Origin of the sequence: Enterobacter sp. BIDMC 27 (assembly GCF_000534415.1) — a bacterium.
In the GTDB taxonomy this organism is placed as follows: Bacteria; Pseudomonadota; Gammaproteobacteria; order Enterobacterales; family Enterobacteriaceae; genus Enterobacter; species Enterobacter hormaechei_C.
The window spans coordinates 804,433-1,033,977 of record NZ_KI973178.1 but is presented as its reverse complement, the minus strand read 5'-3'; the positions used below and the strand labels follow the sequence as shown (position 1 = coordinate 1,033,977).

Here is a 229,545-nt window from a genome sequence, read left to right as displayed (position 1 = left end):
TGCTTGGCGCACGGTTGTACAGATACCACCCGGTGCGGTTCGCGCGGCCCGGCGGCACGTAGATAAAGGTCAGATTCGGTTCAGACAGGTCAGGCGAAATCTGTGGGTTAACCAGCGTTACCTTGCCCGGCAACGCTTCAAACGCGGCGTACAGTTTGCGGGTCAGCACCCCGATATCCTGTGGGCTGGCAGAAACGCTAAGGTTGTTACGGCGGGCAAAGCGGATCAGGTTGCGGTAGCTCTGCATCATCGCATCAAGCAGTTCGTTGTGCGCCTCACGCACCTGATCGATCTTCCAGTTGGCGCGGTTGTCGAGCATGGCGAGACGCTCTTCGTCCCATCCCCACTCTTTGACTAACTGGCTGACGACTTCACGACGCCAGCCCACGCAGGCGCGTTCGCGGCTCAGTTTTTCACAGACTTTGAGATAGAAACATCGACGCACCAGGTCAAGACGCGTGGCGTCCTCAATGGCTGTCAGGTATTCGGTGACGCGTTCCAGCATCATGCAGTAGGCATCAAGACCGTAGGAGACGATCTCCCCGTCGTGCAGACGCTGTTTAATATCTTTCGCCAGCAGGCGCGGCGTGGGGTATTCCCAGGAGTAGGCTTCCAGCAGCAGGGTTTTCAGCACCGCTTTGTACGGTGAATCAATGCTCTTATAAAGCTGCCAGAGGCTTGCGCCAAAGTACTCTTCGGCGGACAGGGAGCTCAGGCCGCCCAGATCCAGCCACTCGTTTGGCGTCAGAACGCCCTGCGAGTAAAGCGACATGACGTAGTCGTCATAATTCTCTTCTTCATCGCACGGCACCATATTCCACAGAATACGTTTCCCGGCCAGGCGAACGGCAGTACGGTAAAACTCATCCAGCAACAGGATGTGCTGAGTCGAGCCGCAGTCTTCACCACCCAGACTGCCGCTTTCGTTATGGCGGAAACGGTTTTCATCAATCAGGAAGAAGCTCACTTCCACGCCGAGCGACGCCGCCCAGCTCTCCAGCAGGCTGCATTTACGCTGCAACAGCTGGCGCTCTTCATTGTCGAGCCAGGACTGATGGCAGACCCAGATATCCAGGTCAGAAGAGCAACTTTGCCCAACCGATGACGTGCTGCCCATGGAGTAAACCCCGGTAATCGGCAGCTCGCCTTTCGGCGAATCCTGCGGCGGCATACCACGGTAGAGTTCAAGTTCAGTCAGGTAATGCTGTTGGGTTTCATCAGGCGTGAAGAGGCAAATGCCCTGGGGAACGTTACCATCAAGGTAACCTGGCATCAGCGGATGGTGATAGTGCAACAATGTTGGCAGTAGACTGTATACCTGCTGGAAAGCAGGGCCCATGGCAGCAAGCGCGCGATCCACACGCAATTGATTGATGGCATCCAGTCTCTGTTTCAGAGTCTCAATATAGAGGTACAAGACGTATCGCCTGATGTTTCCGGGTGTCGCACGCCAGTCAGAACACAAAAAGCAGCGGACCCGCAGTATTTCAAAAAATAACCGTTACCCTTTTTTCGCCTTTTGCTTTTCTGGTGGTACAGACGAAAAAATGGTCTAAAACGTGATCAATTTAACACCTTGCCGGTTGACCGTAAAGAAAGATGCGCTACATACAAGTGTAGCACCGTTCTTGACGTGTAAATTCCTGAATACGGCGATGGCTGACGAGTACGCCGCCCTGTCCCTCTCACTCTTCATCAACCGTAAAACTGCCATCCGAGTGTCAACAATGTTAGGATGGTTAGCGATTGATAATGACGGTAACAAGCATGTTAGACAATGTTTTGAGAATTGCCACACGCCAAAGTCCTCTTGCACTCTGGCAGGCACATTATGTTAAGCAGCGCCTGGAAGCCTGCCACACCGGATTACGCGTTGAACTGGTGCCAATGGTCACGCGTGGCGATGTCATTCTGGATACGCCGCTGGCCAAAGTGGGTGGAAAGGGTCTGTTTGTCAAAGAGCTGGAGCTGGCATTGCTTGAGAACCGCGCCGATATCGCCGTGCATTCGATGAAGGATGTGCCCGTTGAGTTCCCGGAAGGGCTGGGGCTGGTGACCATCTGCGAGCGCGAGGATCCGCGCGATGCGTTTGTCTCTAATCGCTATGACTCGCTCGATGCGTTGCCAGCAGGCAGCGTGGTCGGCACGTCAAGTTTACGCCGCCAGTGTCAGCTGGCTGAACGTCGCCCGGATCTGGTGATCCGTTCGCTGCGCGGGAACGTCGGCACACGCCTTGGCAAGCTGGATAACGGCGACTACGATGCCATTATTCTTGCGGTTGCGGGCCTGAAACGCCTGGGGCTGGAAGAACGCATTCGCGTCGCGTTGCCGCCGGAGCTGTCGCTGCCCGCCGTCGGCCAGGGTGCCGTCGGCATTGAGTGTCGTCTGGTTGATGCGCGCACTCAGGCACTGCTCGCGCCGCTGAATCATGACGATACCGCCGTTCGCGTAAAAGCCGAGCGCGCGATGAATACTCGCCTCGAAGGAGGCTGTCAGGTGCCAATTGGCAGCTATGCTGAATTAACTGACGGTGAGCTGTGGTTGCGTGCGCTGGTTGGCGCGCCGGACGGCTCACAGATGGTTCGCGGTGAACGTCGCGGCAAGCCGCAAGATGCCGAGGCGCTTGGCGTATCGCTGGCGGAAGAGCTGCTGAATAACGGCGCGCGTGAAATTCTGGCTGAGGTCTATAACGGAGAGCCCCCTGCATGAGCATACTTGTCACCCGCCCTTCTCCCGCAGGAGAGCAGTTAGTGAGCCGTCTGCGCGCACTGGGGCAGGTGGCCTGGAGTTTTCCGCTGATTGAATTCTCCCCCGGTCGCGAGCTGCCTGAACTCGCTGACCAGATGCGTCTCTTGCAGGAAGGCGATCTGCTCTTTGCGCTGTCGCAGCATGCCGTGGAGTTTGCCCATGCGCAGCTGCAACAGCATGCCGTTAGCTGGCCTCACGCTCCCCGCTATTTCGCCATCGGGCGCACCACTGCGCTGGCCTTACATACCGCGAGCGGAATCGATGTTCGTTACCCGTTAGATCGGGAAATCAGCGAAGTCTTGCTACAATTACCTGAATTACAAACCATTGCCGGAAAGCGCGCGCTCATTTTGCGCGGCAACGGTGGCCGCGAACTGCTGGGCGAAACGCTGCGCGAACGCGGCGCAGACGTGACGTTTGTGGAGTGCTATCAGCGCTGTGCGAAACACTATGATGGCGCGGAAGAAGCAATGCGCTGGCACGCCCGCGGTATTAATACGCTGGTGGTCACCAGCGGTGAAATGTTACAACAGCTTTGGTCGCTGATTCCGCTTTGGTATCGCGAAAACTGGTTACTCCGCTGTCGGCTTCTGGTCGTCAGTGAGCGTCTGGCGAACCACGCCCGGGAACTGGGCTGGCAGGATATTCGGATCGCTGAAAACGCCGACAACGATGCGCTGCTGCGCGCATTACAATAACTCTCAAATGGGAAGCCATAATGACGGAACACGAAAAATCCTCCGCCGTGGTTGAAGAGACCAGGGAGACTGTGGACACCACGTCACAGCCAGAGACGACAGACACAACCGTTGAGAAGAAAAACGGCAGCAACAAAACCAGCCTCACGCTGAGCGTGATTGCCATCGCGATTGCGCTGGCCGCAGGCGTGGGACTCTACGGACTGGTGAAGAAACAAGGCACCAACCAGACGGCCACCAGCGACGCGCTGGTTAACCAAATCACTGCCCTACAGAAAGCGCAGGAGACGCAAAAAGCTGAGCTGGAAGGCGTGATCAAACAGCAGGCTGCCGCCCTCGCCGACGCGAACAGCAAACGTGAAGAGTTGACCAAACAGCTGAGCGAAGTGCAGGAAAAAGTCGCCACAATTTCGGGAACCGATGCCAAAACCTGGCTACTTTCACAGGCCGATTTTCTGGTGAAACTGGCCGGGCGCAAGCTCTGGAGCGATCAGGATGTCACCACCGCCGCCGCGCTGCTGAAAAGCGCCGACGCAAGCCTGGCGGACATGAACGATCCGAGCCTCATCAACGCTCGCCGCGCTATTACGGAAGATATCGCCAGCCTGTCCGCGGTTTCTCAGGTCGATTACGATGGTATCATCCTTAAGGTAAATCAGCTCTCCAACCAGATTGATAACCTTCAGCTGGCCGATAACAACGACGATGACTCCCCGATGGATTCTGACGGCACCGAGCTGTCCAGCTCCCTGAGCGAATGGCGTATCAACCTGCAAAAGAGCTGGCAGAACTTTATGGACAGCTTTATTACCATTCGCCGCCGTGATGAAACTGCCGTGCCGCTGCTGGCGCCGAACCAGGACGTCTATCTGCGTGAAAACATTCGTTCCCGCCTGCTGGTGGCTGCCCAGGCCGTACCGCGTCACCAGGAAGAGACCTACAAACAGGCGCTGGATAACGTTTCAACCTGGGTACGTGCTTACTACGATACCAATGACGCAACCACGACCGCGTTCCTTGAGGATATCGACAAGCTGAGCCAGCAAAACATCACCATGAACGTGCCGGACAAGCTGGAAAGCCAGCCGATTCTGGAGAAGCTCATGCAGACGCGCGTGCGTAACCTGCTGGCCCAGCCGGGCGTTCCGGCAGAGCGTCCGGCTGAAGCACCTGCCGCCGCGCCAGCGCCTGAAAGCGCGCCGCAAGGAGAGTAATGATGCTAAAAGTCTTCTTACTCTTCATCCTGCTGATCGCCGGGATTGTACTGGGGCCGATGCTCGCGGGTCACCAGGGTTATGTATTGATCCAGACCGATAACTACAATATCGAAACCAGCGTAACGGGGCTGGTGATTATCCTGATCCTGGGTGTGGTCGTTCTGCTGGCAGTGGAGTGGCTCCTGCGTCGTATTTTCCGTACCGGCGTACATACGCGCGGCTGGTTCGTTGGCCGTAAGCGCCGTCGCGCCCGCAAGCAGACCGAGCAAGCGTTGCTGAAGCTGGCCGAAGGCGACTATCAGCAGGTTGAAAAGCTGATGTCGAAAAATGCCGACCATGCAGAACAGCCGGTTGTTAACTATCTGCTGGCCGCTGAGGCGGCGCAACAGCGAGGCGATGAGGCCCGCGCCAATCAGCATCTTGAACGCGCGTCTGAGCTCTCTACTAAAGATCCGATTCCGGTTGAGATCACCCGCGTTCGTCTGCAACTGGCGCGCAATGAAAACCATGCCGCCCGTCACGGCGTTGACCGTCTGCTGGAAATTACCCCTCGTCACCCGGAAGTGCTGCGTCTGGCTGAGCAGGCATATATTCGGACCGGTGCCTGGGGCTCGCTGCTGGACATTATCCCTTCCATGGCGAAAGCCGACGTGGGCGATGATGAACATCGTGATGAACTTCAGCGTCTGGCCTGGATTGGCCTGATGGATCAGGCGCGCGCCGATCTCGGCAGCGACGGCCTGAAAACCTGGTGGAAAAACCAGAGCCGCAAAACGCGCCAGCAGGTTCCTCTTCAGGTGGCGATGGCAGAACATCTGATTGAGTGTGACGACCATGACACCGCGCAGGAGATCCTCCTCGACGGTCTCAAGCGACAGTATGATGACCGCCTGGTGATGGTCATCCCGCGTCTGAAAACCAACAATCCGGAACAAATTGAAAAAGCACTGCGCCAGCAGATCAAAACCGTGGGCGATCGTCCGCTGCTGTGGAGTACGCTGGGCCAGTCTCTGATGAAACACGGCGAGTGGCAGGAGGCGAGTCTCGCCTTCCGCGCCGCGCTGAAGCAACGTCCGGACGCATTTGATTACGCCTGGCTTGCTGATTCGCTGGACAAGCAGCATAAGCCGGAAGAGGCCGCAGCTATGCGCCGTGATGGGCTGTTATTGACGTTGCAAAATAACGGAACGCAGCAGTAATTAACAGGAGGCCAGATGGCCTCCTTTTTTACGCCCATAAAAAAACGCCTGCTATAAAAGCAGGCGTTAAAACAGGTCTGTAAGACAACATATTTGGTGCTTCACTCAACGTTGTGTCCATGGTGTCTGATGAGGCCGAAGCGACATCTGTCAGTGGACGATAAGCACCGTAAACGGCTCTGCGTCATTCCTGAGTTTATGAGGCCTTAAGGCGAACATAAGAGATGGAATGAGCATCTACACGCATATTATTGCATGTAATGTGCCAGGTTTACACGCAGAACTTTTACATCGCGCAACATTTTAAGATAAAAGGAAATTATGCTGTTAAGAACCGCCTGAAGCCATACAACATCGCGCTGAAGGCGGCGATATGTCGTCACCAGGAGACAGGTTAAGAGGTAAAATAATAAATTCTTTAATATTAACGGGTTATATGTCGCTGAATCGCGACAAGGATATAGAGTGTTGTCGGGGAAAGGCTACAGGATAAAAAACGCAGAAAACAAAAAACCCCGCCGAAGCGGGGTTCAAAATTGGTCGGCGAGAGAGGATTCGAACCTCCGACCCACTGGTCCCAAACCAGTTGCGCTACCAAGCTGCGCTACTCGCCGATGTACTGCTTTTTTGAATTTTTAGTTCAACTCATTAAAAGTCGTGGTGCGAGGGGGGGGACTTGAACCCCCACGTCCGTAAGAACACTAACACCTGAAGCTAGCGCGTCTACCAATTCCGCCACCTTCGCAATTCACAACTCTTTCAATAATGGGGTGGCTAATGGGATTCGAACCCACGACAACTGGAATCACAATCCAGGGCTCTACCAACTGAGCTATAGCCACCACTGTATTCTTTCACGCGGTTCTGACTACTTCTCAGACCACCGCAGCTCTAGCGCCGGGACTAAAATGGCGCGCCCGACAGGATTCGAACCTGAGACCTCTGCCTCCGGAGGGCAGCGCTCTATCCAGCTGAGCTACGGGCGCTTAGCGCCGTTGCGGGGCTGGATATTACGTACCTCCGTCCCCGCTGTCTAGTGCTTTTTTGAAAAAAATGCGCGTTTGGTTATGGTTTGCACATTTTGCCGCTTATTCCTCCACTTTATGGGCGGAGCCACGGCGGCCCAGGCCAAAAAGTTTATATGCAGCTGTGACGGCAGCCAGGAAGATCATCCCGACAAACAGCGACATGCGGGTATCTTCATTAAAGTACATTCCAATTAATACGCAAATCAGGAACGCCATCGTCAAATAGTTCGCATACGGGAACAGAATGGAGCGGAACGGATGGCTGGCGATCGCTTTTTTGTGCGCCTGTCGGAAACGCAGCTGGCTAATCAAAATGACAAACCACGGTACCATTCCCGGCAGCACGCTGGCGCTATAGACGTAAACAAACACGCGCTGCGGATTCGGGATGATGTAGTTCAGGCAAGAGCCAATCAGCAGAATCACAATCGACACCGCTACGCCCGCCACCGGTACACCCACGCGGGAGACTTTACCCATCACCGCCGGCAGCTGTTTGTTTTGCGAGAGCGCGTAAAGCATACGCCCGCAGCTGTACATCCCGCTGTTACAGCCGGAGAGCGCCGCCGTCAGCACCACAAAGTTGATAATGGCGGCCGCCGCCGTGATGCCAATCTTAGCGAAGGTTAAGACAAACGGGCTGCCGGTGGTGCCGATCTCGTTCCATGGGAAAATGGTCACGATAACGAAGATCGCGCCCACATAGAAAATCAGGATACGCCACAGCACCTTGCCTACCGCGCTACGCAGCGTGACCTGCGGGTTTTTCGCCTCACCTGCGGTAATGCCGATCAGCTCAACGCCCTGATAAGAGGCGACAACGATACAGAGCGCGGTCAGGAAGCCTTTCCAGCCGCCAGCAAAGAAGCCGCCGTGTCCGGTCAGGTTACCGAAACCAATCGCGTGCCCGCCGTTACCGAAACCAAAGAAGATGACACCCAGACCCACAACAATCATCACGATAATGGTGGTGACTTTGATCATCGCAAACCAGAACTCGATTTCACCGTAAAGGCGAACGGCGGCAAGGTTCGCCAGCGCCACCAGCCCTACGGCGATGAGCGCGGGTATCCACTGGGCCATCTCCGGGAACCAGAACTGCACGTAGACCCCGATGGCGGTGATCTCCGAAATCCCGACGGCCATCCACATAAACCAGTACGACCAGGCCGTGAGATAGCCAAAGAACGGGCTCATATAACGGTGGGCGTAAACGGCGAAAGAGCCCGTTACCGGCTCCAGAAACAACATTTCGCCCATTGAGCGCATGATGAAGAAGACGAACAGCCCGGCAATAATATACGCCAGCAGGACGGAAGGCCCCGCCCATTTCAGCGTGCTTGCCGAGCCCATAAACAGGCCAACGCCGATAGTGCCGCCCAGCGCGATCAATTCAATATGTCGAGCTTCCAGCCCACGCTGAAGCTCCGGTTTTTTCTCTGCCATAAATCCTCGGTTGTGTTTGCTGTTTCCCGACTTATTGCCGGGTATTGTTTTGAGGGGTACTGAAATACGGAGCGAATGGTTTCTTAAATTCTGGCAAATGGCAAACAATGCATTAAAAAAATGAATGCATTGTACAGAAATTCAGCAGCTTTGCAGGGGGCGTTGCAGCGCGAACAGCAGAACGCGCTGCATATTGATTACATTTTCCCGGTGTAGTGCCAGGCGAGGTAGCGCAGCAGACGAATCTGTCGTTTGATACGCGTCGGTTGAGAAAGCAGGCGGTAGAGCCACTCCAGCCCCAGGTTTTGCCAGACTTTGGGCGCACGCTTAACGTGGCCGGTAAAGACGTCGTAGGTGCCGCCGACACCTATATAGAGCGCATCCGGGCTGACCAGACGGCAATCGCGCATCAGAATTTCCTGGCGCGGCGACCCCATGGCGACAGTGACAATTTTCGCCCCGCTGTCGCGCACGCGCTCATATAACGCCTGGCGATCTTCCGGCCTGAAATAGCCATCCTGACTGCCCACGATGTTAACATTCCACTGGCTACGCAGCTTTTGTTCGGTCTGCGCCAACACCTCTGGCTTGCCGCCGATCAAAAATACCGGCGTGCCTTCAGCGCCTGCGCGTTCCATAAGCCGTTCCCAGAGGTCAGCTCCCGCCACGCGAGACACATTAGCGCCTGGAAACTTTTTACGAATTGAACGCACCACGCTAATACCGTCGGCGTATTTAAACTCCGCGGCTTCAATCAGGCTTTTCACTTCCGCATTATCTTCAACCGCCAGCATTTTTTCTGCGTTGATGGCCACCAGCGTACCCGATTTCATCTGCCCGTCCGCGAACAGGAAATCCAGCGCGTGTTGCATGTCACGCCAGCCAATAAGCTGTAGCCCACGCAGCGCGTAACGCGGGGCTGAAGTTGTATCCGTCATCATAATCCCTACTCAGACTTGCGACAGCGTTGTGCTGCCCTGTGGCTCACGTCTGTGCACAAGCCCTGCACTGTCAAACAACCAGTACAACAGTTTTGCCAGCAGCAGACAGAGACCGAAAACGACCATAAAGAACACCACGCGTGAGACGAATGAATCCAGCCCCTCGCGCGCCAGAACGATCATATTGAAAATGGCACCGAAACAGAAACTGTGCAAAACAGCGGCTTTGTAGCGGTTGGTCTCTTCGTTACCCAGCGTATATAGCCAGTCGAACCATTTTATGATCAGCCCGACCGCGATCGCGCCCGGCAGGATAAACCACGTTCCGCCCATCACTACCAGCGAGCCAATCAGGGTTGGGGAAATCGCCAGGCCCGAATGGTTGTTCAGCACTTCCCAGGTAAAGTAGTTCGCCGTATTCAGGACAATACCGGGACGGTCGGGCCACAGCCACGTCGGTATAAAGACATAGAAATCGCGAACAATCGGCGCCAGCCCCTGGAATTCGATTTTGTCGTAGTTTTGCAGCAGTAAAGCCAGGTTTTCCCACGGAGAGAAGGTATCGCGCGTCAGATACAGGAAGGTATAAAACGCTTCGTCGCCGGCCACGTTCAGTCCGTAGCGCTTCAGCGCCAGCCAGAACATCCCCACAATGCCAAAGACGCCTGCCGCCGCCAGCATCCACAGCGAGATCCAACCGCGAATAATGCCGATAAACAGGAAAATCGCGAAGGCGATAATGATGTTAGCGCGGGTGCCGCCGACGATCATGTAGGTCAGAATGCCAAATGCGACGGTGCTGACCAGGAAGAACAGCCAGGCTTTGCTGTCCTGACGCAGGAAAAAGACCACCAGCATCGCCGGAATGAAGAAATAAAAGAAACGTTTGAGCGCGACGCCGGAGACTTCGGCGGAGAAAATCTGGCTATAGGACTGCAACTTAAACAGTAAAAAGCCGTTATGCATGAAGAAAATCGCCACGCTGACGAGGGCGATAGTCATCAGCATAACCCACGTCAGATGGGTTTCTACCCGATTCATAGTAAACAGTGGACGACGGGGTGTGGTGTCTTTCGCCGCGCGCAGGCGCGTTTTATAGGTGACGTAATACACCGCGTAAAAGCAGGTCGCAGAGAGCAGCGCCTGCAACAAGATTTCCGGCGGAGCGACGCCCACATCAAAGCGGAACACGAGGATGCTGGTCAGCGGGAAGCCAAAGAAAAAGGTCAGCAAAAACAGCAGCGAGAAGAATACGTTGAAGTTAAAACGTACGCGCCGGAATTCAAACCAGGTGAGCGTGGCGATAAACAGCGTGCTCAGCAGCCAGACCACCAGCAAGCCGCTAAATTGCAACTGGCTCATGCGTTGTCTCCTGAAGCAATACGCAGCGCGCGGTGCCACGGCGTGAGATAGTTCGGGCTGAAAAAGTCGATGCTATTTTTATCCACCAGCGTGAGCTGACGCTGCGCTTCCCGTACCACCTCGACATTAAGCGTGTCAGAGGTAAACAGCACCGGAATATGCTGTTCGGCCATGTCCTGCCAGAACGGGTTTTCGCGGTTGAGCACGCACGGTACGCCCGCCTGAATCAGCAGACACAGCGTACCAATCCCCTGCTGACGGGCAAAGATGAAATAGCCCAGATCGCATTTTCGCAGCAGCGCGAGATAGTCATCAAATTCCAGCTTATCGCTGAGAATGTGCAGATTTTCCGCGCTAAACAGCGCAAGCCCCTGCTGGCGAACGTCATCGATGTAGGCGTCGTTATTGGCGGGATAGCCCATCGGCACCACCACGTTCACCGTATCGCCAAACTGCTGATGCACCGCCCGCAGCGCCGCGACATGCTCGTTACTGCGATCGCCGGAATTTCCCACCAGGATAGTCAGTTTGCCCTCACGAACCGCGTCATTCGCCATGGTATTCAGTGCCGGATCCATACGGGTCGGAAAATAGAGCAGTTCCCCGCGAACCTTCGGGTGCTGTTTAGCAAAATAGTTGAGGTCGCCACGGGTAGCAAAAACGCAGCCCACGCGCGCCTGCGCCAGACGACGCAGCGGATAGAAAAGACGGAACTTCCAGCCGTGGGAGACTTCGTAGAGATCTGCTCCCCAGATATGCCAGCTGAACTGGGAAGGTTTTATCCCGCCGCTTAACAGCGCCAGCCACAGCCCGGTATTGAATTGTCCGTGGAAGAAGAAACGGTGGCTTCGGTCCGCTTTGGCTTTCGCGACAACGGCTTTGGTCAGGGCCGCTTTGTCTGGCCAGAAGGTGATGTGCAATGCCGGACACGCCGCGCTCAGGCCGTTATCGCGTCCAACGACCATAAACTCGCGCGCATCGGGCGTGCCGGATGCCAGTTCATCGTTGAAGAACCGCAGAACGGTCTGGTTATGATGCGGGATATCCGATCCCAGTATGTGTATCAGTGCAGTCATGCGCGTTTACGCCAAAGTAAAAATACGCCGCAACAGGCAGCGAAATAAACGATATAAGTTGCCATATAGGCCTGAGCCGCCCCCAGCGCACCGTGGGTGGGGATCAGCCAGTGAGAAAATGCCGTCAGCAGCGCAAACTGGCCGATCTCTGCCAGGATATACAACCGCAGCGAAGCCTTCGCAATCACCAGATAGCCGAAAACGTATGCCCCCACTTTCAGCACATCGCCGACCAGTTGCCAGGCAAACAGATCGCGCATGGCGGTAAACTTCGCCGAAAACAGCAGCCAGATGGCGAAATCACGCAGTAACCAGACGGTAAAGCTGGCGATCGCAACCGCCGGCAATACAAAACGCAGGGAGCGAAAAATCTCGCGGGTAATATCCTGCCTGGAAGTCAGGCGCGATAAGGTTGGCAGTAAATAGACGCTAAAGGAAGCCGTAATAAATTGGAGGTAAGCATCTGAAATACTGCTCACGCCCTGCCAGATCCCCACTTCATCCCAGCTGTAATGCGCTGCCAGCAGGTTTCGCATCATCACGTAGGCAACGGGAAGCGTTACCGAAGTGATGAGCGCCATCAGGGTAAACTTTCCTAGCTGCCCCGCCAGCATCTTGTCCCACTGCGGTTTCAGGTAATTCAGCGGGACATTGCCTCTGCGCATCAGCATAAACGCTGCCGGAATGACAACGAGCGCAGACACCAGCGCCAGCCCCAGCAGCGCGCCTTCATAGCCGCCCAGCCGATAGCAAAAGTAGTAGGCGACAACGCCGATGATGCTGCCGAGGATCAGCGCCAGCGCATTCCCGGCGGCATCACGGAAGCCTTTCATCAGCGCCAGCAGCAGGTTTGCCCAGGCGATCCCCATCTGAACGAGCGCCACCAGGCGCACCAGCCCCTGATAATGCGTGTGTCCGAACAGTCCCTGGCTGATGGGTGCCGCCGCCAGCAAAAAGACGACGGCCAGCAACGTAGAAAAGCCCAGCACCATTGCAGAGGAGGTGCCCACCACCGTGCGGAGCTTTTCGGCATCGTCATGATACTGCGCGACGTATTTGGTGACGCCATTGAATATCCCGGCTCCCGCCAGCACGCCAAGCACCGTGACCAGCTGGCGGAAGTTCCCTGCCAGCCCAACGCCTGACGGACCAAATGAGACGGCCAGCAGCTTGACGACCAGTAACCCGGCGCCAATTTTTACAAGCGTGGACGCTGCCGTCCACACCGACGCTTTTGCCAGAGACATATCAGGCGAAATAACTCAGAAGCGAATTGATCACCGTACGCTGGTTCACCGGCGCGAGGTTGTAGAACAGGGGCAGGCGGAGCAGACGTTCGCTCTCTTTGGTGGTGTAGCGGTCTTCACCGGCAAACATCCCGAAGGCTTCGCCAGCCGGGCTGGAGTGCAGCGGAATATAGTGGAATACCGCCATAATTTCCGCCTCTTTCAGCCAGGCAATCAGCTTGCTGCGATCGTCGTTATCGCGCAGCTTGATGTAGAACATGTGAGCGTTGTGGATGCAGTCTGCCGGAATAGTCGGCAGTTCAATACGTCCGGCTTTTGCCAGCGGCTCCAGCGCGTCGTAGTAGGTTTGCCACAGGGAGAGGCGTTGCAGATTGATGCGCTCTGCCGCTTCCAGCTGCGCCCAGAGATACGCGGCCTGCAAATCCGCCATCAGGTAGCTTGAGCCGATATCGCGCCAGGTGTACTTATCCACCTGACCGCGGAAGAACTGGCTGCGGTTGGTCCCTTTTTCACGGATCACTTCCGCACGCTCCACCAGGGCACGATCGTTAATCAGCGTCGCGCCGCCTTCTCCGCCTGCGGTGTAGTTTTTGGTTTCGTGGAAGCTAAAGCAGCCGATATGACCAATGGTGCCCAGCGCGCGCCCTTTGTAGGTGGACATCACGCCCTGCGCGGCGTCTTCCACCACAAACAGGTTGTGCTTTTTAGCGATGGCCATGATGGTGTCCATCTCACAGGCCACGCCCGCGTAATGCACCGGCACAATCGCCCGCGTTTTATCGGTGACCGCCGCTTCAATCAGCGTTTCGTCGATGTTCATAGTATCCGGACGGATATCCACAAACACGATTTTCGCCCCGCGCAGGACAAACGCGTTCGCCGTGGAGACGAAGGTGTAGCTCGGCATGATCACTTCATCGCCGGGCTGGATATCCAGCAACAGCGCCGCCATCTCAAGCGATGCGGTACAGGACGGCGTCAGCAGTACCTTGGCACTGTGAAAACGTTGCTCCATCCACTGCTGGCAGCGGCGGGTAAAACCGCCGTCACCACAGAGCTTGCCGCTGCCCATAGCAGACTGCATGTAATCAAGTTCAGTGCCCACAACGGGAGGCGCGTTAAATGGAATCATCTTGTCACCTGTATAACCAGTAGGCGGTGGCGTCGATGCTGGCACCACTCGCAATATAACGTTTAAGCGCAGCGGTGTTGCCCATCTGGGTTGCGACCCGCAGCGTCGATACCTGTTGTTGCTCCGCCCAGTGCAGCGCCGCCTGCATGAGTTTCTCGCCCATGCCGCGCCCGGCTAACAAACCGATGCGCGCCTCGTGCTCGTTGAGCCTGCGAAGCGAAACAAAACCCTGAATCTGCCCCCCGGCAGTACGGAAGACCAGACAGACGTGGTCAAACGTGCCTTTAACCGCATTCTCTATCCACTGGGCATAAAAGCGACCGCTGTCATCGGGCGCATACCAGGGCGCCCGGAAACGGCTCTGAGCGAAGGCCAGCGCCGCCATCTTGCGCAGCGCGGGGATATCCTGCTCCGTTGCAATTTCCGCGCCCGGTGAGGCGTGGCGAGCCACGGTAACAGAGAGATCAACCTCACCCTCGACCAGCCGGAATCCGTGCTGCTGGAGGGCGTCCAGCAGATCGGCGCGGTCCGCCGGGATCTTAGCCTGTACGCGCTGCCAGGCGCTGAAGTCTGCTTCCTGCAACGCAGGGGCATTGTCGCGCAGACGCACTATCGCTGAGGGACGCGCAAAGAATGCGCTTTCCCACTCAAGGGACTCCAGCACGCCGTTGAGGATACTCAACGCCACACTCCTTTGGTATCAACAACATACTGCTGACGTACGGCATCACCGGAAACCGCTTTGAACGCATTGTGATCCACCAGCAGCACCAGCACATCCGCCGTCGCCAGCGCGTCATCCAGGGCGGTAAGGGTGCAGTGACCGGCAAGTTTTGCCGGCAGCGCATGAATATTCGGCTCAACCACCAGCGTTTCACCGCTGTGCCAGGCAGCGATCATTTCGGCAATTTCCATCGCCGGGCTTTCGCGCAGATCGTCAATATTCGGTTTGAATGCCAGACCAAAGCAGGCAATTTTCAGCTCACTGGCGCGTTTGCCGCTGTCGGTCAGGCAATCCGCGACCGTGGCTTTGACCTGGTTGATGACCCAGTGCGGTTTGTGGTCGTTTACTTCGCGTGCGGTGCGAATCAGGCGTGCCTGTTCCGGGTTCTGCGCCACGATAAACCACGGATCGACCGCGATGCAGTGCCCACCCACGCCCGGCCCCGGCTGAAGGATGTTCACGCGGGGGTGACGGTTGGCAAGGCGAATAAGTTCCCAGACGTTAATCCCCTGATCGGCGCAAATCAACGACAGTTCATTCGCAAACGCGATATTAACGTCGCGGAAGCTGTTTTCGGTCAGTTTGCACATCTCGGCGGTGCGGGAGTTGGTCACCACACATTCGCCTTCAAGGAAAATTTTATACAGCTCGCTGGCGCGCGCGGAGCAGACTGGCGTCATGCCGCCAATCACGCGGTCATTTTTAATCAGTTCCACCATCACCTGGCCGGGCAGTACGCGCTCAGGACAGTAGGCGATATTGATATCGGCCTCGTCGCCCGCCTGCTGCGGGAAGCTGAGATCGGGACGCGCCTCGGCCAGCCACTGCGCCATCTGCTCGGTAGCCCCAACAGGTGAAGTGGACTCAAGAATAACCAGCGCCCCTTTCTTCAGCACAGGCGCAATGGATTTTGCCGCCGCCTCGACGTAAACCATGTCAGGCTCATGATCGCCTTTAAAGGGCGTTGGAACCGCAATCAGGTACGCATCGGCTTCTACCGGCGTGGTGCTGGCGCGCAGGAAGCCACCGTCCACCGCCTTTTTCACCACACGATCGAGATCGGGCTCCACGATATGAATTTCGCCACGGTTGATGGTTTCCACCGCGTGCGCGTTGATATCTACGCCAACGACCTGCTTTTGACGAGAGGCAAAGGCCGCCGCAGTAGGCAGCCCGATATAGCCAAGACCAACAACAGAGATGGTAGAAAAACTCATAGTGTTACCCGATTGTGTTTAAGTGCGTGCAAAATACGACCACAAGCCTGCCCGTCACCGTACGGATTGTGGGCCCGGCTCATCGCCTGATACTCTTCATCGTCATGCAGTAAGCGCGTGACCTCTTCGACAATACTACGCGGATCCGTTCCCACCAGACGCACGGTACCGGCAGTAACCGCTTCCGGGCGTTCGGTGGTTTCACGCATCACCAGTACCGGCTTACCGAGGGAGGGCGCCTCTTCCTGAATGCCGCCAGAATCGGTCAGGATCAGCCAGGCGTGGTTCATCAGCCAGACAAATGGCAAATAGTCCTGCGGCTCGATCAGGAGCACGTTTTCCACGTGGCCCAGGATACGGTTGACCGGTTCGCTGACGTTCGGGTTGAGGTGCACCGGATAGACAATCTGCACATCCTCGTTCTGCGCGGCGATTTCAGCCAGCGCGTGGCAAATTTGCTCAAAGCCACGGCCAAAGCTTTCGCGGCGGTGGCCCGTCACCAGAATCGTTTTCTTGCCGTTGTTCAGGAACGGATAGCGCGCAGCAAGTTCTGCCTGAAGCTCGCTGTTAGCCAGCACGCGGTCACGCACCCAAATCAGCGCATCAATGACCGTATTGCCGGTGACAAAGATCTTGCTGTCGCTGATATTTTCGCGCAGCAGGTTTTGGCGTGAGTTCTCGGTTGGCGCAAAATGGTACATCGCCAGGTGACCGGTGAGCGTACGGTTGGCCTCTTCCGGCCACGGGGAATAGAGATTGCCGGTACGCAGACCCGCTTCAATATGACCAACGGGGATACGCTGATAGAACGCGGCCAGGCTGGTCGCCACGGTGGTGGTGGTGTCGCCGTGCACCAGCACCACATCCGGCTTGAACGACTCCAGAATAGGCTTTAATTCTTGCAGAATACGGCAGGTGATTTCCGTCAGTCCCTGTCCCGGTTTCATTATATTGAGATCGTAATCCGGGACGATAGAAAAGAGGGTTAAGACCTGATCGAGCATCTCACGGTGCTGGGCAGTCACGCACACTTTCGCTTCAATATCAGGATCTCTGGCCAGCGCATGAACCAGAGGCGCCATCTTGATGGCCTCCGGCCTGGTGCCAAATACGGTTAGTACTTTCACATCGATTCTCTTCGATTAGACGATGAAGGACGCAGCCTTCATCGTAGACGGCGTTCTTAGTTTGTGCGGCGACGCAATAACGCTACGCCAGCACCAGTCAGTGCGCCCACAATCCCCCACATGATCATCAGGAATGCGCGACGCGGACTATCGCGTTTTACAGGCTCTTCAGGCGTTCTTAAATAACGATAGGTCTGAAAACGCGGGTCCAGCGTTGGACCGACGTTGAGCGTATTGAGCATGGCGCGGTTTTGGTCGTAATCAAGGTCAAAGTCAGGGCCAACGGCCTGGATATTTTCCAGACGTGCCTGAAGCATTGGGCGACCAAGAAGGAACATTTCTGAATCCGGGAGTTCGTCAGCCGGAACATCCGTTTCGCTACGGGAAATATTGTGCTGTTCCGCAATCTTCAGCGCCTGCTCAATATTATGTACGCGACGGGCGAAGATAGCCTTAGCGACCTCTTCCTGACGTTTGACCTGCGCTTTCATCTGAATAGTACGCGCAGCCCAGGCGCCTTTCAGCTCGTCATTCAGATGACTGGCCGCGCGCTGGCTGGCAAAAGCAACGTACTGACGCAACAGGTTATTGGCGTCCGGCGCCGTTTCCGCAATCAGCTTCACGCTGTCGCTAACGTTACGGAGTACATCGCCAGGCATAAACTGAATGTTATTAATCAGGTCATCCAGCAGCGCGGCATCCGCTTTGCTGTTACCGACCATACGCTGCTTGTAGTAGTCCGTCTGGGACCAGAAATCGCGACGTGTATCCCACGACGCCAGCTGCATCACAAACTCTTTGTAGGATTCATCCATCACCGAGGCCTGATCCGGGGTCGCCAGATTGGCCTTGATATCAAGATTACGCAGGAATTGCTGCTGGGAGTAGTAGCCTCCAAGCATATTCACCGTTGGTCGGTCTGTGATCGCCGTGGCGCTCCACTCTTGTTTTGCAAAGAAGGTGTAGGCAAGCGCTAACAGCGCGAACCCCAGGGCAATCCCCACAATCCACAGTTTGCCCTGCCATAACACGCGAAACAAACCACGAATATCCAGCTCGTTCTCAGTGCCCACTGATTTCGCTCCCGCCAACGGTTGAGTCATCATAGTCCCGGTTTTACTTAGTTAATGTTGTGTTTTTGCCACTGTTCCGACGCATCCTGCGTTTTAAACGTTTAATAAAACGCGCGACTTTCCATGCACGCTTGATGCAGTAACCGTACATGAAAAATGCTAGCAAGAATAATACCAACATTACCCATTCAGGAATGAAATGTGCGTATTCCGCGGCTACGCCAATCGCAGCCAGAATAGCAGCCGCAAGCGTAATCAACACAAATGCCTGACGAGACGTGAAGCCGGCGCGCATAATCAGGTGATGAATATGCTGCCGATCGGCAGAAAACGGGCTCATCCCTTTACGCAGACGGCGGTACATTATAGCGACCATGTCCATCAGCGGGATGGCGATAATCCAGAGAGCCGTTACCGGGCTGATAGGGTGAGTTTTACCCTGCGTAGTTTCCAACAAGATCCAGATAATAGTGAAACCAATCAATGTGCTACCCGCGTCGCCCATAAAGACTTTATAGCGACGGCCCAGCGCCCCAAGATTTAACAGGATGTAGGGTAGAATGGCCGCAATCATGGCGAAACACCACATTGCCAGGCTGTATTGACTATCAAACCATAGGATAATGCCAATAGCAGCAAATGAGACACAAGATAATCCGCCCAATAAACCATCTATCCCATCGACCATATTAAAGGCATTGATTGAAACCCATACGGCAAAGAGTGTGAGGAAGTAACCAAATGGTCCGAGCACCATCTCCCAGGAACCAAAAATGTAACCAAGGCTGCTCAAGTGAAGTTTTGCTGCCACCATCATGGCAATACCAACAGCAGCCTGTACGAGAGCTCGAATTTTTACACTGATATCGTAACGATCATCCAGTGCCCCCACAATAACCAGAACCGCCGCGCAGCTGAGGTATAACCTTGCATGAGGGATATAGTAATCAGCGATAGCAAAAGTGAAACAGACACCTGCAAAAACGGAGATACCACCCACCAAGGGGATCATACCCTGATGCCGTTTACGAAAATTGGGTTTATCCACTAACCCCAGATACTTTGCCACCTTGCGCGCGAAAAAAAGAAAGCAAGTAGTAAACAAAAAAATACTGGTTAGTTCAGCAAACGTATCGAATAGGTTCACAATGGATGTTCTCAACATATGTTAGTCAAAGAAGTATAACCATGATGGCATCAAGCCAGAAGGCATAAAGCATACCTCTTGCGACCCATTTGTTTATTATTCAAGCTATTAATATTTTTACTGTGCGAATTATCTCATTCTCGCACCGACCGGTCAAAATTGGGAGTGTATGGTAATAGCGTATAGTCCATAAATAAAAAACGCCACGTAAAAACGTGGCGTTTACTGGGATTATTTGCGTTACGAGCGTTTCATCATGTCGAAGAAATCGTCGTTCGTTTTGGTCATCGCCAGTTTGTTAATGAGGAATTCCATTGCGTCGATTTCGCCCATTGGATGGATGATTTTACGCAGGATCCACATTTTCTGAAGCTCTTCCTGAGTGGTAAGCAGCTCTTCTTTACGGGTACCGGAACGGTTGTAGTCGATCGCCGGGAAGACGCGTTTTTCTGCGATTTTACGAGAAAGGTGCAGTTCCATGTTGCCTGTACCTTTAAACTCTTCGTAGATAACTTCGTCCATTTTGGAGCCGGTATCGATCAGCGCCGTCGCGATAATGGTCAGGCTACCGCCCTCTTCCACGTTACGCGCCGCACCGAAGAAACGCTTCGGACGATGCAGGGCGTTAGCATCCACACCACCGGTCAGTACTTTACCGGAAGCCGGCACCACGGTGTTGTAGGCACGCGCCAGACGGGTAATGGAGTCGAGCAGGATGATCACGTCTTTCTTGTGCTCAACCAGGCGTTTCGCCTTCTCGATGACCATTTCCGCAACCTGAACGTGGCGAGAAGCAGGCTCGTCGAAGGTAGACGCAACCACTTCCCCTTTCACCAGACGCTGCATCTCGGTTACTTCTTCCGGACGTTCGTCAATCAGCAGCACCATCAGCACACAGTCTGGATGGTTGTAAGCAATGCTCTGCGCGATGTTTTGCAGCAGCATGGTTTTACCGGCTTTTGGCGGCGCCACAATCAGACCACGCTGGCCACGACCAATTGGCGATGCCAGATCCAGCACACGAGCGGTTAAGTCTTCAGTAGACCCGTTACCACGCTCCATGCGCAGACGAGAGTTAGCGTGCAGCGGCGTTAAGTTCTCGAACAGGATCTTATTGCGGGAGTTTTCCGGTTTGTCGTAGTTAACTTCGTTAACCTTCAACAGCGCAAAGTAGCGTTCACCCTCTTTTGGAGGACGAATCTTACCTGAAATGGTGTCACCAGTGCGGAGGTTGAAACGGCGGATTTGGCTAGGGGATACGTAGATGTCGTCAGGGCCGGCGAGGTAGGAGCTGTCTGCGGAGCGGAGGAAACCAAATCCGTCTTGCAGTATCTCCAGCACACCGTCGCCAAAGATATCTTCGCCACTCTTAGCGTGCTGCTTCAGGATGGCGAAAATGATGTCCTGCTTGCGCATACGAGCCTGGTTTTCCAGTCCCATATTTTCGCCGAGAGTGATCAGCTCAGAAACCGGCGTATTCTTTAATTCGGTAAGATTCATAATGGTGTGGGTTCTTAAACTCGGGGTGATTCTCGAACTTAATGTTGTGAATGGTATGGCAGGGTCATCCATGCCTGTTTAGCGGCCATCACCTCATGTCTGTTCGCTGTCTGGTCACAGGGAAAGAACGCAGAACTGAAACGACAAGACGGATTGAGTGACAAGCCCGGAATCTAGCAACTTCACGCACTGTTTAAGTTAACAACGGGAAGTATCGGGTAAAACAAGATTCAAACAACAAGATATGTTTAAAACGTAGTCATAGCTAACTTAGCACGACTAAAGCCGGGCGTCCAGAGCTCGCCGTTAATTAGGCGTTCTGGACGCTCAGCTGAGAAACCTTACGCCAGGTTAGCGTCCAGGAACTCTTTCAGTTGACCTTTGGACAGTGCGCCCACTTTGGTCGCCGCCACGTCACCGTTCTTGAACAGCAGCAGGGTCGGGATGCCACGGATACCGTATTTTGGCGCGGTGCCCGGGTTCTGGTCGATGTTCAGCTTGGCAACGGTCAGTTTGCCCTGATATTCGTCAGCGATTTCATCCAGAATCGGAGCGATCATTTTGCAAGGACCACACCATTCAGCCCAGAAATCAACGAGGATCAGCCCGTCAGCTTTAAGTACGTCCGTGTCAAAACTGTCGTCAGTCAGGTGAATAATTTTATCGCTCATATATAACTCCACAGGAATAAGCCTGGTACGTTGGTTTTGTCTCCACCAACGACGTGTTGATGTCGCATTAACCAACTAAAGGTTGACTTTATTTCACCGGATACGCTTTCGTAAAGCAATAGTAAGCTGATATTCTACCACACTATGAGCAAAACACATTTAACAGAACAGAAGTTTTCCGACTTCGCCCTGCACCCAAAGGTTATCGAAGCCCTTGAAACTAAAGGGTTTCATAACTGCACGCCCATTCAGGCTCTCGCCCTGCCGCTGACGCTGGCCGGTCGCGACGTTGCAGGGCAGGCGCAAACCGGTACTGGCAAAACGATGGCGTTTTTAACGTCAACGTTTCATTATTTACTTTCTCACCCGGCGATTGCAGACCGCAAAGTTAACCAGCCGCGCGCGCTAATTATGGCCCCGACGCGAGAACTGGCGGTACAGATCCACGCAGACGCTGAGCCCCTGGCGCAAGCCACCGGCCTGAAACTTGGCCTGGCCTATGGCGGCGACGGCTACGATAAACAGCTGAAAGTGCTGGAAAGCGGCGTCGATATCCTGATTGGGACCACCGGCCGTCTTATCGACTACGCCAAACAGAACCATATCAACCTCGGCGCAATCCAGGTCGTGGTGCTGGATGAAGCAGACCGCATGTACGATCTGGGCTTCATTAAAGACATCCGCTGGCTGTTCCGCCGTATGCCTGCGGCAAACCAGCGTCTGAACATGCTGTTCTCCGCTACCCTGTCATACCGCGTACGTGAACTCGCATTCGAGCAGATGAACAATGCGGAATATGTGGAAGTAGAACCGGAGCAGAAAACCGGGCACCGCATTAAAGAAGAGCTCTTCTATCCTTCTAATGAAGAGAAAATGCGCCTGCTGCAAACCCTGATCGAAGAAGAGTGGCCGGATCGCGCGATTATCTTCGCGAACACTAAACACCGCTGTGAAGATATCTGGGGTCACCTGGCGGCAGATGGTCACCGTGTGGGCCTGCTGACCGGCGACGTGGCGCAGAAAAAACGCCTGCGCATTCTCGACGAATTTACTCGTGGCGACCTTGATATTCTGGTCGCGACCGACGTGGCGGCCCGTGGCCTGCACATTCCAGCCGTGACGCACGTCTTTAACTATGACCTGCCAGATGACTGTGAAGACTATGTACACCGTATCGGACGTACCGGTCGTGCCGGCGCAAGCGGTCACTCCATCAGCCTTGCGTGTGAAGAGTATGCGCTGAATCTTCCGGCCATTGAGACCTACATCGGTCACTCTATTCCACAGAGCAAATACAATCCGGACGCGCTGTTGAGCGAGCTGCCGCCACCTAAGCGCCTTACCCGTCCACGCTCCGGCAATGGTCCGCGTCGTTCCGGCGGTGCACCGCGTAATCGTCGTCGTTCAGGTTAAAAAATATGCTCAGCTCCACCTCGCTTTATGCGGCAATTGATCTCGGTTCGAATAGTTTTCATATGCTGGTTGTGCGCGAGGTGGCGGGAAGTATACAAACGCTGACGCGCATTAAGCGCAAGGTCCGCCTCGCGGCGGGCCTGAGCAGCGATAATCACCTCTCCCCGGAAGCCATGGAACGTGGCTGGCAGTGTCTGCGTCTGTTTGCAGAACGTTTGCAGGATATCCCGCTCAGTCAAATTCGCGTTGTTGCCACGGCGACCCTTCGTCTGGCGGTTAACGCTGGCGATTTCATTGCCAGAGCACAGGAAATTCTGGGCTGCCCGGTGCAGGTCATCAGCGGTGAAGAAGAAGCGCGTCTGATTTATCAGGGCGTGGCGCATACGACCGGCGGCGACGATCGTCGTCTGGTGGTCGATATCGGTGGCGCCAGTACTGAACTGGTCACGGGCACAGGCGCGCAGGCGACGTCACTGTTCAGCCTGTCGATGGGCTGTGTGACCTGGCTGGAACGCTACTTTACCGATCGAAACCTTGCCAAAGAGAATTTTGACGAGGCGGAAAACGCGGCGCGTGCGGTCCTGCGCCCGGTTATGGACGAACTGCGCTATCACGGCTGGAAAGTGTGTGTCGGCGCGTCCGGAACCGTTCAGGCGTTGCAGGAAATCATGATGGCACAGGGAATGGACGAGCGGATCACGCTTGCCAAACTCCAGCAGCTTAAACAGCGCGCCATCCAGTGTGGTCGTCTGGAAGAGCTTGAAATAGAAGGGCTGACGCTCGAACGCGCGCTGGTTTTCCCCAGTGGGCTCGCCATTCTGATCGCCATTTTTACTGAACTGAATATCCAGTGTATGACCCTGGCAGGCGGTGCGCTGCGCGAAGGTCTGGTCTACGGAATGCTGCACCAGTCGGTCGATCAGGACATCCGTAGCCGTACGCTGCGTAACGTTCAGCGCCGCTTTATTGTTGATATCGACCAGGCACACAGAGTGAGTCAACTGGCGTCACTGTTTGCCGATCAGGTGAAAAAAAGCTGGGATATTGAACCGTTAAGCCGCGATCTACTCCTAAGCGCCTGTGCGCTACATGAAATTGGTCTCAGCGTGGAGTACAAGCAGGCACCGCTGCACGCGGCCTGGCTGGTGCGTAATCTCGATTTACCGGGCTATACGCCCGCCCAGAAGAAGCTGCTGGCCACCCTGCTGCTAAATCAGACTAACGCCGTCGATCTCTCTTCCCTTCACCAGCAGAACGCTGTACCGCCGCGCGTGGCGGAGCATCTGTGTCGTCTGCTTCGCCTGGCGATCCTGTTTGCCAGCCGGCGTCGTGATGATTTGCTGCCAGCCATTACGCTGGCGGCAGACGATGAGAAACTGACGCTGACGCTACCGGAAAACTGGCTTGAGGATCATCCACTTGGGGCGGAACTGATTGAGCAGGAGTACCAGTGGCAGAGCTATGTGCACTGGGCGCTTGATGTGAAGTGACCCTTTGAAGCGTGCCGGGTGGCGGCTTCGCCTTACCCGGCCTGCAAATAGTTATCCCTTCTCTTTGGCTTTTGCCAGCATCGCGCGAATGTTTGCCACGTTTGCCTGCCCTTTGTGCATACGCTCTTCAGCGGTAATGACTTTACGCTCCTGCTCCCAGATAAGATCGTCCTGAGGCAACTCCAGCAGAAAACGGCTCGGCTCCGGGCGCACCAGCTCACCATACTGGCGGCGCTCTTTGCACAGCGTAAACGTCAGCTCTTTCTGCGCACGTGTGATCCCCACGTAGGCCAGACGGCGCTCTTCGTCGACGTTATCTTCATCAATGCTGCTCTGGTGCGGCAATAAGCCCTCTTCCATCCCCACCAGATAGACATAGGGGAACTCCAGCCCTTTCGAGGCATGTAACGTCATCAGCTGAACCTGATCGGCCTCTTCTTCGCTTTCGCCGCGCTCCATCATATCGCGCAGCGTGAAGCGGGTGACCACCTGCGTCAGGGTCATGGGCTCGTCAATCTCAGATCCTTCAAGCATTTCGGTCATCCAGCTGAAGAGCTGGTTAACGTTTTTCATCCGCATCTCGGCTGCTTTCGGGCTGGCAGAGGTTTCATACAACCAGGATTCGTAATCAATGCCGTGGATCAGATCGCGTACTGCCGCCACAGGCTCGCGCTCTGCCAGACGCTGCACCTCACCCAGCCAGTGGGTAAAGCGGGTTAAGGCGTCATAGCCGCGCCCGGTCAGGGTCTGGCTCAGCCCCATATCGAAGCTGGCGGTGAACAGGCTTTTGTTGCGGGTCATCGCCCATTCACCCAGTTTTTGCAGCGTCGCAGAGCCAATCTCGCGTTTCGGCGTATTCACGATGCGCAGGAAAGCGCTGTCGTCATCCGGGTTGGTCAGCACGCGCAGATAGGCCAGCAGATCCTTGATTTCGGGACGCGAAAAGAACGACGTACCGCCGGAGATTTTGTAGGGGATGCGGTTCTGCATCAGCATCTTTTCAAAGACGCGCGACTGGTGGTTTCCGCGATAGAGGATCGCGTAATCCTTGTATTCAGTTTTGTTGACGAAGTGATGGGCAATCAGCTCGCCCGTTACGCGCTCCGCTTCGTGCTCTTCGTTGTTGGCGCTGAGCACTTTCAGCTCGGTACCGTAACCCAGTTCGGAGAACAGGCGCTTCTCAAAGACGTGCGGGTTATTGGCAATCAGGATGTTCGCCGCTTTCAGGATGCGACCGGACGAACGGTAGTTCTGCTCCAGCTTAATCACCTGCAACGCCGGGAAATCTTTGCTCAGCAGCACCAGGTTTTGTGGTCGCGCGCCGCGCCAGGAGTAAATCGACTGGTCGTCGTCGCCTACCACAGTGAAACGCGCGCGTTGCCCTACCAGCAATTTCACCAGCTCGTACTGGCTGGTGTTGGTATCCTGGTATTCATCCACCAGCAGGTAACGGATTTTGTTCTGCCAGCGCTCGCGCACCTCTTCATTCCGCTGAAGCAGCAGCGTCGGCAACAGGATCAGATCGTCGAAATCCAGGACGTTACAGGCTTTCATATGCGCGTCGTACAGACCGTAGCAGTGGGCAAAGATGCGGTCGCGCTCGCCTTTGGCGCTTGCCGCTGCCTGGGCCGGCGTCATCAGATCGTTTTTCCAGTTCGAGATCGTCGAGATCAGCTGTTGCAACAGCACTTTGTCATCTTCGATCAGCCCTTCCGTCAGCTCTTTAAGCAGCGCCACCTGGTCGGTGTCATCAAAGAGAGAAAAGTTGGACTTCATGCCCAGCGCCGCGTATTCGCGCTTGATAATATCCAGACCCAGCGTGTGGAAGGTGGAGATCATCAGCCCGCGCGCCTCTTTACGGCCCAGCGTCTGGCCGACGCGCTCTTTCATCTCACGCGCCGCTTTGTTGGTAAAGGTGACCGCCGCGATATGGCGCGCCTGGTATCCACAACCCCGAATTAAGTGGGCGATTTTGTTGGTGATCACGCGTGTTTTACCGGATCCCGCTCCCGCCAGCACCAGGCAGGGTCCGGTGACGAATTCGACAGCTTGTTGTTGTCCGGGGTTTAAACGCATAAATGGTCACTCAATGAAAGTCGGGAGAGGAGGAAAAACGCGTGGTAGTATACCGATCGTAAACTAGTCGACTCAAGGCACGATCATGGCAAAAACAGCAGCAGCACTGCATATCCTTGTTAAAGAAGAGAAACTGGCACAGGATCTGCTCGAACAGATTAAAAACGGCGCCGACTTCGGCAAACTGGCGAAGAAACACTCGATTTGCCCGTCAGGCAAACGCGGTGGTGACTTAGGCGAGTTCCGCCAGGGCCAGATGGTCCCGGCGTTTGATAAAGTGGTCTTCTCCTGCCCGGTGCTGGAGCCAACTGGCCCACTGCACACACAATTCGGCTATCACATTATCAAAGTGTTATACCGCAACTAATCAAAAGCCCGGTGCACTGACTCACCGGGCTTTTTTATTTAGGTGTTCCGGCGTTCAGATACCGTCGCCGTATTCGAAGGTGTGATGAATACCGTTGAAGTGCTGATCCATATCCATCGACGGCTTATCGCTGTCTGGCTTACCGACGATGCGCGCCGGGACGCCAGCGGCGGTGGTGTGCGGCGGTACAGGCTGGAGCACAACCGACCCCGCGCCAATCTTCGCGCCGCGTCCGACTTCAATATTGCCGAGGATTTTAGCGCCTGCGCCAATCATCACCCCTTCACGAATTTTCGGATGGCGATCGCCGCTGGTTTTACCGGTACCGCCCAGCGTAACGGATTGCAGGATCGACACGTCATCTTCGATCACCGCCGTTTCCCCGACAACAATGCCGGTGGCGTGATCGAGCATGATCCCGCGGCCAATTTTCGCCGCCGGGTGAATATCGACCTGGAAGGTTACGGACACCTGGTTTTGCAGGAAGATGGCCAGCGCGCGGCGTCCCTCATTCCATAACCAGTGGCCGATGCGGTACGCCTGTAAGGCATGGAAGCCTTTGAGATACAGCAGCGGCGTGGAGTATTTATCCACCGCCGGGTCTCGCGTGCGCACAGCCTGGATGTCGCAGGCGGCAGAAGCAATCATCTCCGGATCTGCGGCGTAGGCCTCTTCCACCACCTCGCGAATCGCGATAGCAGGCATGATAGGGGAAGCCAGTTTATTGGCGAGCATATAGCTCAGGGCGCTGCCGAGATTTTCGTGCTTAAGTAGCGTCGCGTGATAGAAACTGGCCAGCATGGGCTCACAGTCGGCCAAAGCTCGGGCTTCGGCTTTAATATTATTCCAGACGATATCCAGTTCTTCACACGGCATTGCTTGCTCCAGACGATAGTTAATGACCAGCCAGTTCTGCGCTGGCTGGGTCATTCAGGTGACGATACTTCCCGGCTAATTGCTGCTGCGCTCGTCCTTGCGCGCACGACCTAATAAGGTCAATGCTGCCTCGCGCGCATTTTTTCCGCAATACAATACCTGATAAATTTCCTCGGTTATTGGCATTTCAACACCGAAACGGTGCGCCAGTTCGCGAACTTCCTTGGTATTGCGATAGCCTTCAACCACCTGACCAATCTTCTCCTGCGCGCTTTTTACATCGCTGCCCTGTCCGAGCATCATGCCAAAGCGGCGGTTACGCGACTGGTTATCGGTGCAGGTCAGCACCAGGTCGCCCAGCCCTGCCATTCCCATAAAGGTGGCCGGATCGGCACCTAGCGCTTCGCCCAGGCGGGACATTTCGGTCAGGCCACGGGTGATCAGCGCAGTACGCGCATTCGCGCCGAAACCGATGCCGTCAGACATCCCGGCCCCGATGGCAATGACGTTCTTCACCGCGCCGCCCAGCTGCACGCCGATAAAATCGGGGTTGCTGTACACGCGGAAGCTTTTGCCGCAGTGCAGCAGTTGCTGAAGATCGTCGGAAAATGCCTGGTCGGTGGACGCCAGCGAAATCGCCGTCGGCAAGCCCGCAGCCAGCTCTTTGGCAAACGTCGGCCCGGAGATCACCGCCAGCGGGATCGCTGTTCCCAGCGCTTCGCGGGCAACGTCCTGCAACAGACGTCCGGTTTCCGCTTCCAGCCCCTTCGTCGCCCACACAATACGCGCATCCGCACGCATCAGCGGCTTAATCTGACGCAGGACTTCGCCAAACACATGGCTTGGCACCACAATCAAAATATTGCGGCTGGCCGCCAGCGCGGTCGCGAGGTCGCTTTCCAGATACAGGGAGTCAGGGAACGGAACGTCCGGGAGAAACGCCACATTGCAGCGGTCGTGTTGCAACGTCGCGATATGTTTTGGATCGTGGCCCCACAGGACCACGTCGTGACCATTTCTTGCCAGGGTGATGGCAAGAGCGGTGCCGTAAGAGCCGGCACCGATCACAGTCATTGACGCATTAACAGTGCTCATCAGGCATCCTGATGTTGTTCGGTACCTTCGCCAGCCTGCTGCTGTAGATAGTTCATGAACAGCGCATCAAAGTTTACTGGCGCAAGGTTCAGTTGCGGGAATGTACCGCGAGAAACCAGGCTGGTGATGCATTCACGGGCATACGGGAACAGGATGTTCGGGCAGTATGCACCCAGGCAATGCGCCATCTGGTTGCCTTCGATGCCGCCGATGGAGAAGATACCGCCCTGCTGAACTTCGCACAGGAATGCGGTTTCTTCGCCCAGAGAGGCGGTCACGGTGACACGCAGTACGACTTCATACACATCATCCGCCAGCTGGGTGGATGCGGTATCCAGATCAAGTTTAACCTCTGGCTGCCAGTCTTTCTGGAAAACGTGCGGCGCATTTGGCGCTTCGAAAGAGACATCCTTGGTGTAGATGCGCTGGATCTGGAAAGTCATCTCGGTGTTGTTTTGTTCTGACATGGAAAAACCCTTTTTAATTGTCCTAAAGTCTCTAGCTCAGCAGCGGATCGAGTCCGCCACGAGCGTCGAGCGCATACAAGTCATCACAGCCGCCAATGTGCTGCGCATCAATAAAAATCTGTGGAACCGTTGTGCGACCACTGCGTTGGATCATCTCTTCGCGTTTAATCGCGTCACCATCGATCGGCAGTTCCTTGAACGTTACGCCTTTGCTGGACAGCAGCGCTTTCGCTCGGTGGCAGAACGGGCACGTTGCTTTGGTGTAGATCTCAATATTGGCCATCACTTAACTCCTTATTTACCGCGCACTAAAGGAAGATTCTCCCCGCTCCAGCCGGAGATGCCTTCTTTCAGCACCGTTACGTTTTCAAAGCCTGCTTTATGCAGTGCGCTGGCAGATTCCTGCGCCTGCATGCCAGTGCCGTCAACAACAATAATCGGCTGGGCTTTATGCTTCTCCAGCTCACCAATGTTGTTCGCTTTAATTTCCGCGGGCAGCAGGTTGATAGCACCTGCGATGTGGCCCTTGCGGAAATCGTCGCGCTGACGCAGATCGACAACCACGGCGTCCTCTTTGTTGATCAGACGTGTCGCTTCACCGCGGGTGATCACCTTAATTTTAGACGTCAGTCCCTTAAATGTGGTGAACAGTACAGCGACCAGCAGGCCAATCCACGCGATGCTCAGAACCGGGTGGCGGCTAACGAATTGCATAATTTCTTGCATGGGGGGTAACAACTCCCGACTAAGTGATTAAAAAAACCAGGACAGGAGTATACCTGTGCGCTGTGGCAAATACAGCCAGCGACATAAAGCTAATCTATTTTCTGCGGCATGCCACGTAAAAAAAGCCTCAAAATGGCCTGAGAACAGCATTGCCCCCGCGCTTTCTTTGATCTTCTGCGGCTATTTTATCGATTCAGCTGTAGTAAAATTACGCAAATTTTTTGTCTCTTGAGCATGAGGTTGTCGCAATGTCGGTTTCTAAAAAACCTATGGTACTGGTGATTCTGGATGGCTATGGCTACCGTGAAGATCAACAGGATAACGCCATTTTCAACGCCAAAACCCCGGTTATGGATGCGCTATGGGCAAAACGTCCCCACACCCTGATTGATGCGTCTGGCCTGGAAGTGGGTCTGCCGGATCGTCAGATGGGCAACTCTGAAGTGGGTCACGTTAACCTGGGTGCGGGCCGTATCGTTTATCAGGACCTGACGCGCCTGGACGTTGAAATCAAAGAACGTACATTCTTTGCCAACCCAACGCTCACCGGAGCGGTTGATAAAGCCGTCGCCGCAGGCAAAGCCGTTCACATTATGGGTCTGCTCTCTGCGGGCGGCGTTCACAGCCACGAAGATCACATCATGGCGATGGTAGAACTGGCCGCTGAGCGCGGTGCGGAAAAAATCTATCTGCACGCCTTCCTGGATGGTCGCGATACGCCGCCACGCAGCGCAAAAGGTTCTCTTGAAGCGTTTGAAGATAAATTTGCCGCACTGGGCAAAGGCCGCGTGGCGTCCATCATTGGCCGTTACTATGCCATGGACCGCGACAACCGCTGGGACCGCGTTGAGCAAGCCTATGATCTGCTGACCCTGGCAAAAGGCGAGTTCCAGTTCCCGACCGCCGTTGAAGGCCTGGAAGCGGCTTACGCGCGTGATGAAAACGACGAATTTGTGAAGGCAACCGTGATCCGCGCTGAAGGCCAGGCCGATGCCGCCATGGAAGATGGCGATGCGCTGATCTTCATGAACTTCCGTGCTGACCGCGCGCGCGAAATCACCCGCGCCTTCGTCAACAGCGATTTCGACGGTTTCGCCCGTAAGAAAGTGGCGAAGATCGATTTCATCCAGTTGACCGAGTATGCAGCGGATATCAAAGCCCCATGCGCGTATCCACCCGCTTCCCTGGAAAATACCTTCGGCGAGTGGATGGCTAAAAACGACAAAACGCAGCTGCGCATCTCCGAAACGGAGAAGTATGCGCACGTGACCTTCTTCTTTAACGGCGGCGTAGAAGAGCCGTTTAAAGGCGAAGACCGCATCCTGATTAACTCGCCGAAAGTCGCCACTTACGATCTCCAGCCAGAAATGAGCTCTGCGGAGCTGACCGAAAAACTGGTGGCCGCGATCGAAAGCGGTAAATACGACACCATCATCTGTAACTATCCGAATGGCGACATGGTGGGCCACACCGGCGTGATGGAAGCAGCCGTTAAAGCGGTTGAAGCGCTGGACCACTGCGTTGAGCAGGTTGCGAAAGCGGTTGAATCCGTGGGCGGCCAGCTGCTGATCACCGCTGACCACGGTAACGCAGAACAGATGCGTGACCCGGCAACCGGTCAGGCGCATACCGCCCATACCAACCTGCCTGTTCCACTGATTTATGTGGGTGATAAATCAGTGAAAGCTGTGGAAGGCGGCAAGCTTTCCGACATCGCGCCAACCATGTTGTCGCTGATGGGTATGGAAATCCCTGAAGAGATGACTGGCAAGCCGCTGTTCATCGTGGAATAATCGCTCCCCATGAGGGGAAAGGCGATTTTTTCAATCACATGGGTCGTGAAGCCGCTTCGGTTATCAGTCAGACCTCTGCTTTGCGCCAGCGCACTCAGCGCTGGCGTATTGCTGTGCGCCGCATCCGCCCACGCGGATGACCGCGATCAGCTTAAATCCATTCAGGCCGATATCGCCGCCAAAGAGCGTGCGGTACGTCAGCAGCAACAGCAGCGCGCCACCCTGCTCGCCCAGCTTAAAAAGCAGGAAGAGGCCATTTCCGCCGCCGCGCGTAAGCTGCGTGAAACACAAAACACCCTTGCCCAGCTCAATAAGCAAATCGATGAAATGAACGCGTCGATTGCGAAACTGGAGCGTCAGCGCGATGCCCAGGAGCGGAACCTTGCTGCACAGCTTGATGCTGCTTTCCGTCAGGGTGAGCACACAGGCCTTCAGCTGATCCTCAGCGGTGAAGAGAGCCAGCGTGGTCAGCGTTTACAGGCCTATTTCGGCTATCTAAACCAGGCGCGTCAGGAGACCATTGCGCAGCTGAAACAGACGCGCGAAGAAGTCACCACGCAAAAAGCCGAGCTGGAAGAGAAGCAGAGCCAGCAGCAAACGCTGCTCTACGATCAGCAGGCGCAGCAGGAGAAGCTTGAGCAGGCGCGCAATGAGCGTAAGAAGACGCTCGCCGGGCTGGAGTCCTCTATCCAGGCAGGACAAAGCCAGCTGAGCGAAATGCGCGCCAACGAATCCAGACTGCGTAACAGCATTGCCCGGGCAGAAGCCGCGGCCAAAGCGCGCGCCGAAAAAGAAGCGCGCGAAGCGCAGGCGGTGCGTAATAAGCAGCAGGAAGCCTCCCGGAAAGGCACCACCTACAAACCGACTGAAAATGAACGTTCCCTGATGTCGCGTACCGGCGGCCTCGGCTCCCCGCGTGGTCAGGCTTACTGGCCCGTTCGCGGTACGATCCTGCATCGCTATGGCGAACAGTTGCAGGGTGAGCTACGTTGGAAGGGGATCGTTATCGGTGCGTCTGAAGGTAGCGAAGTGAAAGCCATCGCCGATGGCCGCGTGATCCTGGCCGACTGGCTACAGGGTTATGGGCTCGTGGTGGTGGTTGAACACGGTAAAGGCGACATGAGTCTTTACGGCTACAACCAGAGCGCGCTGGTCAGCGTTGGCACCCAGGTGCGCGCGGGTCAACCCATTGCCCTTGTGGGCAGCAGTGGCGGTCAGGGCCGCCCGTCACTCTATTTCGAAATTCGTCGTCAGGGTCAGGCGGTCAATCCACAGCCGTGGTTGGGAAGATAGGTTTTGCTTCAATTTCGTCGAATTGTTGTTTCCGTAGTCAGCGCACTGGCGCTGGCTGCACCAGTTTATGCAGGCAAACTCGCGATTGTGATTGATGACTTCGGTTATCGACCACACTATGAAAATCAGGTGCTGGCGATGCCGCCAGCCATCTCTGTCGCCGTCCTGCCTAATGCGCCTCACGCGCATGAAATGGCGACCAAAGCGCACAATGGCGGCCATCAGGTCCTCATCCATCTGCCGATGGCCCCCCTCAGCAAGCAGCCGCTGGAAAAAGATACCCTGCGCCCGGACATGAGCAGCGACGAGATCGATCGCATCATCCGCGATGCGTACAATAAAGTGCCGTATGCCGTGGGTCTGAATAACCATATGGGCAGCGCGATGACCTCCAGCCTGTACGGTATGCTGAAAGTGATGCAGGCGCTGGAGCGTTACAATCTCTATTTCCTCGACAGCATGACCATCGGCAACAGCCAGGCGATGCGTGCCGCTCAGGGGACAGGTGTAAAAGTCATCAAGCGCAAAGTATTCCTGGACGACTCCCAGAACGAAGCGGATATCCGCGTGCAGTTTAACCGCGCGGTACAGCTGGCGCGCCGTAACGGTTCGGCGATTGCCATTGGGCATCCGCATCCGTCTACCGTTCGCGTTTTGCAGCAAATGTTGCCGGGCTTACCCGCCGATATTACGCTGGTGCGTCCGAGCGATCTGCTCAATGAACCTCAGGTGGATACTTCTCGTCCGGGTAGCGCGCAACCACCCGCAACGCAGCCGCGTAATCCATTCCGCGGCGTGAAGAACTGCACGCTGAAACAGCCGCCTGAACCGGTCTATGCAACCCGCTTCTTCTCGGTGATTGGCGAAAGCATCAGCAGCAGTACACTGGTTAAATACGTCCAGCAACAGTGGCAGGGTTGGGGAAAAAAAGCCTGATCGGCTAACGCCTATTCTGCCAGATAAGAGTCCGACTGCTCTTTTGCAACGGACTCTTTCTTTTCCCGATCCTGATACCAGGCCTTGAAATATTTCAAAAAACTGTACGCCGTGGCATAAACCCCTGTCACCACACCCACTTTTCCCTGACGCCAGGCACCACTAAACAGATACCATTTGAAAAATGCGCCGATAGCGCTGATCGCGCCGCGACCAAGAGAGGGACGTATCGTCTGATATTGAACCAGGCGAGTGGTATATCCGTTTAATTTATTAAAAAGTTCATGCAGCGAATGAAACGTCTCATGTCTGACATAACCTGGAATACGTTCAGAACGGAGAAAACCTTCAACCTGATCGTCTACTGGCCGGTTATTAAATCGCGACTGCGTACGGTTAAAAAGACGCACCGGATAATCCGGTGATGAGACGGGATAAATCGTTCGGACATTTTCTCCCAAAACAAACCAGTGACGACATATCCGCCACGCCATATCCAGTTCGGGTTCATCGCCCATTTTTAATTCTAAAATAGCATCAACGGTTTCTTGATCGAGTATTTCGTCACTGTCCATGCACAGCACCCAGTCGTTATGCGCATGGGATACGGCATGGTTCATCTGCTCGCCGTGCCAGCTATATTTTTTGAATATGGGCGACAATCCATAACTCTGGCAAATATATATCGTCGAGTCTGTACTTCCGGAATCCACTATAACGAATTCATCTGCTATTTTTAAAAGAGGAGGAATAACATCGTGCAACGTTCTTTCGGAGTTAAACGTTAATAAGCAGACCGTTATTTTAAACATATTTTCACTCTCTCAATAACGACATAAAATTTTTCACTCATACTATCGAATTGAGAAGAGGCGATTAAAGTCTTAAATCGCACTTTTAAAATAAGCGCGTTTAAAATGTTTTCTTGTAAAAAGACAAAGAAATACAAAAAATCTATTTTATTTCAGTAAATTCTTTATAATGCGGTCAGATGAAGGGTAGCATACGGATTCAGACATGCCGCAAAAACGTAAAATCCTCCTCCTGGACACGGGCAAAGAATGGGGGGGAGGTACCAACAGTATGCTTGAGCTTCTGAAGCGAATCAACCGCGACAAATTCGACATTACTTGTTGTTTTTACAGTGATTATAGTCGTGCTGAAGGTGAAACGATAGGCCAGGTGCTCAATAGCATTGGGATCCCGCTACTGGTTATCCCCCAACGTAAGCAACCGGCATGGGCAAAACTCCTGAAAGAAGCGGGACGTGGTCTGCTGTTTTTCTCGCGTTCGGCGCGCAAAGCATTTACGCGGCATATCGATACCCTGTGGCGCATTCGCCCCAACGTCAGCAAGATCGAGACTATTTTTAGAGAAGGTGGTTTCGATACGCTGTATATGAACAACCAGCCAGGCTCTAACGAAGAAGGGTATCTGGCGGGCGCAAACCTGCATGCGCGGATAATCCAGCACTGCCGGATTGAACCGGTGCTGACCCCGCCGCTGGTGAAGCTGGTGAATGCCCATGCCACAAAAATTATCGCCGTCTCGCACGGCGTTGAACGCGTGCTACTTCAGCATGGCGTCCGGCCCGAGCTGTGTACCACGGTCAACAACGCCATCGACATCCACCAGCCTTTGCCCGACCGACGCGCGATGCGTCAGCGTCTGAACATTGATGACGATACGTTTGTGTTCGGCAGCGTTGGCTCGTTAATCCCTCGCAAGGCCAACCACCACACGCTGGAGGCGCTGGCCCAGTTCAATCAGAGGCACCCGCAGGCAAAATGGAAGATGGTGCTGGTCGGTGAAGGGGCTGAGCGCGGCGCACTGGCGGCACAGGCTGATGCGTCAGGTATTGCTGAACACGTGATTTTTACCGGTTTCCAGAACACGCCTTTTGACTACCTTGCTACCTTTGACGCGTTTATTCTGGCCTCGAAGAGCGAAGGCCTGCCGCGCGTCGTGCTGGAAGCGATGCTGCTGAATATCCCCGTGATTGGGTCAAAAGTGACCGGCACGGCAGAATTGATCGTTCATGAGTCAACCGGCCTGCTGTTCCCCTGGAGCGACGTGTCGCAACTTGCTCAACATCTGGATAATATCTGGCAGGATCCTGCTCTGCGCGCCCGGCTCGCCGCTGCCGCACACCAGAATGTCTGCAACATGTATGCCATTGAAAGCTATGTTAACGGTGTCGAGGCCGTTCTTGGCGCGCAATAACCAAACGAGAAGAACATGTTTAAATTCCTGAATGCTCGCTACCGCCACATTACCGGGCGTCATAACATTCCTTACGCTTCCCTTCCGGTCACGCGCGATCTCGTTGCGGTGGATTCCATTGTGATCCCGTGTACGGGCGCGGATTTCGTCGAAGAGGCGTTATTGTCAGCGACCTTTGCAGAGCGTTATGCCACCGACGTCAGCGAGATTGTTATCGTCAGCGATCAGCCTGAATCCGCTTTCGGCGAGCTGCCGCCAAAAACCCGCGTTGTTACCCTCACGCTTCCAAAACGTGAAGAAGGTTACCGCTATAAGCAGATCTACCTCAGTCGTCTGGTGAAGCTTAACGCTCCGTTGCAGGCGCGCGGTGAAGGTGTGCTGATGATCGACTCCGATCTCAACCTGCTTAAAATGCCAGAGATCAACATGGCGGATATGCACATCTACTCCAGCTTCCGTCAGGGCAAAATGATTGCCAAGCTGGACGGTGCGCCAGCGGAGAAAGTGCCGGCGTATTACAAAGAAACGGTGCGCCCGTATCTGGTCGATCACGTTAACGGCGCGTTTCTTGCCGCCACCAAAAAGACCTGGCGCCGTATCTGCCCGCTGTGGCTGACGCTGTTCCAGGATACCTGGGAGCTGATGGACGATACGCAGCCGCCGACCGATCAGCTGCCGCTCGCTGCGCTGCTGGACATGTTGGATGTAAAAACGGTTAACCTGGGCGACTGGATGAACTGGCCGGTCTCCAAGAAGATCGGCGGTCAGGAAGCCGTTGTGCCGAAAGAGGTGATTGGCGCGCACGGTGGTTTCCCGCTTTCCGAATGGCAGAAGTATCTGGAATCGCCGGATAACAGGCTGCTGTTCAAAGGCCAGGATTACACCCGCAAGGTGCGTTACCTGACGGACGAAGAGAAAAAGAATCAGTAAAAAAAGGGGCCGCTGGCCCCTTTTTAATTACTTATCCCAGCTCAGGATCACTTTCCCTGACTGGCCGGACCGCATTGCGTCAAAGCCCTGCTGGAACTCATCGATGGAGAAACGGTGAGTGATAATCGGGGACAGATCCAGACCGGACTGGATCAGCGCGGCCATCTTGTACCAGGTTTCGAACATCTCACGGCCATAGATGCCCTTAATGAACAGCCCCTTGAAGATGACTTTGTTCCAGTCAATGGACATATCTGACGGTGGAATACCCAGCATCGCGATACGGCCACCGTGGTTCATGGTGTCGAGCATGGTGCGGAACGCCGGTGGCGCGCCGGACATCTCCAGACCCACGTCAAAGCCTTCGGTCATGCCCAGCTCTTCCATCACATCGGTCAGGCTCTCTTTCGAGACATCCACCGCGCGGGTGACGCCCATTTTGCGCGCCAGCGACAGGCGGTATTCGTTCACGTCGGTGATCACCACGTTGCGCGCACCCACATGCTTCGCCACGGCTGCCGCCATAATGCCGATGGGGCCCGCGCCGGAAACCAGCACGTCTTCACCCACCAGGTCGAAGGAGAGCGCCGTGTGTACCGCGTTGCCGAACGGGTCGAAAATGGAGGCCAGATCGTCAGAGATATTGTCCGGGATTTTGAAGGCGTTAAACGCCGGGATCACCAGATATTCCGCGAAACAGCCCGGACGGTTCACGCCCACGCCGACGGTGTTGCGGCACAGGTGGGTACGCCCACCGCGACAGTTACGGCAGTGACCGCAGGTAATGTGGCCTTCACCGGAGACGCGATCGCCAATGTTGAAGCCTTTTACTTCCTGGCCGATACCCACCACTTCGCCGACATATTCGTGACCGACAACCATCGGTACCGGAATGGTTTTCTGTGACCACTGGTCCCAGTTGTAGATGTGAACGTCAGTACCGCAGATGGCGGTTTTACGAATTTTGATCAGCAGATCGTTATGACCGACTTCCGGCTCCGGCACGTCGGTCATCCAAATCCCTTCTTCCGCTTTCAGTTTGGATAACGCTTTCATCATACGTCCTCAGGCAATGACGCCCAGCTGTTTGCCGATGCGGGTAAAGGCTTCCACCGCACGTTCAATTTGTTCAGGCGAGTGCGCCGCAGACATCTGGGTGCGGATACGCGCCTGACCTTTTGGTACCACCGGGAAGAAGAACCCGGTCACGTAAATCCCTTCTTTCTGAAGCTCACGAGCAAATTTCTGCGCGACAACCGCGTCGCCCAGCATCACCGGAATGATCGCGTGATCGGCACCGGCCAGGGTGAATCCTGCGGCACTCATTTTTTCACGGAACAGGCGGGCGTTAGCCCACAGGCGGTCGCGCAGCTCAGCCCCGGATTCCACCATCTCCAGCACTTTAATGGAGGCAGCCACAATCGCCGGCGCCAGGGAGTTGGAGAACAAATACGGGCGGGAGCGCTGGCGCAGCCACTCGACCACCTCTTTACGCGCGGCAGTGTAGCCGCCAGACGCGCCGCCGAGCGCTTTGCCCAGCGTACCGGTGATGATATCCACGCGGCCCATTACGTCGCAGTATTCGTGGGAGCCACGACCGTTTTCGCCGACAAAACCGACCGCGTGAGAGTCATCCACCATCACCAGCGCGTCGTATTTATCCGCCAGATCGCACACGCCCTTCAGGTTGGCGATCACACCGTCCATGGAGAACACGCCGTCGGTGGCGATCAGGACGTGGCGAGCCCCTGCTTCACGAGCCTCTTTCAGGCGCGCTTCCAGCTCCACCATGTCGTTGTTGGCGTAGCGGAAACGCTTCGCTTTGCACAGGCGTACGCCGTCGATGATGGAGGCGTGGTTCAGGGCGTCGGAGATAATCGCGTCTTCTGCGCCGAGCAGGGTCTCAAACAGACCGCCGTTGGCGTCGAAGCAGGAGGAGTACAGAATCGCGTCTTCCATTCCGAGGAAGTTCGCCAGCTTTTGCTCAAGCTGCTTGTGGCTGTCCTGCGTACCGCAGATAAAGCGAACGGAGGCCATACCGAAACCGTGGGTGTCCATGCCGTTTTTCGCCGCGGCAATTAGCTCAGGGTGATTCGCAAGACCTAAGTAGTTGTTCGCGCAAAAGTTGATCACATGGCTGCCGTCGGCAACGGTGATGTCCGCCTGCTGGGCAGACGTGATAATACGCTCTTCTTTGAACAACCCTTCCGCACGTGCGGTGTCGAGGTCGCTGTTTAACTGTTTGTAAAAATCACCACGCATTGCAATTCTCCAGACTCGGCAAATTTTGGCACATATTACCCAAACCAATAGTTCATGACGAGATGACGCAGTATCTCTTCTCGTTTTTGCAGCATAAATCACGCGTACCCCTGCTGCATATCGGTGAATGGCTGAAGCCTGAGCATTGTGATGATATGATAAAGAGATTAGCGTTCGGGATATTCCCCGACTCATACTTTAAAGGTTACAGTTATGATCATCGTTACTGGCGGCGCGGGCTTTATCGGCAGCAATATTGTTAAGGCCCTCAATGACAAAGGCATCACCGACATTCTGGTGGTGGACAACCTGAAAGACGGCACCAAGTTCGTGAACCTGGTGGATCTGAACATCGCTGACTACATGGATAAAGAAGACTTCCTTATCCAGATTATGGCGGGTGAAGAGTTCGGCGAGATCGAAGCCATCTTCCACGAAGGTGCGTGCTCCTCCACCACCGAGTGGGACGGCAAATACATGATGGATAACAACTATCAGTACTCCAAAGAGCTCCTGCACTACTGCCTGGAGCGTGAAATTCCGTTCCTGTACGCCTCTTCCGCGGCAACTTACGGTGGGCGCACTTCAGATTTCATCGAATCCCGCGAATATGAGCAGCCGCTGAACGTTTACGGTTACTCCAAGTTCCTGTTTGATGAGTACGTACGTCAGATCCTGCCAGAAGCGAACTCGCAGATTGTCGGCTTCCGCTACTTCAACGTCTACGGGCCGCGCGAAGGCCACAAAGGCAGCATGGCGAGCGTGGCGTTCCACCTGAACACCCAATTAAATAACGGCGAAAGCCCGAAACTGTTCGAAGGCAGCGACGGCTTCAAGCGTGACTTCGTCTACGTGGGCGATGTGGCGGCAGTAAACCTGTGGTTCCTGGAAAATGGCGTGTCCGGCATTTTCAACCTGGGCACTGGCCGCGCGGAATCCTTCCAGGCGGTGGCAGACGCGACGCTGGCGTACCATAAGAAAGGCAGCATCGAGTACATTCCGTTCCCGGATAAGCTGAAAGGCCGCTACCAGGCATTCACCCAGGCGGACCTGACTAACCTGCGCGCCGCAGGCTACGACAAGCCGTTCAAGACCGTTGCCGAAGGCGTAACGGAATATATGGCCTGGCTGAACCGCGACGCATAAGCATGAAAATTCTGGTGATCGGCCCGTCATGGGTGGGCGACATGATGATGTCGCAAAGTCTCTATCGCACGCTCAAGGCGCGTTATCCCCAGGCGATAATCGACGTGATGGCACCCGCATGGTGCCGTCCGCTGTTATCGCGTATGCCGGAAGTGAACGAGGCGATCCCGATGCCGCTCGGACACGGGGCGCTGGAAATCGGTGAACGCCGCAAACTCGGCCACAGTCTGCGCGAGAAACGCTATGACCGCGCGTACGTGCTGCCTAACTCCTTCAAATCCGCCCTTGTGCCCTTCTTTGCGGGCATCCCGCACCGTACCGGCTGGCGCGGTGAAATGCGCTACGGCCTGCTGAACGACGCCCGGGTGCTGGATAAAGAGGCCTGGCCGCTGATGGTGGAGCGCTACGTGGCGCTGGCCTACGACAAAGGCGTAATGCGCAGCGCGAAAGATCTGCCGCAGCCGCTGCTGTGGCCGCAGCTCCAGGTAAGCGATGGGGAGAAATCCCACACCTGCAACGCATTTGGCATTTCGTCCGAACGCCCGATGATTGGGTTTTGCCCTGGCGCAGAATTCGGTCCGGCAAAACGCTGGCCGCACTATCACTATGCAGAGCTGGCGAAACAGCTTATCGATGAAGGCTATCAGATTGTGCTGTTTGGCTCGGCGAAAGATCATGAGGCGGGCAATGAAATTCTCGCCACGCTGAGCACCGAGCAACAGGCATGGTGCCGCAACCTGGCCGGGGAAACGCAACTCGAGCAGGCGGTTATCCTCATTGCCGCCTGTAAGGCCGTGGTCAGTAACGACTCTGGCCTGATGCACGTCGCCGCCGCGCTGGACCGCCCGCTGGTCGCGCTGTATGGCCCAAGCAGCCCGGACTTCACGCCGCCGCTGTCGCACAAAGCGCGCGTAATTCGTTTGATCACCGGCTACCACAAGGTGCGCAAAGGCGATGCCGCAGAAGGCTATCATCAGAGCCTGATCGACATCACGCCGCAGCGTGTCCTTGAAGAACTCAACGCACTGCTGTTGAGCGAAGAAGGATAACGGATGCGGGTATTGATCGTTAAAACCTCCTCAATGGGTGATGTTCTGCATACGCTGCCGTCGCTGACGGACGCTATGCGGGCCATTCCCGGCATCCGTTTTGACTGGGTGGTGGAAGAAGGCTTCGCGCAGATCCCCACCTGGCATGAAGCGGTTGATCGCGTGATCCCGGTGGCCATTCGCCGCTGGCGCAAAGCGTGGTTCTCCGCACCGATTAAAGCCGAACGCAAAGCCTTCCGCGAAGCGGTGCAGGCCCGGCGTTACGACGCGATCGTCGACGCCCAGGGGCTGGTGAAAAGCGCCGCGCTGGTCACGCGTCTGGCGCACGGCGTAAAGCACGGCATGGACTGGCAAACCGCCCGCGAACCGCTGGCGAGCCTGTTCTATAATCGTCGCCACCATATTGCGAAGCAGCAGCACGCCGTGGAACGTACCCGCGAGCTGTTCGCTAAGAGTCTCGACTATGCAAAACCCGACCTCCAGGGCGACTACGCCATCGCACAGCATTTTCTGCGCGAAACGGACAGTGATATCGCGCCGTATCTGGTCTTCCTGCATGCCACAACGCGCGATGATAAGCACTGGCCGGAAACGCACTGGAGAAGGCTGATTGAACTAATGCAACCTTGCGGTATCCATATTAAACTCCCGTGGGGCGCTGAACATGAGCGGCAGCGTGCGGAACGTCTGGCAGCCGGTTTTTCCCATGTCGAGGTGTTACCCAAACTCACGCTGGCGCAGGTTGCCGCACAGCTGGCGGGCGCTAACGCCGTCGTTTCTGTGGATACAGGGTTAAGCCATTTAACCGCCGCACTGGATCGTCCTAATATCACGATTTTCGGCCCGACCGATCCGGGGTTGATCGGGGGTTACGGTAAAAACCAGCATCAGATGGTTAGCCCTACGCAACAAACGAAGGATATTAGCGCAGATGCTATTTTTTCATTTTTACAGGGCAGCCATCGGCTTTCCAACAGGGATATTTAACCCATGAGTTATGTATTTCTGCTGATTTTACTCTTTCCGGTGAAACTCATCCGGAAGCTGTTTCGAAAAGACACGGGCAAGAACCTTGTCATTCAGACAGCCAAAATCGGTGACTTTATTAATGCGACGCCTCTTCTGGCATATCTGCAAAAAAGCGATGTGTTGATCAGTCGCAGCGTTGGCGCGCTGGCGAAGCATGATGAGACTATTGAGCAGATCTATTTTATTGAGCAGCATAAGCGCAACCTGTGGCGTAAACTGTGCTTCGCGTGCAGGATCATGAACCGCTACGACAACGTCTACCTGCTACAGCCCAACAGCGTGAACCTCTTTTTTGCCGCCGTCTGCAATGCCAAAAACAAACAATTTTTAAGCATTTACACGCGCAGGTGGTATCACGGGATTTTCTATCTCGCGGCCGACGGTACCGTTGAGCATGGCAAAAAAACGCTTTCGGTGACGAACTACCTGAAACTGGCCGACCGCTCGCTCACGTGGCAAGACTCTCCCAAGCACGCCACAAAGCCACTCTTCAAGCCGACGACCTGGCCGGCCATACTTGATAAACCTGGTGTTATCCGCATCGGCATCAGTATTGCGGCGGGCAATAAAGCCAAAACCGTCCCTCCGGTTATCTGGAAGCGGATTGTTGATCAACTTGCTGATTTACCCTGCGAGTTTTATGTCTTCGGCGCGCCAAACGAACAGTCGTGGATGGACGATATCACCCGTCTTTACGGTGACATCCCCAATTTTATCAATCTTATTGGCAAAATTTCGCTGGAAGAGCTTCCCTGGGCCATTTCTAAGATGGACTGCTATATCGCGTCTGACTCGGGGAATGTCTACATCGCAGACGCCGTCGGCGTGCCGGTGGTCCTGCTGTTTGGACCGTGTTGTCACTATGAACAGCGTCCGCTTGGCAATGTGATGCTGATCGGGAATGACGATAACATTTGTTCTTATGTGTTTGAAACGCGCTATTACTTCCCGCAAGAACGGGAAGCGCTATTCTCTGTCACTGACTCCGCGTTACACGATCTTCAGCAGTTTATCCGTACATTACCAAAAGCCCGCTCACTGGCTAGCGCTACCGACGCTCAAGGAAACTAATTTTTATGGCTTTTTTAAGCGTCATTATTGCTGCGCATAACGCTGAAGCTACGCTGCACGCCACGCTTTCAAGCCTGCTGGCAGCAACCGATCAGGATACTGAAGTCATTATTTTCAATGACAGTTCTGAGGATGCCACGCAGGCAATAATTGAAGAGTGGTCGCCGAAATTTCCTCAGATCATAACGCGCACCGTGAACTTTCGTAACGTAGGCCGGGTAAGAAACAGCGCTGTCGCGCTGGCATCGGGTGAGTATATTACGATGCTCGACAGTGACGATTGCTTAAAGCCGGGCAGCCTCAGGGACGCAATGGCCTACCTGAAAGCGCAACGTCCGGATATGTTACTGACACGTTTGCTTGAGATTCGCGATCCCCGGAGAATGACTTCAGACTGGCAGGGATTTAATCCTGTGCCATTGTCACAACATGAAGCAATTACTCGTTTCTTACGTCATAAAGACTTTCAGGCACATCTCATTGGCCAGTTTATTCATCGTAGCCTTTATGAGAAAAATCCCATACCTCCGATGTTATGTTATGAGGATTTCGCTGTCTTCCCGGGAATGTTGATGCAATCGAGCAAAATAGCCTATCAACGCCAGGGGCATTATTATTACATCAAGCGTCGCGACAGTTTGTCGAGCAGTCTGGACGCCAGCAAAATTTCAACGCTTGTCGAATGCACGTTACAGATGGAAAGAACATTTCCGTCACGCTACAAACATCTCGTCAATTGCCACTGGTTTGATATTTACAGCAACCATCGGAAATATCTTACAGGTCAGCAGCTCAAAACCGTTAAGTCACGAGTAACAGCACTTTATTCTTTATCATTTTTCTTATCCAGCGATGTTCGCTTCAGCTATAAAAAAAGGGTTATTGAGGCATTATGGAAAAAATAAAGTTAAAAACTTACCAGTTAACACTCGCATTGAGCCTTATCTCTTTAGCTCTTGTCCTTGTTAATTCAGGGAAACAACGAGAGTTTTTCTATATTGCAATATATGCAAGTATCTTGGGTTTGGTGTTTGAGTATAAAAAAATCTCCTGGCATCCTTTTAGTATCGCCTATCCTATTATGCTGGTAGGATTACTTAACCTTATTTGGTATGTCACTTATGAATTGCATAATGAGGGATTAAACGCATACAGTGATTATCTTGGATCGAGTAAAAAATTAATTCTGGCAAGCCTTTTGATTTTTTACCTTGACCGTTTCAAAAATTATGTAACAAAAGATAATTTTGTGAAATACTTCTTAATTAGTACAGCTGTAGGTTATACCCTTGCCACAGCTTATGGCTTTTATCAGGCTGTACAAGGTATTAATCGCGTAGAGATGGCTATAAACCGTCCAACTATCGCAGCGTATGTATATTCTGTTCTATCATTAGCCTTTGTTTACAGCTTATACCTAAAGAAGAATGTGAAATTATACCTTCTGGCAGGCGTCGTAGTCCTGATATCTTTCTTCGTGATTCTTTTGACTGCCACGCGTGCCGCCATGGGCCTTTACCTGTTAATGGCTATTATTCTTACACTTTATCATTTCCGAAAAATTCACCTTAAATCATTAATGATTTTTTTATGCATCGTTACAGGGATCATAGCCGTAAGCTATAAACCATTGATTTCTCCTAAAATTCAACAAACAGTGACTGAGATAACTAAATATCAGAAAGGGCATGATGCAACTTCTCTGGGGGCTCGTTTTTCGATGTGGAACGTGGGTCTTATGACTGGCATTGCGCATCCACTGGGACAGTCTATTGAAAGCAGGGAATCATGGGTTCGAAATTATGTCGCAAATGGACATCAACATGTTGCAGCAGCGCTCGGTTACATTCGAATTCATTTGCACAATGAATTTATTGAAAAATATTCACTGCAAGGCATTCCTGGACTGCTAATTTTATGCTTCTTTTTTATTTCGATAATAGCTTACTCTATTAGAAGTAAAAACGGTTTGCTGCTGACGTCGATGCTTCTTTTGCTTTTGTATGGACTGACGGATGTCATACTGCTCAGTTCAGAGGCCTTAATCTTCTTTATGATTTTGTTTGCGCTAAGTACACCTTTCTCACAAACAAAGCAGCAATAACAAATATGCCCGCCTGGCGGGCATAACTATTTTTTGTACTTGTAAAACTCCGCCAGCGTCATCCCCACGGTCTTATCTGATAACCAGGTAAAGAGCTGCTCCAGATCCTGATACAGCCCCTCAATCGCGGCCTCGTCTTTAAAAGTAGGGCTCCCGCCAGGCATAAATTCCGACGAATGCAGCATGAACTCCACGTAGTCATTTCCCTGAGCCAGGCACTGCTGCGCCACCTTAATCATCTCCGCCGCATTTCCTCCGGACGGGCGTAACCAGTTAACTGACGGAGAACGGTATTTACCGCGTAGACGATCATAACCCTGCTTCAGGGAATTCAGCCATGCCGGGTGTTTATACTGGATGCTCATCGGTACTTCGAGGAGAGGGCTGTTTCCCGGCCGGGAAATGTCGTCTACGTCCAAAAAGTAGGCACGATCGGGAAAATGCTGGTAATTCGTTCCGCCATTACCCTGCGGAGCGCCTTTCGCGTTGCGCCAGTTCACGCGCGGCGTAACGGAACAATCTACCTGATACCCCAGCTCAATCAGCAACTGGGCGTAACGGCTGTCGAATGCCCAGCGCCCGGCGCGATGGCTGAGCATTTTTGTCTGGAAAGTCTCTTCCAGTAAGCGGGTCATGAAGAGCACTTTCTCACGCATGACCTCGTCTGAAAACTCAATCAGATAAGGCTGCCAGCGCCAGTCATCACCGGTCAGATCGTGCTCCGGAGGGCTGTTCCAGGCATGGAGATGCATTCCCACCTCACCCTGGCCGCGGGCTATGACCTCTTTCGCGAACTCAATGAATACCGGTTCGACTGCCATCTCGTAGTTGGTCAGCCAGACAGGCTTAAAGCCGAAGCGTTCACAAAGCGCCTGAAACCGCGCCAGGTAGCGCGCGTTTTCCGTTTTGATCACCCGGTGGTTCTGCCAGAGATTATCCCCTTCGGTATCGATCGTGATGATAAACGCTGGTTTTTTCATAATGAGCCCGCAAGACAAAATAGTTAGCGCTATGTTACGCACGCCCGAAAGCAGGAGTAAACCCTTCCAGGGAAATTCCTGACATTATGGAGAAAGAGTGCAAGTCGTTACCAGGTCTATTAGAATTGCCAATAGTACAACGCCGATAAGATGATGATGAATAACTTACCTGACACGCCTGATTTGCGCATTTTACTGATCAAACTTCGCCATCATGGCGACATGTTACTCACCACCCCCGTCATCAATTCATTACGCCAGAAATGGCCTGAAGCCCAAATCGACGTGCTTCTCTATGAAGAGACGCGAGACATGCTCGCCGCGCATCCGGCAATCGGGACGATCTATGGTATCGATCGTAAATGGAAGCAGCTGGGGACGCTGAAGCACCTGCAAAAAGAGTGGCAGTTGCTTCGTGCTTTACGCGCTCAGCATTATCATCTGGTGATCAATCTTGCCGATCAGTGGCGCAGCGCGATTGTTACCCGCTTCACCGGTGCACCGGTTCGGCTCGGGTTCGCTTTTAACAAGCGCAATAATGCCTTCTGGCGTTTTTGTCACAGTGAACTGGTCTCGGTCGCCAGCCATCAGTCGTTGCACACCGTTGAACAAAATCTCTCCATACTGTCAGCGCTGCCGGTAATGGCCAACCCTACCGTGACCATGGCTTACAGCGCGGATGACTGGCGCCATGCTCACCAAAAGCTGTCGCAAAAGGGCGTGGGAGACCGCTACATCGTTATTCAACCCACTTCACGCTGGTTCTTTAAGTGCTGGGATGAAGGCAAAATGGCGCAAACTATCGCCGCGTTGCAGCAGGACGGCCACACTATCGTCCTCACGGCGGGACCGGATAAGAAAGAGCTGGCGATGATTGACCGCATTCTTGCCGCCTCCCCGCAGACGGGTGTTGTATCGCTGGCAGGGCAGTTAACCCTGCGCCAGCTGGCCTCGCTAATCGATCACGCGATCCTGTTCATTGGCGTTGACTCCGTACCCATGCACATGGCCGCCGCTCTTCAGACGCCCTGCGTGGCGCTGTTTGGCCCGTCAAAATTGACGTTCTGGTCGCCATGGCAGGTTAACGGAGAGGTCATCTGGGCAGGTAACTACGGCCCGCTTCCCAACCCTGACGCCATTGATACAAAAACGACGGAACGTTATCTCGACGCCATCCCCGTTGATACTGTCGTCTCCGCCGCAAGGAGATACCTGCAATGAAGCTTCATCGTCTGGCCATTGTGCGCCAAAAATATCGTCCGGATGGGGGAGCAGAACGTTTTGTCTCCAGGGCACTTACCGCGCTGAGCAATCAAAATCTTGAGCTCAACGTCATCACCCGCGAGTGGCAGGGCGAAAAGCAGGACGACTGGCATATTCATATTTGCGATCCCCGAAAGTGGGGCCGTATCAGCCGTGAGCGCGGCTTTGCACACGCCGCGCGCGCGCTGTGGCAGCAACAGCAGTTTGATATTGTCCAGAGCCACGAACGTATTCCGGGCTGCGATATTTACCGCGCCGGGGATGGTGTACATCGACGCTGGCTGCTACAGCGTACGCGTATTCTTCCCGCCTGGCGCGCGAAGCTGCTTATGCACGATCGCTATCACCGCTACGTGATGCACGCAGAACGTGAAATGTACCAGGCTCCCGAGTTGAAAGCCGTTATCTGTAATGCGGAGATGATCAAGCGCGAAATCGTCGAAGACTTTGATATTGACGCAAAAAAGATACATGTGATTTATAATTCAATAGATTCCAGCCGCTTCGTTCCGGCAGAAGAGAGACAACGCGCTGTACTGCGTCAGCAATTTGGCTTACCCGCTGATGCCGTCATTTTCTGCTTCGTGGGTTCAGGGTTTGAACGCAAGGGGCTGGCAAGCGCTATTCGGGCTATAGCAGGAACCTCGGCGTGGCTGGTTGTGGTCGGTCAGGATAAAGCGGAAAGCCGTTATCGCGACCTCGCCCGTTCATTAGGCTGTGAGGGGCAAATCCGTTTCCTGGGGATGCAAAAAGAGACGCTGCCATTTTATCAGCTTTCTGATGGTTTACTGCTGCCGACGCTGTATGATCCTTTCCCTAACGTCATACTTGAAGCAATGGCCTGTGGATTGCCCGTCATTACGTCAGAGAGTTGCGGTGGTTCAGAATTTATTGAGCAAGGCCAGAACGGGTTTTACTGTGATGCACTTGATATCCACACATTGAAGGAGGCCGTCATGTCCATCCCTTCACTGGAAAAAAATAACAATATGGGGCTTGCGGCGCGTGAACGCGTCAGAGAAGCAACCCCTGAAAAACTATCAAGTCAGCTTATTTCGCTTTATCAAAAATTACTGGATTAATAATGCGCATCCTAATGATTATTGATGGTTTACCCGGTGGAGGAGCCGAAAAGACGGTTCTTACCCTCTCCAGCGGACTGACAGAACTGGGGCATCAGGTCACCCTTTTCTCCTTACGGAAGGTGTGCGACTACGCCATTCCGGAAGGCATCGGTTTTCAGGTTGTGCAGGATACCTGTAAAAAACCCTGGCGGAAGCTGACCGAGATCCCGCGTCGCGCCCGTTTGCTGGATCGCGCCATCGAGCAGGCAGAACACAGCGGTAAATTTGACGTCGTGTTCTCACATCTGCATAAAACCGACCGTATCGTGGCGCACAGCCGCGTGCTGGATCGGGATAAGGTCTGGTTCTGCGTACACGGGATGTTCTCCTTCTCCTATTTGCGCCATCGCAGCGGGCTTTCTCGCTGGTTTAAGCATTATAAAATTCGTCATACCTATGAAAACCGCAACGTGGTGGCGGTTTCTGGCGCCGTGCTGCACGATCTGTCTGAAGTACTCGCGATTCCCCTGCGGCGCAAAGCGGTTATCCATAACCCCTTTGATATCCCTGAAATTCAGCGTCTGGCGGAAGCGCCCTTTGAGATGCAGGGGCAGGATTACATTATCCATGTTGGCCGTTTTCATGAACACAAACGTCACGACAGGCTGCTGCGGGCGTTCGCGCTGAGCAAGATCGACGCATCGCTGGTGTTGATGGGCAAAGGTTCTGACGCGAAAATAAATCAGCTCAAACAGCTTGCCGCTAAGCTGGGAATTGAAAACAAGATCGTCTTCCGCCCGTTCGAAACCAACCCCTACCCGTGGATCAAAGGGGCACGCCTTTTAGTGTTAAGTTCCGACTGCGAAGGTTTTGGTAATGTACTGGTAGAGTCCATTATCTGTCAGACCCCACCGGTGAGTACAAACTGCCCTGGCGGCCCTGCTGAGATCCTTACTGGCCCCCTGGCGCGTGGTCTGACAGCGTTAACCGACGAATCACTGGCGAAAACACTGGCAGAACTGTATGCCTCTCCGCCGGTTGTTGATCGCGAAACGATCGCATCGTTCGGTATCAACGCCATTTGCCAGCAATACATTGCTTTGGTCGACAACCAAAAATAATCAGGTTTCATATGCAAAATTCAGCGCCTTTATTAAGCGTGGTGGTGGCCGTTTATAACGGTGAAGCTTTTCTCGATCAGTTCTTTACCTGCCTTGTAAATCAACACATCGACAGTATGGAAGTCATCATCGTGAATGACGGTTCCACTGACCGCTCGATGCAGATTGTCGAAAAATGGCGCGAAAAGCTGCCAAAGATGCAGGTTATTGAACAACCTAATCAGGGCGTGTCCATCGCGCGTAATACTGGCCTGGCCGTTGCGACCGGGCAGTATCTCTCTTTCCCGGATATTGATGATGTCTTCAAACCCGGCATGTACCAGCGTCTGCTGGATATGGCCGTCACGCAGAACCTGGATGTCGCCACCTGCAATGGCAACTACGTCTGGGAAAATAACAAAAAACCGTCTCGCCCTATCTTCCCTGAAGATAAGCTCGCCTCAACGGGCGTCATGAATGGCGCGGCATGGTTAAAAAAGGCGCTGGATTCACGTAAGTTCCTGCATGTGACCTGGCTGAATATCTATCGTCACGATTTTATTCGTCAGCACGGCTTCCGTTTCGAGCCAGGCCTGCGCCATCAGGATATCCCGTGGACGACTGAGGTGCTGCTTGCCGCGGAACGCGTTCAGTACACCAGCGAACGCTTTTACGACTACTACATTCACTCCGCCTCGGTATCGCACACCCCGGATAATGACGACACGCTGATTCGCTCTGCGCGCCATTATATGAAGATCCTGAAGATGCTTGATGCCATTAACCAGCGCTACCCGGATAAAGTGAAAAATATCCCGGCCTGTTACTGGCAAATCGCTAAAGAGGGTCTGGGAATTATTCATACCTTCGACAACATGAAGGATGAGGCGAAGAAATCAATGATAATCAAAGAGTTCTTCGACACCGGGATCTGGAAGCTCATCTGGAAAAGTGCCAAAAGCCCGCGTTTGCGCTGGCGCCTGGGCCGGCGCTACTTCCGTTTAAAACGGTATCTGGCATAAGAGATAGCTTTAGCACGCTTAAATGCTTAGAATTTCCCGGCCGAAACTAAAAAAACGGATAATCGCTTGGAATTGTTGTATACCGCCCTGCTCTACATCATTCAGCCACTGGTGTGGCTGCGACTGTTGCTTCGTAGCCGTAAAGCGCCTGCGTACCGTAAACGCTGGGCCGAACGTTATGGCTACTGCCGCAATAAAGTGGCGCCGGACGGTATTCTGCTGCATTCCGTGTCAGTCGGGGAAACGCTGGCCGCCATTCCACTGGTGCGTGCCCTGCGCCACCGTTATCCGTCACTGCCCATCACCGTCACCACGATGACGCCAACCGGCTCAGAGCGCGTGATGTCTGCCTTCGGTAAAGACGTGCATCACGTCTACCTGCCGTACGATCTCCCCTGCGCCATGAACCGTTTCCTGAATACCGTGCGCCCTAAACTGGTGATCGTCATGGAAACCGAACTGTGGCCGAATATGATTTCCGCCCTGCATGCCCGTAAAATTCCTTTGGTTATCGCCAACGCGCGTCTGTCGGAACGCTCGGCGAAAGGGTATGGCAAGCTGGGTAAATTTATGCGTCGCCTGCTCAGCAAAATCACGCTGATCGCCGCGCAGAACGAAGAAGATGCCTCGCGCTTTATCGCCCTCGGCCTGAAGCGCAACCAGCTTGCGGTCACGGGTAGCCTGAAGTTCGATATTTCCGTCACCCCTGAACTCGCCGCCCGTGCGGTAACGCTGCGTCGTCAGTGGGCGCCGCGTCGCCAGGTCTGGATTGCCACCAGCACCCATGATGGCGAAGAAGCCATTATTCTTCAGGCTCACCGCCAGCTGCTGGAAAAATTCCCTGATTTACTGCTGATTCTGGTTCCTCGCCATCCTGAGCGTTTTAAAGATGCCCGCGAGATGGTGCAAAAAGGCGGTTTCAGCTTCACCCTGCGCAGCAGCGGCGAAATCCCCTCTGGCAGCACGCAGGTGGTGATTGGCGATACGATGGGCGAACTGATGCTGCTGTACGGGATCGCCGATCTTGCATTCGTTGGCGGAAGCCTGGTGGAGCGCGGTGGTCATAACCCGCTGGAGCCAGCAGCCCACGCCATCCCCGTACTGATGGGGCCACACACGTTTAACTTCAAAGATATCTGCGCGAAATTGCAGCAAGCCGATGGCTTAATCACCGTGACCGACGCGGATTCGGTGGTCAAAGAGGTCTCTACCCTTCTGACTGACGAAGATTACCGCCTGTGGTACGGTCGTCACGCCGTTGAAGTCCTGCATCAGAACCAGGGCGCACTGACCCGTCTGCTGCAACTTCTGCAACCTTACCTGCCGCAGCGGAGCCACTAATGTCAACGCGTCTGTCGGTCGTGATGATCGCCAAAAACGCCGCCGACCTGCTTCCGGATTGCCTGGCCTCTGTTGCCTGGGCTGACGAAATCGTCATTCTCGACTCCGGAAGTACGGACAACACGGCGGACGTTGCCCGTGCAGCCGGGGCAAAAGTCTTTACCGACACCGACTGGCAGGGCTACGGTATTCAGCGCCAGCGTGCGCAGGGTTACGCCACGGGCGATTACGTGTTGATGATCGATACCGATGAGCGCGTCACCCCGGAACTCCGACAGGCCATTCAAACGGTGCTTGCCGCGCCACAGCCCGGCGCGGTCTACAGTATCGCGCGTCGTAACTATTTCCTGGGCCGCTTTATGCGCCACAGCGGCTGGTACCCCGACCGCGTGATGCGCCTCTATGCGCGCGAGCGTTATCAGTACAACGACAACCTGGTCCATGAATCTCTGGCCTGCGATAGCGCTCAGGTCATCCCTCTGACGGGCGATCTGCTTCATCTGACCTGCCGCGATTTCGCCAGCTTCCAGCGGAAACAGCTGAACTATGCCACCGCCTGGGCGCAGGAGCGGCATACGCGCGGCAAGAAGGCCACGCTGACCGGCATCTTCACCCACACGCTGGGCGCGTTTCTGAAAACGCTGCTGCTGCGTGGCGGCGTGCTGGACGGCAAACAAGGCTGGTTACTGGCCGTAGTGAATGCCCAGTATACTTTCAACAAATACACCGAGCTGTGGGCGCTGAACCGCGGCTACTCAGAGAAAACGTGAGCCATGAGCACAAAAGCGATTTATCCGGGTACCTTCGATCCGATCACTAACGGTCATCTTGATATCATCACCCGTGCGGCGTGTATGTTCGACAAGGTGATTCTGGCCATTGCCGCCAGCCCGAGCAAAAAGCCGATGTTCGACCTGAACGAACGCGTGCAGCTTGCCACCGATGCGATTTCGCATCTGTCGAATGTTGAGGTCGTCGGATTCAGCGACTTGATGGCAAACTTTGCCCGTGACCGGCAGGCCAATATCCTGATCCGCGGTCTTCGCGCGGTAGCAGACTTCGAATATGAGATGCAGCTGGCACACATGAACCGCCATCTGATGCCGGAGCTGGAGAGCGTATTCCTGATGCCCTCCAAAGAGTGGTCCTTCATCTCTTCCTCACTGGTGAAAGAGGTGGCGCGCCATCACGGGGACGTTACCCACTTCCTGCCGGTTAACGTCCACCAGGCGTTGATGGAAAAGCTAAAGTAACCCTACTTCTGGCACTGACGGCAGTAAAACGTGGCGCGCTGAGCGTGCTTCGTGGCAATAATCGGCGTCCCGCAGGCTCTGCACGGCTCACCCTTACGGCCATAAACCTGCAACTCCTGCGCAAAATAGCCCGGCTTCCCGTCGCTTTGCAGGAAATCCTTCAGCGTCGTCCCGCCCTGCTCAATTGAGCGCAGCAGTACCGCTTTAATTACTCTGACCAGCAGCTCGCACTCCTGCGCCGACAGCGAGGAGGCCAGCCGATCGGGATGGATCCCGGCGGCAAACAACGATTCGCTGGCATAGATATTTCCCACGCCCACCACCAGCTTGTTATCCATCAGCCAGGGTTTAATCGGGGTTTTCTTTTTCGCGCACTTCTCTTTGAGATAATCCGCGTTAAACGCCTCTGACAGCGGCTCAGGTCCGAGATGCGCCAGCACGTTGTGTCCTTCCAGCTCTTTGGTCCACAGCCATGCGCCAAAGCGACGCGGGTCGGTGTAACGCAGCACTTTGCCGTTACTCATCACCAGATCAACGTGGTCGTGCTTTTCCGCAGGCAACTCTTCGGTGAGGATGCGCAAGCTTCCCGACATGCCCAGATGGATAATGATCCAGCCGTCAGGCAGCTCCAGCAGCAGGTATTTCGCGCGGCGCTGCACGCTCAGGACGGGTTTGTCGCTTAACGCGTGGATCTCATCGGACACCGGCCAGCGCAGACGCCCGTTGCGAACGACAGCATGAAGAATAGTCGCGCCAACCAGATGGGGCTCAATGCCGCGGCGGCTGGTCTCTACCTCTGGTAATTCAGGCATGGTTCCTCCGTTGAGATGCAGAATGCAAAAAACCCCGCAGTTGCGGGGTTTTTCAATACAAGGAGACTAAAATTATTTGATTTTAGCTTCTTTGTACAGTACGTGCTGGCGTACAACTGGATCGAATTTTTTCAGTTCCAGTTTTTCCGGCTTAGTACGTTTGTTCTTCGTGGTGGTGTAGAAGTGACCTGTACCAGCAGAAGAAACCAGCTTGATTTTCTCGCGAATACCTTTAGCCATGATTTATTTCCTCTTTAAGTACTTAGTACTTTTCGCCACGGGCACGCAGTTCGGACAGAACTGTATCGATGCCTTTCTTATCGATTACACGCATACCTTTAGCAGATACGCGCAGGGTGACAAAACGCTTCTCGCTCTCAACCCAGAAACGGTGAGAGTGCAGGTTCGGCAGGAAACGGCGTTTAGTCGCGTTCAGTGCGTGGGAACGGTTGTTACCGGTCACCGGACGCTTGCCAGTAACTTGGCAGACTCGGGACATGTCTATTCTCCAAAAATCAAATTAGCTCGAGCTTCGTATGGGGTATCGGCGCCTCGTCAGGCTTTACAGCCCGGTCATCGCATAGTTCTATTGAACTCTCGATTGCCAGGCCCAAATGCCAAACCCGAGATTCTCAAAGGTGGCGTAGTATACGCTGACTCGGCGGTGTGCTCAAGTCCCGAACAGACAAAGATCCCGATGGATCGCGAGAAAAGGCCTAAATCCAGCCACGTTCGGCAAAAGAAATGTACTCTCCGCGGCCAATTATCAGATGGTCCAGCACACGAATGTCCATGAATTGACAGCATTTGATAATACGTTCGGTAATTGCTTTGTCAGCTCTGCTTGGTTCTGCACAGCCAGAGGGGTGATTATGCGCGAGGATCACGCCGGCTGCATTCACTTTTATCGCTTCCCGCACAATTTCACGCGGATGCACCTCAACGTGACTCAATGTTCCCGAAAAAAGGCGGGTATGTTTCAGTACCCGGTTTTTGTTGTCGAGAAAGATCACCATAAAGATCTCCCGCTCCAGATCGGAGAGCTGGCTTTGCAGAAATTCGCGGGTCATGTCGGGGGTGAGGATCGGGTCTTCTTCCTCCATACGCACGTTGTAAAATCGCCGGGCCAGCTCGGCAATGCCCCGTAACTGGGCATATTTCGCCACGCCAATGCCCTCAACGTGCGTAAACGCCTCCAGCTCAGCGGTCAGCAATCCATACAGTGAACCGAAATGGTCTATCAGTTCTTTCGCCAGCGTAAATACCGTTTTCCCCGGCGTGCCTGTGCGTAAAAAGAGCGCCAGCAGCTCGTCGTCCTTTAACAACGTGACGCCATGACGCAGCATTTTTTCACGCGGTAGCAGCAGTTCAGTCTCTTCCATGCCCGGCCTCCTTCTGTTTGCCATTATGCTGCCACAGGCAAATTCGGGGTTCGACGCTGGCATTTCGTTCTTGCGTAACGCCTCGCAAAGTGAATTAAGGACATCATCACCCCGTTTTAGGGATTGTGATAAAATGCCCGCTCTCTGGTGAAACCCAACAGGAAAGAATCATGATGAGCCTGGCCGGTAAAAAAATCGTTCTTGGCGTCAGCGGCGGTATTGCTGCCTATAAAACGCCAGACCTGGTGCGCCGTTTGCGCGAGCGCGGGGCCGACGTACGGGTCGCGATCACCGAAGGCGGCAAAGCCTTTATCACCCCCCTGAGCCTGCAAGCCGTCTCGGGATACCCGGTATCCGACAGCCTGCTCGACCCGGCGGCCGAAGCCGCAATGGGCCACATTGAGCTGGGGAAATGGGCCGATCTGGTTATCCTTGCCCCCGCCACGGCAGATTTAATTGCCCGCGTGGCAGCCGGTATGGCGAACGATCTGGTAACGACCATTTGCCTCGCAACGCCTGCGCCCGTCGCGGTTGTGCCCGCAATGAACCAGCAGATGTACCGCAACGCCGCTACCCAGCATAATCTGGACACGCTGGCCTCGCGCGGCCTGCTGATTTGGGGACCGGACAGTGGCAGCCAGGCCTGCGGCGACGTTGGGCCAGGGCGTATGCTCGACCCATTGACGATTGTTGATATGGCCGCCGCCCATTTCTCGCCTGTCAACGATCTGCAACATCTCAACATCATGATTACCGCGGGCCCCACGCGCGAGCCGCTGGATCCGGTGCGTTACATCACCAACCACAGCTCCGGCAAAATGGGCTTTGCGATTGCTGCCGCGGCAGCCAAACGCGGCGCGAACGTCACGCTAGTGAGCGGCCCGGTGTCGCTTACCACCCCTGCGTTTGTGCAGCGTATTGATGTAACGACCGCGCTGGAAATGGAAGCCGCCGTACAGGCACATGCTCAACAGCAGCATATTTTTATCGGCTGTGCGGCCGTCGCTGATTACCGCGCCGAAACCATTGCCGACGCTAAAATTAAAAAGCAAGGTGATGAATTAACAATAAAAATGGTGAAGAACCCGGATATCGTTGCCGGTGTCGCCGCATTGAAAACTCATCGACCTTACGTTGTTGGGTTTGCCGCAGAAACGAATAATGTGGAAGAATATGCCCGGCAAAAACGTACCCGCAAAAACCTCGATTTGATTTGCGCGAACGACGTATCGCTGTCCACGCAAGGATTTAACAGCGACAGCAACGCATTGCACCTTTTCTGGCAGGATGGAGATAAAGTCTTACCGCTTGAGCGCAAAGAACTCCTGGGCCAACACTTACTGGACGAGATCGTTACCCGTTATGATGAAAAAAATCGACGTTAAGATTCTGGACCCGCGCGTTGGTGAGCAATTTCCGCTGCCAACGTATGCCACCTCCGGCTCTGCCGGTCTTGACCTGCGCGCCTGTCTCGATGACGCCGTAGAACTGGCGCCAGGTGCAACGACCCTGATCCCGACCGGGCTGGCGATTCACATTGCTGACCCGTCACTGGCAGCGGTGATCCTGCCGCGCTCTGGCCTGGGCCATAAGCATGGCGTCGTGCTGGGTAACCTGGTCGGCCTGATCGATTCTGACTATCAGGGTCAGCTGATGGTATCCGTCTGGAACCGTGGCCAGGACAGCTTCACCATTGAGCCGGGCGAGCGTATCGCGCAGATGGTGTTTGTACCGGTGGTGCAGGCAGAATTTAATCTGGTGGCAGACTTCGACGCAACCGACCGTGGCGAAGGCGGCTTCGGCCATTCCGGGCGCAAATAACTGCCCGACAAACACGCATCTCACAGCGCCATAATGCAATAACAAACCGCAAACGTCAGTTTGCGGGTCGCTGTGTGGTTGCCAGCCTGACAAGTGCTTATTTTCAGGGGTATTTTGTAACATGGCAGAAAAACAAACCGCGAAAAGGAATCGTCGCGAAGAAATACTTCAATCTCTGGCTCTGATGCTTGAATCCAGCGACGGCAGTCAACGCATCACCACCGCAAAACTGGCGGCCTCTGTGGGCGTGTCAGAGGCGGCGCTGTATCGTCATTTCCCGAGCAAAACCCGGATGTTTGACAGCCTGATCGAGTTTATCGAAGACAGCCTGATCACGCGCATCAACCTGATTCTGAAGGATGAAAAAGACACCAGCACGCGTCTGCGTCTGATTGTGCTGCTGATTCTGGGCTTTGGTGAACGTAACCCGGGTCTGACCCGTATTCTGACCGGCCACGCGCTGATGTTTGAACAGGATCGTCTGCAAGGCCGTATAAACCAGCTTTTTGAGCGTATCGAAGCCCAGCTTCGTCAGGTTCTGCGCGAGAAGAAAATGCGGGAGGGCGAGGGATATAATACGGATGAAACCCTGCTGGCAAGCCAGATCCTGGCATTTTGCGAAGGGATGCTCTCCCGGTTTGTGCGCAGCGAGTTTAAATATCGACCAACGGACGATTTTGACGCCCGCTGGCCGTTAGTGGCTGCTCAGTTACAGTAACGCCATCGCCGGATGGCGGCTTCGCCTTATCCGGCCTACGAACGGGTAGGCCCGGTAAGCGTAGCGCCACCGGGCAATTGAATTATACGCCAAACTCTTCGCGGTATTGACGCACCGCCGCCAGATGATCAGCCATCTCAGGCTTCTCTTCCAGATACGCAATCAGGTCTTTCAGCGTGATAATCGACGTGACCTTGCAGCCATAATCGCGCTCCACTTCCTGAATAGCAGAGATGTCGCCGCGCCCGCGCTCCTGACGATCGAGCGAAATCAGCACACCCGCAAGCGTTGCGCCGTTAACCTGGATAATCTCCATCGATTCACGGATCGCGGTACCTGCGGTGATCACGTCATCCACCAGCATCACGCGCCCCTGCAACGCACTGCCTACCAGATTGCCGCCTTCACCGTGGGTTTTGGCCTCTTTACGGTTAAAGCAGTACGGTACGTCGCGGTCATGGTGCTCCGCCAGCGCTACCGCCGTGGTGGTTGCGATTGGAATGCCTTTGTACGCGGGGCCAAAAAGCAGGTCGAAATCAATCCCGGAATCCACCAGCGCTTCGGCATAGAAGCGGCCTAACAGTGCCAGGTCGCGCCCGGTATTAAACAGTCCGGCGTTGAAGAAATACGGGCTTTTACGCCCGGATTTCAGCGTGAACTCGCCAAACTTAAGTACCTGCTTGTTAAGCGCAAACTCAATAAACTGGCGCTGATACGATTTCATGGATTTGCTCCTTTGTCTTTTCAGTCTTACAGGCAAAAAAAAGGCGACTCATTGGTCGCCTTAAAATCAATTTTCTAACGCCGCTTTCTGCGTCGCTACAATAGATTCGATTCCCCCTCGGGCCAACGCCAGCAAGGTGAGCAGTTCTTCGTGGGTGAATGGCTCGCCTTCTGCCGTACCCTGCACTTCAATGATGCGACCATCTTCGGTCATCACCACGTTCATGTCGGTTTCTGCGGCAGAATCTTCAACGTATTCCAGATCGCAAAGCGCCTCGCCGTTAACGATACCAACGGAGACAGCAGCAACCATCCCTTTCATTGGGTTGGTTTTCAGCTTACCGGCGGCAACCAGCTTGTTCAGGGCATCTGCCAGCGCCACACAGGCACCGGTAATAGAGGCCGTACGCGTGCCACCATCGGCCTGGATCACGTCGCAGTCCAGCGTGATGGTGAACTCACCCAGCGTTTTCAGGTCAACCGCGGCGCGGAGCGCACGCGCGATCAGGCGCTGGATCTCCATAGTACGGCCGCCCTGCTTACCTTTTGCCGCTTCACGGGCATTACGGGTATGGGTTGCGCGCGGCAACATACCGTATTCGGCGGTGATCCACCCCTGGCCCTGACCTTTCAGGAAGCGAGGCACGCCCTCTTCAATGGACGCGGTGCAAAGCACCTTGGTGTCACCAAACTCAACCAGCACGGAGCCTTCAGCGTGTTTTGTATAGTTACGGGTCAGGGTGACGGGACGCACCTGGTTGGCGCTACGACCTGCTGGACGCATGATGGATTCTCCGGCTTGAAACGAATGTGGCTGCGCATTATACGGATAAAGGACGCTTATTCCTATCCTGAGAAGCCCCTGAAAGCTATAATCCCCCCATCTCTCCTTTAAAAACGGGAATGTCTATGATCCGCAGTATGACCGCCTACGCCCGGCGTGAAATCAAGGGTAGCTGGGGTAGCGCTACCTGGGAAATGCGCTCGGTAAACCAGCGCTATCTGGAAACGTATTTCCGTATGCCGGAACAGTTCCGCAGCCTGGAGCCTGTGGTGCGTGAGCGTATCCGTACGCGTCTGACCCGCGGGAAAGTGGAATGTAATTTGCGTTTTGAGCCCGATGCCAGCGCACAGGGCGAACTGATCCTGAACGAAAAGCTGGCAAAACAGCTGGTTAATGCGGCGAACTGGGTCAAAATGCAAAGCGATGAAGGCGAGATCAACCCGGTTGATATTCTGCGCTGGCCTGGCGTGATGGCCGCCGGAGAGCAGGATCTGGACGCGATTACCGCTGAAATCCTGGCTGTACTCGACGGCACGCTGGACGACTTTATCGTTGCCCGCGAAACCGAAGGCCAGGCGCTGAAAGCGATGATTGAGCAACGCCTTGAAGGCGTGAGCGCCGAAGTCGCTAAAGTGCGCGCTCATATGCCAGAAGTGCTGCAATGGCAGCGTGAGCGTCTTGTCGCCAAACTGGAAGAGGCGGAAGTTCAGCTAGAAAACAACCGTCTGGAACAAGAGCTGGTGCTGATGGCGCAGCGTGTGGACGTGGCTGAAGAGCTGGATCGTCTGGAAGCGCACGTTAAAGAGACCTACAACATTCTGAAGAAGAAAGAAGCGGTAGGCCGCCGTCTCGACTTTATGATGCAGGAGTTCAACCGCGAGTCGAACACGCTGGCGTCTAAGTCTATCAATGCAGAGGTAACCAATTCAGCGATTGAGCTGAAGGTCCTGATTGAGCAGATGCGCGAGCAGATCCAGAATATCGAGTAATTCCTTTCAGGGTGGTGTTGCCTCGCACACCACCCATTACTTTTTCTAATCCTTATTTAGCCTTACTTTCTTTTCCTCCCGCCTTATCACAAGCCCGCCAGGCATGCGTTGATAAATTTCTGTAGGGCAAACCCCCTCGCCTTAGAAAATCTCAATCGTGATCTTCCGCACAAATCGCTAATCTCCTCCTCTTCATTCCGGAGGGTTTATGCTGCTTCACATTCTCTATCTTATTGGCATTACCGCAGAAGCCATGACCGGCGCGCTCGCTGCCGGACGTCGCCGTATGGACACCTTCGGCGTGATTATTATTGCCACGGCCACCGCGCTCGGCGGCGGGTCCGTGCGCGATATCCTGCTTGGCCATTATCCGCTCGGCTGGGTCAAAAACCCTGAGTACGTCATTATCGTGGCAACGGCAGCCGTGCTAACCACGATTGTGGCCCCGGTGATGCCTCATCTGCGCCGCGTGTTCCTGGTGCTGGATGCGCTTGGGCTGATTGTTTTTTCCATCATTGGCGCACAAATCGCTCTCGATATGGGTGAAGGCCCGGTTATCGCCACCATTGCTGCCGTGATCACGGGCGTGTTTGGCGGGGTGCTGCGGGATATGTTCTGCAAACGTATCCCGCTGGTTTTCCAGAAGGAACTGTATGCCGGCATCTCCTTTGCCGCGGCAGTGCTTTATGTCGCCTTGCAGCACTATGTCACCAGCCACGATGTGGTGGTTATCTCCACCCTGCTGTTTGGCTTCACCGCGCGTATGCTGGCATTGCGCCTTAAGCTGGGCCTGCCCGTTTTTCATTACAAACACAATGCGCATTAATGTCAGAACGGGCAGGCGCCGGATAATCAGTTACTCGAGTAGTTGTAACCGTAGTGATGATAGCCGTAGCCGTAAGCGTTGCTTGCCCGCTTAACGACGCCGTTGAGAATCACCCCTTTGGTATTGACGCCACTCTGCTCCAGACGCTGTACACAGACCAGCATCTCCTTCACGCTGTTCATCCCGAAGCGGGCGACCAGCAGCGTGGTGCCTGCGCGACGGCCGACAACAGCCGCGTCGGTGACCGCCAGGATCGGTGGCGTATCGATAATCACCAGATCGTAGCGTTCATTCGCCCAGTCCAGAAGCTGCTGGAAACGCGTATGCATCAGAAGCTCCGCCGGATTAGGGGGGATCTGCCCGCGCACGATGGTATCGAACCCGCCTTTATCGAAGGTCTGAACGCCCTGGGTATACTCCGCCTTACCGGACAACATCTCCGATAAGCCGCAGGTATTGTCGAGCTTAAACAGATCATGGGCATACCCGCGACGCATATCCGCATCAATATAGAGCACTTTCTGGCCCGCCTGCGCCACGACGGCCGCCAGGGTACTGCTGACAAAGGTTTTACCGCTGTCAGGCGTGGCGCCAGAGATCATCAGTATATTGTTCGCTGACTCCATCATCGCAAAATGCAGACTGGTGCGCAGGCCGCGAATCGCCTCCACGGAGAGATCGACCGGGTTATCCGCCGCCAGGAAGGGGATATGTTTGGTCTTATGGCGCAGCCCTGAGGACATAAAGTCTTTTTTGCGCAAACGCATCTTTTTAGCCAGCCATTCCGACAGCGGTACGGTGGCATAGACGTTAATCCCGTGCTCCTCCAGCTGCTCCGGCGTTTCAATGCCCATACGCAGCATACTGCGCGCCAGGATCCAGCCCACAGAGACGAACAGACCCAGGAGAACCCCCAGAACGACGACCAGCGCTTTTTTCGGCTTGACTGGCTGCGGCCGGGTCACGGCCGGATCGATAATGCGGACGTTACCAATTGCGCTCGACCGGGCGATGCTCAGCTCCTGTTCGCGGTTAAGCAGCTGCTGGTAGATAACGCGTCCCGACTCCACATCACGGCTCAGGCGCAACACCTCCTGCTGGGTCGACGGCATGGACGATACCCGTTTATTCAGGCGGTTTTTTTCCTGCTCCAGCGTCTGGCGTTTCTCAATCAGCGCCCGGTAGGTGGGGTGATCTTTTTTGTAGAGCTGCGAAATTTCCGCTTCCCGGAAGGTCAGTTCATTGAGCTGATTGTCCGCATTTACAATCTGCTCCAGCACCGCTTTTGCCTCCAGGTTCAGGTCAACGGAGTCATTTTGCTGGCGATAGCGGTTGAGCTTCTCCTCGGCCTGGTCCAGCTCGCTGCGCACCTGCGGAAGCTGCTGCTTCAAAAATTGCAGGCTTTTCGCATCCTGCGCCGCCTGGCGAGCCACGTTCTGTTGTAAATAGTTATCGGCGATGCAGTTAAGCACGCGCGCCATCTCATCGGGATCTTCCCCCGTGATGGTCAGGCCAAGCATCCCACTGTCCTTGCTGCGCTCGCTCACGGAAAAACGCAGCTGTAGCGCGTCAATGGCCTCCAGCTCGCTCAGCTGTGTAATCGTAAATTGCGTACCCGGCTTCGCCTGGATAGCGGCAATGGTAATGGCGATATTCGCCGCGCTCAGCGGCTGTCCCACGACGCCCTGTAACGTCACGTTATCGCCTTCCAGCTGATAGTGGCCCTTCTCGCCGACGGTCAGCGTCAGCTTTTGCGCCCGGCCCGCGACAGGGGGAAGATTGAGCATACGGATATCGACGATGCCAGGCTGTTGCCCGGTGAGCCGCGCCCAGCCGCGTCCGACAAGGGGAAAATAGTTTTCACTTACCTGCGTGCGCAGGTTCAGGTCATCAATCGTTTTACCGAGGATCATGCGCGACTGGAGAAGCTGAAGCTCCGGCGCCGACTCAGGCGAGGAGTCAGGGATGAACTCGCTAAGGTTACTGAGTAGCGCGTTGCCCTGCTTCTGTTCCACCTGTATCAGCGCATCGGCCTGATAAACTGGTGTGGCAAAGAGCGCATAAAGCAGTGCCGCCAGCGTGAACAGCGCGGTAAGGATGAGAATAAATTTTCGATGGTCGAGCAGCTCACCCAACAGGCGCACCAGATCGATCTCGTTATTCGCGGCAGACGCATCATGGGCGTGAAGGTTATTTGTTGACATAAAACGTAACTATCCCGTGTGATTAACTGAGCCGTTTCGCCCATTCCAGACTGGCCTGCTCCAGCAGCCCATAAACATATTCAAATGCGTCCCGGTTTTTACGGTAGGGGTCCGGGATCTCTTTTCTGCCCGTCCAGTGACCAAAGAGCATCATTTTGCCGCGCGCCTCCGGTGCGATAGCCGTGACCTGCTCGATATGTTCCAGCTCCATCGCCAGAATCAGATCGTAGTCGCGCACCATGGCGGCGGTGAGCCTGCGCGCCACGTGGCCCTCAAGCAGGGTGCCGCGTTCGGCGGCGATCTCTGTCGCCTGTGAATCGGCGGTGCGCCCTTCCAGGCCACAAATTCCCGCTGAATCGACCCGGGCGGCGGGAAGCAGCCGGCGCAGCAGCCGTTCCCCAATGGGAGAACGGCAGATATTGCCGGTACAGATCACCAGGATGGCGTTAAACGTTAGTTTGGCCATGTTCTGATATATCTCCCTGTTTCAGTCAGGTCATGTACGCCGGTAATGGTCGGCACAAGCTGAGAGATCACGCGGTTCCAGCGCACCAGCGGCGCGGTGGTGACATAGACGATGTCGTAAGGCTCAAGCTGAAATTCGGTGCTCAACACCATCGCGGTGGCATCCCGGGCGTTAAGCTGGTAGACGTTGGCGATTTTGCCGTTCTGCTTGCCCTGCAACGGACGAATCACAAAGATCCCTGTGGCGTCGGCCATATCCTGATTTACGCCCTGCGCATTACCCAGCGCTTCCGCCAGCGTCATGCCGCTACGGTCCATCTTCAGGGTGCTCTGTTTACCCACCTCGCCCATGACAAACACTTTCAGGTCGTCATTACGGGGAATGAAGAGAATATCGCCCGGATAGAGGAGTTTGTTCTGGGTGAGATCGCCGCGCTGCATCAGCGCGTAGAGAGAAATGTGCGTGTCCTGGCCGTTATGGGTCAGCACCACGTGGCGCCAGTCCGCCTCCGACGTCAGGCCGCCTGCCGCATTGATCGCATCCATTATGGTCAGCGGAATGTTAGTGATGGGCTGCTGGCCCGACTTAGCCACTTCGCCCGTCACGTAGGCTTTTTGCGAGCGGAACGCCGCGACGCTGACATCCACCTGCGGGCTCTCAATCACCGAGTCCAGCCGGGCGGCGATCTCATCGCGCACCTGGGCCAGCGTTTTGCCGACGACGCGGATTTTGCCGATATAGGGGTAGAAGATCGTGCCATCGGCATTCACCCAGTTGCCCGTATCGCTGGCGCTACGGTACTGACCTGCGGGGGTGGTCAGCTCCGGGTGGTCCCAGACGGTAACCATCAGCACGTCGCCGACGCCGATGCGATATTGGTAGTTCTGAAGCTGGCGATCCAGTTCAGGATTCGCGCGGGAGTCGACTTTGCCAGGCAGCAACTGCTCCACCAGCCCCGGCGTGAGCGGATAGACGTTGACCATCTTATTCAGATCGTAATTGCTGTCAGGCAGATCGATAATATCTTTGCCCTGGGTGCGAAGTCCCTGGCCCGGTACGATAGTACAACCGCTTAACGCCATCATAGCCAACGCAAGCACGGAAAATTTAACGTTTTTCATTCAGGAAAATCATCTGGTTAAGTAATGCCTGTTTCATCCGGTACTACTGCCCTACCGGGGTTTCGCGTTCTGACGTCATGTCATAGAGCTGATATTTACGGCCTAACGTCTGGCCGCCATCACGCGTGAGAGGCGTCCACGAGACCACCGCCCGGTTGCGATTTGGGCCGATCGTCATCAGATCAAGCGGGATCGAGATGTAGAAGCCTTTGCTAAAGCCACCTTCGCCATAATCCTCTTTCGAGACGTTGGTCAGCGCCGCCCAGACGCCTACCGTCACGCCGCTGTCAAATCGCTTCGCGACGTCGAGGGTGGCGCCTTTATCCTTCGCCAGGTACTGCCCGACGCTCAGCTTCATCAACACACTGTTGAGCTTCGCCGGGTTCCAGTAGGCGGTGATAAATCCGGTTGGCGCGCTGTAGTCGGTGAAGCGCATCATGTCGTCCCAGTCGCGCTGCTTGACGTAGTTCGCATCCACGCCCAGCGCCCAGTCGCTATCAAGCGGGCGCCAGAGCGCCTCTGCTCCCACGCCGCCGTACATGGTTTCGAGGTAGCCGCCATAAATCTGGGCATAGAAGCCGTGCCCCAGCGCATCGACATAGTTGGCCTGTAAGTTTTTGATGTAGAAGTCATTGCTGACATAATCGCGAATATGGGTTCTGACGCGCGGCAGGCTGGAGTCAGCGGGAAGCAGCGAGGATTTGAACTTGTCGTAGTTGTTATAGAGGTTGGCGAACACGCCGCCGTCGAGCAGCAGACGATCGGTCAGCCAGTAGCTGGCGCTGGCCATCAACCCCACCTGGAACATATAGAAATCTTCCGGACCGCCCAGCGACTGCGCCAGCGTCGGTTTGACGCTGTAGCTGAAGCGATCGGCGCGAATACGGTAGCCGCGCCCGAACGCTGTGGTATCCACAGGCTCGACGCGCTGCTGCCTGAGCGCCTCCTCCTGCCCGAGCGGCTGTCCCGCCAGCTGTTTGCGCAGGCTGGTGACATCGCTTTGCGTCGTGACCAGCGGCAGATGGTCACGCTGCTGGGTGATAGCGATCGTGTCGACCCCGTCGGGCAGGTTATTGATCAGAATACGGTTGGCGCGATCCACCGCTTCGCGCGGATCGCGATAGCGATACTGTTCGCCGGTCATGTATAAGGTATTGCCGTGCAGAAGGATCTCCGGAGCATCGAAGCCTGCGTTGTACTTAAGCGCGGTGAGCTGGTTTGCCGCCGAGGTATAGTCCAGCGTCTCGCCTGCCGGTGCCGGTTGCCAGGCCGGTTTCGGGTTATCACGCAGCGCGGGGCGCAGATCGTTAAAATTGGTCCGCAGGGTGAAGCCAAACATCAGCGTATTGCCGCGCTCGTAGCTGAGGTTGAGATCGGCCCAGTCGGCAACGCGATAGACCGCCCCCACGTTAATATGGCTCGACTGCTTAATGGAGCCGGCAAAATCATCGGCATAATTGTTGCCGTCATACTCGAGCTTCAGGCGCAGGGGCTGCCAGGGTGTCTGATACTGGAGTCCGCCAAACAGCGACGCCGGTCCACGAAACATATCGCTAAAGCTGATATCCCCGGCATCATGTGATTCGCCGCGGGTGCAATACTTATTGTTGTCGTGGCACAGCGGGTTACCCACGTTGTCGCTATTACCGGGATATCCCCAGGCTATTCCAAAGGTAAAATCGACCGGTCCGGCCATTTTACTGGCAACCAGATATTCACCGTCGAACAGGCCGGTGCCCGCAATATCGCGCTTGCCGAGCGCCACCTGCGGCAGGCTATAGTCCTCTTCCCACAGACGAACCTTAAAATCGAACGACTTATCCTTGTAGCTTTGATCGCCGCTGAAATCCTCGTCGCTGCTGTATTTGCGGGTGCGGACGTCGGTATAACGAATCGTCCCTTCCAGCCACGGAAAGAGCACGACCGAAGAGGAGTAAAAACGATACTGGTCGTTATCGCGGTAGTTGACGCTGAATTCCCCTTCCCGACCAAAGCGCGCGTCGGGCATTTGCATCAGGCCGGTGCCGCCAAAGTCGGACTGTGAAGGTCCGGTCGGATCGGGCCAGGTACGCAGTTCCGCGTGGCAGGCAGAAGAGATCGCCAGAGCAAGGCCGCTCAGTAAAAAAAGTTTGTTCATCAGTCAGGTATCCGCCGCGTCAGGAGCGCAACGATTTGCTCATTCAGACCGGTAAAATCTTCCGGCACCGCCCGGGGATCAAACCCCACCCACAGAACAGCGCCCGGCTCTGCTTCAATATGGCGTGCGTTCCAGTACGCCACCGGCGCAACAACCGTACTGCCGTCAGGATCGATAACGGTCACGTTATTCCTGTCGGCGCCAGCCAGCCGCAGCTGCCCCTGTAAGTAATCCCTGATGCTTGCGCCCGGACGCCAGGCCAGTTTCCCCGGTGTGGCGACCGCCCCCATCAGCGTGACGGTGCGGGGCGCAGGCGAGACCCACAGATCGTAACGGCCCTCAAGGGAACGATCGCCGCGGGCGTCGGTACGCACGGCGTCTGGATCGAGGCTGATAAACTGCCGCCCGACGATCCGCAGGGAGCGGGTCTGTGTAGCGACAGCGCGAATGGTCGCGATCCGCTCGTCATCGGCGCGATTCTGCCAGGCTGAAAGCGACGCCAGCACCTGCTGTTGCGTCTGTTGCGCTCGCCGCGTGGCGGAAGGGGTTGCGATGACAGCGCCCTGCCACCAGACGTTGTTCAGCTGCGGCTGGGTGACCAGCCGGGAGAGCGTATCGGCCTGTCCAGCAGACCACGTTTTGCCCGGCTGATGCACGGTAACGACGCTTGCGCATAAGGCGGGCAGGCTGAAGAGAGATAGCCCTACGCCAGGTAACCATTTTCTGAGTCTGTTCATGGGGCGGGCTTCAACATCGTCATGGTGACAGGGAATACGCCCGCGCCGAGCATCTGTTCGCTCTGGCGTACCTGGCCGGTGGCGGAATCAATCCAGAAGGTGTTATGCCAGCGACGATCGAGGCCGTCGGCCTGCACCGTCTCCTGCCAGACCTGACAACGTAGCGTGTTTCCGGCAAGGGTCAGGTTTTCCGTCCCGCTCAGGGAGAAGCGCGAGGTCAGGTGTGCGGAGCGATACCGCCCCTCTTCCTGCCAGCGCACATCACGCGACCACTGGCTGCCGTCGCGGAGCTGCGGCGTGTGGCGCAGCGGATCGTGCTCAAGGTTGGTTACCTCAAGCAGGTTATAAGGGAGCTTGAGCGTGTGGATAAGGCGACCGTTATGCGTGACGATCATCGCATTATCCTGCGATAACCACTTACTGTTTCCCTGCTCGATGTATCCGAGAACCACCAGGATCCTCGGGCCATTATCCAGACGCAGGTACATGGTTGAGTATGGGAGCACCTGAATCTGCCCGTCCGTTACCGTCACATCCTGGCGCCCGTCCAGGCTGGCGTTAAAGGTCTCAATAATGCTCTGCTGGCTCGGCGTACATCCCTGGATCAGCAGAGTCATGATGAGCAGAATAAACAGTCTCACCAGAAATCCTTGATTAAATAACATTGAAATCAATTAAATACCCGGCTTTGATATCGCCACCGGGTCAAGTCGTTGCGCTGTTCAGCGCAAGGCTATATCGCCTTGCGCACCAGCCTTAGCGGGTAACTGTCGTCGTGGAAGTACCATTGCCTGAGTCATCGCCACTGTCGCTTGCCGCGACAACGGCTAACGTCGCTACGCCGGCAATCGCAGCGGTGGTGACAACAGCGGTTGTCCCAATCGCGCCTGCCGCCAGTCCCCCCGTAGTGCCAGCGGTAGTTCCCACCGTTGCTCCGGTTGTTGTACCGGTTGTTGCTGCGCTGGTGCTACCTGCTTCGGTGGTAGCGCCTATAGCAGGCAGGGCAGTCGCCAGCGTGAGTGCTGTCAGCACTGTACAAAGCGTCCTTTTCATTTTTGGTCCTCATTCAAATGAAGGAAAATATGAGCACCTGGAAACCAGGTCCCGGTTAACGGGCATAAAGCCCGGGGCTGAATTCCGGCCCGACAGGGACGGAAAATCATCCATGTAAAAGCCCTGGGCTCTGAACACCAGCGCATATAAACCGCCAGGATATATTTCGGTACCCTTAATTGCTTCAATTGGAGTTCAGATAGTTAACCCCCTCACGGGGCGCAAAAAGAAAGGAAAACGCAGAAGTGATGCGAAATGCACCCCAGCGGTAACTACCTTAAAAATTTTGGATAAGATAATTCTTATAATAATTTGACGCAATGATTTCCGGCAGAATAAATATAACTAATTGTTAACCAGAAAACACTCAACATATTATTAATAAAATAGTTAACCTACTGAAATTAAAAGCAACAAAACGATCAACACTCAGGCTGAATCACCTATAACTCCTTCATTCCCGGCTATTGCTCTCGATTAATAGTGATTGAGATCAATTAAGCCGTTCTCTCAAAGAAAATAAAAACGCAAGCAGAGCAAATTCTGAAATTGGGTTCAGGGATAATATTTCCTCAAAATATATTTACCATGAATAATTCATTTATATTCATAATTATTGCGTATATAAACCGCGTCTCATAAATACGCTATTCACGGCAGCGGAAGTGTGCCCCCTCGCCAGTCTGTTCAGGAGCGCACGCAGATTAAAATCCACCGATGTGCTCTGCGGCCAGCCATTTTGCCAGGGCATCAATCTGAGGCTGATGCAGCCAGTTTACGATCTGGCGGGCCTTCTCCTGCCCGACACCCGGCAGCATCCGCCACTCCGCTTCGCTTCGCTGAATCAGCGCCTGCCAGGTGCGATCCCCTGCCGCCTTGAGCGTCGACCGGGCCAGCGGTATTCCCATCGCGGTGATCCAGCGGATAAAAGGTCGCTCCCGCGCCAGGTTAAACTGATGCCACAGCGCAGCGCCATGCGATGCCGATATCCCCGCCGTCGCGGTGAGCTGCGCCTGCGTGAGCTGTAGCCAGGAGAAGAGGTGCTCAAACCGATGCGCCTGATAGAGGGTCCGCCATCCTGATTCGCCCACTCCTTCGATATCTAACGCCTGCCTGGAACTTAGCCACGTCAGCCGGGCAAAAAATTGCTCCATGCACTCCGGGGAGGCATAGAAACAGGTTAAGCCGTTATAGCGCGATGAGGGCGGCTGCGGTTTACGGCGATCCACATTGCGCCACACCACGTTATCCAGCCGGGGAATACCTTGTCCCGCCAGGCTTACCAGCACCTGATCGCCGGGGGCAATATCCAGCCTCTGCCAGCGGTTAACCGACCCTAAGCTGACGCGCTGTACACGTTTATCGTCGAGCATCAGCGGCTCAAGCTGCGCAATCGCGGTGATCCGCCCGGTACGGCCAACGGTAAAGTGAATCGCTTTGACTTCCGTCACCTGGGCCACAGGAAGGTATTTCCATGCGACGACCCAACTCCCTTCCCCCGGCAGCCATCGCTCGCCCGGCGGCTCTGCCGAGGCGCGAACCACAATGCCATCCGTGGCGAAGGGCAACGAAGCCTTAAACCAGGCCGTCCGCTGCGCCTCCACATCAACCGCGTTTTTAACCGGCAGGGTATAGCGGGCCGTCAGGGTAAAACCTGCCTCCGCCAGCGTGGAAAGGCGTGCTTTCATCGCTTTTGGGCCGTTCGGCCAGGCCCAGATAAAAATGCCTGTCTGCTTCAGCGCTGCGCGATCGGTCGCGCGCATCATTGCCCCCGCTACCTTCGCACGCGCGTTCATCCCTCCCATCCGCTGCTGGATATGCCCCTCGCGCAGCAGAAAAAGTTCACCCTGCAACACGCTGTTGGCAAGCGGCCCGGCCAGCGTTTGCGGAATAGCGGGGATCATTCGCGCCTGTGCCGTCCACTCTTCCCCCTGTAAGCCGTCGCCCCGACTAATCGCCTGCGCCAGCTTGCCGTTTTTGTAGACCAGGGTGACCGCAACACCATCCACCTTTGGCTGTACCCAGAGATCCTGCTGCGTCGCCATCCAGCGGCTTAGCGCCTGCTTGCTTTCTACCTTATGCACGCCGGTATGGGCGAAGGGATGCTTCACCGTCCCACTGGCGGCAGGGCGATCGTCGTGCAGCGGTTCATCGTGAAAACAGCGCTGCCACTGTTTTAAGCGGGCGTTAAGCCTGTCGTAAACGTCGTCACTCACCTCGCTGCTGCCCTGCTTCCAGTAATCTTCATTCCAGCGGGTCAGCTGCGCCTTCAGGGCCGCGATCTCCTGCCCGGCTTTAGCCGGTGACCAGACCGGGCAGATTGCCATCGCCCCGCTGCTTAAGAAGATCATCAGTATGCTTATCCATTTCACCATTATTACCCCTCCCTGTTTTGCGAAGGGTATACCCTGCCCGGGAGCCGCAGACCAGCTGCAAAATTGCATTTTACGAGCGCGCTTCAGAGCATTGTTTTTATTGCAGCAAAAGGAAGGTAAAAGCTGAAAACGGCACGCAAAATTTAATCATCCAGGGGAAAAAGTGTGACAAAGGCTACGTCACACAGCGGCGACGTGTATAATAAGCCCGTATGTAGGACTTCTTCGTTAACACATACAAAAGACTCTCATGGCTCAAGGCACGCTTTATATTGTTTCTGCCCCTAGTGGCGCGGGTAAATCCAGCCTTATTCAGGCACTGTTAAAAACCCAACCGTTGTACGATACGCAGGTTTCTGTTTCTCACACCACGCGAGCACCGCGTCCGGGTGAAGTGCACGGCGAACACTATTTCTTTGTGAATCACGACGAATTCAGAGCGATGATTGGCAGAGACGCGTTTCTTGAACACGCAGAAGTTTTCGGTAACTACTACGGTACTTCGCGTGAAACCATTGAGCAGGTGCTGGCGACCGGCGTGAACGTGTTCCTGGATATCGACTGGCAGGGCGCACAGCAAATTCGTAAGAAAATGCCTGATTCGCGCAGTATCTTTATTTTACCGCCATCGAAAGATGAACTGGATCGCCGCCTGCGTGGTCGCGGCCAGGACAGCGAAGAAGTTATCGCGAAGCGTATGGCGCAGGCAGTTGCAGAAATGAGCCATTACGCGGAATATGATTACCTTATTGTGAATGATGATTTTGATGCCGCGCTGAGCGATCTCAAAACTATCCTTCGCGCAGAACGTCTGCGTATGAGCCGCCAGAAGCAGCGACATGACGCATTAATCACCAAACTGTTGGCAGACTGAACCCACTTTCAGTATCATGCCCAGTCATTTCTTCACCTGTGGAGCATTTTAAGTATGGCACGCGTAACTGTTCAGGACGCTGTAGAGAAAATTGGTAACCGTTTTGACTTGGTGCTGGTCGCCGCGCGTCGCGCTCGTCAGATGCAGGTAGGCGGTAAAGATCCGCTGGTACCGGAAGAAAACGATAAAACCACCGTTATTGCACTTCGCGAAATCGAAGAAGGTCTGATCAACAACCAGATCCTCGACGTGCGTGAGCGCCAGGAGCAGCAAGAGCAGGAAGCCGCTGAATTACAAGCTGTTACCGCTATTGCTGAAGGTCGTCGTTAATTAAACCTGCGGGTCGCCCTTGTATCTGTTTGAAAGCCTGAATCAACTGATTCAAACCTACCTGCCTGAAGACCAGATTAAGCGTCTTCAGCAGGCGTATCTCGTTGCACGTGACGCTCACGAGGGCCAAACACGTTCAAGCGGTGAACCCTATATCACGCACCCGGTAGCGGTGGCCTGTATTCTGGCCGAGATGAAACTCGACTACGAAACGCTGATGGCCGCCCTGCTGCATGATGTGATTGAAGATACCCCTGCCACCTACCAGGACATGGAACAGCTGTTTGGCAAAAGCGTTGCCGAGCTGGTGGAAGGGGTCTCTAAGCTTGATAAGCTGAAATTCCGCGACAAGAAAGAGGCGCAGGCCGAAAACTTCCGCAAGATGATCATGGCGATGGTGCAGGATATCCGCGTCATTCTCATCAAACTGGCTGACCGCACCCACAATATGCGCACACTGGGCTCACTTCGCCCGGATAAACGTCGCCGCATCGCCCGTGAAACCCTCGAAATTTACAGTCCGCTGGCGCACCGTTTAGGTATTCATCACATTAAAACCGAGCTGGAAGAGCTGGGTTTTGAGGCGTTGTACCCGAACCGCTATCGCGTGATTAAAGAGGTGGTGAAAGCCGCTCGCGGTAACCGTAAAGAGATGATTCAAAAGATCCTCTCTGAAATCGAAGGGCGTTTGCAGGAAGCGGGCATTCCGTGCCGCGTGAGCGGTCGCGAAAAGCATTTGTACTCTATCTACTGCAAAATGGTGCTCAAAGAGCAGCGTTTTCACTCGATTATGGATATCTACGCGTTCCGCGTCATCGTCCACGATTCAGACACCTGTTATCGCGTGCTGGGGCAGATGCACAGCCTGTACAAGCCGCGTCCGGGGCGCGTCAAAGATTACATCGCCATTCCAAAAGCGAACGGATACCAGTCTTTGCACACCTCCATGATTGGCCCGCACGGTGTCCCTGTTGAGGTGCAGATTCGTACCGAAGATATGGATCAAATGGCTGAGATGGGTGTCGCGGCGCACTGGGCTTACAAAGAGCACGGCGGCGAAAGCAGCACCACCGCGCAAATCCGCGCCCAGCGCTGGATGCAGAGCCTGCTGGAGCTGCAACAGAGCGCAGGTAGCTCGTTTGAATTTATCGAGAGCGTTAAATCCGATCTCTTCCCGGATGAGATTTACGTTTTCACGCCGGAAGGGCGCATTGTCGAACTGCCTGCGGGCGCGACACCGGTCGACTTCGCTTACGCCGTGCATACCGATATCGGCCATGCCTGCGTAGGTGCCCGCGTCGACAGGCAGCCTTATCCGCTGTCGCAGCCGCTCTTCAGCGGACAGACGGTGGAGATCATTACCGCGCCGGGGGCACGTCCTAACGCCGCCTGGCTGAACTTTGTCGTGAGCTCAAAAGCGCGCGCAAAAATCCGCCAGCTGCTGAAAAACCTCAAGCGCGACGACTCCGTTAGCCTGGGGCGTCGTCTGCTCAATCACGCGCTGGGTGGCAGCCGCAAACTGGCAGAGATCCCGCCAGAAAACATTCAGCATGAGCTGGAGCGTATGAAGCTCGCCTCGCTGGATGACCTGCTGGCAGAGATTGGTCTCGGCAACGCCATGAGCGTGGTCGTGGCGAAGAACCTGCAACAAGGCGAAACGACAGCCGTTCCTGCCACCACGCAAAATCATGGTCACCTGCCGATCAAAGGCGCTGACGGGGTGCTCATCACCTTCGCCAAATGCTGCCGTCCTATCCCGGGCGACCCGATTATTGCGCACGTCAGCCCGGGTAAAGGGCTGGTGATCCACCATGAATCCTGCCGTAACATCCGTGGCTATCAGAAAGAGCCTGAGAAGTTCATGGCGGTCGAGTGGGATAAAGAGACGGCGCAGGAATTTATCACTGAAATCAAGGTGGATATGTTCAACCACCAGGGTGCCCTGGCGAACCTGACGGCAGCGATCAACACCGCCTCATCCAACATTCAAAGCCTGAATACGGAAGAAAAAGATGGCCGCGTTTATAGCGCCTTTATTCGCCTGACCGCCCGTGACCGTGTGCATCTGGCCAATATTATGCGCAAGATCCGCGTGATGCCGGACGTCATTAAAGTCACCCGTAACCGAAACTAGCATTATGAATTCAAAACGTTACGAGCGAATCTGCGAAATGCTCGCCAGGCGTCAGCCTGATCTGACGGTCTGCATGGAGCAGGTCCATAAACCTCATAACGTCTCTGCTATCGTCCGCACCGCAGATGCCGTCGGCGTGCATGAAGTCCACGCCGTCTGGCCTGGCGCACGTATGCGTACCATGGCCTCCACCGCCGCAGGCAGCAACAGCTGGGTATCCGTGAAAACTCACCAGACTATTGGTGAAGCGGTCTCGCACCTGAAAGGGCGTGGCATGCAGGTTCTGGCAACCAACCTCTCTGCTAAAGCCGTGGATTTCCGTGAGATCGACTACACTCGTCCGACCTGTATTTTAATGGGCCAGGAGAAAACGGGGATCACGCAGGAAGCACTGGATTTGGCCGATCGGGACATCATCATTCCAATGATCGGCATGGTCCAGTCACTCAACGTGTCGGTCGCCTCGGCGCTGATCCTGTATGAAGCGCAGCGCCAGCGTCAGAATGCCGGAATGTACGAGCGCAGCAACAGCATGCTGCCGGAAGAGGAGCAGCAGCGCCTGCTGTTTGAAGGTGGCTATCCGGTGCTGGCTCGCGTTGCGAAGCAGAAGAAATTGCCTTACCCCCACGTCAACGCGCAGGGCGAAATTGAAGCCGATGCCGAGTGGTGGTCCACCATGCAGTACGCGGGGTAAATCATGAAAGGCCGCCTGCTGGACGCCATACCGCTCAACAGCCTGACGGGCGTGGGCGCGGCACAAAGCAGTAAACTGGCGAAGATAGGCCTGCACACCGTGCAGGATCTCCTGCTCCACCTCCCCCTGCGCTACGAAGACCGTACTCAGCTTTATAAGATTGGCGATCTGCTGCCCGCTATTTACGCCACCGTTGAAGGGGAAGTGCTGAACTGCAACATCACCTTTGGCGGACGCAGGATGATGACCTGCCAGATCAGCGACGGCACCGGCATTCTCACCATGCGCTTTTTCAACTTCAATGCGGCAATGAAAAACAGCCTTGCCACTGGACGACGCGTACTTGCGTACGGTGAAGCCAAACGGGGCAAATACGGCGCGGAGATGATCCACCCGGAATACCGCGTGCAGGGTGATCTCAGCTCACCTGAGCTACAGGAGACGCTCACGCCGGTCTATCCAACCACTGAAGGCATTAAGCAGGCTACGCTGCGCAAGCTCACCGATCAGGCGCTGGAGCTGCTCGATACCTGCGCCATTAACGAGCTGCTGCCGCCGGAGCTGGCGCAGGGCATGATGAGCCTGCCGGAGGCGTTGCGCACCCTGCACCGTCCACCGCCAACGCTTCAGCTTGTTGATTTAGAGAGCGGTAAACACCCCGCCCAACGGCGTCTTATCCTTGAGGAATTACTGGCTCACAACCTGAGCATGCTGGCCCTGCGCGCAGGTGCGCAGCGCTTCCACGCGCAGCCATTAAGCCAGCGTGATGAGCTCAAAGATAAGCTGCTGGCCTCACTGCCGTTTAAACCCACCGGCGCCCAGGCGCGGGTGACTGCCGAGATCGAACGCGATATGGCGCTGGATGTGCCGATGATGCGCCTGGTGCAGGGCGACGTGGGTTCCGGGAAAACGCTGGTCGCCGCGCTGGCCGCTTTGCGCGCCATCGCCCACGGTAAGCAGGTGGCGCTGATGGCGCCGACGGAGCTGCTGGCCGAGCAGCACGCCAACAATTTCCGTAACTGGTTCGCCCCGCTGGGAATTGAAGTGGGCTGGCTGGCCGGGAAGCAGAAGGGCAAAGCGCGCCTTGCGCAGCAGGACGCCATTGCCAGCGGGCAGGTGCAGATGATTGTCGGCACGCACGCCATTTTCCAGGAACAGGTGCAGTTTAACGGCCTGGCGCTGGTCATTATCGACGAACAGCACCGCTTTGGTGTTCATCAGCGTCTGGCGCTGTGGGAGAAAGGTCTGCAACAGGGCTTCCACCCACATCAGCTGATCATGACCGCCACGCCGATTCCGCGCACCCTGGCGATGACGGCCTATGCCGATCTGGATACCTCCACCATCGACGAACTCCCCCCGGGTCGTACGCCGGTGACAACGGTCGCCATTCCGGACACGCGCCGCAGCGACATCATTGACCGCGTGCGCAACGCCTGCACCCACGAAGGACGTCAGGCTTACTGGGTCTGTACCCTGATTGAAGAGTCTGAGCTGCTGGAAGCTCAGGCTGCCGAAGCCACGTGGGAAGAGTTAAAGCTCGCCCTGCCGGAGCTGAACGTAGGTCTGGTTCACGGGCGCATGAAGCCTGCCGAGAAGCAGGCGGTGATGCAGTCGTTCAAACAGGGCGAGCTGCATTTGCTGGTCGCGACCACGGTCATCGAAGTGGGCGTGGACGTGCCGAACTCCAGCCTGATGATTATTGAGAACCCGGAGCGCCTGGGCCTGGCGCAGCTCCACCAGCTACGAGGCCGCGTGGGCCGTGGCGCGATCGCCTCTCACTGCGTGCTGCTCTACAAAGCCCCGCTGTCGAAAACCGCGCAGATGCGTTTGCAGGTATTACGCGACAGCAATGACGGCTTCGTCATTGCGCAAAAAGATCTGGAGATCCGCGGCCCGGGCGAACTGCTGGGCACGCGTCAGACGGGTAACGCCGAATTTAAAGTGGCGGATTTGTTGCGCGATCAGGCCATGATCCCCGAAGTACAACGCCTTGCACGTCATATTCATGAACGCTACCCCGAACAGGCGGCAGCGTTAATTGAACGCTGGATGCCGGAAACCGAGCGGTATTCCAACGCCTGACGATCAGCCAAACATCGGCAGCATCAGGTAGAGCTTAATGACCAGCGCGTTGACGATATCAATGAAGAATGCGCCCACCATCGGCACCACCAGAAACGCCATGTGCGACGGGCCGAACCGTTCGGTGATCGCCTGCATATTCGCGATGGCCGTTGGCGTCGCCCCCAGACCAAACCCACAGTGGCCCGCAGCCAGTACCGCCGCATCATAGTTTTTGCCCATCATGCGCCAGGTAACAAAGATGGCATACAGCGCCATGAACACGGCCTGCACCGCCAGGATCGCCACCATCGGCAGCGCCAGCGAGGCCAGTTCCCACAGCTTGAGGCTCATCAGCGCCATCGCCAGGAACAGCGACAGGCTGACGTTCCCCAGCACGGACACTGCGCGCTCAAAGACGCGGTAGAAGCCCATCTGCGCCAGACCGTTGCTCAGGATCACCCCGATAAACAGCACGCAGACAAAGGTTGGCAGTTCGAAAGCCGTTCCCGCCAGCCATTGCGCAACGATTTTGCCCACGGTAAGGCAGATGGCAATCATGGCGATGGTTTCAATCATCACCAGCGAGGTGATGCTGCGGCCAACGTCCGGTTTTTCAAATGCCGTCGGCACCATTTCATCGTCTGGCCTGCCTTCCGGCGTGGTGGAGTGTTTCACCAGATAGCGCGCTACCGGGCCGCCAATCAACCCGCCAAGCACCAGGCCAAAGGTCGCGCAGGCCATTGCCACTTCCGTTGCGTTTTCAAAGCCATAGCGTTCGATGAACAGCTTGCTCCACGCCGCGCCCGTTCCGTGGCCACCTGACAGGGTAATCGACCCCGCCAGCAGACCCATCAGCGGATCCAGCCCCAGCAGCGACGCCATACCGATGCCGATGGCGTTTTGCATCAGCAGCAGACCCACCACAACAATCAGAAACACGCCCAGCACCTTGCCGCCCGAACGCAGGCTTGCGAGGTTAGCGTTCAGGCCGATAGTGGCAAAGAAGGCCAGCATCAACGGATCTTTCAGGGACATATCAAAATCGATTTCCCAGCCCAAGCTTTTTTTCAGCACCAGCAGGGCCAGCGCCACCAGCAATCCACCGGCGACAGGTTCAGGAATGGTGTACTTTTTCAGAAAGGAAACACTGTGTACCAGCTTGCGACCAAGCAGAAGAACCAGCGTTGCGGCAACAAGGGTCGACAACGTATCGAGATGAATCATAAAAGGCTCCTGTTATGCGCGTGTTCCATACACACGCGGCGTTATCCTGGGCCGGGTGATGCTCGTCATGAGCCGCCGGCGCGAAAAGTGTAATTTTTTTTTCCTGTTCGTTGTAGAAAACCTGCTCACACCGGCAGATTTTCTCTCTTTTTTTTGCTGGCAATCGTTTGCTTTTACCAGGTGGTCAGCTAAAATGCCCGCTTTTCCACCGTGGGATTGCCGCCGATGTCTGTTAACACTCTGGAGTCTGCTGATGCGCAACCGATTGCGCAGAAGCAAAACAGCGAACTGATTTACCGCCTTGAAGATCGTCCCCCGCTGCCTCAAACCCTGTTTGCCGCCTGCCAGCACCTGCTGGCGATGTTCGTTGCGGTCATCACGCCGGCTCTGCTGATTTGCCAGGCGCTGGGGTTACCGGCGCAGGATACGCAACACATCATCAGTATGTCTCTGTTCGCTTCCGGCGTGGCCTCCATCATTCAAATTAAAGCCTGGGGTCCGGTGGGCTCGGGTTTGCTGTCGATTCAGGGCACCAGCTTTAACTTTGTGGCGCCGCTGATCATGGGCGGTACGGCACTGAAAACCGGCGGCGCAGATGTCCCGACGATGATGGCGGCGCTTTTCGGCACCCTGATGCTGGCAAGCTGCACAGAGATGATCATTTCCCGCGTTCTGCACCTGGCGCGCCGGGTGATCACCCCGCTGGTCTCCGGCGTGGTGGTGATGATTATCGGCCTGTCACTGATCCAGGTGGGTCTGACCTCCATCGGGGGCGGCTACGCGGCAATGAGCGACCATACCTTCGGCGCGCCGAAAAACCTGCTGCTGGCAGGCGTCGTGCTGGCGATCATTATTCTGCTTAACCGCCAGCGTAACCCGTACCTGCGCGTGGCATCGCTGGTGATCGCCATGGCGGCCGGTTACTTGCTGGCGTGGGCGCTGGGCATGCTGCCGGAAAACACCACCCCAACCAACAGCGCGTTGATTACCGTGCCAACGCCGCTCTACTACGGCCTGGGCATTGACTGGAGTCTGCTCCTGCCGCTGATGCTGGTCTTTATGATCACTTCGCTGGAAACCATTGGCGATATCACCGCCACCTCCGACGTGTCCGAGCAGCCGGTCTCCGGCCCACTGTACATGAAACGCCTGAAAGGCGGCGTGCTGGCGAACGGACTGAACTCGTTTGTCTCGGCGGTGTTCAACACCTTCCCGAACTCCTGCTTCGGCCAGAACAACGGCGTGATCCAGCTGACCGGCGTGGCCAGCCGCTACGTGGGCTTCGTGGTAGCGCTGATGCTGGTGGTCCTCGGCCTGTTCCCGGCGGTGAGCGGGTTTGTGCAGCACATCCCTGAGCCGGTGCTGGGCGGCGCGACGCTGGTCATGTTCGGTACCATCGCGGCCTCTGGCGTGCGTATCGTCTCCCGCGAGCCGCTGAACCGCCGCGCAATCATGATTATTGCGCTGTCTCTCGCCGTAGGGCTTGGCGTCTCCCAGCAGCCGATGATTTTGCAGTTTGCCCCTGACTGGGTGAAAAACCTGCTCTCTTCCGGCATCGCCGCGGGCGGTATTACCGCTATTGTGCTGAATCTCATTTTCCCGCCTGAAAAGAACTGATCCCCACACGGCAGGCTGTCAATGCCTGCCGTGACATCTCTTTACACCATTCCCGCCTTGAGCATTGCGCATAAATCGTGCATAACACCCTTATGTGCGTTTCGCGGGAAGGAAGACCATGAAATTTATTGGAAAGCTGCTTATCTATCTTCTGGTAGCCCTGCTCATTGTAGTGCTCGCCTTTTATTTTCTGCTCCAGACCCGCTGGGGCGCATCGCAGGTCAGCAGCTGGATCACGGTGAATACCGATTACGAGCTCAACTTTGACCTGATGGATCACCGCTTTTCATCCCCTTCTCACATCCTTCTGGAGAACGTTACCTTCGGACGAGATGGCAAACCGGCCACGCTGGTCGCTAAAAAAGTGGATATTGGCTTAAGCAGCCGCCAGATCACCGACCCGCTGCATATGGATGCCATCACCCTGTTCGATGGCACGCTGAATTTATCGCCGCAGACGGCGCCGCTGCCGTTCCAGGCCGACCGTCTGCAACTGAATAACATGGCCTTTAACAGCCCGAATACGGAGTGGGATCTCAGTGCGCAAAAGGTGACCGGCGGCGTCAGCCCGTGGCAGCCCGAGGCGGGGAACGTACTCGGGAAAAATGCGCAAATCCAGATGAGCGCCGGGTCGCTCACGCTCAACGGCATACCGGCCAACAACGTGCTGATTCAGGGACAACTCAACGGCAAAGAGGTGGTGCTGAATACCATCGGTGCCGATATGGCGCGCGGCTCGCTGACGGGCTCGACTCTGCGTAATGCCGACGGTGGCTGGGTTATCAACACCCTGCGTCTGAATGAGATCCGCCTGCAAAGCGACAAATCGCTGCTGGATTTCTTCGCCCCTCTCTCCACCCTGCCTTCGTTACAGATTGGGCGGCTGGAAGTGACCGATGCCCGTCTACAGGGGCCAGACTGGGCGGTAACCGACCTCGATCTCAGCCTGCGTAACCTCACCCTGAGTAAAGGTGACTGGCAAAGCCAGGAGGGACGGTTATCCATGAACGCCAGCGAATTTATCTACGGCTCGCTGCATCTGTTTGACCCTATCCTGAATGCGGAATTCTCCCCGCAGGGCATTGCGCTGCGTCAGTTCACCTCCCGCTGGGAAGGAGGCATGGTGCGCACCTCCGGCAACTGGCTGCGCGAGGGTCAGGCGCTGGTGCTGGACGACGTTGCCATTGCCGGGCTGGAATATACGCTTCCGGAAAACTGGAAAACGCTGTGGATGGACCCGCTCCCCGCATGGCTGAACAGCGTGACGCTGAAAAAATTTGGCCTGAGCCGCAACCTGGTGATCGACATCGATCCGGCGTTCCCGTGGCAGATCACCTCCCTCGACGGTTATGGCGCTAATCTGCGGCTGGCGCAGGATCACAAGTGGGGCGTGTGGGGCGGTAACGCAACCCTCAACGGGGCGGCAGCAACCTTTAACCGCATCGACGTGCGTCGCCCGTCGCTGGCGCTGAATGCCAACGCCGCAACGGTAAATATTACCGATCTGAGCGCCTTTACCGAGAAAGGGATCCTGGAAGCGACCGCCACCGTGTCACAGCTGCCACAGCGACAAACCACCGTGAGCCTGAACGGGCGCAGCGTACCTCTCAACGTCTTGCAGCAATGGGGCTGGCCAGCGCTGCCGATTGCGGGCGACGGCAATATTCAGCTCACCGCCAGCGGAAGCGTGCAGGCCAATGCGCCGCTGAAGCCGACGGTGAATGGGAAGCTGAGCGCGGTGAATATGGATAAACGGCAGGTGCAACAGACGATGACCGGCGGGATGGTGTCGACGGTGGCTCCGGCACAGTAAAAAGCCGGGTGGCGGCTTCGCCTTACCCGGCCTACGATCTAATGTAGGCCCGGTAAGCGAAGCGCCACCGGGCATTTTTCCAGCTCAGAGGTGAACCACCACCTCATCCCCCTCGGCTTTCACCACCACACCCCATTCGCTGCCCGCATGTGAACCGCCTTTTACGCCGCCGACCTTCTGCACGTTGCGCAAGCACACCGACCAGTTTTGCGCATCTCCCGCGCCGGTAAAGGTCACGACGTCGCCCTGACGTGACGCCTTCAGCGCAAACACTACAGAACCGTCCGCCGCAGGCACTTCACTCACCGCCGTTGCGCCATCGCTCAGGTTAAAGAGCTGGAAGGCCGTCCCCTCGTGCCACGCATAGTCCGGCTTCTGGTTATTATTGCCGAGCGCCAGCAGCGTGTTGTCGCGCACATAGACCGGCAGGCTCTGGAAATCGTGCTGCTGCTTATGCCAGCGGCTACCCTCGATTTCATCGTTGTGCCACAGGTGCGTCCAGCGCCCTTCCGGCAGGTAGAACTGCACGTCGCCCGCCTCGGAGAACACCGGCGCCACCATCATTGAATCCCCCAACATGTACTGGCGGTCGAGGTAATCGCACGCCGGATCGTCCGGGAACTCCAGCATCATCGCCCGCAGCATCGGCGTGCCGAACTCGCGGGCCAGCGCCGCCTGACGATACAGGTACGGCATCAGCTGGCATTTCAGCTGCGTGAAGTGGCGCACCACATCGCAGGACTCGTCATCGTACGCCCACGGCACGCGATAGGATTTGCTGCCGTGCAGGCGGCTGTGGCTGGAGAACAGCCCGAACGCGCACCAGCGTTTGTAGACGTGCGCCGGAGCGGTGTTTTCGAACCCGCCGATATCGTGGCTCCAGAACCCGAAGCCGGACAGCCCAATCGACAGCCCGCCGCGCAGGCTTTCGGCCATCGACTCATAGTTGGCGTAGCAGTCGCCGCCCCAGTGTACCGGGAACTGTTGCGCACCCACGGAGGCAGAACGGGCAAACAGCACCGCCTCTTCTTCTCCCACCGTCTCTTTCAGCACGTTCCACACCAGTTCGTTGTAGATGTAGGCGTAATGGTTATGCATCTTCTGCGGATCGGAACCGTCAAACCACTGGACCTCCGTCGGGATACGCTCGCCGAAGTCGGTCTTGAAGCAGTCGACGCCGATCTCCACCAGGCCTTTCAGTTTGTCCGCATACCACCTGCACGCGTCCGGGTTGGTGAAGTCGTAGATCGCCAGCCCCGGCTGCCATTTGTCCCACTGCCACAGGGAGCCGTCCGGGCGCTTGAGCAGGTAGCCCTTCTCTTTCAACTCCCGGAAGATCGGCGATTTCTGGCCGATGTACGGGTTGATCCACACGCAGACCTTCAGCCCTTTCTCTTTCAGGCGGCGGATCATGCCTTCCGGATCGGGGAAGGTCACCGGGTCCCACTCGAAGTCGCACCACTGGAAGGCCTTCATCCAGAAGCAGTCGAAGTGGAACACGTGCAGCGGCAGGTCGCGCTCGGCCATGCCGTCGATAAAGCTGTTAACCGTCGCTTCGTCGTAGTTGGTGGTGAACGAGGTGGTCAGCCACAGGCCGAACGACCACGCAGGCGGCAGCGCCGGACTGCCGGTGAAGCGGGTATAGCGGTTCAGCACTTCTTTCGGCGTCGGGCCGTCGATCACGAAGTACTCCAGATACTCCCCTTCCACGCTGAACTGCACTTTGGAGACTTTTTCGGAGCCGACTTCAAACGAGACGTTCTCCGGGTGATTCACCAGCACGCCGTAGCCGCGGTTGGTCAGGTAGAACGGGATGTTTTTGTAGGACTGCTCGGTGCTGGTGCCCCCGTCGCGGTTCCAGGTTTCGACCGTCTGGCCGTTGCGCACCAGCGCGGTAAAGCGCTCGCCCAGGCCGTAGACCGTTTCCCCCACGCCCAGATCCAGACGTTCAAACACATAGTTGCGATCGGTATTGCTGTCCTGCACATAGCCGTTGTTTTTCAGCTGGCTGCCGGTAATGCGCTGGCCGTTGCGCAGGAAATCCAGCGCCCAGAACTCGCCTTTGGCGACGCGCACGCTGACGCTGCCGCTTTTCAGCTCGGCAAATTCGGCGTTGTTTTCAATCTCAACTTTTACATCCTTCAGAACGTTCAGCGGATAGTGCGGGCCGTTGTTCAGCGCACCCTGGAAGTGCTCAATGCGCACCCCGACAATCCCTTCCTGCGGGGCAAACAGGCGCACCGTGAACATCAACGTGTCGAGCTGCCAGGTGCGTTCGCGCACGTCACGCGGCGCCACATACACCACCAGGTCATTGCCCTGCTGCTCCACGTCGAACACCTGCACCGGATAGGTCACATTCAGGCCCGGTTGAATAAGCCAGTTTCCATCACTGATTTTCATGCTTACGTCCTCTTAGTTCTGCAATTCTTTGCTGACCGGCAGGTTTTCAAACTCCTGCTGATTGCGGCGCGCGCCCTGCGCCAGCTCGCGCAGAATTTTGGTCAGGAAGGGGGTTTTCAGCGTGTAGTAGCGCCTGGCGATGATGGCGCTCAGCACGTAACAGATCGCCGGTGCCAGGGTAAACAGGCCGATGATGATGCTGATGGTCGCGCTGTTCTGGGTTTTGGCTGCCGCGTCGTAGCCGCCGCCTGCCAGCATCCAGCCTATCATCGCCCCGCCCAGCGCCAGGCCGAGTTTCAGCACGAACAGCGTGCCCGCAAAGCTGATGCCGGTCAGACGTTTGCCGTTGGTCCATTCGCCGTAGTCGACGGTATCGGACATCATTACCCACTGAATCGGCGTCACCAGCTGGTGCAGCACGCCGATAACGAAGATGAAGCCGAACATCAGGACGGTGGCATGCATCGGCACGAAGAACATCGCCACGCTGACCACCGCCAGCGCGGCGTTGGTCCACCAGAAGATGCTGACCTTGCACTTCCAGTCGGTGAGCGGTTTCGCCAGCGCGGAGCCGATCAGGTTGCCGACGCAGTAGGTGGTGAGGAACGCGACGAACACTTCCGGCGAACCCATGATCCAGGTGCAGTAGTACATCATCGCGCCCCCGCGCACGCAGACGGCGAGAATGTTGAGGATGGTGAGCACGCCGACGATGCGCCACTGGTCGTTTTGCCAGATATCACGCAGATCTTCACGCATGGAGGTGGTGCTCGGCGGCACCTGGATGCGCTCTTTGGTGGTGAAGAAGCAGAACGCCAGCATCAGGAACGCGACCACCGACAGCACGGCGATCCCGCCCTGGAAGCCGAAGGCTTTGTCATCCCTGCCAATCAGGTTCACCAGCGGCATCATCAGCACCGTAGAGAGCATACCGCCCGCCGTCGCCAGCACAAAGCGCCAGGACTGGAGGGAGATACGCTGCGTCGGGTCGTTGGTGATCACGCCGCCCAGCGCGCAGTACGGGATGTTGACCACGGTATAGAGCAGGGTCAGCAGGGTGTAGGTAACGGCGGCGTAAACCATTTTACCGTTGAGGCTGAGGTCCGGCGTGGTATACGCCAGCACGCAGACGATGCCGAACGGAATGGCGCCGAACAAAATCCACGGACGGAACTTACCCCAGCGGCTGCGGGTGCGGTCGGCAATCAGCCCCATGCACGGGTCGGAGATCGCATCCAGCGCGCGGGCCAGCAGGAACATGGTGCCGACAAACCCGGCGGGAATACCAAAAATATCGGTGTAGAAAAACATCATATAAAGCATGACGTTATCAAAAATGATGTGGCTGGCGGCGTCTCCCATGCCGTAGCCAATCTTCTCTTTTACTGACAGGACTTCGCTCATATTTTTATCCTTCACGCTGTAGGGGGCGCTGAGACCGGTTACCGTTTTTTAAACCATTGTTTCAGGGGCGGGTATTGCGTTTTCTGGTTAAGAGATTACGTTTCTTGTTTTTTGTGATCGGGATAAAAGTTGAGAGCACGAAGGGCTAACATGAGGATTTTCTTAAGAATTAGCTGAAACAGGGGGGTTAAGGTCAAAAGAGAGGTGAAAAAAGTGGTGTGGGGTATGTGGTAAATGCCTGAAAGTAGCTATAATGCGCCCCGCCTCCATGTAGCAATGCAGGCGCGGAAGATCGTCATCTCCGGTGAGGTGGCTGGACTTCAAATCCAGTTGGGGGCGCCAGCGTTCCCGGGCAGGTTCGACTCCTGTGATCTTCCGCCAAAAATTCATTTCTTTTTATACAAAGTTTCTAGTGCTTCCAATAAGTCCCTTAATCCACTATTAAAATCATTTCTAAAATCTGCGTATTTTTTTGTTTTTAACAACTCAGGTATTTTGCAATCTTTCAAAAGTAAAGGAAGCACGTGAATACGATTATATTGAATTTCATTCCAATATTTTTTTTGCCATTCTCTTTCTACCCATTTTGATGAAACCGCATTTCCAGAAAGAATAACAATTACAAAATCAGCTTCTTCTAATCCGTCTGAAATTCGTTCGGGAATACTTTCCCCTACTTTTATGTCCCATTCATCCAACCAAGAAGCATAACCATTTGCTTCAAGGTCCATACATAACATCTTTGCAAACGGTTTATCCAATGATGAATGAGAAATGAAAATTTTTGCCCCGTTAGGTTTATTCATATAGCGCTGCTCCACAATTTGGTTCAGAAGTGTAGTTTCAATGTAATGTAATTCTGAAAAATAACCACACAATTTCTTATATGATATTTTATTGTATGGAGAGCACAGTTTAGTAAGTTCAGCTTTACGATTTACTAAATCGTGCATTGATGCATATTCTAAATCATCATAAGAGATTCCATGATGCTCAGTCGCTAGAGAAAAATGGCCAAAATATACGATAGCGACATGGATTATACCCTCTATTGTTTCATCATCGTCATCTTCTTCATTCCATTCATAGTTTTCTGGGAAAATAGAATCATCATCATCGTAATAACCAATACGCCCTTTAAATTTTCCAGATATTACTTTAACGGTACCATATCGATCCATTTCTTTAGGCATGGCTGAATCCTTTATTCATAATTTTAACCCTTAGGTTCAATTTTCCTTAATCGCAAAGCCTCCCTCGCCAGCTCCTTGAACCAGCTGGCGAGACTCACCCCTTCCTCAGCTGCCACTGCATCCAACTGTTCCTTCAATGCCGGATCAATACGCATTTTAAACTGCGGAGATTGTCCGCCGCCTTTTGGTTTTTTTTCGCGCGATATGATTGACATGAGGCCACCTATCCATCTACTCTGACACACATAGGAGGCCACCTAATCCTCCTGTATTAGCAACGCTCCGAAGTGCGGGAACACAACCGGAGCGTCTAACCTCACCAACTATCAAGGAGTTGATTATGGCTGATTCGCATTCTACCCCAGACACTGACCAATCCGGAACCGAGCGTTCATTAATTGTGGGATACCGCCCGAATGTTTACGACAAATCCACGCCGAAAATCATCCTTTCCGGTAAGTGGTTGCGCGCAGCGGGGTTTGATACCGGACAGCAGGTCACGGTAAAGGTCATGAAAGGATGCATCGTTCTGGTGGCGTATAACGAGCAGGAGCAGCGTTTGCAAGATGATTATAAACGGACGAAAGCAAAGCTTATTGAGATAGAGGACGCGCTTGCAGCGATCCAAATTCCGCATGCTGGAAAGCGACTCGCAAAATCAAATACAAACCACCTGGCTTAGCGGCTGTTTCTGGCATACTACGAGCTTACAGGCATCAACCTTATGAAGCGGAGGCAGCATGACATATGAGGAATTAATAAATTCTCCAGCCGGTGAGTTCGTCATGTTTGCCAGCAAGGATGGAAAAGTTCGCATTGAATGCCGCTTCGAAAGCGATACGTTGTGGCTCTCACAGGCCACGATCTGTGAGTTATACGGCAAAGCCAAAGCTACGATCAGCGGGCATATCAAGAATATTTTTGATGAGGGTGAACTGGTCGAAAATTCAGTTGTTCGGTTTTACCGAACAACTGCCAGCGATGGTAAAGTATATAACGTTCAATACTTTAGCCTGCCCGTCATTCTCGCCATCGGCTATCGCGTCCGATCCACGCGAGGTACGCAGTTCCGCCAGTGGGCCACCCAAACGCTCCAGGAATACCTGGTTAAAGGCTTCGTTATGGACGACGAGCGCCTGAAAAATCCGCCTGTGGGATCTTCCGCCGTCCCTGACTATTTCGATGAAATGCTGGAACGCATTCGCGATATACGGGCCAGCGAACGCCGGGTCTATCTTCGCGTGAGGGAGATTTTCGCATTAGCTGCTGACTATCAGCCGTCGCTCAAAGAAACCACGCAATTCTTTCAGACCATCCAGAATAAACTGCATTTTGCCTGCACTGGGCACACCGCTGCTGAGTTGATTCACCAACGTGCGGACGCCACTCAACCGCATATGGAGCTGACCAGCTATAAAGGCGAAGAAGTCCGTAAAAGCGATGTCACCACCGCAAAAAATTATCTGTCTCAGGATGAGGTGAGCGAGCTTAATCGCGTCGTTAATATGTGGCTCGATTTTGCCGAAGATCAGGCCAAACGCCGCAAGCAGGTATTTTTACGAGACTGGCAAACCAAGCTCGATCAGTTCCTGCAATTCAACGACCGGGACGTTTTAGAAGGCGCAGGAAAAATCAGCAAGAAAGCGGCTGATGAGAAGGCGTGCTCAGAATACATCGAATATGAAAAAAAGCAGCGCCTGCTGAAAGAGGCCGAAGGTGAGAAAGATATTGTCGGCTTATTAAAATGGGATAAGCAGGCTAAGCGCTAATCCCGGCATAGGTTCATTATTCAATGATATTCATCATTTCAATATTTGATGCTTTTTTTAGTGACTATTATTCTTGCGATGGAAGAATAGTCATAAATCAACCTTATAAATTTTTAAACGTCAATTGATACCATCCATATCTCGCAACTACAACTTTCTATTAAACCAACCGAAATTCTTTAACATTCCTGTTTTGAAATGAAAGTCACAATTTAAATCCATTATGAAGAGTAGTTTCCCTCAGTCTATAAAAGGAGATTGAGATGGCTATACCTGTTTACTTATGGCTCGAGGATGATTCAGGCCGGAGGATTAATGGATCTGTCGATATAAAAGATCGCGAAGGTTCAATAGAAGTGATTGAATTTATGCATTCTATAGAACAACCTATAGATAAATTCTCCGGTAAAATCACTGCAAAACGCATTTGTAGTACCTATGCATTCATGAAAGAGATTGATTCATCATCCTCTTATCTATACAAAGCCTTATGCACTGGGCAAACACTTAAAAAAGCAGAGTTCATATTTTACAGAATCAACTATAACGGACTTGAAGAGGCTTACTTTAAGACAACTTTAGAAAATGCAAGAGTAGTTCAAATTGAACCACTCATGTTTGACATTAAACTACCGCGAAACGAACGCTATACACATTGTGAATATGTAGATCTAACATATGAAAAAATAACATGGCATTACATAGATGGAAACATCATTCATTCTGATACCTGGAAGGAACGCGCTTAAGGAGAAAGTATGTCCTGGGAATATGATGTAAAAGAGCACAAATTTTATCTGGATGGTGTCTACCAATTTGATGCAGATTACGCAGGTGCTAGTGGTTACAAAAACGATCCGTCACAAGAATGTGTAAAAAACAGCGGACCGCTGCCACAAGGTACCTACACTATTGGGTCCCCTCATAATTCAGCCCACACCGGGAAATATACTCTCAGCCTCACGCCCTACTCGACAAATGATATGTGTGGTAGAGACTCATTTAAAATACATGGTAAAAGCAGTTTGCACCCTGACGACTCTTCAGAGGGCTGCATCATTGCTCCTCTGAGTGCCAGAAGGAGTATCTGGAAAAGCAACGATACGGTATTGATAGTCAAATGAAGCGTTTATTTTGTTTATTGCCATTACTCGTTGCAGTCAGTTCGCACGTCTCAGCAACGGAAATGACCGGCTTCGCGACCGAGTATTACGATGAAGACGGATCACTGACGGAAATTTCTACAACAGTGCCCCTTTCACCGACCATCGCTATAAGCAAGCAAGCCGTACGAATGGAGGTTACTCACCTGTCAGATATCACCAGCACACCAGTTAACAAAGACAGCTCAGCACGCTGGGTCTGCCTTCATGACGACGATGGCACGAATTACTGGTTCATTTCTGATAACGAAATGGGTGCAGGATTGTTAACTGCGCTAGTTATTGCCAAAGATGGCATCCATAAAGAGTGTGCTAAAACAACGGAACCTGTCAGCGTCTCAGTCGCGAATGTTCCATTGTTGAATGCTACTCACAGGAATCTAATTGAAATGTTCGGCAAGAAAGGGATCGCCAAAAAGAAAGCGATACTTTTTTATCAGGAGACGCCAGTACAGAATGGATTCATCCAGAGTAATACGGTCTCGTATTACTTCGATGGCGAAAAAGTGCGTGGTGTAATCATCGGGCAAATTACCAGTAACTAGCTTGCAGACGCCCTCTCCAGAGGGAGAGGGCGTTAAGCCTGTCCACTCAACCGCATATGCAACAGCGGAAACGGATTCCCCTGCCCGTCCAGCTCCGAGCGCCCGAACTGCTCAAACCCCATATGACGATAAAACGCCACCCCCTGCGGATTCTGCTCGTTCACATCCACTTCATTTACGCCGAATTCTGCAATGGCATATTGCAGCAGCATTTTCCCGATACCCTTCCCCCGGCTCGCATCATCCACAAACAGCATTTCAATGCGATTTTTATCCACGCCCAAAAAGCCGTGAATAATACCCACGTCATCCCGGGCAATCACAACCCTGAGATTAGGCAAATATGCGTTGAGCAATAACGGACGCAGCGCCGCGATATCGCTTTCCTGCAAAAAGCGGTGCGTGGCGCGAACGGACGACTCCCAGACTGCGACGAGGCGTTCAAATTGTGAGGGGTGTGCGGCTTCTATTTTCATGATGATATTCCGGTTGAGTAAAGTTTCAGGGCAGCATGTAATGATATTCAGCTCTGCGACGTGCGCCACACGCCAGGCGTACAACCATACTCCGTCTGAAAATGACGAATAAAGTGCGCGCAGTCGCTGAACCCCATCCGCTGCGCAATATCCGTCACGCTTTGCTGTGAGTTCTTCAGCAGCCAGCAAGCATAGCGCAGTCTGGCACTGCGGATAAATTCGCGGGCCGTTTTGCCGAATTCTGCGTGGAACAGACGGTTGAGCTGGCGTTCACTCAATGCCACTTCTCGCGCAAGCCCGGCGGTGGTGAGCGGCCGGGTCAGGAACTGTTCTATCAGCATGACGGCGCGGCGCAACCGCGAGTCAGGGATAAGCGCAAAATTCGCCGGACGCGGGGTGGCAATTTCATGCGGAACGAGCGACAAACGCTGACAGGTGGTGCTGGCGATATCATCCCCGGCATGGGCGCGGATAAGCTCAGTTGCCAGCGTCAGGGTGGAAATACCGCCCGGGCAGGTCAGCACATCGCCATCGTCGATGAAATCATACCCTTGCTCAGCATAAACCAGCGGGAAAGCCTGCCGAAATGCATCAAGGTGGAAAGGATGGATGGACGCTCGTCGTTCATTCAGCAATCCTTCCTGTGCGAGGACAAAACTGCCGGTGCCAATGCCAATGAGCGGAACCCCGGCATGGTGGGCATGTGCCAGATACGCTTTATCCCCCTGATACCCTAAGTCCAGATACTGCAATTCACCGCCGATAACAGCAAGGTAGTTAAAACTGTCCGGCGGCGCATGGGGAGAATCCGGTCTCATGATAATCCCCGCATTGCTGATAATCGGGATATCAGGAAATTCACTTATCAGGCTGATTTTAAATGCTAATTTATCCTGAGCTTTCGCTGCATAACGCAGCGCCTCCAGCAACCCGGAGACGGCCAGGAGTGAATAACGGGGCCATAATATCAACCCAATATGCAGACACTTTTCCGGTACTGATTTCCCCCCATCAGAGGAGTCAAATACACTTTTCATTTACTTGCCAAATTTTAAAATTAATTACATTATCGCAACATGATCTGTCGCACTTTTTATTTCTAAGGTAATCCTGATATTTTAAATCAAGCATAAATGAGACGGGAGGAAAATATAATGTTTTTCTCGTTTATATCATTCTTTTTTTGAGCCACGACACACATATGTCGGTAATGTTCCTAAGGTAAAGATATAGTTACCATTATGTTGTTCATTGATCCGCATATAAATACTCTTGCCCGGATAGACAAAGAATTGCGGTTCATATTTTTCCAGCCAGCTGTCTTCGACATTATCGTCCGGGAACGTCATATTTTTTTCTGACGTCAGCAAATAGAGATGATCTTGTCTCTCCACCCGAAAGGAAATTTTCCTGTCAATGGTTTTACCCGGATCGCTCTTTGCCCGGCCATTCATGCTCAGGGTGCCGAGTTTCCCGTCGAAGGTGTAATTCAGCCAGACCGCCAGCGTCTCATCCGGATGGTGCTGTACCAGATTAGCCTGGCATGAAAAAGGCTGAACGTAAGTTCGGTGCCATAGGTAATAGCCCGTCAGCACGCCTGCGGTGACAAGGCCCGTCACGATGATATACAGCATCTGCCGAAAACGAGTCATGCTAGCTATCCTTCAGGAAATAATCAGATATACAGCGGTTCGGTTCTTTCATTGGCCGGTCGCAGCGAATAACCGACGCACGAGGAAGCAGAGCGTACCAGCTGATGTAAACCCAGGGATATTGCGCGCATTCGGCCTTGAATTGTTCCACATAGGTCAGCGCTGAAGCGCGTTCAGCGTGAGTCTGAATGTCGTTCGCAAGATAAACGCGACAGGCTCCGACGGATGCCGCAAAACGGTAATCCTCAACAAAACGGTTTTCTGTGGCGTTCATATATCCCGTCACGCCTGCCCCGGCCAGGACGATCAATAGACCCATGACAACAGCCAGCCAGCGCGTGGGCTTCCTGGCAACGGGCGTTGCTGGCTCGGAGGGTGCAGAGACCTCCTCGATCGCTGGCGCCTCCACACATTGTCCCTCTGCGGGTTGAGGCGCGACGGGTGAAGACTCTCTGACGGTTATTTGCGTGTCGCTTGCCAGCGTCAACCCAATCCGCGGAATGGTAACGATAGGGTCAGTTTCAAAACCAATCTTTTTGAGCCCTTTGCGCAGGATGGAGATGTTCTGGTAATAGGTATTGGAGGAGACAAGCATGCCGCGGCTTTGCCAGACAATATCAAGGAACTCTTGCTGAGTGACAATCGACCCCGCTCTGTCGATTAATAACAACAGGCATCGGCCTGCTGGCGAATTTAACACAACCACACGGTCAGGATTGTTGATATCACGTAACGTGCTGGCCGCAGGATGAAATTCGACGATATTATTTATAATGTAATGCTTATGCATAGGGGCAGTATGAATTCTCCGGTTAACAGATGTTGAACCTGGGTCACCGCATGTATGGGATGACATTCACGTCGGGATTAATGTGACTGATTAACGTCATGCTGTATATCTTCGCCATTGGCGAAAAATCTTAATTTATATTTCATCCCTTAAGCTTCACTGAACCTGCATAAGAACTCAACCCTTGTAGAATGCGGCTTGCAGAGCCGCTTCATCCGCGATCATCCTCATTATGATGTTTTGTGAAGTGAATTTCCGCTCCACAGAAGTATCTGACTACCGGCAGCATCTCATTTATCAGGGCCTCATCTTTTGGCGCGCTCCTCGCCTCTTGACATTGACAAATATCTACATAAAAAAACATTGTACGCCACGGACATGCGTGTCTGAAATATTCAGCATCCTTAAGCCTTAAGTTTTCTCAACCTGACCAATATCAATAACTTACATGGTTTTTGTATGCTTTTAAGCCACCTTTCTATCAGTTTTTATCGATGATAACATTCGTAAATTGTTATTCCCCGTCAGCAACTTCACACCCGCACTGACACCAGACGACAAACTCCTTACAAAACATTTATCAAAGCTAAATTTTCATTAAAAATAGCGGCTATCATAATTTACAGAAAGCGAAGCGGAATAAGACCAATCAGAGGGAAGCGTCGTAACCGGTCTCGATCTTAGTAATTAATACAATTTTAGATTAATTCAGATTACCTCTTTATTGGCCGACGTATAGTAGGCCTACAGTATGCAATACGTCATTGCTTCGAGAATACTGGCGATAACCTTATAAATAATTCGCCTGATTACTATTATAAATCGAGGAATAACATGACGAACAATAGCCAAATAACACAGCATATAACTGTTGCACTGATGGGCGGCGATCATTATGCAAGAAACGGCATTAAAACGTTATTAAGCAGCATCCGCGACGACCTTCACATCATTATCATCGAAGGAGGTTATCAGGAACTGGATAAGGCGCTGTCGTCGATTCGTATCGATATCTTATTTATATCCGGCGCAGAGAAATACCATACAGGGTATGACTCACTGAAATATTTAAAAAAAATCAAAGTCACGCAGCCTGAAGTGATTATCTGCCTGTACTCAACCTCTGCCCATTCCCTGTTATGGGTCCGGGAAGATATTGATGCCTATATCTCGCTACAGAACACGGTTTATCAGTGGCGGATAAAGCTAGCAAAAATGGTCGATAGCCATTATCGGCCCCAAAAGCAGCCAGCGGCGTTATCGCTGACGCCTGGAGAAAGGAGGGTATTAAAGGAACTCAGGAACGGACTGGATATACGTTACATCGCAGAACTGGAGAAACTTTCTTATCGCCGCGTGAGCGCCTTAAAAAGCTCAGCGATAAGGAAACTCGGGCTCAGGAATAAGACAGATTTGCTGGTCTTTTTAACCAGTTAGACCTGCCGCTTTCAGAGCAAATCTCGTAATAAAAAAATCAAGGAACTATGAAATGAAAGCACGCCTTACTTGCCATTCTCTGCTGGCATTAAGCATTGCCGCCCTGCTGCCAGCGGGCTCAGCACTGGCCGCCACCACCAGCGGCGGCACGGTTAACTTCAGCGGTAAAGTGGTGACCTCCGCCTGTGCCATCAGCGCCGGTAGCGCCAATATCGACGTCGACATGGGTGAAGTGCGTACCGCCACGCTGGCTGCCGCAGGCAGTGAAGCCAGTACCGCAAAAGCCTTCTCCATCACCCTGGAAGATTGCGAAATCGCCGATACCTCCGCGTCCACGGAAGATAACCCTATTGCCGCAACGACCGTGGCTATCACCTTCACCGGTACACCGGACAGTACCGATGTGAATAGCCTGGCCGCGGGAGTAAACGGCGGCGCGGGCTCGGCGCAGCATGTCGCTATCCGTCTTTATGACGAACAGGGCAACGTCGTCAGGCTGGGTGAGCCGGCAGCAGCGATCCCCCTGCGTGCGGGGGCGAACATCCTGAACTTCAGCGCGAAATATTACTCCCCACTGGGCAACGCCACGGCGGGTGATGCCAGCGCGGTCGCCACCTACACCGTGACCTATTCGTAATCTTCAGGCCCGGTCTGCTGGCCGGGTCTGACTCAGCTTTCAGGAGACGCACTATGCGCGTAAACACATGGATTTGTCTGGCTGGCACGTTATGTTCATCCGCCGTGTACGCAGGCGGCGTGGGGTTAGGCGCAACGCGGCTGATCTACACCGGCGCGGCTACGCAGACGATGATGCAGGTAAGAAATACCCACCCTGATGCCACGTTTCTGATCCAGTCCTGGATGGAAGACGAGAAAGGGAGCCGTACCAACGACTTCGTCATCACGCCGCCGCTGTACGTCATGAAGCCCGCCAGCGAAAGCGCGGTGAAAATCATGTTCAGCGGCGACGCCCTGCCAGCCGATCGCGAGACGCTGTACTGGATGACGGTCAAAGCTATCCCACAGCAGGTTAAAAACGGTTCCGGCAATTCGCTGCAATTCGCCTCTGCCAACCGCATCAAGGTCTTTTATCGCCCGGAGCGGCTCAGGGAAGGTGCAGGGGAGGCATGGAAAAACCTTGCCGGCGCCTACCGCGCGGGCAAGGTCACGCTGACCAACCCAACGCCGTATTACCTCACCACCATTAACGTGAAAATTGATGGCAGGCCGGTGTCGCCCGTCATGGTACCGCCGAAATCCAGCGTGACGCTGGCAGACACCTTCAGCCATGCGAGCAGCTTAAGCTACCAGACGATTAACGATTATGGCGCCTGGACGCCCGTTACCCGCACGTCATTGTCCCAATAATAAAAACAGTAAGGCGTGACCACATGAAAATTAAAATCCTGTGCGCCACGGCGATCGCCCTGGTGATTCGGCAAGCCGTGGCTGCCGAAAGCGAGCTGCAATTTAATCCTGCGTTTCTCAACGGCGAGCGCGCCAACAGCGCCGATCTCGCCTGGGTCAACGCCGGGAGCGCGTTGCCGCCGGGCGAGTACAATCTTAACGTGTATATCAACACCCAGTTCGCGTTCACAGGTAACGTCACGTTTCGCGTCGCTGAAAACACCGCCGGTGAAGCCCTGCCTTGCCTTACGCCTGCGCAATTCGCCGCACTTGGCATCGACAGCCGTCAGGCTAAAGGGGGTGAGCTGCCGCCTGCGCAGCGCTGCATTTTTTTAACCCAGTCATTCGCCGATACCCGGTTTGATTTTGACCAGAGGACGCTTACCCTCAACTTCACCGTACCGCAAAGCGCGATGCGTGCTCTGCCGCGCGGGTACGTCAGCCCGGAGAGCTGGGAGTCCGGCATCCCTGCCGCTTGGCTGAACTATGTGGTCAATGGCGCGAATAATGACTACCGGGGCGAGACGCGCACGCGGGAACAACAGCTGTTTGTGAGCCTCAACAGCGGCGCCAACCTGGGCGCATGGCGGCTGCGTGATTTCACCACGTGGACCAAAGAGAGTAACGAGCTCACCCACGTCCAGACCTGGCTACAGCGGGATATCCGCGCCCTGCGTGCCCAGGTTTATGCCGGTGAAACGTTCACCTCATCGCAGGTGTTTGACGCCGTTGGCCTGCGTGGGGTTGCCCTGAAGACCGATGACAATATGTTGCCCGCCAGCCTGAGCGGTTACGCGCCCGAAGTGCGTGGCATCGCGCGCAGCAATGCCACGGTGACGGTTCGCCAGAACGGTAACGTCATCTATCAAACCTCCGTTCCGCCGGGGGCGTTTGTGCTGAAAGATCTCTATCCGACCTCTTCCGGCGGCGATCTCGCGGTCACCATTCAGGAGAGCGACGGTAGCCAGACGCAATACACCCTGCCCTTTGCCAGCGTGCCGAATCTGGTGCGTAACGGTCAGGTCAAATATGCTCTGGGTGCGGGGAAATACCGTCCTGCGGGCAATCAGATCTCGCCCTCCTTCGCGCAGGGCGAGCTGTTCCTGGGCTGGCGATACGGCCTCACGTTTTATGGCGGGGCGCAGTTTTCCGATCGCTACAACGGCCTGGCCTTCGGTATCGGGCAGAATCTCGGCCGCTTTGGCGCCTACTCCCTCGACCTCACCCATGCCCGCAGCCAGCTGGCTGATAACCAGCACTACACCGGTGATTCGGTGCGCCTGCGGTACAGCAAGCTGCTGAACAATATCGGTACGCGAGTCAATTTCTTCTCGCTGCGTTACTCAACGGCAGGGTTTTATACCCTCAGCGATACCACTTACAAAGGCATGGCGGGCGGAGCGCCAAAACAGACCGTGGAAGACGATGGCACCGTCACCACTCACTACGACACGGTTTACAACCTGCATATGTCGCGTAAGGCAAAAAATCAGCTGCTGTTGTCGCAGCCGATGGGCGAATACGGCGCGCTGTCGCTGTCCTGGGATCAACAAACCTACTGGAATACGTCAAAAACCACGCAAAGTTTGCAGTTCGCGTGGAACGCGACGTTTCGTAACCTGTCGCTTGGCATCAGCGCCCAGCGTAGCTCTGGCCTGTACGACAACAAGAAAGACAATATCCTCGCGTTGTCCCTGTCGGTGCCGCTGGGTAACCCGGCGCTGTCGACCCGTCTCCGTTTTACCGCTACCCATGCGGATCCCGCTGGCACCACAGCCAGTACCGGTGTCAGTGGTTATCTGCCGGGGCAGGAGAATCTTTTCTATAGCGTCAACCAGCGCTACAGCGCGCAGCAGCACTACGGCGGCGATGCCGCGCTGCAATACGAGGGCGCGTGGGGAGACTATAACCTGGGCTACAGCTACGCCGGTGACTCCCGTAACCTCAGTTACGGGATGAGCGGCGGTGCGGTGCTGCATGAGGATGGTCTGACGCTGAGCCAGCCGCTCGGGAACACCAATATTCTGGTGAAAGCCCCGGGCGCCAGCCATGTCGCCGTGCTCAACCACAAGGGCATCAAAACCGACAGCCGGGGCTATGCGGTGATCCCGTACGCCACGCCGTATCGCGTTAATCAGGTTGCGCTGGATGTCACCACCGTGGGCAATGACGTGGAACTTGAGAACGCCATCGCCAATAAAATCCCCACCGACGGGGCACTGGTTCGCGCCACCCTCACCACGCGTCAGGGGGCAAAAGCGATGTTTATCGTACGTCACGCTAAAGACGTGCTCCCCTTCGGTACGCTGGTCTCGTCAGAGGATGACAAAGCCAGCGGTATCGTCGGCGACGGCGGCAGCGTGTATCTGACCGGCCTGTCAGCGGAGGGAACATTGCATGCCGTATGGGGGCGCAACAGCGCCCAGCGCTGCACGATCCGCTATGCGCTGAACCCGCAGAATTATCACGCCCGCACCGGGCTTTATTCCCAGGAGGTCATATGTCAGTAACCATCCGGTTCCTCCCCCTGATCCTGCTGATGTTCATCACCGTTCCCGCGCGCGGCTATGACGTGCTGGTTTCCGTGACCGGCAACGTGATCGGCAATACCTGCATTGTCTCGGAAGATTCGAAGGAGCAAAACGTGCCGCTGGGCACCCTCGGCGTGAAGCAATTTAGCGAGGCGGGCGCGGTCAGCAATATCAAAACGCCCTTCACGCTCACCCTTGAAGCATGCGGCCCCACCTTTGCTGGCGTGAAAATCCGCTTCAGCGGTACGCCGGATGACGAGAACCCGCAGCTTCTCAAAGTCGCTGACGGCGGCGCGACCGGCGTGGCGGTGCAGATTCTGGATAAAGACAGCGTACTTATCCCGCTGGACACCCAAACCGCTGCTTACGGCGCGGCGGGGGATGACAGCGTAAAAATGACCTTCTATGCGCGACTGGCCGCCACGGGTGCGCCGGTCAATGCCGGAGACGTTTCGGCAGTGGCGACCTGGACGACGGAGTATCAATAATGCGTTTACTGTTTTTAGCCCTGTTTTTCATGTCCTCTCAGGCACTTGCCCTCTCCTGGACATCGGATATCACCCTTTCGCCAACGCCCATGTCGTGGTCCGGCCCGGCAGACTCCATCGTGCCTGGAAAGACGATCGGCTCTGAATGGAGCGCCTCTGCGAGCGTCTCGGAAGTGTTCTGGTGCGGCCTGGTATTTACCTGCTCTAAAGGGACGCTGGAGCCGAGCAGCAGTATAACCGCCACCGGCATAACGGTTATTCTTGATGGCGCAAATTACATGGTATTTGAAACGGGCGTGCCCGGCATCGGCTTCATTCTTGGGCTTAAAGATTATAACGGCACCACCTATGTCCCGATGCAGACGGGCATTACGCAGAGCTATCCGGCCGATGGGACTAACGGTTACGCCACCGCACTGGGCTGGTCGGCAAAAGTGACGTTTATCAAGACCGGCGTTCCGCTGAAATCCGGCGTATATCAGACCCCGACCATTAACGCGGCGATCCTGACGGCCTATAACAACGAAGTGAAAACCGCGCAGGTGATCATCAACCCCACCACCATCACGGTGACGGCAAGCGGCTGCACGGTAGGCACAAAAAGCGCCAACGTCGACCTGGGCACCATTGATGTTCACACGCTGCCCAGCGTAGGCAGCACCTCGCCGTCGGGGGAGTTTAACGTCAGCCTGACCTGCGATGAGAACGTGGCGGTTAACGCAGTGATGACCGATCAGACCACACCGTCAAATACCTCGTCGGTCGTGACGCTGACCGGGGACTCCACGGCCTCCGGCATTGGCGTACAGTTTTTCTATAACGGTACCGGGCCGCTTATGATGGGGCCGGACAGCTCGTCCGCAGGTACGACGGGACAGTTTTTCATCCAGACCACCAGCTCGGCACAAACGCTGTCCCTGCCGTTCCAGGCGCAGTACATCCGAACCGGTGAACTGGTCCCCGGCTCGGCCAACGCCCTGGCAAGCATCACCTTTTCGTATCAGTAGGTTAGTGCTTCACCCACACCAGCTGATCGACCCGGAAGCCCAGCTCGCGTGCGGTGTTCAGGTAGTCCTGTTTTACCGCATCCGGAATGGTCGGGGTGCGCGATAAAATCCACAGATAGTCGCGGTTCGGGCCGCTGACCAGCGCGTACTGGTACTTATCATCCAGCTTGATCACGTTATAGCCGCCGTAGAACGGGCCGAAGAACGATACCTTCAGCGCAGCCGTGGTCGGTTCGCCGGTAAAGTACGCCTTTCCTTCGCTCTCATTCCATTTTTTCTTCACCGGATCGTAGCCGCGGTTCAGTACGCTGATACCGCCATCGCTGCGCTTGCCGTACGTCGCGGTGACCTGTTCCAGACCGCGCTCGAAGCGATTTTCCAGTCGGGCGACTTCATACCATTTGCCGAGATAGCGGCTGGCATCAAAGCCGGTAATGGGCTGCACGCCTTTCGGCGGCGTGGGAGATTTACAGGCAACCAGCGTCAGCGCAATGGCGACACCGGTAACGACAGGCCATAGCCTCATGAGAACTCCTTTCATTTACGCGGTTGGACGTTAAGTGTAGCGCACCCGTGCGGCGCTTCATCCCGTCGGGGAATATTCGTAGTATATTGAGACAACTCCTTCTCTTCGGATGCAGACATGGCTTACTCCATCGGCGAATTCGCCAGACTCAGCGGCATCACCGCCACCACGCTGCGGGCGTGGCAGCGACGCTATGGCTTGCTCAAACCCGAGCGTACGGACGGCGGTCACCGCCTGTACAGCGATGAGGACGTTCAGCAGGCGCTGAAAATCCTCGACTGGGTAAAAAAAGGCGTACCCATCGGTCAGGTAAAATCACTGCTGGAACGCCCTGCGCCGCGCCGCGCCAATAACTGGCAAACCCTGCAACAGGCCATGCTGCAAAAGTTGCAGGAGGGGAAAATTGAGTCCCTGCGTCAGATGATTTACGACGCCGGACGCGAATACCCAAGGCCAGAGCTGGTCACTAACGTGCTGCGTCCGTTGCGCAGCCAGATATCGGCCAACGTCGCCGCCGCCATGACGCTGCGTGAGATCCTCGACGGCATCCTCATCGCCTATACCTCGTTTTGCCTTGAGGGCGATAAAAAAGCGCCGGGCGATAACATCCTCATCAGCGGCTGGCATCTGAACGACCCCTGTGAGATCTGGCTAGAAGCTCTGACGCGCACCGGCCAGGGCCACCGCATCGACATACTGCCGGTTCCCCCTGCCGCGCTGGCCCCGGAAATTTTCCCGGACCGCAAATGGCTGCTGGTCACCAGCGGTAAACTTACCGCCGTGCGGAAAAAGCAGGTTGCGCAGTGGCAGCAGCAGGTTTCCCTTGAGGTGATTATCCTCTGATTATTTTCTGCTGAGGCAATCTTCACGAAAAGTTGAATATTTTTTCGCACAGCGAGTGCTAACGTTTTCCTGTCACCGACAACTCAACAGGAAAACACGATGAAAAAGACACTCCCTCTGATGATGCTCGCTGCAATGGCTTTCGCGCCTGCCGCGTTCAGCGCCCCGGCAGGCACCCTGAGCGTCCACGTTCTGGACCAGCAAACCGGTATGCCGCCAGCGGATGTGGCCGTCACGCTGGAGAAGCAGGAGCAGGACAAGTGGACCCCGATTGCCAGCGGTAAAACCGACCACGACGGGCGCATCAAATCGCTCTATCCGCAGGATCAGGATATGGCGCCTGGCGTGTATAAAGTGACCTTCAAAACCGCCGATTACTTCCACGGTAAAAAGCTGGACTCCTTCTTCCCGGAAGTGCCGGTGCTGTTCACCGTCACCCGCACCAATGAAAAACTGCACATCCCGCTTCTGCTCAGCCAGTACGGTTACTCAACCTACAAGGGCAGCTGATTGCTCTTGATTTTAAAGACGATTTAAAAATAATCCCGCCAATACTTGGACAAATACGCATTGTTGTGTAACTTTTAGGTATGAGATCGGGAGGTGCACACCATGACAACAAAACCTGTGCTGGGTATTAGCGGATGTTTGACCGGTTCCGCCGTTCGCTTTGACGGCGGGCATAAGCGTATGGGCTTTGTGATGGATGAGCTGGCGCAGTGGGTCGCTTTCCGTCCGGTATGCCCTGAAATGGCTATCGGCCTGCCCACGCCTCGTCCGGCGCTGCGTCTGGTGATGACCACCGGCGGCGAGACAGAAATGCGGTTCAGCAAAGCGCCGCACGATGACGTCACGCAGAAGATGGCCGCATTTACGGCAGATTATCTGCCGAAAATCGGCGATCTGGCGGGTTTTATCGTCTGTGCAAAATCGCCCAGCTGCGGCATGGAGCGCGTGCGGCTGTACGACGAAAAAGGGCAACCGGGGCCGCAAGGAGGGTGTCGGGCTGTTCACCGCCGCCCTCCTTGAAACTTTCCCCTGGCTGCCCGTCGAAGAAGACGGTCGCCTGCACGATCCGGTACTGCGGGAAAACTTTGTTGAGCGCGTTTTCGCTCTCCACGAACTGAACATAATGCGTAAAAATGGCCTGACGCGCCGTGCCCTGCTGGACTTTCACAGCCGCTATAAGCTTCAGCTTCTGGCGCACCATCAGGCAGGCTACCGTGAAATTGGTCCGTTCGTGGCATCACTGCACGAGTGGGACGATCTGGACGCGTTTTTCGTGACCTATCGCGACAAGCTGATGACCATCCTGAAAAAACCCGCTTCGCGGAAGAATCACACTAACGTGCTGATGCACATTCAGGGCTATTTCCGTAACCAGCTGAACAGCCGCCAGCGTGGAGAACTGCGGGATGTGATCCTGCATTACCGGGACGGGCTGCTGCCGATCCTCGCGCCGCTGACGCTGCTGAAGCATTATCTGGCTGAATACCCTGACCGGTATCTGATGACGCAAAACTACTTTGATCCCTATCCTGATGATTTGGGTCTGCGTCTGGCCGTTACCTGATAAGAAAGAAGCGAAGGCCCTGTTGACCCACAGAGGCCCAAAGCAGTACCCCGTTTAGACGACACCCTCACTGTCGTCTTTTTTTTGCGCTCAGCGTAGAATACTGTAATTCTGTACAGGTTAAGCGTGCGCAGCGGAGTACCCCGATGATCAAAAATTTGCATATTCAGAACTACCGCTCAATTCGCGATATGTCGCTTGAGCTGGAACAGCTCAATATCGTGTTCGGCCCCAACGGCACCGGAAAATCCAATATTTATAAAGCGATTTATCTGATGCACAGCGCGGCGCAGGGGCAATTCTCCCAGGCGCTGGCGAACGAGGGGGGAATTTTGAAAGTGTTCTGGGCGGGCAAAACCCGCAGCGACCAGCTGCGACGCATGAACCTGGCGGTGGAAACGGAAACCTATGAATATGAGCTTCAGGTCGGGTTCGTGGAAAAGCTGCCCTACCCCTCACAGTTTCAACTCGATCCGGTGATCAAAGAGGAATCTATCTGGCTCGGCGGACAGCACCGTCGCCCGTCGTCACAGCTGATGAAGCGTAAGAATCAGGCGGTATTCCTGAACAACGTGCATCACGAAAAAGTGACCCACAGCGGTACGCTGTATGAGAACGAGTCGGTGTTCGGTCAGCTCGGTGAACCGCACCTCTACCCCGAAGTGTCGCAGATGCGCGAGTCCCTGCGTAACTGGCGATTTTATCACGAGTTTTCCGTCTCATCCGGCTCGGCGATCCGTGCCCCGCAGGTGGGCTTTCGTTCCCCGGTGCTGGCCAGCGACGGCGCGAACCTGACCGCCGCGTTTCAGACCATTGTCGAAATTGGCGACGAGCTGCTGCTGATGCGCATTCTCGACCAGGCCTTCCCCGGCTGCGTGTTTTACAGCGACAACACCGGCGGGCGCTTCCGCATGATGATGCAGCGCGAGGGGCTGAGCAGACCGCTGGAACCGGCAGAGTTCTCCGACGGCACGCTGCGTTTTTTGTGCCTGGCGGTGGCGCTGTTAAGCCCGCGGCCTCCCGCATTCATCGCCCTCAACGAACCGGAAAACAGCCTGCATCCGCAGATGCTGCCCGCCCTGGCAAGCCTTATTGCCGAGGCCAGCCGCTACTCGCAGATCTGGCTCACCAGCCACTCGCCGGAGCTGGCGCATTTGATTGAGAAGCACCGATCGTTTTCGCTGTATCAGTTGTCGATGGCGGAGGGGGAGACGAAGATGGAGAGGCTGGGGTAATTGCCAGGTGGCGCTACGCTTACCTGGCCTACAGGTTTATGGCTTAAGGACGACGGTGGTGCATTAACCGCCAAAATAACCGGTACACGTATGCATTCCCCTATGCTGATCATTAAAGAATTCGACTGCTCTAGCCCATATCTTTATAAAGCAGTTGCGACAGGTCAAAGCCTGGTGTCAGCAGAAATAAAATGGTATCGGATCAACTACTCTGGACAGGAAATGGAAACGGTTGAACTGCGTTACGAGAAGATTACCTGGAAACATAACGACGGGAACATTATCTTCAGCGATGCATGGAACGAACGCCAGTCAGCATAGAACGCACAAGGGGCGCTTAGCCCCTTAATCATACAACCAGCGCCCCGCTTTGGCAGACTCAATAATCATTTCGAGCATTAGCGGCTTGTACTGACGATCTCGAAACTTCTTTCTTAGCCCAAACTGGAACCAAAAAAGCTCGGGCTCAAAGTAGTTGTCCATGACAAAGTTGCTGTGCTCAATTCCATACCGGTTAAAAAGGTCGAGCAGCATCTCCTCCAGATCTTCAGGGACGAGGTTAAAATGCTCCTGAAAGGTCCATTCCTTCAGGGCAGGACGCTTACGTTCACTGTAATTTTCAGTGATGTAATCTAAAAACTCTTGCTCATCCGGCAACAACATTAGAAATAAGTCCAGGCAATCCGATCTTTCGGTCGGAATAGAAAAATTGCACGAAGACAGATGTGCGTCGGTAATTCAGTAGTGATATCGGCACGCAGCTATGAGGATCGCTTCTTCTGTGATGGCATAGACCATGCGATGCTCAGAGGTGATTCGGCGAGACCAGAAGCCAGCCAGGTTATGTTTTAATGGCTCTGGCTTGCCGATCCCCTCAAACGGAGTGCGACAGGAGATTTTGATAAGCTCATTGATTTTCTTCACCATGCGCTTATCGGTCTCCTGCCAATAGAGGTAGTCTTCCCATGCCTCTTCAGACCATGTGATCTTCACTCAATAATGTCCCTTTCCTTCCCGCCACCAGATTTCAAGCTCTCGATAGAGTTCATCAGACGTTTTGCGTTTGCCGGGGAGCGCATCAGGTATGCGGTTTCTTCAAGCGAGTTGTACTCTTCCAGCGACATCAGAACACAAGATTCACCGTTCTGGCGCGTAATAAGCACCGGCGCGCGATCTTCCGTCGTCTGGACCATTGTTGCCGACAGGTTTTGTCGGGCTTCACTGTAACTAATAACACGCATAAGTACCTCCAAATGCATTGTACTAATTATTGTACAATGTATGGAATCCAATGCAAAGTCCAACCGTAAACCATACATGGTTGTACCGGCTCATATATGTCATGAATTAAGCTTGCCGCGAGAAAGTGCATTGATTAGCAGGTATTGCGCAGATAGAGGGGTAGCAGACAAAAAGAAACCGCCTTTGGCTGGCGGTTTCTTCCCCCCCCAGGCCGTTAGGAGCAGCGCGAGCAAGCCATAAAGACTCGTAAGTTAACACCTTCATATAGCTTCAGGTCAACGTGATTACTCAGACCAAGTAACCCAGAGCCGCCCCTTCGGGGGCGGCTTTTTTATACCTGTTATTCACATGAAACGGGAAAAATCATCCATCAGAATGCTATTCCCGTCACCTGACAGCAAGAATCAGGATTACGCGTAAGTGATCAGCTGGGTGGCATTGCGAATTTGCGTAATGTTCATGGGCTATCCTCCGGTTGGTATGAGAAGGAGAATAGCCCCAGGGTGCCGTTAAGAATGTGGGCTAAAGGGCGATGATCGATGAAATCGGGTCAATCGATAAACCGCTTGCGTACCCTTTCCAGCGGCGCAATCAGCAGATTGATAAGCGGCTTACGATCGATAACGATATCGGCGTTCACCGTCATTCCGCCCATCAGCATGCGCTTTTTCTTGTCCGGGTCGGTAAACCAGGAGGGGACGCGCACTTTAGCCAGGTAGTAGTTCTGCCCCTCCTGGAGCGGGATCAGCGCCGAATGGGCATCAATGTTTACCTCATAGAAATCGGACAACGTCGCTTCCACGGAACCGTATTTGTCTACGGGCCAGGAGTCGAAGCGCAGCTTGACCTTATCGCCTTTCGCCACGCGCCCCACCCCCGTTGCCGGAACATACAGGTACCCCTCCATCGTCGCCGCGGTATTTTTACGGATCACCACCACCACCTCGCTATTTTGCGTAATGGCCCGGCCAGGCGGGAAGTTAATCGCCACCACGTAACCGTCGGAAGGGGCCAGCATCGCCATGGTGGAACTTCCCCGGCTGGACAGGTTGCGGTCAATTTCGCTGATGCGGTTTTTCACATACAGCTGCTCTTCGCTCAGAGAGTCAATTTGCGACTGGGTGCTGTCGGTCAGGCTGGTTTTTCGTGCCTCAAGCTCAAGAATAGTGCTCTCCTCCAGCGTCAGGTTGAGCTGCGCATTGAGCACATCGTTGTGGCTTTTATCGAGATCCACTTTGGAGACATAGCCCTTCCCGGAGACGGATTTCCACGCCTCGTAGGTGTCGGTGCTGTTTTTTAACAACGCGCGCAGCTTCTTCACCTTATCGCGGGAAACGGCGATCTGCTTGTCAGTGAGAGCCAGCTGCTGCGCCAGATTTTTGCGATACGACGCAATCGAGTCCTCAATGGCCTGGATGCGCTGCTCGCTGCGCTTCTTCTCCGCTTCCATCTGCTGGCGGTCAAACTGCACCACCGAGCCCTGCTTGCCGCCATAGTCCTGCGACACGGTGAACAGCGGATCGTTTTCCTTCACGTACTGACCTGGCCGTACGGCAAAATCCACAAGCGTACCGGACTCCCGGGCGCGGACTTCCACATCGCCCTGCGCCGGGATCAGCACCCCACGTGCCAGCGTGGTTTCCGAAAAATTAAAGACGATGGCAAAAACCAGCAGGCAGAGAAAAAAGGTGATGAACAAGGTCAGCACGGCTTTCAGCCGTGGCGCGTTGATGTGATAGCTTTTTGAGAAATGATGCGGGATCAGCGCCCGCCGCTGTCGGCTTCGGTTTTTTAATTTCACGATATGTCATCCATGATAAATCACTGAAAGATCGTCCCATGCACTCCAGAGCGTGGGGGTTTTGCGCAGCGCGTTCAGCGTGTCGGCGGCGGCCTGACGGTAATCCTCTGGCGCATACGCCTGACTCTCCAGCCCAAACTCCACCGCATGCAGCGAACAGATCGGCAGCAGCGTTCGGACGCTGTAGCCATAGCGCGATAAAAACCGCGTTGAGACATCCGTTAACCACGCCTTTTGATCCCCTGCCTGGGTGGAGAACAGCGGCGCATCCGGCAGGCGTTCGTCCACCAGCAGCACCGTCACCAGGCGGTGAGGGGCAAAAAACGAGCTGGCGCGTCGGCCTTCGTGCGCGGCCATCAGCTTATGCAGCGCAGGGTGACGGGTAATAAACTGAAAGCGCACATCGGCTGGCGCGGTGGCGAGCAGCGCATCCACGATCAGACCAAAGCCCGCCCAGCGCATTCCCAGAAGCAGGGTGCGAGATGAACTGTAAAACGCCTGCTCCTGCGTCCACTGCGCCACGTACGCGTGCAGATCGAAGCGGACGTTGCGCGCCCAAAGCGCGGGCGGGAAGATCTGCTCCACGAAGTTAAACCCGCTCAGCTCATGGGCGTTCTGATGCAGAAAATCAGCCGGGACATCGGTCTCCGGGCAGCGCATAAACTGGCTGTAGTTTTGCGTGATCCGGTTTGCCAGCAGCGTGCGCCCGGCCTGGCGCGCGCAGAGGCGCGCATAGAGACGCGGCAGAAACATCATTGCTCACTCTCCCGCAGGGTGCCGTTTTCCATGGTATAGAGACGCCCCTGGCAGCCCACCACGTCCGGCGAGTGGGTAACAAACACCAGGCCAATTCCCAGGCTACGCAGGTTCGCCAGCACTTTCTGCGCGGTCGTTTTATCCAGGTTCGCCGTCACTTCGTCACAGAGCAGAAGCTTAGGCTGGCTGTACAGGGCGCGCGCCAGAACCAGACGCTGCATCTCCCCGGCAGAGAAAAAGGTGTTCCCCGGCAGCATCTCCGTTTCGTAGCCGTGCGGCAGCCTGGCGACGACGTGGTCCACCTCCGCCAGCCGACACGCGGCAATGACCTGCTCTTTATCCGGTGCACTGTCAAAGCAGGCGATGTTGTCCAGAATCGAGCCGGTGAAGAGAATATCGTCCGCATGGACGATGCGGATGTGCTGACGCAGCGAGGAAAGATCGCACTCCTCAATGGGGATCTTATTGATCCGCAGCGTGCCAGACGATGCCAGCAGCATGCCGGAGATCAGACGCAGCAGCGTGGTTTTTCCCGACCCGCTCTGGCCCACAATCACCGCTTCTTCGCCCTGCTTCAGGGTCATATTGATATGCTGTAGCGTGGCCTCCCGGCCAGGATAGGCAAATGAGACATCCTCAAATTGCAGACAGACCGGCGAGGTGACAATCCGCTTCCCAAACTGGCTGGTTTCAGAGGGGGCAAACAGCAGGTCGCCCACGCGATCCAGCGGCCCCTTGAGGGCATTTTTGTCCAGCAGCTTCTGCGCCACCTGCACCATGGCATCGGAAAAATAGCGCTTATAGCTGATATAGGCGTAAAGCATCCCGATGCTCATCTGCCCTTCCAGGATCAGCCACGCGCCAAAGCAGACCACCAGCAGCTGCTCGGCATTGATCACCAGCAGCGAAGCCACGTCAAAGCGGGCCAGCAGCCGCTCTTTACGCATCAGCCCGGCGATGTGTTCGCGCTGGGATTTATCCATCACCGCATCCCGGGCCTGCTCCATATTGTTCGCTTTGAGCGTAATGATCCCTTTCTGCGTCTCCACCAGCAGGGATTCATACTGGGCGGTGCGCTCGATGGAGTCATCCACCGCGCGTTGATAGGGGCCGATCAGCGAAAAGCGGATCAGGAAAAACACGCCCATCAGCAGCATCGTCAGCAGCGCAATTTTGACGTTATACAGCAGCATAAACAGCAGGCTGGTGACGGCGATCAGGCTGGAAAAGAGAATTTGCACGTAACCATTGCTGATGAACTCCGCGCAGGCGTGGAGCGATTTTTCAATGGCCAGCACGATGCCCGGCGGGCGCGAGCGGAACCAGCTGGTCTGGGTGCGCAGCATGTAGTGGCGCACGGACTGGCTTAAATCGTCATAGGCAATGTTACGCATCAGGATCTCAAGCAGCTGCTTGAGGAATTTACCGATGACTTCAAAGATAAAGACAATAGCGAAGATCGCGGTGAGCAGGATCACCAGATCGCTGTCGCTGCGGGAAATGGCCTCATCCATAATCAGCTGCACGTAGGTGGGGCTTGCCAGCATGGTGATGAGGGTAAAAATACAGAGCACAAACAGCAGCAGCTGGCGCTGGAACAGGCTCGGGGATTTATTGGCTAACCGGCCAAGCGTGAGCTTTTCATCCGGGGATTTCTTTTCGAAGCACGGCGTGGGCTTAAGCTCAAGAACATAGCCGGAAAAGAGCTTTTCCGCCTCTTTCAGACGGTAACGACGCACGCCGCTGGCGGGGTCGTGAACGGTCACGCTGCGGCTGTCGATCTTCACGATGACCACGAAATGGTTGCCGCGCCAGAAGGCGATGAGCGGCAGCTCAGACGTTTCTATTTCAGTGATTTCGCCTTTAAGCACCCGGCCAGACATATTTTTATCGCTGGCAAGGGTCATCAATTCCGCCATTGAGGTTCCCGCATCGGCGGAAACGGAAATCTCCCGGCGCAGCTGGCTGACGGAGACATGGTGGTCGTAGTGCCCCAACACCATCGCCAGGCAGGCCAGTCCACATTCGGTAAATTCATGCTGGCGAATAACAGGAGTCTTACCCTGTTTTTTATACTGAAAGAGCGAAAACATAATGATCCGTGGCTGAAATAAAAAAATGGCCCGGCAATGCGGGCCATGCGTACAACGTGCTTCTCGCTTAGGCGCTGAAGAAACCGCCGATGAAGCCGCCCACCAGGCCGAACACGCCGCCGATGGTGCCGCCCAGCGCGCCTAACATCTGGCTGCCCGCGTTATAGCCCGCGCTTGCGCCCTGAATAGCGGCAGCAAACGGATCCCAACCACCGATGATGGCCTGTGCTTTTTTGAAATCGATAACTTGCATGAGTCTTTTCCTGTTAACGTGAATTAGTTGTAGCTACCAACCAGCGCACCCAGGAAGCCCATTGCGCCACCCAGAATTCCGCCAACCACACCGCCAACCATGCCCATGATGCTTGCGCCGGTGTCGTAACCCAGCTGTGCACCTTTAACCAGACCAGCGAACGGGTTTAACGCGCCACCGATAATGTCTTTCGCTTCTACGAATGAAATCGCTTTCATTTTTATCTCCTGTAGTGATGGATCTTTAGCATGATGCTAAAGGCTAATTTCCTTTTATGAAGGAAAGCGGTTGCTACGGGCAGGTGGTAAGCGGAATGATTTTATTGCCATAAATAATCATCCGCCTTGCAGCCTGCCCGGCATTATCTATTTCCAGCCGTTGCCCCGGCGGAATATATTTTGAATTGTTGTATTGCGTACTGCACCCGACCGAGGAAACATATTTAAAATAGGTATTCCCGATATTACTCACCACCCCGTTGCTAAACGCATAATCAAAATGTCGTGTCCATGGACGGACAATCAAAATAGCCTCAAGCGAGACCACCACATCCGACTGGATGCGCTGGCCTTTGCGCGTGATAACCTTTGCCTGGAGCGGCGTCTCGGTGAATTTTACGCGATAGTATCGCTCTTTGTTGTCATGCGGGCCGGTATAATAAAATTTAAAACCCGCGCGTTCACCGCTCCCCAGCGTTAATTGCTTAGGCGAATACATGACTTCGCCGTCTTTTATTTCGGTTTCTTTTCCCTTCTCTTTAGGAACGTCTACCTGAAAAAGCGAAACGGTATAATTCTGGCGTTCGCTGGTATCGTTTTTTATCGGCTGAAAAACAACTTCTTTCTCAGGCAAAAAATCAATATTCAGACTTTCGATAATTAAAGCATTTGCCCCTGCGGAAATGAAGCAATTTATTGCAAAAATAGCCAGGAATTTTCCAGTCATGGTTGATTAATTCCAGGATGCGCTAACATCTATTCTTCCCTGCGCGGTCACTTCGCCAAACCAGCTATTTCCGTCATAGGTGGTTTTCGATACCGGATTATCCATAACGAACTGGAGGATCAGCGGTGTTTTCCAGAGCCACATATCGGTCACGCCGGAACTCATTTTGTCCCACTCTTCCGCATGGGTGGCCGGCGCCGGGATCGACAGTACTTCGCCTTTACAGTTGTGCGCCATCAGCGTCTGGCTTTTCCCCACCAGCACGTTGCCCGGAATGGGAACCGTGAAGCCGTTGCCGCTAAAGGCGCAGTAGTCCACCCCATTAAGGCTTTGGGTAGGCCCGGTTACTTTTACCGTGACCGCAATCGCCGCATCTTTTTGCGCCCCGCTGTAGGTGATGGTGTAGGGGATCTCAATGGGCGCTTCGCCGATAATACCTTTCCCGGAGCCGCCCAGACCGTCAGGATCGAGGGTGTAATCCGGGTTGTCTGGCACAATCTCCAGCCCGGGCTCGATAGGGTTAATCACCAGGCCGCCCCCCGGCTGGAAGCAGAAATCCGCCGCCAGCGAGCTGTTGCCGGGCGTCAGACACAGGCTGACGATATTGCCAATGCTGCTGCCGTCCCCCGCCTGCGCCACGCTCAGAATTAACGCTTTCGGCAAAAAGATTTTAAGGTACGCTTTGCCGCCGTTTTTCTGCGGCGCTGCAAGGAAGGTGTTCGCCAGGACACGCGTATCGCTCAGGATACCGCCGGAGATACTGTACCAGGTGTTTTCATCGAAGGTCAGCTCGGCGGCAAGCCCGGTGCCGCCGCTCATGTGCGATTGCAGCACGCTGTTGACGCGGGAAGAGGTGAGCGCCAGCCCCCCGTTGTAACCGGAGATATCTTCCCCAACAAACGTGTATTCGAGCAGGTCGCACAGGACGCCAGAGACCGTGTTGCGGGTGTATTTGGTGCATGTGGCCCCCGTTGATCCATCGACAATCGTCACCTCACCGCTGATCGGGTCAATCCCCAGGTTAAGCGCCCTGGCGTTGGTCATGGTCAGCGTGCCCACCTTGTGAAGCGTATTGGTGGTGGTCACTTTGTTGATGGAGCTGATTTGCGGCGTGGAGGTGATGGTCACTTCATCCCCTGGCGCGGCGTTGAGCAGATAGTTAAAGAACGGATCGCCCAGAACCCAGCGCCCGTATGACGTGCCGGGCTCCATCACCGGCGGCTTAACCACCATCGACGTGTCGGTATAGCTGGTCGTCGGGGTGTACCCCGTGTTGCCGCAGGACGAGGAACACGCCGTCCCTTTGAAGAACGGAGAGGCACTGGAACCGGTCACCGAAAAGTCGATGGTCAGCGCGCTGCCTGCCGGACCGCTGTAGCTGTTGTCCGGGATGTAAGTGGCGATACCGTTATTCGTTTTCGCACTCAGGGTCGGCCACTCGCGCGAACCGTGTAAAAACGCGGTCGACGTGCTGTTCAGACTAAACAGCCCCGCGCTGTTTCCCGTACCGTTATTGTCCGGGTTATTAATGGCGAAATAGGGCAGCTCCTGCGCCTGGGCCGCCGCGCTCATCAGCAGTAAATTAAGAGCGAATATCTTTTTCATCGTCACGTTCCTGCGTTCCTTTTGCTTCCTGCCAGACGAAATCGCCTTTGTCGCAGGAGATGTCCCCGAGCCACAGCGCACCGCGGTTAGACTCAATGTCCAGGCGCACTTCGCAGACGCTGTCGTCCGGCGTGGCGATACTCAGGACAGGGTTGTTCTTATCAACGTCGATCACGAAGCGTCCGTCGTTTTCCGTCCGGGTCAGCCCAACGTGGTTTTTGATCTGCATGGCGCCAACCGGGGCCCCGTTTGCATCCACAAGACGACCAAACAGGGTGACGATTTTCTTCACCTGCGGCTTCATCACCACGGTATTGCCCGGATAAACCGTGATATGGCGACGCGCATTCGCGCCAATCTCATAGCTTTCCGTACCGGTTTCACTGTTCATCACTTCCAGGTCATAAGCCTGGTATGCCGGCAGCGACAGCCAGGTTTTATCCCCTTTGATGCGTTCTGCCCGGCCGTTAAGCTTCAGGGTCAGCGCTTCATCAGATTTGAGACCGGTACTGACAATCACCCCTGCGCTTTCGGTGCCTTTCCCGGCGGCGATGGCCTCTTTGGACCAGCCCACGCTGCCGTCACTGGTCAGCGTGGAGTTCCAGCCTTTACTCATGCCGCTCTGGACGCTGAGGATGTTGCTGTTCCACGGCGTGTCGAAGTTCACGCTGCCGCCGCCGCTTACGCTGCGATCCTGGCGGCTGTTAAAGGCTTTCGAGACGTTGGCGGTAGCCGATTTCAGGTAATCGCCCTCAAACTGGCGGCTGGCGCTGACGTTCAACGCCGTGCCGGTATCGCGATTGTGGGAAACGCCAACCGACACGGTATTGCCGAGCGGTATGGCGAAATCGAGCATTACGTAACGATCTTTCTCTTCGTAATACCCGTCGTATTTGTTGCGCGACATCCCCACCCGCAGGCGCGCCGTACCGTAGCGACCGGCGTATAACCCCTGGGAGTAGTCCAGCTGATAGCGTTTATAGCGATAGAGGTCGTCTTCCTGACGCATCAGGCTCAGGTTGCCTGCCGAGGGCAGGCCGAATGACGGCAGGCTAAAGGAAGCGCCCCAGGTGTTGCCCTTGCTCTCATAGATATCCAGGAACTTGCCGCTGGAGAGCTGTTCATGGGAGTACCACACCGAGCCGATCTGCCACGGCAGGCTGAGATTCGCCCCATAGTTGGCGCGATACGTTCCGTCGGAGGCGGCCATGGTCTGGGTATTCACCGAGAAATAGCCCGTCAGGTTCAGGGAGGCCCACAGCTCGCTGACGATGTGTTCCCGCATCATGTAGGTAGAGGCGTTCCAGTCGACCATCCCGCTGCGCTTGCTGAACGAGGCTCCCACCAGCGACATGGTGTCTTTATGTTTGGTGTCGTAATCGTAGTAGTAGGTGTTATCCTGCTCGTTTTTGCGTTTCGCGTATTTTTTATAATTGACGACGGATTTATCGCGGCTATACATCCCGCCCCACATCTGCCAGCGCAGCGTTTCCGACACGTTGCTGGAGAACGGTTTATTTACGGTGTACATGCTGCGCGACACGGTGCGGCTTCCGCTCACCACTTCAACTTCGACGCTGTAGATCCCGTAGGGCAGGCTGCTGGTGTCAATTTCATGGTTGCCGACGTCAAAGCGCTGAATGCCGATAAGCTGCCCGTCACGGCGAATACGGGCCTCGCCCGCCGTGGGGAAATAGACCACCACCGGCGTCAGAGAGAGCGTGTTGTCGCGCTTGCGGGAGTTGGCCTGGTTGCCCATGGAAACGCCGTAGACTTCCCCGCCTGAAATCCCGCTGACGCTCGCCAGAGACTGCATCGCCCAGCCGTTCAGCAGGCCCGCGGCGTAGCGCATCCCCTGATAGTCGCGCTCCCACATAACCGCGTTCATCTGGGTATCGCTGCTGTTCTCGTTGACGTAGCCAGAGCCGTCGATCAGCACATGATCGACGCCCATTGAGATCCAGTTTCTCGCGTTCAGATAGCCCGACGACCAGCTGTCACCGTAGCCGCTCTCGGTGTGATACGCTCCGAGGTTGTAGGAGAACGTGCCGCTCAGGTCGTCAGACTCCGGCGCATCAATGTCCACCTCACGCGGGCGAATATTCACCCCGTAGTCGCTCTGCGACAGATTCAGCAACAGGCGCATTTTTTTCTGATCCAGTTCGAACGCCGAACCCGCGCTAACCGGAATACGCATCTGGTCATCAAACTGCTTATCGTTAATGCTTTGCAGTAACGCCCGCATCTCTTTTGACAGACGAATGCCGTTATCAGACTCCTGGACCTGAACATCCCTCAGCCCCAGCTTCAGATCTTTTGCAAAGAGCGTCACGTCACCGATACGAACATATTCGTTCGCCGTGCCTTCGTGGTTCCCTTGTTGTGCTGAGTGTGGACGCGTATTTACCAGATAGACGGGAATTTTGATCCCCTGCTCCAGCAGTGCATAAAGCGAGTCGGGAAAACGGTAATTAGCGATAACCACGGAGCTTGAGGCTGCATGCGCAAGCGCGGGCAGCGTGCCGGATGCGCAAGCCATCATCACCGGCAACACTAATTTATTTTTCACCATGCATCCTTACTTAACAGGAATGAACTGTTTCAGGTCCCATATTCCGAGATGAAAATGGTTATCCGTAACGTTGATATCCTCGATAGCGCGCGAGGTCTCTGGCATCAGGTAGAAGTTTTTGCTACACGGCGTGCCGGGGGATTCCGGATTCGGCTTCAGGCAGGTCCCGGTCGCATTGACGCGAAACGAGGTGTTCCCTTTATTGGTTATTTTTCCCGCCACATAGACGAAATCAATCTTCTTATCCCGGGGCTGAACCACCAGAATGGTGCTCACCACCGCACGCGTCATCCCGGTGCCGTTTTTTGGCGAACCGCTGTCCACCTCTTCGCTTACCCCTTCATCCGTGAAGGTAATGCGGTAGTAACGCTCTTTGTTATCGGCGTTCCCGTGATAGTAAAATTTGACGATATTGCTGGTACCGGCGGGCATTACCATGCGCGTGGGCGTCAGCAACAGTTCGTCCACTTTCTCCGGATTAATGACGATCCCTTCATCCATTGGGCTGCTGATCCGCTGTGCGCGAACAGAAACAATACGCACGCTGTCTGCTTCGTTTTTTATTTCCTTGGCGGTGGAGTCAGCATCCGCAGAAATAATGGTGGTGACTTTTCCCACATTAATGGCCAGCGCGGAGGAAGAGATAAATAATAAAAATAAGAAGGCGGATTTGAGGTTAAACATGCTATTTCCCTAAACAGGGGCTTGCGCCCCTGGATCGATCAGGCCTTAGCCCCAGGTTGCGCGGAACGCAACAGACACGGTCCCTTCCCACAGGCTGTTGGTCAGGTCTTTGAACTCTTTCGCAGTACCCGCGTTGTCCTGAGCGGAGTCAACGTAGAAGACGAATTTGTCCTGGCCGGTAATTTCGGTATCTGCCGCCGCGCCTGCGCTGGTGGTCAGGTTCCACAGGCCAGAAGAGACGCCGGTGTTAGAAGAAGAATCAACCAGCGTGGTCCATGCGGTCGATTTCGCCCCCACGGTGCCACCGATAGAGCCCAGGTCGTTACCGCCCCAACGCGCACCCACTTTCAGCTTGGTCGCTTCACCACCCACGCTGAACAGCGTGTTGTTTGAATCGTCGAGGATAGCTTCGAGTTTGAAGCTGGTCGCCGTAGAGTGATCGCCACGGATAGCCACATCAAACAGACCGGTATCGGTGTTGAAAGATTTGGTATTGGCGCTGTAAACGAAGTTCAAAGCACGCGTTGGCGTAACAACCAGATCGGATTCGCTGTCTTTGGTCGCGGTTGCCTGCCAGGTGGCAGAAGCCGTCGTTTCAGCTGCATTAACTGCGCTCAGGGCAGAAACAGACAGCAGGGAGCCCAGAACGATAGCGTTCAGTTTGTTCATTTATTTAGTCCTTCAAAAAAGAATCCACGTGTATAAAAAGGGGAGCCCCTTTTTCGAGGCGGAGTATAGACAGCCGCAAAATAACGAGGCAATACAGAAAAATTCACTCGACGGAGAGTAACAATAAAAATATAAATAAATTTCTCGTATCTTATTGTTACGTATTGAGTAAATTACTCAATTTCCCGAGTAATAGATAAATATCGATTTTTCAATAAAGAGAAATATCAGGACGTCGGGACAGCCACACACATCATTACAGGCAACACCAGCCCCTTAATTAACCACGCATGTTTTTTTACGCTGGTAATATAGAAGAAGTTGATATTATCAAGTAACATTTCGTTTACAACGCCATCCGGCGCCGCATCATCTTCAGATTTATTCAGCTTTTTATCCTTAATATAAAAGATATTGCTGCCGTCGACCTTTTCCACGCTGAGCGTGTAATTTCTGTCAATCAGGTAGCTTTTGCCCTCTTTCTTGAGTACGCCTTTATGAATAACCGTCACAACATCTTTGTTGTTAAACAGGAAAAGCGTGGTTAGCGACATATCGGTTGACTCACCCGTGGAATAGGTTTTCCAGGAAATGGTATCTGACTGGCAGCCAAACCCCTCATCCTGCGTTCTGGTAAAATAGACCCATAACAACGCGATGACAGACAGCGCCAGTACGATACTGAACAGTACACTCATTTTAGTCCTTGACATATTTTAACTCCCGGTCAGGCTTCTGTAAGAAATGCAGTTCTTATAATCGTCGATACTGTCCTGCTGATAACAGATGGCCAGGAAATAATTTTCTATCTGCGACTTTTTAAACCTGGAATAGTAAGCATCTGCAACCTGATGTTGACAGTCGATATGTTGACTGGCGATGACCTCTTTTACGTGATTAAAGTAGTGCTGTCGCGGCTGATACATATTCTTATCGATCAGGTATATCGTACACCTGTCCACTTTACCGAGCAGATGCATATCAGAATCTTTCAGGCTCTCGGCATAGGAATCCCGCTGGTGCAACAGTAAAACAGCGGTGCCGGTAACAATAATCAGTAATAACGTGCAGAGAGAAATAAAGAGTCTGTGCAGCGATATTATTTGTTTAGGCGGATCGGCATCTTTCTTATGCGCTAGCGTATCGAATGCTTCAGAGGCAGATTCTTCGCTAAGCGTTGAAATAACCGGCGGCCTGACCGTGTGGTGTTCAATATGCGCGGCAAGGCTAAATCCCTTGCCACGTATCGTTTTTATCAGTAAAGGGTCGCAGCCTAATGTACGAAATGCTTTTCTGATTTCACTTATGGCAACATTTAGACTCACCGAAGAACCAGAGAAACCATGATCCTCCCAGACCTTCTTTATCAGGTCGTCTCTGTCGAGTGTTTTACCATTATTGATGATAAGTTCATAAAGCAGACGACCCGCCTGGTTAGATAACTTAATGGATGACTCTTCCTCTCCATTAATCATGATCATACCGGTGTCGACTTCATAAAGCATTGTAAGATCAATGAGATACTTCATATTATTATTACGCCATTGTTAAATTTTTGTGCATTTGCCAGGCAATAATAAGTCTAAAGTTTGTGTGGTCAAGTCGCGTGATATTAATTGAGAGATGAATTCATAAAGCTTCATTAATTAACGATTATTAAAGCATTAATAAAAATCTTCGAACCAACGCATTTAGGTTAAAACATTAAAAAAAACATACTGACAAGATTATAATCTTAAACTTTAGAAGTTGTTGGAATAATGTTTTGTTATGTACTTTTTTAGTGCAACATAATATCGTCAAAGCATTCTCCCGAGTCGCCATGCGTCTAGCCGGTACATCAGGGACATGTGTAGCCGATTAACATTCATTTTAAATAACACAAATCTTCATGGAGTTTATCATGTTCAAATCGATCATGACCGTATCACTGCTGGCCGCCGCTATTGCCTCTACCAGCGCAGTGGCCGCAGACAATTCGGCGGGTGGTATCATTAACTTTACCGGCGCTATTACCGATACAACCTGTACCATTAACGGCGGTAAAAGCGCGGACTTTACCGTTGCGCTTTCCCCTATTTCGGTAAAAGATGCGGGCACCACGGTTGGCCTGATCACCCGAAATAAAAAATCTATTGCGCTGACATTCTCTGGTTGCTCACCAGCAGCCGGAACGACCGGTACCCCGCTGAAAGTTTATTTCTCCAGCGCGGATAATATTTCCACTGACGGTAAATACCTGCTGAATAACAGCGTGAACGAAAGCGATGCCAGCGTGGCACGTAATGTCGGCTTTGCGTTAGTGGAGCCAGGTTCGTCTACGCCTATTACCCTGAACCAGCCTTACACGACAAATATTATGGGTACAGCGACCGCGCCAGATTCCGAAACGCTGACGCTGGACGTTTATTACTATAAAACAAACGCCGCTGCCGCCACCGTGGGCGAGTTAAGCTCCAACGTAACGTATACCATTTCCTACCTGTAATAGTGATTATTCAGGCTCTGTTTTCGCAGAGCCTGTATTTAAGGTTGCAATCATGCGCAAGGCAATTTTGCTGGCAGGCTTACTGCTAAGCACGGGTCACTCATGGGCCAATATTGTCATTAATGGCACCCGTGTCCTTTATCCTGAAAATAACAAAGAGGTGATCGTCCAGTTAATGAATACGGGCGATGCGCCGGCTCTGGTACAATCCTGGATAGATGACGGTGATATTAATTCCACGCCGGAAACAGCCAATGTGCCGTTTCTGTTGTCGCCGCCGGTGATAAAGGTTAACGAACATAATGGTCAACAGCTTCGTATTAAAAAGCTGCCGTCCAGCTTGCCTGCGGATCGCGAATCCGTCTTTTTCCTGAATATCCTCGACATTCCGCCCAGACCTGAAAATCTGCAAAACCAGAATACTGTTCAGCTGGCGATTAAATCCCGTATCAAACTTTTTTATCGGCCCGCTGCGCTGAAAGGCACGCTGGATGACGCGGTGGCGAAACTGACGCTCGCCGCCGACGGCGATCGCTTTCGCATTACAAATAACAGTCCGTTCCATATTACGGTCGCCAATATTTCGCTGGGTAAAACGAAATTGCTCCAAGAGTCCCCGATGGTTTCCCCGTTTGGGCAGCTGACGGTCGCCGCCAAAAATACGGTTAAGCGCGGACAGACCTTCCAGCTGATGTATGTGGACGATCTTGGCGCGTATAAAACCCGGACTTTCACCAGTCAGTGATCGGAAAGACTCACCATGAAAATGAAACAAAACAGACTCTGTCTGCTGGCAGTCTGCACGCTTCTGCTTTCGCATAAATCAGGGGCCGTCTCGTTTGATCCCTCCCTGCTTGCTGGCGCATCCGGTGAGTCCGATCTGTCTCGCTTTTCCGAAAACAACGCCATGCCTGCCGGCAGTCAGGAGATGGATATCTACGTAAACGGCAGCTGGAAGGGACGTTATACCGTCATCTACGGCGAGCAGCGTGACGACATCCGCCTTGCCTGGAAAGATGCCCGGTCGCTGGGCATCAACACCACGTCCGTGCCTGCGCCCGCCATTGCGCACGGGCAGGTCCAGCTGCGCGATCTGGTTCAGGGCGGTGAAGTCAAAACCGATACCAGCACCCTGAGTCTGGCGCTTACCGTTCCGCAGGCGGCCGTGCAGCGTACTGAAGAAGGTTACATTGCCCCCCAGTTCTGGGACGAGGGGATCCCGGCGCTGATGCTCTCGTGGAACACGACCTGGTACAACACCCGCGCGAAAGGCACTGCGAAAGACACAAATGATGATTTTTATGCCGGGCTGGATTCCGGCGCCAACCTGTTCGGCTGGCAGTTTCGCGACAGCAGCGCCTGGCGGAAAACGGCCAGCGGAGAGAGTAGCTGGCAGAATAATACCCGCTACCTGCGCCGTCCCCTGGCCTCGCTGAAATCCAACCTGACGCTGGGTGACTTTTATATTCCTGGCGATCTGTTTGATTCCCTGCGCGTGCGCGGCGTGTCGCTGGCGTCGGACATGAAGATGCGCCCAAATTCGCAGCAGGGTTTTTCACCGGTGGTTCACGGCGTGGCACGGACGAACGCCCTGGTGAAAGTTATCCAGAATGGCAACGTGATCTATCAGGAGAACGTGCCGCCGGGACAGTTTACCCTCGACAGCATTCAGCCTACCGGCTCCGCGGGCGATTTGCTGGTGGTGGTGCGTGAGGCGGACGGTTCACAGCAGTCCTTCACGGTGCCGTTTTCCGCCGTGCCCGGGATGCTAAAAGAAGGGGTGAGTCAGTACAGCGTGGTGGCGGGTAAAGTGCACCAGAACACGCTCGATGCCGAACCCGCATTCATGCAGGCCACGCTGCGCTACGGGTTTAATAACCTCATCACCGGGTATACCGGGACGATTATTAGCGATAACTACCAGGCCGGGCTTGTCGGTACCGGGTGGAACCTTCCCTTTGGCGCGGTCTCGTTTGATGTCACCCACGCCAAAACCACCCTACAGGATCGCACCAGCAGCGGTCAGAGTTATCGCGTGTCGTACAGCAAATTTATCGATACCACCGCCACCAACTTCACCCTGGCGGCCTATCGCTATTCCACTAAAGGCTATTACAGCTTCAGCGACGCGCTCTATTCGCGCGAAGGGTATCAGCGCCTGAGAGCGCAGTACGACGACTATGAAGATCGGTTTGGCGTTGCGCCCGACATGTCGCTAAGCACCTGGGACGCCCTGCGCGCGGCGCAGCCCAAGAATACCTTTACGCTTAACCTTAATCAGCGCCTGCTCAATAACTGGGGCACGGTGTTTGTCTCCGGCACACAGCGCGATTACTGGAACTCACAGCAAACCACGCGCGAATATCAGATGGGCTATTCCAACGCCATCGGCCGCGCCAGCTATACCCTGTCGGCCAGCCGGGTACGGAACAGGGACAGTGAAGAAGAGACGCGCCTTTACCTCTCCCTCAGCCTGCCGTTCTCGCTGTTTGATAATAATGCGTGGATCACCTCCAGCCTGACGGCCAGCGATTCGCATTACGAACAGAGCAATATCAGCATGAGCGGGAACGCGCTGGCGTCGAACCGCCTGAGCTATACCCTCTCCGGCAGTAATGCGCGTGGGGGTAAAAATGCGGCAAGCGTTAACGCCGCGTACCGTTCGAACTTCGCGACACTCGGTGGCTCTTACAGCGAATCCTCCGACTACCGCCAGACCGGGCTCAGCGGGCGCGGAAGCCTGGTGGCCTACCCGTGGCACGTTCTCGCCTCAAACGAAACCGGCACAACCATGACTATCGTCGATGCGCCAAAGGCGGAGGGACTGATGGTGAACGGCGATGAAAGCATTATGACGAACCGCGATGGCGTGGCGCTGGTGCCTTACGCCACCCCGTATCGCAAAAACGCCATTACGTTAACCGAAACGGAAAACAGCGCTGGCGCGGAGGTGATCGGCAATATGGCTAACGTGGCTCCTTACGACGGGGCGGTGAGTTATATCCGCTTCGACACCGATAAGCGCCAGTCATGGGTACTTCATGCGACGCGCACCGACGGCAAACCGCTGCCGTTTGGCACCGAAGTGCTGGATGAACACGGTGGATCTGTCGGGTATGTCGGCCAGGCCAGCGTACTGTATATCCGTGCTGAACAGCCGCCACGCGCGCTCAACGTGCATCTCCGCAGCGGAAAGTGCGAAATCTCCTCCCCGGCCTGGGGGCTGAACAGCCCCTCGTCGGTTTGCCATTAATTACGGATTATCAAAATGTTACGATCATTCATGTTCCTGCTCCTCACCAGCATTAGCGGGATGAGCTATGCCACCTGCTCCGGCAGCAGCATCGTTTATGGCACACCGATTACCATTGATTTATCGGATAAGCTGAGCCCGGCCACGCCCACATGGACCGGCAGCTTCAGCACCCAGTACAGCGGCTCGTTCAACTGTACGACGGGTAACAGTGAATTTTCTTACACGCCGATCCTCTCGACCGACAGCAAATACGCGACCATCCTCGGGTTCAGCAATAACAAGTATATGGTGCGGGCGGAGATCACCGATCCCCCGGCCAATAAAACCCTGTCTGCCAGCGGTAGCCATACGGCGTCTGAGCTGAACACACCGTTTACGGTTCGCTTCACCCTCGTTAACCAGAGCGGTACCACCCTGACGGGGGATACGGCGAACATGAGCGACGTTCTGTTCGTCAGCGACATGAGCGGGTTATCCATCTGGGAAATCATCACCTGGCCAATCAATCAGGTCATCAAGATAGCGCAGTGGTTATTCAGCGGGTTCAAGTGGCCTTACGACAACCGAGATATGTTTGGTCAACCGATGATCATCAAATACGCGCCGAAACTGACTACCTGTTCCTTTGATAATGCGGGGCTGACCGTGGCGCTGCCGACACTCGGCATTCCCCAGCTCAGTGCATCCTCACAGCCGGGGCTGACGCCTTTTTCACTGAACATGAGCTGTCAGAACGTCGGGGTTAATGGCAATTCCGATCGGGCAATTGAGATGTTTCTGTCCAGCACGCAGCTGCTCTCAACCGACAGCTCGGTGCTGATCGACAGCAGCAGTAGCGCGGCGCAGGGCGTGGGGCTCCGCCTGATAAAACGTGACGCCCCGCAAACGCCGGTGACCTTCTCTACCTCAACCACCAGCCGTGGCAACGCCACGATGATTTTCAGCGTGGCGGCTGGCGCGGCGCTGGACGAACATTTCACCCTTCCGATGGCGGCGTACTATTATGTGTGGGCGCCCGCCCAGGTGAGCCAGGGTAAGATCAATACATCGGCTACGCTGAATATTATCTATCCCTGATGTGAACTATTCCTCCATCTTTCCAACCGCTTGCACATACTTAATCAGTTCGCTGTGGTTGGAAAGATTCAGCTTTTTCATTGCATTGTGTTTCTGTGTCGCAATGGTACTGACCGAACGGTTTCGATGACGGGCAATCTCCGTCGTTGAAAATCCTTCCACGATAAGATGAAGCACCTCCCACTCTCTGGCCGAGAGGATGGAACGAGCCCGGGAGCCGGACCGCATTACCCGCCTGAGCCACGAAGAGATCGACGGTTTTTGCCCGTCCGCCATGAGCAACGCGGGTAATTCCTTTTTCAGTTCAGTCAATTCATCCTGCTGACTGATGGTTAATTCAAATTTCATCTCCAGAACTTTTTTTAACAGCCCGTAAGGCAGCTCGGGCACCAACAGAACACGCCTGACGTGATGGGTTTTACATAAAGATGTAAAACGGCTGCTGACCTCCGCACTCCACTCTTTATGATTAAGCAGATAATTAAATTCAGTGAAGAAAACATCCACGTTATTATCCGCCACCGCCGCCAGCGCCTGTTCTGTGGAATCGACCTGAGTAATGTTCAGTACGTAATCGGGTAAAAGATCCTGGAGCGCCCGGAATATTATCTCTTTAAATATATTTATTTTGTAAAACACCATTACCCTTACGATACGTTCAGTATTATTCATGTCTTTTCTAAATTCTCGTGACCGGAGGAAAATGATAATAGTTTATGTACTCACCACTCACAACCTCTTCGCGCCAGGATTTTATCCTTCTCAGGCTTAAAAATCTGAACAAGGACATTAAATTCATAGAAAAAATTCTATTTTATTCTGCACGCCGTTTCCCCTCGCAGATAAAGCCCTGTCGATAACCCTGCCACGATCACAACTTTTCTTACAGAAACAGCAGTAAATCACTGAAAAGGCGGTGGATTAACCCCATTAATCAATCTTCTGATGCTTATTAACCGCCCATTTACAGAATAAAAATCTGGTATGAATATTATTAGAAGATTAAAACAATTGCATATACCATTAAAACCATTTTTCAATTTTATCTTCCGCTAATAATTGGCATCAGCTTTACTCGACGGTTTGAATTGGCTTACATTGATGCCATCGCATCGCGTTATTTAAAAAATTGCTCGCTATTCTTTTAATAAGAGAGTGCGAACCGCCATTTTCTCTTATATGGACTGTTTACTCAGCGAAAGGAGAATGCCAATGCAAAATAAAAAAACAATTCACGTTGCCGTTGTTGACAGCTGCGAATTCACGATGATTGGCCTGCAATCGCTTGGAAAGCGTGAGCCTGATGAAAAACACGACGTTATTTTCCATGGATTTACCCATATCGAAGAACTTGCTATGAGTGAACAACTCTTTGATATCATCATTTATGATCCGTTGAATACGCGTCATTTCCGGGTGACGACGAACGACGACATTCTCTGTATTAAACAGAAACAAGTGACGGCGAAGATCTATATCTATTCGTTATCCGCCGGCTATTTGAAATTCAAACATGTTGATGGAGTCATCAGCAAAAGAGTCTCCCTGGGGGATATCAAAGCGCTGTGGCAAATACTGATGAGCCAGACGCCGCAAGAGTCTGGCCGTTACAACGTAGGCATGACGACCCGCTTACGCACCCCGGCGAGGTTGTCCAGCGAGGAGGCCAGCGTATTGCGCGGCTATTCCTGTAATCTCAAAACCAAGCAAATCGCCCGTCAGCTGGGGTGTAACGTCAGGCTGGTTTACTTTTATAAGAACAACGCCATGAACAAGCTTAAGGCCGTGCGTGGCCCCTCGTTTTACCAGAGCATTCGCTGGATCCTGAATTAAGAATTTGACCGTGTGTCGTTTGCCTTTTGTTCCCGTGTCCGCGGGAACCTTTTTTCATTTCCTGAAGGCTGTTCCATGTATACCGTTCTTCCCTCTCCCTTGTTGCAACGTATCTCAGGGCTGCGATTCCAGCCGCTTGTCGATCTTCATTCGGGCCAGGTGTTCGCGCATGAAGTTCTCGTGGAGATCCATAACGTCAATCTTGAGGTGCTGTTTGCCTCGCTGCCCTCGCGCAGCGCGCTGCAAATCTTCTTCTGGCAGGCCAACACCCTGTTACAGATACCCGCCCGGGACGCTTACTGGCTAAACCTTCCGGCAGAACACCTTCTCAACGAACGCGCTATCCGGTTGTTGCTGGCATTACGCCATCAGCAGCGGTTAACGATTGAAATTCAGGATCCCCTCACCATCACACGGCTGAGCGAGGATGAGCAACGTCGCCTTCATGCCACGCTTGTTCGGTTAAAAGAGGCGGGATGGCAAATCTGGCTGGACGATTTAACCCGGGAGTTGGCGGAGGCGTTCGCGCGGCTTGCGCTGCCGCTGGATGGGGTGAAAATTGACCGCTCAGCGCTGCGCGAGCGCGCGCCGCTTGCCCCGTTTGTACAGGAGGTCAGGGCAGGTATCGCGCAATCAATTCTTATAGAAGGCATCGAAAACTCGCGGGATCTGGCGCGCGCCCGCGCGTCCGGCGCACAGTCTGGTCAGGGTTTTCTGTGGCCCGAAAGCCGAACCGATGCCCGCGTAACGCTTTGACGGCCAGCGGAGCGCTGGCCTTTTTACCGGGGCTTACCAGCCCGGCACCGCACCACCGTTAAAAATGGTCTCCGCCGCTTTCGCCACTTCCGGCGACTGATAGGACTGGATAAATTCCTTCACGTTTTCGGCGTCTTTGTTCTCTTCACGCGTGACCACAATATTCACGTAGGGTGAGTTTTTGTCTTCGATAAAGACGCTGTCGTGTACCGGAGAAAGCCCCGTTTGCTGGAGATAGGTGGTACTGATGATGGCCACATCCACTTTCGGATCGTCCAGCACGCGCGGCAGCTGCGCCCCTTCCAGCTCCATAATCTGTAAGTTTTTCGGGTTCACGGTAATATCCAGCGCCGTTGGCAGCAGCCCAACATCCGGTTTAAGGGTAATCAGCTTCTCTTTTTGCAGCAGCAACAGCGCGCGGCCAAGGTTGGTGGGATCGTTTGGAATCGCAATGGTTGCGCCGTCCTTCAGCTCAGAGACCGATTTAATCTTTCGGGAGTAACCCGCCATCGGGAAGACGAAGGTATTGGCCACGGCGACCAGCTTGTAATTGTGCGCCTTGTTATCTTCTGCGAGGAACGGGCGATGCTGGAAGACGTTGGCGTCCAGTTCGCCCTGGTTGGTGGCATCGTTGGGCAGCAGCGAGCCGCTAAAGCCCACCAGCTCAACATCCAGACCGTATTTCTCCTTTGCCACCTTTTTGGCGACTTCCGCCACGTCCTGCTCAGCGCCATTGATCACGCCGACTTTAATGTGTCTGGCATCATTGCCGCCCTGATCACAGCCCGCGAGCAGCAGGCCAGTCAGGAGAAGCGCACCCAATCGAAGTTTCACGAGACAGTTCCTTTTGATAGACGTTTTGAAGACTATATCGACAACGAGACGGCAGGCTAAAAAACGAAAAGGAATCAGTAAGACGGTTAAGTTATATGCGGCCTGTTGCCGGGTGGCGCTGCGCTCACCCGGCCTACGTGACGGGCGAAGTGTAGGCCCGGTAAGCGTAGCGCCACCGGGCGATGGGCATCAGGCTACGGTAGTCCAGGCGCAAGCAGAACCGCTTCCCTCACGCCTGCCGACGCAGCGGCGCTTCGCGCAAAAACCACGACAGCACAAACGCCAGCACCATAATCCCCGCCGCCAGCATGAATACCGCATGGATCGCCGAGCCGAACGCATCCAGATAGTCCAGACGCAGGGCATCAGGCAGATGGTGTATGGCAACGGGATTAAGTTCGCGCGGCAGTTCCGCCCCTTCCGGCAGCCTGTCGATCAGGCCTGATTGCAGAATATGGGTGAACACCGCGCCAAACAGCGCAACGCCAATCGCCCCGCCAATGGAACGGAACAGCGTCACCCCAGACGTCGCGACGCCGTATTGATCGGCTGACACGCTGTTCTGCACTGCCAGCACCAGCACCTGCATCACCAGTCCCAGCCCCATGCCCAGCACGCCGGTAAACAGGTACAGCTGCCAGGTTGGGGAGGTGATTGAAATGCGCGTCAGTAATACCATCCCCACCACGCCGAGCAGCGTGCCGAGGATCGGGAACAGACGATATTTCCCGGTACGGCTGATGATGCGCCCGCTGATAATGGAGGTGAGCAACAGCCCCCCCATCAGGGGGATCAGCTGCAAACCGGCCTGCGTCGGCGTGGCGTCTTTTACCACCTGTAAATAGAGCGGCAGGAAAGTGACGGAGCCAAACAGCGACATGCCGATAATAAAACCGATCAGGCTACAGAGCAGGAAGCTGCGGTCGCGGAAGAGCGACAGCGGGATAATCGGCTCCCACGCCAGCCGCTCTTCGTAGATAAACCCGGCGATCCCCGTCAGGCCGAAGGCCAGAATGCACCACAGCTGCGGGTCGCTCCATTGGCGGATCGTCCCGCCCTCGGTGGTAAACAGAATGATGCACAGCAACGCCATGCTGAGGTAAATCGCCCCCAGGTAGTCAATCTCATGCTTGCTGCGCCGCGCGCTGCCGTGGAAAACCGCGCCAATCACCAGCAGGGCAAACAGCCCCAGCGGCAGGTTGATGTAGAAAATCCAGCGCCAGGATGCGTGCTGAACGATAAACCCGCCGATCAGCGGCCCTATCACCGTCGCCAGGCCAAACACGCCGCCAAACAACCCCTGATAGCGACCCCGATCGGCAGGCGGGATCACGTCCGCCACGGCAGCCATGCTGATCACCATCAGACCGCCGCCCCCCAGACCTTGCAGGGCGCGCATCAGCACCAGCTGGGTCATGTTCTGCGCCAGACCGCACAGCGCGGACCCTACAAGAAACAGCACAATCGCGATTTGCAGAACGATTTTTCGGCCAAACAGATCGCCGAATTTGCCGTACAGCGGCACCACGATGGTCGAACTGAGGATATAGGCCGTTACCACCCACGAGAGCTTATCCAGCCCGCCCAGCTCACCGACGATGGTCGGCAGCGCGGTGGAGACAATGGTCTGATCCAGCGCCGAGAGCAGCATCACCAGCAGGAGTGCGCTGAACAGCAGCTTAATCGACGGCGCCTTTTTCGCAGGTTGAGTCATTACGTCGGACTCCATAAGACATCACTTGAAATTAATTAATCGTATAATTAATATTTGTGGAAGTGATGAATAAGATCAAGAGATACGGTGACCATGCCAGCACAAAAGGACAATTCTGAACCCCGCCGCCCCGGTCGGCCACGCGGCGGCAAGCGCGTTACCGCCAGCCGTGAACAGCTGCTGGACATCGCCCTGAACCTCTTTTCCCGCCAGGGGATCGCCAATACGTCGTTGAACGCTATTGCCCGCGAAGCAGGCGTGACGCCCGCCATGCTGCACTACTACTTCAACTCCAGAGAACAGTTACTGGATGCGATGATTGAGGAGCGCTTCCTGCCGTTACGCGAGCGGATCGGGGCGATTTTCGCCGACAACCGGGATTCGCCGGTGGATGCCCTGACGGAAATGGTCAGGGTGCTGGCCGAACTGGCGGAAAAGTATCGCTGGTTTGCCCCGCTGTGGATGCAGGAGGTGATTGGCGAGATGCCGGTACTGCGCACCCATTTGCAGGCACGCTTTGGCGATGAGAAATATCACACCACGCTGGCAACCATCAAAGGCTGGCAGCAGGAAGGAAAGCTGAATCCGGCGCTGGCCCCCGAACTGCTGTTCACTACGCTGCTGAGCCTGGTGCTGGTGCCGTTCTCCCGCATGCGCAATGACGAGAGGCTTAACGCCCTCTCGCCGGAGATCGTGGTGCGCCACGTGTTAGCTGTGATAGGCACCGGGATCGGCGGTTAAAGATCTTTGGACAGATAGTGTCTCTGCATTCCCTGATAAGGGTAATCCTGCAAGGACATCTGCACCTGATAACCCTGTTTTTCATAGAACGGACGCGCCTGGAAGCTGACCGTATCCACCAGCGCGTGACGACAGCCTTTGCGACGGGCCTCCTCTTCAGCCGTTTTGATAAGCTGGCTTCCCACGCCCGTTCCCCGCACGCTGTCGCTGACCCACAGATAGTCGATGTTCAGCCAGTCGCCTTTCCGTACGCCGATTAACCCGCCCAGCATGACGCCATTGTCGTCTCGCATATATACGCCAATATCGCCGCCAAACGTCGACAGATCTAAAAACTGCGCGTTATAGGCTCTTAGCCCCGTTAATAATTCTTCTTTTTCTTCGGCTGTGACATTATCTGTAATGCTCAGATGCATAATTCTCTCCTTATTTTCAGCGCAATCTGAATATCTCACAGCTTAACCTTCATAAAAACTCCTTATTTTCTCCATTGTTTATACCTGGAAATATTCATTCAATATGTAAATAAAAAAAGCCTTTCCAATAGTCTCCGAAAACGTATAATGAGAACGATCATTCTCACTTTTTACGGTAGCCGACAATGAGTACAAAGCTGGAAGAACGACAAAAACTGCGGCAGGACGAAATCATTACCGCCGCGCGCCGCTGCTTTCGCGCCAGTGGATTTCACGCTGCCAGCATGTCGCAGATCGCCAGCGAAGCCAGGCTCAGCGTCGGACAAATCTATCGCTATTTCAGTAACAAAGACGCGATTATTGAAGAGATGATCCGGCGCATTATCGACTCACGTATTGAAGAGATGCAGGGCAAAACCCTGGTTGAAGGGATGCCGCAGGCGCTTGCCTGGCGCCAGACGCTTAACGAAGACGATGACGCGCTGATGCTCGAAATGTCCGCAGAGGCCACGCGCAATCCGCTGGTGGCAAACATGCTGATCGAAGCCGAAGCCCGCATGTTCGCCAATGCCTGTGAGCACCTGAAAAAGCAGTTCCCTCACCTGAGCGATGAGCATATTCGCTGCTGCGTGGAGATTACCGCCGTGATGATCGAAGGCACGATTTACCGTCGACTCACGCCTTTAAAAGTACCATCAGAACAATTAGAGCCTATATACCAGAATATTTTAAATATGATTTTCTCTGCGAAGTAATCGCATGTGAATAATTAGCGGAAATAAGTAATTTCCCTTTTTTCATTTCTGGCTCAGCCAGAGATGCGGGATCGCTGTGCTTTTAATTAGCCCTCCTCCCTGTTAAGCGATTAACAGGGCAGGCTTCGTTCACCCTGGAAAAAGATTATGAAAACCATAACAACCTCCATCGCGGCATTACTCCTCCTGACAGGGTGCGATAATGCGCAAACATCTGCTCCTCAACGTCCTCTTCCGGAAGTGGGGATTGTCACCCTCATGAGCCAGCCGGTGTCCGTCGTCAGCGAGCTGACCGGCCGCACCGCCGCCGCAATGAGCGCCGAAGTGCGCCCCCAGGTAGGTGGCATTATCCAGAAGCGCCTGTTCACCGAAGGCGATACGGTCAAGGCCGGGCAGGCGCTGTATCAGATCGATCCTTCCAGCTACCGCGCCGCGTATGATGAAGCCGCCGCCGCACTGAAACAGGCGCAGGCGCTGGTGCAGGCCGACTGCCAGAAAGCCCGGCGTTATGCGCAGCTGGTGAAGGACGACGGCGTATCACGTCAGGATGCGGAAGACGCGAAGTCCACCTGCGCGCAGGACAAGGCCAGCGTCGAGTCAAAGAAAGCCGCGCTGGAAAGCGCCCGCATTAACCTCAACTGGACCACCGTCACCGCGCCGATTGCCGGACGTATCGGCATCTCCTCTGTGACCCCCGGCGCGCTGGTGACCGCCCAGCAGGATACCGCGCTGGCCACCATTCGCGGGCTGGACAGTATGTACGTCGATTTAACCCGTTCCAGCGCCGATCTGCTGCGTTTACGCAAGCAAACCCTCGCCAGCAACAGCGATACGCTGAACGTGTCGTTGATTCTCGAAGACGGCAGCAGCTACAGCGAAAAAGGCCGCCTGGCGCTGACCGAAGTGGCGGTGGATGAGTCTACCGGCTCAGTTACCCTGCGCGCCGTCTTCCCGAACCCGCAGCATCAGCTTCTGCCGGGCATGTTCGTTCGCGCCAGAGTGGATGAAGGCATCATGAATGACGCGATCCTCGCCCCGCAGCAGGGCATCACCCGCGACGCCAAAGGCACCGCCACCGCGCTGGTGGTGAACGCCAGCAACAAGGTGGAGCAGCGTCAGCTCGAAACGGGCGACACCTACGGCGACAAATGGCTGGTGCTGAGCGGTTTGAAGGCGGGCGATAAGCTGATTGTGGAAGGCACCGATAAAGTCACCGCCGGGCAGGAAGTGAAAGCTGAAGAGATGAAAACCAACGGAGGAAACGCCTGATGTTTTCCCGTTTCTTCGTGCGTCGCCCGGTCTTTGCCTGGGTTATCGCCATTCTCATCATGCTCGCCGGAATGCTGGCAATCCGCACGTTGCCCGTTGCGCAATACCCGGACGTGGCTCCGCCGTCGATCAAAATCTCCGCCACCTATACCGGTGCCTCAGCACAGACGCTGGAAAACAGCGTGACGCAGGTGATCGAGCAGCAGCTCACCGGGCTGGATAACCTGCTCTACTTCACCTCCACCAGCAGCTCGGACGGGTCGGTGAGTATTAACGTCACGTTTGAACAGGGAACCGATCCGGACACCGCTCAGGTACAGGTGCAGAACAAAGTCCAGCAGGCGGAATCGCGCCTGCCGACCGAGGTGCAGCAGTCCGGGATCACCGTCGAAAAATCCCAGAGCAACTTCCTGCTGATCATGGGCGTATATGACAAAACCGACACCGCCAGCAGCTCGGATATCGCCGACTGGCTGGTGAGTAATATGCAGGATCCGCTGGCGCGCGTGGATGGCGTCGGTAGCCTACAGGTGTTCGGTGCAGAATACGCGATGCGCATCTGGCTCGACCCGGCGAAGCTGGCGTCGTACTCGCTGATGCCCTCCGACGTGCAGAGCGCGATTGAAGCGCAGAACGTGCAGGTTTCCGCCGGTAAAATCGGCGCGCTGCCCTCGTCGAACGCCCAACAGCTGACCGCCACCGTCCGCGCTCAGTCGCGTCTGCAAACGGTCGATGAGTTCAAAAAGATCATCGTCAAGAGCCAGTCCAACGGTGCGGTGGTGCGCATCAGCGACGTCGCGCGCGTGGAGATGGGCAGCGAAGATTACACCGCCACCGCGAAGCTGAACGGCCATCCGGCGGCGGGTATGGCGGTGATGCTCTCACCGGGCGCCAACGCGCTTAACACCGCCACGGCGGTAAAAGATAAGATCGCCGAGTTCAAAAAGTCGATGCCGGAAGGCTACGATGTGGCCTACCCGAAAGACAGCACCGAGTTCATCAAGATCTCCGTTGAGGACGTGATTCAGACGCTGTTCGAAGCCATTATCCTCGTGGTGGTGGTGATGTACCTGTTCCTGCAAAACATCCGCGCGACGCTGATCCCGGCGCTGGCGGTGCCGGTGGTGCTGCTGGGCACCTTCGGCGTGCTGGCGCTGTTCGGTTACTCCATCAACACCCTGACGCTGTTTGCGATGGTGCTGGCGATAGGGCTTTTGGTGGATGACGCCATCGTGGTGGTGGAAAACGTCGAGCGTATTATGCGCGACGAAGGGCTGCCCGCCCGGGAAGCGACCGAAAAATCGATGGGCGAAATTTCCGGCGCGCTGATCGCCATTGCGCTGGTGCTCTCTGCGGTATTCCTGCCGATGGCCTTCTTCGGCGGCTCTACCGGGGTCATTTACCGCCAGTTCTCGGTCACCATTATTTCGGCGATGTTCCTCTCCGTGGTGGTGGCGCTGACCCTGACGCCCGCGCTGTGCGGCTCGATCCTGAATCACACCGCTCCGCACAAAAAGGGCTTCTTCGGCGCGTTTAACCGCTTCTACAGTAAGACCGAGCACGGCTATCAGAACAAGGTGCTGCGCGCCCTGCGCCGTTCCGGTGGCATGCTGGTGATCTACGCCCTGCTCTGCGGCGCGATGGGGTTCGCCATGCTAAAACTGCCGGGCAGCTTCCTGCCAACCGAAGACCAGGGTGAAATCATGGTGCAGTACACCCTGCCCGCCGGCGCAACCGCGGTGCGTACTGCCGAGGTAAGCCGCCAGGTACGCGAGTGGTTCCTCACCAAAGAGAAAGCCAATACCGACGTGATCTTCACCATTGAAGGCTTCAGCTTCAGCGGCAGTGGCCAGAACGCCGGGATGGCGTTCGTCTCCCTGAAAAACTGGTCAGAGCGCAAAGGCGATGAGAATACCGCCCAGGCCATTGCCCTGCGCGCCACGCAGGAGCTGAGCACCATTCGGGATGCCACAATTTTCGCCATGACGCCCCCGGCGGTGGATGGTTTAGGCCAGAGCAACGGCTTTACCTTTGAGCTGATGGCCAGCGGCGGCACCGACCGCGACGCGCTGCTGAAACTGCGTAACCAGCTGATTGGCGAAGCCAACCAGGACAACTCGCTGCACGCCGTGCGCGCCAACGATCTGCCGCAGATGCCGCAGCTTCAGGTGGATATTGATAACAACAAAGCCGTGTCGCTGGGGCTCTCCCTGAGCGATGTTACCGACACCCTCTCCAGCGCCTGGGGCGGCACCTACGTGAACGACTTCATTGACCGTGGCCGCGTGAAAAAGGTCTACATCCAGGGCGACAGCGACTATCGCGCGGTGCCATCGGATCTTAACAAATGGTATGTGCGCGGCAGCGACAGCACCATGACCCCGTTCTCCGCCTTCGCCACCACCCGCTGGGAGTATGGCCCGGAAAGCCTGGTGCGCTACAACGGCTCGGCGGCGTATGAGATTCAGGGCGAAAACGCCAGCGGCGCCAGCTCCGGTACGGCGATGAGCAAAATGGAGCAGCTGGCGAATAACCTGCCGTCCGGCAGCACCTGGGCATGGAGCGGTTTGTCGTTGCAGGAAAAACTGGCGAGCGGTCAGGCAATGAGCCTCTATGCCCTCTCGATCCTGGTGGTGTTCCTGTGCCTGGCGGCGCTGTATGAGAGCTGGTCGGTGCCCATTTCGGTGATCCTCGTGATCCCGCTTGGGGTGCTTGGCGCAGCGGTTGCCGCCTCCCTGCGCGGCCTGAACAACGACGTCTATTTCCAGGTGGCGCTGCTGACCACCATCGGTCTGTCGTCGAAGAACGCCATTCTGATTGTCGAGTTTGCCGAAGCCAAAGTGGCCGAAGGCTACTCCCTGACGCGCGCCGCCCTGCGGGCCGCCCAGACGCGTCTGCGTCCGATCATCATGACCTCGCTGGCGTTTATCGCAGGCGTGACGCCGCTGGCGATTGCCACCGGCGCCGGGGCCAACAGCCGCGTGGCGATCGGTACCGGTATTATCGGCGGGACGCTGGCCGCGACGCTGCTGGCCATCTTCTTTGTTCCTTTATTCTTTGTACTGGTGAAACGTCTGTTCTCCGGTAAGCACGCAAACCGGAGGTCATAATGTTTCGTGTAACCGTATTAACGTTAGCGCTGCTGAGCGCGGGCTGTGTGTCATTAGATCCCACGTATCAGCGCCCGGACGCCCCCGTCCCGGCGACGTTGCCGGGCGCCCATGGCGAAGCCAACGCCGTGGTGAGCCAGTGGCAGCAGGTGATGAATGATGCGCGGTTGAAAAGCGTGGTGACGATGGCGCTCAACAGCAACCGCGACGTGCAAAAAGCGATTGCGGATATCGACGCCGTCCGTGCCCAGTATGGCGAAACGCGCTCGTCCCTGTTCCCGACGGTGGACGCGGAACTGAGCCACACCCGCAGCCGCACGCTGGCGAGCGGCGTCGCGACAAGTGACGAAGCCAACGGCGCGGTCTCCAGCTTCGAACTGGATCTGTTTGGCCGCAACCAGAGCCTGTCGCGTGCCGCGCGTGAAACCTGGCTTGCCAGCGAATTCACCGCGCAGAACACGCGCCTGACGATGGTCAGCGAGCTGACCACGGCCTGGGTGACGCTGGCGGCGGATAACAGCAATCTGGCGCTGGCGAAGTCCACCCTGGAGAGCGCCGCAAACTCACTCAAGATTGTGAAGCGCCAGCAGGAAGTGGGCGTGGCAGCGGCAACGGACGTCAGTGAAGCGATGGCGGTTTACCAGCAGGCGCGCGCCAGCGTGGCGAGCTACCAGACGCTGGTGATGCAGGACAAAAACGCTCTCAACCTGCTGGCGGGCGATACGGTGCCCGAGAACCTGCTGCCCGGCACGCTGGAGAGCCTGAGCGACAACGCCATCACGCTGATCCCGGCGGGCGTCAGCTCCAGCGCGCTGCTGCGTCGTCCGGACATTCAGGAGGCGGAACATAACCTGCTGAGCGCCAACGCCAACATCGGCGCGGCGCGCGCCAACTTCTTCCCGACCATCTCGCTCACCGCCAGCGCGGGCGTCGGCAGCGATTCGCTGTCGTCCCTGTTCAGCCACGGGATGAAGGTCTGGTCGTTTGCACCTTCCATCACCCTGCCGCTGTTCAGCGGCGGCAACAATATGGCGCAGCTGCGCTATGCGGAAGCCGAGAAAAAAGGGTTAATTGCGACCTATGAGAAAACCATCCAGAGCGCGTTCAAGGACGTGGCCGACGCGCTGGCCCGGCGCGAAACGTTGAGTGAACAGCTTGATGCCCAGCGTGAATACGTGGCGGCGGAGCAAAAAACGCTGGATGTGGCGACGCGCAGTTACAAGGCTGGCACGGGCGATTATCTGACGGTGCTCACCGCGCAGCGGTCGCTGTGGTCGGCGCAGGAATCACTGATTGCCTTGCAGCAAACCGACCTGGAAAACCGCATCACGCTGTGGCAGTCGCTGGGCGGCGGGATTCAGTAACATCACTGCCGGGCGGCGCAACGTTGCCCGGCCATCAGAGTAAATACCTATGGCAAAACTCTCTTTTTCTTTCGCGGCCATCCTTGGCCTGCTGACGGCTATCGGGCCGCTGTGTTCCGATTTTTATCTTCCGGCGCTGCCGGAGATCGCCACCCAGCTCAACACCTCCACAACGCTGACGCAGCTTTCTCTTACCTCGGCGCTGATTGGCCTGGGGCTGGGACAACTCTTTTTCGGCCCGCTAAGCGATCGCATCGGACGTAAAACGCCGCTGCTGTTCTCACTTTTGCTGTTTGTACTGGCTTCAGTGCTTTGTGCCAGCACGCAGAATATTTACGCCCTAATCGGCTGGCGATTTGTGCAGGGCGTTGCCGGGGCGGGCGGCTCCGTACTTGCCCGCTCCATCGCCCGTGATAACTATCATGGCACGATGCTAACGCAGTTTTTTGCCCTACTGATGACGGTCAACGGCATCGCGCCCGTGGTGTCCCCGGTACTCGGTGGCTATATCGCGTCGCATTTCGACTGGCGGATGCTGTTCTGGGTAATGGCAGGGGCGGGTCTGGCGCTGCTGATCGCCAGCCAGCTTTTTATCCGCGAGTCCCTCACAGAGAAACAGGGCGGGGGATCGCTGACGCAAACCGCCAGGACGGTACTTAAAAATCGTCGCTTTATGCGCTACTGCCTGATCCAGGCCTTCATGCTGGCGGGGCTGTTCGCCTATATCGGGGCATCCTCCTTTGTGATGCAAAACGAGTATGGCCTGAGCGCCATGCAGTTCAGCCTGCTGTTCGGTGTGAACGGTATCGGCCTGATCGTCTCAGCGCTGATTTTCTCCCGTCTGGCACGCCGACACCCGGCGGAAGGGTTAATGCAAATAGGTCTGGTGTTGGCCGTAACCTGCGCGGGGCTGACGTTGCTCTTTGCGTGGATGCAGCTTTCCGTTCCGGCACTGATTGCACTCTTTTTCACCGTCGCATTTAACAGCGGGATCAGCACCATTGCGGGTTCAGAAGCGATGAGCGCAGTCGACGCGAAGGAGTCCGGCACAGCGTCAGCCATTCTGGGCATGCTGATGTTTTTATTCGGCGGGATCGCAGCGCCTCTTGCCGGTATCGGCGGAGAAACGATGCTGAAAATGAGTCTCGCGGTGTTAGTAAGCTATGGCATTGCACTAACGATCGGATCTCGCACGCAGAATGCGTAAATTCATACTTTTGGCTTGAATCGCGTTGATGAATGTAACGATATATTTCAGGGGAAGCATGTGACTTTCAAAGGAGGTTTCGATGAAATCTGCACACCTGGTTTGCCTGCTCGTTTGCCTGATTTTCGCTGCGTTTGTTCACGCGCAGGAGAAGAGCGCTCCGGAGAAAGAGGCCCAGATAAAACAGCAGGTCCTGAAAGATGTTAAGAAAACCTGTACCCCGCAGAAAAAGCAGAGCGATAAGGCCTGGCAGGCGATGATTTTGTCGTCTGAGGCCAATCAGCTGCTGATCAAAAACGCCATCACCGCCGTGAAGCGTGACAACCTGGACGCCTACTGGGATGCAGTAAGTCAGGTGGATTGTATGGAAGATTACTGAGGGTTGAGCGCCGGGTGGCGCTGCGCTTACCCGGCCTACATCACACGTTTAACGCTTCCGCACATCCGGAATAATCAAATCACCGCGCAGAACGTAGGACCCGAGCATCTGCGTTTTCTCTGTCAGCCAGCTCACGATGCGCGCCGCCATGGCGTCCATGGAATACTCAATGGCCGGGATCACCGGAATACCCGGCAGATGCAGCGAACCGCCGAGGCTGAAAACCATGATGTCTTCCGGTACCGATTTATTAAACGCCTGTAACTGCGGGATCACCCGCTGGGCTTCCTGCTCATCCGCCACCAGCAGCGCGTTGAAGTTCAGCGTGGACGCGTTGTTGAGTAATTCCTGAAGCGCAACGGACGATGAAGTCGCGTCCATAAACACGAGGTTGCGATTAAAGGGCAGGAAGTTTTTCTCCAGCGCGTGTTTGTAGCCCAGCAGCACCTGATCGGCAAAGCCGCTGCCTTGCGGGTGGATCAGCGCTATCTGGCGACGCCCCTGGCTGGTGAGATAGTTACAGGCCGTTTCAGCCGCGAACGCGTGATCGAACTGAATACTATTGGCGTTATCGGCTTCCATACAGTCGACCAGAATCACGTTGTCCATGTCCACGTCCAGCGGAAAACGCGCGCCAATCACCAGAATGTCATCACATAAGCCGCAGGAGAGTTCTTCAAGGGCGTTCATCACTTCTGTTTTTGTGTGTGCGAAACGCAGCAGCAGATGTTTTTGATGCTGGCTGAGGTGTTTTTCCAGCGCGTACAGGTAACCGGTGGTCTGGTTAATGTTTTCCTGCGCGCAAATCACCCCAATGCAGCCCGTCGACTGGCTGAGCAGCGACTGGGCGATCACGTTGGGACGATAGTTCAGCTCGTCCACCGCTTTCAGAACAGCCTGGCGGCTGGCTTCTTTAACGCCACGCGACCCGCTCAACACCCGTGATACCGTGGCTTTGGACACCCCGGCCAGACGCGATACATCGTTGATTGTAGACATCTCTCTCCCCTGTCAGACGCAACTGGCGTCTGTAATTTCCATCACCGCTACGGCTCACATTATAGCCAGAACGGAGTATATCCGTTTCCGTTTTCCATGGAAACCGATTTTCCGTTTCCACTCAATTTGATGCCAAAACAGCCAAATTATGTGACCCACATCCGGTTAATTAGCCTCATAAGTAAGGGATCTTGATGGTTGTCACACTTCTGTATTTTATAAATGGAAACCGGTTTCCGTATCATGTCCAATCATCCTCGCAATAACTTTTTACATTTTGAGGATGGTTGTCGATGTTCAAGATTATGCTGTGCTGCTCTGCCGGGATGTCCACCAGCCTGCTGGTCAGCAAAATGATCGATGTTGCAAAAGAACGGGGCTTGCCCGTGAAGATAGATGCGTATGGCGTATCCGAATTTGATACGCAGTTTCCGCACTATCAGGTGGTGCTTCTCGGACCGCAAGTGAAATACATGTTAAAGACGCTCTCAGACAAGGCAGCGACGCAAGGCATTCCGGTGCAGCCCATCGACATGATGGATTACGGCATGCAGCGTGGCGATAAAGTACTGGACTATGCTCTGTCGCTCATCGAAGCGGCACACTAAAAGGTGTTCACATGAGTTCGTTATATCAATCCATGGTCGCGGTGATTGAGCAGTCAATTACGCCGCTGGCCGCGAAGCTCGGTCAGCAAAAGTATGTGATTGCCATCCGCGACGGCTTTACCGCTGCGCTGCCGTTTATGATCATCGGCTCGTTTATGCTGGTGTTTATCTTCCCGCCGTTTTCGGCGGATACCACCAACAGCTTCGCCCGCGGCTGGCTGGATTTCTCCGAGACCTACCGCGAACAGCTGATGCTGCCCTTTAACCTCAGCATGGGCGTGATGACCTTCTTCATCTCGGTGGGGATTGGGGCGAGCCTGGGGCGTCAGTTTAACCTCGATCCGGTGATGTCCGGCCTGCTGGCCTTTATGGCCTTCCTGCTGGTCGCCGCGCCCTATGCCGATGGCAAAATTTCGACCCAGTATCTCTCCGGTCAGGGGATCTTCACTGCGCTTATCACCGCGATCTACTCCACTCGCGTCTATGCGTGGCTGAAACAGAACAACGTCACCATCCGCCTGCCGAAGGAAGTGCCGACCGGCGTGGCGCGTTCGTTTGAGATCCTGATCCCGGTGATGGTGGTGATCGGAACGCTGCACCCGCTGAACCTGTTCATTGAAGCGCAGACCGGGATGATCATCCCGCAGGCGATTATGCACCTGCTGGAGCCGCTGGTGTCGGCGTCTGACTCGCTGCCCGCCATTCTGCTCTCCGTGCTGCTGTGCCAGATCTTCTGGTTCGCTGGTATCCACGGGTCGCTGATTGTCACCGGCATCATGAACCCGTTCTGGATGGCGAACCTCTCTGCAAACCAGGCGGCGCTGGCGGCGGGCGCGGCGCTGCCGCACGTTTATCTGCAAGGTTTCTGGGATCACTACCTGCTGATTGGCGGCGTAGGCTCCACCCTGCCGCTGGCGTTTCTGCTGCTGCGTAGCCGCGTTACGCACCTGCGCACCATCGGCAAAATGGGCGTGGTGCCAAGCTTCTTTAACATCAACGAACCGATTCTGTTCGGCGCGCCGATCATCATGAACCCGATGCTGTTTATCCCGTTCGTGTTTGTTCCGCTGGTCAACGCCTGCCTGGCGTACGGCGCAACCAAACTCGGCTGGCTGGCTCAGGTTGTTTCGTTAACCCCGTGGACCACCCCCGCGCCGATTGGCGCCTCGTGGGCGGCGAACTGGGCGCTGAGCCCGGTGGTGATGTGCCTGGTCTGCATGGTGATGTCCGCCCTGATGTACCTGCCGTTCCTGCGCGCCTATGAGCGTACGCTCATCAAAAATGAAGAGCAAAAAGCCCAGGCAACCGTCGGCACCGCTGAAACAGTCAGTAATTAAGTCAAAGAGGAAGGGTCATGAAATACGCATTTCCCGATAACTTCTGGTGGGGCAGCGCAAGCTCCGCTCTCCAGACGGAAGGGACACGAGAGGGTGAAACCACGTGGGATTACTGGTTTGCCCGCGAGCCGAACCGTTTTCACAACGGCGTGGGGCCGCAGCACACCTCCACGTTTTATCAGCACTGGAAAACGGACATTCAGCTGTTAAAGCAGCTGAACCACAACAGCTTTCGCACCTCGATTAGCTGGGCGCGCCTGATCCCCGACGGTATCGGTGAAGTGAGCCCGGACGCGGTCGATTTTTACAATCAGGTCATTGATGAGCTAAACGAGCAGGGCATCACGCCGTTTATCACCCTGTTCCATTTCGACATGCCGATGGCGATGCAGGAGATTGGCGGCTGGGAAAACCGTGACGTGGTGGACGCGTACGCCCGCTATGCGCAGATTTGCTTCGAGCTGTTCGGCGATCGCGTGCTGCACTGGTTTACCTTCAATGAGCCGATTGTTCCGGTGGAAGGCGGTTATCTGTACGACTTCCACTACCCGAACGTGGTGGATTTTCGTCGGGCAGCCACCGTGGCGTATCACACCGTGCTGGCCCATGCGAAGGCCGTTCAGGCTTACCGCGCCGGACACTACGCGGGTGAGATCGGCATCGTGCTCAACCTGACGCCGTCGTACCCGCGCTCCCGGAACCCGGCGGACGTGAAGGCGGCGCACATAGCGGACCTGATGTTTAACCGCAGCTTCCTCGACCCGGTGCTGCGCGGGGAGTATCCGGCGGACCTGGTGGCATTGCTGAAATCTTACGATCAGCTGCCCGCCTGCAAGCCGGAAGACGGTTTCCTGATTGCGGAAGGGAAAATCGACCTGCTCGGCGTTAACTACTATCAGCCGCGTCGCGTGAAGTGTCGCGACAGCGCGGTGAACCCGCAGGCGCCGTTTATGCCGGAGTGGTTCTTTGATAATTACGAGATGCCGGGCCGCAAGATGAACCCGTACCGCGGCTGGGAAATCTACGCGCCGGGTATTTACGATATTCTGGTTAACCTGCGCGATAATTACGGCAACCCTCGCTGCTTTATTTCGGAAAACGGCATGGGCGTCGAAAACGAGCAGCGCTTTATTGAAAATGGCCAGATTAACGATCAATACCGCATTGATTTTATTTCTGAGCATTTATCGTGGCTGCACAAAGGTATTAGCGAAGGCTGCAATTGTCTTGGCTACCATATGTGGACATTTATTGATAACTGGTCGTGGTGTAATGCGTATAAAAACCGCTACGGTTTTATTCAACTCGATGTAGAGACGCAGCAGCGCACCATTAAAAAAAGCGGAGAGTGGTTTGCCGCCACCGCCTTAAATAATAGTTTTGATAAAGAGTAATGATGATGATCGCACTAGAAGAAGCCGTAATGGAAATTATCGTCAACGCCGGCCAGTCCCGCAGCTTGTGCTTTGAAGCCCTGCACGCGGCGCGTCAGGGCAACCTTGACGAGGCCAAAAGCCTGCTGCGCGAAGCCGACGGCTACGCGCGCCAGGCGCACAAGATGCAGACCAAACTGATCGAGCAGGATGCGGGCGAAGCCCGCCAGCCGATGACCTTAATTATGGTGCACGCCCAGGATCATTTAATGAATTCCTTATTAGCGCGCGAGTTATCCGAAGAAATTATTCATTTATATCAGAGATAGTCTATGGCGAAATAATTACTGTAATACCTCTGTACCCTAAATAGAGATCCACTTGTTCTGATGATAGCGACATACTCTGTCAGATCGGAGCGGGATGGTTATTGTCTGAATAAAATTAAACTATATTGAGATAACCATGAATACGATTAAAAAACTTCCAGTAACCATGGCGGTTATCGCCGCGCTTTGCCCAATTTCCGTCCTCGCTCAGGAATTCACTCAGGAGCAAATCGACGCCATTGTGGCGAAAGCGGTGGATAAAGCCCTGGCCGAGCGTCAGGCCAAAATGGACGCGGCGGTCGCGAAAAAAGCGGACGTGGTGACCGAGCCGCAGAGCGCGGCGCAATCTCCGGATATGGCGATCCCGTTCGGGGTTAAATTTACCGGCTACGCCCGCTACGGCGCGCACTTCCAGGCCGCCGATCAGAAATACGTGGCGGTGGACGGCTCCTACAACGGCGCGTCCGCCATTGGTCGTCTGGGCAACGAAGGCAACGGCGGCGAGTTCCAGCTCTCTAAAGCCTTCAAGGGCGAAAACGGCGCCATCTGGGACATCAACGTGATGATCGACCACTGGGGCGACGAAGTTAACCTCAAGAAAGCCTACGCCGGCGTGACCAACATTATGGCCTCCAACCCGAACGCCTACTTCTGGGCGGGTCGCGACTTCCACCAGCGCCCGCAGCAGGGCATCAACGATTACTTCTGGATGAACCACGACGGTCAGGGCGCCGGGGTGAAGAACTTCGACATCGGCGGCGTGCAGTTTGACGTGGCCACCGTGGCGGCAGTGGAATCCTGTAGCCCGGAAGTGATGGAAGACGAAGCGAACCCGTCGCGCATCACCTGTACCGGCGGGTCCGGCACGGGCGACAAAGGCAACTACGCCGCGACGTCTAAAATCCACGGTATGAAGCTCGGTCCGCTGGATCTGGAGCTGTACGCCAACTACGGCTTTGACTCCAAAGCCGTTGAGAGCGACGAACGTCTGAACGCCTGGCAGGGCGGCGTGGTGCTGAGCCACACCAACGACAGCGGCGTGAACAAGGTGATTGCCCGCTACTCCGATAACGCGGACAACAGCGTGTTCAACAAAACCGAGGATCTGACCACAGTCTACGCCAGCTTCGAAGGGCTGTACAAATTCACCCAGGCGACGCAGGTGGAGTACCTCCTCGCCTTCCATGACTACGACAACAGCCGCGATAAGACCGACAACCGCAAGAACTACAACGCCATCGTGCGCCCGATGCACTGGTGGAACGACGTTCACTCCACCTGGCTGGAAGCGGGCTGGCAGCACGTGGATTACGACAACGGCGGCGACAACAAGGGCTGGAAGCTGACCCTGTCGCAGAACATGTCTATCGCCATGGGGCCGGAGTTCCGTCCGATGCTGCGCTTCTACGTGACCGGCGGCAAGGTGGATAACGAACGTACCGCGCGCGTGAACAACACCAAAGATGAAACGCTGGACGACTTCAACGTCGGCGCGATGTGGGAGGCGTGGTTCTAAGGTCAACAACATGCCGGGTGGCGCTACGCTTACCCGGCCTACGGTTTTCGGAGAGGGCCGGGGTGAGGGCATCAGGCAGTTTTGTAGGCCGGGTAAGCGTAGCGCCACCCGGCAAGATCCCATGTTATGCTACAAAAAAACCAACATAACAGGGGAGAACATGGGTTCCACACGCAAAGGGATGCTCAACGTCCTGATCGCCGCCGTTTTATGGGGCAGTTCCGGGGTTTGCGCGCAGTACATTATGGAGAAAAGCCACATCTCTTCGCCTTACCTGACCATGGTTCGTCTGCTGTTTACCGGCGTGATCCTGCTGACGCTCTCCTTCGTTCACGGCGACAAGATTTTCTCGGTCATCAAAAACCGCAAAGACGCCCTCAGCCTGCTGTTTTTCTCGCTGGCTGGCGCGCTTACCGTGCAGCTCACCTTCCTGCTGACAATTGAAAAATCCAACGCCGCGACGGCCACCGTGCTCCAGTTTCTGTCGCCGACCATTATCGTGGCATGGTTCGCGCTGGCGCGGAAAACGCGTCCCGGCATATTTGTCTTATCCGCGATTTTCACGTCGCTTGTGGGTACCTTCCTGCTGGTAACCCACGGCGACCCGACGTCGCTCTCCATCTCGCCGGCCGCGCTGTTCTTCGGTATCGCCTCGGCGTTTGCCGCGGCGTTTTATACGACGTACCCGTCGACGCTTATCGCCCGCTACGGCACGCTGCCGATTGTCGGCTGGAGTATGTTGATTGCGGGACTAATGCTGACGCCGTTCTACGCCGGACGCGGCACCACCTTCGTGATCGACGGCGGCCTGCTGCTGGCGTTTTTCTACCTGGTGGTGATAGGTACCGCGCTGACGTTCAGCCTGTATCTGAAAGGCGCACAGATGATCGGCGGGCCGAAGGCGAGCATTCTGAGCTGCGCCGAGCCGCTGAGCAGCGCGCTGCTGTCGGTGGTGTTGCTGGGGGTGGCATTCACCCTGCCGGACTGGCTGGGGACGCTGCTGATTGTGTCGTCGGTGGTGTTGATTTCGATGGATTCGAGAAGACGGGTTCAGACATCGGCGTAGCCTGATGCCCTCACCCCAACCCTCTCCCACGGGAGAGGGAGAAAAGCACTACTTCGCCTTAACCTTCCCCGCCACCAGCAGCGCGGTCAGCAGCATCAGCGTGCCGGAAATTACCAGCGGCGAGGTCAGCCCCAGGTGGTCGAGCGCTACGCCGCCCACCGCCGCGCCGCAGGTATTCGCCAGCTGGATCACCGCCACCTGAATCGACCCGGCTTTTTCCGCCTGATCGGCAAGCGAGCGGGTGATCCACGTCGACCAGCCCACCGGCACCAGCGCAAAGGCAAAGCCCCAGATAATCGCGATCGCCGAAGCCACCCACTTATCGCTGCCCCACAACACCAGCACCGCGGCGCTGATCGCCAGCACCAGCGGGGCACCCGCCAGCGCCACCTTCAGGGAGCGCTTCAGGAACTGGGACGACAGCGAGGTGCCGACAAAACTGGCGATCCCGAAGCTCAGGAGCACCAGCGTCAGGCCGTCCACGTCAAAGCCCGCCATGGTCATATACACCGGGCGGATATAGGTGAAGAAAGCAAACTGCCCGGCAAAGGCCATGAAGATGGCGGTCATCCCCGCCAGCACGCCCGGGCGCTTCAGCAGCGCGAACATGTTCTGTTTGTGGTGCGCCGCTTCCCCCGGAAGGGACGGCAGCGCCTTCCACACCCAGATAATGCACAGCACGCCCATCACCGCCGCCGCGTTAAAGACGTTGCGCCAGCCGATAATTCCACCGAGGAAACTGCCCAGCGGCGCGGCGATCACCAGCGCGATCGAGACCGCACCGAAGATAACGGACAAGGCTTTTGGCACCGTACGCGCGGGCACCAGGCGCATGGTCAGCGAGGCGGACATCGCCCAGAAGCCGCCTAATCCCAGCCCCAGGCAGGCACGGCCGAGCAGCAACAGGGTGAAGCTTTCAGCGAAAGAGACCAGCAGGCAGGAGAGCGTCAGCAGCACGCTGAACAGAATAACCACTTTGCGACGGTCAATGGTGCCGATCGCCTGCGTGATAAACAGGCTGGCGAACATCGCCACAAACGCGGTGACGGTCACGGACTGCCCCGCCACGCCCTCGGAAATGCCCAGATCCTGCGCCATCGGCGTCAGCAGGCTGACCGGCAGGAACTCGACGGTGATCAGGCAGGCGACGCAAAATGCCACGGAGAAAACCGCCGACCAGTTGGGGCGTGAAACCTCTTTGGCCTGCGGTGTAGTCGTGGGCTGGGTATGTTCTGTCATGGCATCACCTGAAGATAAAAACGTGCGGAAAAGTCGCGCAGTTTATCATCAAAAGTGTGACGAATTTAACGTTTCGACAACTTTTGTCGTTTTTTAATGCCGGGCGGCGCTTTGCTTACCGGGCAAAATTACCCGCGAGCCTTAAGAGCGGCATTCGCCAACCCGACAATCCACTCCTGATGCCCGTTAATCATTGGGTTCGGCACCGTGCGCGCTAATTCCTGCGCCGGCACGCCTTTCTGCGACTCCTGAGTCAGAATGCGCACGCGGTTTCCCGGCAGGTCTTCAAACAGCCAGGCGTGGATCACGTCCAGACGCGAATTTGCATCCCCTTCTACCCAGCCGTGCCACGCGATACGCGCGGCTTCGCCCTCCACGGGCGGAACATACTCCGTCACCTGCGCCTCAACCGGAAAGCCAAAGGTGGTGAAGCGGAAGCGGGCGTTGGCGCTCAGCGCCGGGCCGCTGCCGTCGTGAAAACGGATATCTTCGGCGTTGCTGTAGTAGTTCGGCCACAGGGTGGTGTCGTTGAGCTGCGCCCAAATCTCTTTTGCGCTCAGCCCGGCGACGATGATTTCGTTGGAGGCAAAGTTATCGGTGGTGCCGGGCAGGTAGTCGTTCGGCCAGATAATGGCGGATTGTTTCATGGTTCACCTCATCGGTTAGTTGATAAGGTGATGGTGCGCCTGCGGGTGATATAAATCTAATGACGATGCTTTATACTCTTCATCACGTTTTGTGATATCAGTGCAGGTAAAACACGCCCTCTTCCGGCAGGAAAAGCTGGTTGTAGCGCAGCTGGAAGGCGTTGAACTCCTGCGGGTCTGGCTCTATCTCGCGCATAAAGCCGAGCGCGAGGCGGATTTGCGCGTCGGTGATCGGCGCGGCCAGACGGGCTTTACGCAGCATGCGGTGCCAGGTATGCAGATTCTCTTCGCTGGCGTCGACGATGCAGACCTGCCAGATCAGCAGCACCTGGGCGGCATTTTGCAGATGCGCCTCGTCGGGGCGTTCAAGATAGCGGATAAACTCATTGCCCGGCGTTTTACCGAACTGGTCAATCATCGACTCGACCGGCATCGGGGTGATCCCCAGCCGCTCGCTTAAACGTTTGATGGCGCGGCGGGAGTCTGAGGTCAGGACACGAAATCCAACCACAAACACCACGGCAAGCGTTGCCAGCATTATCCAGACCATGCGTTCTCCTTAGACTAGCCGCCCATCATAGCGGGAAACGCAGTGCGTCAACAGCGGGCAGCGCCATAATAGTAAACGGAAAAGAGGTGGAAAAACGTCATGAAAGCGGATCTGCGCACGCTGGATCTTAACCTGCTGAAAACGCTGGATGCCCTGCTGGACGAACGCAGCGTCACCCGCGCGGCGGCGCGTCTTGCCCTGACCCAGCCAGCGGTAAGCGGCATGCTTAACCGCCTGCGGGATTACTTTGAAGACCCGCTGTTTATCCGCGCGCCGCACGGCATCGTGCCTACCACCCGGGCGGAAGCGATGGCGGCTCCCGTCAAACGCATTCTGGCAGATATCGACGAGCTGCTTCAGCCGATCGCCTTTGATCCGCTCACCGCAACGTTCACCTTCACGCTTGCCGCGACCGACTACGCCCTGCGCGCGGTCGTCGTGCCGTTTATCGCTGCGCTTAAGGTGCAGGCGCCGGGTATTCGCGTGCGCGTGGTGCCTGTGGAATCTGACCGTCTGGTCAGCCAACTCGAACAAGGCTCTGTCGACGTGGCGCTGATCACCCCGCATACCACGCCTGACGAGCTTCACAGCCGGGCGCTTTATGATGAACGGTACGTTTGCATGATGCGTGCTGACCATCCGGATGCCGGACAGCCCATGACGTTAGACCGGTTTTGCGCCCTGGAGCATGTGCTGGTCTCTTACGAGGGCGACGGTTTTCGCGGCGTAACGGATGGCGCGCTGGAGAAGACTGGCCGAACGCGGCATGTTGGCTTATCGGTGAGTAACTTTTTAGTCCTGCCGGACGTGCTGGCCCTCAGCGATATGATTGCCGTTGTGCCATCACGCATAGCGGAAAAGCAGACGGGGATGTTCGTCTGCGAGACGCCGGTTCCCGTGCCCGGCTTTACCAAAAGCATGGCCTGGCACGGCAGAACGCACCGCAACCTCGCGCAGGCGTGGCTGCGCGGGCTGTTGCTGGAGACCAGTCAGCGCGCCTGAAGCCCTTTCAGCAGCGCCTCGTGGAAGCGGGCAGGATCCTGCATCTGCGGCGCGTGGCCCATGTCGTTAAATTCAATCAGCGTCGCGTGCGGAATGCGCTTCGCCGTCTCTTTGCCCAGCACCGCGTAATTGCCGAGCGTCTTGCGGATCTCCGGTGGGGCGAGATCCTTCCCGATGGCGGTGTTGTCCTTCGTGCCGATCATCAATAATACTGGCATCTTCAGCTCGTTAAATTCATAGACGACCGGCTGGGTATAAATCATGTCGTAGAGCAGCGCCGAGTTCCACGCCACCCGCGCTTTGCCCGGCCCGTTGTTTAACCCGGCAAGCATGGTGACCCAGCGCTCGTACTCCGGCTTCCACTCCCCGGCGTAGTAGGTGTTTTTCTCGTACTGACGAATACCGTCGGCGCTGACTTTCAGCTCGCGCTGGTACCACTGGTCGACCGTAATATGCGGCACGCCGCGCGCTTTCCAGTCTTCAAGCCCTATTGGGTTCACCATCACCAGTTGCTCCACCTGCTGCGGCCACATCAGCGCGTAGCGGGTCGCCAGCATGCCGCCGGTCGAATGGCCGATAACCGTGACGCGATCGACGCCCAGCGTTTTCAGCAGCGCGTGGGTGTTATCCGCCAGCTGCTGGAAGGTGTACTGATAATGCTCCGGCTTGGTGGATTTGCAGAAGCCGATCTGGTCGGGTGCGATCACGCGATACCCGCTGGCTGAAAGCGCGCGGATCGTGCCGTCCCAGGTGCCGGCGCAAAAGTTTTTGCCGTGCATCAGCACCACGGTGCGGCCGTTGGGTTTTTCCGGCTTCACGTCCAGGTAAGCCATATCCAGAGGCTGGTTCTGCGAGGTAAAGGTAAAGTGTTTTACCGGCCAGCCGTAGTCAAAACCTTCCAGCTTCTCGCCGTAGGTGGGGGCATCCGCGGCCATTGCGGGGGAGGCCAGCGCCATCAACAGCGCCAGGCAGGACAATCGTCGGGTCAACATGCAAGCTCTCCGTTAGCAAAAAGGGCTAAGGCTGCACGAAAGGCGGCAGCAAAAAAACTGTAGAGCATGGAGAGGGGCGGGTGTGTAAAGCGGGGTAAAGGTAAGTGCCTTGTTGATTCATACTGGTGTGTTTTACAAGTTATTACCGGAGCGGCGGACATTGCCGCCTGCCGCTCATCTTCAGTAAAATCAGAGCATATTCTGTCGCTGAATATAGGGTTCCTTCACAAAATCAGCCAAGAGATAGACGAGATCATGCAAAAGCCCCGCTAACGCTTTTGCTAGTGAGTCAGGCAGATTATTACTTAGCAAAGATTGTGTAAGTGCAACGGCGTAAGAAACGGGTATATCAGTGTCCTGCCAGCATTCAGGCATAATAGAAACGGGTATTTCTTCCGCAGTAAGCTGGTCGATTAAATGCACAGGCAGATCATTTTCGCAGAGTCTCTCCATGTGCATAAGCGCATTCAGTAAGCGTCCGCATAAGGCATTGCGTTCTGCGGCATCGTCCGTTTCGATAAGCACACTCGCAAACGCGGCACAGAAATCAGCAACCTCAAAGAGGTCCGCAGAAGATGGAAGCGGATGGGCGATTAACTGCTGGGTGAATTTTTCGTTATGCTCAGAAAAAATAAGGGTTGGGATAGTAGCCATAAGGCAGCCTCTTTGCGCAATTTTGGTAATTATCACCACCTGGGTTCCTACGCCCGAGGGTGGTGACGCTGACGAAGGTAGGAAGTACCGATGCACAAAGAAACCGGCCAGTCTTTCGACTGCTCCGTCAGCGCCACCATGATTCTATCCAGATGTGCGCTGCCCTGACAAAAAAATCGTCATTTTGTGCATTTTTTCGGGTTCCTACGCCCGGTTGCAGGTTTGCTGCAACGAGGGCAATTTATGCCTTGAGAAAGAGTTGGTAAAGGGGTGTAGCTGATGGCTGACAAAGTAATTTCATTTTTTCGAGGTAGATTCCAAATCATGAAAGCCTATGCTAATTGGTGTGTTTTAATTTACTTAAGTTATTATAAATATCAACTTAATACTTACTAAGTATTTTCATTTATTTAACAACCACATTGTTTGTATCAATTCATAGGAAAGAAAAAGACATAACATGTAAAACTACCTTTTAATTGGTCCATTCAAGCAGAAGATTTAATTTCTGATCTGCTAAATAGCTGCATCTAATATCGCTACACTTTTGCCAGCCCATGTTCACCTCCGGGGAATGGGCTGACGGTTTCCATAAAATGACGAACCTTTTTTCAGTAGTTGACACATTGAACGGCACTGATGATTAAGTGTTATCGTGACGGGAAGCGTCAGCCATAACCGTTCAACATGATTCATCCATGGTGAGTAAACCGGCTGATCAATTACCCTGAACTTCGGATTTTCCTTCAGCTAGCACTGCGCTTCCCGGCTTTGGTGGATAATGTAATTGTCCTCAATGAGCGTTATCGTTTTTCCCGCCGGTACGTCGTCTTCAGATTCTTTAAAAGACTGATAAATAAGGCTGAAATTTTGTTGTTACCACCCACATAGCTGACCTTGCCCGTTCCGCTGTGTAACGCGCCAGACGGATAATATTTATCATTCTGACCGGGCGTCACTACACGTTTTTGCTGTCCGAGCAGTTGCCAGTCCGCACCGATTTTGGGATTGAGATGAATATCCACTTTATCTTCATAAAATACCGGGTGCTCTGCGCCAACACTACCTGCAATACTTTTACCAATATTTCTTTGCTGAACGTTTGTTGAATCACATAATGACTAATTCATTATTTACCTCAGAAAGAAAGAGTTATATTTTATGTTTTTTAATGTCTGTGTCATTTTTCATATCCTCCTAACATTGTATTATAGGATGTTGTTAAACTACGTAGCTATAGAAAGTAGATAATAGTTTAGTATTTTTTCAACATGATTCAGATTTTTATTTAGAAGCACATATGTTTAATAATTTTGCTACTATGCATATTTATCAGTATATTTGTAAAAGATGTTGCGCTTTGATTTTAATGGAGGATATGTTATAAAATAGTATTTTCTTTGCCATCTTTGTCTGTGATGATTTGCTTTTTAATTAGTGAGCCTAAATTATATCTCCATAAATTTATATTTACATAGGTTAATAAAATGAAATTTAAAGTAATACAAAAAGGGTACCACATCCCAACTGGTACAAGCAATACAATTTATTTACGAATTGATAATTGGGATGATTTCTCCTTTCGTACAACATTCCATGTGATAGTTACAGATAATGACGGAAGTTCTTATGATCTTGGCAATGTAAAAATAGGATATAAAGATCAAACTATTGAAAAAGATACGCATCAAACATTACTCCCTGAATTTAATTCCTTTGATAGCGGTTATTTTTCTTTAGGGACTAGTCTGGACTATTATAATAATTTGATGTCTTTGCCTAGCGAAAAACTCAGGGAAAAAATTTTAGAAAAACTTAATGATGTTGTTTTTTCTTCTGAGAAGTTAAGTATTGCAATGAACGAACCTGTCTTCAAAAAATCTTTATTAAGAGATATTAGGTAATGACTCCAACTTATTGATAGTGTTTTATGTTCAGATAATGCCCGATGACTTTGTCATGCAGCTCCACCGATTTTGAGAACGACAGCGACTTCCGTCCCAGCCGTGCCAGGTGCTGCCTCAGATTCAGGTTATGCCGCTCAATTCGCTGCGTATATCGCTTGCTGATTACGTGCAGCTTTCCCTTCAGGCGGGATTCATACAGCGGCCAGCCATCCGTCATCCATATCACCACGTCAAAGGGTGACAGCAGGCTCATAAGACGCCCCAGCGTCGCCATAGTGCGTTCACCGAATACGTGCGCAACAACCGTCTTCCGGAGCCTGTCATACGCGTAAAACAGCCAGCGCTGGCGCGATTTAGCCCCGACGTATCCCCACTGTTCGTCCATTTCCGCGCAGACGATGACGTCACTGCCCGGCTGTATGCGCGAGGTTACCGACTGCGGCCTGAGTTTTTTAAATGGCGGAAAATCGTGTTGAGGCCAACGCCCATAATGCGGGCGGTTGCCCGGCATCCAACGCCATTCATGGCCATATCAATGATTTTCTGGTGCGTACCGGGTTGAGAAGCGGTGTAAGTGAACTGCAGTTGCCATGTTTTACGGCAGTGAGAGCAGAGATAGCGCTGATGTCCGGCAGTGCTTTTGCCGTTACGCACCACCCCGTCAGTAGCTGAACAGGAGGGACAGCTGATAGAAACAGAAGCCACTGGAGCACCTCAAAAACACCATCATACACTAAATCAGTAAGTTGGCAGCATCACCGAGATATTAATATAAATACAATTTATGGCCAATTTACCCGAGTACTTAAAAACCAAGCAATATTAACGCCATATGACTTTTCGTTCATAAGGGAGGCCAGTAAAAAATTTTCTGAGATCGAACTATCTTTCGAAGTAGAACCGCTTTCAACTCCACCGACTAATGTTCATGCAATCATTGGTCGAAATGGTGTAGGAAAGACAACGTTATTGAATGAAATGATTAACTGTATACTAGACAGTTCTAAAGAAAATTCATCCTACTTTATAGATAATGTTAGCCTATTTTCGCAAAAAAAGATAAATAAGACATATTTTAGCAGTATAATTTCTATATCTTTTAGTGCATTTGACCCTTTTAATCCACCTCAGGAGCAACCTGATCCAACGAAAGGAACTTGCTATTTTTATCTAGGATTAAAGAAAACAGCTGGTGATGTCGGGGTATCTCAGCTTAGGACAATTGATGAACTTAGGGAGGAATGTGTAAGTAGTTTAATTGTGTGTTTTTCTGATAAAATAAAAAAAGGACGATGGATGAAAGCAATATCCACATTAGAGTCCGATAATAATTTCTTAGCAATGAATCTGAGTGAATTGTTTGAAATATCAGATGATAAAGAATTAAGAAGTAAATTCATGCGTCTTTTGAGAAAAATGAGTTCAGGCCATGCAATTGTTCTATTAACCATAACTAAGTTAGTTGAAAAAGCTGAAGAGAAAACTCTAGTCTTAATTGATGAACCGGAAAGCCATTTACACCCGCCTCTTTTATCAGCATTTACTAGAGCCTTAAGTGATCTTTTGATTGATAGAAATGGTGTTTCAATAATAGCAACTCATTCTCCTGTTTTACTACAGGAGATTCCTAAGATGTGTACGTGGGTTATTAATAGATATGGTAAGCAAATATCTGTAGCAAGACCTACTATAGAGACATTTGGTGAAAATGTAGGGCTATTAACGCGAGAGGTGTTTCGCCTGGAAGTAGAGAACTCAGGATATCATTCATTACTTAAAAAACATGTCGACAATGGGGAATGTTTTAATGAAATTATGGCTAAATATAAAAATAAAATTGGTCTTGAAGGTCAAGCTCTGCTAAGAACAATGATCAGCTTACATCAAAAAGATGAAGGTGAGGAATAAATGAATAAAATTACTCCTCCAAAAATAAAAAGTAGGAATTTGTATCTGACGTGTCTTCGTGCTCTTCGGAAAGATAGTGAAGAAAATTATTTAAAAATGAGGGCTGTATTTAATGAAATTAATTTAGAGTGGAACGAATATTTGAGTAGAAAGAACGCTCCTGATTTTCATTTATTTACTCCTTGCCGTCATGGTCATGGGGATGATGTTATATGTGGGGAGGTATCCAAAGATAATTTAGTAAGTCTTTATACTAAATATATGCTTAAGTCAGGTACAAAAGCAAAAGATATCTATGACGCTATCAGTGTTGCATCAAATGGTATTTGTCCTTTGTGTGGCGTTACTAGTGTAAGTACGTTAGATCATTACCTACCTAAAGCAAGATATCCCATCTTTTCTGTTATGCCGGAGAATCTTGTTCCGGCGTGCAGTGATTGCAATAAAGGGAAAGGAAGTAGTATCCTTCGAACAAAAGAGGAGCAATGTTTACATCCCTACTATTCAGAACGTGTGTTTTATGAGGATGTTTGGATAAAAGCGAGATTGAAAAAAACAACACCCATAACTTTTGATTTTTTTGTATCAGCCCCAGAACATTGGAGTGATTTGAATAAAGAAAGAGCTAAAAATCATTTCAAAGACTTTAAGATTAATAAAAAATATTCTATATATGCAGCCACATTAGTTACGATGTTAATAGCAACAACTCGCCAGCTATTAAGAGAAAATACTCCTGAAATTGTTCAGGAACATTTTAAAAGTATTGCTGATGGGGAACGTCCTAATACAGTAATTCAGGCTGTCTATAATGCCGTTGCTGCTGACATCGATTTTTGTTCAGGTCATTTTTAATAACATTAAATATGGATGGGTGTTTTGTTAAATTACTGGTATAAAACATTTGCATAAATATAAACTCAAGCGTTCGCCATAAGGCGGCGCTTGTGAATATAAATAGGTGGCTGAGGATAATGTGGTAAATAATCAGAAACTTTAAATTAGGTGGTTGTTTTTAACAGAAGCGTAGCAGCAACGACCAGACGAATGTTTCAACACCAACCAGCAATTCTCCTTGGACATCGAAATTAATGACGTTAAGGGGATACCTGCGCTCCAGTATGATGTTTAGTTTGAGTATTTCTTTGAATAATCCGAGTCGTTTTATTATCAATACTGGAAAGGTCCAAGCATCTAAATAGCTAAACCTAATACCGCTACACTTTTGCCAGCCCATGTTCACCTCCGGGGAATGGGCTGACGGTTTCCATAAAATGACGAACCTTTTTTCAGCAGTTGACACATTGAACGGCACTGATGATTAAGTGTTATCGTGACGGGAAGCGTCAGCCATAACCGTTCAACATGATTCATCCATGGTGAGTAAACCGGCTGATCAATTACCCTGAACTTCGGATTTTCCTTCAGCTAGCACTGCGCTTCCCGGCTTTGGTGGATAATGTAATTGTCCTCAATGAGCGTTATCGTTTTTCCCGCCGGTACGTCGTCTTCAGATTCTTTAAAAGACTGATAAATAAGGCTGAAATTTTGTTGTTACCACCCACATAGCTGACCTTGCCCGTTCCGCTGTGTAACGCGCCAGACGGATAATATTTATCATTCTGACCGGGCGTCACTACACGTTTTTGCTGTCCGAGCAGTTGCCAGTCCGCACCGATTTTGGGATTGAGATGAATATCCACTTTATCTTCATAAAATACCGGGTGCTCTGTGCTGAATTAATCCTGCTCCTTGTGGATTGCCGCCATCTTTTCATCCTTAAGCGGTCCCGGATACGCAGGGTTAATGCAGCGCTACGCTATACCAGCCCCGCAGACGGCTTCCAGTGGCGAGCGGTTCCAGCATGTATAAGTGTTCTGGCAACGTCGATAACGCGACTGCTCCAGTGAAGCATCAACATGTCGGTCAGCCTACGCGCATAATTTTTATCGTGCGTTTTATGGATTGCTTCTGCATCAGGCATCGTTCGTCACGGGGAATTGGTGCTCTGATCGGCATCGCTCAGTCCGGATGGTGATTTGTTTGATTTGGCGATTGATCAGATCGTACTATCCGGGCTGAGTTCCCTCAAAGTGATCAACTATTCGGCACAGTTATTAAGTCTAAAAATAAAAAAAAGCCCGGCATCACACACCGGGCAAAGAAGTTACCTGCACACTCAGGCTACTTTTAATTTCTGCGCACGATTCTCACGGCGGATCTTACGCTCTTCCAGCACCGCAACCATCGCCATCAGGACGATACAGCCAATCGCTGCCGCATCCAGCGCGGCGAAGGTGCCCGCCCAGCCGGTGAGGCCGAAAATTGGCGTGCCGTCGGCGATCATGCCCAGACCGAGCTTGGCGAAGCTGTCGCCGATCAGGTAGGCGAAGGTGCCCTTAATCCCATCGGCTGCGCCGATCGCTTTTTTCGGCACAAAGCCAACCGCCGCCACGCCGATCAGCAGTTGCGGACCGAACACCAGGAAGCCGAGCGCAAACAGCGACGCCAGGTAAACGTACTGGTTGCTGGCGTGCTGGTAAACGCCGAGCGTGGCGATAATCAGCGCCAGCGCGACGCAGGCCACCAGCGCGCGACGGCCGTTGGCAAGGTCCGAGAGCCAGCCCCACAGCAGGGTGCCGACCAGCGCGCCCACCTCGAACAGAGTGAAGCCCTGAATCGCCACCTCTTTCGAGAGCTTCAGCTCCTGGAAGGCATACACGGTGGACCACTGGTCGATACCGATACGCACCACGTACAGGAAGATGTTCGAGAAGCAGAGCAGCCAGATCACTTTGTTTTTCAGCACGTACTCAACAAAGATCTGCCATTTGGACATCTCGTTTTCTTCGGTCTCTTTGTCCTCCTCGCTGATCTCCTCCCCGAACAGATCTTCAGCTTTGCCGAGGCCGTAGGATTCCGGGGAATCGCTGCCGTAGCGCAGGCCGATAAAGCCGACAATCAGGGCGATAATCGACGGGAAGATAAACATGCCAATCACGTGGCCGTCGAACAGGTAGTTCGCACCGAACAGCGCCACGCCGGCCGCGCCCGCTCCGCCGAGGTTGTGGGAGATGTTCCACATGCCGAGGTACGAACCCCGCTTGCGGCGCGGGGTCCATTTGGTGATGGTGGAGTAGCTGCACGACCCGCCGGTACTCTGGAAGAATCCGCTCAGGGCGTAGAAGGCGATCATTAGGAACAGGCTGACGGAGCCCGCGCCCATGCTGGCGCTGAAGCCGAGCATACAGATGGCGGAGAGGATCAGCATAAACGGCAGGAACTGCTTGGTGTTTTTGCCGTCCGCGTAGTAGGACACAACCGTTTTCCCCACGCCGTAGGTGATGGAGAAGCCCAGGCCAATCATCCCCAGCTGCGTCATGCTCAGCCCGTAGGTTGAGATCATGTCGTTCTGCGCGATGTTAAAGTTTTTGCGGATCAGGTACATGGTCAGGTAGCCGATGAAGACCACCAGATAGGACTGCATGAACGGTTTGAACCACATCTTGCGCCGCACGTCGAGCGGCAGATCCAGGGTCGGCTTGCGCACCTGATTTAAGAAGGCCAGCATGACTGAGTTACTCCTGAGCTGATTTTTGCAGCATTGTAAAAACCAGCCAGGAGAGATGCCTGAGACAGCGTCCAGGTGAAACCGGGAAAATTTCTTAGTTTTGCGCGTCTCGGCAGCAAAAGGTGAGGCGCGTCACGCTTCGCGCGGTGCCTGCGCGTGCAAAAACGGCAGCAACAGCAGGGCGGAGATGCCCGCCGCGATGGCGATCACCGCGAAGAACCCGCTCCAGTGCCAGACGTCGATCACCCGCGCCAGCGGCCAGCCGGAGAGCGATGCGCCAAGGTAGGCAAACAGCCCGACAAAGCCCGTCGCCGCGCCTGCCGCCTCTTTGTGGGAACACTCCGCCGCCGCCATGCCGATCAGCATCTGCGGGCCAAAGACGAAAAAACCGATGGTGAAGAAGCACGCCGCCTGCATCACGTAGCTGGCGAACGGCATCAGCCACAGCGAGCCGACGGAGAGTAAGATCCCGGCAGCAAAAATCAGGTTCATCGGACCGCGGTTGCCGTTGAACAGCTTGTCCGAGCCCCAGCCCGCCACCAGCGCGCCGATAAACCCGCCCAGTTCAAACATGGTCACCGCCGAGTTGGCGGTCACCAGGTCCACGCCGAGAGTTTCGGACATGTACAGGTTGCCCCAGTCGTTGATGGCCGCGCGCACCACGTAGACCAGCACGTAGCAGAGCGACAGCAGCCAGATGTAGGGGTTTTTCAGCACGTATTTGGTGAGGATCTCCTGGCGGGACAGCCCCGCGCCTTCCTGCTGCTGGGCGATCTCCATCTCGTCGTGCCGCCAGTCGCCCACCGGTGGAAGGCCGACGGTTTGCGGCCTGTCGCGCAGGCGCCAGCAGAGGTACAGCCCGGCGACAATCGCGAGGCCACCGGCAATCATCATCCCCGCGCGCCAGCCGTAGTGCAGCGCCGCCGCGCCGACCACCATCGGGATCAGCGCCCCGCCGACGTTATGCGCGGTATTCCATATCGCCCACCAGCCGCCGCGCTCGTTGCGTGAGTACCAGGCGGTGAGCAGGCGGGCGCAGACCGGCGCGCCCCAGCCCTGGAAAAAGGCGTTCAGCGCCCACAGCAGGGCAAAGGCCCACAGCGAGGTGGAGAAGCCAAACAGGATGTTCACCACGCCGGTGGCGATCAGCCCAACGCCCATAAAATAGCGCGCGTTGGAACGGTCGCTGACGATGCCGGAGAAGAACTTCGACAGGCCGTAGGTGATGTAAAACAGCGTCGCCAGCAGGCCGATATCGGTGCGCGTCATCACGCCGCTGGCGAGGATTTCCGGCGCGGCGGCGTTGAAGCTTTTGCGGGTGAAATAGAACAGCGCATAGCCGAGCCAGATGGTAATCAGGATATGGCGACGCCAGTAGCGGTAGCGGGCATCGATTTCCGCTTTGTTGCTTAGCGGGGCGGCGCTGGCGGGGGTTTTAAACATGGTGCGTCCTTAACGGCAAACTGACGCTGACGCGCGTCCCGTGGGTGCAGGAGATGCTCAGCGTGCCGCCCAGCGCCTTTACGCGCTCGCGCATGCCCGCCAGGCCAAACCCCTGCTGGCCGGAGCCCGGCGGCAGGCCGCAGCCGTCGTCTTCAATCACCAGCATCAGGCGCTCGTCCTGCTGCCATCCCTGGATCGTTACCGCGCTGGCGCTGGCGTGTTTGACGATGTTGTTCAGCCCTTCCTGGCAGACGCGGAAAAGGGTCACGCGCTGGCCTTCGCTCAGCACAGGTTCGTTAATGCGCCAGTCGAGATGGCTGACAATCCCGCGGCTCTCCAGCTCCATCTCGCGCATCAGAGAGCGTATTGCCTGCTCGAGCGAAAGATCGTCAAGCTGGCGCGGGCGCAGCCGCCCTAACAGGCGACGAACGGAATCATAGACGCCCAGCGAAAGCTGTTCGATATGCGCCCCGCCCTGCTTCACGCCCGCGTTTTCTGCCGCCAGGCGCTGAACAATGCCCGCCTGGGTGCGGATGGCGGTGATGGTCTGGCCGATGTCATCGTGCAGCTCGCGAGCAACCTCCTGGCGCACGCTCTCTTCCGTCTCCAGCAGACGCTCCGCCAGACGGCGGTTGCGCGCCAGCTCGGCTTGCAGAGACTGGTTCAGCTCGCGCAGGCGCTGTATGCCCGCGCCGAGCAGCAGCCCGGTCAGGCTCTGGGCCAGCAGCGAGAGCAGCAGATCTACCGGGTGATCGTGCCAGGTCTGGCTGGCAATCAGCGCGATGGCGTTCATCAGCGTGGCGATCAATGCGCCCTGCCAGCCGTAATGCCAGGCAAGGGCGATGATCGGCAGCGCCAGACAAAACGGCGTAAAGCGTGATAATTCAGCGGGCAGACCAAGCTGCAACCACAGGCTCACCACAAACAGCAGCAGATACCAGATCAGGTGCCGGGCGCGCCAGTTCACCGGCTGGGAGACCAGCGCCGGGCCGAGCGGCTGCCAGACGGTGCTGGTAAGGTAATGCCAGAAAACCAGGCAGGTCGGGGCCAGCGTCAGGCCGCCGGTGAGGGTCAGCAGCAGGGCGTTGAGCCCCTCCTTTTCACCCACCCACGGCAGGGACTGCAACAGCGCGGCGGCAATCAGCGCCGCACCCTGACGCAGCAGCGTGCGCCAGTCGCGCTGGTGACGGTAGCGGGAAATCAGGGCGACCGGGATAAGCGTGAGCAGGCTTCCGGTCATCAATAAAGGCAGATGCGCCAACGCCACTTCCTGCGCCAGCCAGATCAGCATCAGCCACTCTGCGCCCAGCAGCACCGGCCAGTAGCCGCGCGGGCATTGCAGCATTAGCCCCAGCCGCAGGCCAAAGGGGAACAGCAGCACCGCCAGCTCCGGGCGCTCGACAAGATGCAGGCTGATACTCCACAGACAGAACCACGCGGCGGAGAAGATGAAAAAGCTGGCAACAACGGCGATCAGCCGCGAAAACAGGGAGTTCATTGCCAGCTGTCAAACATACGGCGCGCCAGCTCGACATCGTTACTGACGTTGAGTTTTTCCATCAGGTTGGCGCGATGAACGTGAACGGTCTTTGGCGACAGCCCCAGCTCTACGGCAATCTCTTTCACCGACATGCCCTGGGCAAGTTTCTCTGCCACCTGGCGCTCGCGTCTGGTGAGCGGATCCTGCCGTCCCGCCGCCAGCTTGATGGCAATATCCGGCGTCAGGTAGCAGCCGCCGGTGGAGACGGTACGCACGGCGGCAATCAGCTCGTCCGGGCTACAGCGTTTAGAGAGAAACCCGCGCGCCCCCGCGTTGAGCGCCTGCTCGACCAGCGCCGGGCTGTCGTGGACCGAGAGCATAATCGTCGCCATCCCTTTCGGCAGCTGGCTTAACAGCTCCAGCCCGGAGAGGTCCGGCATGGAGATATCGCAGATACAGACCTGCACCCCGCGTCCCGGCAGGCCCGCCAGCGCCTCGCGTCCTGAGCCAAACTCGGCCACGACCTGAAAATCCGGTTCGAGGTTTAAAAGCTGGGCAAAGCCGGAGCGAACGATAAGGTGGTCGTCGATAAGGGCGATGGTGGTCATGGTTTGATCCTGATGCGTGAACGCGCCGGATGGCGGCGCAAACGCCTTATCCGGCCTACGTGTAACGTCCTTGCAGGCCGGATAAGCGCAGCGCCATCCGGCAAAAGCCTCTTACCTTAAGTGATTTACTCAAAAAACACCGCAATTTTGTTAAACATGGTGGGATCGGACTGGTTGCGTGCCACTTTGGTGACGTCCTCCAGCTTGTCGATCTGCGCCATCATCTGCTCCAGACGCTGGTCGTCGTTCACCAGTAGCCAGATGCGGCTGTGCTCGCTGCCCTGAATCGGCAGGCACAGAATGCCTTCCACGTTAAACGCCCGACGGGCAAAGAGCCCACAGACGTGGGTCATGACGCCTGGGTGGTTGCGGACGGTGAGTTCCAGAATGACGTTATCACATTGTTTCTGCATGGCTTATTCCCCCACCATCTCAGTATTTGCCGCACCCGGCGGCACCATCGGATACACTTTTTGTTCAGGGTCGATACGCACGTGGATCAGCGCCGGGCCAGGGCGAGAAATCGCATCCTGCAACGCCGCGTGGGCATCTTCTTCGGCGTTCAGATCGCAGGTGTGCAGGCCAAAACCAGCGGCAATCTGCATGAAGTTGATCATCCCCGGATAGGTCGCCGCAAACACGCCCTGCTTGTAGAACAGGCTCTGCTGCTGGTGCACCAGACCCAGCGCTTCGTTGTTCATCAGAATGATTTTAACGTCTAACTGGTTTTCGGCCGCCGTCGCCATCTCCTGAATATTCATCATCAGGCTGCCGTCACCGGAGAAGCAGATCACCTTGCGGTCCGGGTTGGCGAGCGCCGCGCCAACCGCTGCTGGCAGGCCGAAGCCCATGGTGCCAAGGCCGCCGGAGGTCAGCCACTGGCGCGGACGGTTCAGCGGATACGCCTGAGCGGTCCACATCTGATGCTGGCCGACGTCGGTGGTGATAATCGCGCTGTCATCCACGCAGGCGGCGACGGCGTTGATAAGACCATAGTGGCTCAGCGGGTCGCCCTCGGTTGGGATAGCGCCCGGGAACTCCCGTTGCAGATCGGCCACCAGCTGGCGCCAGTCGGCGCGGTCGGTTGCCTCCGTCTGCGGGATCAGCTGCGCCAGCACCTCGGCCACGTCGCCCTGGATCGCCACGTGCGGCTGCTTGATTTTACCCAGCTCGGCGCGGTCGATATCCACGTGAATGATTTTGGCGTTCGGGCAGAACTGCTCGGTTTTGCCAATCGCCCGGTCATCAAAACGCGCCCCCATAACTATCAGCAAATCCGCCTCTTGCAGGATATAGTTGGTGCTGCGCGCGCCGTGCATGCCCAGCATGCCGAGAGAGAGCGGGTGCGCTTTTGGCAGCATACCCAGCGCCATCAGGGTCATAGTGGTGGGCAAATTAGCTTTTTCAGCGAACTGGCGGTTTCATCCGCGGCGTTGATCGTCCCGCCGCCCAGATAGAGCACCGGACGTTTGGCGGCGTTGATCATCGCCGCCGCATCGCGCACGCTCTCAGCGCTGAATTCTGGCGCGGGGGCACGGTCACCCGGCTCCGGCAGAACGTCGATCTCAATTTCTGCGGTCTGGACATCCTTAGGAATGTCTATCCACACCGGGCCCGGGCGGCCAGACTGCGCAATGCGGAACGCATCGCTGATAACCTGAGGCAGCTCGCTGATATCGCGAACTAAATAGTTATGTTTGGTGATGGGGATAGAGATGCCGTAGGTGTCGACTTCCTGGAACGCATCGGTGCCGATCATCGAGGACGGTACCTGACCGGTAATGCAGATCAGCGGAATGGAGTCGAGACGCGCGTCGGCGATGGCGGTCACCAGGTTAGTGGCGCCCGGCCCGCTACAGGCCATACAGACCGCCGGTTTACCCTGGGTACGCGCCATGCCCTGGGCGATAAAGCCTGCGCCCTGCTCGTGGCGCGCCAGCACGTGGCGGATCTGTGTGCTTTGGCTTAACGCATCATACAGCGGCAGTACGGTCCCACCCGGGATGCCCGCAACGGTGGTGATGCCCTGTCGTTCCAGTAAATGAACAATCAGCTGCGCGCCTGTAAAACGCGTCTTGGTGGATGTTGTGCCCGAACTTGCCATGCTCCAGTCCTTTTCTTCTGAGCCAGCCTTCCGGGGAGGGTCCTAAACGAAAAACCCCGCCCGGTTTGCGCCGGCGGGGTTTTGGATTCGTGTGTTGATCCAGTCCCTACGGCGCATTGCCGACGACCACCACCACACGCACGACGACCACTGCGGCAGGTTGCGCAGTTTTTAGTAGGGTCGAAGTGAAGATGGATGAAGTCATTGGGGACCTGTGTTTGGAATCATTGATTGAATTTATACAAACACAGGTTTTCGGATGTGACAATGGAAATATTTTCATCTGCGCAAAAATGCGTCAGGGATCACGTTTCAGTACGTTGCTCGCTCATTCCAGGTGTCACTATAGATGACATTGCCGTCGCAATGCTTCCAGGTGATTTTCTCGTAGCGTATGAGAACCGTTTCAAGGTGGGTTCCGGTGTTTGCGCCGGGATACAGGTCTGGTGTGATTGAGGTTATTTTCACATTCTCCAGGAAGATATTAAAATACTCCTGTTCAAAACCCGCCTCATTAATCTGATACATCTTAATAGTGGCTGACTTGAGCGTTCTTCCCGTACTCAATGCGCGAAAGAGAAGCGGGGTTACACGATCAAATTCTTTTTGAAACATGATGGGCATGTGCATACGCGTACCCGTCAATTTCCCGGTATTCCCGTCGACCGGGACGTTGACATTATGAGTGAACGTTTTAAGTTCAATTGCACCTTCACGCCCTGACACAAGGCAAGGGCCAACCATGGGAGAACCATTTTCATCTGTTAAAAACAAATAAGCTGGGTTTGACATAAAAATCCTTTTAATAACATTTAATCGTATTTATCAAAGTGGCCAAAAATCATCGGGTGAACAATAATAAACACAACGATAGCAATGAATGTTAGTAAGACCCAGTGGTCAGGTACCAACCACAGGAACAAAGAGGCGCACGCAAAAATATAAACAGGGAATAAAATATCCGTAAATAGAATTGATAACAGACTTTTAAACATGCTCCTTGCCCTTTAAGTCTTTATAAATTGCATCGAAATCCTTATAGAATCCCAACTGCACCTTCTTAATGAGTTCAGACAGGAAAGGCTCAAAAAAGTAGTAAAGCATCTCCAGTTGTGCGGCATAGAGGGTGGCGTAATATTTAGGGTTCAGTGTTTTCAGGCGACGAGCAGCAAGAGCGCACTTCTGTTCCGTTCCAATCAATTGAAGCGCCATGACAACGTTAGGTACGCGGCGTGCAAGCCGTTCGACGACGATTTCAGACAGCAGGCCAGATTCGGAAAGGGATTTGGCCAGACCCCATGCTATCGCTAAACGCGCGGCCTTGCTGGTCGGTATGTTATTAACAAGCCCGGTTACTTTTGAATCCGTCTTACGAACGCGATTGTGTTCATTTCCATTTTCAGAATCGGAAATAACACTTCCAAAATAAAGATATAGCATGTGGGCTATTACATCGCGATAACGGTAAAGCGAGAGAATTGAGAGGTACATTCTCTTTTCTTCTGAGAGAAGCTCGTCACACACATCGTGATAGCTGGGGATTAAGCATGATGAGTACCAACTTACACGCTCAATTCCTGAGTAAATATCAGAGCCGATCCCCTGTAATGCTTTCCACGTCCCTGCAACGCCCTGCTGCCCATAAATAGCCAACTGCCTGTCGCTTTGGAACTTCATCTTTAAATAATCAGATGCCTGCATAATGTATCCATACTATGCGCGTGGTTATAGATAGTACAATGAAAAATCGAATAATTCAAATTAAGGAGGGTTAACCCCGCAAATATTTAAGAAAAATATAAATTAGTTCATTATTATTTACTGCAATTATAGTCGATACCATTTTTTCACTTTCAGAAGAGTATTGATGTCTGGAATGAGTTTATGTATTGAGAGACGTAAACTTGTATAAGTGGCCTAGAACCAGAACCACTGCTTATTAGAACTTATTAAATTAATCATTGAATCATACTGCATGCCAGCCGCACCCATTGCCAATAAGTCAACAAGCACCTTTTCTGGGCTGCCCTGAAAACAAAAAACCCCGCCTAAGCGAGGTTTTTATCAGGGTTTTGCGGTTGGTTGCCGCAGAACACACTGTGTTACGTCAACGCGAAAAGTATACGCGATCGAAGACGAACGCGCAATTCCGGCACGGATTTTGACGTTTTTGAGTATGGATCGCCTTCCAAATTTTGTCCATAAAATACTGTTCATGCATACAGTATTTATCTATACTGAGGGTGTTCGCAGTGAGCGAGGGGGCCGCAGTTTACCGGCGCAACAAAGTCCTGGCTGAAACGGGTGGTGCCGTCAGTGCCTTAACCCCTGAAGTGAGCACACTGTGTTACGTCAATCCAGGTGCTGGCCACAGGCGGCGGAAAGGTACGCCAGCATCGTGCTCCTTTTAACCAAAAGGAGACGCGTATGAGCGTCGTGGATATGGTCATACTTGTCCTCAAACTCATTGTTGCTGTATTGCAACTGCTTGATGCTGTCCTGAAATACGTTCGGTGATTCAGGTTCAAGTCGCACCTGAGAGGGGCGGGCAACCGCCCCTCTTTAATAACGAGGGAATGCTATGTCGCGTCTGTTAATTGAGCCCGTCACGCCCGATGAACCCGGGTATATCGCCCTGAAGGCGGAGAGTATCGCGTTGAATTTCAATATGCTGCGCAGGCTGGAAGAGAACTGGCAGCGGGGTGAAAACCGCTTTAACGCGCCGGGTGAAAAACTGCTGGGGGCGTTTCTTAACGGCAGGCTGGTGGGCGTGTGCGGCCTTAATCGCGATCCGTTCAGCCAGCAGCCGCGCGCCGGACGTATTCGTCATCTCTACGTCAGCGAGAAGTGCCGTGGGCAGGGCATAGGCAAACAGCTTTTGACCGTGGTGATGGCGGATGCCAGCATCTGGTTTGATTTTCTTAATACCCATGCGCCGGAAACCGCGTACGGATTTTACCATCGGGCGGGCTTCAGGCTGGTGTCAGACGAACCCCGGGTGACGCACCGCCTTTTTTGCGCAGTGTAAGCGGCTGGCAGCATCGACGGGTGAATGTTACAGTTGGATGACATTTCACCAACCGATACGCCATGACCATCACCGTTTTCTGCATTTTACTGTTCGCCGCACTGCTGCATGCCAGCTGGAACGCCATCGTTAAAGCCGGAACGGATAAACTCTACTCGGCGATCGGAGTCAGCGGTTCAGCCGCGCTTATTGCCCTGATTTTACTGCCCTTCTCTCCTCAGCCAACTGCCGCAAGCTGGCCATATTTGTTCGTCTCCTGTGCGTTACAGGTGGTGTACACCGTGCTGGTAGCGAAGACCTATCAGGTCTCCGACATGAGCCAGACCTACCCCCTTATGCGCGGGACGGCTCCTCTGCTGGTGGCGCTGATCAGCGTATTGGTGCTCGGGGATCATCTCTCCTGGCTTGCCTGGTCCGGCATTGGGGTCATTTGTCTGTCGATTCTGGCCATGGCGATGAACGGCCGCATGCAGTCACGCAAGGGGATCTGGCTGGCGCTGCTGAACGCCTGTTTTATCGCCGGGTATACCCTGGTGGACGGCACCGGTGTGCGACTCTCGGACACTGCGCTGGGCTATACGCTCTGGACCTTCTTCATGAACGGTTTCTGCCTGCTGAGCTGGGCAATGGTGGCGCGGCGTCGCGAAGCGTCCAGCTACCTGCGCCTGCACTGGAAAAAAGGGCTGCTCGGCGGTGTCGGGACGATGGGATCTTACGGTCTGGCACTCTGGGCGATGACCCAGGCACCGCTGGCTGTGGTCGCGGCACTGCGTGAAACCTCTATTCTCTTCGGCGCATTAATCGCATTTGTGCTTTTAAAAGAGAAGGTTGCCGGCCTGCGCATCGCGGCGGCACTGGGTATTGCTGCCGGTGCGGTCCTGCTGCGCCTGGCGTAATTCGCTGGCAACATTAGTTGCCGATCTTGTTTACAAATCCTGCCTTCACGTCTTCTGTCATTCATCACAGTAATGCTTAAATTGTCATCTCTCTGTGGTAGATTCCTCGCGCATTTATGGGAATGCGTAGTCACTTATTCTTTATTTATCTCTTTTGGCAAAAGTATTCAGCGACATGAAAAAGCAACGGAACGTGAACTTATTGTTGATGCTGGTGTTACTGGTGGCCGTCGGGCAGATGGCACAAACCATCTACATTCCGGCGATTGCCGATATGGCAAAAGATCTGAGCGTCCGCGAAGGTGCAGTCCAGAGCGTGATGGCAGCCTATCTGCTGACCTATGGCGTTTCACAGCTGGTTTATGGTCCCCTGTCCGATCGCGTCGGGCGTCGTCCGGTCATTCTGGTGGGCATGAGCATTTTCATGGTAGCAACGGTGATTGCCATTACCACGCACAGCCTGACCGTCCTGATTGCCGCCAGCGCCCTCCAGGGCGTGGGCACCGGCGTTGGCGGGGTTATGGCGCGTACCCTGCCGCGTGATATGTACCAGGGCACACAGCTTCGTCACGCCAACAGTCTGTTAAATATGGGTATTCTGGTCAGCCCGCTACTGGCCCCGCTGATTGGGGGTCTGCTGGACACCGTCTGGTCCTGGCGCGCCTGTTACGCCTTCCTGCTGGTGCTGTGCATTATTGTCACCTTCAGCATGGCGCGCTGGATGCCGGAAACCCGCCCAAAAGACGCGCCGCGCACGAAGCTCATCGCCAGCTACAAAACGCTGTTCGGTAATGGGTCCTTTACCTGTTATCTGTTGATGCTAATCGGCGGCCTGGCGGGAATTGCGGTGTTTGAAGCCTGTTCCGGCGTGCTGCTGGGCGCAGGCCTTGGCCTGAGCAGCATGGTGGTGAGTATTCTGTTTATTCTGCCGATCCCAGCGGCGTTCTTCGGCGCATGGTTCGCCGGACGTCCGAACAAGCGTTTCTCCACGCTGATGTGGCAGTCGGTGATCAGCTGTCTGCTGGCCGGGCTGATGATGTGGATCCCGGGGCTGTTTGACGTGATGTCGGTCTGGACGTTGCTCATCCCGGCGGCGCTGTTCTTCTTCGGCGCGGGCATGCTGTTTCCCCTCGCCACCAGCGGCGCGATGGAGCCGTTCCCGTTCCTCGCAGGCACGGCAGGCGCGCTGGTGGGCGGTTTGCAGAACATCGGTTCCGGCGCGCTGGCCTGGCTTTCGGCTATGATGCCGCAGACCGGGCAGGCGAGTTTAGGCTTACTGATGACCCTGATGGGGCTGCTGATTTTGCTGTGCTGGCTGCCGCTGGCGTCGCGTGTCTCGCATCACGAACAGCCGGTTTAACCGCATGATGGCCCGGCTTCTCGCCGGGCTTTTCACAGACGGGCGCAATCATCGCCTGCAATAGCCGCTCTGGGGCAGGCCGCCACGCCCCCTCTTCCCCGTCATAAAACTGAACATCGGCGTTTATTGCATACGGGATGTTGGCCTGTTTCAGCTCGCACGCCATAAACGTGGTAAACGCCATCTGCGAGGCGGTTGGCGTCAGGCTTTTCGATTCGCCCACCCCCCAGCCGCCAACCCAGCTCACATGCCCGGTTTTTTGTTGCCAGTGCAGCGCGGCGTTGATTCGGTTACGGATAGCCGCTTTCTCAGCCGTAGTTCCGGACGTCCACGGGTATTTACCGTTCGTTTTCAGCGGGCCCCAGGGGAAAATATGCCATTCCGCCAGCAGGTAATTCTGGCTGTGCGCGGGCAGCTTCAGGCTGGATAAATCCTCCGGCGCGGCGCGCAGACGAGGGGCGATAAAAATCATGCGGCTGGCATCAATGGCGTGAATGTCTTTGATCGCTTTCTCATACACCCGGTTGAGCGAAGCAACGTTGTGGTTGAGCTTGTCCGCCGGTTCGTAGATCAGGTCAAAGCCCAGCAACGGCGAGCGCTGACCAAAATAGTGCGCCACGGCAATCCACCAGTTAATCACCTCTTTTTCGGTATCCGCTTTCGGGTCGTTTTTATATTCATCGGCCTGATAAGCGATGATGGGGATGACGCCGTATTGCTCGCAGGCCTCCACCAGCTTACGCAGGTGAATCAGCCGCGCTTCCGTCGGTTCGCCCGCCACCCGAATACGGACATGGTGTATGCCTTTCGCCTGGAAATCACGGACCACCAGCGGGTCGAACTCGCGGATACCGCGCTCGGTGCGTGCCCAGTCGACATCCATTCCGACGCCCAGCATCTGCGCGTAACGGGCAGCCGTCAGCGGCGGCTCAGCGGCAATCGCCCAGCCGGAAGAGAGTAAGATCGCAGTGGCAATAAAAGGCTTTAACACGGTTTACCCTGGATAAATCAAAAGCATTACCTGTATTTAGCACGCTTTTTCACATTTGGTGTAGAGCGAAAGCGTAATAATTCTTCAACCCGCCAGCTCTCTTAGCCAGCCGATAAAGGCGTCAATTTTCGGCCACTGACGGCCGGGAAGCGTTGAGACGTAATAATGCTGATGGCACTTGAGAGTTTTCCCATCAAAGGGTGCGATCAACTCCCCCCGTTCGAGACGTTTTTGCACCAGCCGCTTTCTCCCCATCGCCACCCCCACATTATTCATGGCCGCGATAATGGCTAAATCAGAACGATCGAAGCCAATACCCGATGATAACGGCATATTCGCCGCGAAGTGCTGCGCCCAGCTCAGCCACTCATCCGTACCGGAATCATTGCTCCAGGCCTGACGGTCGTGCAGTAACGTGCAGTGGCTGAGGTTATGGGGGTTTTTCAGCAGTTCATGCTCCCGGGCATACGCCGGCGAGCAGACGGGCAAAATCTCTTCATCCATCAAAAAGTGATGAGAAAGGTGGTTTGGCGGCGTATCGTCGAAATAGAGCGCCAGATCGATGCCGGTTCGCTGCATGTTGACGTAATCATTACCAGTCAGAATAGTAAGTGAAATCGACGGATAGCGGCGGGTAAAATCCCCCAGCATCGGCACCAGCCAGCACTGGGCGATCGACGGCCGGGAGTACACCGTTAGCGTACCTGACAGCGCCTGGTTTTTAATATCCAGGATCTCCTGATTCAGGGTGTCGAGAGACGATTTCAGCGTCCAGTAAACGCGCTTGCCTTCCTGCGTCAGCTCCACTTTACGGTGTGAGCGGACAAACAGCTGAATGCCCAGCTCCTCTTCCAGCAGGTTTATGCGGTGGCTCACCGCGCTGGGGCTGAGCGACAGCTCCGCCGCCGCCAGCGCGAAGGACTCATGCCGGGCGGCCACTTCAAAGGTGTACATTTTCGACAGCTGCCAGCCGTTTAACAGCCGGTTTCTGCCTTCATTCGCATCGGTCATCACAATTCCCACACGTAATTTCTGCGTTCAGCATACCGCTCAAGAATGAATTTATGTGAACCTAATACGAGTTAAGTGCGCTTTTTAGAACACAGTCACTCAGTTGATCCAATCTGGCTCATCTGAACGCCAATTTATATCGTTTGTCAGCCCACGCTGTTTTTTCGTCCAATACCCCCAGATGACATAAGGGTGAGGTGAGATATGGGATCTCAGGTCTGGGTTGTGGCAACGCTGCTTGTCAGCATCGTATTGATTGTTTTAACCATCGTAAAACTGAAGTTTCACCCGTTCCTCGCGCTGCTGCTGGCAAGCTTTTTCGTCGGCGCGATGATGGGGATGAGCCCGCTGGATATGGTGAACGCCATTGAGAGCGGGATTGGCGGTACGCTGGGCTTCCTGGCGGCGGTTATCGGTCTTGGCACTATTCTCGGCAAAATGATGGAAGTCTCCGGCGCGGCAGAGCGCATCGGGATTACGTTGCAGCGCTGCCGCTGGCTGTCGGCGGACGTGATTATGGTCCTGGTCGGCCTGATCTGCGGCATTACGCTGTTTGTGGAAGTGGGCGTGGTACTGCTGATCCCGCTGGCGTTTTCCATCGCCAAAAAGACCAACGCGTCGCTGCTCAAGCTGGCCATTCCGCTCTGTACCGCACTAATGGCAGTGCACTGCGTGGTGCCTCCGCATCCGGCCGCGCTGTTTGTCACCAATAAATTAGGGGCGGACGTCGGGACGGTGATTGTCTACGGTCTGATGGTGGGCCTGATGGCGTCTCTGGTTGGCGGCCCGCTGTTCCTGAAGCTGCTCGGCGATCGTCTGCCCTATAAGCCGGTTCCGGCGGAATTTTCAGACCTGAAGGTGCGGGAAGAACACACGCTGCCGTCGCTGAGCGCCACGCTGTTCACCGTGCTGCTGCCGATTGCCCTGATGCTGGTGAAAACCATTGCCGAGCTGAACATGGCAAAAGAAGGCTCGCTGTATACCCTGCTGGAGTTTATCGGCAACCCCATCACCGCGATGTTTATCGCCGTGTTTGTCGCCTACTACCTGCTGGGGATCCGCCAGCACATGGGTATGGGCGCAATGCTGACCCATACGGAGCACGGCTTTGGCTCTATCGCCAACATTTTGCTGATTATCGGTGCGGGCGGCGCGTTCAACGCCATCCTTAAAACCAGCGGTCTGGCGGAGACGCTGGCGCATATTCTCTCGAACCTGCATATGCACCCTATCCTTCTCGCCTGGCTGGTGGCACTGGTGCTGCACGCCGCCGTCGGTTCGGCAACGGTAGCGATGATGGGTGCCACGGCGATAGTGGCGCCGATGCTGCCGCTCTACCCGAACGTAAGCCCGGAGATCATCACCATTGCCATCGGGTCCGGCGCTATTGGCTGCACGATCGTGACCGATTCTCTCTTCTGGCTGGTGAAGCAATACTGCGGCGCGACCCTGAACGAGACCTTCAAATACTATACGACGGCGACGTTTATCGCCTCGGTGCTTGCACTTGGCAGCACATTCCTGCTTTCTTTCATTATCTGAGCGCGAAGAGACGTATTATGGAAAACGCAACTATCACTACTTTAACCGCACAGTTTCCTCTGGTTGAGGATCTGATTGCCCTGAAAGAAACCACCTGGCTTAACCCGCGCACCACGACGCTGGCGGAAGGATTGCCGTATGTCGGGCTGACCAAAGCCGACGTGGACGACGCGCACGCGCGCCTGAAACGCTTCGCGCCGTATCTGGCGAAAGCGTTCCCGGAAACGGCGGCAACGGGCGGGATTATCGAATCCGACCTGGTCGCGATCCCGGCGATGCAGGCGCGGCTGGAGAAAGAGTCCGGTAAGGCCATTCCAGGCACGCTGCTGCTGAAAAAAGACAGCCATCTGCCGATTTCCGGCTCGATTAAAGCCCGCGGCGGAATCTATGAGGTGCTGACCCACGCGGAAAAGCTGGCGCTGGAAGCCGGACTGCTGAGCGTCGAAGACGACTACAGCATCCTGCTGGAGCCGCGCTTTAAGGATTTCTTCAGCCAGTACAGCATCGCCGTGGGCTCAACCGGCAACCTCGGGATGTCCATCGGCATTATGAGCGCCCGCATTGGCTTTAAGGTGACGGTGCATATGTCCGCCGACGCCCGCGAGTGGAAGAAAGCCAAACTGCGCAGCCACGGCGTGATCGTCGTGGAATATGAGCAGGATTACGGCGTGGCGGTGGAGCAGGGACGCAAAGCGGCGGAAAGCGATCCGAACTGCTTCTTCATTGACGATGAAAACTCCCGTACGCTGTTCCTGGGCTATGCGGTTGCTGGCGAGCGCCTGAAGGCGCAGTTTGCCGAGCAGGGCCGCGTGGTGGATGCCGATCATCCCCTGTACGTCTACCTGCCGTGCGGCGTCGGCGGTGGCCCCGGCGGCGTGGCGTTTGGCCTGAAGCTGGCCTTTGGCGATAACGTCCACTGCTTCTTCGCGGAGCCAACGCACTCACCGTGCATGCTGCTGGGCGTTTACACCGGGCTGCACGATGAGATTGCGGTGCAGGATCTGGGCATTGATAACGTGACGGCGGCGGACGGTCTGGCGGTAGGACGTGCCTCCGGCTTCGTGGGCCGCGCGATGGAACGCCTGCTTGACGGGTTCTACACCCTTTCCGACCAGAGCATGTACGACATGCTCGGCTGGCTGGCTCAGGAGGAAGGGATTCGCCTCGAGCCGTCGGCGCTGGCGGGGATGGCCGGGCCGCTGCGCGTCGATGCCGATGAGAACGTTACCCACCTGGTGTGGGCGACCGGCGGCGGCATGGTGCCGGAGGATGAGATGGCGAAGTATTTAGCTAAAGGGAAGTAATTATGCCGGGTGGCGGCTACGCCTTACCCGGCCTACAGTTCGCGGCAGTTGTAGGCCCGGTAAGGCGCAGCCGCCACCGGGCTTATAAGCTCATAATTTGCTGAATGTGAGTAACTGCAAAGAGTAAAGACAGAGATAGCACAGCCAACGCAATCAGGAACTTATCCCGCACCGCTTTCGGCTGCGCAAAGTCGTTCTGCGCCACGTCCATCAGGTTACGGCTGCGGGTGTAGCGCCATAAAATGACGGCTACCAGCGCCAGCACAACAATGGAGATCCAGAATGGCGCCCCCGTGCGGTGCCAGTTGTGCTTAATGGCAAGAGCGATCAGCGCGCCATACCCCAGCAGCGTGCGCAGCCAGGCCAGCGAGGTTCGCTCCGGCTGAAGCCCGGGGTCCGCTTCCCGCCGTGCTTTGCGGCTATCCGGCATACAACACCAGTAACATCACTACGCCCGCAACCATCAGCAAAATCGTACTAATGATGAGCAAGCCGCGCGTGTAGGGGAGATCCTGCTTCAGACGCATCGCCTTTTCATTTCTAAGCCAGCGCAGATAGCCATAAATCGCCAGCACACCGGCAATCAGGCACAGCAGCAGGGCCAGCACTTCGCGAATCAACGGGGTGGCAAAATCGGGGGCGAGCTGATCAAGACCGACACCTGCGGCCAGAAAGCCCAGGGCGGTGCGGATCCACGCTAAGAACGTGCGTTCGTTAGCCAGTGAGAAGCGGTAGTCCGGTGCTTCACCGAGGCGGGAAATGTTCATGAAGGTTCCTTGTCGTGCTGCATGCAGGCTTCAGCATAGCGTAATTCAGCCAGGACAAGGAGACCGGCATCTTGCGATGCCGGTCAGGAAAATTAATGCAGTTCCGGCCAGTACTCTTTGTTGGCTTCAATCAGATCGTCCAGAATCGCCTTCGCCACCGATGCGCTCGGTACGGTTTTCGACAGGGTAATCGCCTGCCATAGTTTCTGATACGAGCGCTGCTCCCAGGCGTCCACCACCAGTTTTTCCACTGCCACCTGCTGGCTCATGAGCCCTTTCTGGAAGTGCGGAATATCACCCACGGTCAGCGGCTCCGGTCCGTTGTGGCCGACCAGACAAGGGATTTCTACCATCGCGTCGGCGTCAAAATTATGGATAGCCCCATTGTTAGGCACAATCAGCAGCATGCGTTCCTGGGTATTAAAGGCGATCGCGGTCGCCAGATCGACGATGTACGACGCATGTTCGTCGATTTCCAGTTCACCGGCAGAAGAATGACCGGCTTCGATAATCGCCCGGCATGAACTGAATACATGCTTCTCACGGTGATCCATCACTTCATTGGCGCGGGTACGCTCCGGGTTGGAATGGGCGACCACATAGTCCGGGAACAGGTAATACTTCAGGTAGGTGTTCGGCATGGTGTCCGGATCCAGCGCCTGTACGTCTTTAGCCTTGGCGAAAGTATCATTCCAGCTCGCTTCAGTATGCGCATCTTCCGAAGGCGGAACATAACCGTTTTTCGCCACGTATTCGCGCAGTTTCGGCATCAGATCGTTGCCGTTCAGATCTTCAATCGACGTCCACCAGCCGAAGTGGTTCAGACCGTAGTAGCGCACACGCATCTCTTTGCGGTCTTTCAGACCGACGATTTGCGCCATACGTCCTTCAATGCCGATCGGCATGTCGCAGATGTTGAGAATTTTCGCGTTCGGACGCAGGCGGCGCGTGGCTTCCGCGACAATCGCCGCCGGGTTGGAGTAGTTCAGCATCCACGCGTTCGGGGAGTACTGCTCCATGTAATCCACCAACTCCAGCACGCCGCCGATGGAGCGCATGCCGTAGGAGATGCCGCCCGGCCCGCACGTTTCCTGGCCCAACACGCCGTGGCGCAGCGGGATTTTTTCATCTTTTTCACGCATGGGGTATTTGCCCACGCGAATATGCGCCATCACGAAATCCACATCGGTAAAGGCCGCTTCAGGATCGGTGGTGTAACTAAATTCAATCTCCGGCGCCTGCTCCTTAAGGATGATTTTGCACGCCTCGGCGATGATCTCCTGACGTGCTCCGTCATTGTCATAGAACTTCAGCACACGCAGCGGGAAACGGTCACGGTTGGCTAACAGCATCAGGACGATACCAGGCGTGAATGTACTGCCGCCGCCTGCAATAACAACTGAGAATTTTTTCATGATATAGCCTCTGTCAGAGTGGTTTGTTCGTTTGTTAAGGGGGTTTTCATCAGCGATTCCAGCTGGTCGCGCACCTGAGGAACGTGCAGACCGACAATCACCTGTATGCCGTTGCCGCGCCGCACCACACCGTGTGCCCCCAGGGCTTTGAAGACGTCGTCGCTTTGGGTTTTCGTCATATCCACCAGGGCGATACGCAAGCGGGTGGCGCAGTTATTGATACTTTCGATGTTTGCTGCGCCGCCGAGCGCCTGTAAGAACCCAGCAGCCTGCCCGACCTGCTGGCTGGCTGCCGCCGGGGCGGTGGTTTGCCCGCGCGCGGCCTTATAGTCGGCTTTGTTGTAGAGTTTGATTTCGCTCTCTTCCCGGCCCGGCGTTTTGAGATTCAGACGTTCGATAAGCGTCCTGAAAACCACGAAATAGAGAGCGGTGAAGCAGAGGCCGATGCCAATCTGGGTGAATACCGTCGAGGCGTGGTTATGGAACATCGGGATCCAGTTTTGCGGCAGGAACTGGTCCAGCAGACCGCCCCCCATGTTCCCCACCACCCCGAAGGTATACATCACCGTCGCCATCGTTGCGGCCAGCACGGCGTGGATGGCAAACAGCAACGGCGAGATAAACAGGAAGGTGAACTCCAGCGGTTCGGTAATGCCCACCAGCACGGCGGTAAGCGTGGCCGGGATCAGCAGACCTGCCACTTTGACGCGGTTCTCCGGCGACGCGGTATACCAGATAGCCAGCGCAATACCGACTGAGCCAAACACCTTAGAGTTGCCGTGCAGCGCGAATCCGCCCTCCGGGAACAGCGTTTTCAGCGGCACAGTGCTCTGGCTGAATTCCTGAAGGTGCTGTGCCCAGTAGACCTGAATACCGCCTTCTACCGCAGCCGGGCCGAAGATAAACGGGCCGTAGACAAAGTGGTGTAATCCGGTTGGGATCAGAATGCGTTCCAGGAAGGTATAAACCCATACGCCCAGCGCGCCAGCGGTACGTAGAAAGGCCTGCAACGACTCAATGCCCATCTGCACTTTCGGCCATCCCAGCAGCGTCAGCCAGGCGCAAGGGATCATGACGAAGAACGCGAGGATAACGACAAACGAGGTGCCCTGGAAAATCCCCAGAAAGACCGGCAACGGCTTGTCGAAGAATCGGTTGTGGATGGCGGTGACGAGCCCGGAAATGATAATCGCCCCGATGATGCTGGTATCAAGCGTTTTGATTCCGGCAATCATCGCCAGCCCGCTGCCGGCAGTGGGTTCAGCAGAGAAGTCGACGCCAAAGAAGTGACCCCAGGTCATCCCCATCGCATTGATAAAGTAGTTCCAGGTCAGGAAGCTAATCAGCACCGCCAGACAGGCGCGGCCCTGCGCCTGCTTTGCCAGGCCAATCGGTAAGCCGACAGCAAAAATCAGCGGCATATTACGGAACACCGCCCAGCCGCCCTCTTCGATGATGTGAACAATTTGCGCGAACAGATTATCCGGCGCGGTTAAGGCCTCACCGACAAACAGCGGATTGCGAAGCATGATGGCGATCCCAACCACGATCCCGGCAAAGGGAAACAGCAAAACCGGGGTGAACATGGCGCCGCCAAAACGTTGTATTTGACTGAGCATTTTTAAATCCTCATGAAACAACCTGTAGGGGATAGAGGCCTTTATGGTTTTTTACTGGCCTGAGGTGAGCATAAGAACTTACTGATGCGGCAACATGGTATGCCGCTGCGATTCGTGATCGCATTCATGGTTTTAATTTGACCAATCAGGTCTACTTTTTAAACTAAACATAGACAAGTTAAGACGTAATCCACGCCATGATGTGCGCAGAGAGGTCTACTGGTGATCTACAAATCAATTGCCGATCGGCTGCGGCTGCGGCTGAATTCCTCGGACTACAACATTGGCAGTCCGTTACCCGGAGAAAAAGCGCTGGCAAAGGAGTTTGGCGTAGCCCGGATGACCATCCGCAAGGCGCTGGATCTGCTGGTAAGCTGGGGGCTGGTTGAACGTCGACACGGCAGCGGGACGTTCGTGGCGCGCAAAGACGTTCATCATGAAACGACTAACCTGACCGGGCTGGTGGAGGTGCTGCGCCAGCAGGGGAAAGAAGTGCAGAGCAAGGTGTTGCAGTTTGAAGTGATGCCCGCGCCGCCCGCCATCGCCAGCCAGCTGCGGATTCAGGTTGATGAGCGGATCTATTTTTCAAGGCGGGTGCGTTACGTGGACGGAAAACCGCTGATGCTGGAGGACAGCTTTATGCCGGTGAAGCTGTTCCGCAATCTTTCCCTGGCGCATCTCGAAGGATCTAAGTTTGATTACATCGAGAAGGAATGCGGGATCACCATCAGCGGCAACTACGAGAGCCTGACGCCGGTGCTGGCAGATAAACAGCTGGCCGGTTATATGAATGTGCCGGAACAGACGCCGCTGCTGCGCATCACCTCCCTTTCCTACAGCGACAGCGGCGAGTTCCTCAATTATTCCGTGATGTTCCGGAACACCAGCGATTACCAGGTGGACTACCATTTGCGGCGTATCCACCCGGAAGACTTGTTAGCCCATCCCCCAGAACAGCACCGCCAGTAGCTGCGGGGTGATGATGCGCAGAAACATCACCAGCGGATAAACCGTGGCGTAGGACAACGCCGCCGCGCCGCTGGTGGCGTGCAGGTTGTTGGCGAACGCCAGCGCGGGCGGATCGGTCATGGAACCGGCCAGCATGCCGCACAGCGTGAGATAGTTCATTTTAGCGAAGATACGTGCCAGTAATCCGACCGTTATCAGTGGGATAGCGGTAATAAATATGCCGTATCCTACCCAGCTCATCCCTTCGCCGTTGACCAGAGTATCGACAAAATCGCCGCCGGATTTCAGCCCCACCACTGCCAGAAACAGCACGATGCCTAACTCCCGCAGCGCCAGGTTAGCGCTCGGCGGCATAAACCAGTAGAGCTTGCCGACAGAGCCGATACGCCCGAGAATCAGCGCCATAATGAGCGGCCCGCCTGCCAGACCCAGCTTCAGTGCTACCGGGAAGCCGGGCACGTACAGGGGGATGGAGCCAAGCATGACGCCAAGCCCGACGCCGATAAAGACCGGCAGCATCTGCACCTGCTGGAGTTTTTGCTGGGCGTTGCCTACCATGTCCGCTACGGCATCAATGGATGAGGGACGCCCGACGAGGTTGAGAATATCACCGAATTGCAGGCTGGCATCCTGGCTGGCCACCAGCTCGACACCGGCGCGGTTAAGCCGGGAGATCACCACGTCATAACGCTCTTTAACCTGCAAATCGCGTATTTTCTTGCCCAGGACTTTCTCATTGGTCACTACCACCCGCTCCACGCGCATGTCCGTTCCACGGGTTGAGAGTGATGTATCCACCTCCTGACCGATCACCAGCCGGGCATTGTTTAAATCCGCCGGTTGCCCTACCAGATGCAGGAGATCGCCGTGCTGAATAAGGGTATCCGGTGAAGGCACCATCAGCGTTTCATCACGTTTCAGGCGGGAACAGATAATGGTCGCGCTGTTCAGAATGGGAACATCCTGTATCGCCATATTGTTCAGGTTGGGGTTTTCGACGCGAATGTTGATGGTTTTAATGAGCGCATGGCCGTTGGTCAGCGTGCTTTCATGCTCTTTTGCCTCCTGCTCGACGTTAACGCGGAACAGCACGCGCACCAGCCACATCGAGAGCAAAATACCGCAAATGCCAAACGGATAGGCCATGGCGTAGCTCATCCCCATCTGATCGACGACATCAGCAGGGATACCCAGATCGCGCAGAATTTGCTGGCCCGCCCCGAGCGCGGGCGTATTCGTGACGGCGCCGGAGAAGATGCCCAGCACAACGGGCAGCGGAATCGCGAAGAGTTTATGCAGAATGGCGGTAACCAGCCCACCCATCACGACGATGCCGAAGGCAAAGAGATTAAGGCGTAAACCGGAGACGCGCAGGGAAGCGAAGAAGCCAGGTCCCACCTGAATACCGATGGTATACACAAAGAGGATCAGGCCGAACTCCTGGATGAAATGCAGCATATCGGCGCTGAGCACCCACCCAAGCTGGTCGGCAAAATGGCCGACAAAAATCCCGCCGAACAGCACCCCGCCGATGCCAAATCCGACGCCGCGGATTTTGATATTCCCCAGCCATAGCCCCACTACCGCGACAAGGGCCAACACGCTAACGGTTAACGCGATATCACTCATGATCCACATCCTGTGTATAACCATAGTTATGCTAAGGATTCTCTCAGAGCTGACGGCGGTTGTATGGGCGATGGCGCACAAAAAAGCCCTGCCGGGGCAGGGCTTCATGGCATCTGTGAGCGAGTCGGGTGGCGGCTGCGCCTTACCCGACCTACAGGATCGGCAGGTTTTCCACCCGGCAAAAACGTGGTTTAGCTGTTCAACGCCGGGCGTTCGCTAATGGCGATGCGCTGAGGCGCAATGGCTTCCGGCACGTTACGGGTGAGGTCAATGTTCAGCAGCCCGTTAGTGAACGTCGCGCCAGAAACTTCCATATGGTCTGCCAGGGTAAAGCTCAGGCTAAACGGCTGAGTGACAAGCCCCTGATGCAGCCATTTGGTCTCGGTGTCTGGTTTTTCCGGTGACCCTTTCACGGTCAGGCGCGTACCCTCCAGCTGGATGTCGAGATCTTCCTGGCGGAACCCGGCCAGCGCAAGCGTGATGCGGTAGTGGTTATCATCGCTTTTTTCGATGTTGTACGGCGGAAAGGTCTGCTGTTCGGTTGCGCTTTGCAGCGCGTTAGCCAGTTTGTCAAAACCTATCCACTGACGCAGCAGGGGGGATAAATCGTAGTTACGCATACTAAATCTCCTTCTGAGAAGCGAGTTCGGCACAGTTTAATTTTGTGCACAGTTGTACCTGCAAACCCTTGCGGATTCGCATATGCTCCCGTTACGGCAAGCAAGTTCGGGTGGGCCGCTCACGCGACCCGCGTAATTAGTTGATTTCGATACGACGCGGTTTTTTCTCTTCCGGAATCACACGTTCCAGTTCGATAAACAGCAGGCCGTTCACCAGGTTCGCGCCCTTGACGTGGATGTTCTCAGCCAGCTGGAACTTGCGCTCAAAGTTGCGCTCTGCGATGCCCTGGTAGAGGTAGGTTCGTTCTTTCTGCTCGGCCGTATGGGAGCCTTTCACCACCAGCAGATTGTCCTGCGCGGTGATCTCCAGTTCGCTCTCTGCGAAACCGGCAACAGCAATCGCAATGCGATAGTGGTTTTCGTCAACCAGTTCAACGTTGTAAGGAGGATAGCCGTTGCTCTGGCTCTGGTTGTTTTCTAAGTGGTTGAACAGACGATCGAAACCAATGGCAGAACGGTATAGCGGAGAGAGATCGAAATTACGCATGGATAAATGCTCCTGAAATCAGCGAGAAAATGTAGCCTTCCACCATGGACAGGCTTCTGCTTCCCCGAACACCCATCAGGCGTGTCCGTTATCGGGTTACATTCTTAAAATGGGTCTGGATACGGCCTTTTCAAGACTGTTGATGTGAGATTTTTTTGCACTTTGCTGGTTGTCGCATAGACTCAGGGGCACAGCACAAAGGGTTAAATTGCGATGACGACCACAGTGCGGGAGTTTTGAGCTATCCATTTTGGACGCGCCTCGCTATAACCCTGAGTTGCAGGTCAATGCCGTGCTACTAAAGATGACTGAGTGATGATGAGAAATGTTCTGATTAAGCTGGCGTCGTTCAGCGGGGTTGTTTTACTTTGCGGGTGTTCGAGCGTGATGTCGCACACCGGCGGTAAAGAAGGAACATATCCGGGGACGCGCGCCAGTGCCGCAATGATCTCTGATGATGAGACAAACTGGGGTACCAAATCTCTGGCGATTCTTGATATGCCGTTTACGGCGGTTGCCGATACGCTTCTGCTGCCGTGGGATATGTTCCGCACCGACAGCTCAGTGCGTTCGCGCGTTGAGAAAAGCGAGCAGGAAAAGCTGGCGACCAATTCCGTCATCCCGCCCGCAGAGATGCCTCCACGCTAATTCTGTGCGGTTTCCGTTAGCCACAGCTGGCGGAAACCGTCCTTCTCTTCCATCCATGCAATAAATCGTCCGTCCGGGGAAAACACCACAGCGTCAGCAGACGGCGGATTGCCGTGATCGGACGTCAAAAACGTCACCTCTCCGGTCTGCGCATCGCAGCAAGCAATACGGCCTGCAAGCACAAATCCCAGCCCGTTGCCGGAAGGATGCCAGTTAAAGGCCGACTGAATATCACGCTCAGTGTGGGTTAGCTGACGCGGCTCGCCGCCCTCAGGGGAGATAAGCCACAGCTGCACAACGCCGTTATCGTCCCGCATTAAAAACGCAATCTGCGTCCCCTGCGGATTGCTGCGCACCCAGTGGCGCGGCACGTTCACCAGCCCCGGATACGCCTTCTGATGGGTGAAGGTTAAGCGACGTTGCGTTACGCCCGCAGGCGGCGCGGGCATTGTATCAGGCGTTCCCTGCAACGGCGCATCGCCCGCCCGTTTCCAGCCCTGCTCGTCTTTGGGGAGATCGACAATAAACAGTTCGGGCACTTTCTCGCCTTTCGCAGACACCGTATCGCCGATAAACGCCAGCCTGTCGTTGCCCACCCAGCCCTCTTCATAGGCGCGGTTTACCTCATTGCTGCCCGGTTTCGGGTTCGGCGTTGTACGGCTTACCAGTACGCTCCAGAAGGTGCCGGCATATTCCCGCGGATGGTTCCCCTGTGGGTTTACTGGGCCAAAAGGCGCCGCCACCCCGACGTTACGCAAATCCAGCTGCGGATCGCGCGCGTGCAGCACATGGTCGTTGTAGGTAAAGCTGACGAACTGCCCGTTCGGGCTAAAAACGTGGACGTGGCTGCCGCCACGCAGCGCGCCTGCGGTGTAAGGCGCGGTGATATCCATCGCATCAAGATTGCTCACCTGACCATTGTGCGCAATCACCCCCTGACGATGGTGAAAATCATACTGCCAGTCTGCATCCGGGTTTTTCGGGCCGTGGATAAAAACATATTTGTCCTGCGCCGGATGAACGGTTACCACGCCGACATGCGCGCCGTCAGTCGCACGGTAGATCGCCTCAACCTCGCCCGTACTAACATTGACCCGCTCAATGGTTTCACCGGTAAACGACGCGCCGGACGGGCGGACATCATAGACAAGCCACTGGCTGTCTGGCGTCCAGGTGTTGATGTTGGTGAGCTGGTGGTTGCGGGAAGCGAAGGTGATTTGTTTCATGAAAATACCCTGATGCGCGGTTATCGCATCAGGGTAAAACATCCGAAGGGATTAGCCTACTCGTTTAACGTCGCCGACCAGCAGGATGTAGGAGAGCGCCCCGATCAGCGCCACGGCAGAGATATACACCAGAGCCGGACCAAAGCCGTAGTCCTGCGCCAGGTAACCGATGACCAGCGGTACGGTGATCCCGCCCAGGCCGCCAACGAAGTTAAACACGCCACCAGTCAGGCCGATCAGACGCATCGGCGCCAGGGACGACACCAGCGACCAGGTGATGGAGGCAAAACCGTTTCCGAAGAACGCTACCGCCATCAGGGTCATGATCCACACCGGATCGTTGGTGTAGTTCGCTCCCATGATGCAGGTAGAGATCAGCAGTCCGCAGATAATTGGCGTTTTACGCGCAACGCCCAGTGAGAAGCCTTTTTTCACCAGTTTGTCCGCCAGCCAGCCCGAGAGCAGCACGCCGAAAAACGCCGCAAGGAAGGGTACGGTGGTCATAAAGCCCGCCTTCAGCGCGGTAATGCCCTTCTCCTGCGTCAGATAGTTCGGGAACCAGGTGAGGAAGAACCACAGCGTGGAGGTCACTGCGAACTGGCCCAGATATACGCCCACCAGCTTACGGTGGAAGACCAGCTTCCAGTCCGCTCTGGTCAGCGGCTGGCGCGCCTCTTTTTTCACCGGCGCATCGCCGTCCACCAGGCCACCGCCGTCGCGGATGTAGTCCAGTTCGGCTTTGGTGATGCTTTTGGTCAGGCGCGGCGGCTGATAAACCTTAAACCAGATGAGCGACCAGATAATGCCGATCCCGCCGGTGACGATAAACACCCAGTGCCAGCTCAGCAGCTCCTGGATCCAGATTAACAGCGGCGTCAGAAACGCCAGACCAACAAACTGCCCGGAGGTGTAAAAACCAACAGCGGAAGCGCGTTCGTGTTCAGGGAACCAGCTGGTCACCATGCGGTTGTTGGTCGGAAACGCCGGCGCTTCAAACACCCCGGTGATGGCGCGCAGGCCAATCAGCGACATCAGCCCGGTCGCGAAGCCCTGGAACAGGGTCGCCACGGACCAGCCAAAAATAGCGATAAAGTAGGTCAGACGTGAACCCACGCGGTCAAGGAACCAGCCACCGGGGATCTGACAGAGCGTATACAGCCAGGCAAACGCCGAGAAGACGTAGCCCATTTCCGCTTTGGTGATGCCAAACTCTTCCTGAATATGAGCCGATGCCACGGCAAGGTTGGCGCGGTCGACATAACAGATGACCACGGTAATAAAGATCATGATCAGCGTCAGGTAACGACGACGCCCGGTTTTTGCAGCAGTAACTGGAATATCCATCGCAATCTGTCTCCAGATTTTGGGCATAGCGAAGCCGCTCACCATGCCCTGTAATTTACAGAGGGTTATATTTTTTCTATGTACGTTTTTTTTGCCCGGTGGCGCTTCGCTTACCGGGCCTACGAGAGAGTAGGCCGGATAAGCGTAGCGCCATCCGGCGATTTACCACTCGGCTACGGAACCGTCTTCAAGACGCCACAGTGGGTTACGCCAGTCCGGCGCACTTTTACTCAGCTCAATGACTTTGGCTTCGTCGATCTCCACGCCAAGGCCCGGCTTTGTTAACGGTTTAAAGAAACCACCTTCCATGCTGAAGTCTTCTTTGTTTTTCACAAAGTCGAGCAGCTCCGCGCCCTTGTTATAGTGTATGCCCATGCTTTGTTCCTGGAACACCGCATTGCGGGAGACGAAGTCGACGTGCAGGCAGGCCGCCAGCGCAATCGGCCCAAGCGGACAGTGCGGCGCCAGCGCCACATCGTAGGCTTCTGCCATTCCGGCAATTTTGTAGCATTCGGTGATGCCGCCCGCGTGGGAGAGGTCCGGTTGCAGGATCGCAATGCCGCCCGCTTCCAGCACGCGTTTAAACTCGAAGCGCGAGAACATGCGTTCCCCCGCCGCGATGGGAATGTGCGTCTGTTCAGCCAGTTTCGGATAGTATTCCGCCTGCTCGGCCAGCACCGGCTCTTCGATAAACAGCGGGCGATACGGCTCCAGCTCTTTAATCAGCACTTTGGCCATTGGCGCGCTGACGCGGCCGTGGAAATCCAGACCAAACTCAATCTCGTTGCCGAAGGCTTCACGGATTTGCGCCACGGTATTCACCGCCCGGTCTACCGCGCGCGAGTTGTCGATAACGCCCATTTCTTCGCAGCCGTTGAGTTTGAAGGTGTCAAAACCGATGTTGCGCAGTTGCCGGATACCGTCGATCACTTCCGCAGGGCGGTCACCGCCCACCCAGCTGTAGGCTTTGATTTTGTCGCGCACCAGGCCGCCCATTAATTGCCAGACCGGGGCATTGAGCACTTTGCCTTTGATATCCCACAGCGCCTGATCAATACCGGCGATGGCGCTCATCAGAATCGGCCCCCCGCGGTAGAAGCCCGCGCGGTACATCACCTGCCACAGGTCGTTGATGCGCGCCGGATCCTGGCCAATCAGGTATTCGCCCAGCTCGTGCACCGCGGCTTCAACGGTGCGCGCACGGCCTTCAATCACCGGCTCGCCCCAGCCAACCACGCCTTCGTCGGTTTCGATTTTCAGGAACATCCAACGCGGGGGTAAACGGTACGTGGTGAGTTTGGTTATTTTCATTGCACTGCCTCTCGATACGCTTTCACAAATGCTGCCGCCTGCTGTGCGGTACGCTCAACGGGCTGACCGGCACGATAGAGATCGCTGCCCAGCCCCGCGCCCACACAGCCCGCGCTCATCCACTGGCCCAGGTTTTCCGGCGTGACGCCGCCCACGGCAAAGACCGGCACGCTGGCGGGTAAGACCGCTTTCAGCGCTTTGATGTAATCCGGACCAAAGGCCGACGACGGGAAAATTTTGAGAGACTGTGCGCCCGCATCGAGGGCGGCAAAGGCTTCTGTGGCCGTGGCGCAACCCGGGCAGACGGTCATGCCGTAATCCACCGCCCGGCGGATCACCTCGGGGTTGATATTCGGTGTGACGATAAGCTTGCAGCCCATCTTCGCCAGTTCATCCACCTGCTCCGGCTGTAATACGGTGCCAGCGCCAATCAGCGCCTTATCACCAAACGCCTTCACAATTGCCGGAATGCTTTTTTCCCACTCCGGGGAGTTGAGCGGGATTTCCACCGCGTCGAACCCGGCGTCGATCACCGCGCCAACGTGCGCTAAGGCCTCACCGGGCGTGATACCGCGCAAAATCGCGATCAGGGGAAGTTCAGTTTGCCACTGCATGAGCGATGCTCCTTATGCCTGCCTGAAATGCCGTGTCGCCTTCCACCGCAGCAACATCCCGTCCGATAGCGTGGAACGCCTGGCGGTAACGAGACGTCAGCGATGAACCCGCGACGAGCGTGATGGCCTGCTGCCCGGCGAACGCGTCGCTCAGAGTGGCGACTTCTGCGCCAATCAGCAGGCCGGACAGAAATTCGCTGACCTGTTCGCGCGGAAGATTTCCCAGCACGTGCGAGGCGCGAACCTCAAAAAGTTGCGGCAAAACGGCAAGGGATGCGATCCCGCGCTCAAGCCCGGCGGCAAACGCTTCCGGCGAAGGGGTCTGCTCCGGCAAACCGGCCCCCACCAGCGAATGCTTAAGCAGCAAGTGGTGCAGTTCGCCGGTCATCACGGTGCGGAAATCATGAATTTGCTCAGCATCCGCCTGGACCCATTTGCAGTGCGTCCCGGGCATGACGTAGACAGAAGAAGGAGAAAGGGTGCGCGCCCCGAGCAGCTGCGTCTCTTCGCCGCGCATCACATTATGGTTATCGTCGCGAGAGACGCATAAACCGGGAATAATCCAGACATTGTCGCCAACGGACGTTAACTGCTCGCCAACGGCGGTGAAATGCACCGGAACTGACAGGTAAGGCGCGACCTTCCACCCCACGTTACTGCCGACCATTCCGGCCATCACCACTGGCGTAGTACCGTCGCGCCAGTTTTGTGTCACTTCTGCTAACACCGCTGCGGGGGATTTACCGTTCAGGCGCGTCACACCTGCTTCTGATTGCCTGCTTTCCAGGCACTGCTCACCCTGGTAGAGCCAGGCGCGCAGATTGGTCGATCCCCAGTCAATTGCGATGTAGCGTGATGTCATGTGATTTCCTTCAACCTTCGTGTCGAGCTGGCGATCATGGTCAGCGCCGCCTGCTCTGCCGCATCGCCGTCCTGATGCCGTATCGCATCGAACAGCGCTTTATGTTCCTGAAGCGTTTTCGGCATGTTGGCCTCATCGCCCATCCAGGTACGTTCAAATACTGCTCGCTGTAGTGAGCTGATCGCCACGCTAAGCTGCTGTAAAACCGGGTTATGCACCGACTGCAATACCGCTTCGTGGTAACGAATGTCCGCTTCGTTGAACGCCTCCCGATTCTGGTTATTGGCGATCATGTCGTTTAAAGCCGACTCAATCTGTGCCAGGTCACCTGACGTTGCGCGCTCTGCCGCCCAGCGGGCGATGGCCGGTTCCACCAGATTTCGGACTTCGCTCATCGCGCCGATGAGCCGTGGGTCGTAGTCGTTTTCCAGCACCCATTGCAGAACATCGGTATCGAGGTAGTTCCACTGGTTACGCGGCGCCACAAACGCGCCGCGATAGCGCTTCATTTCAATCAGCCGCTTCGCCATCAGCGAGCGGAACACTTCCCGAATGATGTTGCGCGAGGTTTCAAACTCCTCGCACAGTTCCGCCTCTGCTGGCAGCGGCGAACCGGGAACGTATTTGCCACCCACAATCTGAGTGCCCAGCGTGATGACAATGCGATCGGTTTTATTGAGTGTCATGGAGAGTCCTTGTGCTCTGTAAGTCCATCACTACTTTACCGCGACCGCTGAATTTCGCCTCACTTTTGCAGTACAAACGTGAGGCCTTTCGTCTTTGCCGTGCTGACAATGTAGTACAATCAATTAATGTTGTACTACAATCCAGATCACAAAAAGAACAATTTGATAAATTCAGGGCCAAAAAAAGCCCCGGTTAATAACCGGGGCTAATCTTTCAAAGCACTTGTTACGACAGAACGAATTTCTCGATCGCCCAGGCAACGCCGTCTTCCAGGTTAGATTTAGTCACGAAGTTCGCCACTTCTTTTACCGACGGGATGGCGTTATCCATCGCCACGCCCATGCCCGCATATTCGATCATCGCAATATCGTTTTCCTGGTCGCCCAGCGCCATGATCTCCTCAGGCTTGATGCCCAGCGCATCGGCAAGCGATTTGACGCCCGTGCCTTTATTGACGCGTTTATCAAGGATTTCGAGGAAGTACGGCGCACTTTTCAGCACGGTGTATTTCTCTTTTACCTCAGCCGGAATGCGTGAGATGGCTTTGTCGAGAACCGCAGGTTCATCAATCATCATCACTTTCAGGAACTGGGTCGCCGGGTCCATTTTCTCCGCTTCGCAGAACACCAGTGGAATGGTTGCAACGTAGGACTCGTGCACCGTGTAGTAGCTGATATCGCGGTTGGCGGTGTAAAGCGTATTGCGATCGAGCGCGTGGAAGTGAGAGCCCACGTCGCGGGAGAGTTTTTCCAGGAAACGGTAGTCATCATAGCTCAGTGCAGTTTGCGCCACCGTGCTGCCATCGGCTGCCTTTTGCACCAGCGCGCCGTTATAGGTGATGCAGTAATCGCCAGGCTGGTTCATGTGCAGCTCTTTCAGGTAACTGTGCACCCCGGCATACGGGCGTCCGGTGGTGAGCACCACGTTCACGCCTTTTTCGCGTGCGGCGGCGATCGCATTTTTAACGGCAGGAGAGATAGTGTGGTCTGGCAGCAGCAGCGTGCCGTCCATATCGATTGCAATGAGTTTGATAGCCATGAGGTCCCCGGGATAAATGAGTGCTACCTCATGCTAACGCGATTAAGCACACAAAAATAGAGCTACCTTGCGCAACAAAAAGCCCCTTTTACGTTTATCCCGGGAACGGGAACTCACTCGCGGGTGAGAACGATTTTGCCAAACGCACCGCGATCCAGATGTTCAAGCGCCTGTTCCAGCTCGTCAAAGCGGTAGCGATGCTCAATCACCGGTTTTAACTCCGTGACATCAACAGCACGGACAAAATCTTCCAGCGCCCGGCGGTGTCCAACCCCAATCCCCTGAATGACGGGAGATTTCAGCAACAGCTCGCTTGCAGGCAGAGAAATTTCTGTCCCGGCCAGCACGCCAATGACCGATATCCGCCCATGAACGGCAACGGCGCGCAGGGAATGTCTCAGGTTCTCCCCACCCACCGTTTCGATAATATGGTCGATGCCGCGATCCTGCGTCAGTGCCAGCGTATTTTCAGCCCAGTCGCCTTTCAGTCGGTTGATGCCCTGGCTGGCCCCCAGCTTTTTGGCCCGCGCCAGTTTTTCATTACTCCCCGACGTAACAATAACTTCTGCGCCGTGCGCTTTTGCTATCTGCAAAGCGAATAGCGCCACACCGCCCGTCCCTTGTACCAGCACCGATTGCCCGGCGCGTAAATGACCGCGCTCCACCAGCGCGAACCATGCGGTAAGCCCCGCGCAAGGAAGCGTGCTGGCCTCAGCGTCATCCAGGCTTTCCGGGGACGCCACCAGCGCGTTTTCACTCACAATCACATATTCGGCCAGCATGCCCTGGAAGTATCCACCGGACGTTTTATAGGGCAAATCGCGCGCGTCTGCCTGCGGCTTGCCGTCGATCCATTCCGGGAAGAAGGTTGAGATGACGCGTGCGCCGGGCTTGAAACGCGTAACGCCTTCGCCGATGCTGTCCACCACGCCTGCCATGTCAGATGCTGGAGTAAACGGGAAGGAAAGCGGAATCGGCATCGTGCCTTCAATCACCATTTTATCCCGGTAGTTGAGCGCAACGGCTTTAACCCTTACGCGAACCTCCCCCGGGCCTGGCTGTGGAACAGGCTCCTGAACGAGCCTGAGGCTTTCACGACCAAGGGCATCCATTGACCAGCGTTGCATTGTTTCAGTCATTTTTTTCTCCTGTCATCAGATGATTTGCAGTTCTGACAGTCTACCGTTGACTCAGCGTCGCCAGTGGCGATAAGTTTTCCCTTCATTGATGACCAAATTGACACAATCCGTCCATGACCGATACGCTGAAAGATATTCCCGTTTTCGTTGCCTCCGTTGAGGCAGGAAGTTTTGCCCAGGCCGCCGTCCGTCTGCATTTGTCGCGCTCGGCGGTAGGAAAAAGCATTGCTCGTCTTGAAGAGAGGCTGGGGGTTCGTCTGTTTCATCGGACCACCCGCAGTCAGAGGCTGACCGATAACGGCGCGCTTTTTTATGAACGCTGCCTGCGCGCGCTGGAGGAGATCCGTGGCGCTGAATCGCAGCTTGAAACCGGAAAACATCAGGTCAACGGTCGGCTGCGTGTTGCCGTGCCGGTGCTGTTTGGTCGCCAGTGTATCGCCCCGCTGCTAATAGAGCTGGCGCAGGAGCATCCCGGGCTTGAGCTTGAAATGTCCTTCAGCGACCGCGTCGTGGATCTCGTGGAAGAAGGGTTTGATATGGCGGTGCGCAATGGCGCTCTGGCTGACAGCAGCGTGCTGGTCGCCAGAAGGCTGGGGGAGCACCGGATGGTTCTGTGTGCCGCGCCGGATTATCTGCTTAAAAATGGCCAGCCGCAAACCGTTGATGATCTACGCCAGCATACGGTCATTAACTACACGCGTGCGGGCAGAGTCCTACCCTGGCAGCTGATGGATTACGATGGCACGTCGCGCACGTTTATTCCCCGCTCATCGCTCAATATGGATGATTTGCAGGCGATCTGCGACGCGGCGCTGGCCGGCCACGGCCTTGCATGGCTACCCTGCTGGATGGTCATCAAAGAAATTCATCAGGGAAACCTTGCCCCGCTCTTAAAGCAGGCCCCGGATGTACGCTTCGACGTTCATGCCGTCTGGCAGCAGACGCCACACCTGCCGCTAAGGGTAAGAATTGCCATAGATATGCTGGTCAAACGTTTACCGGCAGTGATGTCGCTGGAGTTTACTGTGGCCATAAAAAAGCCGCGCTGAAGCGCGGCCAGTTATGCTGTCGTAAAGCGACGATTAAATATCGATATTCGCCGCCTTCAGGGCGTTCTCTTCGATGAAGGCGCGACGTGGTTCAACCGCATCGCCCATCAGGGTCGTGAACAGCTGATCCGCTGCGATTGCGTCTTTAACGGTGACGCGCAACATGCGACGGCTTTCCGGATCCATGGTGGTTTCCCACAGCTGATCCGGGTTCATTTCGCCCAGGCCTTTATAACGCTGAATAGAGAGACCACGACGGGACTCTTTTACCAGCCACTCCAGCGCCTGTTCGAAGCTGGCTACCGGCTGACGACGTTCGCCACGTTCGATAAACGCATCGTCTTCGATCAGACCGCGCAGCTTCTCGCCGAGGGTGCAGATACGGCGGTATTCCGGACCGGTCACAAATTCGTGCTCCAGCGGGTAGTCGGTATCGACGCCGTGGGTACGCACGCGGACGATCGGCTCGAACTGCTGCTCAGCGTTCTGCTGAACGTCGAACTTCCACTGGCTGCCATGCTGCTCTTTCTCGTTCAGCTCGCTCACCAGGGTGTTCACCCAGCGGGTGACGGTCTGCTCGTTGCTCAGATCGGCTTCGGTCAGGGTCGGCTGGTAAATCAGCTCTTTCAGCAGCGCTTTCGGATAGCGACGCTCCATACGGCCAATCATTTTCTGCGTGGCGTTGAACTCGGAGACCAGACGCTCCAGCGGCTCACCGGCCAGCGCTGGCGCGCTGGAGTTTGCGTGCAGGGTCGCACCATCAAGGGCGATCGCGATTTGGTACTGATCCATCGCGTCGTCATCTTTAATGTACTGTTCCTGCTTGCCTTTCTTCACTTTGTACAGCGGCGGCTGGGCAATGTAAACGTGGCCGCGCTCAACGATTTCCGGCATCTGACGATAGAAGAAGGTCAACAGCAACGTACGAATGTGCGAGCCGTCGACGTCCGCATCGGTCATGATGATGATGCTGTGATAGCGCAGTTTGTCCGGGTTGTACTCGTCGCGACCAATGCCGCAGCCGAGCGCGGTGATGAGCGTCGCCACTTCCTGAGAAGAGAGCATCTTGTCGAAGCGCGCTTTCTCAACGTTAAGGATTTTACCCTTCAGCGGCAGAATCGCCTGGTTCTTGCGGTTACGGCCCTGCTTCGCAGAACCGCCCGCGGAGTCCCCTTCCACAAGGTACAGTTCAGACAGCGCCGGGTCGCGTTCCTGACAGTCAGCCAGTTTGCCCGGCAGGCCTGCCAGGTCCAGCGCGCCTTTACGACGGGTCATTTCACGCGCTTTACGCGCCGCTTCACGGGCACGCGCCGCATCGATAATTTTACCCACCACGATTTTCGCGTCGGACGGGTTTTCCAGCAGGTATTCGCTCAGCAGTTCGTTCATCTGCTGTTCAACCGCCGATTTCACCTCAGAAGAGACCAGCTTGTCTTTGGTCTGTGAGGAGAACTTCGGATCCGGCACCTTCACGGAGACCACGGCAATCAGGCCTTCACGGGCATCGTCACCGGTGGCGCTGACTTTCGCTTTTTTGCTGTAGCCTTCTTTGTCCATGTAGGCGTTCAGGGTTCGGGTCATCGCCGCGCGGAAGCCCGCCAGGTGCGTACCGCCATCGCGTTGTGGAATGTTGTTGGTGAAGCAGTAGATGTTTTCCTGGAAACCGTCGTTCCACTGCAAGGCCACTTCCACGCCGATACCGTCTTTTTCAGTAGAGAAGTAGAAGATATTCGGGTGAATTGGCGTTTTGTTCTTGTTCAGATACTCAACGAACGCCTTGATACCACCTTCGTAATGGAAGTGGTCTTCTTTGTTGTCGCGTTTGTCGCGCAGACGAATCGACACGCCGGAGTTCAGGAACGACAGTTCACGCAGGCGTTTCGCCAGAATGTCGTACTCGAATTCGGTGACGTTGGTGAAGGTTTCGAGGCTCGGCCAGAAACGCACCATGGTACCGGTTTTATCGGTATCACCCGTGACGGCCAGCGGAGCGTCAGGCACGCCGTGCTGGTAGATCTGACGGTGAATTTTGCCTTCGCGCTGGATAACCAGCTCCAGCTTCTGCGACAGGGCATTTACTACGGATACGCCTACGCCGTGCAGACCGCCGGAAACTTTATAGGAGTTATCATCGAACTTACCGCCTGCGTGCAGAACGGTCATGATGACTTCCGCAGCAGATACGCCCTCTTCCGGGTGAATACCGGTTGGGATACCACGACCGTCATCGGTAACGGACACGGAGTTGTCCGCATGGATCGTGACCACGATGTCTTTACAGTGACCCGCGAGCGCTTCGTCGATAGCGTTATCTACCACCTCGAATACCATGTGGTGCAGACCGGTGCCGTCATCCGTGTCGCCGATATACATACCCGGGCGCTTACGCACCGCATCCAGCCCTTTCAGGACTTTGATACTGGAGGAGTCATAAGAATTCGACATCAACGTTTCTCGCTCATTTCAACTTGGGTTAATCCGTTATTTTACCCTTTTCCACGGTAAACATCTTCGAATTTTCGTCCGACATGTCTATAACGTGTTCAGCGCTAATGGCGCTGACGAAAACCTGCGACTGCGTGGCTTTTAAGCGGCTGGCAAGCAACCCGCGCCGCGCGTCGTCAAGTTCCGAGGCAAAATCATCTATCAGGTACAGGCAGCGTCGCCCGCTCTCTCGAGTGAGGAACTCCCCCTGCGCCAGGCGCAGCGCGCACATCAGGAGCTTCAGCTGCCCGCGCGACAGCGTGTCTTCCACCGGCGCACCGTCGGCACGAATGCGGAAATCCGCCTTGTGCGGGCCGTGCGCGGTGTAGGTCAACATGCGATCGCGCTCGAAGCTTCTCTCTAACACCTCGGCATAATCCGTCTCTTTTTCCCAGCCACGCTGGAAAGAGAAGGTGAGAGAGAACTCGGGTAAAAACTGTTTGCAGGTGTCGGCCATGTCTTCGGCGATACCTGCGCTGTATTCGGCACGCCAGCGGCTGATTTGTTCCGCAAGAGGGATGAGTTCCATGTCCCACGGACGCAGCTGAGCGTAGCGCGTGACCTGGCGCAATGCGGCGTTACGCTGTTTAAGCAGACGCTTCAGGTTGCTCCAGGCGTTAAAGAAACCGGCTTCATTGTGAAAGCATCCCCAGTCGAGGAACGCTCTTCTGTATTTGGGGCCGCCGTTGAGTAAAGTAAACCCCTCGGGCGTAATCAGCTGCATCGGCATCAGCAGCGCCAGCTCCGCCACCTTGTGGCCATCGGTGCCGTCGATGCGCACCTTGCTGTCGCCCTGCTTGTCTTTGGTCAGGCCGATGGCGGTTTCCCGCTCTGCGCCCTGCAAACGCCCGTGCAGAACAAAAGATTCCTGCTCGTGGCGAATCACGCGACCAATCTGCAAACTGCGAAACGCCCGGCCGTGGCCGAGCGTATAGATGGCTTCCAGCACGCTGGTTTTGCCGCTGCCGTTCGCGCCAACCAGGAAGTTAAAGCCAGGGGATAAAGCGAGATCCGCGCTTTCGATATTGCGAAAGTCGCGGATCAACAGACGGGTGAGCGACATTACAGTCTCATTGGCATGACAACATAGGCAGCCGACTGTGATGCGGCATCTTCAATCTGTACGCTCGAAACGGAGTCAGTCAGCAGGATGCGAACGTTCTCGCATTTCAGTGCATTCAGCACATCCAGCACATAGCTGACGTTGAAGCCGATTTCCATCTCAGCCCCGGCGTAGGTGACGTCCAGAATCTCTTCTGCCTCTTCCTGCTCCGGGTTGTTGGCGGTGATTTTGATCTGGTTTTCACTCACGTACAGACGTACGCCGCGGAATTTCTCGTTGGAGAGAATAGCGGCACGCGCGAACGCCTGCTTGAGGATGTCGCAACCCGCCTCCAGCGTTTTATCCGGGTTCTTCGGCAATACGCGGCGATAATCCGGGAAACGACCGTCTACCAGCTTCGATGTGAAGACAAAATCGCCCACGTGGGCACGAATATTGTTGCTGCCAATCTGCACGCGCAGCGGCGTTTCACCGCCGTCGAGCATACGCATCAGTTCAATTACGCCTTTACGCGGTACGATCACCGAATGGTTTGGCAGTGAATCGCCAATCGGCATGGAACAAACCGCCAGACGGTGACCGTCGGTCGCCACGGTACGCAGCTCTTCACCTTCGGTTTCGAACAGCATGCCGTTTAAGTAGTAACGAACGTCCTGATGCGCCATGGAGAACTGCGTGGCTTCAATCAGACGCTTCATCGTCGCCTGTGGCAGGGTGAATTCAACTTCGCTCTGCCAGTCGTCCAGGTTCGGGAAGTCCGCAGCGGGCAGCGTGGAGAGGGAGAAACGGCTGCGGCCAGAGCGCACCAGCATGCGGTCGCCCTCCAGCTGCACGGCGATTTCAGCGCCTTCCGGCAGCCCACGGCAAATATCAAAGAATTTACGTGCCGGAACCGTGGTCGCGCCCGCGTCGTGCGGCTGAGTCAGCGTAACGCGCGCGATCATTTCCATTTCCAGATCTGTGCCGGTCAGCGACAGCGTACCGTCCGCGACCTGAAGCAGCAGGTTTCCAAGAATAGGCAGCGTAGGGCGGCCGCCTAATGGGCCACTCACCTGTTGCAGCGGTTTTAATAAATGTTCACGTTCAACGGTAAATTTCATAGCGTCACGATGATAATGTTCTGATTAAATTGGAAAAATCTTCTTTTATGTCGTGGCTTTCTTCGCGTAACTGCTCGATCTTGCGACAGGCGTGCAGCACGGTCGTATGGTCACGGCCACCAAACGCATCACCGATTTCCGGCAGGCTGTGGTTGGTTAGCTCTTTTGCCAGCGCCATCGCCATCTGACGCGGACGCGCCACCGAGCGGGAACGACGTTTAGACAGTAAATCTGCCACTTTGATCTTGTAGTACTCAGCCACCGTCTTCTGAATATTGTCGATAGTGACCAGTTTTTCCTGCAAAGCCAATAAATCGCGCAGCGCTTCACGCACAAAATCGATGGTGATCGCCCGACCGGTGAAGTTGGCGTTGGCGATAACGCGGTTCAGCGCCCCTTCCAGCTCACGCACGTTGGAACGCAGGCGCTTGGCAATGAAGAACGCCACTTCACCCGGCAGGCGAATGTCGTTCTCGTCGGCTTTTTTCATCAGGATCGCGACGCGGGTTTCCAGCTCCGGCGGCTCGATCGCCACGGTCAGGCCCCAGCCGAAGCGGGATTTGAGACGATCTTCAACGCCGTTGATCTCTTTTGGATAACGATCCGAGGTCAGAATGATCTGCTGATTGCCTTCCAGCAGGGCGTTAAAGGTATGGAAAAACTCTTCCTGCGATCGTTCTTTATTGGCAAAGAACTGAATGTCATCGATCAGCAGCGCATCAACGGAACGGTAGTAGCGTTTAAACTCTTCGATCGCATTGTTTTGCAGGGCTTTTACCATGTCCTGAACGAAGCGTTCGGAGTGCATATACACCACTTTGGCATTGGGCTTACGCGCCATAATGCCGTTGCCCACCGCATGCAGCAGGTGCGTTTTACCGAGACCCGTGCCGCCATACAGGAACAGCGGGTTGTAAGCGCCACCGGGGTTATCGGCAACCTGACGAGCCGCCGCGCGTGCCAGCTGGTTCGACTTACCTTCAACGAAGTTATCGAACGTGTGTTTCACGTTAACGTTAGAGCGGTAGGTAGGCTCAGCGGGGGCCGGAACGTTATCCCAGCCCTGACGAACCGGTGCAACGCGAGGCGCTGGAGCGGGCGCCGCCTGTGCAGGGGCTGCCACATTGACAACTTCACGAACGGTTTGGGTGACCGGCTTTGTGCCCACTTCAAAACGCAGCTGTGGGGCATCTGACCCGCAGAAATCGTTCAGCAGTCCATTGATGTTATTAAGGTATTTATCCCTTACCCAATCGAGCACGAAACGGTTTGGCGCATACAAAGCCAGCGTGTTATCGCTCAGTTCCGCCTGCAACGGGCGGATCCACATACTGAATTCTGTGGCTGGTAACTCATCCTGCAATCGGGCAAGACACTGCTGCCAAAGCGAAAGTGACACGGCGGACTCCACTCGAACAATAAAAGAAAACTATTGAATATTCATGATTGTTGGCGCACATCGACATGACCCCATCAGGGTGATGTGCGAACCGCTATCTGCGGTTATACACGCTATCGTTGATACAACCTGAACGATGTTGTGTTTATGCCCGACCAGGATCGCTGGATCCCGATCGGGACCGCGGATCATAGCCTAAACTGAGCCAGAGATCTTCTGTTTCTCACAGATTCTTCCCGATTTATCCACAGGAAGATCCGGAATCGGGTAAGTGTAAACGATCCTGACGCGAGTGCCTCGCGATTTAGGCCGCATATTGGAAAATTTAATGAGCACAGACAATTTTTGGCTTAAATGATCTAACGAAGATCCGGGACGATCCTTGCGCTTTATCGTTGAGCCCGTATAATCCTCGACCCGGCGCGTGATGCTCATCTTCCTGCGTCGTCCGCTGCTCATTTTCCACGCGAAAACGTGCGGAAATACACAGGGATTTAAGGAAAGAGAATTGACTCCGGAGTGTACAATTATTACAATCCGGCCTCTTTAATCACCCACGGCTTCGGCGTCCGTCATTCGAAACTCGGTCGGGCATCCGCAAAAGTCATGAATTTTTTCAAGTTTAGGTAGAAATCGCCATGAAACGCACTTTTCAACCGTCTGTACTGAAGCGCAACCGTTCTCACGGCTTCCGTGCTCGTATGGCTACTAAAAATGGTCGTCAGGTTCTGGCACGTCGTCGTGCTAAAGGCCGCGCTCGTCTGACCGTTTCCAAGTAATAAAGCTAACCCCTGAGTGGTTAAGCTCGCATTTCCCAGGGAGTTACGTTTGTTAACTCCCACTCATTTCACTTTCGTCTTCCAGCAGCCATTACGGGCTGGCACGCCGCAAATCACCATCCTCGGCCGCCAAAATTCGCTGGGGCATCCCCGCATCGGTCTCACAGTCGCCAAGAAAAACGTTAAGCGTGCGCATGAACGCAACCGGATTAAACGTCTGACGCGTGAAAGCTTCCGTTTACGTCAGCACGAACTGCCTTCAATGGATTTCGTGGTGGTGGCTAAAAAAGGGGTTGCCGACCTCGATAACCGTGCTCTCTCGGAAGCGTTGGAAAAATTATGGCGCCGCCACTGTCGCCTGGCTCGCGGGTCCTGATAGCCCTCATTCGGGTCTATCAACGCCTGATTAGTCCGCTACTCGGGCCACACTGCCGTTTCACGCCAACATGCTCAAGCTACGGAATTGAGGCATTGCGCAGGTTTGGAGTGATAAAAGGCAGTTGGTTGACGGTGAAACGCGTATTAAAATGCCACCCTTTACACCCAGGTGGAGACGACCCCGTCCCTCCAGGACCTTTTGATACCAGAGAACACTAACGATGGATTCGCAACGCAATCTTCTTATCATCGCTTTGTTGTTCGTGTCTTTCATGATCTGGCAGGCATGGGAGCAGGATAAAAATCCTCAACCCCAGCAGCAGACCACGCAGACCACGACCACCGCAGCGGGTAGCGCCGCCGACCAGGGCGTACCGGCCAGTGGCCAGGGGAAACAGATTACGGTTAAGACCGATGTGCTTGAGCTGACTATCAACACCCGTGGTGGTGATGTTGAGCAGGCGCTGCTGTTGACCTACCCGAAAGAGCTGAAGTCTACCGAACCGTTCCAGTTACTGGAAACCACGCCTGAATTTATCTACCAGGCGCAGAGCGGCCTGACCGGTCGTGATGGCCCGGATAACCCGGCTAACGGTGCGCGTCCACTGTATAACGTCGAGAATGACACGTTTGTACTGGCTGATGGTCAGAACGAACTGGTTATCCCGATGACCTACACCGACGCGGCAGGCAACACCTTCACCAAAACCTTCACCCTGAAACGCGGTGAGTATGCGGTGAACGTGGGCTACAGCGTACAGAACGCCGGTGCGAAACCGCTGGAAATCTCTACCTTTGGTCAGCTGAAGCAGTCCATCAATCTGCCGTCTCACCGTGATACCGGAAGCAGCAACTTTGCGCTGCATACCTTCCGTGGCGCGGCTTACTCCACGCCAGATACCAAGTACGAGAAATACAAATTCGATACCATTGCCGATAACGAAAACCTGAACGTCAGCTCTAAAGGCGGTTGGGTCGCAATGCTGCAACAGTATTTCGCGACGGCGTGGGTACCGAATAACGACGGTACGAACAACTTCTACACCGCGAACCTCGGCAACGGTATTGCAGCCATCGGCTACAAATCTCAGCCAGTTCTGGTGCAGCCGGGTCAAACCGGTAAGCTGGCAAGCACCCTGTGGGTCGGCCCGGAAATCCAGGACAAAATGGCTGCCGTTGCGCCGCACCTGGATCTGACCGTCGATTACGGTTGGTTGTGGTTCATCTCTCAGCCGCTGTTTAAGCTGCTGAAGTTCATCCACAGCTTCCTGGGTAACTGGGGCTTCTCCATCATCGTTATCACCTTTATCGTTCGTGGCATCATGTACCCGCTGACTAAAGCGCAGTACACCTCCATGGCGAAGATGCGTATGCTACAGCCGAAGATTCAGGCTATGCGTGAGCGTCTGGGCGATGACAAACAGCGTCAGAGCCAGGAGATGATGGCCCTGTATAAAGCAGAGAAAGTGAACCCACTGGGTGGTTGCTTCCCGCTGCTGATTCAGATGCCAATCTTCCTTGCGCTGTACTACATGCTGATGGGTTCCGTTGAGCTGCGCCACGCGCCGTTCGCTCTGTGGATCCATGACCTGTCCGCACAGGACCCGTACTACATCCTGCCGATCCTGATGGGCGTGACGATGTTCTTCATTCAGAAGATGTCTCCGACCACCGTGACCGACCCGATGCAGCAGAAGATCATGACCTTTATGCCGGTCATCTTCACCGTGTTCTTCCTGTGGTTCCCGTCAGGTCTGGTGCTGTACTATATCGTCAGCAACCTGGTGACCATCATCCAGCAGCAGCTGATTTACCGTGGTCTGGAAAAACGTGGCCTGCATAGCCGCGAAAAGAAAAAGTCCTGATTCGGTAACTTAACGCTAAAATAAGGGCGGTCGATTGACCGCCTTTTTTATTTGTATTGAACGAGAGCAACCATGAGCCATAACGACACTATCGTCGCCCAGGCAACCCCACCGGGACGCGGTGGTGTAGGCATTCTGCGCATCTCCGGCCTGAAGGCGCGTGAGGTGGCCGAAGCGGTGCTGGGTAAACTGCCAAAGCCGCGCTACGCTGATTATCTGCCGTTTAAGGATGCCGACGGCACACCGCTGGACCAGGGCATCGCGCTGTGGTTCCCCGGCCCAAACTCCTTTACCGGCGAAGATGTGCTGGAGCTTCAGGGTCACGGCGGCCCGGTGATCCTCGACCTGCTGTTAAAACGTATTCTGACCCTGCCTGGCCTGCGCATTGCAAAGCCGGGTGAGTTCTCCGAGCGTGCTTTCCTCAACGATAAGCTCGACCTGGCGCAGGCCGAGGCGATTGCTGATCTGATCGACGCCAGTTCCGAACAGGCAGCCCGCTCCGCGCTGAACTCGTTGCAGGGGGCATTTTCCGCACGCGTGAATCACCTTGTGGAAGCACTTACTCACCTGCGAATCTATGTCGAAGCGGCTATCGACTTCCCGGACGAGGAGATCGACTTCCTCTCAGACGGTAAAATTGAAGCTCAGCTCAATCAGGTGATGAACGATCTCGATGCCGTTCGCGCCGAAGCGCGCCAGGGCAGCCTGCTACGTGAAGGAATGAAGGTGGTGATTGCTGGTCGCCCCAATGCCGGAAAATCGAGCCTGCTGAACGCCCTGGCGGGCCGTGAAGCGGCGATCGTGACCGACATAGCCGGCACCACCCGCGATGTCCTGCGCGAGCATATCCATATCGACGGCATGCCGCTGCACATCATCGACACCGCTGGCCTGCGCGATGCGAGCGATGAAGTCGAGCGTATCGGTATCGAACGCGCCTGGCAGGAGATCGAGCAGGCCGACCGCGTGCTGTTTATGGTGGACGGCACCACAACCGACGCCGTTGACCCGGCTGAAATCTGGCCAGACTTTATCGCCCGTCTCCCGGCTAAACTGCCGATCACCGTGGTCCGCAACAAGGCCGACGTTACCGGCGAAACGCTGGGCATCAGCGATGTGAATGGTCACTCACTTATTCGCCTGTCGGCCCGTACCGGTGAAGGCGTGGAAGCCCTGCGTAGCCATCTCAAACAGAGCATGGGCTTCGACACCAGTATGGAGGGCGGCTTCCTGGCACGTCGTCGTCACTTGCAGGCGCTGGAAGAGGCGGCTCGCCACCTTGAGCAGGGTAAAGCCCAGCTGATCGGCGCGTGGGCCGGTGAACTGCTGGCGGAAGAGCTGCGTCTGGCGCAGCAGAACCTGAGCGAGATCACCGGGGAGTTTACGTCGGACGATTTGCTGGGACGGATTTTCTCGAGCTTCTGCATTGGTAAGTAATTCCCATTAATACAGGGTGATTTCCTCCAGGGAAATCACCATTGTCCAAATGGCAACTCGCTTAATCCCTCCACGCCCCCTATCCTGCTTGCCTGCATCTATGGGGGATTTATGGCTCGTTTTCTGTTCTGTAGTTTTGCGCTGGTTCTGCTGTATCCGGCCGGCATTGATATGTATCTGGTGGGGCTACCGCATATTGCCCGCGATCTGGGCGCCAGCGAGGCGCAGCTGCACATCGCGTTTTCGGCCTACCTCGCGGGAATGGCGTCGTCGATGGTATTTGCCGGGAAAATCGCGGATAAAGCAGGCCGTCAGCCCGTCGCCATTACGGGTGCAGTTATCTTTGCGCTGGCATCAGTACTGTCTTCAGTAGCTCAGGAAAGCACAATGTTCCTGTCAGGCCGTTTTATCCAGGGCATTGGCGCGGGTGGCTGTTACGTGGTGGCGTTTGCTATTCTTCGCGATACCTTAAGCGCCCAGCGCCGCGCTAAAGTGCTGTCGATGCTGAACGGCATTACCTGCATCATCCCGGTGCTGGCACCGGTTGTAGGCTACCTGATTATGCTTAAATTTCCGTGGCAGAGTCTTTTCTGGACCATGGCCGCAATGGGCGCCATCGTCTTTATCCTGTCCGTGACGGTGCTGAAAGAGACCCATCCCGGTTCGCAACAGCCATATCACACCGCAACCCTCCATCCGGCTGAAAAGCTGATGAATCGCTTTTTCCTGAGTCGGCTGACAATCACCACGCTTAGCGTGGCGGTGATCCTCACCTATGTAAACGTTTCCCCGGTGTTGCTGATGGAGACGATGGGCTTCGATCGCGGTGAGTATTCGACGGTGATGGCGCTAACCGCGATGGTGAGCATGGCGGTTTCATTCTCCACGCCCTTTGCGCTCAACATCTTCCGCCAGCGCACGCTGATGCTCACCTCACAGACGCTGTTCCTCGCCGCAGGCGTGATCCTGGCGACCGCCACCTCACACGCTGTAATGCTGGTGGGCATTACTCTGATCTGCGCCGGATTCTCCGTCGGCTTTGGTGTGGCGATGAGTCAGGCACTTGGCCCGTTTTCATTGCGGGCAGGCGTGGCAAGCTCGGTGCTGGGCATTGCGCAGGTCTGCGGTTCGTCACTATGGATTTGGCTGGCGGCGGTGATCGGCCTTAACGCGCTGAATATGCTGATCGGGGTTCTGATTGGCTGTAGCATACTCTGCATTACCTTACTTATGGTCATCCAGCCCGCGGCGCACTATGAAGAAGCCCATCAGCAGTCTCGATCTTAATCTTTTACTTTGCCTGCAACTTTTGTTGCAGGAGCGCAGCGTCACCAAAGCCGCGAAGCGGATGAACGTGACGCCGTCCGCGGTGAGTAAATCGCTGGCGAAGCTGCGCGACTGGTTCGACGATCCGCTGTTTGTGAAAACGCCTTTAGGGCTATTGCCCACGCCGCTGACGGTGAGTCTGGAACAGGATTTGGCCGACTGGATGCAGATTGGCAACCAGATCCTCGATAAATTCCACCATAGCTCTCCTGGCGGGCTTAAGTTTGTGCTCGCCGCCGAAACACCGCTGATGCTGATCCGCTTTAATACCCTGCTGGAGCAGGTGAATGAACGCTACCCACAGGCGACGGTGAAGCTGCGCCAATGGGATTACGATTCGCTGGACGCCATTACGCGCGGAGAAGTGGATCTGGGCTTCACCGGGCGTGAAACGCACCCTCGCTCGCGCGAACTGCTAAAGCTGATGCCGTGGTTTATCGACTACGAAATCCTGTTCAGTGACCGTCCGTGCGTGTATTTGCGCGAGGATCATCCCGCGCTCCAGGAAGTGTGGGATCTGGAGACGTTTCTGCGCTACCCGCATATCAGCATCTTCTGGGAACGCAGCGACACCTGGGCGCTCGACGAGGTGCTAAGAGAGATGGGTCGGGAGCGTAACATCGCCATGAGTTTGCCCGGTTTTGAACAGTCGATGTTTATGGCGGCCCAGCCGGATCACAACTACATTGCCACTGCGCCGCACTACTGCCATCACTACAATCAACTCCACCAGCGTAATCTGGTCTGTCTGCCCATTCCCATCGATGAGGCGCAGGCAGAAAAGCTCACCGTCCCCTTCACGCTGATCTGGCATAAACGGAACAGCCATAATCCGAAAATCCTCTGGCTGCGCGAGACGATCAAAGCGCTGTATACCGCACCAGGTCAGGTTTTTGCCTAAGATAATGTAAAGTTCGGTGCTCAGGCTTCTCTTATTTCCATTTACTGATTAAAACAGAAGCTGAGTTAAGCGATAATCATGTAACCGTTTAACCGACTACGACCATTATCAAGGAGCGAAAAATGGCTACGCACTTTGCACGAGGAACATTAACGGAAGGGCATCTCGTATCGGCCAGACTTTCTTCAGCCTGTCACAATGAGGCGCTCAAACTACCTGAACACCGCAGGACGCGGTTTTTAGCTTCCAGAGCGCTCCTCGCAGAACTGCTTTTTATGCTGTACGGCACCAGCGAATTACCGGACATACTCACCCAGCCAGAAGGTCGTCCGGTTTTTGCGGACCCGGCACTCCCCCATTTTTCCATTGCGTACACCGGCAACATTGTTGGCGTCGCGCTGACGACGGAAGGTGATTGCGGCCTGGATATGGAGCTACAACGCGTCACGCGCAGCTTCCATGGTGCTAACGCGCTCGATGAATACCCGCTCTCCAGCAATGAAAAGCTGTGGATACGTAACCAGAACGACCCCGTTGAAGCCAGAGCGCAGCTCATCACCCTTCGCCAGAGCATCCGCAAACTGAGCGGCGCGGCGTCAGACGACGCCAGCCTGTTGCAGCTGCTCCCCGGCTCCGGACGCCTGCGCGCGACAAAAGCCTCGCTGGTAGAGGCGCTCTGCGACGCTGAGGACGTACTGATCTGGTCCGTTGCGGTGACCCCCGCCATCGAACGGCTGAAAATCTGGGAGTTTGACAGCACTCGCGGTTGGCGTAGTCTTCCGGATGTACCTGAGCGCGCCAACGAGCCCGCCGCGCGCCTGATGCGATTAACCAGTTTACCGGCAGAAAAAGCATACACCCATAGCTGATCCGTCCAGGATCATCATGATGAAACAGGAGTAATCATGTCTGATACGTTGAAAGTTGTTACGTTACTGGGAAGCCTGCGCAAAGGTTCTTTTAACGGGATGGTTGCCCGTACGCTGCCGCAGCTGGCGCCTGCGGGAATGGAGATCAGTGACCTGCCGTCCATTGGCGACATCCCGCTTTATGATGCTGACGTTCAGCAGGAAGAAGGGTTCCCGCAGGGTGTGGAAGCGATAGCCGAGCAAATCCGTCAGGCTGACGGCGTGGTGATTGTGACGCCTGAGTATAACTACTCGGTGCCGGGTGGTCTGAAGAACGCCATTGACTGGCTGTCCCGTTTACCGGAGCAGCCGCTGTCTGGTAAACCTGTGCTGATCCAGACCAGCTCAATGGGCGCCATCGGCGGCGCGCGCTGCCAGTATCACCTGCGTCAGATCCTGGTGTTCCTGGATGCGATGGTGATGAACAAGCCGGAATTTATGGGCGGCGTGATTCAGAACAAGGTCGACCCGCAGACGGGTGAAGTGGTGGATCAGAGTACGCGTGACCATCTCTCTGGCCAGCTGACCGCGTTTGGGGATTATATTAAGCGGGTGAAGGCCTGATAAAAAAGCCCGGTGGCGCTAGCGCTTACCGGGCCTACACTCGTCAGTAGGTCAGGTAAGCGAAGCGCCACCTGACACCACAAACCGCACCTCAGTGCGCGTCAATAAACACAATCTTCAGCACAAACAGCAGCGCCACAACGATCACGCACGGGCTGAGCTCGCGGAAGCGGCCGGTACCGACCTTCATCACGCAGTAAGAGATAAAGCCCAGCGCGATACCTTCGGTAATCGAGAAGCTGAACGGCATCATGACTGCGGTAATAAACGCCGGAACGGCTTCCGTCAAATCTTCCCACTTCACGCGCGCCAGGCTGGACGTCATCAGAACGCCTACGTAGATCAGCGCGCCTGCGGCCGCATACGGTGGGACCATCCCCGCCAGCGGAGACAGGAAAATCACCAGCAGGAACAGAAGGCCCACTACTACCGCCGTCAGGCCGGTACGACCGCCAACGGAGACGCCCGAAGAGGACTCAATGTAAGCGGTCACAGAGGAGGTCCCGATGAAAGAACCGGCAACGGAGGAGACGCTATCCACAAACAGCGCCTGCTTCATGCGCGGGAATTTACCTTTCTCATCCGCCAGACCGGCTTTATCGGTCACGCCGATCAGCGTACCGGAGGAGTCAAACAGGTTCACCAGCATGAAGGAGAAAATCACGCCCGCCAGACCGAGGTTAAACGACCCAGCCAGATCCACGTGACCAATAACGGTAGAGACGCTCGGTGGCGCTGAGACGATACCGTGGAACTGTACATCGCCCAGCATCCAGCCCAGCAGCGTGGTGACCACGATGGACACCAGCACCGCCGCGTGAATATTGCGGGACGCGAGGATGGCGATGATAAAGAAGCCCAGCACGCCCAGCAGCACGCTGTGAGAGGTCAGGTTGCCGATGCTCACCAGCGTTTCCGGGTTCGCCACGATAACGCCAGCGTTTTTCAGACCCATCATGCCGATGAACAGGCCGATACCGCTGGTGATGCCCACGCGCAGGCTCACCGGGATATTGGCAATCATCCAGTAGCGCACGCGGAAGATGGTCAGCAGCAGCAGGCCAACAGCGCCCCAGAAGATAGCGCCCATGCCAACCTGCCACGGCAGGCCCATCGCCTGAACGACCACGAACGCGAAGAAGGCATTCAGACCCATTGCCGGGGCGAGCGCCACAGGCAGGTTAGCGAACACGCCCATCAGAATGCTGCCAAGCGCAGCAATCAGGCAGGTAGTCACAAAGACGGCGCTGGTATCCATGCCAGCAACGCCCAGAATTTGCGGGTTAACAAAAACGATATACACCATCGTCAGGAAGGTGGTGAAACCGGCGATCACTTCGGTGCGTGCCGTTGTGCCGTGCTCGCGCAGTTTGAACACGCGCTCAAGCAGACCCTGACCAGATGTCTGGGTAGTGTGTTGTTGACTCATCATCAATTTCCGAACAAGGAGGGAAAATTCGTCGCTATCCTATACCAAAATGCGACAATAGTGGCGGTTATGAGATACTTTTTTCATTGATTTTGCTTATACGGCAACGATTGCGTCTCGTTAAACTGCCGTACGAAAACGTTAAACTTGTTAAAAGGGAAAGGCATGTCCGGAATTGAAGCGGTATTTTTCGACTGTGACGGTACGCTGGTCGACAGTGAGGTCATTTGTTCCCGCGCGTATGTCGCCATGTTCCAGGAATTTGGTATTACGCTCGATCTCGAAGAGGTGTTTAAACGCTTTAAGGGCGTGAAGCTGTACGAGATCATCGACATCATTAACGAAGAGCACGGGGTGGATCTGGTGAAAGCGGATCTGGAACCGGTGTACCGCGCCGAGGTCGCACGCCTCTTCGACGCCGAGCTGGAAGTTATCGCCGGCGCTAACGCGCTGCTGGATGCGATGACGGTGCCGATCTGCGTAGTCTCTAACGGCCCGGTCAGCAAAATGCAGCACTCGCTCGGCAAGCTGGAGATGTTGCACCACTTCCCGGAAAAACTGTTCAGCGGCTACGATATCCAGCGCTGGAAGCCCGATCCGGCGCTGATGTTCCACGCGGCGAAGGCGATGAACGTCAACGTGGAGAACTGCATTCTGGTGGATGACTCATCTGCGGGCGCACAGTCGGGGATTGATGCGGGGATGGAGGTGTTTTACTTCTGCGCCGATCCGCACAACAAGCCGATCGATCATCCAAAAGTGACGACCTTTACCGATCTGGCGCAGTTGCCAGCGTTGTGGAAGGCGCGCGGGTGGGATATTACGCGTTGAATTAACGTAGGGCGGGTAAGCGTTAGCGCCACCCGCCACACACATTACTCTTTCGGATCTTTGCCTGCCAGCAGCTTGTCCAGCTCGTCGCCGCCCACGTGTCGGAAATCCTGCCCCTTCACGAAGTAGAAGATGTATTCGCAAATGTTCTGGCAACGGTCACCGATACGCTCGATGGATCGCGCGCAGAACAGCGCGGTCAGTACGCTTGGAATGGTACGAGAATCTTCCATCATGTAGGTCATCAGCTGACGCACAATGCCTTCGTATTCCTGGTCAACTTTCTTGTCTTCACGGTAGATACGGACCGCTTCGTCCAGATCCATGCGCGCGAAAGCGTCCAGCACGTCGTGCAGCATCTGCACGGTGTGGCGCCCGAGAGACTCCAGGCTCACCAGCAGCGGCTGGTGCTGCTGGGAGAATTTCTCCAGCGCGGTACGGCAGATTTTATCCGCCACGTCACCGATACGCTCCAGCTCGGCGATGGTTTTGATGATCGCCATCACCAGACGCAGGTCGCTCGCCGTCGGCTGACGCTTCGCAATGATGCGCACGCAGGCTTCGTCGATGGCGACTTCCATCATATTGACGTTGTGGTCGCCTTCAATAACGCGCTTCGCCAGCTCGCTGTCCTGGTTGTGCATCGCCGTGATCGCGTCAGAAAGCTGCTGCTCGACCATGCCGCCCATGGTCATCACCTGGGTGCGAATGCTTTCCAGCTCTGCGTTAAACTGGCCGGAAATGTGTTTATTAAGATTGAGGTTGTCCATGGTTTCTCCACATGCACTAAGGCAAATCAACCGTAGCGGCCAGTAATATAATCTTCGGTTTGTTTCTTCGCCGGACGAGTGAACAGCGCGTCCGTATCGCTGAACTCAATCAACTCGCCCAGGTACATAAACGCCGTGTGGTCAGAACAACGTGCAGCCTGCTGCATGTTGTGGGTCACGATCACCACGGTGTAATCCTGCTTCAGCTCGGTGATCAGCTCTTCGATACGCCCGGTTGAGATCGGGTCCAGGGCTGAGCACGGCTCATCCAGCAGCAAGACTTCCGGGCGAATGGCGATACCGCGCGCAATGCACAGACGCTGCTGCTGACCACCGGAGAGAGAGTACCCACTCTGGTGAAGTTTATCTTTGGTTTCGTTCCATAATGCGGCCTTGGTCAATGCCCACTGCACGCGCTCGTCCATATCCGCACGGGAGAGCTTCTCAAACAGACGCACACCAAAGGCGATGTTGTCATAGATCGACATCGGGAACGGCGTGGGTTTCTGGAATACCATCCCCACTTTCGCACGCAGCAGGGCGATATCCTGGGTATTGGTCAGGATGTTGTCACCGTCCAGCAGAATTTCACCTTCTGCGCGCTGCTCCGGATAGAGCGAATACATTTTGTTAAAGGTGCGCAGCAGCGTGGATTTGCCACAGCCGGACGGACCGATGAATGCCGTTACCTGGTTCTTTGCGATATCCAGGTTGATATTCTTCAGGGCATGGAATTTGCCGTAGTAGAAGTTCAAATCACGAACCTGAATCTTACCCGGGGCTGTATCAACCATACTCATTGACTCATTTCCTCATTCGGCGCCGCGAGCTGCCGCGCCGTAAAAATTTAACCGTGTTTCTTCTTCGCGAAAATGACGCGCGCCAGAATGTTCAGCAACAGTACGCAAAGGGTGATGATCAGCACCCCGGCCCAGGCCAGCTGCTGCCATTCCGCGAATGGGCTCATCGCAAATTTAAAGATCGTCACCGGCAGGTTGGCGATCGGCTGCATCATGTCCGTGCTCCAGAACTGATTGGAGAGGGCGGTAAACAGCAGCGGTGCGGTTTCACCGGCGATACGGGCGATAGCCAGCAGGATACCGGTCATGATCCCCGAGACGGACGCTTTCAGGGTGATAGCCGAAATCATCTTCCATTTAGGCGTACCCAGCGCGTAAGCCGCTTCACGCAGGCTGTCCGGCACCAGTTTCAGCATGTTTTCAGTGGTACGAATAACGATAGGCACCTGCAACAGCGCCAGCGCAATCACACCCGCCCAGCCGGAGAAGTGTTCCATTTGCGCCACCACGATGGTGTAAACAAACAGACCCACGACAATCGACGGGGCAGAAAGCAGAATGTCGTTAATGAAGCGGATGACTTCAGCGATCCAGGACTTGCGGCCATATTCCGCCAGATAGATACCCGCCATGATGCCCAACGGCGTACCGAAAACGGTCGCCCACAGGATCAGCAGGCCGCTGCCCGCCAGGGCGTTTGCCAGACCACCACCCGCCGTGTTCGGCGGCGGCGTCATCTCGGTGAACAGCGCCAGGGACATTCCATCAATACCCCGGGTGATGGTGGACATCAGGATCCAGATCAGCCAGAACAGGCCGAACGCCATCGTCGCCATGGAAAGCGTCAACGCAATGCGGTTTTTAATCCGGCGCTTTGACTGCATTTTGCGACGGGATTCCGCAAGCTGAGCGGTGTTTTGCATGTCGAGAGTCGCCATTAGCGTGCCCCCTCGTTTTTAGCCAGACGCATAATCATCAGCTTGGAGATAGCCAGCACAATAAAGGTGATAACAAACAGGATCAGGCCCAGTTCCATCAGCGCGGCGACGTGCAGCCCGGATTCCGCTTCGGCAAATTCGTTCGCCAGCGCAGAGGTAATACTGTTCCCCGGCATATAAAGCGAGGCGCTGTCGAGCTGGTAGGTGTTGCCGATGATAAAGGTGACCGCCATGGTTTCACCCAGCGCGCGGCCTAAGCCCAGCATAATGCCGCCAATCACCCCATTTTTGGTGAACGGAAGGACGATGCGCCAGATAACTTCCCAGGTGGTGCAGCCGATGCCGTAGGCGGACTCTTTCATCATCACCGGGGTTTGTTCGAAGACATCGCGCATGACCGCCGCAATGTACGGAATAATCATGATGGCGAGGATCACACCTGCCGCCAGAATACCGATACCGAATGCCGGGCCGGAGAACAGCGCCCCCACAAACGGAATGGCAGAGAGAACGTTACCGACCGGCTCCTGGAAGTACGTCGCAAACAGCGGCGCGAAGATAAACAGGCCCCACATGCCGTAAACGATACTTGGGATGGCCGCCAGCAGTTCAATGGCGATACCCAGCGGACGTCGCAGCCAGCCTGGCGCCAGTTCCGTCAGGAACAGGGCAATACCGAAGCTCACCGGAACCGCAATCAGCAGGGCGATAAAAGAGGTCACCAGCGTGCCGTAAATCGGCACCAGCGCACCGTAAATATCGTTCGGCGCATCCCACTCTTTGGTCCACAGGAAGGCGAAACCAAATTTTTGAATGCTCGGCCAGGAGGAGAAAATCAGGGACACGATAATGCCGCCCAGCAGCAATAGCACAATCAGCGCAGCCAGTTTCACCAGCGCGCTGAAAATCATGTCACCTTTTTTACCCGGAGGGTTAAATGCAGGCTTGGTTGCAGCCATAAATTACTCTTCTTTTTGAGACGTTTTTACGAATATGCCCGGTGGCGCTGACGCTTACCGGGCCTACAGAGTAAACCGTAGGGCGGGTAAGCGCAGCGCCACCCGCCATCTTCGTTAAATATATCCTGTTAGTACAGCGCTTTACCGCTGCTGTCTTTCACGTTGGTTTTCCATGCAGCACGGATCTGCTCAACCACGCTGTCTGGCAGGCTGGCGTAATCCAGATCGTTAGCCTGTTTGCCGCCATTTTTATATGCCCAGTCGAAGAACTTCAGCACTTCAGCACCCTGCTCAGGTTTCTTCTGCTCTTTGTGGACCAGAATGAAGGTGGTAGACGTGATAGGCCATGCATCGTCGCCTTTCTGGTTGGTCAGGTCCTGCGCGAAGGATTTGCTCCAGTCAGCGCCTTTCGCGGCGTTGGCGAAGTTCTCTTCGGTCGGGCTAACCGGTTTGCCGTCGGCAGAAACCAGTTTGGTGTAAGCCAGGTTGTTCTGCTTAGCGTAAGCGTATTCTACGTAACCGATGGAGCCTGGCAGACGCTGTACGAAGGCTGCGATACCGTCGTTGCCTTTACCGCCCAGACCGGTTGGCCAGTTAACGGTAGAGCCGGAACCGACTTTAGATTTCCACTCTTCGTTCACTTTCGCCAGGTAGCTGGTGAACACGAAAGAGGTACCAGAGCCGTCAGCACGACGAACCACCGCGATATTCTGCGAAGGCAGCTTAACGCCCGGGTTCAGCTTAGTGATGGCTTCGTCATCCCATTTTTTGATTTTGCCCAGGTAGATGTCACCCAGGGTTTTGCCGTCCAGCACCAGCTCGCCTGATTTCAGGCCAGGGATGTTAACAGCCAGCACAACGCCGCCGATCACGGTCGGGAACTGGAACAGGCCTTCCTGATTCAGTTTCTCATCAGACAGCGGAGCGTCGGATGCGCCGAAATCAACGGTATTCGCGGTAATTTGTTTTACGCCACCGGAGGAGCCGATACCCTGATAGTTGACCTTGTTACCGGTCTCTTTCTGGTAGGTATCCGCCCATTTGGCATACACCGGCGCAGGGAAGGTTGCACCAGCGCCAGTCAGGCTTGCTGCTGCAAAGGCAGAGAAAGCGCTCATTGATAAGGTCGCGGCGACAACAGTTGCGACAGTGGTACGCATAACTTTCATAATGTCTCCTGCAAGGATTTCGTAAATCATTGTTTAAGTGGCTACGATGAGCAAAATAGGACAAACAGGTGACAGATAAATGTACGAAATATGACAGTATTATGACAAAGCCAGCGATGGATGTAACCACATGAAAAATAAAGCCATTAATTCACAGCATGGTCATATTTTTGTCATCTTTTTTGCAATGAATCAGTTTTAGCGTAGCTGATATGACAACGGCTGTCATAAACAGCCGTTGTCATTTTAATGAGCGATTTCAATCGTCAGAGTTGCCGTTGCATTGAACTGGCCTGGTTTGGGCCTCGCTCCTGTCGCGCTGGCAGGCGCGCTTGAAAATGTCAGCGTGCCCAGCGTATCCCCCATGATGTCGGGAATTTTAGTCGTTTCCGCTTCAAGGGCACCGCCATTCGTATTCACTTCCCGATTATATTTATCGTAGACTTTAATTCCTACGTCTTCGTTGTCCGTCGCAATCATCGAATTATCAGAAGCCACGGCTGAGGCATGCAGGGTTGCGTCGAGCTTGTCGTAGAACATCATATTGGTGCATTTGATGTTCACGGTACGAGTGATTTTGCGATCGGTCAGCGCTTTCCCTTTAGTCGACGAAAACTCTGACGCCAGGATTTTATTGAAATCAAAAACTATGGCCTGCCCCTCATCAATCTCACAAGATTGAGGAACCGTCACTGTTCCCTGAACAATCACATCAGAAATAATCTCATTCGAGACGGTACGCGGGTCGATCGTGGCATAGATATTCGCCACCAGCGTAGCCGGGATCGTCATCACCCCGGTAAAGGCTTTTTTAACGTACAAATAGACCTGCCCCGAGCCGCCACTATAAAACGTGGTGGCGGAACTTACACCGCTGTGACATTGATAGGGTGTACCGGTTTTATTCGGCAGATGATCAAAAGGCACGGCCGTATAACCGACACCAAGTATGTAAACAAGCAGGCCGATATCAACGTTTTCATTCAGGTTAAAATAGGCGACATTGTTCCTGCTTCCCGCAGGCACCAGCGCCGGATTAACGACGCTGGTTATGTAGGTGTGATCGTAACTCTGATTCGGCCCGGTCAGACAATAGCAGGTACCTTTAAACGAGGTGTTGTTATTATTCACATTAATAAGCGTTGTCGTCCCGGCTATATTGTCCGTAATGGAAAACTGCTCTGTAAAATTGAGGTAGTTATGATATTTGCCATTGTCTGGCACACAATAACCGGTTGGGGCCGCATGCGCATAAAAGACGCAGGTCAGTAAGGCTAAAAGCCAGTATTGCAGTTTCATTTTAATCCTTTATCGACACGTGACGGGCATCTGCACCAGTCCAGCGTCAGGCTGTTGTTGAAGCGTGTATTCCGCCCGACAGGTTGCGCCGTCGTTTAGCGTCAACGTAAATTGCCCCTTTTCCGGCAGGCCTGAGAGATAGAGTTCGCCCTCTTCTCCGACAATGCCCGTAACGCTTCCGGTGTCCAGCGTTGCCGATCCCGTTGCCCCAAAAGGCGCAGGTTTGCCATTGCTGAGATGAACGCTGAAAAGGATGCGGTAGCCGATATGCGTAACGAATTCCGCTTTTACTACCGCTCCACGGGTGGGAACCAGATTCTGGACGCTTTTTTCCAGTTCAACATTGCCAGAGGCAAAGTCGCTGTCGCCAATTGCGATACGATTTTCATCATAGGGTGACAGCTGCGTTTTTACGGTGTAGCCGCGCCAGTCCGTCGCGACACCGCTGCTGTTTTCCACCGCCAGGCCCGCCGCTCCTGGAGCTTTCACCAGCGCGACGGTTTCTCCCATTTCCTGTGAGAAGGTGACACCTTCTGAATGCAGTAGAATGCCGCCGCTGACGCCATAATTGAGACTTCGGGTTTCGTTGCTCCAGGCATAGTTACCTTTCATGGAGCCATAAGCCGCGTCCCATGCCAGTCCCGCATTCCCCCCCGTACTGCCGCCACTTTCATCAACGGATTGCTGTATGTTCCAGTTCAAGTTGTTGTTCTGAAGCAGCCTTCCGTTCAGGCCTACCTGATGGGAGACGCTGTTTTTATTGTTGCCAGTAACGTTATAGTTGGCGTAGGTGTTCGGTAACCACTGGGAGAGCGGAAGCGAGAGTGACAGCATGAAAACGTGTTCGTTTTCGCCATCCTTTTCCCAGTCCCCATCGTGATGATTCGCAGTATCGGTATAGTTCCATGACGCATTCCACGTCATCTGTTTCCAGCTGTTGCTGTAACCAATCTGGATCAGCCGTTCAACGTTATCCGTTCGCCAGTACTGTTCACGGCTCAGCGTCAGGTAAATATTTCCATACCCCTGCGCAAAAGGTTGTGTCCACGTTCCCTCCAGACGGCTTCTGCGGTTACCCGTTTGCCAGAACGTCTCGCTATCGCTCCTGCGGGAAGCCCACTCATCCAGGGTATAAAATCCTTCCGTTGAATAGCGATAGCCTACTATTCGCAGGCTGGTATTACTTACATCGAACGTCTTGGAATAGAGAAAACGCCAGGATTGCCCCTGCTCCGTATCATCGACAAAACGAGACGCCGCATGGGTGACATCCATCGATATCGCCCCGATCTCGCCGAGATCCTGACCAATACCAGCCGCTATGGCAGTGTAATTCTCAGCTAACTGTGTGCCGCCATACAGCGTCATTCCCCCTTGCATGCCGCGTAAAAGCTGAGCCTGCAATAAATCAGGTGAATAGCGATCGCTGTTGTTCAGTTCGCCAATGCTGATATCAAAGTCCGTCTGGCCTTCCCGTCGCAATATCGCCAGGGAAGCATAAGGCTGCGTAAAATGCTGCTCACTACCGTCTTCTTCTTTGATCGTAACGTCGAGATCGCCCCCACTGCTGGTGGTGTTGAGATCGGTCAGGGCAAACGGCCCCTGAGGAACAGCAGATTGATAGATAATGTAGCCATTCTGACGAATGGTGACGACGGCATTACTTTTAGCAATGCCCCGGACGACGGGTGCGAAGCCGTTCAGACTATCCGGCAGCATGTCATTATCGGTGTACAGGCGCACGCCGCGCACCTGGCTGCTATCGAATAGATCATTTGCCGTCCAGGTATCCCCCATCATTATCTGGCTTCGCAGGCTGGCAATATCACGTTGTAAATACGTACTCGCAGAATGATAACTGCCGTTGCTGTTTACCGCATTGAGGGTGCTGTAGTTGCGAAGTCGCCAGCTGCCAAGGTTAATACCGCTACGCATGTTCAGATAATACAGATCGTCACTGTCATAGTCTGATTTCAACGTCTGGGTGGTTGAAAAATCATAATTCACCATCAGGGCATTAATACCCTGATCCCAGCGTGAAGGCGGAATAGCGTCACGCGCTGAAGAATCCATATAAATCTGCGGGATAGAGACCCGTAACGCGAGCTTTTCGTCATCCAGAACCCATGTAGCTCCCGTAAGCGGGGGAACGGGCTCGCAGCGGCTGGTGTTAATCGTAGCCAGTGCTTTTATGGCATCCACTTTTATGCCAAACGTAGCCAGCGTATTTTTTAAGTCGCGGAAACAGGGCTGGAGTGCGCTCTCGTTGTTTGTTCGAAAAAAATGGATTTCACGGCGCTCAAAAAAGCGCTCGTTGATATAAATATCAACCTGATAATCCCCTTCAGGGAGATTATCGGGCCGGCTAAACTGACTGATATCAATGTCGACCGGATGTTCAAGTTCTAACAATCGTGAGTTAAAGGTTTCACCAGCAGCGTGCCCGGAATACGTGCCGCTGACCCACAGCGACACCAGGGATAACATAAAATAGATGCGCTTCAACGTTAACCATCTCGCCTGAGTCAAAGGGGGTATTTGATGACGTCGCTTATCGCGCCATAATCATTGATGCTATGCCAGGTGAGTGTCTTACCCGCGACGCCAGCGGGTAAGGGAATGTTGAGCGTCTCAAAGGGCTTAATCATCGCCAAATCCAGCGGTTTGCCGTCTACAGCAACATCAATAACGTTGATATGGATAGCCGTAGGATTATTAACCACCAGGGTATTGCCTTGTTTGCGCCAGATGACTTTTAGGCTGGCGGTTTCAGGCTTTTCAGTAATGCTGGCAGGGCGCCAGAATAACTTAATGCGCGTTTTAATCGCGATTTCCAGCTTGCTGTTCTGTTTGTCCGGCGTTGGAGGGATATTCTTAACATTCAGCCAAAAGACAGATTCCCGCTCGGTGGGTAAATCGCCTTTTGTTTTAATAATGCGCAATACGCGCTCCTGTTTTGGCTCCAGCCTTGAAACAGGAGGAATAACGGTAAACGGTGGTTTCGTTTTCTCTGTGGCTAAAAAAGGATCAATCCATGCCTGAATCAGATAGGGTAAGGAAGTATCATTATTAATTACAGAAATAGTGGTATCTGTTTTATTGCTGGGGAAAATAACCCGCGTACCACCGATAATAATCCCACCCCAGGAGGGAGAGGCACACACGACTAAAAAGAGAATAATAAAAATGTCGATAAAACGCCTGCGCATATCATATCCTGTGACAGGCCTGCGAGGTTTCGCTGTCCATTAGACGTAAAGAAACCTGCCTTGCCAGGCCTGATTATATTTCGGAAAGCTAGAGGTTAATTACTGTAAGTGATAGTAAATTCAGAATCCGCATTTGCCACACCAGGCGTTACGGTTGCGGAGGTAGCAATATAGCGAGCCATGAACGGCAGTGTCGCCTTGCCATCAGCGTCGATATCTGCACTGACTGACTGGTTGTAGAGCTTCAGCAAGGTGTTGTCAGCACGGTTGTAGATGGCAACGGCAACCCCTGTAGCTCCACCAGCGTTCAGTTTAAGGTAACCGTCTCCATCTTCTGTACCATCAAAGCGAGCGGTGGCTTTTTTATATGTATCAGGGCAATTTTCAAGATCGATCTGGAAAGCCTGTACGGAAGCCGTCGAGCCTGCACCAGAAAAGGCGGATTTATTGACTTTACCAAGGTCAACGGTTTGAGTTTGTGTTGGCGCAGTAACCTCACAGGTGCTGTCAATAATTTCGCCTGTAAAGTGTACAGTACCATTGCCGTTCCCCGCGTGCGCCTGCCAACCTAAAAGCAAAGATGAGCAAACTAATGCGCTTTTAAAAAGTTTTCCATTCATTATGACATTATCCTGAAGTTATGAATAATCATGTTTCATTATTAAAACAAATATTGCCGAACCATCCCGGCCAGGAAATAGTAAACTGAAAAATGAAAATAACAAGGAGAAATAATATTGTATTAATTATTACTGATGGAATAAGAGAATAAACATAAGCGTTTTATTACTTAATATAATTTTATATCACACAGAAAAGTCGACACACTGTAATTAGTTTTTATTTAATAAGAAGTGGGAAACTTTATTTTTCAGAAAATATTTATGTTTTGATATAAAAATAACCCCGTAATCATAAATTAACGGGGTTATTCCTAAGTGATATATAATATTATTCTACGGTAACAGACTTCGCCAGATTTCGCGGCTGGTCAACGTCGGTGCCTTTGATCAGCGCGACGTGATAAGCCAGCAGTTGCAGCGGAACGGTATAGAAGATCGGCGCAATCACCTCTTCCACATGCGGCATCTCGATGATGTGCATGTTGTCGCTGCTGGCGAAACCGGCGTCTTTATCCGCAAAGACGTACAGAACACCACCACGGGCGCGCACTTCTTCGATGTTAGATTTCAGTTTTTCCAGCAGTTCGTTGTTCGGTGCCACCACGATAACCGGCATATCCGCGTCGATCAGCGCCAGCGGGCCATGTTTCAGTTCACCTGCCGCGTAAGCTTCAGCGTGAATGTAAGAGATCTCTTTCAGCTTCAGTGCGCCTTCCAGCGCAATCGGATACTGATCGCCACGCCCCAGGAACAGGGAGTGATGTTTGTCAGAGAAATCTTCCGCCAGCGCCTCAATGCGTTTGTCCTGAGACAGCATCTGCTCGATACGGCTCGGCAGCGCCTGAAGGCCATGCACAATGTCGTGTTCAACGGAGGCATCCAGACCTTTCAGACGCGCCAGTTTCGCCACCAGCATCAGCAGAACGGTTAACTGAGTGGTAAACGCCTTGGTGGAAGCCACGCCAATTTCAGTACCGGCTTTGGTCATCAGCGCCAGATCGGATTCACGTACCAGCGAAGAGCCCGGCACGTTACAGATGGCCAGCGAGCCCAGGTAACCCAACTCTTTAGACAGACGCAGCGCCGCCAGGGTATCAGCCGTTTCGCCAGACTGAGAAAGGGTGATCATCAGGCTGTTACGACGCACCGCAGATTTGCGGTAGCGGAACTCAGACGCGATTTCCACATCACACGGCACGCCCGCCAGGGATTCAAACCAGTAGCGCGAGACCATACCGGAGTTATAAGAGGTACCGCAGGCCACGATCTGAATGTGCTCGACTTTGCCCAGCAGTTCGTTGGCATTGGCGCCCAGCTCGCTCAGATCCACTTCGCCGTGGCTGATGCGCCCGGTCAGGGTGTTTTTAATGGCGTTTGGCTGTTCGTAGATCTCTTTCTGCATGTAGTGACGGTAAGCACCTTTGTCGCCCGCGTCGTATTGCAGGTTTGATTCGATCTCCTGACGCTTAACCTGCTCGCCTTTCGTGTCGAATACGGTCACGCTGCGACGTGTCACCTCGGCAATGTCTCCCTCTTCCAGGAAGATAAAGCGACGGGTAACCGGCAGCAGCGCCAGCTGGTCGGAAGCGATAAAGTTTTCACCCATACCCAGACCAATCACCATCGGACTACCGGAACGCGCGGCCAGCAGCGTGGACGGGTCGCGGGAATCCATGATCACCGTACCGTAAGCACCACGCAGCTGAGGGATAGCGCGCAGCACCGCATCACGCAGTGTACCGCCCTTTGCCAGCTCCCAGTGCACCAGGTGAGCAATCACTTCGGTGTCGGTTTCAGAGACGAAGGTATAGCCGCGCGCTTTCAGTTCTTCACGCAGCGGTTCGTGGTTTTCGATAATGCCGTTATGCACCACCACAATGTGTTCAGACACATGCGGGTGTGCGTTGCCTTCAGATGGCTCACCGTGGGTCGCCCAGCGGGTATGTGCAATACCGGTGCCACCGTGCAGCGGATGTTCTTCCGCAGCCTGGGCCAGCATCTGCACTTTACCGAGACGACGCAGACGGGTCATATGACCTTCTGCATCGACCACAGCCAGACCGGCTGAGTCGTAACCACGGTATTCCAGACGACGTAAACCTTCGAGAAGGATTTCAGCAATATCACGCTGCGCAACTGCGCCAACAATTCCACACATAGTTAGATTTCCTGATTATGGCGTTATGCCATGCGTTGTCGCTGACCTGTATTTGCCCTTTCCGGGCGCCCCGAGCCTTGTAGAGAGTGGGGTTATTTTTATGGGTACTGCTTGTGGGGGGAGATATATATTTATCTCCTCTCCCGGGTTTGCCTGATGTCGGCTACGCCTTATCAGGCCTACTCAATCGTAGGGCGGGTTAGCATAGCGCCACCCGCCTTGTTGTTACTTCTTCTTCACCGGGCGTTTCCAGCCCTGCTTGCTGACCTGCGGCACACGGCTTAACACCAGCTCGTTCTCGGCCACATCGCGCGTAACGGTTGTCCCGGCGGCAATGGTCACGCCTTTGCCCACGGTGACGGGCGCCACCAGCTGGGTATCGGAGCCTACAAACACATCATCACCGATGATGGTTTTAAACTTATTGGCACCGTCATAGTTACAGGTGATGGTTCCAGCACCGATGTTTACGTTGTCGCCAATTTCCGCATCGCCCAGATAGGTCAGATGACCGGCTTTCGAGCCCTTACCCAGACGCGCTTTTTTCATTTCCACAAAGTTACCTACGTGAGCGCCTTCCAGCAGCTCAGCGCCCGGGCGCAGACGCGCAAACGGGCCGATGGTACATGCCGCCTCAAGATGGGCATCTTCCACCACGCTGTACGGGCTGATTTCGCAGTCGTCACCGATCACGCTGTTTTTAATCACGCAGCCAGTGCCGATTTTGACGCGGTTGCCCAGCGTGACGTTACCTTCCAGGATAACGTTAGTATCTATTTCAACGTCGCGCCCGTGGGTCAGCGTGCCACGCAGATCGAAACGCGCCGGATCGCGCAGCATAACGCCCGCGAGCAACAGCTTTTCTGCCTGCTCGGACTGATAAATACGCTCCAGGCGAGAAAGCTGGAGACGGTTGTTTACCCCGTCCGTTTCGCTGATGCGAGCCGGATGAACGGCGGCAATTTCACGCCCTTCGTGGTACGCCATCGCAATAATATCGGTGATGTAGTATTCACCCTGCGCGTTGTTATTGTTGAGTCTGGACAGCCAGCGCTTCATATCCGCACCGTTCGCAATCAGGATGCCGGTGTTGATCTCCTGAATCTGGCGCTGTTCGTCAGTGGCATCTTTATGCTCAACAATCCCGGTTACCTTGCCGTTTTCACGCGTAATGCGGCCATAGCCGGTTGGATCGTCCAGCACGACGGTCAACAAACCGATGCCGCCCTGCGGTTTGGCTTCACGTAGGCGAGTGAGGGTTTCAACGGAGATCAGCGGGACGTCGCCGTAGAGCATCAGGATATCTTCATCATCAGAGAAGAAGGGTGCAGCCTGCTGCATCGCATGGCCTGTACCCAACTGTTCTGCCTGTAGCACCCAGTTGAGATTGTCGTCATGCAGCGTTTTTTTCAGCAGATCGCCGCCATGTCCATAAACCAGATGCACCTGGCTGGCGCCTAATTCATTCGCTGCATCAATAACATGCTGAACCATTGGCTTTCCTGCCAGCGTGTGGAGCACCTTAGGCAGATCGGAATACATGCGGGTACCTTTGCCTGCGGCAAGGATCACCACGCTCATCGCACTGTTTAACATACGCATCCTGACGGTAGTTTGTGTGAGAAGTAAAAACGTTTGATGCTTAAAATTCTACATCTTTTTCATCATGAATTAAGGCCGAAAAAAAAAGCCAGTCTGGGATCCAGACTGGCTTTTGTGCTTTTCAAGCCGGTGTTACATCGCTTTTTTGCTCAACTCGATAACGCGCAGTTTCGCGATCGCTTTGGCCAGCTCCGCAGACGCCTGAGCGTAATCCACGTCACCATGAGAGCTGCTAATGTGCTCTTCAGCCTTACGCTTCGATTCCAGGGCTCGCGCTTCGTCGAGATCCTGGCCACGAATAGCGGTATCGGCCAGAACGGTCACACTGCCTGGCTGCACTTCAAGAATGCCGCCGGACAGATAGATAAACTCTTCATGACCGAACTGTTTAACGATGCGGATCATACCAGGCTTAATGGCGGTGAGCAGCGGTGCGTGACCCGGGAAAATACCCAGTTCACCTTCACTACCCGTTACCTGGATTTTCTCGACCAGACCAGAGAACATTTGTTGCTCTGCGCTGACGACGTCCAGGTGGTAAGTCATTGCCATATCACCCTCCGATTAAGGCGTTAAAGTTTTTTGGCTTTTTCCACGGCTTCTTCGATGGAACCAACCATGTAGAACGCCTGCTCTGGCAGGTGATCGTATTCGCCTTCCATGATGCCTTTAAAGCCACGGATGGTGTCTTTCAGGGAAACGTATTTACCAGGTGCACCGGTGAATACTTCCGCAACGAAGAACGGCTGGGACAGGAAGCGCTGGATCTTACGCGCACGTGCTACCACCAGTTTGTCTTCTTCAGACAGTTCATCCATACCCAAGATGGCGATGATGTCTTTCAGTTCCTGATAACGTTGCAGCAGGGACTGTACGCCACGCGCGGTGTCGTAGTGCTCCTGGCCAACAACCAGTGGATCCAGCTGACGGCTGGTGGAGTCCAGCGGGTCAACGGCCGGGTAGATACCCAGAGACGCGATCTGACGGCTCAGTACCACGGTTGCATCTAAGTGAGCAAAGGTGGTGGCTGGGGATGGGTCAGTCAAGTCATCCGCAGGTACGTATACCGCCTGAACGGAGGTGATAGAACCGGTTTTGGTAGAGGTGATACGTTCCTGAAGAACACCCATCTCTTCCGCAAGCGTAGGCTGATAACCTACCGCTGAAGGCATACGACCCAGCAGTGCAGATACTTCAGTACCGGCCAGGGTGTAACGGTAGATGTTATCAACGAACAGCAGAACGTCACGACCTTCGTCACGGAACTTCTCAGCCATGGTCAGGCCGGTCAGCGCAACGCGCAGACGGTTTCCTGGTGGCTCGTTCATCTGGCCGTAAACCAGGGATACTTTATCCAGAACGTTGGAGTCGGTCATTTCGTGGTAGAAGTCGTTACCCTCACGAGTACGTTCACCCACGCCCGCAAACACGGAGTAACCGGAGTGCTCGATCGCGATGTTACGGATCAGCTCCATCATGTTTACGGTTTTACCTACACCCGCACCACCGAACAGACCGACTTTACCGCCCTTCGCGAACGGACACATCAGGTCGATAACTTTGATGCCGGTTTCCAGCAGTTCCTGAGAGCTGGACAGCTCTTCGTAGGAAGGTGCCGCGCGGTGGATAGCCCAACGCTCTTCTTCACCGATGTCGCCTTTCATGTCGATTGGCTGACCCAATACGTTCATGATACGACCCAGTGTTGCTTTACCTACCGGGACTTCGATCGGGTGCTCAAGGTCTTTTACTTCCAGACCACGACGCAGACCGTCGGAAGAACCCATGGCGATGGTACGCACGATACCGCCGCCGAGCTGCTGCTGAACTTCCAGCACCAGGCTCTCGTTACCATTCTGTACCTCAAGCGCGTCGTACACGCGTGGTACGGCGTCCTGAGGGAACTCGACGTCCACCACGGCGCCGATTACCTGGACAATCTTTCCAGTAGCCATCTTGAATCCTCTACGTAATTCGTAAACCTGGTTAAACCGCGGCGGCCCCCGAGACGATCTCGGTGAGTTCCTGAGTAATGCTGGCCTGACGAGCTTTGTTGTAAACCAACTGCAGCTCTTTAATCAGGCTGCCGCCATTATCGGTCGCGGCTTTCATCGCCACCATTCGTGCGGCCTGCTCGCTGGCCAGGTTTTCTACAACGCCCTGATAAACCTGAGATTCAACGTAACGACGCAGCAGGGTATCCAGCAGCGGTTTCGGATCGGGTTCATACAGGTAATCCCAGGCTTTCTGTTTCAGCTCGTCATCTTCTGATGCCGGTAACGGCAGCATCTGAGTGAGCGTAGGCACCTGAGACATGGTGTTAATAAATTTGTTGCTGACAACGTACAGTCTGTCCAGACGGCCTTCATCGTAGGCCTGCAACATCACTTTAACCGGGCCGATCAGTTCGGACAGGGACGGGTTATCACCCATACCGGTCACCTGAGCGACAATGTTGCCGCCAACGGAGTTAAAGAAAGAGACGCCTTTAGAGCCAATCAGTGCCAGATCGCACTGAACGCCTTTATCGGACCAGCCTTTCATATCCGCCAGCAGTTTTTTGAACAGGTTAATGTTCAAGCCGCCACACAGACCACGGTCAGTCGACACCACCAGGTAGCCCACGCGCTTAACGTCGCGTTCTTCCAGGTAAGGGTGCTTATATTCCAGATTACCGTTCGCAAGGTGACCAATCACTTTGCGCATGGTCTCTGCATAAGGACGGCTGGCCGCCATGCGATCCTGCGATTTACGCATTTTGGAAGCGGCGACCATCTCCATCGCTTTAGTGATCTTTTGCGTGTTCTGGACGCTTGCGATCTTACTACGTATCTCTTTTGCGCCGGCCATGAGCTTCTCCTCAATGCCAGACGGCTTGTCCTGAGACAAGCCGCCGGACGATTACCAGGATTGGGTTGCTTTGAAGGAATCGAGGATAGCTTTCAGCTTGCCTTCGATTTCGTCGTTATAGCCACCGGTCTGGTTGATCTCTTGCATCAGCGGAGCGTGATCACGGTCGACGTAAGCCAGCAGAGCGGCTTCGAAGCTACCGATTTTCGCCAGTTCCACATCTTCGAGGTAACCGCGTTCAGCCGCGAACAGTACCAGGCCCTGCTGAGCAACAGACATTGGCGCATACTGTTTCTGCTTCAGCAGCTCGGTCACTTTCTGACCGTGGCTCAGCTGTTTACGGGTTGCTTCGTCCAGATCGGATGCGAACTGAGAGAACGCAGCCAGTTCACGATACTGTGCCAGCGCGGTACGGATACCACCGGACAGTTTCTTGATGATCTTGGTCTGAGCAGCACCACCCACACGGGATACGGAGATACCCGGGTTAACCGCCGGACGAATACCGGAGTTAAACAGGTTGGTTTCCAGGAAGATCTGACCATCGGTAATGGAGATTACGTTGGTCGGAACGAACGCAGAAACGTCACCCGCCTGGGTTTCAATGATCGGCAGAGCGGTCAGAGAACCTGTTTTACCCTTCACTTCACCTTTGGTGAAGTTCTCGACGTATTCCGCGTTAACGCGGGAAGCACGCTCCAGCAGACGAGAGTGGAGGTAGAATACGTCGCCCGGGAATGCTTCACGTCCTGGTGGACGACGGAGCAGCAGGGAAACCTGACGATAAGCAACGGCCTGTTTAGACAGGTCATCGTATACGATCAGCGCATCTTCACCGCGGTCACGGAAGTATTCGCCCATTGCGCAACCGGCGTATGGCGCCAGGTATTGCAGTGCAGCAGATTCAGACGCGGTTGCTACCACAACGATGGTGTTAGACAGTGCGCCGTGCTCTTCCAGTTTACGAACCACGTTGGAAATGGTGGACGCTTTCTGGCCGATAGCCACGTACACACATTTGATGCCGGAGTCACGCTGGTTGATGATGGCGTCGATAGCCATCGCGGTTTTACCGGTCTGACGGTCACCGATGATCAGTTCACGCTGACCACGACCGATTGGGATCATGGCGTCAACGGACTTATAACCCGTCTGCACTGGCTGATCAACGGACTGACGGTCGATAACGCCTGGTGCGATAACTTCGATTGGGGAGAAGCCATCGTGCTCAACCGGACCTTTACCGTCGATTGGCGCACCCAGGGTGTTAACAACGCGACCCAGCAGGCCACGGCCAACCGGTACTTCCAGAATACGGCCAGTACACTTAACCTTCATGCCTTCGGCAAGGTCAGCGTATGGACCCATCACAACGGCACCTACGGAGTCGCGCTCCAGGTTCAGTGCGATAGCGTAACGGTTACCCGGCAGGGAAATCATCTCACCCTGCATACAATCGGCCAGGCCGTGGATGCGGATAACACCGTCACTTACAGAAACAATAGTACCTTCGTTGTGAGCTTCACTCACAACATTGAACTGAGCAATGCGCTGCTTGATCAGTTCGCTGATTTCGGTGGAATTCAGTTGCATGCTCCAGTCCCCTTAAGACTGCAAGACGTCTGCAAGGCGCTCAAGACGGCCGCGTACGCTGCCATCAATGACCATATCACCCGAGCGGATGATTACGCCTGCCATTACAGACTTATCGATTTTGCAATTCAGCTTAACTTTGCGTGACAGACGTTTTTCCATCGCGGCGGTGATTTTCGCAAGCTGTTCGTTACTCAGTTCAGTCGCAGAAGTTACTTCAACTTCAGCGGTAGCTTCACTAAGGGCACGTAAGTGCTCAAACTGCTCGAGAACATCCGGGAGCACACGGAGACGACCATTTTCCGCCATCACCTTAATCAGGTTCTGGCCGTTGGCATCCAGTTGCTCTCCGCACACGGCGATAAACGACGCGGCGAGGGTTTCAGGCGCTAACGCACCAGAAAGCAACTCGGCCATTTGTTCGTTTTTCGTCACCTCAGCGGCAAACGCCAGCATATTCTGCCAGCGATCGACATTTTGGTGTTCGACAGCAAAGTCAAAAGCTGCTTTGGCGTAGGGGCGAGCTACCGTAACAAATTCAGACATCAGCCCCTCCCTCCTTACAGTTCAGCGACAAGTTTGTCCACGATGTCGCTGTTAGCAGCTTCATCCACGGAACGTTCGATGATCTTCTCGGCGCCAGCAACAGCCAGAATCGCAACCTGCTTACGCAGTTCTTCACGAGCACGTTTACGCTCAGCTTCAATTTCAGCCTGAGCCTGTGTCACGATCTTAGTACGTTCCTGTTCTGCTTCAGCTTTGGCTTCGTCCAGGATCTGAGAACGGCGTTTGTTAGCCTGTTCAATGATTACCTGAGCTTCAGCTTTCGCTTTTTTCAGCTGGTCTGTCGCGTTGGCCTGTGCAAGGTCCAAATCTTTCTTAGCGCGTTCTGCGGAAGCCAGACCGTCAGCAATTTCTTTCTGACGTTTTTCGATGGCAGCCATTAAAGGCGGCCATACATACTTCATGCAGAACCAGACAAAGAGAATAAACGCGATGGCCTGGCCGAGGATTGTTGCGTTCATGTTCACAGCACAATACCTCTTAAATTTCTGTGGCTTGGGGTTTTAAAACAACTACTACGCGACAGCAAACATCACGTACAGACCCAGACCTACAGCGATCATTGGGATTGCATCCACCAGACCCATAACGATAAAGAACTGAGTACGCAGCAGAGGAATCAGATCAGGTTGACGCGCTGCGCCTTCCAGGAATTTGCCCCCGAGGATGCCGATACCGATCGCAGCACCGATAGCCGCCAGACCCATCATCACAGCGGCAGCCATGTACAGCAGATCCATATTCAGGTTTTCCATGACAGTCTCCAGTTTGTTTCAATTAAAACGTAGTAGTGTTGGTAAAAAATCAGTGCTCTTCAGACGCCATCGACAGATAGACGATCGTCAGAACCATGAAGATAAAGGCTTGCAGCGTAATGATCAGGATGTGGAAAATGGCCCATGGCACATTCAGAATCCACTGTGACCACCACGGCAGAAGACCCGCGATCAGAATGAAAATCAGCTCACCCGCATACATGTTGCCGAACAGTCGCAGACCCAGTGAAACAGGTTTGGACAGCAGGCTAACGCCTTCCAGGATCAGGTTGACCGGAATAAACGCCCAGTGGTTGAACGGCTGCAAGGTAAGCTCTTTCACAAAGCCGCTTACGCCTTTCATTTTGATGCTGTAGAACAGAATGAGGATAAATACGCCCAGCGCCATCGACAGGGTGATGTTCACGTCGGCAGACGGAACCACGCGCAGTGCAGGCAGGCCGAGTACGTGCTCACCGATCCAAGGTAAGAAATCGATAGGCAGGAGGTCCATCAGGTTCATCAGGAAGACCCAAACGAACACGGTCAGGGCCAGCGGAGCAATCAGTTTGCTCTTACCATGGTACATGTCTTTCACGCTGCCATGGACGAAGCCGATGATCATCTCGATGAACGTCTGGAATTTCCCTGGAACACCGCTGGTCGCCTTTTTAGCAACGCTGCGGAACATGGCCAGGAACAGAAGACCCAAAACCACCGAGAAGAACATGGAGTCGATGTTGATCGTCCAGAAGGTGGCCGGGGGGTTATGTGGATCCACCAGCGAGAATGTACGCAGGTCCAGCTGAAGGTTATTCAGATGGTGACCTATGTAATCCTGCGGCGTCATATTTTCTGAAGCCATGATGCCTTTTACCCTTTGTTATTGATTACAGCTGGAGCCAGAACTTGTACCACCAGCACCAAAACCCACGTTGCTATCAGCGGCATGAATACCACTTTCAAAACCGCCAGCGCCATCACCAGTAGAGCAAAGGTCAGCAACACCTTACACACTTCGCCGAGAGCGAAGGACCAGGCCACGCGGCCTTTGGCGGGTGTATGCGCCTGATGACGCCAGGCAAAAATCATAAACAACACGTTTGGCAGAACCACCGCCAAACCTCCGCACGCGGCGGAGATGCCCCAGAAGGGGTCTTTGAGGCTAAACAGCAGTCCACTTGCTATCACAGCCAGAAACTGAATGAACAGAAGCTTACGAGCAACGTTTCTACTCAAGAGCGACACAGACATCACGTTTTTACTCCTGCTCCCTTCGAGGTATGCCGCGTGTCGTATAAAACGTCCTTTAAGGCTCAGAGTCAAGCATCAAAAAGCGGTCAAATTATACGGTGCGTACCCGTGATTTCAAACATTAAGTAGCGAAAAGGTGAATAAATGTTTAAATATTTTTCCCCAGTCCTATTTTTCAACTTTTGACCTAAGTGCCGACCTTCAGGCAAAACTGCAAACAGCGCGGAAACGTTGGTGATAAAGCGTGCACGAGATCACAAAATACACATTTGCGATAAAGTGGTATTTATCAAAGACGTAAAACGATTTATTTCATCTGTATGAAATTAAAGCAAAAAAATCGCAACTATTTTTAAAACAGAGCCGTATACAACAAAAACCTTTTATTGACATTCTTAATAAATATTTAACATTCCATTCTTGTTGCCTTTACCCACTTTTAGCAGGCTGATATTTTCATGGTTGATTATCCTCAGAGTGAACAACTCACTTCAGGTTAACTATA

General features: G+C 54.8%; 218 protein-coding genes, 5 tRNA genes, 5 pseudogenes and 1 other annotated feature (1 of these 229 only partly in view). Of the genes and pseudogenes, 96 read left to right on the top strand and 132 right to left on the bottom strand.

Features of this window, described 5'->3' with window-relative positions:
* On the bottom strand, positions 1–1,417 hold the 5' portion of the coding sequence (cyaA, locus tag L463_RS17595; RefSeq protein ID WP_017383591.1) for a class I adenylate cyclase. The gene continues 1,127 nt to the left of window position 1, outside the view; 1,417 of the gene's 2,544 nt are visible here — the first part of the coding sequence; it begins with the start codon at positions 1,415–1,417; its stop codon lies beyond the left edge, outside the window.
* Positions 1,418–1,767: 350 nt separating this feature from the next.
* On the opposite strand from cyaA, the gene hemC reads away from it, so the two are divergent.
* The 4 genes from hemC to hemY are packed head-to-tail and all read left to right on the top strand — an operon-like array spanning position 1,768 to position 5,862.
* A complete protein-coding gene (hemC, locus tag L463_RS17600; RefSeq protein WP_017383592.1) occupies positions 1,768–2,709 on the top strand; it encodes a hydroxymethylbilane synthase in 942 nt (313 codons plus the stop codon).
* Positions 2,706–3,446 (top strand): uroporphyrinogen-III synthase, encoded by a 741-nt coding sequence (hemD, locus tag L463_RS17605; protein WP_017383593.1) that lies wholly within the window; start codon positions 2,706–2,708, stop codon positions 3,444–3,446. Before hemC ends, hemD begins: the two co-directional genes overlap by 4 nt.
* A gap of 20 nt (positions 3,447–3,466) precedes the next feature.
* Positions 3,467–4,660 carry a uroporphyrinogen-III C-methyltransferase gene (gene hemX, locus L463_RS17610; protein ID WP_015570012.1) on the top strand — a complete coding sequence of 398 codons (1,194 nt, stop codon included), beginning with the start codon at positions 3,467–3,469 and terminating at the stop codon, positions 4,658–4,660.
* A 2-nt stretch (positions 4,661–4,662) separates the two neighbouring features.
* On the top strand, positions 4,663–5,862 hold the full coding sequence (gene hemY, locus L463_RS17615; protein WP_026080629.1) for a protoheme IX biogenesis protein HemY: 1,200 nt from the start codon (positions 4,663–4,665) through the stop codon (positions 5,860–5,862).
* Between the two features lie 537 nt (positions 5,863–6,399).
* Here the strand turns inward: hemY and L463_RS17620 are convergent.
* The 17 genes from L463_RS17620 to trxA all read right to left on the bottom strand — a co-directional run bounded on the left by L463_RS17620 (position 6,400) and on the right by trxA (position 21,553).
* Positions 6,400–6,476, bottom strand: a tRNA-Pro gene (locus L463_RS17620).
* Between the two features lie 44 nt (positions 6,477–6,520).
* Positions 6,521–6,607: transfer RNA gene (locus L463_RS17625), tRNA-Leu, on the bottom strand.
* Between the two features lie 21 nt (positions 6,608–6,628).
* A tRNA-His gene (locus L463_RS17630) sits at positions 6,629–6,704 on the bottom strand.
* A gap of 67 nt (positions 6,705–6,771) precedes the next feature.
* Positions 6,772–6,848 (bottom strand) — tRNA-Arg (locus L463_RS17635).
* Positions 6,849–6,950: 102 nt separating this feature from the next.
* Positions 6,951–8,336 carry a bifunctional threonine/serine APC transporter ThrP gene (locus tag L463_RS17640; RefSeq protein ID WP_017693946.1) on the bottom strand — a complete coding sequence of 462 codons (1,386 nt, stop codon included), beginning with the start codon at positions 8,334–8,336 and terminating at the stop codon, positions 6,951–6,953.
* 197 nt (positions 8,337–8,533) lie between these two features.
* The gene (wecG, locus tag L463_RS17645) at positions 8,534–9,274 is read right to left on the bottom strand and encodes a lipopolysaccharide N-acetylmannosaminouronosyltransferase (protein WP_032673329.1); all 741 of its coding nucleotides are present in this window, start codon (positions 9,272–9,274) and stop codon (positions 8,534–8,536) included.
* A gap of 12 nt (positions 9,275–9,286) precedes the next feature.
* Complete coding sequence (gene wzyE / locus L463_RS17650) at positions 9,287–10,639, bottom strand: ECA oligosaccharide polymerase (RefSeq protein ID WP_017693948.1); 1,353 nt, start codon at positions 10,637–10,639, stop codon at positions 9,287–9,289.
* Positions 10,636–11,715, bottom strand: a complete 1,080-nt coding sequence (locus tag L463_RS17655; protein ID WP_023295727.1) for a TDP-N-acetylfucosamine:lipid II N-acetylfucosaminyltransferase — start codon at positions 11,713–11,715, stop codon at positions 10,636–10,638. The genes wzyE and L463_RS17655 overlap by 4 nt, the downstream gene beginning before the upstream one ends.
* Complete coding sequence (gene wzxE, locus L463_RS17660) at positions 11,712–12,962, bottom strand: lipid III flippase WzxE (RefSeq protein WP_032673089.1); 1,251 nt, start codon at positions 12,960–12,962, stop codon at positions 11,712–11,714. Before wzxE ends, L463_RS17655 begins: the two co-directional genes overlap by 4 nt.
* 1 nt (position 12,963) lies before the next feature.
* Positions 12,964–14,094, bottom strand: a complete 1,131-nt coding sequence (gene rffA, locus L463_RS17665) for a dTDP-4-amino-4,6-dideoxygalactose transaminase (protein WP_015570019.1) — start codon at positions 14,092–14,094, stop codon at positions 12,964–12,966.
* 4 nt (positions 14,095–14,098) lie between these two features.
* Positions 14,099–14,776, bottom strand: coding sequence for a dTDP-4-amino-4,6-dideoxy-D-galactose acyltransferase (gene rffC / locus L463_RS17670; protein WP_023295725.1), 678 nt, complete (start codon positions 14,774–14,776; stop codon positions 14,099–14,101).
* Positions 14,773–16,035, bottom strand: a complete 1,263-nt coding sequence (wecC, locus tag L463_RS17675; RefSeq protein ID WP_023295724.1) for a UDP-N-acetyl-D-mannosamine dehydrogenase — start codon at positions 16,033–16,035, stop codon at positions 14,773–14,775. The genes rffC and wecC overlap by 4 nt, the downstream gene beginning before the upstream one ends.
* Complete coding sequence (wecB, locus tag L463_RS17680) at positions 16,032–17,162, bottom strand: non-hydrolyzing UDP-N-acetylglucosamine 2-epimerase (RefSeq protein WP_032103907.1); 1,131 nt, start codon at positions 17,160–17,162, stop codon at positions 16,032–16,034. The genes wecC and wecB overlap by 4 nt, the downstream gene beginning before the upstream one ends.
* Positions 17,163–17,218: 56 nt before the next feature.
* Positions 17,219–18,265: an ECA polysaccharide chain length modulation protein gene (wzzE, locus tag L463_RS17685; protein WP_017693953.1), complete on the bottom strand. Its 1,047-nt coding sequence runs from the start codon at positions 18,263–18,265 to the stop codon at positions 17,219–17,221.
* Between the two features lie 13 nt (positions 18,266–18,278).
* Positions 18,279–19,400: a UDP-N-acetylglucosamine--undecaprenyl-phosphate N-acetylglucosaminephosphotransferase gene (gene wecA, locus L463_RS17690; RefSeq protein WP_045324788.1), complete on the bottom strand. Its 1,122-nt coding sequence runs from the start codon at positions 19,398–19,400 to the stop codon at positions 18,279–18,281.
* A gap of 222 nt (positions 19,401–19,622) precedes the next feature.
* The gene (rho, locus tag L463_RS17695) at positions 19,623–20,882 is read right to left on the bottom strand and encodes a transcription termination factor Rho (protein ID WP_001054528.1); all 1,260 of its coding nucleotides are present in this window, start codon (positions 20,880–20,882) and stop codon (positions 19,623–19,625) included.
* Positions 20,883–21,223: 341 nt separating this feature from the next.
* Positions 21,224–21,553: a thioredoxin TrxA gene (gene trxA, locus L463_RS17700; protein ID WP_006812392.1), complete on the bottom strand. Its 330-nt coding sequence runs from the start codon at positions 21,551–21,553 to the stop codon at positions 21,224–21,226.
* Positions 21,554–21,697: 144 nt separating this feature from the next.
* Here trxA and rhlB point away from each other — a divergent pair, with 144 nt between their 5' ends.
* Positions 21,698–22,966: an ATP-dependent RNA helicase RhlB gene (gene rhlB, locus L463_RS17705; protein WP_006812393.1), complete on the top strand. Its 1,269-nt coding sequence runs from the start codon at positions 21,698–21,700 to the stop codon at positions 22,964–22,966.
* Positions 22,967–22,971: 5 nt separating this feature from the next.
* Positions 22,972–24,456 (top strand): guanosine-5'-triphosphate,3'-diphosphate diphosphatase, encoded by a 1,485-nt coding sequence (gppA, locus tag L463_RS17710; protein ID WP_017383602.1) that lies wholly within the window; start codon positions 22,972–22,974, stop codon positions 24,454–24,456.
* Positions 24,457–24,507: 51 nt separating this feature from the next.
* Here gppA and rep read toward each other — a convergent pair whose 3' ends face one another.
* On the bottom strand, positions 24,508–26,532 hold the full coding sequence (gene rep, locus L463_RS17715; RefSeq protein WP_015570023.1) for a DNA helicase Rep: 2,025 nt from the start codon (positions 26,530–26,532) through the stop codon (positions 24,508–24,510).
* An 85-nt stretch (positions 26,533–26,617) separates the two neighbouring features.
* Between rep and ppiC the strand changes: the two genes are divergently transcribed.
* Entirely contained in the window at positions 26,618–26,899 is a 282-nt protein-coding gene (gene ppiC / locus L463_RS17720) for a peptidylprolyl isomerase PpiC (protein WP_006812396.1), read from the top strand.
* Between the two features lie 54 nt (positions 26,900–26,953).
* Here ppiC and cysE read toward each other — a convergent pair whose 3' ends face one another.
* The 5 genes from cysE to L463_RS17745 all read right to left on the bottom strand — a co-directional run bounded on the left by cysE (position 26,954) and on the right by L463_RS17745 (position 30,063).
* The gene (cysE, locus tag L463_RS17725; RefSeq protein WP_022646641.1) at positions 26,954–27,775 is read right to left on the bottom strand and encodes a serine O-acetyltransferase; all 822 of its coding nucleotides are present in this window, start codon (positions 27,773–27,775) and stop codon (positions 26,954–26,956) included.
* Positions 27,776–27,850: 75 nt separating this feature from the next.
* Positions 27,851–28,870 carry an NAD(P)H-dependent glycerol-3-phosphate dehydrogenase gene (gpsA, locus tag L463_RS17730; RefSeq protein WP_006812398.1) on the bottom strand — a complete coding sequence of 340 codons (1,020 nt, stop codon included), beginning with the start codon at positions 28,868–28,870 and terminating at the stop codon, positions 27,851–27,853.
* Positions 28,870–29,337 (bottom strand): protein-export chaperone SecB, encoded by a 468-nt coding sequence (gene secB / locus L463_RS17735; RefSeq protein ID WP_014168079.1) that lies wholly within the window; start codon positions 29,335–29,337, stop codon positions 28,870–28,872. Before secB ends, gpsA begins: the two co-directional genes overlap by 1 nt.
* A 31-nt stretch (positions 29,338–29,368) precedes the next feature.
* Complete coding sequence (gene grxC / locus L463_RS17740) at positions 29,369–29,620, bottom strand: glutaredoxin 3 (RefSeq protein WP_003860837.1); 252 nt, start codon at positions 29,618–29,620, stop codon at positions 29,369–29,371.
* 11 nt (positions 29,621–29,631) lie between these two features.
* Complete coding sequence (locus L463_RS17745; RefSeq protein ID WP_017383604.1) at positions 29,632–30,063, bottom strand: rhodanese-like domain-containing protein; 432 nt, start codon at positions 30,061–30,063, stop codon at positions 29,632–29,634.
* Positions 30,064–30,311: 248 nt separating this feature from the next.
* Between L463_RS17745 and gpmM the strand changes: the two genes are divergently transcribed.
* The 3 genes from gpmM to L463_RS17760 are packed head-to-tail and all read left to right on the top strand — an operon-like array spanning position 30,312 to position 34,085.
* The gene (gene gpmM, locus L463_RS17750; RefSeq protein WP_032673088.1) at positions 30,312–31,856 is read left to right on the top strand and encodes a 2,3-bisphosphoglycerate-independent phosphoglycerate mutase; all 1,545 of its coding nucleotides are present in this window, start codon (positions 30,312–30,314) and stop codon (positions 31,854–31,856) included.
* A gap of 33 nt (positions 31,857–31,889) precedes the next feature.
* Complete coding sequence (gene envC, locus L463_RS17755) at positions 31,890–33,149, top strand: murein hydrolase activator EnvC (protein WP_026094345.1); 1,260 nt, start codon at positions 31,890–31,892, stop codon at positions 33,147–33,149.
* Between the two features lie 3 nt (positions 33,150–33,152).
* On the top strand, positions 33,153–34,085 hold the full coding sequence (locus tag L463_RS17760) for a divergent polysaccharide deacetylase family protein (RefSeq protein WP_017693955.1): 933 nt from the start codon (positions 33,153–33,155) through the stop codon (positions 34,083–34,085).
* A gap of 11 nt (positions 34,086–34,096) precedes the next feature.
* Here the strand turns inward: L463_RS17760 and L463_RS17765 are convergent, their stop codons facing one another.
* A complete protein-coding gene (locus L463_RS17765) occupies positions 34,097–34,897 on the bottom strand; it encodes a glycosyltransferase family 2 protein (RefSeq protein ID WP_032103912.1) in 801 nt (266 codons plus the stop codon).
* A 205-nt stretch (positions 34,898–35,102) separates the two neighbouring features.
* Here L463_RS17765 and L463_RS17770 point away from each other — a divergent pair, with 205 nt between their 5' ends.
* Together L463_RS17770 and L463_RS17775 are read left to right on the top strand one after the other, a co-directional pair.
* Positions 35,103–36,308, top strand: coding sequence for a glycosyltransferase (locus tag L463_RS17770; protein WP_032103914.1), 1,206 nt, complete (start codon positions 35,103–35,105; stop codon positions 36,306–36,308).
* A 15-nt stretch (positions 36,309–36,323) separates the two neighbouring features.
* Entirely contained in the window at positions 36,324–37,238 is a 915-nt protein-coding gene (locus L463_RS17775; RefSeq protein ID WP_023302890.1) for a hypothetical protein, read from the top strand.
* 27 nt (positions 37,239–37,265) lie between these two features.
* Here L463_RS17775 and tdh read toward each other — a convergent pair whose 3' ends face one another.
* On the bottom strand, positions 37,266–38,294 hold the full coding sequence (tdh, locus tag L463_RS17780; protein WP_017383610.1) for an L-threonine 3-dehydrogenase: 1,029 nt from the start codon (positions 38,292–38,294) through the stop codon (positions 37,266–37,268).
* Between the two features lie 9 nt (positions 38,295–38,303).
* Positions 38,304–39,500 carry a glycine C-acetyltransferase gene (kbl, locus tag L463_RS17785; RefSeq protein ID WP_015570030.1) on the bottom strand — a complete coding sequence of 399 codons (1,197 nt, stop codon included), beginning with the start codon at positions 39,498–39,500 and terminating at the stop codon, positions 38,304–38,306.
* Between the two features lie 213 nt (positions 39,501–39,713).
* Here kbl and rfaD point away from each other — a divergent pair, with 213 nt between their 5' ends.
* Genes rfaD through L463_RS17815 form a run of 6 tightly spaced genes read left to right on the top strand, consistent with a single transcriptional unit; the run spans position 39,714 to position 45,899 of the window.
* The gene (gene rfaD / locus L463_RS17790) at positions 39,714–40,646 is read left to right on the top strand and encodes an ADP-glyceromanno-heptose 6-epimerase (RefSeq protein WP_003860858.1); all 933 of its coding nucleotides are present in this window, start codon (positions 39,714–39,716) and stop codon (positions 40,644–40,646) included.
* A 2-nt stretch (positions 40,647–40,648) separates the two neighbouring features.
* On the top strand, positions 40,649–41,695 hold the full coding sequence (rfaF, locus tag L463_RS17795; protein WP_015570031.1) for an ADP-heptose--LPS heptosyltransferase RfaF: 1,047 nt from the start codon (positions 40,649–40,651) through the stop codon (positions 41,693–41,695).
* A gap of 3 nt (positions 41,696–41,698) precedes the next feature.
* Positions 41,699–42,682, top strand: a complete 984-nt coding sequence (gene rfaC, locus L463_RS17800) for a lipopolysaccharide heptosyltransferase RfaC (protein ID WP_032673087.1) — start codon at positions 41,699–41,701, stop codon at positions 42,680–42,682.
* A 3-nt stretch (positions 42,683–42,685) separates the two neighbouring features.
* Positions 42,686–43,795 (top strand): glycosyltransferase family 9 protein, encoded by a 1,110-nt coding sequence (locus tag L463_RS17805; RefSeq protein WP_017693958.1) that lies wholly within the window; start codon positions 42,686–42,688, stop codon positions 43,793–43,795.
* A gap of 5 nt (positions 43,796–43,800) precedes the next feature.
* Positions 43,801–44,700 (top strand): glycosyltransferase family 2 protein, encoded by a 900-nt coding sequence (locus tag L463_RS17810; protein ID WP_023295718.1) that lies wholly within the window; start codon positions 43,801–43,803, stop codon positions 44,698–44,700.
* Positions 44,688–45,899 carry an O-antigen ligase family protein gene (locus tag L463_RS17815; protein WP_023295717.1) on the top strand — a complete coding sequence of 404 codons (1,212 nt, stop codon included), beginning with the start codon at positions 44,688–44,690 and terminating at the stop codon, positions 45,897–45,899. Before L463_RS17810 ends, L463_RS17815 begins: the two co-directional genes overlap by 13 nt.
* Before the next feature lie 26 nt (positions 45,900–45,925).
* On the opposite strand, the gene L463_RS17820 is transcribed toward L463_RS17815, so the two are convergent.
* The gene (locus L463_RS17820) at positions 45,926–46,879 is read right to left on the bottom strand and encodes a polysaccharide deacetylase family protein (protein WP_023295716.1); all 954 of its coding nucleotides are present in this window, start codon (positions 46,877–46,879) and stop codon (positions 45,926–45,928) included.
* A 150-nt stretch (positions 46,880–47,029) separates the two neighbouring features.
* Here L463_RS17820 and rfaQ point away from each other — a divergent pair, with 150 nt between their 5' ends.
* The 7 genes from rfaQ to coaD all read left to right on the top strand — a co-directional run bounded on the left by rfaQ (position 47,030) and on the right by coaD (position 53,922).
* Entirely contained in the window at positions 47,030–48,100 is a 1,071-nt protein-coding gene (gene rfaQ, locus L463_RS17825; protein WP_074130415.1) for a putative lipopolysaccharide heptosyltransferase III, read from the top strand.
* Entirely contained in the window at positions 48,097–49,224 is a 1,128-nt protein-coding gene (locus L463_RS17830; protein ID WP_015570036.1) for a glycosyltransferase family 4 protein, read from the top strand. The genes rfaQ and L463_RS17830 overlap by 4 nt, the downstream gene beginning before the upstream one ends.
* Before the next feature lie 2 nt (positions 49,225–49,226).
* The gene (locus L463_RS17835; protein WP_032103916.1) at positions 49,227–50,327 is read left to right on the top strand and encodes a glycosyltransferase; all 1,101 of its coding nucleotides are present in this window, start codon (positions 49,227–49,229) and stop codon (positions 50,325–50,327) included.
* Between the two features lie 11 nt (positions 50,328–50,338).
* Complete coding sequence (locus tag L463_RS17840; protein WP_023302883.1) at positions 50,339–51,328, top strand: glycosyltransferase; 990 nt, start codon at positions 50,339–50,341, stop codon at positions 51,326–51,328.
* 66 nt (positions 51,329–51,394) lie between these two features.
* A complete protein-coding gene (gene waaA, locus L463_RS17845) occupies positions 51,395–52,669 on the top strand; it encodes a lipid IV(A) 3-deoxy-D-manno-octulosonic acid transferase (protein WP_023295712.1) in 1,275 nt (424 codons plus the stop codon).
* Positions 52,669–53,439: a glycosyltransferase family 2 protein gene (locus L463_RS17850; RefSeq protein ID WP_015570039.1), complete on the top strand. Its 771-nt coding sequence runs from the start codon at positions 52,669–52,671 to the stop codon at positions 53,437–53,439. The genes waaA and L463_RS17850 overlap by 1 nt, the downstream gene beginning before the upstream one ends.
* Positions 53,440–53,442: 3 nt before the next feature.
* Positions 53,443–53,922 (top strand): pantetheine-phosphate adenylyltransferase, encoded by a 480-nt coding sequence (gene coaD / locus L463_RS17855; protein ID WP_015570040.1) that lies wholly within the window; start codon positions 53,443–53,445, stop codon positions 53,920–53,922.
* 2 nt (positions 53,923–53,924) lie between these two features.
* On the opposite strand, the gene mutM is transcribed toward coaD, so the two are convergent.
* From mutM to radC, 4 genes are all read right to left on the bottom strand, one after another.
* A complete protein-coding gene (mutM, locus tag L463_RS17860; protein WP_003860879.1) occupies positions 53,925–54,734 on the bottom strand; it encodes a bifunctional DNA-formamidopyrimidine glycosylase/DNA-(apurinic or apyrimidinic site) lyase in 810 nt (269 codons plus the stop codon).
* Positions 54,735–54,806: 72 nt separating this feature from the next.
* Positions 54,807–54,974, bottom strand: coding sequence for a 50S ribosomal protein L33 (gene rpmG / locus L463_RS17865; RefSeq protein WP_003024094.1), 168 nt, complete (start codon positions 54,972–54,974; stop codon positions 54,807–54,809).
* A 22-nt stretch (positions 54,975–54,996) separates the two neighbouring features.
* Positions 54,997–55,233, bottom strand: a complete 237-nt coding sequence (gene rpmB / locus L463_RS17870; RefSeq protein WP_002436699.1) for a 50S ribosomal protein L28 — start codon at positions 55,231–55,233, stop codon at positions 54,997–54,999.
* Positions 55,234–55,450: 217 nt separating this feature from the next.
* Positions 55,451–56,116: a RadC family protein gene (radC, locus tag L463_RS17875; RefSeq protein WP_006812419.1), complete on the bottom strand. Its 666-nt coding sequence runs from the start codon at positions 56,114–56,116 to the stop codon at positions 55,451–55,453.
* A gap of 173 nt (positions 56,117–56,289) precedes the next feature.
* On the opposite strand from radC, the gene coaBC reads away from it, so the two are divergent.
* The 3 genes from coaBC (at position 56,290) to slmA (ending at position 58,655) form a co-directional block, all read left to right on the top strand.
* A complete protein-coding gene (coaBC, locus tag L463_RS17880) occupies positions 56,290–57,501 on the top strand; it encodes a bifunctional phosphopantothenoylcysteine decarboxylase/phosphopantothenate--cysteine ligase CoaBC (RefSeq protein ID WP_168728665.1) in 1,212 nt (403 codons plus the stop codon).
* The gene (dut, locus tag L463_RS17885) at positions 57,479–57,937 is read left to right on the top strand and encodes a dUTP diphosphatase (protein WP_015570042.1); all 459 of its coding nucleotides are present in this window, start codon (positions 57,479–57,481) and stop codon (positions 57,935–57,937) included. The genes coaBC and dut overlap by 23 nt, the downstream gene beginning before the upstream one ends.
* Before the next feature lie 121 nt (positions 57,938–58,058).
* Positions 58,059–58,655 (top strand): nucleoid occlusion factor SlmA, encoded by a 597-nt coding sequence (gene slmA, locus L463_RS17890; protein WP_003860901.1) that lies wholly within the window; start codon positions 58,059–58,061, stop codon positions 58,653–58,655.
* A gap of 82 nt (positions 58,656–58,737) precedes the next feature.
* Here the strand turns inward: slmA and pyrE are convergent, their stop codons facing one another.
* The gene (pyrE, locus tag L463_RS17895) at positions 58,738–59,379 is read right to left on the bottom strand and encodes an orotate phosphoribosyltransferase (RefSeq protein ID WP_023295709.1); all 642 of its coding nucleotides are present in this window, start codon (positions 59,377–59,379) and stop codon (positions 58,738–58,740) included.
* Positions 59,380–59,445: 66 nt separating this feature from the next.
* Positions 59,446–60,162, bottom strand: coding sequence for a ribonuclease PH (gene rph, locus L463_RS17900; RefSeq protein WP_015570044.1), 717 nt, complete (start codon positions 60,160–60,162; stop codon positions 59,446–59,448).
* A 125-nt stretch (positions 60,163–60,287) separates the two neighbouring features.
* Between rph and L463_RS17905 the strand changes: the two genes are divergently transcribed.
* Both L463_RS17905 and L463_RS17910 read left to right on the top strand, forming a co-directional pair.
* On the top strand, positions 60,288–61,151 hold the full coding sequence (locus L463_RS17905; RefSeq protein WP_032673086.1) for a YicC/YloC family endoribonuclease: 864 nt from the start codon (positions 60,288–60,290) through the stop codon (positions 61,149–61,151).
* Between the two features lie 208 nt (positions 61,152–61,359).
* Positions 61,360–61,977 (top strand): trimeric intracellular cation channel family protein, encoded by a 618-nt coding sequence (locus tag L463_RS17910; protein WP_015570045.1) that lies wholly within the window; start codon positions 61,360–61,362, stop codon positions 61,975–61,977.
* A gap of 26 nt (positions 61,978–62,003) precedes the next feature.
* Here L463_RS17910 and etk read toward each other — a convergent pair whose 3' ends face one another.
* The 8 genes from etk to ligB form a co-directional block, all read right to left on the bottom strand.
* Positions 62,004–64,181, bottom strand: a complete 2,178-nt coding sequence (gene etk, locus L463_RS17915; RefSeq protein ID WP_023302881.1) for a tyrosine-protein kinase — start codon at positions 64,179–64,181, stop codon at positions 62,004–62,006.
* A gap of 22 nt (positions 64,182–64,203) precedes the next feature.
* Positions 64,204–64,647: an arsenate reductase/protein-tyrosine-phosphatase family protein gene (locus L463_RS17920; RefSeq protein ID WP_023295706.1), complete on the bottom strand. Its 444-nt coding sequence runs from the start codon at positions 64,645–64,647 to the stop codon at positions 64,204–64,206.
* Positions 64,635–65,768: a polysaccharide export protein gene (locus tag L463_RS17925; RefSeq protein ID WP_023295705.1), complete on the bottom strand. Its 1,134-nt coding sequence runs from the start codon at positions 65,766–65,768 to the stop codon at positions 64,635–64,637. Before L463_RS17925 ends, L463_RS17920 begins: the two co-directional genes overlap by 13 nt.
* Positions 65,769–65,811: 43 nt before the next feature.
* Positions 65,812–67,905 (bottom strand): YjbH domain-containing protein, encoded by a 2,094-nt coding sequence (locus L463_RS17930; RefSeq protein ID WP_081752224.1) that lies wholly within the window; start codon positions 67,903–67,905, stop codon positions 65,812–65,814.
* On the bottom strand, positions 67,905–68,642 hold the full coding sequence (locus tag L463_RS17935) for a capsule biosynthesis GfcC family protein (RefSeq protein ID WP_023295703.1): 738 nt from the start codon (positions 68,640–68,642) through the stop codon (positions 67,905–67,907). The genes L463_RS17930 and L463_RS17935 overlap by 1 nt, the downstream gene beginning before the upstream one ends.
* Positions 68,639–69,283 (bottom strand): YjbF family lipoprotein, encoded by a 645-nt coding sequence (locus L463_RS17940; RefSeq protein WP_023295702.1) that lies wholly within the window; start codon positions 69,281–69,283, stop codon positions 68,639–68,641. The genes L463_RS17935 and L463_RS17940 overlap by 4 nt, the downstream gene beginning before the upstream one ends.
* A gap of 115 nt (positions 69,284–69,398) precedes the next feature.
* Entirely contained in the window at positions 69,399–69,695 is a 297-nt protein-coding gene (locus L463_RS17945) for a hypothetical protein (protein WP_017383628.1), read from the bottom strand.
* 704 nt (positions 69,696–70,399) lie between these two features.
* Positions 70,400–72,070 (bottom strand): NAD-dependent DNA ligase LigB, encoded by a 1,671-nt coding sequence (gene ligB, locus L463_RS17950; protein WP_023295701.1) that lies wholly within the window; start codon positions 72,068–72,070, stop codon positions 70,400–70,402.
* Between the two features lie 250 nt (positions 72,071–72,320).
* On the opposite strand from ligB, the gene gmk reads away from it, so the two are divergent.
* Genes gmk through recG form a run of 5 tightly spaced genes read left to right on the top strand, consistent with a single transcriptional unit; the run spans position 72,321 to position 78,187 of the window.
* Entirely contained in the window at positions 72,321–72,944 is a 624-nt protein-coding gene (gene gmk, locus L463_RS17955) for a guanylate kinase (protein WP_006177710.1), read from the top strand.
* Between the two features lie 54 nt (positions 72,945–72,998).
* Entirely contained in the window at positions 72,999–73,274 is a 276-nt protein-coding gene (rpoZ, locus tag L463_RS17960; protein WP_000135058.1) for a DNA-directed RNA polymerase subunit omega, read from the top strand.
* A 19-nt stretch (positions 73,275–73,293) separates the two neighbouring features.
* Complete coding sequence (spoT, locus tag L463_RS17965) at positions 73,294–75,408, top strand: bifunctional GTP diphosphokinase/guanosine-3',5'-bis pyrophosphate 3'-pyrophosphohydrolase (RefSeq protein WP_003860921.1); 2,115 nt, start codon at positions 73,294–73,296, stop codon at positions 75,406–75,408.
* Between the two features lie 4 nt (positions 75,409–75,412).
* On the top strand, positions 75,413–76,102 hold the full coding sequence (gene trmH / locus L463_RS17970) for a tRNA (guanosine(18)-2'-O)-methyltransferase TrmH (protein ID WP_003860922.1): 690 nt from the start codon (positions 75,413–75,415) through the stop codon (positions 76,100–76,102).
* A gap of 3 nt (positions 76,103–76,105) precedes the next feature.
* Positions 76,106–78,187, top strand: coding sequence for an ATP-dependent DNA helicase RecG (recG, locus tag L463_RS17975; protein WP_023295700.1), 2,082 nt, complete (start codon positions 76,106–76,108; stop codon positions 78,185–78,187).
* A gap of 3 nt (positions 78,188–78,190) precedes the next feature.
* Here recG and gltS read toward each other — a convergent pair whose 3' ends face one another.
* Complete coding sequence (gene gltS / locus L463_RS17980; RefSeq protein ID WP_023295699.1) at positions 78,191–79,393, bottom strand: sodium/glutamate symporter; 1,203 nt, start codon at positions 79,391–79,393, stop codon at positions 78,191–78,193.
* Between the two features lie 225 nt (positions 79,394–79,618).
* Between gltS and xanP the strand changes: the two genes are divergently transcribed.
* Both xanP and L463_RS17990 read left to right on the top strand, forming a co-directional pair.
* The gene (xanP, locus tag L463_RS17985; RefSeq protein WP_015570053.1) at positions 79,619–81,010 is read left to right on the top strand and encodes a xanthine/proton symporter XanP; all 1,392 of its coding nucleotides are present in this window, start codon (positions 79,619–79,621) and stop codon (positions 81,008–81,010) included.
* 118 nt (positions 81,011–81,128) lie between these two features.
* Positions 81,129–82,823: an AsmA family protein gene (locus L463_RS17990; RefSeq protein ID WP_032104031.1), complete on the top strand. Its 1,695-nt coding sequence runs from the start codon at positions 81,129–81,131 to the stop codon at positions 82,821–82,823.
* A gap of 84 nt (positions 82,824–82,907) precedes the next feature.
* Here the strand turns inward: L463_RS17990 and yicI are convergent, their stop codons facing one another.
* Both yicI and L463_RS18000 read right to left on the bottom strand, forming a co-directional pair.
* Positions 82,908–85,226, bottom strand: coding sequence for an alpha-xylosidase (gene yicI / locus L463_RS17995; protein WP_032104029.1), 2,319 nt, complete (start codon positions 85,224–85,226; stop codon positions 82,908–82,910).
* A 12-nt stretch (positions 85,227–85,238) separates the two neighbouring features.
* A complete protein-coding gene (locus L463_RS18000) occupies positions 85,239–86,630 on the bottom strand; it encodes a glycoside-pentoside-hexuronide family transporter (RefSeq protein ID WP_032104028.1) in 1,392 nt (463 codons plus the stop codon).
* A 286-nt stretch (positions 86,631–86,916) separates the two neighbouring features.
* On the opposite strand from L463_RS18000, the gene L463_RS18005 reads away from it, so the two are divergent.
* A tRNA-Sec gene (locus L463_RS18005) sits at positions 86,917–87,011 on the top strand.
* Positions 87,012–87,016: 5 nt separating this feature from the next.
* Here the strand turns inward: L463_RS18005 and L463_RS18010 are convergent.
* Together L463_RS18010 and L463_RS18015 are read right to left on the bottom strand one after the other, a co-directional pair.
* Positions 87,017–87,823 carry a toll/interleukin-1 receptor domain-containing protein gene (locus tag L463_RS18010; RefSeq protein WP_032673083.1) on the bottom strand — a complete coding sequence of 269 codons (807 nt, stop codon included), beginning with the start codon at positions 87,821–87,823 and terminating at the stop codon, positions 87,017–87,019.
* A 23-nt stretch (positions 87,824–87,846) separates the two neighbouring features.
* Complete coding sequence (locus tag L463_RS18015) at positions 87,847–88,038, bottom strand: toxin-antitoxin system HicB family antitoxin (protein WP_023295694.1); 192 nt, start codon at positions 88,036–88,038, stop codon at positions 87,847–87,849.
* Between the two features lie 125 nt (positions 88,039–88,163).
* On the opposite strand from L463_RS18015, the gene L463_RS18020 reads away from it, so the two are divergent.
* From L463_RS18020 to L463_RS18040, 5 genes are all read left to right on the top strand, one after another.
* The gene (locus tag L463_RS18020) at positions 88,164–88,505 is read left to right on the top strand and encodes a SymE family type I addiction module toxin (RefSeq protein WP_006812446.1); all 342 of its coding nucleotides are present in this window, start codon (positions 88,164–88,166) and stop codon (positions 88,503–88,505) included.
* A 58-nt stretch (positions 88,506–88,563) separates the two neighbouring features.
* Positions 88,564–89,592 carry a virulence RhuM family protein gene (locus L463_RS18025; RefSeq protein ID WP_071888793.1) on the top strand — a complete coding sequence of 343 codons (1,029 nt, stop codon included), beginning with the start codon at positions 88,564–88,566 and terminating at the stop codon, positions 89,590–89,592.
* Between the two features lie 263 nt (positions 89,593–89,855).
* The gene (tssD, locus tag L463_RS18030) at positions 89,856–90,341 is read left to right on the top strand and encodes a type VI secretion system tube protein TssD (protein WP_017383637.1); all 486 of its coding nucleotides are present in this window, start codon (positions 89,856–89,858) and stop codon (positions 90,339–90,341) included.
* A gap of 9 nt (positions 90,342–90,350) precedes the next feature.
* On the top strand, positions 90,351–90,716 hold the full coding sequence (locus tag L463_RS18035) for a tlde1 domain-containing protein (RefSeq protein WP_032104024.1): 366 nt from the start codon (positions 90,351–90,353) through the stop codon (positions 90,714–90,716).
* Positions 90,713–91,300 (top strand): hypothetical protein, encoded by a 588-nt coding sequence (locus L463_RS18040; RefSeq protein WP_223826496.1) that lies wholly within the window; start codon positions 90,713–90,715, stop codon positions 91,298–91,300. Before L463_RS18035 ends, L463_RS18040 begins: the two co-directional genes overlap by 4 nt.
* A 32-nt stretch (positions 91,301–91,332) precedes the next feature.
* On the opposite strand, the gene L463_RS18045 is transcribed toward L463_RS18040, so the two are convergent.
* From L463_RS18045 to L463_RS18060, 4 genes are all read right to left on the bottom strand, one after another.
* Positions 91,333–91,776: a GNAT family N-acetyltransferase gene (locus L463_RS18045; RefSeq protein WP_032104021.1), complete on the bottom strand. Its 444-nt coding sequence runs from the start codon at positions 91,774–91,776 to the stop codon at positions 91,333–91,335.
* Between the two features lie 47 nt (positions 91,777–91,823).
* Positions 91,824–92,594 carry a GlxA family transcriptional regulator gene (locus L463_RS18050; RefSeq protein WP_223230145.1) on the bottom strand — a complete coding sequence of 257 codons (771 nt, stop codon included), beginning with the start codon at positions 92,592–92,594 and terminating at the stop codon, positions 91,824–91,826.
* A 354-nt stretch (positions 92,595–92,948) separates the two neighbouring features.
* Positions 92,949–93,428, bottom strand: coding sequence for a hypothetical protein (locus L463_RS18055; RefSeq protein ID WP_032104020.1), 480 nt, complete (start codon positions 93,426–93,428; stop codon positions 92,949–92,951).
* 1 nt (position 93,429) lies between these two features.
* The gene (locus L463_RS18060) at positions 93,430–94,218 is read right to left on the bottom strand and encodes a winged helix-turn-helix domain-containing protein (protein WP_023295687.1); all 789 of its coding nucleotides are present in this window, start codon (positions 94,216–94,218) and stop codon (positions 93,430–93,432) included.
* A gap of 834 nt (positions 94,219–95,052) precedes the next feature.
* Between L463_RS18060 and L463_RS18065 the strand changes: the two genes are divergently transcribed.
* Genes L463_RS18065 through L463_RS18090 form a run of 6 tightly spaced genes read left to right on the top strand, consistent with a single transcriptional unit; the run spans position 95,053 to position 101,088 of the window.
* Entirely contained in the window at positions 95,053–95,655 is a 603-nt protein-coding gene (locus tag L463_RS18065; RefSeq protein WP_015570068.1) for a helix-turn-helix domain-containing protein, read from the top strand.
* Positions 95,656–95,707: 52 nt separating this feature from the next.
* The gene (locus L463_RS18070) at positions 95,708–96,292 is read left to right on the top strand and encodes a fimbrial protein (RefSeq protein WP_015570069.1); all 585 of its coding nucleotides are present in this window, start codon (positions 95,708–95,710) and stop codon (positions 96,290–96,292) included.
* 53 nt (positions 96,293–96,345) lie between these two features.
* Positions 96,346–97,023 carry a fimbrial biogenesis chaperone gene (locus L463_RS18075; protein WP_032104018.1) on the top strand — a complete coding sequence of 226 codons (678 nt, stop codon included), beginning with the start codon at positions 96,346–96,348 and terminating at the stop codon, positions 97,021–97,023.
* A gap of 23 nt (positions 97,024–97,046) precedes the next feature.
* Positions 97,047–99,572 carry a fimbria/pilus outer membrane usher protein gene (locus L463_RS18080; protein WP_032104016.1) on the top strand — a complete coding sequence of 842 codons (2,526 nt, stop codon included), beginning with the start codon at positions 97,047–97,049 and terminating at the stop codon, positions 99,570–99,572.
* Positions 99,563–100,081 (top strand): fimbrial protein, encoded by a 519-nt coding sequence (locus tag L463_RS18085; protein WP_015570071.1) that lies wholly within the window; start codon positions 99,563–99,565, stop codon positions 100,079–100,081. Before L463_RS18080 ends, L463_RS18085 begins: the two co-directional genes overlap by 10 nt.
* Positions 100,081–101,088 (top strand): fimbrial protein, encoded by a 1,008-nt coding sequence (locus L463_RS18090; protein WP_032104015.1) that lies wholly within the window; start codon positions 100,081–100,083, stop codon positions 101,086–101,088. Before L463_RS18085 ends, L463_RS18090 begins: the two co-directional genes overlap by 1 nt.
* Position 101,089: 1 nt before the next feature.
* On the opposite strand, the gene L463_RS18095 is transcribed toward L463_RS18090, so the two are convergent.
* Positions 101,090–101,614 (bottom strand): lipocalin family protein, encoded by a 525-nt coding sequence (locus tag L463_RS18095; RefSeq protein ID WP_015570073.1) that lies wholly within the window; start codon positions 101,612–101,614, stop codon positions 101,090–101,092.
* 117 nt (positions 101,615–101,731) lie between these two features.
* On the opposite strand from L463_RS18095, the gene L463_RS18100 reads away from it, so the two are divergent.
* From L463_RS18100 to L463_RS0122600, 5 genes and pseudogenes are all read left to right on the top strand, one after another.
* Positions 101,732–102,457: a MerR family transcriptional regulator gene (locus tag L463_RS18100; RefSeq protein ID WP_032103799.1), complete on the top strand. Its 726-nt coding sequence runs from the start codon at positions 101,732–101,734 to the stop codon at positions 102,455–102,457.
* 99 nt (positions 102,458–102,556) lie between these two features.
* Entirely contained in the window at positions 102,557–102,967 is a 411-nt protein-coding gene (uraH, locus tag L463_RS18105) for a hydroxyisourate hydrolase (RefSeq protein WP_017693985.1), read from the top strand.
* Between the two features lie 102 nt (positions 102,968–103,069).
* Positions 103,070–104,030 (top strand): annotated as a pseudogene (locus L463_RS0122605) (YbgA family protein).
* A 146-nt stretch (positions 104,031–104,176) separates the two neighbouring features.
* Positions 104,177–105,265 (top strand): AAA family ATPase, encoded by a 1,089-nt coding sequence (locus tag L463_RS18110; protein ID WP_032103797.1) that lies wholly within the window; start codon positions 104,177–104,179, stop codon positions 105,263–105,265.
* Complete coding sequence (locus L463_RS0122600; protein ID WP_032103796.1) at positions 105,266–105,586, top strand: type VI secretion system tube protein Hcp; 321 nt, start codon at positions 105,266–105,268, stop codon at positions 105,584–105,586.
* Between the two features lie 24 nt (positions 105,587–105,610).
* On the opposite strand, the gene L463_RS18115 is transcribed toward L463_RS0122600, so the two are convergent.
* The 15 genes from L463_RS18115 to L463_RS18185 all read right to left on the bottom strand — a co-directional run bounded on the left by L463_RS18115 (position 105,611) and on the right by L463_RS18185 (position 119,414).
* Complete coding sequence (locus L463_RS18115; protein ID WP_032103795.1) at positions 105,611–105,928, bottom strand: DUF1493 family protein; 318 nt, start codon at positions 105,926–105,928, stop codon at positions 105,611–105,613.
* A 75-nt stretch (positions 105,929–106,003) separates the two neighbouring features.
* Positions 106,004–106,258 carry a Txe/YoeB family addiction module toxin gene (locus tag L463_RS18120; RefSeq protein WP_032103793.1) on the bottom strand — a complete coding sequence of 85 codons (255 nt, stop codon included), beginning with the start codon at positions 106,256–106,258 and terminating at the stop codon, positions 106,004–106,006.
* Positions 106,255–106,506: a YoeB-YefM toxin-antitoxin system antitoxin YefM gene (yefM, locus tag L463_RS18125; RefSeq protein WP_032103791.1), complete on the bottom strand. Its 252-nt coding sequence runs from the start codon at positions 106,504–106,506 to the stop codon at positions 106,255–106,257. The genes L463_RS18120 and yefM overlap by 4 nt, the downstream gene beginning before the upstream one ends.
* A gap of 551 nt (positions 106,507–107,057) precedes the next feature.
* Positions 107,058–108,308: an HlyD family secretion protein gene (locus L463_RS18130; protein ID WP_017693988.1), complete on the bottom strand. Its 1,251-nt coding sequence runs from the start codon at positions 108,306–108,308 to the stop codon at positions 107,058–107,060.
* A gap of 6 nt (positions 108,309–108,314) precedes the next feature.
* Positions 108,315–109,064, bottom strand: a complete 750-nt coding sequence (locus L463_RS18135) for a hypothetical protein (protein WP_023295680.1) — start codon at positions 109,062–109,064, stop codon at positions 108,315–108,317.
* Positions 109,061–111,157 carry a peptidase domain-containing ABC transporter gene (locus L463_RS18140; protein WP_017383654.1) on the bottom strand — a complete coding sequence of 699 codons (2,097 nt, stop codon included), beginning with the start codon at positions 111,155–111,157 and terminating at the stop codon, positions 109,061–109,063. The genes L463_RS18135 and L463_RS18140 overlap by 4 nt, the downstream gene beginning before the upstream one ends.
* Before the next feature lie 67 nt (positions 111,158–111,224).
* Positions 111,225–111,410 carry a hypothetical protein gene (locus L463_RS18145; protein WP_001196016.1) on the bottom strand — a complete coding sequence of 62 codons (186 nt, stop codon included), beginning with the start codon at positions 111,408–111,410 and terminating at the stop codon, positions 111,225–111,227.
* 23 nt (positions 111,411–111,433) lie between these two features.
* Positions 111,434–111,628: a hypothetical protein gene (locus tag L463_RS18150; protein ID WP_013094846.1), complete on the bottom strand. Its 195-nt coding sequence runs from the start codon at positions 111,626–111,628 to the stop codon at positions 111,434–111,436.
* Between the two features lie 73 nt (positions 111,629–111,701).
* Positions 111,702–112,355 carry a hypothetical protein gene (locus L463_RS18155; protein ID WP_032103787.1) on the bottom strand — a complete coding sequence of 218 codons (654 nt, stop codon included), beginning with the start codon at positions 112,353–112,355 and terminating at the stop codon, positions 111,702–111,704.
* A gap of 6 nt (positions 112,356–112,361) precedes the next feature.
* The gene (locus L463_RS18160) at positions 112,362–113,960 is read right to left on the bottom strand and encodes a hypothetical protein (protein ID WP_032103786.1); all 1,599 of its coding nucleotides are present in this window, start codon (positions 113,958–113,960) and stop codon (positions 112,362–112,364) included.
* Entirely contained in the window at positions 113,938–116,532 is a 2,595-nt protein-coding gene (locus L463_RS18165; protein ID WP_032103784.1) for a CS1-pili formation C-terminal domain-containing protein, read from the bottom strand. The genes L463_RS18160 and L463_RS18165 overlap by 23 nt, the downstream gene beginning before the upstream one ends.
* A 6-nt stretch (positions 116,533–116,538) precedes the next feature.
* Positions 116,539–117,216 carry an EcpB family pilus assembly chaperone gene (locus L463_RS18170; protein ID WP_022650117.1) on the bottom strand — a complete coding sequence of 226 codons (678 nt, stop codon included), beginning with the start codon at positions 117,214–117,216 and terminating at the stop codon, positions 116,539–116,541.
* Between the two features lie 45 nt (positions 117,217–117,261).
* A complete protein-coding gene (locus L463_RS18175) occupies positions 117,262–117,885 on the bottom strand; it encodes a common pilus major fimbrillin subunit EcpA (protein WP_003860995.1) in 624 nt (207 codons plus the stop codon).
* Between the two features lie 227 nt (positions 117,886–118,112).
* A complete protein-coding gene (locus tag L463_RS18180) occupies positions 118,113–118,583 on the bottom strand; it encodes a hypothetical protein (protein WP_017383656.1) in 471 nt (156 codons plus the stop codon).
* Between the two features lie 18 nt (positions 118,584–118,601).
* A complete protein-coding gene (locus L463_RS18185) occupies positions 118,602–119,414 on the bottom strand; it encodes a winged helix-turn-helix domain-containing protein (protein ID WP_015570087.1) in 813 nt (270 codons plus the stop codon).
* A 374-nt stretch (positions 119,415–119,788) separates the two neighbouring features.
* On the opposite strand from L463_RS18185, the gene L463_RS18190 reads away from it, so the two are divergent.
* The 4 genes from L463_RS18190 to L463_RS18205 are packed head-to-tail and all read left to right on the top strand — an operon-like array spanning position 119,789 to position 124,706.
* On the top strand, positions 119,789–120,373 hold the full coding sequence (locus tag L463_RS18190; RefSeq protein ID WP_017383657.1) for a fimbrial protein: 585 nt from the start codon (positions 119,789–119,791) through the stop codon (positions 120,371–120,373).
* Positions 120,374–120,425: 52 nt separating this feature from the next.
* The gene (locus L463_RS18195) at positions 120,426–121,118 is read left to right on the top strand and encodes a fimbrial biogenesis chaperone (RefSeq protein WP_032103780.1); all 693 of its coding nucleotides are present in this window, start codon (positions 120,426–120,428) and stop codon (positions 121,116–121,118) included.
* Between the two features lie 15 nt (positions 121,119–121,133).
* A complete protein-coding gene (locus L463_RS18200) occupies positions 121,134–123,626 on the top strand; it encodes a fimbria/pilus outer membrane usher protein (RefSeq protein WP_032103779.1) in 2,493 nt (830 codons plus the stop codon).
* Between the two features lie 15 nt (positions 123,627–123,641).
* Complete coding sequence (locus tag L463_RS18205) at positions 123,642–124,706, top strand: fimbrial protein (protein WP_032103777.1); 1,065 nt, start codon at positions 123,642–123,644, stop codon at positions 124,704–124,706.
* 6 nt (positions 124,707–124,712) lie between these two features.
* Here L463_RS18205 and L463_RS18210 read toward each other — a convergent pair whose 3' ends face one another.
* A complete protein-coding gene (locus tag L463_RS18210; protein ID WP_015570092.1) occupies positions 124,713–125,348 on the bottom strand; it encodes a LuxR C-terminal-related transcriptional regulator in 636 nt (211 codons plus the stop codon).
* A gap of 570 nt (positions 125,349–125,918) precedes the next feature.
* Here L463_RS18210 and L463_RS18215 point away from each other — a divergent pair.
* Entirely contained in the window at positions 125,919–126,539 is a 621-nt protein-coding gene (locus L463_RS18215; protein WP_015570093.1) for a LuxR C-terminal-related transcriptional regulator, read from the top strand.
* Positions 126,540–126,614: 75 nt separating this feature from the next.
* Positions 126,615–127,295: an EAL domain-containing protein gene (locus tag L463_RS18220; RefSeq protein ID WP_015570094.1), complete on the top strand. Its 681-nt coding sequence runs from the start codon at positions 126,615–126,617 to the stop codon at positions 127,293–127,295.
* A 33-nt stretch (positions 127,296–127,328) separates the two neighbouring features.
* Here L463_RS18220 and nlpA read toward each other — a convergent pair whose 3' ends face one another.
* Positions 127,329–128,129, bottom strand: coding sequence for a lipoprotein NlpA (nlpA, locus tag L463_RS18225; protein WP_032673081.1), 801 nt, complete (start codon positions 128,127–128,129; stop codon positions 127,329–127,331).
* Between the two features lie 229 nt (positions 128,130–128,358).
* The gene (locus L463_RS18230; RefSeq protein ID WP_015570095.1) at positions 128,359–129,858 is read right to left on the bottom strand and encodes an MDR family MFS transporter; all 1,500 of its coding nucleotides are present in this window, start codon (positions 129,856–129,858) and stop codon (positions 128,359–128,361) included.
* A gap of 78 nt (positions 129,859–129,936) precedes the next feature.
* Here L463_RS18230 and L463_RS18235 point away from each other — a divergent pair, with 78 nt between their 5' ends.
* The gene (locus L463_RS18235; protein WP_032103773.1) at positions 129,937–130,584 is read left to right on the top strand and encodes a TetR/AcrR family transcriptional regulator; all 648 of its coding nucleotides are present in this window, start codon (positions 129,937–129,939) and stop codon (positions 130,582–130,584) included.
* Here L463_RS18235 and L463_RS18240 read toward each other — a convergent pair.
* Positions 130,581–131,000: a GNAT family N-acetyltransferase gene (locus L463_RS18240; protein ID WP_032103772.1), complete on the bottom strand. Its 420-nt coding sequence runs from the start codon at positions 130,998–131,000 to the stop codon at positions 130,581–130,583. The two genes, L463_RS18235 and L463_RS18240, sit on opposite strands and share 4 nt — an antisense overlap.
* A gap of 185 nt (positions 131,001–131,185) precedes the next feature.
* Here L463_RS18240 and L463_RS18245 point away from each other — a divergent pair, with 185 nt between their 5' ends.
* The 6 genes from L463_RS18245 (at position 131,186) to L463_RS18270 (ending at position 139,084) form a co-directional block, all read left to right on the top strand.
* Positions 131,186–131,755 carry a TetR/AcrR family transcriptional regulator gene (locus tag L463_RS18245; protein WP_000104919.1) on the top strand — a complete coding sequence of 190 codons (570 nt, stop codon included), beginning with the start codon at positions 131,186–131,188 and terminating at the stop codon, positions 131,753–131,755.
* A 147-nt stretch (positions 131,756–131,902) separates the two neighbouring features.
* A complete protein-coding gene (locus L463_RS18250) occupies positions 131,903–133,024 on the top strand; it encodes an efflux RND transporter periplasmic adaptor subunit (RefSeq protein ID WP_017383665.1) in 1,122 nt (373 codons plus the stop codon).
* Positions 133,024–136,134, top strand: a complete 3,111-nt coding sequence (locus L463_RS18255; RefSeq protein WP_023295673.1) for an efflux RND transporter permease subunit — start codon at positions 133,024–133,026, stop codon at positions 136,132–136,134. The genes L463_RS18250 and L463_RS18255 overlap by 1 nt, the downstream gene beginning before the upstream one ends.
* Positions 136,134–137,498: an efflux transporter outer membrane subunit gene (locus tag L463_RS18260; protein WP_032103770.1), complete on the top strand. Its 1,365-nt coding sequence runs from the start codon at positions 136,134–136,136 to the stop codon at positions 137,496–137,498. The genes L463_RS18255 and L463_RS18260 overlap by 1 nt, the downstream gene beginning before the upstream one ends.
* Positions 137,499–137,547: 49 nt before the next feature.
* Complete coding sequence (locus tag L463_RS18265; RefSeq protein WP_015570100.1) at positions 137,548–138,705, top strand: multidrug effflux MFS transporter; 1,158 nt, start codon at positions 137,548–137,550, stop codon at positions 138,703–138,705.
* 82 nt (positions 138,706–138,787) lie between these two features.
* On the top strand, positions 138,788–139,084 hold the full coding sequence (locus L463_RS18270; RefSeq protein ID WP_003861030.1) for a YicS family protein: 297 nt from the start codon (positions 138,788–138,790) through the stop codon (positions 139,082–139,084).
* Between the two features lie 48 nt (positions 139,085–139,132).
* Here the strand turns inward: L463_RS18270 and L463_RS18275 are convergent, their stop codons facing one another.
* Complete coding sequence (locus L463_RS18275; protein WP_015570102.1) at positions 139,133–140,083, bottom strand: LacI family DNA-binding transcriptional regulator; 951 nt, start codon at positions 140,081–140,083, stop codon at positions 139,133–139,135.
* Between the two features lie 293 nt (positions 140,084–140,376).
* Between L463_RS18275 and L463_RS18280 the strand changes: the two genes are divergently transcribed.
* The 6 genes from L463_RS18280 (at position 140,377) to L463_RS18305 (ending at position 146,312) form a co-directional block, all read left to right on the top strand.
* Positions 140,377–140,691, top strand: a complete 315-nt coding sequence (locus L463_RS18280; RefSeq protein ID WP_003861034.1) for a PTS sugar transporter subunit IIB — start codon at positions 140,377–140,379, stop codon at positions 140,689–140,691.
* A gap of 11 nt (positions 140,692–140,702) precedes the next feature.
* Complete coding sequence (locus tag L463_RS18285) at positions 140,703–142,028, top strand: PTS cellobiose transporter subunit IIC (protein ID WP_017694004.1); 1,326 nt, start codon at positions 140,703–140,705, stop codon at positions 142,026–142,028.
* Between the two features lie 17 nt (positions 142,029–142,045).
* Positions 142,046–143,422: a glycoside hydrolase family 1 protein gene (locus L463_RS18290; RefSeq protein ID WP_023302831.1), complete on the top strand. Its 1,377-nt coding sequence runs from the start codon at positions 142,046–142,048 to the stop codon at positions 143,420–143,422.
* Between the two features lie 5 nt (positions 143,423–143,427).
* On the top strand, positions 143,428–143,730 hold the full coding sequence (locus L463_RS18295; protein ID WP_014168006.1) for a PTS lactose/cellobiose transporter subunit IIA: 303 nt from the start codon (positions 143,428–143,430) through the stop codon (positions 143,728–143,730).
* 136 nt (positions 143,731–143,866) lie between these two features.
* Entirely contained in the window at positions 143,867–145,246 is a 1,380-nt protein-coding gene (locus L463_RS18300) for a carbohydrate porin (RefSeq protein WP_032103768.1), read from the top strand.
* A gap of 160 nt (positions 145,247–145,406) precedes the next feature.
* Complete coding sequence (locus L463_RS18305) at positions 145,407–146,312, top strand: EamA family transporter (protein ID WP_032103766.1); 906 nt, start codon at positions 145,407–145,409, stop codon at positions 146,310–146,312.
* 48 nt (positions 146,313–146,360) lie between these two features.
* On the opposite strand, the gene nepI is transcribed toward L463_RS18305, so the two are convergent.
* The 3 genes from nepI to L463_RS18320 form a co-directional block, all read right to left on the bottom strand.
* On the bottom strand, positions 146,361–147,551 hold the full coding sequence (gene nepI / locus L463_RS18310; RefSeq protein ID WP_015570108.1) for a purine ribonucleoside efflux pump NepI: 1,191 nt from the start codon (positions 147,549–147,551) through the stop codon (positions 146,361–146,363).
* A 128-nt stretch (positions 147,552–147,679) separates the two neighbouring features.
* The gene (locus L463_RS18315; protein WP_017694007.1) at positions 147,680–148,198 is read right to left on the bottom strand and encodes an SRPBCC domain-containing protein; all 519 of its coding nucleotides are present in this window, start codon (positions 148,196–148,198) and stop codon (positions 147,680–147,682) included.
* A gap of 97 nt (positions 148,199–148,295) precedes the next feature.
* Positions 148,296–148,748 (bottom strand): DUF1198 domain-containing protein, encoded by a 453-nt coding sequence (locus tag L463_RS18320; protein ID WP_017383675.1) that lies wholly within the window; start codon positions 148,746–148,748, stop codon positions 148,296–148,298.
* A gap of 99 nt (positions 148,749–148,847) precedes the next feature.
* On the opposite strand from L463_RS18320, the gene L463_RS18325 reads away from it, so the two are divergent.
* Positions 148,848–149,750 carry a LysR family transcriptional regulator gene (locus L463_RS18325; RefSeq protein WP_015570111.1) on the top strand — a complete coding sequence of 301 codons (903 nt, stop codon included), beginning with the start codon at positions 148,848–148,850 and terminating at the stop codon, positions 149,748–149,750.
* On the opposite strand, the gene L463_RS18330 is transcribed toward L463_RS18325, so the two are convergent.
* The 3 genes and pseudogenes from L463_RS18330 to L463_RS24000 form a co-directional block, all read right to left on the bottom strand.
* Entirely contained in the window at positions 149,738–150,742 is a 1,005-nt protein-coding gene (locus L463_RS18330; protein ID WP_032103764.1) for an alpha/beta fold hydrolase, read from the bottom strand. The genes L463_RS18325 and L463_RS18330 overlap by 13 nt on opposite strands.
* A 189-nt stretch (positions 150,743–150,931) precedes the next feature.
* A complete protein-coding gene (locus L463_RS18335; protein WP_032673080.1) occupies positions 150,932–151,396 on the bottom strand; it encodes a hypothetical protein in 465 nt (154 codons plus the stop codon).
* 539 nt (positions 151,397–151,935) lie between these two features.
* Positions 151,936–152,451: pseudogene (locus tag L463_RS24000) on the bottom strand (IS630 family transposase); the annotation flags it as partial.
* A gap of 432 nt (positions 152,452–152,883) precedes the next feature.
* Between L463_RS24000 and L463_RS24215 the strand changes: the two are divergent.
* Positions 152,884–153,300, top strand: coding sequence for a hypothetical protein (locus L463_RS24215; protein ID WP_123906395.1), 417 nt, complete (start codon positions 152,884–152,886; stop codon positions 153,298–153,300).
* Between the two features lie 10 nt (positions 153,301–153,310).
* Here the strand turns inward: L463_RS24215 and L463_RS18340 are convergent.
* Positions 153,311–154,008 (bottom strand): IS1-like element IS1B family transposase gene (locus L463_RS18340; protein ID WP_095033700.1). Its coding sequence is split into 2 segments (ribosomal slippage): positions 153,311–153,759 and positions 153,759–154,008, totalling 699 coding nucleotides; the frame shifts between segments, so codons are not numbered across the junction.
* A gap of 273 nt (positions 154,009–154,281) precedes the next feature.
* On the opposite strand from L463_RS18340, the gene L463_RS18345 reads away from it, so the two are divergent.
* Entirely contained in the window at positions 154,282–155,211 is a 930-nt protein-coding gene (locus tag L463_RS18345) for an AAA family ATPase (RefSeq protein WP_080291411.1), read from the top strand.
* On the top strand, positions 155,212–156,066 hold the full coding sequence (locus L463_RS24210) for an HNH endonuclease (RefSeq protein WP_032105046.1): 855 nt from the start codon (positions 155,212–155,214) through the stop codon (positions 156,064–156,066).
* Positions 156,067–156,226: 160 nt separating this feature from the next.
* Here the strand turns inward: L463_RS24210 and L463_RS24710 are convergent, their stop codons facing one another.
* The 11 genes and pseudogenes from L463_RS24710 to L463_RS18395 all read right to left on the bottom strand — a co-directional run bounded on the left by L463_RS24710 (position 156,227) and on the right by L463_RS18395 (position 166,118).
* A complete protein-coding gene (locus L463_RS24710; protein WP_050499246.1) occupies positions 156,227–156,448 on the bottom strand; it encodes a DUF5983 family protein in 222 nt (73 codons plus the stop codon).
* Positions 156,429–157,230, bottom strand: a pseudogene (locus L463_RS23995) (IS630 family transposase). Before L463_RS23995 ends, L463_RS24710 begins: the two are co-directional and overlap by 20 nt.
* Before the next feature lie 160 nt (positions 157,231–157,390).
* Positions 157,391–158,782: a hexose-6-phosphate:phosphate antiporter gene (gene uhpT, locus L463_RS18360; protein ID WP_032673077.1), complete on the bottom strand. Its 1,392-nt coding sequence runs from the start codon at positions 158,780–158,782 to the stop codon at positions 157,391–157,393.
* Positions 158,783–158,914: 132 nt separating this feature from the next.
* Positions 158,915–160,225, bottom strand: coding sequence for an MFS transporter (locus L463_RS18365; RefSeq protein WP_032103331.1), 1,311 nt, complete (start codon positions 160,223–160,225; stop codon positions 158,915–158,917).
* On the bottom strand, positions 160,218–161,723 hold the full coding sequence (uhpB, locus tag L463_RS18370) for a signal transduction histidine-protein kinase/phosphatase UhpB (protein ID WP_032103330.1): 1,506 nt from the start codon (positions 161,721–161,723) through the stop codon (positions 160,218–160,220). The genes L463_RS18365 and uhpB overlap by 8 nt, the downstream gene beginning before the upstream one ends.
* Positions 161,720–162,313, bottom strand: a complete 594-nt coding sequence (gene uhpA / locus L463_RS18375) for a transcriptional regulator UhpA (protein WP_003861054.1) — start codon at positions 162,311–162,313, stop codon at positions 161,720–161,722. The genes uhpB and uhpA overlap by 4 nt, the downstream gene beginning before the upstream one ends.
* Positions 162,314–162,438: 125 nt before the next feature.
* The gene (ilvN, locus tag L463_RS18380; RefSeq protein ID WP_015570113.1) at positions 162,439–162,726 is read right to left on the bottom strand and encodes an acetolactate synthase small subunit; all 288 of its coding nucleotides are present in this window, start codon (positions 162,724–162,726) and stop codon (positions 162,439–162,441) included.
* Between the two features lie 3 nt (positions 162,727–162,729).
* Positions 162,730–164,417: pseudogene (gene ilvB, locus L463_RS0122585) on the bottom strand (acetolactate synthase large subunit).
* A gap of 106 nt (positions 164,418–164,523) precedes the next feature.
* Positions 164,524–164,622, bottom strand: coding sequence for an ilvB operon leader peptide IvbL (ivbL, locus tag L463_RS24205; protein WP_057979964.1), 99 nt, complete (start codon positions 164,620–164,622; stop codon positions 164,524–164,526).
* A gap of 107 nt (positions 164,623–164,729) precedes the next feature.
* Positions 164,730–165,209, bottom strand: coding sequence for an Hcp family type VI secretion system effector (locus L463_RS18385; protein ID WP_032103328.1), 480 nt, complete (start codon positions 165,207–165,209; stop codon positions 164,730–164,732).
* Positions 165,210–165,404: 195 nt separating this feature from the next.
* Positions 165,405–166,118: a hypothetical protein gene (locus L463_RS18395; RefSeq protein ID WP_032103327.1), complete on the bottom strand. Its 714-nt coding sequence runs from the start codon at positions 166,116–166,118 to the stop codon at positions 165,405–165,407.
* Between the two features lie 726 nt (positions 166,119–166,844).
* On the opposite strand from L463_RS18395, the gene tisB reads away from it, so the two are divergent.
* The 4 genes from tisB (at position 166,845) to emrD (ending at position 169,701) form a co-directional block, all read left to right on the top strand.
* A complete protein-coding gene (gene tisB / locus L463_RS24705; protein ID WP_017383683.1) occupies positions 166,845–166,934 on the top strand; it encodes a type I toxin-antitoxin system toxin TisB in 90 nt (29 codons plus the stop codon).
* 64 nt (positions 166,935–166,998) lie between these two features.
* Positions 166,999–167,445, top strand: coding sequence for a GNAT family N-acetyltransferase (locus tag L463_RS18400; protein ID WP_003861064.1), 447 nt, complete (start codon positions 166,999–167,001; stop codon positions 167,443–167,445).
* A 62-nt stretch (positions 167,446–167,507) separates the two neighbouring features.
* The gene (locus tag L463_RS18405) at positions 167,508–168,341 is read left to right on the top strand and encodes a DMT family transporter (RefSeq protein WP_015570117.1); all 834 of its coding nucleotides are present in this window, start codon (positions 167,508–167,510) and stop codon (positions 168,339–168,341) included.
* Positions 168,342–168,516: 175 nt separating this feature from the next.
* The gene (emrD, locus tag L463_RS18410) at positions 168,517–169,701 is read left to right on the top strand and encodes a multidrug efflux MFS transporter EmrD (RefSeq protein WP_015570118.1); all 1,185 of its coding nucleotides are present in this window, start codon (positions 168,517–168,519) and stop codon (positions 169,699–169,701) included.
* On the opposite strand, the pseudogene L463_RS23335 reads toward emrD, so the two are convergent.
* Both L463_RS23335 and dsdC read right to left on the bottom strand, forming a co-directional pair.
* Positions 169,607–170,692 (bottom strand): annotated as a pseudogene (locus L463_RS23335) (cellulase family glycosylhydrolase); the annotation flags it as partial. The gene emrD and the pseudogene L463_RS23335 sit on opposite strands and share 95 nt — an antisense overlap.
* 84 nt (positions 170,693–170,776) lie before the next feature.
* Positions 170,777–171,703 (bottom strand): DNA-binding transcriptional regulator DsdC, encoded by a 927-nt coding sequence (gene dsdC / locus L463_RS18415; protein WP_032103332.1) that lies wholly within the window; start codon positions 171,701–171,703, stop codon positions 170,777–170,779.
* 204 nt (positions 171,704–171,907) lie between these two features.
* Here dsdC and dsdX point away from each other — a divergent pair, with 204 nt between their 5' ends.
* Positions 171,908–173,245, top strand: coding sequence for a D-serine transporter DsdX (dsdX, locus tag L463_RS18420; protein ID WP_032103322.1), 1,338 nt, complete (start codon positions 171,908–171,910; stop codon positions 173,243–173,245).
* Positions 173,246–173,262: 17 nt separating this feature from the next.
* The gene (dsdA, locus tag L463_RS18425; protein ID WP_032103321.1) at positions 173,263–174,549 is read left to right on the top strand and encodes a D-serine ammonia-lyase; all 1,287 of its coding nucleotides are present in this window, start codon (positions 173,263–173,265) and stop codon (positions 174,547–174,549) included.
* Positions 174,550–174,631: 82 nt separating this feature from the next.
* Here the strand turns inward: dsdA and L463_RS18430 are convergent, their stop codons facing one another.
* The 4 genes from L463_RS18430 to L463_RS18445 form a co-directional block, all read right to left on the bottom strand.
* On the bottom strand, positions 174,632–174,979 hold the full coding sequence (locus L463_RS18430) for a DUF202 domain-containing protein (RefSeq protein WP_017383689.1): 348 nt from the start codon (positions 174,977–174,979) through the stop codon (positions 174,632–174,634).
* Entirely contained in the window at positions 174,969–175,316 is a 348-nt protein-coding gene (locus L463_RS18435) for a YidH family protein (protein WP_003861080.1), read from the bottom strand. The genes L463_RS18430 and L463_RS18435 overlap by 11 nt, the downstream gene beginning before the upstream one ends.
* 92 nt (positions 175,317–175,408) lie before the next feature.
* A complete protein-coding gene (locus L463_RS18440) occupies positions 175,409–176,731 on the bottom strand; it encodes a 6-phospho-alpha-glucosidase (protein WP_032103319.1) in 1,323 nt (440 codons plus the stop codon).
* On the bottom strand, positions 176,728–178,350 hold the full coding sequence (locus L463_RS18445) for an alpha-glucoside-specific PTS transporter subunit IIBC (protein WP_015570124.1): 1,623 nt from the start codon (positions 178,348–178,350) through the stop codon (positions 176,728–176,730). Before L463_RS18445 ends, L463_RS18440 begins: the two co-directional genes overlap by 4 nt.
* Positions 178,351–178,572: 222 nt before the next feature.
* Here L463_RS18445 and L463_RS18450 point away from each other — a divergent pair, with 222 nt between their 5' ends.
* Complete coding sequence (locus L463_RS18450) at positions 178,573–179,319, top strand: GntR family transcriptional regulator (RefSeq protein ID WP_017383690.1); 747 nt, start codon at positions 178,573–178,575, stop codon at positions 179,317–179,319.
* Here the strand turns inward: L463_RS18450 and L463_RS18455 are convergent.
* From L463_RS18455 to ibpA, 3 genes are all read right to left on the bottom strand, one after another.
* Positions 179,287–180,948, bottom strand: coding sequence for a putative transporter (locus tag L463_RS18455; protein WP_032103318.1), 1,662 nt, complete (start codon positions 180,946–180,948; stop codon positions 179,287–179,289). The genes L463_RS18450 and L463_RS18455 overlap by 33 nt on opposite strands.
* Before the next feature lie 191 nt (positions 180,949–181,139).
* Positions 181,140–181,568 (bottom strand): small heat shock chaperone IbpB, encoded by a 429-nt coding sequence (ibpB, locus tag L463_RS18460; protein ID WP_015570126.1) that lies wholly within the window; start codon positions 181,566–181,568, stop codon positions 181,140–181,142.
* A 136-nt stretch (positions 181,569–181,704) separates the two neighbouring features.
* The gene (ibpA, locus tag L463_RS18465) at positions 181,705–182,115 is read right to left on the bottom strand and encodes a small heat shock chaperone IbpA (protein WP_006177605.1); all 411 of its coding nucleotides are present in this window, start codon (positions 182,113–182,115) and stop codon (positions 181,705–181,707) included.
* Positions 182,109–182,183 (bottom strand) — a sequence feature (ROSE (Repression Of Heat Shock gene Expression) occurs in the 5'-region of heat shock genes and acts as an RNA thermometer to modulate expression.). (Overlaps the previous gene by 7 nt.)
* 247 nt (positions 182,184–182,430) lie before the next feature.
* Here ibpA and L463_RS18470 point away from each other — a divergent pair.
* The gene (locus L463_RS18470) at positions 182,431–182,763 is read left to right on the top strand and encodes a YceK/YidQ family lipoprotein (protein ID WP_017383693.1); all 333 of its coding nucleotides are present in this window, start codon (positions 182,431–182,433) and stop codon (positions 182,761–182,763) included.
* On the opposite strand, the gene L463_RS18475 is transcribed toward L463_RS18470, so the two are convergent.
* The 8 genes from L463_RS18475 to L463_RS18510 all read right to left on the bottom strand — a co-directional run bounded on the left by L463_RS18475 (position 182,760) and on the right by L463_RS18510 (position 190,984).
* Positions 182,760–183,989: a DUF3748 domain-containing protein gene (locus L463_RS18475; RefSeq protein ID WP_023295664.1), complete on the bottom strand. Its 1,230-nt coding sequence runs from the start codon at positions 183,987–183,989 to the stop codon at positions 182,760–182,762. The genes L463_RS18470 and L463_RS18475 overlap by 4 nt on opposite strands.
* Positions 183,990–184,040: 51 nt before the next feature.
* On the bottom strand, positions 184,041–185,378 hold the full coding sequence (locus L463_RS18480; RefSeq protein WP_015570129.1) for an MFS transporter: 1,338 nt from the start codon (positions 185,376–185,378) through the stop codon (positions 184,041–184,043).
* Positions 185,379–185,495: 117 nt separating this feature from the next.
* A complete protein-coding gene (gene dgoD, locus L463_RS18485) occupies positions 185,496–186,644 on the bottom strand; it encodes a galactonate dehydratase (RefSeq protein WP_017694024.1) in 1,149 nt (382 codons plus the stop codon).
* Positions 186,641–187,258: a 2-dehydro-3-deoxy-6-phosphogalactonate aldolase gene (locus tag L463_RS18490; RefSeq protein ID WP_023295663.1), complete on the bottom strand. Its 618-nt coding sequence runs from the start codon at positions 187,256–187,258 to the stop codon at positions 186,641–186,643. Before L463_RS18490 ends, dgoD begins: the two co-directional genes overlap by 4 nt.
* A complete protein-coding gene (locus L463_RS18495) occupies positions 187,242–188,120 on the bottom strand; it encodes a 2-dehydro-3-deoxygalactonokinase (RefSeq protein WP_023295662.1) in 879 nt (292 codons plus the stop codon). The genes L463_RS18490 and L463_RS18495 overlap by 17 nt, the downstream gene beginning before the upstream one ends.
* On the bottom strand, positions 188,117–188,806 hold the full coding sequence (gene dgoR / locus L463_RS18500; RefSeq protein WP_003861109.1) for a D-galactonate utilization transcriptional regulator DgoR: 690 nt from the start codon (positions 188,804–188,806) through the stop codon (positions 188,117–188,119). Before dgoR ends, L463_RS18495 begins: the two co-directional genes overlap by 4 nt.
* 226 nt (positions 188,807–189,032) lie before the next feature.
* The gene (yidA, locus tag L463_RS18505; RefSeq protein WP_023295661.1) at positions 189,033–189,845 is read right to left on the bottom strand and encodes a sugar-phosphatase; all 813 of its coding nucleotides are present in this window, start codon (positions 189,843–189,845) and stop codon (positions 189,033–189,035) included.
* 113 nt (positions 189,846–189,958) lie between these two features.
* Positions 189,959–190,984 (bottom strand): zinc-dependent alcohol dehydrogenase family protein, encoded by a 1,026-nt coding sequence (locus tag L463_RS18510; protein WP_023295660.1) that lies wholly within the window; start codon positions 190,982–190,984, stop codon positions 189,959–189,961.
* Positions 190,985–191,097: 113 nt separating this feature from the next.
* Between L463_RS18510 and L463_RS18515 the strand changes: the two genes are divergently transcribed.
* On the top strand, positions 191,098–192,033 hold the full coding sequence (locus L463_RS18515; RefSeq protein WP_032103314.1) for a LysR family transcriptional regulator: 936 nt from the start codon (positions 191,098–191,100) through the stop codon (positions 192,031–192,033).
* Between the two features lie 33 nt (positions 192,034–192,066).
* On the opposite strand, the gene gyrB is transcribed toward L463_RS18515, so the two are convergent.
* From gyrB to dnaA, 4 genes are read right to left on the bottom strand one after another with little or no spacing between them, the layout of a single operon-like run.
* A complete protein-coding gene (gene gyrB, locus L463_RS18520; RefSeq protein ID WP_006808766.1) occupies positions 192,067–194,478 on the bottom strand; it encodes a DNA topoisomerase (ATP-hydrolyzing) subunit B in 2,412 nt (803 codons plus the stop codon).
* Positions 194,479–194,506: 28 nt separating this feature from the next.
* Entirely contained in the window at positions 194,507–195,580 is a 1,074-nt protein-coding gene (gene recF / locus L463_RS18525; RefSeq protein ID WP_000060091.1) for a DNA replication/repair protein RecF, read from the bottom strand.
* Positions 195,580–196,680, bottom strand: coding sequence for a DNA polymerase III subunit beta (gene dnaN / locus L463_RS18530; RefSeq protein ID WP_015570134.1), 1,101 nt, complete (start codon positions 196,678–196,680; stop codon positions 195,580–195,582). Before dnaN ends, recF begins: the two co-directional genes overlap by 1 nt.
* Before the next feature lie 4 nt (positions 196,681–196,684).
* The gene (gene dnaA, locus L463_RS18535) at positions 196,685–198,079 is read right to left on the bottom strand and encodes a chromosomal replication initiator protein DnaA (protein ID WP_017383700.1); all 1,395 of its coding nucleotides are present in this window, start codon (positions 198,077–198,079) and stop codon (positions 196,685–196,687) included.
* 638 nt (positions 198,080–198,717) lie between these two features.
* Between dnaA and rpmH the strand changes: the two genes are divergently transcribed.
* From rpmH to L463_RS18570, 9 genes are all read left to right on the top strand, one after another.
* Positions 198,718–198,858: a 50S ribosomal protein L34 gene (rpmH, locus tag L463_RS0122575; RefSeq protein ID WP_000831330.1), complete on the top strand. Its 141-nt coding sequence runs from the start codon at positions 198,718–198,720 to the stop codon at positions 198,856–198,858.
* A 16-nt stretch (positions 198,859–198,874) separates the two neighbouring features.
* The gene (gene rnpA / locus L463_RS18540) at positions 198,875–199,234 is read left to right on the top strand and encodes a ribonuclease P protein component (RefSeq protein WP_006808764.1); all 360 of its coding nucleotides are present in this window, start codon (positions 198,875–198,877) and stop codon (positions 199,232–199,234) included.
* On the top strand, positions 199,198–199,455 hold the full coding sequence (gene yidD / locus L463_RS23325) for a membrane protein insertion efficiency factor YidD (protein WP_001307474.1): 258 nt from the start codon (positions 199,198–199,200) through the stop codon (positions 199,453–199,455). The genes rnpA and yidD overlap by 37 nt, the downstream gene beginning before the upstream one ends.
* A 2-nt stretch (positions 199,456–199,457) precedes the next feature.
* Positions 199,458–201,101, top strand: coding sequence for a membrane protein insertase YidC (yidC, locus tag L463_RS18545; RefSeq protein ID WP_003861138.1), 1,644 nt, complete (start codon positions 199,458–199,460; stop codon positions 201,099–201,101).
* A 72-nt stretch (positions 201,102–201,173) separates the two neighbouring features.
* On the top strand, positions 201,174–202,538 hold the full coding sequence (gene mnmE / locus L463_RS18550) for a tRNA uridine-5-carboxymethylaminomethyl(34) synthesis GTPase MnmE (protein WP_015570136.1): 1,365 nt from the start codon (positions 201,174–201,176) through the stop codon (positions 202,536–202,538).
* Positions 202,539–202,649: 111 nt separating this feature from the next.
* Complete coding sequence (locus L463_RS18555) at positions 202,650–203,825, top strand: MFS transporter (RefSeq protein ID WP_032103313.1); 1,176 nt, start codon at positions 202,650–202,652, stop codon at positions 203,823–203,825.
* Positions 203,794–204,765 (top strand): HTH-type transcriptional regulator YidZ, encoded by a 972-nt coding sequence (gene yidZ, locus L463_RS18560; protein WP_006808760.1) that lies wholly within the window; start codon positions 203,794–203,796, stop codon positions 204,763–204,765. The genes L463_RS18555 and yidZ overlap by 32 nt, the downstream gene beginning before the upstream one ends.
* Positions 204,766–204,887: 122 nt before the next feature.
* Positions 204,888–205,634 (top strand): 4'-phosphopantetheinyl transferase family protein, encoded by a 747-nt coding sequence (locus L463_RS18565; RefSeq protein ID WP_032103312.1) that lies wholly within the window; start codon positions 204,888–204,890, stop codon positions 205,632–205,634.
* 36 nt (positions 205,635–205,670) lie between these two features.
* The gene (locus L463_RS18570) at positions 205,671–206,237 is read left to right on the top strand and encodes an NADPH-dependent FMN reductase (protein WP_032103310.1); all 567 of its coding nucleotides are present in this window, start codon (positions 205,671–205,673) and stop codon (positions 206,235–206,237) included.
* A gap of 91 nt (positions 206,238–206,328) precedes the next feature.
* Here L463_RS18570 and adeP read toward each other — a convergent pair whose 3' ends face one another.
* Positions 206,329–207,666, bottom strand: coding sequence for an adenine permease AdeP (gene adeP, locus L463_RS18575; RefSeq protein WP_139152767.1), 1,338 nt, complete (start codon positions 207,664–207,666; stop codon positions 206,329–206,331).
* Positions 207,667–207,831: 165 nt separating this feature from the next.
* Here adeP and yieH point away from each other — a divergent pair, with 165 nt between their 5' ends.
* Positions 207,832–208,497: a 6-phosphogluconate phosphatase gene (gene yieH, locus L463_RS18580; protein ID WP_017383705.1), complete on the top strand. Its 666-nt coding sequence runs from the start codon at positions 207,832–207,834 to the stop codon at positions 208,495–208,497.
* A gap of 44 nt (positions 208,498–208,541) precedes the next feature.
* On the opposite strand, the gene phoU is transcribed toward yieH, so the two are convergent.
* The 20 genes from phoU to atpI form a co-directional block, all read right to left on the bottom strand.
* Positions 208,542–209,267: a phosphate signaling complex protein PhoU gene (gene phoU, locus L463_RS18585; RefSeq protein ID WP_003861153.1), complete on the bottom strand. Its 726-nt coding sequence runs from the start codon at positions 209,265–209,267 to the stop codon at positions 208,542–208,544.
* A gap of 26 nt (positions 209,268–209,293) precedes the next feature.
* Entirely contained in the window at positions 209,294–210,067 is a 774-nt protein-coding gene (pstB, locus tag L463_RS18590) for a phosphate ABC transporter ATP-binding protein PstB (protein WP_003861154.1), read from the bottom strand.
* 47 nt (positions 210,068–210,114) lie between these two features.
* On the bottom strand, positions 210,115–211,005 hold the full coding sequence (gene pstA, locus L463_RS18595) for a phosphate ABC transporter permease PstA (RefSeq protein WP_003861156.1): 891 nt from the start codon (positions 211,003–211,005) through the stop codon (positions 210,115–210,117).
* The gene (gene pstC, locus L463_RS18600) at positions 211,005–211,964 is read right to left on the bottom strand and encodes a phosphate ABC transporter permease PstC (RefSeq protein WP_015570141.1); all 960 of its coding nucleotides are present in this window, start codon (positions 211,962–211,964) and stop codon (positions 211,005–211,007) included. Before pstC ends, pstA begins: the two co-directional genes overlap by 1 nt.
* A 128-nt stretch (positions 211,965–212,092) precedes the next feature.
* Positions 212,093–213,133, bottom strand: coding sequence for a phosphate ABC transporter substrate-binding protein PstS (gene pstS / locus L463_RS18605; RefSeq protein ID WP_017383706.1), 1,041 nt, complete (start codon positions 213,131–213,133; stop codon positions 212,093–212,095).
* Positions 213,134–213,379: 246 nt separating this feature from the next.
* Positions 213,380–214,432, bottom strand: a complete 1,053-nt coding sequence (locus L463_RS18610; protein WP_017694034.1) for a fimbrial protein — start codon at positions 214,430–214,432, stop codon at positions 213,380–213,382.
* Positions 214,433–214,441: 9 nt separating this feature from the next.
* Positions 214,442–216,919: a fimbria/pilus outer membrane usher protein gene (locus L463_RS18615; RefSeq protein ID WP_032103306.1), complete on the bottom strand. Its 2,478-nt coding sequence runs from the start codon at positions 216,917–216,919 to the stop codon at positions 214,442–214,444.
* A gap of 38 nt (positions 216,920–216,957) precedes the next feature.
* Complete coding sequence (locus L463_RS18620) at positions 216,958–217,641, bottom strand: fimbrial chaperone (RefSeq protein ID WP_023295653.1); 684 nt, start codon at positions 217,639–217,641, stop codon at positions 216,958–216,960.
* Positions 217,642–217,736: 95 nt separating this feature from the next.
* A complete protein-coding gene (locus tag L463_RS18625) occupies positions 217,737–218,261 on the bottom strand; it encodes a fimbrial protein (protein WP_015570147.1) in 525 nt (174 codons plus the stop codon).
* 331 nt (positions 218,262–218,592) lie between these two features.
* Positions 218,593–220,422, bottom strand: a complete 1,830-nt coding sequence (glmS, locus tag L463_RS18630; RefSeq protein ID WP_015570148.1) for a glutamine--fructose-6-phosphate transaminase (isomerizing) — start codon at positions 220,420–220,422, stop codon at positions 218,593–218,595.
* Positions 220,423–220,647: 225 nt separating this feature from the next.
* The gene (gene glmU, locus L463_RS18635) at positions 220,648–222,018 is read right to left on the bottom strand and encodes a bifunctional UDP-N-acetylglucosamine diphosphorylase/glucosamine-1-phosphate N-acetyltransferase GlmU (RefSeq protein ID WP_023295652.1); all 1,371 of its coding nucleotides are present in this window, start codon (positions 222,016–222,018) and stop codon (positions 220,648–220,650) included.
* Between the two features lie 138 nt (positions 222,019–222,156).
* Complete coding sequence (locus L463_RS18640; protein ID WP_032103304.1) at positions 222,157–222,576, bottom strand: F0F1 ATP synthase subunit epsilon; 420 nt, start codon at positions 222,574–222,576, stop codon at positions 222,157–222,159.
* Between the two features lie 20 nt (positions 222,577–222,596).
* Entirely contained in the window at positions 222,597–223,979 is a 1,383-nt protein-coding gene (gene atpD, locus L463_RS18645; RefSeq protein WP_015570150.1) for a F0F1 ATP synthase subunit beta, read from the bottom strand.
* A gap of 31 nt (positions 223,980–224,010) precedes the next feature.
* Positions 224,011–224,874: a F0F1 ATP synthase subunit gamma gene (gene atpG, locus L463_RS18650; protein WP_003862364.1), complete on the bottom strand. Its 864-nt coding sequence runs from the start codon at positions 224,872–224,874 to the stop codon at positions 224,011–224,013.
* 51 nt (positions 224,875–224,925) lie between these two features.
* Positions 224,926–226,467 (bottom strand): F0F1 ATP synthase subunit alpha, encoded by a 1,542-nt coding sequence (gene atpA, locus L463_RS18655; protein ID WP_003862367.1) that lies wholly within the window; start codon positions 226,465–226,467, stop codon positions 224,926–224,928.
* A 12-nt stretch (positions 226,468–226,479) separates the two neighbouring features.
* The gene (atpH, locus tag L463_RS18660; protein WP_015570151.1) at positions 226,480–227,013 is read right to left on the bottom strand and encodes a F0F1 ATP synthase subunit delta; all 534 of its coding nucleotides are present in this window, start codon (positions 227,011–227,013) and stop codon (positions 226,480–226,482) included.
* Between the two features lie 14 nt (positions 227,014–227,027).
* A complete protein-coding gene (gene atpF, locus L463_RS18665) occupies positions 227,028–227,498 on the bottom strand; it encodes a F0F1 ATP synthase subunit B (RefSeq protein ID WP_003862370.1) in 471 nt (156 codons plus the stop codon).
* Positions 227,499–227,546: 48 nt separating this feature from the next.
* Positions 227,547–227,786, bottom strand: a complete 240-nt coding sequence (atpE, locus tag L463_RS18670; RefSeq protein ID WP_000429386.1) for a F0F1 ATP synthase subunit C — start codon at positions 227,784–227,786, stop codon at positions 227,547–227,549.
* A 49-nt stretch (positions 227,787–227,835) separates the two neighbouring features.
* Positions 227,836–228,651, bottom strand: coding sequence for a F0F1 ATP synthase subunit A (gene atpB / locus L463_RS18675; RefSeq protein ID WP_003862373.1), 816 nt, complete (start codon positions 228,649–228,651; stop codon positions 227,836–227,838).
* Between the two features lie 8 nt (positions 228,652–228,659).
* On the bottom strand, positions 228,660–229,040 hold the full coding sequence (atpI, locus tag L463_RS18680; protein ID WP_003862375.1) for a F0F1 ATP synthase subunit I: 381 nt from the start codon (positions 229,038–229,040) through the stop codon (positions 228,660–228,662).
* Positions 229,041–229,545 lie beyond the last annotated feature (505 nt).

Excerpts from the sequence above, each read along its gene's own strand:
- hemC (WP_017383592.1), top strand. The coding sequence starts at position 1,768 with ATGTTAGACAATGTTTTGAGAATTGCCACACGCCAAAGTCCTCTTGCA.
- hemD (WP_017383593.1), top strand. The coding sequence starts at position 2,706 with ATGAGCATACTTGTCACCCGCCCTTCTCCCGCAGGAGAGCAGTTAGTG.
- hemX (WP_015570012.1), top strand. The coding sequence starts at position 3,467 with ATGACGGAACACGAAAAATCCTCCGCCGTGGTTGAAGAGACCAGGGAG.
- hemY (WP_026080629.1), top strand. The coding sequence starts at position 4,663 with ATGCTAAAAGTCTTCTTACTCTTCATCCTGCTGATCGCCGGGATTGTA.
- L463_RS17640 (WP_017693946.1), bottom strand. The coding sequence starts at position 8,336 with ATGGCAGAGAAAAAACCGGAGCTTCAGCGTGGGCTGGAAGCTCGACAT.
- wecG (WP_032673329.1), bottom strand. The coding sequence starts at position 9,274 with ATGACGGATACAACTTCAGCCCCGCGTTACGCGCTGCGTGGGCTACAG.
- wzyE (WP_017693948.1), bottom strand. The coding sequence starts at position 10,639 with ATGAGCCAGTTGCAATTTAGCGGCTTGCTGGTGGTCTGGCTGCTGAGC.
- L463_RS17655 (WP_023295727.1), bottom strand. The coding sequence starts at position 11,715 with ATGACTGCACTGATACACATACTGGGATCGGATATCCCGCATCATAAC.
- wzxE (WP_032673089.1), bottom strand. The coding sequence starts at position 12,962 with ATGTCTCTGGCAAAAGCGTCGGTGTGGACGGCAGCGTCCACGCTTGTA.
- rffA (WP_015570019.1), bottom strand. The coding sequence starts at position 14,094 with ATGATTCCATTTAACGCGCCTCCCGTTGTGGGCACTGAACTTGATTAC.
- wecC (WP_023295724.1), bottom strand. The coding sequence starts at position 16,035 with ATGAGTTTTTCTACCATCTCTGTTGTTGGTCTTGGCTATATCGGGCTG.
- wzzE (WP_017693953.1), bottom strand. The coding sequence starts at position 18,265 with ATGACTCAACCGTTGGCGGGAGCGAAATCAGTGGGCACTGAGAACGAG.
- wecA (WP_045324788.1), bottom strand. The coding sequence starts at position 19,400 with ATGTTGAGAACATCCATTGTGAACCTATTCGATACGTTTGCTGAACTA.
- rho (WP_001054528.1), bottom strand. The coding sequence starts at position 20,882 with ATGAATCTTACCGAATTAAAGAATACGCCGGTTTCTGAGCTGATCACT.
- trxA (WP_006812392.1), bottom strand. The coding sequence starts at position 21,553 with ATGAGCGATAAAATTATTCACCTGACTGACGACAGTTTTGACACGGAC.
- rhlB (WP_006812393.1), top strand. The coding sequence starts at position 21,698 with ATGAGCAAAACACATTTAACAGAACAGAAGTTTTCCGACTTCGCCCTG.
- gppA (WP_017383602.1), top strand. The coding sequence starts at position 22,972 with ATGCTCAGCTCCACCTCGCTTTATGCGGCAATTGATCTCGGTTCGAAT.
- rep (WP_015570023.1), bottom strand. The coding sequence starts at position 26,532 with ATGCGTTTAAACCCCGGACAACAACAAGCTGTCGAATTCGTCACCGGA.
- ppiC (WP_006812396.1), top strand. The coding sequence starts at position 26,618 with ATGGCAAAAACAGCAGCAGCACTGCATATCCTTGTTAAAGAAGAGAAA.
- cysE (WP_022646641.1), bottom strand. The coding sequence starts at position 27,775 with ATGCCGTGTGAAGAACTGGATATCGTCTGGAATAATATTAAAGCCGAA.
- gpsA (WP_006812398.1), bottom strand. The coding sequence starts at position 28,870 with ATGAGCACTGTTAATGCGTCAATGACTGTGATCGGTGCCGGCTCTTAC.
- secB (WP_014168079.1), bottom strand. The coding sequence starts at position 29,337 with ATGTCAGAACAAAACAACACCGAGATGACTTTCCAGATCCAGCGCATC.
- grxC (WP_003860837.1), bottom strand. The coding sequence starts at position 29,620 with ATGGCCAATATTGAGATCTACACCAAAGCAACGTGCCCGTTCTGCCAC.
- L463_RS17745 (WP_017383604.1), bottom strand. The coding sequence starts at position 30,063 with ATGCAAGAAATTATGCAATTCGTTAGCCGCCACCCGGTTCTGAGCATC.
- gpmM (WP_032673088.1), top strand. The coding sequence starts at position 30,312 with ATGTCGGTTTCTAAAAAACCTATGGTACTGGTGATTCTGGATGGCTAT.
- L463_RS17765 (WP_032103912.1), bottom strand. The coding sequence starts at position 34,897 with ATGTTTAAAATAACGGTCTGCTTATTAACGTTTAACTCCGAAAGAACG.
- L463_RS17770 (WP_032103914.1), top strand. The coding sequence starts at position 35,103 with ATGCCGCAAAAACGTAAAATCCTCCTCCTGGACACGGGCAAAGAATGG.
- L463_RS17775 (WP_023302890.1), top strand. The coding sequence starts at position 36,324 with ATGTTTAAATTCCTGAATGCTCGCTACCGCCACATTACCGGGCGTCAT.
- tdh (WP_017383610.1), bottom strand. The coding sequence starts at position 38,294 with ATGAAAGCGTTATCCAAACTGAAAGCGGAAGAAGGGATTTGGATGACC.
- kbl (WP_015570030.1), bottom strand. The coding sequence starts at position 39,500 with ATGCGTGGTGATTTTTACAAACAGTTAAACAGCGACCTCGACACCGCA.
- rfaD (WP_003860858.1), top strand. The coding sequence starts at position 39,714 with ATGATCATCGTTACTGGCGGCGCGGGCTTTATCGGCAGCAATATTGTT.
- rfaF (WP_015570031.1), top strand. The coding sequence starts at position 40,649 with ATGAAAATTCTGGTGATCGGCCCGTCATGGGTGGGCGACATGATGATG.
- rfaC (WP_032673087.1), top strand. The coding sequence starts at position 41,699 with ATGCGGGTATTGATCGTTAAAACCTCCTCAATGGGTGATGTTCTGCAT.
- L463_RS17805 (WP_017693958.1), top strand. The coding sequence starts at position 42,686 with ATGAGTTATGTATTTCTGCTGATTTTACTCTTTCCGGTGAAACTCATC.
- L463_RS17810 (WP_023295718.1), top strand. The coding sequence starts at position 43,801 with ATGGCTTTTTTAAGCGTCATTATTGCTGCGCATAACGCTGAAGCTACG.
- L463_RS17815 (WP_023295717.1), top strand. The coding sequence starts at position 44,688 with ATGGAAAAAATAAAGTTAAAAACTTACCAGTTAACACTCGCATTGAGC.
- L463_RS17820 (WP_023295716.1), bottom strand. The coding sequence starts at position 46,879 with ATGAAAAAACCAGCGTTTATCATCACGATCGATACCGAAGGGGATAAT.
- rfaQ (WP_074130415.1), top strand. The coding sequence starts at position 47,030 with ATGATGATGAATAACTTACCTGACACGCCTGATTTGCGCATTTTACTG.
- L463_RS17830 (WP_015570036.1), top strand. The coding sequence starts at position 48,097 with ATGAAGCTTCATCGTCTGGCCATTGTGCGCCAAAAATATCGTCCGGAT.
- L463_RS17835 (WP_032103916.1), top strand. The coding sequence starts at position 49,227 with ATGCGCATCCTAATGATTATTGATGGTTTACCCGGTGGAGGAGCCGAA.
- L463_RS17840 (WP_023302883.1), top strand. The coding sequence starts at position 50,339 with ATGCAAAATTCAGCGCCTTTATTAAGCGTGGTGGTGGCCGTTTATAAC.
- L463_RS17850 (WP_015570039.1), top strand. The coding sequence starts at position 52,669 with ATGTCAACGCGTCTGTCGGTCGTGATGATCGCCAAAAACGCCGCCGAC.
- coaD (WP_015570040.1), top strand. The coding sequence starts at position 53,443 with ATGAGCACAAAAGCGATTTATCCGGGTACCTTCGATCCGATCACTAAC.
- mutM (WP_003860879.1), bottom strand. The coding sequence starts at position 54,734 with ATGCCTGAATTACCAGAGGTAGAGACCAGCCGCCGCGGCATTGAGCCC.
- rpmG (WP_003024094.1), bottom strand. The coding sequence starts at position 54,974 with ATGGCTAAAGGTATTCGCGAGAAAATCAAGCTGGTTTCTTCTGCTGGT.
- rpmB (WP_002436699.1), bottom strand. The coding sequence starts at position 55,233 with ATGTCCCGAGTCTGCCAAGTTACTGGCAAGCGTCCGGTGACCGGTAAC.
- radC (WP_006812419.1), bottom strand. The coding sequence starts at position 56,116 with ATGGAAGAGACTGAACTGCTGCTACCGCGTGAAAAAATGCTGCGTCAT.
- coaBC (WP_168728665.1), top strand. The coding sequence starts at position 56,290 with ATGAGCCTGGCCGGTAAAAAAATCGTTCTTGGCGTCAGCGGCGGTATT.
- dut (WP_015570042.1), top strand. The coding sequence starts at position 57,479 with ATGATGAAAAAAATCGACGTTAAGATTCTGGACCCGCGCGTTGGTGAG.
- slmA (WP_003860901.1), top strand. The coding sequence starts at position 58,059 with ATGGCAGAAAAACAAACCGCGAAAAGGAATCGTCGCGAAGAAATACTT.
- pyrE (WP_023295709.1), bottom strand. The coding sequence starts at position 59,379 with ATGAAATCGTATCAGCGCCAGTTTATTGAGTTTGCGCTTAACAAGCAG.
- rph (WP_015570044.1), bottom strand. The coding sequence starts at position 60,162 with ATGCGTCCAGCAGGTCGTAGCGCCAACCAGGTGCGTCCCGTCACCCTG.
- L463_RS17905 (WP_032673086.1), top strand. The coding sequence starts at position 60,288 with ATGATCCGCAGTATGACCGCCTACGCCCGGCGTGAAATCAAGGGTAGC.
- L463_RS17910 (WP_015570045.1), top strand. The coding sequence starts at position 61,360 with ATGCTGCTTCACATTCTCTATCTTATTGGCATTACCGCAGAAGCCATG.
- etk (WP_023302881.1), bottom strand. The coding sequence starts at position 64,181 with ATGTCAACAAATAACCTTCACGCCCATGATGCGTCTGCCGCGAATAAC.
- L463_RS17920 (WP_023295706.1), bottom strand. The coding sequence starts at position 64,647 with ATGGCCAAACTAACGTTTAACGCCATCCTGGTGATCTGTACCGGCAAT.
- L463_RS17925 (WP_023295705.1), bottom strand. The coding sequence starts at position 65,768 with ATGAAAAACGTTAAATTTTCCGTGCTTGCGTTGGCTATGATGGCGTTA.
- L463_RS17930 (WP_081752224.1), bottom strand. The coding sequence starts at position 67,905 with ATGAACAAACTTTTTTTACTGAGCGGCCTTGCTCTGGCGATCTCTTCT.
- L463_RS17935 (WP_023295703.1), bottom strand. The coding sequence starts at position 68,642 with ATGAACAGACTCAGAAAATGGTTACCTGGCGTAGGGCTATCTCTCTTC.
- L463_RS17945 (WP_017383628.1), bottom strand. The coding sequence starts at position 69,695 with ATGAAAAGGACGCTTTGTACAGTGCTGACAGCACTCACGCTGGCGACT.
- ligB (WP_023295701.1), bottom strand. The coding sequence starts at position 72,070 with ATGGTGAAATGGATAAGCATACTGATGATCTTCTTAAGCAGCGGGGCG.
- gmk (WP_006177710.1), top strand. The coding sequence starts at position 72,321 with ATGGCTCAAGGCACGCTTTATATTGTTTCTGCCCCTAGTGGCGCGGGT.
- rpoZ (WP_000135058.1), top strand. The coding sequence starts at position 72,999 with ATGGCACGCGTAACTGTTCAGGACGCTGTAGAGAAAATTGGTAACCGT.
- trmH (WP_003860922.1), top strand. The coding sequence starts at position 75,413 with ATGAATTCAAAACGTTACGAGCGAATCTGCGAAATGCTCGCCAGGCGT.
- recG (WP_023295700.1), top strand. The coding sequence starts at position 76,106 with ATGAAAGGCCGCCTGCTGGACGCCATACCGCTCAACAGCCTGACGGGC.
- gltS (WP_023295699.1), bottom strand. The coding sequence starts at position 79,393 with ATGATTCATCTCGATACGTTGTCGACCCTTGTTGCCGCAACGCTGGTT.
- xanP (WP_015570053.1), top strand. The coding sequence starts at position 79,619 with ATGTCTGTTAACACTCTGGAGTCTGCTGATGCGCAACCGATTGCGCAG.
- L463_RS17990 (WP_032104031.1), top strand. The coding sequence starts at position 81,129 with ATGAAATTTATTGGAAAGCTGCTTATCTATCTTCTGGTAGCCCTGCTC.
- yicI (WP_032104029.1), bottom strand. The coding sequence starts at position 85,226 with ATGAAAATCAGTGATGGAAACTGGCTTATTCAACCGGGCCTGAATGTG.
- L463_RS18000 (WP_032104028.1), bottom strand. The coding sequence starts at position 86,630 with ATGAGCGAAGTCCTGTCAGTAAAAGAGAAGATTGGCTACGGCATGGGA.
- L463_RS18010 (WP_032673083.1), bottom strand. The coding sequence starts at position 87,823 with ATGCCTAAAGAAATGGATCGATATGGTACCGTTAAAGTAATATCTGGA.
- L463_RS18015 (WP_023295694.1), bottom strand. The coding sequence starts at position 88,038 with ATGTCAATCATATCGCGCGAAAAAAAACCAAAAGGCGGCGGACAATCT.
- L463_RS18020 (WP_006812446.1), top strand. The coding sequence starts at position 88,164 with ATGGCTGATTCGCATTCTACCCCAGACACTGACCAATCCGGAACCGAG.
- L463_RS18025 (WP_071888793.1), top strand. The coding sequence starts at position 88,564 with ATGACATATGAGGAATTAATAAATTCTCCAGCCGGTGAGTTCGTCATG.
- tssD (WP_017383637.1), top strand. The coding sequence starts at position 89,856 with ATGGCTATACCTGTTTACTTATGGCTCGAGGATGATTCAGGCCGGAGG.
- L463_RS18035 (WP_032104024.1), top strand. The coding sequence starts at position 90,351 with ATGTCCTGGGAATATGATGTAAAAGAGCACAAATTTTATCTGGATGGT.
- L463_RS18040 (WP_223826496.1), top strand. The coding sequence starts at position 90,713 with ATGAAGCGTTTATTTTGTTTATTGCCATTACTCGTTGCAGTCAGTTCG.
- L463_RS18045 (WP_032104021.1), bottom strand. The coding sequence starts at position 91,776 with ATGAAAATAGAAGCCGCACACCCCTCACAATTTGAACGCCTCGTCGCA.
- L463_RS18050 (WP_223230145.1), bottom strand. The coding sequence starts at position 92,594 with ATGAGACCGGATTCTCCCCATGCGCCGCCGGACAGTTTTAACTACCTT.
- L463_RS18055 (WP_032104020.1), bottom strand. The coding sequence starts at position 93,428 with ATGACTCGTTTTCGGCAGATGCTGTATATCATCGTGACGGGCCTTGTC.
- L463_RS18060 (WP_023295687.1), bottom strand. The coding sequence starts at position 94,218 with ATGCATAAGCATTACATTATAAATAATATCGTCGAATTTCATCCTGCG.
- L463_RS18065 (WP_015570068.1), top strand. The coding sequence starts at position 95,053 with ATGACGAACAATAGCCAAATAACACAGCATATAACTGTTGCACTGATG.
- L463_RS18070 (WP_015570069.1), top strand. The coding sequence starts at position 95,708 with ATGAAAGCACGCCTTACTTGCCATTCTCTGCTGGCATTAAGCATTGCC.
- L463_RS18075 (WP_032104018.1), top strand. The coding sequence starts at position 96,346 with ATGCGCGTAAACACATGGATTTGTCTGGCTGGCACGTTATGTTCATCC.
- L463_RS18080 (WP_032104016.1), top strand. The coding sequence starts at position 97,047 with ATGAAAATTAAAATCCTGTGCGCCACGGCGATCGCCCTGGTGATTCGG.
- L463_RS18085 (WP_015570071.1), top strand. The coding sequence starts at position 99,563 with ATGTCAGTAACCATCCGGTTCCTCCCCCTGATCCTGCTGATGTTCATC.
- L463_RS18090 (WP_032104015.1), top strand. The coding sequence starts at position 100,081 with ATGCGTTTACTGTTTTTAGCCCTGTTTTTCATGTCCTCTCAGGCACTT.
- L463_RS18095 (WP_015570073.1), bottom strand. The coding sequence starts at position 101,614 with ATGAGGCTATGGCCTGTCGTTACCGGTGTCGCCATTGCGCTGACGCTG.
- L463_RS18100 (WP_032103799.1), top strand. The coding sequence starts at position 101,732 with ATGGCTTACTCCATCGGCGAATTCGCCAGACTCAGCGGCATCACCGCC.
- uraH (WP_017693985.1), top strand. The coding sequence starts at position 102,557 with ATGAAAAAGACACTCCCTCTGATGATGCTCGCTGCAATGGCTTTCGCG.
- L463_RS18110 (WP_032103797.1), top strand. The coding sequence starts at position 104,177 with ATGATCAAAAATTTGCATATTCAGAACTACCGCTCAATTCGCGATATG.
- L463_RS18115 (WP_032103795.1), bottom strand. The coding sequence starts at position 105,928 with ATGTTGTTGCCGGATGAGCAAGAGTTTTTAGATTACATCACTGAAAAT.
- yefM (WP_032103791.1), bottom strand. The coding sequence starts at position 106,506 with ATGCGTGTTATTAGTTACAGTGAAGCCCGACAAAACCTGTCGGCAACA.
- L463_RS18135 (WP_023295680.1), bottom strand. The coding sequence starts at position 109,064 with ATGATGTTTCTGCCGCGTCTCTATGCGCGCCTCTGCGCGCGCCAGGCC.
- L463_RS18140 (WP_017383654.1), bottom strand. The coding sequence starts at position 111,157 with ATGTTTTCGCTCTTTCAGTATAAAAAACAGGGTAAGACTCCTGTTATT.
- L463_RS18145 (WP_001196016.1), bottom strand. The coding sequence starts at position 111,410 with ATGCAAGTTATCGATTTCAAAAAAGCACAGGCCATCATCGGTGGTTGG.
- L463_RS18150 (WP_013094846.1), bottom strand. The coding sequence starts at position 111,628 with ATGAAAGCGATTTCATTCGTAGAAGCGAAAGACATTATCGGTGGCGCG.
- L463_RS18155 (WP_032103787.1), bottom strand. The coding sequence starts at position 112,355 with ATGACTGGAAAATTCCTGGCTATTTTTGCAATAAATTGCTTCATTTCC.
- L463_RS18160 (WP_032103786.1), bottom strand. The coding sequence starts at position 113,960 with ATGAAAAAGATATTCGCTCTTAATTTACTGCTGATGAGCGCGGCGGCC.
- L463_RS18165 (WP_032103784.1), bottom strand. The coding sequence starts at position 116,532 with ATGGTGAAAAATAAATTAGTGTTGCCGGTGATGATGGCTTGCGCATCC.
- L463_RS18170 (WP_022650117.1), bottom strand. The coding sequence starts at position 117,216 with ATGTTTAACCTCAAATCCGCCTTCTTATTTTTATTATTTATCTCTTCC.
- L463_RS18175 (WP_003860995.1), bottom strand. The coding sequence starts at position 117,885 with ATGAACAAACTGAACGCTATCGTTCTGGGCTCCCTGCTGTCTGTTTCT.
- L463_RS18180 (WP_017383656.1), bottom strand. The coding sequence starts at position 118,583 with ATGAGTGTACTGTTCAGTATCGTACTGGCGCTGTCTGTCATCGCGTTG.
- L463_RS18185 (WP_015570087.1), bottom strand. The coding sequence starts at position 119,414 with ATGAAGTATCTCATTGATCTTACAATGCTTTATGAAGTCGACACCGGT.
- L463_RS18190 (WP_017383657.1), top strand. The coding sequence starts at position 119,789 with ATGTTCAAATCGATCATGACCGTATCACTGCTGGCCGCCGCTATTGCC.
- L463_RS18195 (WP_032103780.1), top strand. The coding sequence starts at position 120,426 with ATGCGCAAGGCAATTTTGCTGGCAGGCTTACTGCTAAGCACGGGTCAC.
- L463_RS18200 (WP_032103779.1), top strand. The coding sequence starts at position 121,134 with ATGAAAATGAAACAAAACAGACTCTGTCTGCTGGCAGTCTGCACGCTT.
- L463_RS18205 (WP_032103777.1), top strand. The coding sequence starts at position 123,642 with ATGTTACGATCATTCATGTTCCTGCTCCTCACCAGCATTAGCGGGATG.
- L463_RS18210 (WP_015570092.1), bottom strand. The coding sequence starts at position 125,348 with ATGGTGTTTTACAAAATAAATATATTTAAAGAGATAATATTCCGGGCG.
- L463_RS18215 (WP_015570093.1), top strand. The coding sequence starts at position 125,919 with ATGCAAAATAAAAAAACAATTCACGTTGCCGTTGTTGACAGCTGCGAA.
- L463_RS18220 (WP_015570094.1), top strand. The coding sequence starts at position 126,615 with ATGTATACCGTTCTTCCCTCTCCCTTGTTGCAACGTATCTCAGGGCTG.
- L463_RS18230 (WP_015570095.1), bottom strand. The coding sequence starts at position 129,858 with ATGGAGTCCGACGTAATGACTCAACCTGCGAAAAAGGCGCCGTCGATT.
- L463_RS18235 (WP_032103773.1), top strand. The coding sequence starts at position 129,937 with ATGCCAGCACAAAAGGACAATTCTGAACCCCGCCGCCCCGGTCGGCCA.
- L463_RS18240 (WP_032103772.1), bottom strand. The coding sequence starts at position 131,000 with ATGCATCTGAGCATTACAGATAATGTCACAGCCGAAGAAAAAGAAGAA.
- L463_RS18245 (WP_000104919.1), top strand. The coding sequence starts at position 131,186 with ATGAGTACAAAGCTGGAAGAACGACAAAAACTGCGGCAGGACGAAATC.
- L463_RS18250 (WP_017383665.1), top strand. The coding sequence starts at position 131,903 with ATGAAAACCATAACAACCTCCATCGCGGCATTACTCCTCCTGACAGGG.
- L463_RS18255 (WP_023295673.1), top strand. The coding sequence starts at position 133,024 with ATGTTTTCCCGTTTCTTCGTGCGTCGCCCGGTCTTTGCCTGGGTTATC.
- L463_RS18260 (WP_032103770.1), top strand. The coding sequence starts at position 136,134 with ATGTTTCGTGTAACCGTATTAACGTTAGCGCTGCTGAGCGCGGGCTGT.
- L463_RS18265 (WP_015570100.1), top strand. The coding sequence starts at position 137,548 with ATGGCAAAACTCTCTTTTTCTTTCGCGGCCATCCTTGGCCTGCTGACG.
- L463_RS18270 (WP_003861030.1), top strand. The coding sequence starts at position 138,788 with ATGAAATCTGCACACCTGGTTTGCCTGCTCGTTTGCCTGATTTTCGCT.
- L463_RS18275 (WP_015570102.1), bottom strand. The coding sequence starts at position 140,083 with ATGTCTACAATCAACGATGTATCGCGTCTGGCCGGGGTGTCCAAAGCC.
- L463_RS18280 (WP_003861034.1), top strand. The coding sequence starts at position 140,377 with ATGTTCAAGATTATGCTGTGCTGCTCTGCCGGGATGTCCACCAGCCTG.
- L463_RS18285 (WP_017694004.1), top strand. The coding sequence starts at position 140,703 with ATGAGTTCGTTATATCAATCCATGGTCGCGGTGATTGAGCAGTCAATT.
- L463_RS18290 (WP_023302831.1), top strand. The coding sequence starts at position 142,046 with ATGAAATACGCATTTCCCGATAACTTCTGGTGGGGCAGCGCAAGCTCC.
- L463_RS18295 (WP_014168006.1), top strand. The coding sequence starts at position 143,428 with ATGATCGCACTAGAAGAAGCCGTAATGGAAATTATCGTCAACGCCGGC.
- L463_RS18300 (WP_032103768.1), top strand. The coding sequence starts at position 143,867 with ATGAATACGATTAAAAAACTTCCAGTAACCATGGCGGTTATCGCCGCG.
- L463_RS18305 (WP_032103766.1), top strand. The coding sequence starts at position 145,407 with ATGGGTTCCACACGCAAAGGGATGCTCAACGTCCTGATCGCCGCCGTT.
- nepI (WP_015570108.1), bottom strand. The coding sequence starts at position 147,551 with ATGACAGAACATACCCAGCCCACGACTACACCGCAGGCCAAAGAGGTT.
- L463_RS18315 (WP_017694007.1), bottom strand. The coding sequence starts at position 148,198 with ATGAAACAATCCGCCATTATCTGGCCGAACGACTACCTGCCCGGCACC.
- L463_RS18320 (WP_017383675.1), bottom strand. The coding sequence starts at position 148,748 with ATGGTCTGGATAATGCTGGCAACGCTTGCCGTGGTGTTTGTGGTTGGA.
- L463_RS18325 (WP_015570111.1), top strand. The coding sequence starts at position 148,848 with ATGAAAGCGGATCTGCGCACGCTGGATCTTAACCTGCTGAAAACGCTG.
- L463_RS18330 (WP_032103764.1), bottom strand. The coding sequence starts at position 150,742 with ATGTTGACCCGACGATTGTCCTGCCTGGCGCTGTTGATGGCGCTGGCC.
- L463_RS18335 (WP_032673080.1), bottom strand. The coding sequence starts at position 151,396 with ATGGCTACTATCCCAACCCTTATTTTTTCTGAGCATAACGAAAAATTC.
- L463_RS24215 (WP_123906395.1), top strand. The coding sequence starts at position 152,884 with ATGAAATTTAAAGTAATACAAAAAGGGTACCACATCCCAACTGGTACA.
- L463_RS18345 (WP_080291411.1), top strand. The coding sequence starts at position 154,282 with ATGATTAACTGTATACTAGACAGTTCTAAAGAAAATTCATCCTACTTT.
- L463_RS24210 (WP_032105046.1), top strand. The coding sequence starts at position 155,212 with ATGAATAAAATTACTCCTCCAAAAATAAAAAGTAGGAATTTGTATCTG.
- L463_RS24710 (WP_050499246.1), bottom strand. The coding sequence starts at position 156,448 with ATGGGCTGGCAAAAGTGTAGCGGTATTAGGTTTAGCTATTTAGATGCT.
- uhpT (WP_032673077.1), bottom strand. The coding sequence starts at position 158,782 with ATGCTGGCCTTCTTAAATCAGGTGCGCAAGCCGACCCTGGATCTGCCG.
- L463_RS18365 (WP_032103331.1), bottom strand. The coding sequence starts at position 160,225 with ATGTTTAAAACCCCCGCCAGCGCCGCCCCGCTAAGCAACAAAGCGGAA.
- uhpB (WP_032103330.1), bottom strand. The coding sequence starts at position 161,723 with ATGAACTCCCTGTTTTCGCGGCTGATCGCCGTTGTTGCCAGCTTTTTC.
- uhpA (WP_003861054.1), bottom strand. The coding sequence starts at position 162,313 with ATGACCACCATCGCCCTTATCGACGACCACCTTATCGTTCGCTCCGGC.
- ilvN (WP_015570113.1), bottom strand. The coding sequence starts at position 162,726 with ATGCAGAAACAATGTGATAACGTCATTCTGGAACTCACCGTCCGCAAC.
- ivbL (WP_057979964.1), bottom strand. The coding sequence starts at position 164,622 with ATGACTTCATCCATCTTCACTTCGACCCTACTAAAAACTGCGCAACCT.
- L463_RS18385 (WP_032103328.1), bottom strand. The coding sequence starts at position 165,209 with ATGTCAAACCCAGCTTATTTGTTTTTAACAGATGAAAATGGTTCTCCC.
- L463_RS18395 (WP_032103327.1), bottom strand. The coding sequence starts at position 166,118 with ATGCAGGCATCTGATTATTTAAAGATGAAGTTCCAAAGCGACAGGCAG.
- tisB (WP_017383683.1), top strand. The coding sequence starts at position 166,845 with ATGAGCGTCGTGGATATGGTCATACTTGTCCTCAAACTCATTGTTGCT.
- L463_RS18400 (WP_003861064.1), top strand. The coding sequence starts at position 166,999 with ATGTCGCGTCTGTTAATTGAGCCCGTCACGCCCGATGAACCCGGGTAT.
- L463_RS18405 (WP_015570117.1), top strand. The coding sequence starts at position 167,508 with ATGACCATCACCGTTTTCTGCATTTTACTGTTCGCCGCACTGCTGCAT.
- emrD (WP_015570118.1), top strand. The coding sequence starts at position 168,517 with ATGAAAAAGCAACGGAACGTGAACTTATTGTTGATGCTGGTGTTACTG.
- dsdC (WP_032103332.1), bottom strand. The coding sequence starts at position 171,703 with ATGACCGATGCGAATGAAGGCAGAAACCGGCTGTTAAACGGCTGGCAG.
- dsdX (WP_032103322.1), top strand. The coding sequence starts at position 171,908 with ATGGGATCTCAGGTCTGGGTTGTGGCAACGCTGCTTGTCAGCATCGTA.
- dsdA (WP_032103321.1), top strand. The coding sequence starts at position 173,263 with ATGGAAAACGCAACTATCACTACTTTAACCGCACAGTTTCCTCTGGTT.
- L463_RS18430 (WP_017383689.1), bottom strand. The coding sequence starts at position 174,979 with ATGCCGGATAGCCGCAAAGCACGGCGGGAAGCGGACCCCGGGCTTCAG.
- L463_RS18435 (WP_003861080.1), bottom strand. The coding sequence starts at position 175,316 with ATGAACATTTCCCGCCTCGGTGAAGCACCGGACTACCGCTTCTCACTG.
- L463_RS18440 (WP_032103319.1), bottom strand. The coding sequence starts at position 176,731 with ATGAAAAAATTCTCAGTTGTTATTGCAGGCGGCGGCAGTACATTCACG.
- L463_RS18445 (WP_015570124.1), bottom strand. The coding sequence starts at position 178,350 with ATGCTCAGTCAAATACAACGTTTTGGCGGCGCCATGTTCACCCCGGTT.
- L463_RS18455 (WP_032103318.1), bottom strand. The coding sequence starts at position 180,948 with ATGAGTGATATCGCGTTAACCGTTAGCGTGTTGGCCCTTGTCGCGGTA.
- ibpB (WP_015570126.1), bottom strand. The coding sequence starts at position 181,568 with ATGCGTAACTACGATTTATCCCCCCTGCTGCGTCAGTGGATAGGTTTT.
- ibpA (WP_006177605.1), bottom strand. The coding sequence starts at position 182,115 with ATGCGTAATTTCGATCTCTCTCCGCTATACCGTTCTGCCATTGGTTTC.
- L463_RS18470 (WP_017383693.1), top strand. The coding sequence starts at position 182,431 with ATGATGAGAAATGTTCTGATTAAGCTGGCGTCGTTCAGCGGGGTTGTT.
- L463_RS18475 (WP_023295664.1), bottom strand. The coding sequence starts at position 183,989 with ATGAAACAAATCACCTTCGCTTCCCGCAACCACCAGCTCACCAACATC.
- L463_RS18480 (WP_015570129.1), bottom strand. The coding sequence starts at position 185,378 with ATGGTGAGCGGCTTCGCTATGCCCAAAATCTGGAGACAGATTGCGATG.
- dgoD (WP_017694024.1), bottom strand. The coding sequence starts at position 186,644 with ATGAAAATAACCAAACTCACCACGTACCGTTTACCCCCGCGTTGGATG.
- L463_RS18490 (WP_023295663.1), bottom strand. The coding sequence starts at position 187,258 with ATGCAGTGGCAAACTGAACTTCCCCTGATCGCGATTTTGCGCGGTATC.
- L463_RS18495 (WP_023295662.1), bottom strand. The coding sequence starts at position 188,120 with ATGACATCACGCTACATCGCAATTGACTGGGGATCGACCAATCTGCGC.
- dgoR (WP_003861109.1), bottom strand. The coding sequence starts at position 188,806 with ATGACACTCAATAAAACCGATCGCATTGTCATCACGCTGGGCACTCAG.
- yidA (WP_023295661.1), bottom strand. The coding sequence starts at position 189,845 with ATGGCTATCAAACTCATTGCAATCGATATGGACGGCACGCTGCTGCTG.
- L463_RS18510 (WP_023295660.1), bottom strand. The coding sequence starts at position 190,984 with ATGACTGAAACAATGCAACGCTGGTCAATGGATGCCCTTGGTCGTGAA.
- L463_RS18515 (WP_032103314.1), top strand. The coding sequence starts at position 191,098 with ATGACCGATACGCTGAAAGATATTCCCGTTTTCGTTGCCTCCGTTGAG.
- gyrB (WP_006808766.1), bottom strand. The coding sequence starts at position 194,478 with ATGTCGAATTCTTATGACTCCTCCAGTATCAAAGTCCTGAAAGGGCTG.
- recF (WP_000060091.1), bottom strand. The coding sequence starts at position 195,580 with ATGTCGCTCACCCGTCTGTTGATCCGCGACTTTCGCAATATCGAAAGC.
- dnaN (WP_015570134.1), bottom strand. The coding sequence starts at position 196,680 with ATGAAATTTACCGTTGAACGTGAACATTTATTAAAACCGCTGCAACAG.
- rpmH (WP_000831330.1), top strand. The coding sequence starts at position 198,718 with ATGAAACGCACTTTTCAACCGTCTGTACTGAAGCGCAACCGTTCTCAC.
- yidD (WP_001307474.1), top strand. The coding sequence starts at position 199,198 with ATGGCGCCGCCACTGTCGCCTGGCTCGCGGGTCCTGATAGCCCTCATT.
- yidC (WP_003861138.1), top strand. The coding sequence starts at position 199,458 with ATGGATTCGCAACGCAATCTTCTTATCATCGCTTTGTTGTTCGTGTCT.
- mnmE (WP_015570136.1), top strand. The coding sequence starts at position 201,174 with ATGAGCCATAACGACACTATCGTCGCCCAGGCAACCCCACCGGGACGC.
- L463_RS18555 (WP_032103313.1), top strand. The coding sequence starts at position 202,650 with ATGGCTCGTTTTCTGTTCTGTAGTTTTGCGCTGGTTCTGCTGTATCCG.
- yidZ (WP_006808760.1), top strand. The coding sequence starts at position 203,794 with ATGAAGAAGCCCATCAGCAGTCTCGATCTTAATCTTTTACTTTGCCTG.
- L463_RS18565 (WP_032103312.1), top strand. The coding sequence starts at position 204,888 with ATGGCTACGCACTTTGCACGAGGAACATTAACGGAAGGGCATCTCGTA.
- L463_RS18570 (WP_032103310.1), top strand. The coding sequence starts at position 205,671 with ATGTCTGATACGTTGAAAGTTGTTACGTTACTGGGAAGCCTGCGCAAA.
- adeP (WP_139152767.1), bottom strand. The coding sequence starts at position 207,666 with ATGAGTCAACAACACACTACCCAGACATCTGGTCAGGGTCTGCTTGAG.
- yieH (WP_017383705.1), top strand. The coding sequence starts at position 207,832 with ATGTCCGGAATTGAAGCGGTATTTTTCGACTGTGACGGTACGCTGGTC.
- phoU (WP_003861153.1), bottom strand. The coding sequence starts at position 209,267 with ATGGACAACCTCAATCTTAATAAACACATTTCCGGCCAGTTTAACGCA.
- pstB (WP_003861154.1), bottom strand. The coding sequence starts at position 210,067 with ATGAGTATGGTTGATACAGCCCCGGGTAAGATTCAGGTTCGTGATTTG.
- pstA (WP_003861156.1), bottom strand. The coding sequence starts at position 211,005 with ATGGCGACTCTCGACATGCAAAACACCGCTCAGCTTGCGGAATCCCGT.
- pstC (WP_015570141.1), bottom strand. The coding sequence starts at position 211,964 with ATGGCTGCAACCAAGCCTGCATTTAACCCTCCGGGTAAAAAAGGTGAC.
- pstS (WP_017383706.1), bottom strand. The coding sequence starts at position 213,133 with ATGAAAGTTATGCGTACCACTGTCGCAACTGTTGTCGCCGCGACCTTA.
- L463_RS18610 (WP_017694034.1), bottom strand. The coding sequence starts at position 214,432 with ATGAAACTGCAATACTGGCTTTTAGCCTTACTGACCTGCGTCTTTTAT.
- L463_RS18615 (WP_032103306.1), bottom strand. The coding sequence starts at position 216,919 with ATGTTATCCCTGGTGTCGCTGTGGGTCAGCGGCACGTATTCCGGGCAC.
- L463_RS18620 (WP_023295653.1), bottom strand. The coding sequence starts at position 217,641 with ATGCGCAGGCGTTTTATCGACATTTTTATTATTCTCTTTTTAGTCGTG.
- L463_RS18625 (WP_015570147.1), bottom strand. The coding sequence starts at position 218,261 with ATGAATGGAAAACTTTTTAAAAGCGCATTAGTTTGCTCATCTTTGCTT.
- glmS (WP_015570148.1), bottom strand. The coding sequence starts at position 220,422 with ATGTGTGGAATTGTTGGCGCAGTTGCGCAGCGTGATATTGCTGAAATC.
- glmU (WP_023295652.1), bottom strand. The coding sequence starts at position 222,018 with ATGTTAAACAGTGCGATGAGCGTGGTGATCCTTGCCGCAGGCAAAGGT.
- L463_RS18640 (WP_032103304.1), bottom strand. The coding sequence starts at position 222,576 with ATGGCAATGACTTACCACCTGGACGTCGTCAGCGCAGAGCAACAAATG.
- atpD (WP_015570150.1), bottom strand. The coding sequence starts at position 223,979 with ATGGCTACTGGAAAGATTGTCCAGGTAATCGGCGCCGTGGTGGACGTC.
- atpG (WP_003862364.1), bottom strand. The coding sequence starts at position 224,874 with ATGGCCGGCGCAAAAGAGATACGTAGTAAGATCGCAAGCGTCCAGAAC.
- atpA (WP_003862367.1), bottom strand. The coding sequence starts at position 226,467 with ATGCAACTGAATTCCACCGAAATCAGCGAACTGATCAAGCAGCGCATT.
- atpH (WP_015570151.1), bottom strand. The coding sequence starts at position 227,013 with ATGTCTGAATTTGTTACGGTAGCTCGCCCCTACGCCAAAGCAGCTTTT.
- atpE (WP_000429386.1), bottom strand. The coding sequence starts at position 227,786 with ATGGAAAACCTGAATATGGATCTGCTGTACATGGCTGCCGCTGTGATG.
- atpB (WP_003862373.1), bottom strand. The coding sequence starts at position 228,651 with ATGGCTTCAGAAAATATGACGCCGCAGGATTACATAGGTCACCATCTG.
- atpI (WP_003862375.1), bottom strand. The coding sequence starts at position 229,040 with ATGTCTGTGTCGCTCTTGAGTAGAAACGTTGCTCGTAAGCTTCTGTTC.